General features: G+C 65.4%; 210 protein-coding genes, 4 tRNA genes, 1 other RNA gene, 2 pseudogenes and 1 riboswitch (1 of these 218 running past the window's edge). Of the genes and pseudogenes, 106 read left to right on the forward strand and 111 right to left on the reverse strand.

The genetic code is table 11. The features are described from left to right. Window positions 1-44: 44 nt before the first annotated feature. Window positions 45-536: an acetolactate synthase small subunit gene (gene ilvN, locus AB4Z48_RS02780; RefSeq protein ID WP_020203618.1), complete on the reverse strand. Its 492-nt coding sequence runs from the start codon at window positions 534-536 to the stop codon at window positions 45-47. Beyond that, a complete protein-coding gene (locus AB4Z48_RS02785; protein ID WP_441612339.1) occupies window positions 536-2,299 on the reverse strand; it encodes an acetolactate synthase 3 catalytic subunit in 1,764 nt (587 codons plus the stop codon). The genes ilvN and AB4Z48_RS02785 overlap by 1 nt, the downstream gene beginning before the upstream one ends. Before the next feature lie 399 nt (window positions 2,300-2,698). On the opposite strand from AB4Z48_RS02785, the gene AB4Z48_RS02790 reads away from it, so the two are divergent. The 10 genes from AB4Z48_RS02790 (at window position 2,699) to AB4Z48_RS02835 (ending at window position 10,375) form a co-directional block, all read left to right on the forward strand. Then, window positions 2,699-3,265, forward strand: coding sequence for an RNA polymerase sigma factor (locus AB4Z48_RS02790; RefSeq protein ID WP_020203616.1), 567 nt, complete (start codon window positions 2,699-2,701; stop codon window positions 3,263-3,265). Beyond that, window positions 3,262-3,696, forward strand: coding sequence for a DUF3619 family protein (locus AB4Z48_RS02795; RefSeq protein WP_441612340.1), 435 nt, complete (start codon window positions 3,262-3,264; stop codon window positions 3,694-3,696). The genes AB4Z48_RS02790 and AB4Z48_RS02795 overlap by 4 nt, the downstream gene beginning before the upstream one ends. Before the next feature lie 2 nt (window positions 3,697-3,698). Continuing rightward, window positions 3,699-4,499 (forward strand): DUF3106 domain-containing protein, encoded by an 801-nt coding sequence (locus AB4Z48_RS02800; RefSeq protein WP_441612341.1) that lies wholly within the window; start codon window positions 3,699-3,701, stop codon window positions 4,497-4,499. Window positions 4,500-4,649: 150 nt separating this feature from the next. After that, entirely contained in the window at window positions 4,650-5,210 is a 561-nt protein-coding gene (locus tag AB4Z48_RS02805; protein ID WP_441612342.1) for an RDD family protein, read from the forward strand. Beyond that, a complete protein-coding gene (locus tag AB4Z48_RS02810) occupies window positions 5,207-6,184 on the forward strand; it encodes an esterase/lipase family protein (RefSeq protein ID WP_441612343.1) in 978 nt (325 codons plus the stop codon). The genes AB4Z48_RS02805 and AB4Z48_RS02810 overlap by 4 nt, the downstream gene beginning before the upstream one ends. A gap of 131 nt (window positions 6,185-6,315) precedes the next feature. Further along, a complete protein-coding gene (locus tag AB4Z48_RS02815; RefSeq protein WP_441612344.1) occupies window positions 6,316-7,341 on the forward strand; it encodes a UDP-2,3-diacylglucosamine diphosphatase in 1,026 nt (341 codons plus the stop codon). Between the two features lie 80 nt (window positions 7,342-7,421). Beyond that, window positions 7,422-8,567, forward strand: coding sequence for a glycosyltransferase family 4 protein (locus tag AB4Z48_RS02820; protein WP_441612345.1), 1,146 nt, complete (start codon window positions 7,422-7,424; stop codon window positions 8,565-8,567). Next, the gene (locus AB4Z48_RS02825) at window positions 8,467-8,967 is read left to right on the forward strand and encodes a diacylglycerol kinase (RefSeq protein ID WP_441612346.1); all 501 of its coding nucleotides are present in this window, start codon (window positions 8,467-8,469) and stop codon (window positions 8,965-8,967) included. The genes AB4Z48_RS02820 and AB4Z48_RS02825 overlap by 101 nt, the downstream gene beginning before the upstream one ends. Before the next feature lie 128 nt (window positions 8,968-9,095). Next, the gene (locus AB4Z48_RS02830) at window positions 9,096-9,794 is read left to right on the forward strand and encodes a TetR/AcrR family transcriptional regulator (protein ID WP_441612347.1); all 699 of its coding nucleotides are present in this window, start codon (window positions 9,096-9,098) and stop codon (window positions 9,792-9,794) included. Then, complete coding sequence (locus AB4Z48_RS02835; RefSeq protein WP_441612348.1) at window positions 9,791-10,375, forward strand: TIGR00730 family Rossman fold protein; 585 nt, start codon at window positions 9,791-9,793, stop codon at window positions 10,373-10,375. The genes AB4Z48_RS02830 and AB4Z48_RS02835 overlap by 4 nt, the downstream gene beginning before the upstream one ends. Before the next feature lie 19 nt (window positions 10,376-10,394). Here the strand turns inward: AB4Z48_RS02835 and AB4Z48_RS02840 are convergent, their stop codons facing one another. Continuing rightward, the gene (locus AB4Z48_RS02840; RefSeq protein WP_441612349.1) at window positions 10,395-11,387 is read right to left on the reverse strand and encodes a Bug family tripartite tricarboxylate transporter substrate binding protein; all 993 of its coding nucleotides are present in this window, start codon (window positions 11,385-11,387) and stop codon (window positions 10,395-10,397) included. Window positions 11,388-11,603: 216 nt separating this feature from the next. Further along, window positions 11,604-12,512 carry a LysR family transcriptional regulator gene (locus AB4Z48_RS02845; RefSeq protein ID WP_441612350.1) on the reverse strand — a complete coding sequence of 303 codons (909 nt, stop codon included), beginning with the start codon at window positions 12,510-12,512 and terminating at the stop codon, window positions 11,604-11,606. A gap of 264 nt (window positions 12,513-12,776) precedes the next feature. On the opposite strand from AB4Z48_RS02845, the gene AB4Z48_RS02850 reads away from it, so the two are divergent. Then, a complete protein-coding gene (locus AB4Z48_RS02850; RefSeq protein ID WP_441612722.1) occupies window positions 12,777-13,907 on the forward strand; it encodes an amidohydrolase in 1,131 nt (376 codons plus the stop codon). A gap of 25 nt (window positions 13,908-13,932) precedes the next feature. Here AB4Z48_RS02850 and AB4Z48_RS02855 read toward each other — a convergent pair whose 3' ends face one another. The 6 genes from AB4Z48_RS02855 to AB4Z48_RS02880 all read right to left on the reverse strand — a co-directional run bounded on the left by AB4Z48_RS02855 (window position 13,933) and on the right by AB4Z48_RS02880 (window position 20,831). Continuing rightward, the gene (locus tag AB4Z48_RS02855) at window positions 13,933-14,535 is read right to left on the reverse strand and encodes a DUF924 family protein (RefSeq protein ID WP_441612351.1); all 603 of its coding nucleotides are present in this window, start codon (window positions 14,533-14,535) and stop codon (window positions 13,933-13,935) included. Between the two features lie 34 nt (window positions 14,536-14,569). Further along, complete coding sequence (locus AB4Z48_RS02860; RefSeq protein ID WP_441612352.1) at window positions 14,570-15,010, reverse strand: group II truncated hemoglobin; 441 nt, start codon at window positions 15,008-15,010, stop codon at window positions 14,570-14,572. Between the two features lie 64 nt (window positions 15,011-15,074). Next, window positions 15,075-17,684: an ABC transporter permease gene (locus AB4Z48_RS02865; protein ID WP_441612353.1), complete on the reverse strand. Its 2,610-nt coding sequence runs from the start codon at window positions 17,682-17,684 to the stop codon at window positions 15,075-15,077. Between the two features lie 111 nt (window positions 17,685-17,795). After that, window positions 17,796-18,413, reverse strand: coding sequence for a DUF4126 domain-containing protein (locus tag AB4Z48_RS02870; protein WP_441612354.1), 618 nt, complete (start codon window positions 18,411-18,413; stop codon window positions 17,796-17,798). A 99-nt stretch (window positions 18,414-18,512) separates the two neighbouring features. Next, window positions 18,513-19,610, reverse strand: coding sequence for a substrate-binding domain-containing protein (locus tag AB4Z48_RS02875; RefSeq protein ID WP_441612355.1), 1,098 nt, complete (start codon window positions 19,608-19,610; stop codon window positions 18,513-18,515). A 264-nt stretch (window positions 19,611-19,874) separates the two neighbouring features. Then, on the reverse strand, window positions 19,875-20,831 hold the full coding sequence (locus AB4Z48_RS02880) for a LysR substrate-binding domain-containing protein (protein WP_441612356.1): 957 nt from the start codon (window positions 20,829-20,831) through the stop codon (window positions 19,875-19,877). Between the two features lie 207 nt (window positions 20,832-21,038). Between AB4Z48_RS02880 and xdhA the strand changes: the two genes are divergently transcribed. The 8 genes from xdhA to AB4Z48_RS02920 all read left to right on the forward strand — a co-directional run bounded on the left by xdhA (window position 21,039) and on the right by AB4Z48_RS02920 (window position 31,450). After that, entirely contained in the window at window positions 21,039-22,547 is a 1,509-nt protein-coding gene (xdhA, locus tag AB4Z48_RS02885) for a xanthine dehydrogenase small subunit (RefSeq protein ID WP_441612357.1), read from the forward strand. A 15-nt stretch (window positions 22,548-22,562) separates the two neighbouring features. After that, a complete protein-coding gene (gene xdhB / locus AB4Z48_RS02890; protein ID WP_441612358.1) occupies window positions 22,563-24,947 on the forward strand; it encodes a xanthine dehydrogenase molybdopterin binding subunit in 2,385 nt (794 codons plus the stop codon). A gap of 11 nt (window positions 24,948-24,958) precedes the next feature. Next, window positions 24,959-25,993, forward strand: a complete 1,035-nt coding sequence (gene xdhC, locus AB4Z48_RS02895) for a xanthine dehydrogenase accessory protein XdhC (RefSeq protein ID WP_441612359.1) — start codon at window positions 24,959-24,961, stop codon at window positions 25,991-25,993. Further along, a complete protein-coding gene (locus AB4Z48_RS02900; RefSeq protein WP_441612360.1) occupies window positions 25,990-27,036 on the forward strand; it encodes an adenosine deaminase in 1,047 nt (348 codons plus the stop codon). Before xdhC ends, AB4Z48_RS02900 begins: the two co-directional genes overlap by 4 nt. Before the next feature lie 70 nt (window positions 27,037-27,106). Then, window positions 27,107-28,438 (forward strand): guanine deaminase, encoded by a 1,332-nt coding sequence (guaD, locus tag AB4Z48_RS02905; RefSeq protein WP_441612361.1) that lies wholly within the window; start codon window positions 27,107-27,109, stop codon window positions 28,436-28,438. Between the two features lie 168 nt (window positions 28,439-28,606). Continuing rightward, the gene (locus AB4Z48_RS02910; protein WP_441612362.1) at window positions 28,607-29,707 is read left to right on the forward strand and encodes a fatty acid desaturase; all 1,101 of its coding nucleotides are present in this window, start codon (window positions 28,607-28,609) and stop codon (window positions 29,705-29,707) included. A gap of 63 nt (window positions 29,708-29,770) precedes the next feature. Beyond that, window positions 29,771-30,517, forward strand: coding sequence for an SAM-dependent methyltransferase (locus AB4Z48_RS02915; protein WP_441612363.1), 747 nt, complete (start codon window positions 29,771-29,773; stop codon window positions 30,515-30,517). Window positions 30,518-30,630: 113 nt separating this feature from the next. Further along, a riboswitch (yybP-ykoY riboswitch) is annotated at window positions 30,631-30,795 on the forward strand. A 79-nt stretch (window positions 30,796-30,874) separates the two neighbouring features. After that, a complete protein-coding gene (locus tag AB4Z48_RS02920) occupies window positions 30,875-31,450 on the forward strand; it encodes a TMEM165/GDT1 family protein (RefSeq protein ID WP_441612365.1) in 576 nt (191 codons plus the stop codon). A gap of 67 nt (window positions 31,451-31,517) precedes the next feature. Here the strand turns inward: AB4Z48_RS02920 and AB4Z48_RS02925 are convergent, their stop codons facing one another. Continuing rightward, a complete protein-coding gene (locus tag AB4Z48_RS02925) occupies window positions 31,518-32,399 on the reverse strand; it encodes an NADPH-dependent F420 reductase (protein WP_441612366.1) in 882 nt (293 codons plus the stop codon). 123 nt (window positions 32,400-32,522) lie between these two features. Between AB4Z48_RS02925 and AB4Z48_RS02930 the strand changes: the two are divergent. Next, window positions 32,523-32,864, forward strand: a pseudogene (locus AB4Z48_RS02930) (c-type cytochrome); the annotation flags it as partial. Window positions 32,865-32,962: 98 nt separating this feature from the next. Here the strand turns inward: AB4Z48_RS02930 and AB4Z48_RS02935 are convergent. After that, on the reverse strand, window positions 32,963-34,168 hold the full coding sequence (locus tag AB4Z48_RS02935; protein WP_441612367.1) for a urate hydroxylase PuuD: 1,206 nt from the start codon (window positions 34,166-34,168) through the stop codon (window positions 32,963-32,965). Window positions 34,169-34,198: 30 nt separating this feature from the next. Beyond that, on the reverse strand, window positions 34,199-34,552 hold the full coding sequence (uraH, locus tag AB4Z48_RS02940) for a hydroxyisourate hydrolase (RefSeq protein ID WP_441612368.1): 354 nt from the start codon (window positions 34,550-34,552) through the stop codon (window positions 34,199-34,201). A gap of 325 nt (window positions 34,553-34,877) precedes the next feature. Here uraH and AB4Z48_RS02945 point away from each other — a divergent pair, with 325 nt between their 5' ends. The 6 genes from AB4Z48_RS02945 (at window position 34,878) to AB4Z48_RS02970 (ending at window position 40,711) form a co-directional block, all read left to right on the forward strand. Continuing rightward, window positions 34,878-35,621, forward strand: coding sequence for a GntR family transcriptional regulator (locus AB4Z48_RS02945; protein WP_441612369.1), 744 nt, complete (start codon window positions 34,878-34,880; stop codon window positions 35,619-35,621). A gap of 147 nt (window positions 35,622-35,768) precedes the next feature. Then, the gene (locus AB4Z48_RS02950; protein ID WP_441612370.1) at window positions 35,769-37,175 is read left to right on the forward strand and encodes a nucleobase:cation symporter-2 family protein; all 1,407 of its coding nucleotides are present in this window, start codon (window positions 35,769-35,771) and stop codon (window positions 37,173-37,175) included. A gap of 60 nt (window positions 37,176-37,235) precedes the next feature. After that, a complete protein-coding gene (gene puuE, locus AB4Z48_RS02955; RefSeq protein ID WP_441612723.1) occupies window positions 37,236-38,210 on the forward strand; it encodes an allantoinase PuuE in 975 nt (324 codons plus the stop codon). A 14-nt stretch (window positions 38,211-38,224) separates the two neighbouring features. Continuing rightward, window positions 38,225-38,743, forward strand: coding sequence for a 2-oxo-4-hydroxy-4-carboxy-5-ureidoimidazoline decarboxylase (gene uraD / locus AB4Z48_RS02960; RefSeq protein ID WP_441612371.1), 519 nt, complete (start codon window positions 38,225-38,227; stop codon window positions 38,741-38,743). A 167-nt stretch (window positions 38,744-38,910) separates the two neighbouring features. Continuing rightward, window positions 38,911-39,996 carry a porin gene (locus AB4Z48_RS02965; protein ID WP_441612372.1) on the forward strand — a complete coding sequence of 362 codons (1,086 nt, stop codon included), beginning with the start codon at window positions 38,911-38,913 and terminating at the stop codon, window positions 39,994-39,996. Window positions 39,997-40,465: 469 nt separating this feature from the next. Next, window positions 40,466-40,711: a hypothetical protein gene (locus tag AB4Z48_RS02970; protein WP_441612373.1), complete on the forward strand. Its 246-nt coding sequence runs from the start codon at window positions 40,466-40,468 to the stop codon at window positions 40,709-40,711. A gap of 138 nt (window positions 40,712-40,849) precedes the next feature. Here AB4Z48_RS02970 and AB4Z48_RS02975 read toward each other — a convergent pair whose 3' ends face one another. Together AB4Z48_RS02975 and AB4Z48_RS02980 are read right to left on the reverse strand one after the other, a co-directional pair. Continuing rightward, window positions 40,850-43,171 (reverse strand): NADP-dependent malic enzyme, encoded by a 2,322-nt coding sequence (locus AB4Z48_RS02975; protein ID WP_441612374.1) that lies wholly within the window; start codon window positions 43,169-43,171, stop codon window positions 40,850-40,852. A 242-nt stretch (window positions 43,172-43,413) separates the two neighbouring features. After that, window positions 43,414-44,037, reverse strand: a complete 624-nt coding sequence (locus AB4Z48_RS02980; protein ID WP_441612724.1) for a DUF4136 domain-containing protein — start codon at window positions 44,035-44,037, stop codon at window positions 43,414-43,416. Window positions 44,038-44,365: 328 nt separating this feature from the next. Between AB4Z48_RS02980 and pepN the strand changes: the two genes are divergently transcribed. The 12 genes from pepN to AB4Z48_RS03040 all read left to right on the forward strand — a co-directional run bounded on the left by pepN (window position 44,366) and on the right by AB4Z48_RS03040 (window position 58,788). Next, entirely contained in the window at window positions 44,366-47,065 is a 2,700-nt protein-coding gene (pepN, locus tag AB4Z48_RS02985) for an aminopeptidase N (RefSeq protein ID WP_441612375.1), read from the forward strand. A gap of 124 nt (window positions 47,066-47,189) precedes the next feature. Further along, window positions 47,190-48,206: a class 1 fructose-bisphosphatase gene (locus tag AB4Z48_RS02990; RefSeq protein WP_441612376.1), complete on the forward strand. Its 1,017-nt coding sequence runs from the start codon at window positions 47,190-47,192 to the stop codon at window positions 48,204-48,206. A 196-nt stretch (window positions 48,207-48,402) separates the two neighbouring features. After that, a tRNA-Thr gene (locus tag AB4Z48_RS02995) sits at window positions 48,403-48,478 on the forward strand. A 145-nt stretch (window positions 48,479-48,623) separates the two neighbouring features. After that, window positions 48,624-49,484: a DUF6387 family protein gene (locus AB4Z48_RS03000; protein WP_441612377.1), complete on the forward strand. Its 861-nt coding sequence runs from the start codon at window positions 48,624-48,626 to the stop codon at window positions 49,482-49,484. Window positions 49,485-49,561: 77 nt separating this feature from the next. Then, window positions 49,562-49,873, forward strand: coding sequence for a helix-turn-helix domain-containing protein (locus tag AB4Z48_RS03005; protein WP_441612378.1), 312 nt, complete (start codon window positions 49,562-49,564; stop codon window positions 49,871-49,873). Beyond that, entirely contained in the window at window positions 49,870-51,618 is a 1,749-nt protein-coding gene (locus AB4Z48_RS03010; protein WP_441612379.1) for a DNA primase family protein, read from the forward strand. The genes AB4Z48_RS03005 and AB4Z48_RS03010 overlap by 4 nt, the downstream gene beginning before the upstream one ends. A 464-nt stretch (window positions 51,619-52,082) precedes the next feature. Further along, complete coding sequence (locus tag AB4Z48_RS03015; RefSeq protein WP_441612380.1) at window positions 52,083-52,277, forward strand: hypothetical protein; 195 nt, start codon at window positions 52,083-52,085, stop codon at window positions 52,275-52,277. A 133-nt stretch (window positions 52,278-52,410) separates the two neighbouring features. Then, complete coding sequence (locus tag AB4Z48_RS03020) at window positions 52,411-55,854, forward strand: DEAD/DEAH box helicase family protein (protein WP_441612381.1); 3,444 nt, start codon at window positions 52,411-52,413, stop codon at window positions 55,852-55,854. A gap of 401 nt (window positions 55,855-56,255) precedes the next feature. After that, window positions 56,256-57,161, forward strand: coding sequence for a hypothetical protein (locus AB4Z48_RS03025; RefSeq protein WP_441612382.1), 906 nt, complete (start codon window positions 56,256-56,258; stop codon window positions 57,159-57,161). 24 nt (window positions 57,162-57,185) lie between these two features. Next, window positions 57,186-57,809, forward strand: a complete 624-nt coding sequence (locus tag AB4Z48_RS03030; protein ID WP_441612383.1) for a PIN domain-containing protein — start codon at window positions 57,186-57,188, stop codon at window positions 57,807-57,809. A 19-nt stretch (window positions 57,810-57,828) separates the two neighbouring features. Beyond that, window positions 57,829-58,200 (forward strand): hypothetical protein, encoded by a 372-nt coding sequence (locus AB4Z48_RS03035; RefSeq protein WP_441612384.1) that lies wholly within the window; start codon window positions 57,829-57,831, stop codon window positions 58,198-58,200. A gap of 42 nt (window positions 58,201-58,242) precedes the next feature. After that, window positions 58,243-58,788, forward strand: coding sequence for a hypothetical protein (locus AB4Z48_RS03040; RefSeq protein WP_441612385.1), 546 nt, complete (start codon window positions 58,243-58,245; stop codon window positions 58,786-58,788). A 154-nt stretch (window positions 58,789-58,942) separates the two neighbouring features. Here the strand turns inward: AB4Z48_RS03040 and AB4Z48_RS03045 are convergent, their stop codons facing one another. From AB4Z48_RS03045 to AB4Z48_RS03110, 14 genes are all read right to left on the reverse strand, one after another. After that, window positions 58,943-59,752, reverse strand: a complete 810-nt coding sequence (locus tag AB4Z48_RS03045) for a hypothetical protein (protein ID WP_441612386.1) — start codon at window positions 59,750-59,752, stop codon at window positions 58,943-58,945. A 44-nt stretch (window positions 59,753-59,796) separates the two neighbouring features. Continuing rightward, window positions 59,797-60,414: a hypothetical protein gene (locus AB4Z48_RS03050; protein ID WP_441612387.1), complete on the reverse strand. Its 618-nt coding sequence runs from the start codon at window positions 60,412-60,414 to the stop codon at window positions 59,797-59,799. Beyond that, on the reverse strand, window positions 60,411-61,229 hold the full coding sequence (locus tag AB4Z48_RS03055) for a hypothetical protein (protein ID WP_441612388.1): 819 nt from the start codon (window positions 61,227-61,229) through the stop codon (window positions 60,411-60,413). The genes AB4Z48_RS03050 and AB4Z48_RS03055 overlap by 4 nt, the downstream gene beginning before the upstream one ends. A 202-nt stretch (window positions 61,230-61,431) precedes the next feature. Continuing rightward, window positions 61,432-62,160: a M48 family metallopeptidase gene (locus tag AB4Z48_RS03060; protein WP_441612389.1), complete on the reverse strand. Its 729-nt coding sequence runs from the start codon at window positions 62,158-62,160 to the stop codon at window positions 61,432-61,434. Next, on the reverse strand, window positions 62,150-65,206 hold the full coding sequence (locus tag AB4Z48_RS03065) for a type I restriction endonuclease subunit R (protein ID WP_441612390.1): 3,057 nt from the start codon (window positions 65,204-65,206) through the stop codon (window positions 62,150-62,152). Before AB4Z48_RS03065 ends, AB4Z48_RS03060 begins: the two co-directional genes overlap by 11 nt. Next, window positions 65,203-66,468, reverse strand: a complete 1,266-nt coding sequence (locus tag AB4Z48_RS03070; protein WP_441612391.1) for a restriction endonuclease subunit S — start codon at window positions 66,466-66,468, stop codon at window positions 65,203-65,205. The genes AB4Z48_RS03065 and AB4Z48_RS03070 overlap by 4 nt, the downstream gene beginning before the upstream one ends. Further along, complete coding sequence (locus AB4Z48_RS03075) at window positions 66,459-68,849, reverse strand: type I restriction-modification system subunit M (RefSeq protein WP_441612392.1); 2,391 nt, start codon at window positions 68,847-68,849, stop codon at window positions 66,459-66,461. Before AB4Z48_RS03075 ends, AB4Z48_RS03070 begins: the two co-directional genes overlap by 10 nt. Before the next feature lie 3 nt (window positions 68,850-68,852). Next, complete coding sequence (locus AB4Z48_RS03080) at window positions 68,853-69,104, reverse strand: hypothetical protein (RefSeq protein WP_441612393.1); 252 nt, start codon at window positions 69,102-69,104, stop codon at window positions 68,853-68,855. Between the two features lie 489 nt (window positions 69,105-69,593). Continuing rightward, complete coding sequence (locus AB4Z48_RS03085) at window positions 69,594-71,330, reverse strand: AIPR family protein (protein WP_441612394.1); 1,737 nt, start codon at window positions 71,328-71,330, stop codon at window positions 69,594-69,596. Between the two features lie 300 nt (window positions 71,331-71,630). Then, window positions 71,631-71,753 (reverse strand): hypothetical protein, encoded by a 123-nt coding sequence (locus AB4Z48_RS03090; protein ID WP_441612395.1) that lies wholly within the window; start codon window positions 71,751-71,753, stop codon window positions 71,631-71,633. Beyond that, window positions 71,750-72,640, reverse strand: a complete 891-nt coding sequence (locus AB4Z48_RS03095) for a recombination directionality factor (protein WP_441612396.1) — start codon at window positions 72,638-72,640, stop codon at window positions 71,750-71,752. Before AB4Z48_RS03095 ends, AB4Z48_RS03090 begins: the two co-directional genes overlap by 4 nt. Window positions 72,641-72,728: 88 nt before the next feature. Continuing rightward, the gene (locus AB4Z48_RS03100; protein WP_441612397.1) at window positions 72,729-73,724 is read right to left on the reverse strand and encodes a YqaJ viral recombinase family nuclease; all 996 of its coding nucleotides are present in this window, start codon (window positions 73,722-73,724) and stop codon (window positions 72,729-72,731) included. A 74-nt stretch (window positions 73,725-73,798) separates the two neighbouring features. After that, window positions 73,799-74,773 carry a DUF932 domain-containing protein gene (locus AB4Z48_RS03105; RefSeq protein WP_441612398.1) on the reverse strand — a complete coding sequence of 325 codons (975 nt, stop codon included), beginning with the start codon at window positions 74,771-74,773 and terminating at the stop codon, window positions 73,799-73,801. A 343-nt stretch (window positions 74,774-75,116) separates the two neighbouring features. Then, entirely contained in the window at window positions 75,117-75,542 is a 426-nt protein-coding gene (locus AB4Z48_RS03110; protein ID WP_441612399.1) for a transcriptional regulator, read from the reverse strand. A 546-nt stretch (window positions 75,543-76,088) separates the two neighbouring features. Here AB4Z48_RS03110 and AB4Z48_RS03115 point away from each other — a divergent pair. The 4 genes from AB4Z48_RS03115 to AB4Z48_RS03130 all read left to right on the forward strand — a co-directional run bounded on the left by AB4Z48_RS03115 (window position 76,089) and on the right by AB4Z48_RS03130 (window position 77,698). Then, window positions 76,089-76,328 (forward strand): hypothetical protein, encoded by a 240-nt coding sequence (locus AB4Z48_RS03115; RefSeq protein WP_441612400.1) that lies wholly within the window; start codon window positions 76,089-76,091, stop codon window positions 76,326-76,328. Between the two features lie 62 nt (window positions 76,329-76,390). After that, window positions 76,391-77,011: a hypothetical protein gene (locus AB4Z48_RS03120; RefSeq protein WP_441612401.1), complete on the forward strand. Its 621-nt coding sequence runs from the start codon at window positions 76,391-76,393 to the stop codon at window positions 77,009-77,011. 142 nt (window positions 77,012-77,153) lie between these two features. Further along, a complete protein-coding gene (locus AB4Z48_RS03125) occupies window positions 77,154-77,354 on the forward strand; it encodes a hypothetical protein (RefSeq protein WP_441612402.1) in 201 nt (66 codons plus the stop codon). Next, window positions 77,351-77,698: a hypothetical protein gene (locus AB4Z48_RS03130; protein ID WP_441612403.1), complete on the forward strand. Its 348-nt coding sequence runs from the start codon at window positions 77,351-77,353 to the stop codon at window positions 77,696-77,698. Before AB4Z48_RS03125 ends, AB4Z48_RS03130 begins: the two co-directional genes overlap by 4 nt. Before the next feature lie 18 nt (window positions 77,699-77,716). Here AB4Z48_RS03130 and AB4Z48_RS03135 read toward each other — a convergent pair whose 3' ends face one another. Then, entirely contained in the window at window positions 77,717-79,117 is a 1,401-nt protein-coding gene (locus tag AB4Z48_RS03135; protein WP_441612404.1) for a tyrosine-type recombinase/integrase, read from the reverse strand. Between the two features lie 397 nt (window positions 79,118-79,514). On the opposite strand from AB4Z48_RS03135, the gene AB4Z48_RS03140 reads away from it, so the two are divergent. Both AB4Z48_RS03140 and AB4Z48_RS03145 read left to right on the forward strand, forming a co-directional pair. After that, window positions 79,515-79,883, forward strand: a complete 369-nt coding sequence (locus tag AB4Z48_RS03140) for a hypothetical protein (protein WP_441612725.1) — start codon at window positions 79,515-79,517, stop codon at window positions 79,881-79,883. 464 nt (window positions 79,884-80,347) lie between these two features. Continuing rightward, the gene (locus AB4Z48_RS03145; protein WP_441612405.1) at window positions 80,348-80,878 is read left to right on the forward strand and encodes a hypothetical protein; all 531 of its coding nucleotides are present in this window, start codon (window positions 80,348-80,350) and stop codon (window positions 80,876-80,878) included. 474 nt (window positions 80,879-81,352) lie between these two features. Here AB4Z48_RS03145 and AB4Z48_RS03150 read toward each other — a convergent pair whose 3' ends face one another. Continuing rightward, window positions 81,353-83,008 carry a DUF342 domain-containing protein gene (locus AB4Z48_RS03150; RefSeq protein ID WP_441612406.1) on the reverse strand — a complete coding sequence of 552 codons (1,656 nt, stop codon included), beginning with the start codon at window positions 83,006-83,008 and terminating at the stop codon, window positions 81,353-81,355. A 439-nt stretch (window positions 83,009-83,447) separates the two neighbouring features. On the opposite strand from AB4Z48_RS03150, the gene AB4Z48_RS03155 reads away from it, so the two are divergent. Beyond that, window positions 83,448-84,350: a class I SAM-dependent methyltransferase gene (locus AB4Z48_RS03155; protein WP_441612407.1), complete on the forward strand. Its 903-nt coding sequence runs from the start codon at window positions 83,448-83,450 to the stop codon at window positions 84,348-84,350. 43 nt (window positions 84,351-84,393) lie between these two features. Here the strand turns inward: AB4Z48_RS03155 and AB4Z48_RS03160 are convergent, their stop codons facing one another. Further along, window positions 84,394-84,948, reverse strand: a complete 555-nt coding sequence (locus AB4Z48_RS03160) for a DUF1415 domain-containing protein (RefSeq protein ID WP_441612408.1) — start codon at window positions 84,946-84,948, stop codon at window positions 84,394-84,396. A 55-nt stretch (window positions 84,949-85,003) separates the two neighbouring features. Next, window positions 85,004-85,402 (reverse strand): hypothetical protein, encoded by a 399-nt coding sequence (locus AB4Z48_RS03165; protein ID WP_441612409.1) that lies wholly within the window; start codon window positions 85,400-85,402, stop codon window positions 85,004-85,006. A gap of 178 nt (window positions 85,403-85,580) precedes the next feature. Here AB4Z48_RS03165 and AB4Z48_RS03170 point away from each other — a divergent pair, with 178 nt between their 5' ends. After that, entirely contained in the window at window positions 85,581-86,843 is a 1,263-nt protein-coding gene (locus AB4Z48_RS03170; RefSeq protein ID WP_441612410.1) for a TIGR03862 family flavoprotein, read from the forward strand. A gap of 30 nt (window positions 86,844-86,873) precedes the next feature. On the opposite strand, the gene AB4Z48_RS03175 is transcribed toward AB4Z48_RS03170, so the two are convergent. Then, complete coding sequence (locus tag AB4Z48_RS03175) at window positions 86,874-88,490, reverse strand: NAD(P)/FAD-dependent oxidoreductase (protein ID WP_441612411.1); 1,617 nt, start codon at window positions 88,488-88,490, stop codon at window positions 86,874-86,876. A 222-nt stretch (window positions 88,491-88,712) separates the two neighbouring features. Between AB4Z48_RS03175 and AB4Z48_RS03180 the strand changes: the two genes are divergently transcribed. Next, window positions 88,713-89,018 (forward strand): single-stranded DNA-binding protein, encoded by a 306-nt coding sequence (locus tag AB4Z48_RS03180; RefSeq protein WP_441612412.1) that lies wholly within the window; start codon window positions 88,713-88,715, stop codon window positions 89,016-89,018. Window positions 89,019-89,039: 21 nt separating this feature from the next. Here AB4Z48_RS03180 and AB4Z48_RS03185 read toward each other — a convergent pair whose 3' ends face one another. After that, window positions 89,040-90,014, reverse strand: coding sequence for a threo-3-hydroxy-L-aspartate ammonia-lyase (locus tag AB4Z48_RS03185; RefSeq protein WP_441612413.1), 975 nt, complete (start codon window positions 90,012-90,014; stop codon window positions 89,040-89,042). Further along, window positions 90,011-90,442 (reverse strand): hypothetical protein, encoded by a 432-nt coding sequence (locus AB4Z48_RS03190; protein WP_441612414.1) that lies wholly within the window; start codon window positions 90,440-90,442, stop codon window positions 90,011-90,013. The genes AB4Z48_RS03185 and AB4Z48_RS03190 overlap by 4 nt, the downstream gene beginning before the upstream one ends. A 175-nt stretch (window positions 90,443-90,617) precedes the next feature. Here AB4Z48_RS03190 and AB4Z48_RS03195 point away from each other — a divergent pair, with 175 nt between their 5' ends. The 3 genes from AB4Z48_RS03195 to AB4Z48_RS03205 all read left to right on the forward strand — a co-directional run bounded on the left by AB4Z48_RS03195 (window position 90,618) and on the right by AB4Z48_RS03205 (window position 94,381). After that, entirely contained in the window at window positions 90,618-92,105 is a 1,488-nt protein-coding gene (locus AB4Z48_RS03195) for an aminotransferase-like domain-containing protein (protein WP_441612415.1), read from the forward strand. A gap of 168 nt (window positions 92,106-92,273) precedes the next feature. Further along, the gene (locus tag AB4Z48_RS03200) at window positions 92,274-92,687 is read left to right on the forward strand and encodes a hypothetical protein (RefSeq protein WP_441612416.1); all 414 of its coding nucleotides are present in this window, start codon (window positions 92,274-92,276) and stop codon (window positions 92,685-92,687) included. Window positions 92,688-92,902: 215 nt separating this feature from the next. Next, on the forward strand, window positions 92,903-94,381 hold the full coding sequence (locus tag AB4Z48_RS03205; RefSeq protein WP_441612417.1) for a diguanylate cyclase domain-containing protein: 1,479 nt from the start codon (window positions 92,903-92,905) through the stop codon (window positions 94,379-94,381). Between the two features lie 127 nt (window positions 94,382-94,508). Here AB4Z48_RS03205 and lpxO read toward each other — a convergent pair whose 3' ends face one another. Continuing rightward, entirely contained in the window at window positions 94,509-95,411 is a 903-nt protein-coding gene (lpxO, locus tag AB4Z48_RS03210) for a lipid A hydroxylase LpxO (RefSeq protein ID WP_441612418.1), read from the reverse strand. 160 nt (window positions 95,412-95,571) lie between these two features. Beyond that, on the reverse strand, window positions 95,572-95,883 hold the full coding sequence (locus AB4Z48_RS03215; protein WP_441612419.1) for a hypothetical protein: 312 nt from the start codon (window positions 95,881-95,883) through the stop codon (window positions 95,572-95,574). A 202-nt stretch (window positions 95,884-96,085) separates the two neighbouring features. Between AB4Z48_RS03215 and AB4Z48_RS03220 the strand changes: the two genes are divergently transcribed. After that, a complete protein-coding gene (locus AB4Z48_RS03220; protein WP_441612420.1) occupies window positions 96,086-96,385 on the forward strand; it encodes a hypothetical protein in 300 nt (99 codons plus the stop codon). 155 nt (window positions 96,386-96,540) lie between these two features. Here AB4Z48_RS03220 and AB4Z48_RS03225 read toward each other — a convergent pair whose 3' ends face one another. Then, a complete protein-coding gene (locus AB4Z48_RS03225; RefSeq protein WP_441612421.1) occupies window positions 96,541-97,224 on the reverse strand; it encodes a Fe2+-dependent dioxygenase in 684 nt (227 codons plus the stop codon). 260 nt (window positions 97,225-97,484) lie between these two features. On the opposite strand from AB4Z48_RS03225, the gene AB4Z48_RS03230 reads away from it, so the two are divergent. Together AB4Z48_RS03230 and AB4Z48_RS03235 are read left to right on the forward strand one after the other, a co-directional pair. Beyond that, window positions 97,485-97,772 carry a hypothetical protein gene (locus AB4Z48_RS03230; protein WP_441612422.1) on the forward strand — a complete coding sequence of 96 codons (288 nt, stop codon included), beginning with the start codon at window positions 97,485-97,487 and terminating at the stop codon, window positions 97,770-97,772. 114 nt (window positions 97,773-97,886) lie between these two features. Next, on the forward strand, window positions 97,887-98,294 hold the full coding sequence (locus tag AB4Z48_RS03235; RefSeq protein ID WP_441612424.1) for a hypothetical protein: 408 nt from the start codon (window positions 97,887-97,889) through the stop codon (window positions 98,292-98,294). Window positions 98,295-98,351: 57 nt separating this feature from the next. Here AB4Z48_RS03235 and AB4Z48_RS03240 read toward each other — a convergent pair whose 3' ends face one another. From AB4Z48_RS03240 to AB4Z48_RS03255, 4 genes are all read right to left on the reverse strand, one after another. Next, the gene (locus tag AB4Z48_RS03240) at window positions 98,352-98,594 is read right to left on the reverse strand and encodes a hypothetical protein (protein WP_441612425.1); all 243 of its coding nucleotides are present in this window, start codon (window positions 98,592-98,594) and stop codon (window positions 98,352-98,354) included. A 234-nt stretch (window positions 98,595-98,828) separates the two neighbouring features. Continuing rightward, window positions 98,829-99,110, reverse strand: a complete 282-nt coding sequence (locus AB4Z48_RS03245; RefSeq protein WP_441612426.1) for a hypothetical protein — start codon at window positions 99,108-99,110, stop codon at window positions 98,829-98,831. A 100-nt stretch (window positions 99,111-99,210) separates the two neighbouring features. Next, a complete protein-coding gene (locus AB4Z48_RS03250) occupies window positions 99,211-99,960 on the reverse strand; it encodes a DUF1266 domain-containing protein (protein ID WP_441612427.1) in 750 nt (249 codons plus the stop codon). 428 nt (window positions 99,961-100,388) lie between these two features. Beyond that, window positions 100,389-100,465 (reverse strand) — tRNA-Arg (locus tag AB4Z48_RS03255). A 123-nt stretch (window positions 100,466-100,588) separates the two neighbouring features. Between AB4Z48_RS03255 and greB the strand changes: the two genes are divergently transcribed. Next, on the forward strand, window positions 100,589-101,170 hold the full coding sequence (greB, locus tag AB4Z48_RS03260) for a transcription elongation factor GreB (RefSeq protein WP_441612428.1): 582 nt from the start codon (window positions 100,589-100,591) through the stop codon (window positions 101,168-101,170). Between the two features lie 18 nt (window positions 101,171-101,188). Here greB and AB4Z48_RS03265 read toward each other — a convergent pair whose 3' ends face one another. The 4 genes from AB4Z48_RS03265 to AB4Z48_RS03280 form a co-directional block, all read right to left on the reverse strand. Then, window positions 101,189-103,606, reverse strand: coding sequence for a RelA/SpoT family protein (locus AB4Z48_RS03265; protein ID WP_441612429.1), 2,418 nt, complete (start codon window positions 103,604-103,606; stop codon window positions 101,189-101,191). Between the two features lie 266 nt (window positions 103,607-103,872). Beyond that, window positions 103,873-104,076: a DNA-directed RNA polymerase subunit omega gene (gene rpoZ / locus AB4Z48_RS03270; RefSeq protein ID WP_006578656.1), complete on the reverse strand. Its 204-nt coding sequence runs from the start codon at window positions 104,074-104,076 to the stop codon at window positions 103,873-103,875. A gap of 82 nt (window positions 104,077-104,158) precedes the next feature. Beyond that, the gene (gene gmk, locus AB4Z48_RS03275) at window positions 104,159-104,812 is read right to left on the reverse strand and encodes a guanylate kinase (protein WP_441612430.1); all 654 of its coding nucleotides are present in this window, start codon (window positions 104,810-104,812) and stop codon (window positions 104,159-104,161) included. A 5-nt stretch (window positions 104,813-104,817) separates the two neighbouring features. Beyond that, window positions 104,818-105,759: a YicC/YloC family endoribonuclease gene (locus AB4Z48_RS03280; RefSeq protein WP_441612431.1), complete on the reverse strand. Its 942-nt coding sequence runs from the start codon at window positions 105,757-105,759 to the stop codon at window positions 104,818-104,820. A 178-nt stretch (window positions 105,760-105,937) separates the two neighbouring features. Here AB4Z48_RS03280 and AB4Z48_RS03285 point away from each other — a divergent pair, with 178 nt between their 5' ends. The 5 genes from AB4Z48_RS03285 (at window position 105,938) to hemW (ending at window position 110,722) form a co-directional block, all read left to right on the forward strand. Then, window positions 105,938-106,993 (forward strand): serine/threonine protein kinase, encoded by a 1,056-nt coding sequence (locus AB4Z48_RS03285; protein ID WP_441612432.1) that lies wholly within the window; start codon window positions 105,938-105,940, stop codon window positions 106,991-106,993. 54 nt (window positions 106,994-107,047) lie between these two features. Then, entirely contained in the window at window positions 107,048-107,962 is a 915-nt protein-coding gene (locus AB4Z48_RS03290) for a PP2C family protein-serine/threonine phosphatase (RefSeq protein ID WP_441612433.1), read from the forward strand. A gap of 164 nt (window positions 107,963-108,126) precedes the next feature. Further along, window positions 108,127-108,846 (forward strand): ribonuclease PH, encoded by a 720-nt coding sequence (gene rph, locus AB4Z48_RS03295; protein WP_441612435.1) that lies wholly within the window; start codon window positions 108,127-108,129, stop codon window positions 108,844-108,846. A 26-nt stretch (window positions 108,847-108,872) separates the two neighbouring features. Then, the gene (rdgB, locus tag AB4Z48_RS03300) at window positions 108,873-109,487 is read left to right on the forward strand and encodes an RdgB/HAM1 family non-canonical purine NTP pyrophosphatase (protein WP_441612436.1); all 615 of its coding nucleotides are present in this window, start codon (window positions 108,873-108,875) and stop codon (window positions 109,485-109,487) included. After that, window positions 109,484-110,722 carry a radical SAM family heme chaperone HemW gene (gene hemW, locus AB4Z48_RS03305; RefSeq protein ID WP_441612437.1) on the forward strand — a complete coding sequence of 413 codons (1,239 nt, stop codon included), beginning with the start codon at window positions 109,484-109,486 and terminating at the stop codon, window positions 110,720-110,722. Before rdgB ends, hemW begins: the two co-directional genes overlap by 4 nt. A 72-nt stretch (window positions 110,723-110,794) precedes the next feature. Here hemW and AB4Z48_RS03310 read toward each other — a convergent pair whose 3' ends face one another. Next, on the reverse strand, window positions 110,795-111,337 hold the full coding sequence (locus AB4Z48_RS03310; protein ID WP_441612438.1) for a glycine zipper 2TM domain-containing protein: 543 nt from the start codon (window positions 111,335-111,337) through the stop codon (window positions 110,795-110,797). 231 nt (window positions 111,338-111,568) lie between these two features. On the opposite strand from AB4Z48_RS03310, the gene AB4Z48_RS03315 reads away from it, so the two are divergent. The 5 genes from AB4Z48_RS03315 (at window position 111,569) to AB4Z48_RS03335 (ending at window position 114,201) form a co-directional block, all read left to right on the forward strand. After that, window positions 111,569-111,658 (forward strand) — tRNA-Ser (locus AB4Z48_RS03315). Window positions 111,659-112,058: 400 nt separating this feature from the next. Beyond that, window positions 112,059-112,190: a hypothetical protein gene (locus AB4Z48_RS03320; RefSeq protein WP_441612439.1), complete on the forward strand. Its 132-nt coding sequence runs from the start codon at window positions 112,059-112,061 to the stop codon at window positions 112,188-112,190. Next, window positions 112,187-112,705 (forward strand): RNA polymerase sigma factor, encoded by a 519-nt coding sequence (locus AB4Z48_RS03325; protein WP_441612440.1) that lies wholly within the window; start codon window positions 112,187-112,189, stop codon window positions 112,703-112,705. Before AB4Z48_RS03320 ends, AB4Z48_RS03325 begins: the two co-directional genes overlap by 4 nt. After that, window positions 112,702-113,472 (forward strand): anti-sigma factor family protein, encoded by a 771-nt coding sequence (locus tag AB4Z48_RS03330; RefSeq protein ID WP_441612441.1) that lies wholly within the window; start codon window positions 112,702-112,704, stop codon window positions 113,470-113,472. Before AB4Z48_RS03325 ends, AB4Z48_RS03330 begins: the two co-directional genes overlap by 4 nt. Window positions 113,473-113,739: 267 nt before the next feature. Beyond that, window positions 113,740-114,201 carry a hypothetical protein gene (locus AB4Z48_RS03335; RefSeq protein WP_441612442.1) on the forward strand — a complete coding sequence of 154 codons (462 nt, stop codon included), beginning with the start codon at window positions 113,740-113,742 and terminating at the stop codon, window positions 114,199-114,201. Window positions 114,202-114,221: 20 nt separating this feature from the next. On the opposite strand, the gene AB4Z48_RS03340 is transcribed toward AB4Z48_RS03335, so the two are convergent. The 3 genes from AB4Z48_RS03340 to gudD form a co-directional block, all read right to left on the reverse strand. Beyond that, window positions 114,222-114,599: a hypothetical protein gene (locus AB4Z48_RS03340; protein ID WP_441612443.1), complete on the reverse strand. Its 378-nt coding sequence runs from the start codon at window positions 114,597-114,599 to the stop codon at window positions 114,222-114,224. Between the two features lie 136 nt (window positions 114,600-114,735). Further along, entirely contained in the window at window positions 114,736-115,743 is a 1,008-nt protein-coding gene (locus tag AB4Z48_RS03345; protein ID WP_441612444.1) for a Bug family tripartite tricarboxylate transporter substrate binding protein, read from the reverse strand. A 105-nt stretch (window positions 115,744-115,848) separates the two neighbouring features. Further along, a complete protein-coding gene (gene gudD, locus AB4Z48_RS03350; RefSeq protein ID WP_441612446.1) occupies window positions 115,849-117,237 on the reverse strand; it encodes a glucarate dehydratase in 1,389 nt (462 codons plus the stop codon). A 233-nt stretch (window positions 117,238-117,470) separates the two neighbouring features. Between gudD and AB4Z48_RS03355 the strand changes: the two genes are divergently transcribed. Then, the gene (locus AB4Z48_RS03355) at window positions 117,471-118,217 is read left to right on the forward strand and encodes a FadR/GntR family transcriptional regulator (protein ID WP_441612447.1); all 747 of its coding nucleotides are present in this window, start codon (window positions 117,471-117,473) and stop codon (window positions 118,215-118,217) included. A gap of 161 nt (window positions 118,218-118,378) precedes the next feature. Next, complete coding sequence (locus tag AB4Z48_RS03360) at window positions 118,379-119,956, forward strand: aldehyde dehydrogenase (NADP(+)) (RefSeq protein ID WP_441612448.1); 1,578 nt, start codon at window positions 118,379-118,381, stop codon at window positions 119,954-119,956. A gap of 272 nt (window positions 119,957-120,228) precedes the next feature. Here the strand turns inward: AB4Z48_RS03360 and AB4Z48_RS03365 are convergent, their stop codons facing one another. Then, a complete protein-coding gene (locus AB4Z48_RS03365; RefSeq protein WP_441612449.1) occupies window positions 120,229-120,756 on the reverse strand; it encodes a hypothetical protein in 528 nt (175 codons plus the stop codon). A gap of 12 nt (window positions 120,757-120,768) precedes the next feature. Next, complete coding sequence (locus AB4Z48_RS03370) at window positions 120,769-122,019, reverse strand: DUF2092 domain-containing protein (protein ID WP_441612450.1); 1,251 nt, start codon at window positions 122,017-122,019, stop codon at window positions 120,769-120,771. 226 nt (window positions 122,020-122,245) lie between these two features. Here AB4Z48_RS03370 and AB4Z48_RS03375 point away from each other — a divergent pair, with 226 nt between their 5' ends. Together AB4Z48_RS03375 and AB4Z48_RS03380 are read left to right on the forward strand one after the other, a co-directional pair. Further along, entirely contained in the window at window positions 122,246-122,941 is a 696-nt protein-coding gene (locus AB4Z48_RS03375; protein WP_441612451.1) for a hypothetical protein, read from the forward strand. Between the two features lie 132 nt (window positions 122,942-123,073). Beyond that, window positions 123,074-123,688, forward strand: coding sequence for a hypothetical protein (locus AB4Z48_RS03380; RefSeq protein ID WP_441612452.1), 615 nt, complete (start codon window positions 123,074-123,076; stop codon window positions 123,686-123,688). Between the two features lie 134 nt (window positions 123,689-123,822). On the opposite strand, the gene AB4Z48_RS03385 is transcribed toward AB4Z48_RS03380, so the two are convergent. From AB4Z48_RS03385 to AB4Z48_RS03400, 4 genes are read right to left on the reverse strand one after another with little or no spacing between them, the layout of a single operon-like run. Beyond that, entirely contained in the window at window positions 123,823-124,998 is a 1,176-nt protein-coding gene (locus tag AB4Z48_RS03385; protein ID WP_441612453.1) for an osmoprotectant ABC transporter ATP-binding protein OsmV, read from the reverse strand. Between the two features lies 1 nt (window position 124,999). Continuing rightward, window positions 125,000-125,647: an ABC transporter permease gene (locus tag AB4Z48_RS03390; RefSeq protein WP_441612454.1), complete on the reverse strand. Its 648-nt coding sequence runs from the start codon at window positions 125,645-125,647 to the stop codon at window positions 125,000-125,002. Between the two features lie 10 nt (window positions 125,648-125,657). Continuing rightward, a complete protein-coding gene (locus tag AB4Z48_RS03395) occupies window positions 125,658-126,581 on the reverse strand; it encodes a glycine betaine ABC transporter substrate-binding protein (RefSeq protein WP_441612455.1) in 924 nt (307 codons plus the stop codon). Window positions 126,582-126,608: 27 nt separating this feature from the next. Then, window positions 126,609-127,325: an ABC transporter permease gene (locus tag AB4Z48_RS03400; RefSeq protein ID WP_441612456.1), complete on the reverse strand. Its 717-nt coding sequence runs from the start codon at window positions 127,323-127,325 to the stop codon at window positions 126,609-126,611. A gap of 678 nt (window positions 127,326-128,003) precedes the next feature. On the opposite strand from AB4Z48_RS03400, the gene AB4Z48_RS03405 reads away from it, so the two are divergent. From AB4Z48_RS03405 to AB4Z48_RS03430, 6 genes are all read left to right on the forward strand, one after another. Next, window positions 128,004-128,933 (forward strand): pirin family protein, encoded by a 930-nt coding sequence (locus AB4Z48_RS03405; protein WP_441612457.1) that lies wholly within the window; start codon window positions 128,004-128,006, stop codon window positions 128,931-128,933. A gap of 404 nt (window positions 128,934-129,337) precedes the next feature. After that, a complete protein-coding gene (locus AB4Z48_RS03410) occupies window positions 129,338-130,915 on the forward strand; it encodes an ABC transporter ATP-binding protein (RefSeq protein WP_441612458.1) in 1,578 nt (525 codons plus the stop codon). Further along, window positions 130,908-132,008 (forward strand): ABC transporter permease, encoded by a 1,101-nt coding sequence (locus AB4Z48_RS03415; RefSeq protein WP_441612459.1) that lies wholly within the window; start codon window positions 130,908-130,910, stop codon window positions 132,006-132,008. The genes AB4Z48_RS03410 and AB4Z48_RS03415 overlap by 8 nt, the downstream gene beginning before the upstream one ends. A gap of 17 nt (window positions 132,009-132,025) precedes the next feature. Continuing rightward, window positions 132,026-132,946 carry an ABC transporter permease gene (locus AB4Z48_RS03420; RefSeq protein WP_441612460.1) on the forward strand — a complete coding sequence of 307 codons (921 nt, stop codon included), beginning with the start codon at window positions 132,026-132,028 and terminating at the stop codon, window positions 132,944-132,946. A 151-nt stretch (window positions 132,947-133,097) separates the two neighbouring features. Continuing rightward, window positions 133,098-134,243 (forward strand): BMP family ABC transporter substrate-binding protein, encoded by a 1,146-nt coding sequence (locus AB4Z48_RS03425; RefSeq protein ID WP_441612461.1) that lies wholly within the window; start codon window positions 133,098-133,100, stop codon window positions 134,241-134,243. Between the two features lie 19 nt (window positions 134,244-134,262). Next, window positions 134,263-134,664, forward strand: a complete 402-nt coding sequence (locus tag AB4Z48_RS03430) for a hypothetical protein (protein WP_441612462.1) — start codon at window positions 134,263-134,265, stop codon at window positions 134,662-134,664. 327 nt (window positions 134,665-134,991) lie between these two features. Here the strand turns inward: AB4Z48_RS03430 and AB4Z48_RS03435 are convergent. Beyond that, a pseudogene (locus AB4Z48_RS03435) lies at window positions 134,992-135,399 on the reverse strand (transposase); the annotation flags it as partial. 646 nt (window positions 135,400-136,045) lie between these two features. Between AB4Z48_RS03435 and AB4Z48_RS03440 the strand changes: the two are divergent. Continuing rightward, window positions 136,046-136,339, forward strand: a complete 294-nt coding sequence (locus AB4Z48_RS03440) for a YkvA family protein (RefSeq protein ID WP_441612463.1) — start codon at window positions 136,046-136,048, stop codon at window positions 136,337-136,339. Between the two features lie 9 nt (window positions 136,340-136,348). Here the strand turns inward: AB4Z48_RS03440 and AB4Z48_RS03445 are convergent, their stop codons facing one another. From AB4Z48_RS03445 to AB4Z48_RS03460, 4 genes are all read right to left on the reverse strand, one after another. After that, window positions 136,349-137,323 carry a quinone oxidoreductase family protein gene (locus AB4Z48_RS03445; protein ID WP_441612464.1) on the reverse strand — a complete coding sequence of 325 codons (975 nt, stop codon included), beginning with the start codon at window positions 137,321-137,323 and terminating at the stop codon, window positions 136,349-136,351. Window positions 137,324-137,403: 80 nt separating this feature from the next. Then, window positions 137,404-137,805 carry a methylglyoxal synthase gene (locus tag AB4Z48_RS03450; protein ID WP_441612465.1) on the reverse strand — a complete coding sequence of 134 codons (402 nt, stop codon included), beginning with the start codon at window positions 137,803-137,805 and terminating at the stop codon, window positions 137,404-137,406. A gap of 106 nt (window positions 137,806-137,911) precedes the next feature. Next, window positions 137,912-138,700, reverse strand: coding sequence for an SDR family oxidoreductase (locus AB4Z48_RS03455; protein WP_441612466.1), 789 nt, complete (start codon window positions 138,698-138,700; stop codon window positions 137,912-137,914). Window position 138,701: 1 nt separating this feature from the next. Further along, a complete protein-coding gene (locus AB4Z48_RS03460) occupies window positions 138,702-139,718 on the reverse strand; it encodes a DMT family transporter (RefSeq protein ID WP_441612726.1) in 1,017 nt (338 codons plus the stop codon). Between the two features lie 221 nt (window positions 139,719-139,939). Here AB4Z48_RS03460 and AB4Z48_RS03465 point away from each other — a divergent pair, with 221 nt between their 5' ends. The 3 genes from AB4Z48_RS03465 (at window position 139,940) to AB4Z48_RS03475 (ending at window position 142,030) form a co-directional block, all read left to right on the forward strand. Further along, window positions 139,940-140,980, forward strand: coding sequence for a Bug family tripartite tricarboxylate transporter substrate binding protein (locus tag AB4Z48_RS03465; RefSeq protein WP_441612467.1), 1,041 nt, complete (start codon window positions 139,940-139,942; stop codon window positions 140,978-140,980). 118 nt (window positions 140,981-141,098) lie between these two features. Next, on the forward strand, window positions 141,099-141,749 hold the full coding sequence (gene upp, locus AB4Z48_RS03470) for a uracil phosphoribosyltransferase (RefSeq protein ID WP_441612468.1): 651 nt from the start codon (window positions 141,099-141,101) through the stop codon (window positions 141,747-141,749). Window positions 141,750-141,883: 134 nt separating this feature from the next. After that, on the forward strand, window positions 141,884-142,030 hold the full coding sequence (locus AB4Z48_RS03475) for a DUF3149 domain-containing protein (protein WP_441612469.1): 147 nt from the start codon (window positions 141,884-141,886) through the stop codon (window positions 142,028-142,030). 39 nt (window positions 142,031-142,069) lie between these two features. Here the strand turns inward: AB4Z48_RS03475 and AB4Z48_RS03480 are convergent, their stop codons facing one another. Next, window positions 142,070-143,626 (reverse strand): helicase HerA-like C-terminal domain-containing protein, encoded by a 1,557-nt coding sequence (locus AB4Z48_RS03480; protein WP_441612470.1) that lies wholly within the window; start codon window positions 143,624-143,626, stop codon window positions 142,070-142,072. Window positions 143,627-143,886: 260 nt separating this feature from the next. On the opposite strand from AB4Z48_RS03480, the gene AB4Z48_RS03485 reads away from it, so the two are divergent. From AB4Z48_RS03485 to rng, 8 genes are all read left to right on the forward strand, one after another. Next, window positions 143,887-144,612 carry a YebC/PmpR family DNA-binding transcriptional regulator gene (locus AB4Z48_RS03485; RefSeq protein WP_441612471.1) on the forward strand — a complete coding sequence of 242 codons (726 nt, stop codon included), beginning with the start codon at window positions 143,887-143,889 and terminating at the stop codon, window positions 144,610-144,612. 101 nt (window positions 144,613-144,713) lie between these two features. Then, window positions 144,714-145,982 carry a phosphoribosylamine--glycine ligase gene (purD, locus tag AB4Z48_RS03490; protein WP_441612472.1) on the forward strand — a complete coding sequence of 423 codons (1,269 nt, stop codon included), beginning with the start codon at window positions 144,714-144,716 and terminating at the stop codon, window positions 145,980-145,982. A gap of 258 nt (window positions 145,983-146,240) precedes the next feature. Then, window positions 146,241-147,152: an oxygen-dependent coproporphyrinogen oxidase gene (gene hemF / locus AB4Z48_RS03495; protein WP_441612473.1), complete on the forward strand. Its 912-nt coding sequence runs from the start codon at window positions 146,241-146,243 to the stop codon at window positions 147,150-147,152. A gap of 10 nt (window positions 147,153-147,162) precedes the next feature. Continuing rightward, window positions 147,163-147,900, forward strand: coding sequence for a nicotinate-nucleotide adenylyltransferase (locus tag AB4Z48_RS03500; protein ID WP_441612474.1), 738 nt, complete (start codon window positions 147,163-147,165; stop codon window positions 147,898-147,900). A 28-nt stretch (window positions 147,901-147,928) separates the two neighbouring features. Then, complete coding sequence (rsfS, locus tag AB4Z48_RS03505) at window positions 147,929-148,696, forward strand: ribosome silencing factor (protein ID WP_441612475.1); 768 nt, start codon at window positions 147,929-147,931, stop codon at window positions 148,694-148,696. Between the two features lie 22 nt (window positions 148,697-148,718). Further along, window positions 148,719-149,189, forward strand: a complete 471-nt coding sequence (rlmH, locus tag AB4Z48_RS03510) for a 23S rRNA (pseudouridine(1915)-N(3))-methyltransferase RlmH (RefSeq protein WP_441612476.1) — start codon at window positions 148,719-148,721, stop codon at window positions 149,187-149,189. 113 nt (window positions 149,190-149,302) lie between these two features. Beyond that, window positions 149,303-149,908, forward strand: coding sequence for a Maf family protein (locus AB4Z48_RS03515; protein ID WP_441612477.1), 606 nt, complete (start codon window positions 149,303-149,305; stop codon window positions 149,906-149,908). A gap of 123 nt (window positions 149,909-150,031) precedes the next feature. Further along, window positions 150,032-151,498, forward strand: coding sequence for a ribonuclease G (gene rng, locus AB4Z48_RS03520; RefSeq protein WP_441612478.1), 1,467 nt, complete (start codon window positions 150,032-150,034; stop codon window positions 151,496-151,498). A gap of 46 nt (window positions 151,499-151,544) precedes the next feature. On the opposite strand, the gene AB4Z48_RS03525 is transcribed toward rng, so the two are convergent. Beyond that, entirely contained in the window at window positions 151,545-152,180 is a 636-nt protein-coding gene (locus AB4Z48_RS03525) for a TetR/AcrR family transcriptional regulator (RefSeq protein ID WP_441612479.1), read from the reverse strand. Window positions 152,181-152,270: 90 nt separating this feature from the next. Between AB4Z48_RS03525 and AB4Z48_RS03530 the strand changes: the two genes are divergently transcribed. Together AB4Z48_RS03530 and AB4Z48_RS03535 are read left to right on the forward strand one after the other, a co-directional pair. After that, window positions 152,271-153,203 (forward strand): sterol desaturase family protein, encoded by a 933-nt coding sequence (locus AB4Z48_RS03530; RefSeq protein WP_441612480.1) that lies wholly within the window; start codon window positions 152,271-152,273, stop codon window positions 153,201-153,203. Window positions 153,204-153,360: 157 nt separating this feature from the next. Then, window positions 153,361-153,870 carry a hypothetical protein gene (locus tag AB4Z48_RS03535; protein WP_441612481.1) on the forward strand — a complete coding sequence of 170 codons (510 nt, stop codon included), beginning with the start codon at window positions 153,361-153,363 and terminating at the stop codon, window positions 153,868-153,870. A 3-nt stretch (window positions 153,871-153,873) separates the two neighbouring features. Here the strand turns inward: AB4Z48_RS03535 and AB4Z48_RS03540 are convergent, their stop codons facing one another. The 4 genes from AB4Z48_RS03540 to AB4Z48_RS03555 all read right to left on the reverse strand — a co-directional run bounded on the left by AB4Z48_RS03540 (window position 153,874) and on the right by AB4Z48_RS03555 (window position 158,922). Continuing rightward, window positions 153,874-155,091: a cation:proton antiporter gene (locus AB4Z48_RS03540; protein WP_441612482.1), complete on the reverse strand. Its 1,218-nt coding sequence runs from the start codon at window positions 155,089-155,091 to the stop codon at window positions 153,874-153,876. 108 nt (window positions 155,092-155,199) lie between these two features. After that, window positions 155,200-155,793, reverse strand: a complete 594-nt coding sequence (locus AB4Z48_RS03545) for a peroxidase-related enzyme (RefSeq protein WP_441612483.1) — start codon at window positions 155,791-155,793, stop codon at window positions 155,200-155,202. A gap of 130 nt (window positions 155,794-155,923) precedes the next feature. After that, on the reverse strand, window positions 155,924-157,693 hold the full coding sequence (gene msbA / locus AB4Z48_RS03550) for a lipid A export permease/ATP-binding protein MsbA (protein ID WP_441612484.1): 1,770 nt from the start codon (window positions 157,691-157,693) through the stop codon (window positions 155,924-155,926). Next, window positions 157,690-158,922 (reverse strand): O-antigen ligase family protein, encoded by a 1,233-nt coding sequence (locus AB4Z48_RS03555; RefSeq protein WP_441612486.1) that lies wholly within the window; start codon window positions 158,920-158,922, stop codon window positions 157,690-157,692. The genes msbA and AB4Z48_RS03555 overlap by 4 nt, the downstream gene beginning before the upstream one ends. A 32-nt stretch (window positions 158,923-158,954) precedes the next feature. On the opposite strand from AB4Z48_RS03555, the gene AB4Z48_RS03560 reads away from it, so the two are divergent. Beyond that, window positions 158,955-159,722: a glycosyltransferase family 2 protein gene (locus AB4Z48_RS03560; RefSeq protein WP_441612488.1), complete on the forward strand. Its 768-nt coding sequence runs from the start codon at window positions 158,955-158,957 to the stop codon at window positions 159,720-159,722. Here AB4Z48_RS03560 and AB4Z48_RS03565 read toward each other — a convergent pair. After that, a complete protein-coding gene (locus tag AB4Z48_RS03565; RefSeq protein ID WP_441612489.1) occupies window positions 159,670-160,926 on the reverse strand; it encodes a glycosyltransferase in 1,257 nt (418 codons plus the stop codon). The two genes, AB4Z48_RS03560 and AB4Z48_RS03565, sit on opposite strands and share 53 nt — an antisense overlap. A gap of 59 nt (window positions 160,927-160,985) precedes the next feature. Next, on the reverse strand, window positions 160,986-164,498 hold the full coding sequence (gene dnaE / locus AB4Z48_RS03570) for a DNA polymerase III subunit alpha (RefSeq protein ID WP_441612490.1): 3,513 nt from the start codon (window positions 164,496-164,498) through the stop codon (window positions 160,986-160,988). Between the two features lie 182 nt (window positions 164,499-164,680). Between dnaE and AB4Z48_RS03575 the strand changes: the two genes are divergently transcribed. Continuing rightward, entirely contained in the window at window positions 164,681-165,526 is an 846-nt protein-coding gene (locus tag AB4Z48_RS03575) for a sulfurtransferase (RefSeq protein WP_441612491.1), read from the forward strand. Between the two features lie 34 nt (window positions 165,527-165,560). Here AB4Z48_RS03575 and AB4Z48_RS03580 read toward each other — a convergent pair whose 3' ends face one another. The 5 genes from AB4Z48_RS03580 to rpsP all read right to left on the reverse strand — a co-directional run bounded on the left by AB4Z48_RS03580 (window position 165,561) and on the right by rpsP (window position 168,707). Beyond that, window positions 165,561-166,241, reverse strand: a complete 681-nt coding sequence (locus AB4Z48_RS03580) for a CoA pyrophosphatase (RefSeq protein WP_441612493.1) — start codon at window positions 166,239-166,241, stop codon at window positions 165,561-165,563. A gap of 142 nt (window positions 166,242-166,383) precedes the next feature. Beyond that, a complete protein-coding gene (gene rplS, locus AB4Z48_RS03585) occupies window positions 166,384-166,779 on the reverse strand; it encodes a 50S ribosomal protein L19 (protein WP_441612494.1) in 396 nt (131 codons plus the stop codon). 75 nt (window positions 166,780-166,854) lie between these two features. Beyond that, window positions 166,855-167,649 carry a tRNA (guanosine(37)-N1)-methyltransferase TrmD gene (gene trmD, locus AB4Z48_RS03590; protein ID WP_441612495.1) on the reverse strand — a complete coding sequence of 265 codons (795 nt, stop codon included), beginning with the start codon at window positions 167,647-167,649 and terminating at the stop codon, window positions 166,855-166,857. A gap of 55 nt (window positions 167,650-167,704) precedes the next feature. Beyond that, complete coding sequence (gene rimM / locus AB4Z48_RS03595) at window positions 167,705-168,292, reverse strand: ribosome maturation factor RimM (protein ID WP_441612727.1); 588 nt, start codon at window positions 168,290-168,292, stop codon at window positions 167,705-167,707. 160 nt (window positions 168,293-168,452) lie between these two features. Beyond that, window positions 168,453-168,707, reverse strand: a complete 255-nt coding sequence (rpsP, locus tag AB4Z48_RS03600) for a 30S ribosomal protein S16 (RefSeq protein WP_441612496.1) — start codon at window positions 168,705-168,707, stop codon at window positions 168,453-168,455. 144 nt (window positions 168,708-168,851) lie between these two features. On the opposite strand from rpsP, the gene AB4Z48_RS03605 reads away from it, so the two are divergent. From AB4Z48_RS03605 to AB4Z48_RS03625, 5 genes are all read left to right on the forward strand, one after another. Then, on the forward strand, window positions 168,852-169,988 hold the full coding sequence (locus AB4Z48_RS03605) for a PQQ-dependent sugar dehydrogenase (protein WP_441612497.1): 1,137 nt from the start codon (window positions 168,852-168,854) through the stop codon (window positions 169,986-169,988). A gap of 179 nt (window positions 169,989-170,167) precedes the next feature. After that, window positions 170,168-170,575: a hypothetical protein gene (locus tag AB4Z48_RS03610; RefSeq protein ID WP_441612498.1), complete on the forward strand. Its 408-nt coding sequence runs from the start codon at window positions 170,168-170,170 to the stop codon at window positions 170,573-170,575. A 256-nt stretch (window positions 170,576-170,831) separates the two neighbouring features. Next, complete coding sequence (locus AB4Z48_RS03615) at window positions 170,832-171,323, forward strand: TM2 domain-containing protein (protein WP_441612499.1); 492 nt, start codon at window positions 170,832-170,834, stop codon at window positions 171,321-171,323. Between the two features lie 27 nt (window positions 171,324-171,350). Then, window positions 171,351-172,262 (forward strand): LysR family transcriptional regulator, encoded by a 912-nt coding sequence (locus AB4Z48_RS03620; protein WP_441612500.1) that lies wholly within the window; start codon window positions 171,351-171,353, stop codon window positions 172,260-172,262. Between the two features lie 224 nt (window positions 172,263-172,486). Continuing rightward, complete coding sequence (locus AB4Z48_RS03625) at window positions 172,487-173,569, forward strand: PA0069 family radical SAM protein (RefSeq protein WP_441612501.1); 1,083 nt, start codon at window positions 172,487-172,489, stop codon at window positions 173,567-173,569. Between the two features lie 14 nt (window positions 173,570-173,583). On the opposite strand, the gene AB4Z48_RS03630 is transcribed toward AB4Z48_RS03625, so the two are convergent. After that, complete coding sequence (locus AB4Z48_RS03630; protein WP_441612502.1) at window positions 173,584-174,087, reverse strand: Lrp/AsnC ligand binding domain-containing protein; 504 nt, start codon at window positions 174,085-174,087, stop codon at window positions 173,584-173,586. Window positions 174,088-174,196: 109 nt separating this feature from the next. On the opposite strand from AB4Z48_RS03630, the gene AB4Z48_RS03635 reads away from it, so the two are divergent. Beyond that, window positions 174,197-175,501, forward strand: a complete 1,305-nt coding sequence (locus AB4Z48_RS03635) for a D-amino acid dehydrogenase (protein WP_441612503.1) — start codon at window positions 174,197-174,199, stop codon at window positions 175,499-175,501. A gap of 67 nt (window positions 175,502-175,568) precedes the next feature. Here AB4Z48_RS03635 and AB4Z48_RS03640 read toward each other — a convergent pair whose 3' ends face one another. The 8 genes from AB4Z48_RS03640 to AB4Z48_RS03675 all read right to left on the reverse strand — a co-directional run bounded on the left by AB4Z48_RS03640 (window position 175,569) and on the right by AB4Z48_RS03675 (window position 183,831). Further along, the gene (locus AB4Z48_RS03640) at window positions 175,569-177,353 is read right to left on the reverse strand and encodes an acyl-CoA dehydrogenase (RefSeq protein WP_441612504.1); all 1,785 of its coding nucleotides are present in this window, start codon (window positions 177,351-177,353) and stop codon (window positions 175,569-175,571) included. 103 nt (window positions 177,354-177,456) lie between these two features. After that, entirely contained in the window at window positions 177,457-178,392 is a 936-nt protein-coding gene (locus tag AB4Z48_RS03645) for an electron transfer flavoprotein subunit alpha/FixB family protein (protein WP_441612505.1), read from the reverse strand. A gap of 17 nt (window positions 178,393-178,409) precedes the next feature. After that, window positions 178,410-179,159, reverse strand: a complete 750-nt coding sequence (locus AB4Z48_RS03650; RefSeq protein ID WP_441612506.1) for an electron transfer flavoprotein subunit beta/FixA family protein — start codon at window positions 179,157-179,159, stop codon at window positions 178,410-178,412. A 203-nt stretch (window positions 179,160-179,362) separates the two neighbouring features. After that, window positions 179,363-180,160 carry a MetQ/NlpA family ABC transporter substrate-binding protein gene (locus AB4Z48_RS03655; RefSeq protein WP_441612507.1) on the reverse strand — a complete coding sequence of 266 codons (798 nt, stop codon included), beginning with the start codon at window positions 180,158-180,160 and terminating at the stop codon, window positions 179,363-179,365. A gap of 87 nt (window positions 180,161-180,247) precedes the next feature. Next, complete coding sequence (locus tag AB4Z48_RS03660; RefSeq protein WP_441612508.1) at window positions 180,248-180,901, reverse strand: methionine ABC transporter permease; 654 nt, start codon at window positions 180,899-180,901, stop codon at window positions 180,248-180,250. Continuing rightward, a complete protein-coding gene (locus tag AB4Z48_RS03665; protein WP_441612509.1) occupies window positions 180,891-181,925 on the reverse strand; it encodes a methionine ABC transporter ATP-binding protein in 1,035 nt (344 codons plus the stop codon). Before AB4Z48_RS03665 ends, AB4Z48_RS03660 begins: the two co-directional genes overlap by 11 nt. Before the next feature lie 158 nt (window positions 181,926-182,083). After that, a complete protein-coding gene (locus tag AB4Z48_RS03670) occupies window positions 182,084-182,887 on the reverse strand; it encodes an enoyl-CoA hydratase (protein WP_441612510.1) in 804 nt (267 codons plus the stop codon). A gap of 20 nt (window positions 182,888-182,907) precedes the next feature. Next, window positions 182,908-183,831 (reverse strand): histone deacetylase family protein, encoded by a 924-nt coding sequence (locus AB4Z48_RS03675; protein ID WP_441612511.1) that lies wholly within the window; start codon window positions 183,829-183,831, stop codon window positions 182,908-182,910. A gap of 117 nt (window positions 183,832-183,948) precedes the next feature. Between AB4Z48_RS03675 and mltB the strand changes: the two genes are divergently transcribed. Further along, window positions 183,949-185,055: a lytic murein transglycosylase B gene (mltB, locus tag AB4Z48_RS03680; protein ID WP_441612512.1), complete on the forward strand. Its 1,107-nt coding sequence runs from the start codon at window positions 183,949-183,951 to the stop codon at window positions 185,053-185,055. Window positions 185,056-185,163: 108 nt separating this feature from the next. On the opposite strand, the gene cysM is transcribed toward mltB, so the two are convergent. The 18 genes from cysM to gyrA all read right to left on the reverse strand — a co-directional run bounded on the left by cysM (window position 185,164) and on the right by gyrA (window position 206,295). Continuing rightward, a complete protein-coding gene (gene cysM, locus AB4Z48_RS03685; RefSeq protein ID WP_441612513.1) occupies window positions 185,164-186,066 on the reverse strand; it encodes a cysteine synthase CysM in 903 nt (300 codons plus the stop codon). A gap of 107 nt (window positions 186,067-186,173) precedes the next feature. Beyond that, window positions 186,174-187,478, reverse strand: a complete 1,305-nt coding sequence (locus AB4Z48_RS03690) for a solute carrier family 23 protein (protein WP_441612514.1) — start codon at window positions 187,476-187,478, stop codon at window positions 186,174-186,176. A 273-nt stretch (window positions 187,479-187,751) separates the two neighbouring features. Continuing rightward, a complete protein-coding gene (locus AB4Z48_RS03695) occupies window positions 187,752-188,129 on the reverse strand; it encodes a ComEA family DNA-binding protein (protein WP_441612515.1) in 378 nt (125 codons plus the stop codon). A 186-nt stretch (window positions 188,130-188,315) separates the two neighbouring features. After that, window positions 188,316-189,311 carry an ADP-glyceromanno-heptose 6-epimerase gene (rfaD, locus tag AB4Z48_RS03700; protein ID WP_441612516.1) on the reverse strand — a complete coding sequence of 332 codons (996 nt, stop codon included), beginning with the start codon at window positions 189,309-189,311 and terminating at the stop codon, window positions 188,316-188,318. Beyond that, window positions 189,308-190,300, reverse strand: coding sequence for a D-glycero-beta-D-manno-heptose-7-phosphate kinase (gene rfaE1, locus AB4Z48_RS03705; protein WP_441612517.1), 993 nt, complete (start codon window positions 190,298-190,300; stop codon window positions 189,308-189,310). Before rfaE1 ends, rfaD begins: the two co-directional genes overlap by 4 nt. 71 nt (window positions 190,301-190,371) lie before the next feature. Further along, entirely contained in the window at window positions 190,372-191,745 is a 1,374-nt protein-coding gene (locus AB4Z48_RS03710) for a UDP-glucose dehydrogenase family protein (RefSeq protein WP_441612518.1), read from the reverse strand. 42 nt (window positions 191,746-191,787) lie between these two features. Next, window positions 191,788-193,038: a lipopolysaccharide assembly protein LapB gene (gene lapB, locus AB4Z48_RS03715; protein ID WP_441612519.1), complete on the reverse strand. Its 1,251-nt coding sequence runs from the start codon at window positions 193,036-193,038 to the stop codon at window positions 191,788-191,790. Window positions 193,039-193,041: 3 nt separating this feature from the next. After that, window positions 193,042-193,362, reverse strand: a complete 321-nt coding sequence (locus AB4Z48_RS03720; RefSeq protein WP_441612520.1) for a lipopolysaccharide assembly protein LapA domain-containing protein — start codon at window positions 193,360-193,362, stop codon at window positions 193,042-193,044. Between the two features lie 218 nt (window positions 193,363-193,580). Beyond that, complete coding sequence (locus AB4Z48_RS03725; protein ID WP_441612521.1) at window positions 193,581-194,063, reverse strand: integration host factor subunit beta; 483 nt, start codon at window positions 194,061-194,063, stop codon at window positions 193,581-193,583. A gap of 30 nt (window positions 194,064-194,093) precedes the next feature. Beyond that, on the reverse strand, window positions 194,094-195,788 hold the full coding sequence (gene rpsA / locus AB4Z48_RS03730) for a 30S ribosomal protein S1 (protein WP_006158411.1): 1,695 nt from the start codon (window positions 195,786-195,788) through the stop codon (window positions 194,094-194,096). Between the two features lie 146 nt (window positions 195,789-195,934). Further along, window positions 195,935-196,597, reverse strand: a complete 663-nt coding sequence (cmk, locus tag AB4Z48_RS03735) for a (d)CMP kinase (protein WP_441612522.1) — start codon at window positions 196,595-196,597, stop codon at window positions 195,935-195,937. Window positions 196,598-196,795: 198 nt separating this feature from the next. Then, complete coding sequence (aroA, locus tag AB4Z48_RS03740; protein ID WP_441612523.1) at window positions 196,796-198,100, reverse strand: 3-phosphoshikimate 1-carboxyvinyltransferase; 1,305 nt, start codon at window positions 198,098-198,100, stop codon at window positions 196,796-196,798. Between the two features lie 94 nt (window positions 198,101-198,194). Then, window positions 198,195-199,103, reverse strand: a complete 909-nt coding sequence (locus AB4Z48_RS03745; protein ID WP_441612524.1) for a prephenate dehydrogenase — start codon at window positions 199,101-199,103, stop codon at window positions 198,195-198,197. 124 nt (window positions 199,104-199,227) lie between these two features. Continuing rightward, entirely contained in the window at window positions 199,228-200,343 is a 1,116-nt protein-coding gene (hisC, locus tag AB4Z48_RS03750; protein WP_441612526.1) for a histidinol-phosphate transaminase, read from the reverse strand. A gap of 45 nt (window positions 200,344-200,388) precedes the next feature. Further along, window positions 200,389-201,528, reverse strand: a complete 1,140-nt coding sequence (gene pheA / locus AB4Z48_RS03755) for a prephenate dehydratase (RefSeq protein ID WP_441612527.1) — start codon at window positions 201,526-201,528, stop codon at window positions 200,389-200,391. Window positions 201,529-201,671: 143 nt separating this feature from the next. Further along, window positions 201,672-202,832, reverse strand: coding sequence for a 3-phosphoserine/phosphohydroxythreonine transaminase (serC, locus tag AB4Z48_RS03760; RefSeq protein ID WP_441612528.1), 1,161 nt, complete (start codon window positions 202,830-202,832; stop codon window positions 201,672-201,674). 109 nt (window positions 202,833-202,941) lie between these two features. After that, complete coding sequence (locus AB4Z48_RS03765) at window positions 202,942-203,505, reverse strand: DUF2059 domain-containing protein (protein ID WP_441612529.1); 564 nt, start codon at window positions 203,503-203,505, stop codon at window positions 202,942-202,944. A gap of 81 nt (window positions 203,506-203,586) precedes the next feature. After that, a complete protein-coding gene (gyrA, locus tag AB4Z48_RS03770; RefSeq protein ID WP_441612530.1) occupies window positions 203,587-206,295 on the reverse strand; it encodes a DNA gyrase subunit A in 2,709 nt (902 codons plus the stop codon). Between the two features lie 458 nt (window positions 206,296-206,753). Here gyrA and ompA point away from each other — a divergent pair, with 458 nt between their 5' ends. The 5 genes from ompA to AB4Z48_RS03795 all read left to right on the forward strand — a co-directional run bounded on the left by ompA (window position 206,754) and on the right by AB4Z48_RS03795 (window position 210,785). After that, entirely contained in the window at window positions 206,754-207,413 is a 660-nt protein-coding gene (ompA, locus tag AB4Z48_RS03775) for an outer membrane protein OmpA (protein WP_441612531.1), read from the forward strand. Between the two features lie 110 nt (window positions 207,414-207,523). Next, window positions 207,524-208,273: a bifunctional 2-polyprenyl-6-hydroxyphenol methylase/3-demethylubiquinol 3-O-methyltransferase UbiG gene (ubiG, locus tag AB4Z48_RS03780; protein ID WP_441612532.1), complete on the forward strand. Its 750-nt coding sequence runs from the start codon at window positions 207,524-207,526 to the stop codon at window positions 208,271-208,273. A gap of 2 nt (window positions 208,274-208,275) precedes the next feature. Beyond that, on the forward strand, window positions 208,276-208,950 hold the full coding sequence (gene gph, locus AB4Z48_RS03785) for a phosphoglycolate phosphatase (protein ID WP_441612533.1): 675 nt from the start codon (window positions 208,276-208,278) through the stop codon (window positions 208,948-208,950). Window positions 208,951-209,026: 76 nt separating this feature from the next. Next, window positions 209,027-209,385, forward strand: a transfer-messenger RNA (tmRNA) gene (gene ssrA / locus AB4Z48_RS03790). Between the two features lie 542 nt (window positions 209,386-209,927). Next, window positions 209,928-210,785, forward strand: coding sequence for a hypothetical protein (locus tag AB4Z48_RS03795; protein ID WP_441612534.1), 858 nt, complete (start codon window positions 209,928-209,930; stop codon window positions 210,783-210,785). 43 nt (window positions 210,786-210,828) lie between these two features. On the opposite strand, the gene AB4Z48_RS03800 is transcribed toward AB4Z48_RS03795, so the two are convergent. Further along, complete coding sequence (locus AB4Z48_RS03800) at window positions 210,829-211,347, reverse strand: cyanophycin metabolism-associated DUF1854 family protein (protein WP_441612535.1); 519 nt, start codon at window positions 211,345-211,347, stop codon at window positions 210,829-210,831. A 13-nt stretch (window positions 211,348-211,360) separates the two neighbouring features. After that, window positions 211,361-213,652, reverse strand: coding sequence for a cyanophycin metabolism-associated ABC transporter (locus tag AB4Z48_RS03805; protein WP_441612536.1), 2,292 nt, complete (start codon window positions 213,650-213,652; stop codon window positions 211,361-211,363). 237 nt (window positions 213,653-213,889) lie between these two features. Here AB4Z48_RS03805 and cphA (AB4Z48_RS03810) point away from each other — a divergent pair, with 237 nt between their 5' ends. Together cphA (AB4Z48_RS03810) and cphA (AB4Z48_RS03815) are read left to right on the forward strand one after the other, a co-directional pair. Beyond that, a complete protein-coding gene (gene cphA / locus AB4Z48_RS03810; RefSeq protein ID WP_441612537.1) occupies window positions 213,890-216,526 on the forward strand; it encodes a cyanophycin synthetase in 2,637 nt (878 codons plus the stop codon). Between the two features lie 41 nt (window positions 216,527-216,567). Then, the gene (gene cphA, locus AB4Z48_RS03815) at window positions 216,568-219,141 is read left to right on the forward strand and encodes a cyanophycin synthetase (RefSeq protein ID WP_441612538.1); all 2,574 of its coding nucleotides are present in this window, start codon (window positions 216,568-216,570) and stop codon (window positions 219,139-219,141) included. Window positions 219,142-219,277: 136 nt separating this feature from the next. Here the strand turns inward: cphA (AB4Z48_RS03815) and AB4Z48_RS03820 are convergent, their stop codons facing one another. The 4 genes from AB4Z48_RS03820 to AB4Z48_RS03835 form a co-directional block, all read right to left on the reverse strand. Then, window positions 219,278-219,886 carry an amino acid ABC transporter permease gene (locus AB4Z48_RS03820; RefSeq protein WP_441612539.1) on the reverse strand — a complete coding sequence of 203 codons (609 nt, stop codon included), beginning with the start codon at window positions 219,884-219,886 and terminating at the stop codon, window positions 219,278-219,280. A 77-nt stretch (window positions 219,887-219,963) separates the two neighbouring features. Further along, on the reverse strand, window positions 219,964-220,761 hold the full coding sequence (locus AB4Z48_RS03825; protein WP_441612540.1) for a transporter substrate-binding domain-containing protein: 798 nt from the start codon (window positions 220,759-220,761) through the stop codon (window positions 219,964-219,966). A 268-nt stretch (window positions 220,762-221,029) separates the two neighbouring features. Beyond that, window positions 221,030-221,950, reverse strand: a complete 921-nt coding sequence (locus AB4Z48_RS03830) for a glutamate/aspartate ABC transporter substrate-binding protein (protein WP_441612541.1) — start codon at window positions 221,948-221,950, stop codon at window positions 221,030-221,032. Between the two features lie 167 nt (window positions 221,951-222,117). Next, a complete protein-coding gene (locus tag AB4Z48_RS03835; RefSeq protein ID WP_441612542.1) occupies window positions 222,118-223,383 on the reverse strand; it encodes a D-amino acid dehydrogenase in 1,266 nt (421 codons plus the stop codon). A 130-nt stretch (window positions 223,384-223,513) separates the two neighbouring features. Between AB4Z48_RS03835 and AB4Z48_RS03840 the strand changes: the two genes are divergently transcribed. Continuing rightward, window positions 223,514-224,467 (forward strand): LysR family transcriptional regulator, encoded by a 954-nt coding sequence (locus tag AB4Z48_RS03840; protein ID WP_441612728.1) that lies wholly within the window; start codon window positions 223,514-223,516, stop codon window positions 224,465-224,467. A 91-nt stretch (window positions 224,468-224,558) separates the two neighbouring features. Beyond that, a complete protein-coding gene (locus tag AB4Z48_RS03845; protein WP_441612543.1) occupies window positions 224,559-225,872 on the forward strand; it encodes a hemolysin family protein in 1,314 nt (437 codons plus the stop codon). On the opposite strand, the gene AB4Z48_RS03850 is transcribed toward AB4Z48_RS03845, so the two are convergent. The 3 genes from AB4Z48_RS03850 to AB4Z48_RS03860 all read right to left on the reverse strand — a co-directional run. Continuing rightward, complete coding sequence (locus AB4Z48_RS03850) at window positions 225,766-226,836, reverse strand: phosphatase PAP2 family protein (protein WP_441612544.1); 1,071 nt, start codon at window positions 226,834-226,836, stop codon at window positions 225,766-225,768. The two genes, AB4Z48_RS03845 and AB4Z48_RS03850, sit on opposite strands and share 107 nt — an antisense overlap. 17 nt (window positions 226,837-226,853) lie before the next feature. Then, on the reverse strand, window positions 226,854-227,717 hold the full coding sequence (locus tag AB4Z48_RS03855; RefSeq protein ID WP_441612545.1) for a DUF1653 domain-containing protein: 864 nt from the start codon (window positions 227,715-227,717) through the stop codon (window positions 226,854-226,856). A 149-nt stretch (window positions 227,718-227,866) separates the two neighbouring features. After that, window positions 227,867-227,910, reverse strand: a tRNA-Ser gene (locus tag AB4Z48_RS03860) (it continues 46 nt past the right edge of the window).

Consider the following 227,910-nt stretch of genomic DNA (forward strand, 5'->3'; position numbering starts at 1 on the left):
CACGCTGCATGTGCCGGCGCCGCCCATGGATACTGCAATCTGGTTCAGACCTTCAGGATGCGCTCGCCGCGGCCGATGCCCGAGCCGCCGGTACGGACGGTCTCCAGGATGGCGGCACGGTCGATGGCGTCCAGGAAGGCATCGAGCTTGACGCCGTTGCCGGTCAGCTCGATGGTATAGGTCTTCTCGGTGACGTCGATGATGCGGCCGCGGAAGATGTCGGCGGTACGCTTCATTTCCTCGCGCTCCTTGCCGACCGCGCGCACCTTGACGAGCATCAGCTCGCGCTCGATATGCGCGCCCTCGGTCAGGTCCACCACCTTGACCACTTCCACCAGGCGGTTCAGATGCTTGGTGATCTGCTCGATCACGTCATCCGAGCCGCTGGTGACGATGGTCATGCGCGACAGCGAGGCGTCTTCGGTGGGTGCCACCGTCAGCGTCTCGATGTTGTAGCCACGCGCCGAGAACAGACCCACCACGCGCGACAGCGCGCCCGGTTCGTTTTCCAGCAGGACCGAAATGATATGTCGCATTACAGGTCCTCCGCGCCGAGCAGCATTTCTGAAATACCCTTGCCGGCCTGCACCATCGGCCACACGTTTTCAGTCGGGTCGGTCTGGAAGTCGAGGAACACGGTACGGTCTTTCAGGCGGAAGGCTTCGCGCAGGGCGGGCTCGACATCGGACGTCTTCTCGACGCGCATGCCGATATGGCCATAGGCCTCGGCCAGCTTGACGAAGTCGGGCAGCGCATCCATGTAGGAATGCGAGTAGCGGTTGTCATACTCGATTTCCTGCCACTGGCGCACCATGCCGAGATAGCGGTTGTTGAGCGCGCAGATCTTGACCGGGGTGTCGTACTGCAGGCAGGTCGACAGTTCCTGGATGCACATCTGGATCGAGCCTTCACCGGTGATGGTCACCACTTCCTTCTCGGGGAAGGCTTTCTTGATGCCCATCGCGTACGGCAGGCCCACGCCCATCGTGCCCAGGCCGCCGGAGTTGATCCAGCGGCGCGGCTCGTCGAACTTGTAGAACTGCGCGGCCCACATCTGGTGCTGGCCGACGTCCGAGCAGATATACGCGTCGCCCTTGGTCAGCTCCCAGATCTTCTCGACCACATACTGCGGCTTGATGATCTCGGAATTGCGGTCGTACTTGAGGCAGTCCACCGAACGCCACTGCTCGATCTGCTCCCACCAGCGGGCCAGGGCCTCGCGCTTGGGCTTGACGTCGCTGGCCTGCAGCTGGGAGATGAGCTCCTGCAGCACGTCCTTGACGTTGCCCACGATGGGAATATCCACCTTGACCCGCTTCGAGATGGAAGACGGGTCGATGTCGATATGGATGATCTTGCGCGGCTGCGAGGTGAAGTGCCCCGGGTTGCCGATCACGCGGTCGTCGAAGCGCGCGCCAATGGCGATCAGCACGTCGCAGTTCTGCATGGCCATGTTGGCTTCATACGTGCCGTGCATGCCGAGCATGCCGACGAACTGCTTGCTGGTGCCGGGGAACGAGCCCAGGCCCATCAGCGTGTTGGTGACCGGATGGCCGGTCAGCGCCGCCAGTTGGCGCAACTCGTCGCTGGCGTTGGCCAGCACCACCCCGCCGCCCGCGTAGATGAACGGACGCTCGGCGTTCTGCAACAGCGCGAGCGCCTTGCGGATCTGGCCCGAGTGGCCCTTGTTCACCGGGTTGTACGAGCGCATGTCGATCGACTTGGGGTACTCGTACTTGCAGGCGTTGCGCGAGACGTCCTTGGGAATATCCACCACCACCGGGCCCGGACGGCCGGTCGCGGCGATATAGAACGCCTTCTTGATGGTCGAAGCGAGATCGCGGACGTCCTTGACCAGGAAGTTGTGCTTGACGATGGGGCGGGTGATGCCGACCGTGTCGCACTCCTGGAAAGCGTCCTGTCCGATGGCGTGCGTCGGCACGTTGCCGGTGATGATCACCATCGGGATCGAATCCAGGTAGGCAGTGGCGATGCCCGTCACCGCATTGGTGACGCCGGGACCCGAGGTCACCAGGGCACAGCCCACCTTGCCGGTCGCACGTGCATAGCCGTCTGCGGCATGGACCGCGGCCTGCTCGTGGCGCACCAGGATGTGCTCGATCTTCTTTTGCTTGTAGAACTCGTCGTAGATATACAGCACTGCGCCGCCGGGGTAGCCCCAGACGTACTCGACGCCTTCTTCGGCAAGTGCGTGAACGAGAATTTCCGCCCCGATCATTTCGGGTGCGGCAGATGAATTGCTGTCTGCGTGGGAGAATTCCGCGCTGGGCATGTTCATTTCAGTCCTTTGCAATTTTCGGCAAAAAATTGTTCGGATGCTCTCTGCCGGGCTTGTGGCACGGGTTCAAGCGGTGCGCGTCTGCATGGAAGACCGCCTCATAAGCGGCCGGATGAGACAACCACTGATGTCGTGAACCAACGATGATACTGCATTGCATCAGGATGGTCCATGGCTTTCTGATTGCCAGGGAAGCCCCCGCTGCCGGCTGCCATCCGGAGCCGCGATCTGGCCGCGCGGAGACCGCGGGACTACATGGGAGGGTCCTGAATGACCACAAGAGAGAACAAGGATGGTCACCCACAGGGTTATTTGCTAGCATTCCCCCCATTTTGGAAGTGCAGAAAGCCGTAACCTGCACATCCACCGGCCACGGCCTCACCGTCAGTACCCGCCTGCATGGCAACCGATCAGGAACTCTCCGACTTTCTCGCCAGCGTCGAACGGCGCGCCTTCAAACAGGCCGTGTTTGCAGTGCGCGACGACGAGGCCGCCCTGGACATCGTCCAGGACGCCATGATCAAGCTCGCCGAAAAATACGGCGACAAGAGCGCCGGCGAGCTGCCACCGCTGTTCCAGCGCATACTTCAGAACACCATCCACGACTGGTTCCGACGCCAGAAGGTGCGCAATACCTGGGTCACGCTGTTTTCCAACCTGCGCGATGACAGGGAAGGCGAAGATAATGACCTGCTCGACACTTTCGAGGCCGAAATCGGCTCCGAATCAGCGGAGAGCAGCGCCGACAAGGTAGAGCGCGCCCAGACCATGCACATCATCGAACAGGAGATCCAGCGTCTGCCGACACGTCAACGCGAAGCTTTCCTGATGCGTTACTGGGAGGATATGGACGTCGCGGAAACGGCTGCTGTCATGGGATGCTCCGAAGGTAGCGTCAAGACTCACTGTTCCCGTGCCACGCACACACTGGCGCAGGCATTGCGAGCGCGGGGGGTCCGACTATGAGCACCAGAAACGAAAAAGAAATCAACGAACGCCGCCTGGCACACGAGATCCGCACGGCACTGGATGCCTCGGCGAATGCGTTGCCGGCAGATGTGACCGAGCGGCTCGCGGCCGCGCGGCGGATCGCGCTGTCGCGCAAGAAGGCGCAGGCTGCCGTCGCCATGCCGCAACTGGCCGCGGCGGGCGTACACACGATCGACTTCGACGAAGACGATTCTCCGCTGCATCGCGCGGGCGCCTGGCTGCGCCGCCTCGGCCTGGTCTGGACGCTGGTGGCGCTGGGCGCCGGCCTGATCGGCATCTACCACTGGCAGCAGCAAAAGCGCGTCGACGAACTCGCCGACGTGGATGCCGCCATGCTGCTCGACGATCTCCCGCCGTCGGCCTACGCCGACCAGGGCTTCCACGTGTTCCTCAAGCGCGGTCAGTAGCGATGGCCAGTGCCCTCTTCCATCCCGCCGCATCGCGCCGGCGGCTGGCAGGCTTGCTGCTGGCCGGCGCCGCCTTTGCTGGCGCCTGGCTGCTCAATCCCTCTGCATGCCAGGCGCAGGGCGGCCGCCCGACCGGCGCCGCATCGTCCGCCGCCGGCGCCAGCATCGCCAACGCCCGCCCGGCCTGGTCCGAGCTCTCCGTCGTGCAGCAGCGCATCCTGGCTCCGCTGGAAGGGGAATGGAACACATTCCCCGAGCTGAATCGCCGCAAATGGCTGCAGATCGCCGAGCGATACCAGAAGCTTTCGCCGGCCGAGCAGGCGCGCCTGCAGACCCGCATGACAGAATGGGTCAAGATGACGCCGCAGCAGCGCCGGCTGGCGCGCGAAAACTACCAGATCACGCGATCACTGCCCCCGCAGAAGAAGGCCGAAGCCTGGGACAAATACCAGCAGTTACCGGAAGAACAGAAGAAGAACCTGGCCGCCGCCGAAAAAGTGCCGCGCCGCCCGGGTGCGGTCAGCGCGCTGCCGTCCGGCAAGCGCCTGCCCGCCGAAACCACCCGCCAGCTGCATCTGGAAAAGAAGGCACCCGCCGGTAACCGCGCAACCGTCGCGCATCATCCGGCATCGGCAGCCATTGCGCATGCATCCGATGCGCAGGCCGGACAGCACGCACCGGCCGCGCCGGCAACCCCGGCCAGTGCGGTCGCCGCGACGGATACCCCGCGCGAGGCCAACACCGAGGCCGTGACCAGCAGCGCCATCGGCCCGGCCAGCCCGGACGAGCCGGTACGCCGCTGAACCCTGCACGCCGGGCGCCCTTCCCGGCGCCCCGGGCCAGTCCCGGCTTTGGCATAATCCCCTTTCGCGCCCGCCCGTCCGACCGCGCCGCGACAGCGTCAGCCGCCGCGCATGACCCCAGGCGCGGCATCGCCCTCCCCCAATTCCGCCATGCCCGCCGCGACCACGTCCAAACCCACCGCCAAGACCTCCCCCGCCCCGGCCAGCGCCCCGCGTCCGGCGCAAGCACCCTCGCTGCGCCGCCGCGTCGCCTGCATGCTTTATGAAGGCGTGCTCCTGTTCGGCGTGCTGAGCGCATCGACCGCGCTCTACCTGCTGGGGCGCCCCGCGCTGCAGCGCCTGGGCCTGGACGGCACCTTTGCCATGCAAGCCTGGAGCTTCCTGGTGCTGGGCTGCTACTTCGCCTGGTTCTGGCAGCGCAACGGCCAGACGCTGGCCATGCAGACCTGGCGCATGCGCGTGGAGACCGCCGCCGGCGTGCCGCCGCGCTGGCCGCGGGCCGCCTTGCGCTACCTGCTGGCCTGGCTGTGGCTGCCGCCCTCGGCGGCGGTGGGCCACGCGCTCGGACTGGTCAAGGGCCCCTTCGTCGGCGCCCTGGCCGTTGGCCTGCTGATCTGGATCCTGCTGGCGTGGCTCGACCCGCGGCGCCAGTTCCTGCACGACCGCCTGGCGGGGACGCGCCTGACCGACCTGCGCCCGCCCAAGCCATGACGCTGTCGGCCGCCGCCTTGCGCCGCATCGCGGTGGCATTGCAGGCCGCCGCAGCGCTGGGTTGTGCCGCCGCCCTGCACGACTGGTTCGGCTGGACGCTCGCCGCGGGCCTGCTGGGCGGTCTGGTTCTCGCCCTCCTCGTCCTTGGCCTGTCGGTCGCCGCCGCCTTCGCCATCTCCCTGCGCGGCCTGGGCGTGCCCGCCGCAATGCGCCCCCCGCTGCCGCCCGCCCTGCTGGCGACACGCTGCGCGCGCCTGACGCCGGCGCGGGCGCTGGCCTGCCACGCGCGCGAATGCCTCGCCGTGTTCCGCATGTTCAACTGGCTCCAGCCTTTCTGTTCGCACCGGCGCTTCGTGCCGGCCCGCGCCCCCGGCGCACGGCCGCCGCTGCTGCTGGTGCACGGCTACGGCTGCAACCACGCGGTGTGGCTCGACATGCAGCCGGCGCTCGCGGCGGCCGGCTATCACTGCGAGGCCATCGACCTGGAACCGGTGTTCGGCGATATCGAGCACTACGCGCTCGAAGTCCGCGCAGCCATCGCGCGCATTGCCGCCACCACCGGCCAGGCCCCGCTGCTGCTGTGCCACAGCATGGGCGGGCTGGCCGCGCGTGCCGCCATGGCGGGCCGCGGTGCGCCACCGCCGTGCCGCGGCATCGTCACGCTCGGCACGCCGCACCACGGCTGCGCGCTGGCACGCTACGGCAGCGGCTTCAATGCCCGCCAGATGCGCTGCGGCAGCGCGTGGCTGCGCGCGCTGGCGATGCGCGAAACGCCGCGCCAGCGCGCCGCGCTGGTATCGATCTTCAGCTGGCACGACTCCATTGCCGGCCCGGCCGGTTCTTCCTGGCTGGAGGGCGCCCACCATGTCCCGCTCGCCGGCATCGGCCACGTCAGCCTGCTGCGCGATCCGCGCGTCACGCAGGCCGCGCTGGGCGCGCTCGCGCAACTGTCGGCGGTGGCGCCGGCCGCCTGAGCCCCCCGCCGCGCCGGGCGCCGGCGGCTTCTTTTTGCCGGCACGCCACAGTCATATGACATTCATGTTTCCGTCACGGCTCCGTCATCGCCGGCTGGCCCAATGCAGCCATCGTCGCTACCGAGGCCGCCATGGTTCAAGCCCTTCGTTCTGCCCGCGGACACCTGGCAAAGGCCGCGCAACTGCTGCGCGGCCGCGCTGGCGGATCGCCATCGCTGCCCCGCCCTTCGTCCCTGCCCGCCGCGCTGGCCGCCTTCATGCCACCGGCCAGCGCCCTGCAGCAACGCCCCCCGGCGCGCGGGGCCGCCACCCCCGCCTCCGCCAGCCTGCCTCCTCCCGCCGCCACGCCCCAGCCCCCGCATCCCACCCATCCGATCCGCCACTACCGCGCCATCTGGCTGTCGGACATCCATCTCGGCACGGCCGGCTGCCAGGCCGACTACCTGCTCGATTTCCTCAAGCACAATGAATCGGACCAGCTCTACCTGGTCGGCGACATCATCGACGGCTGGCAGTTGCGGCGCGGCTGGTACTGGCCGCAAAGCCACAACGACGTGGTGCAGAAGCTGCTGCGCAAGGCGCGCAAGGGCACCGAGGTGATCTACGTGCCCGGCAACCACGACGAAGTGGCGCGCCAGTTCGACGGCCTCGCCTTCGGCGACATCACGGTGCGCGAGGATGCCATCCACGTGACCGCCACCGGGCGCCGCCTGTGGGTGGTGCACGGCGACCTGTTCGACGGCGTGGTGCAGCACGCGCGCTGGCTGGCCTACCTGGGCGATTCGCTCTACACCCTGATCCTGGCCATCAACCGCCACTTCAACCGCATCCGCGCGCGCCTGGGCTTCCCGTACTGGTCGCTGTCGCAATACCTCAAGCACCAGGTCAAGAACGCGGTCAACTACATCAACTCCTTCGAGCACGCGATGGTGGACGAAGCGCGCCGACGCGGCTGCGACGGCGTGGTCTGCGGCCACATTCACAAGGCCGAGATCCGCGAGGTGGACGGACAGCTCTACTGCAACGACGGCGACTGGGTGGAAAGCCTGTCGGCCCTCGTCGAGACGCAGGAGGGCGAGCTGCAGATCGTCTACTGGACCACGCTGCTCGACGCTCCCGCCACGGCCGGCCGCCGCGCCGCCGTCACCGCGGCCTGAGCGCCCGCGCCAGCCACCAACGCATCGCCCTGGCCTCGCCGAGGCCGGTCACCCACGCGGCCCGCCGCAAGGAGAGAGCCATGAAGATCCTGATCGTCACCGATGCCTGGGAGCCGCAAGTCAATGGCGTGGTGCGCACGCTCAAGTCGACCCGCCGCGAACTGGTGGCGATGGGCCACACGGTGGAGCTGATCACGCCGCAAGAATTCCGCACCATCCCGTGCCCGACCTATCCCGAGATCGCCCTGTCGCTGTTCGCCGGCGCCAAGGTGCGCGCGCGCATCCGCGCCTTCGCGCCGGACGCGCTGCACATCGCCACCGAAGGCCCGCTCGGCCTGGCCGCGCGCCGCTACGCGATGCGCGAGCAATTGCCGTTCACCACGGCCTACCACACGCGCTTCCCTGAGTATGTGCAGGCGCGCTTCGGCATTCCGCTGAGCTGGACCTATGCCTTCCTGCGCTGGTTCCACGGCCCGGCGCGCGCGGTGATGGCGCCCACGCCTGTGGTGCTGCAGGACCTGCACCGCTACGGCCTCACGCACGGCGTGCTGTGGACCCGCGGCGTGGACCTGGACGTGTTCACCACGCAGCACGCCAACGTGCTCAACACGGCCCACCCGATCTTCCTCTACGTGGGCCGCGTGGCGGTGGAGAAAAACGTCGAGGCCTTCCTCGCGCTGGACCTGCCGGGTTCCAAGTGGGTGGTCGGCGACGGCCCGGCGCTGGCCTCGCTGCGCGCGCGCTATCCGGGCGCCAGCTATCTGGGCGTGCTGAGCCAGCCGGAACTGGCCAAGGTGTATGCTTCGGCCGACGTCTTCGTGTTTCCCAGCCGCACCGACACCTTCGGCCTGGTCCTGCTCGAAGCGCTCGCCAGCGGCCTGCCCGTGGCGGCGTATCCGGTCACCGGCCCGATCGACGTGCTCGGCGAGAGCACTGCCGGCGTGATGCACGAAGACCTGCGTGAAGCGTGCCTGGAGGCACTGCGCATCGACCGTCTCACCGCCCGCGCCCACGCCGAGCGGTTCTCGTGGCGCGCCGCCTCCGAGCAGTTCCTGACACACCTGCAGCCGCTGCCGTGCGCACATGCAAGCGCCAGCGGCAGCGCTGCCCGTCACTCATCCGAACATGCCGACTCCGCATCCCCCGCCGCCCGCACCCAGCCGCCCGCCGGCGGCCCCGACCTCGGCACCGGCCAAGGCTTCGCCGAACAGCGACTACACGATTGAGCAGAACCCGCACAAGGGCAACCGCGGCCTGGCGCGGGCCTGGCATGCGGGCATCAACTCCCTGTCGGGCCTGCGCTACGCGGTGCTGGAAGAGAGCGCGTTCCGCCAGGAGCTGACCCTGGTGGCGATCCTCACGCCCTGCGCGCTGCTGCTGCCGGTCGGCATCGTCGAGCGCATCCTGCTGCTGGGCACCTTGCTGCTGGTGCTGATCGTCGAGCTGCTCAACTCCAGCGTCGAGGCCGCGGTGGACCGTATCTCGCTCGAGCGCCACGGCCTGTCCAAGCGCGCCAAGGACTTCGGCAGTGCCGCCGTGATGCTGGCGCTGGTGCTGTGCGGCGGCACCTGGCTCGCCATCGCCGGGCCGATCGTGGCCGGATGGCTGCGACAGCTGGCCGCCTGAGCGCAAGTCCGCGGCCGGCGGCGGCGGGCGTGCATCGCCCGCCCCGCGGGTATGCGTGCGGCGGTGCGTCAGGCGCGATTGCTTATAATCGCCATCAACTCACCGAATCGCCGCTCGCCCGGTCGCCCATGGAACCCAAACCGCAATCCGGTCCCCGCCGTACCCGGGACCGCATCCTCGACGTCTCGCTGCGCCTGTTCAATGAACTCGGCGAGCCCAACGTCACGACCACCACCATCGCGGAAGCCATGGAGATCAGCCCCGGCAATCTCTACTACCATTTCCGCAACAAGGACGACATCATCAACTCCATCTTCGTGCTGTTCGAGCAGGAGATGGAGCGTCGCCTGAAGCTGCCCGAAGATCACAAGGCCACGCTGGACGAGAGCTGGGGCTACCTGCAGTACATGTCGGAGTTCCTGTGGAACTACCGTTTCCTGTATCGCGACATCAACGACCTGCTGGCGCGCAACCGCATGCTTGAAACCAACTTCAAGCGCATCGTCGAGCAGAAGAAGCGCTTCGCGATGGAGATCTGCCGCCAGTTCCAGGAAGACGGCGAGATGGAAGCCACGCCCGAGCAGGTCGATGCCATCTGCACCAACATGGTCGTGGTGTCCACCTACTGGCTGTCCTTCCAGTTCGTGCAGCACCCGCGCCAGTACAACGATCCCGCGCAGATCCGCGGGTACCTGCACGGCGCGAGCTATCACATCTTCTCGATCCTGGCGCCCTACCTGCGCGGCAAGGCGCGCCAGGCGTTCGACAAGCAAGCCCGCGAATACGCCGCCGCCAGCGCGGCACAGAACCAAAAGGAAGACAAGTGAAGTCCGTCTGCATCTACTGTGGCTCCAGCCCCGGCAACCGTCCTGAATACGCCGACGCGGCGCGCGCCATGGGCAAGGCCCTGGCCGAACGCGGCCTGGCGCTGGTCTATGGCGGCGGCAAGGTCGGACTGATGGGCACCGTGGCCGATGCCGTGCTGGCGCACGGCGGCACCGCCATCGGCATCATCCCCGACGCGCTGATGCAAAAGGAAGTCGGGCATCGCGGCCTGACCGAGCTGCACGTGGTGCGCAATATGCACGAGCGCAAGCAGATGATGGCCGACCGCGCCGACGCATTCATCGCCATGCCCGGCGGCGTGGGCACCTTCGAAGAACTGTTCGAGACCTTCACCTGGCTGCAGCTGGGCTACCACGCCAAGCCGGTCGGACTGCTCAACGTGAACGGCTTCTACGACAGCATGCTGGGTTTCCTGCAGCACGCCGTGGACGAAGGCTTTCTCAAGCAGGTGCACAACGACCTGCTGCTGACGGACGCCACGCCTGCCGGCATCCTGGACAAGCTCGCCAATGCCCCGCGCGTGACCGTGGACAAGTGGCAGGAAAAGCGCGGGCAGACCTGAGCCCCGCCCGCGCGGCGCCTTACATCGGCTTGAGGCCCAGCGCATCCACCATGCCGCGATAGCGGCTGACCTGCGCGGCCTGCCACGCGTCGGCTTCCTGCTCGCTCACCGCATGCAGCACCGTGCGCCCCTCGGACTCCAGCCGGGCGCGCAGCTCCGGCTGGGCCAGCGCCTTGCCGATGGCCACGCGCAGCTTGCGCACCACGTCGTCCGGCGTGCCCTTGCGCACGTAGTAGCCACCGCCGATCACGTACTCGAAATCCGGCAACAGCTTGCTTTCGCGCAAGGTCGGGATGTGCTTGAGCTGCGCGGGCAGTGTGCGCGAGAAACTGCTCACCACCTTCAGCCTGCCTTGCCTGGCCATGCTGTCCATGCTGACCTGGTAGGCCAGGACGGCAAAGTCGATCTGGCCGCCGGCCAGGTCCTGGATGGCAGGCGCGGCGCCCTTGTACGGCACGTGCAGGAACTTGGCGCCGGTGCGCTGGCCCAGGTACTCTGTCAGCACGTGGTAGAGCGAGCCCATGCCCACGGTGCCGTAGGTCAGCGGCTTGGCGCCGGGGCGCCGGGCCAGTTCGATGAACTCATCGAGCGTGTGGACCGGCAGGTCACCACGCACCAGCAGCACGATGGTGGCTTCGGTGATCGGCTGTACCAGCCGGAAATCCTCCGGCTTGTATCTGGCCGAGGCATTCAGCAGGGGCGTCAGGATGACTTCGCTGGGCGAGCCGTGGAGCATGGCATAGCCATCCGGCGGGCCGTTCAGCACGCGCTTGGCGCCAAGCACGCCGGTGCCGCCCGCCACGTTCTCCACCAGCACCTGCTGGCCCAGCGCGCGACCGATGGGCTCGCTGAAAATGCGCGCCGACACATCGCTGGCGCCGCCGGCGGGATAGGGCACCACCAGCGATACCGGTTTCAGCGTGGGAAAGGCCGGCCCGTCGGCCAGCGCCGGCATGGCCACGCAGGCCAGGCCAAGCGCCACCAGTCGCGGCAGGGCCGACAGCCATCGCATTGCGCCGTGCAGTCGCCCCGACCGGTGTTTGTGTATCGCGCCGTTCATCTTTTCTCCGTGGTGATCGCCATGTCCAGGTATGTGGCGCCAGTCTAGCAACGGGATTTCAGCGGCAGCAATGACACGGAGAGGGCCAAATCGTTGCATCGAGTGCAACGATCGAGGGACGTGCCGGCAGGTGGCGGCAGGTGGCGCAAGCGGGCGATCCAGCGGGCGTCAGATTTCCGGAAAGGACTTCACCATATGGCGCAGCATATTGCTGGCCGCCGGCGAAAGGTGCCGCCCCGCCCGCGTGATGATGTGGTTGCGGCTGTTGTTGAGGATCGGATTGGCCAGCGGCAGCGACACCAGTTGCTTGAGCTGCGCGCCTTTGTGCGGCACCGAGCGCGGGACCATGACGAAGCCCAGCCCGAGCGCGGCGAACTCCCACAGCACCTTGAACGAATTGGTGACCAGCATCGGCTTGAGGCTGACATGCTCGTCGAGTTCCGCCGCCTGGATATGCTTGCGCACGCCAAAGGACTCCACCAGCGTGGCGCCGGCATGCGGCGCCAGGTCGGCCAGCTTGAGGGCCCTGCGCATGCGTGCCAGCGGATGATCGCGGCGCACGTGCACGCGGATCGGCGCCAGGCGCGAGCAGTGCGAGCGCAAGCGCACATCGGTAGGCGGCTCGAAGGCCAGGCCGATATGGGCGAGGTCTTCCACGATGTGCCGAATGGTTTCATCGGTGCCGGCCACCTGTATGCCGTAGGTCACCTGCGGATGCTTGCGCATGAAGCCTTGCAGCACCGGTTCCAGCAGCAGATCGACGAAGCCCTCGCCGAACACCAGGTCCACGTGGCCGCCGCGCGCGTTCTTCAGGTTGTTGACCTCCGCCAGGAAGGTGTCCTGCAGGTCCTGCTGGCGCCGCGCGAACAGGGCCAGCATGCGCCCGGCATCGGTCGCGGCCACCCCCCTTCCGCGCCGCTCCAGCAAGGCCAGGCCTGTGTCCTGCTCCAGCCTGGCCACGGCACGGCTCACCACCGACGGGTCCAGCCCCAGCACTTCGGCCGCGCCGCGCACGCTGCCGGTCTCGATGATCTGCAGCAGGCACAGCGCGCGCCTGCGGTCCAGTACGTCTTCCATGGCTTGTTCCCGGCACTGCGCTGACCTCAGCGCGCCGTCTCCGTTCCCGGTTCTTCTGCGAGGACGATGCACCGTTGCACCGTGAACAACGATTTTCCACTTTACTTGTCATGGTTACAACCGTCGGGAGTGCCGAAAATCGCCGTTTCACCTCACCCTGCCAGGAGCAGCCGCGCGATGAGCACGCCCCCGACGACACCTATTGAATCGCACCAGCCCCTCCAGCCGCGCACCGGTGCGCTGCCGCTGCCACTGCTGGAGCGCATGCGCGCATGGCGGCACGAGATCCACGCCCATCCCGAAACCGCCTTCACCGAGCACCGCACCGCGCGGCTGGTGGCGCGGGCGCTGGCCGGGATGGGCCTGGAAGTCCATGAGGGGCTGGGCGGCACCGGTGTGGTCGGCACACTGCGGCGCGGCGCCGGCCCGGCGATCGGACTGCGCGCGGACCTGGACGCCCTCGACATGCACGAACTCGGCGACGCGCCGCACCGCTCGGCCATCGACGGCAAGATGCATGGATGCGGACACGACGGGCATACGGCCATGTTGCTGGGCGCGGCGCAATTCCTGTCGCAGGACACCAGCATCAGCGGCACGGTGCATTTCATCTTCCAGCCCGCCGAGGAGAACGAGGGCGGCGGCCGCGTCATGGTGGAGCAAGGCCTGTTCGAGCGCTTTCCCTGCGCGGGCGTCTACGCGCTGCACAACTCGCCCAACCTGCCGCTGGGCACGTTCTCCACGCGCGTCGGCACCATGACATCCAACTCCGATACGTTCGAGATCGTCATCGCCGGCAAGGGCTCGCATGCCGCGCAGCCCGAGGCCGGCATCGATCCGGTCGTGGTCTCCTCGCAGCTGGTGGCGGCGCTGCAGGCCATCGTCAGCCGCAATGTCAGCGCCGTCGACTCGCTGATCATCAGCGTGACGCAGATCCACGGCGGCGATACCTGGAACGTGATCCCCGAGCGCGTGGTCCTGCGCGGCACCTGCCGCTCGTTCAGGCCCGCCACGCGCGCCCGGGCGGAAGCGCGCATGCGCGCCGTGTGCGAGGGGCTGGCGGCTGCCTCGGGCGCGCAGATCGAGCTGAACTATTTCGCGGGCTATCCCGCCTGCGTGAACACGGCGCGGGAAACCTGCCTGGCCGCCGCCGCGGCGCGCCGGGTGGTGGGCGACGAGCGCGTCGACACGGACTGCCTGCCGCGCACGGGGTCGGAGGACTTCGCCTACATGCTGGAGCAATGCCCGGGCGCGTACGTATTCCTCGGTGCGGCGCGCAGCGGGAACAACCCGCCGCTGCACAATCCGTACTACGACTTCAACGATGCGATCCTGCCGCTGGGCGCGACCTACTGGATCGAGCTGGTGCGGCTGGTGCTGAAGCCGGCAGCTTGATGGCGCCGCGCTCCGCCGCCAGCGCTCAGAACGAGGAACCCGGCTCCCGCAGGAAGGCCGCTTCCTCCGGCGTGTTCTCCCGCCCCAGCACCGCGTTGCGGTGCGGGAAGCGGCCGAAGCGCCCGATCACAGCCTGGTGCTTGAGCGCCCACGCCACCGTGTCGACCTTGCCCTCGCTGTCGTCGCGCAAGGCGCGCATCAGCCTCACCGATTCGGCCTGGTCCGCGCGCGATTCCGCATGCTCGAAGGGCATGTAGCAGAACAGGCGGTGATGCGGCGTGGGCAGCAGGCGGTCGGCGCCGCTCGCCACCACCTGCCGCGCCGCCTGCAGCGCCTGCGCGTCGGTGGCAAAGCTGCGCGGATCGTGGCGAAAGACATTGCGCGGCACCTGGTCCAGCACCACGATGCGCGCACAGGCACCCAGCGGCGTCAGGGCCCAGTCGTCGTGCGCGCCGGCGCGCACCGCTTCCCACAGCGGCAGCAAGGCGGCGCGCACGCTGGCGTCGAAGCTTGCGGACTTGGTGAACCAGGCCTTGCGGGTGGTGTTCCATTGCGCCGAGCCCGGCGCGCCGAACCAGAAATCGAGTACGCGTTGCGCTTCGGCCGGCAAGGCCTGGAGCAGGGTCATGGTGGTGGATATCGGTAGGTCCGGCAGGAACGCATCAGCGCGGCACGTTGCGCATCCAGTCCGCGGTGTCGAAAAAGGCTTTCATCAATCGCAACTGCAGGTCTTCGGACAGGCCCACGTCCTGCATCGCCAGCGCCATGCAGCGCATCCACTGGTCACGCTCGCTGGTGCCGATCTCGAACGGCAGGTGGCGCGCGCGCAGGCGCGGGTGGCCGAAGCGCTCGATGAAATGGTTGGGCCCGCCAAGCCAGCCGCACAGGAACCAGAACAGCTTGTCGCGCGAGCCGTCGAGCGAGCCGGGATGCAGGGCGCGCAGCCCCTTGAACTGCGCCTCCAGGTCCATCAGGTCATAGAAGCGGTCCACCAGTTCGCGCACGCGCGCCTCGCCGCCGACCAGTTCGTACGCGGTGGTGTCGGCGGCGTCGGTATTGGTGGCTTCGGTATTGGTGGCTTCGGGCTTCGAATCGGTACTCATAAAAACACTCGTCAGTTTCTTCAGGTGCGCGGGGTGCGCCGCAGAACATGCGCACACGCGGCGTTCAGGTCTCGCGCAGCGTGGCCAGCGCGGGCTGTCTCAGCACCTCGCGCAAACCCAGCCAGCCTCCCGCGAAAGCGCACAGCATGCCAGAAAGCACGCCGGCCGGCACGATCCAGCCGTTGAAGCGGTAGGGGAAATCGAACACGAACTGCGACAAGCCCCAGCCCACCGCGATCGCGCCCAGGCTGGCCAGCAGCCCCGCCAGGCCGCCTACCACGAGGAACTCGGCATATTGCGTCTGCCGCACCACGGCGGCGGACGCGCCCAGCGCCTTGAGCAGGCCGGCGTCGCGCTTGCGTTCGTCGCGCGCGCCGGAAAGCGCCGCGTAGAGCACCGTCACGCCGGCCGCCAGCGTGAACACGAACAGGAACTCGACTGCGGCGATCACCTGGTCGAGCACTTCCTGGACCTGGCGCAGGATCAGGTCGGTGTTGACCACCGTGATATTGGGGAAGGATGCCACCAGCCGGTTGCCGAGCGCCGACTGGCTGGCCGGCAGGTGGAAGGCGGTGATGTAGGTCTGCGGCAGGCCTTGCATGGCGGCGGGCGGCAGGATCACGAAGAAATTCACGCGCATCGAGCCCCAGTCGAGCTTGCGCAGCGAAGTGACCGGCGCCTCCACCGCCTGCCCCGCCACATCGAAGCGCAGGGTGTCGCCCAGCCGGATGCCGAGGGTCTTGGCGATGCCTTCCTCCACCGAGGCGCCGGCCTCGCGGCCGCCGGCCAGCCAGTTGCCGGCCACCACGCGGTTGCCGGCCGGCAGGCTGTCCGTGTATGACAGGTTGAACTCGCGCTCGACCAGGTTGCGGGCGCGCCCGTCAGGGTAGCGCTCGGCGCGCACCGGATGGCCGCCGATATGCGTCAGCCGCCCGCGTACCATCGGGTACAGCAAATCGGCGATGCCTGCATGCGACAGCATGCCGGCCAGCGGCGCCCGCTGGTCCGGCTGGATATTGATGATGAAGCGGTTGGGCGCGTCCGCCGGCGTTGCGTTGCGCCACGAGGCGATCAGGTCGTTGCGGGTCATGCCCAGCAGCAGCAGCGCCATCAGGCCCACCGCCAATGCCACCGTCTGCAGCACCGTCACGGCGCGGCGCCGTTCCAGCACCGCCAGCGCGAAGCGCCAGCCCACGCTGCCGCGCGCCAGGGTGCGCCCGCGCATCAGACGCGCCAGCAGGCTCAGCAGCCCCAGCGCCAGCAGCGCGAACACCACGCCGGCGCCGACGAAGCCGCCGGCCGTGGTCAGGCCGAGCTTGAGGTCGCGCGCGGCCACCAGCAGCAGCGCCACGAAGGCGCCGAGGCCGAGCCCGTAGGCAATCCAGGTGGACACCGGCGGCGCGCCGAGGTCGCGCCGCAGCACGCGCAGCGGCGATACGCGCGTGAGCGCGAGCAGCGGCGGCAGGGCAAATCCCGCCAGCAGCACCATGCCGGCCAGCAGGCCGACCAGCGCAGGCACGAAGGAAGGCTGCGGCAGCGTCACGGTAAGCAGCTTGCCCAGCGAAAGCAGCAGGCCATAGTGCGCCAGGTAGCCCAGCACCACGCCGCTCACCGCCCCGCCCACGCCCAGCAGCAGGAACTCCAGCGCGAAGGCCAGCAGGATGTCACGGCGCGACAGGCCCATGCACTTGTACACCGCGCAGGCATCGGTATGGCGCTGCATGTAGCGGCGCGCCGACATGGCGATCGCCACCGCGGCGATCATCGCCGACAGCACCGCCACCAGCGACAAGAAACGCTCGGCGCGATCCAGCGTGGCGCGCATCTGCGGCTGGCCCGATTCGAGCGACTCCACGCGCGTGTTGCGCAGGCCGCGCTTGCCGATCTCGGCCTCGGCCCACTGCTGGTAGGCCTGCGCGGCAGCGTCGGGACCGGCCACCAGCAAGCGGTAGGTCACGCGGCTACCCCACCCCACCAGCCCGGTCGCGTCCAGGTCCGACAGCGGCAGCATCACGCGCGGCGCGAAGTTCATGAAGCCCGCGCCACGGTCCAGTTCCTGCGTGATGATGCGTTCGATGCGAAAGCCGCGGCTGCCGAGCTGGATGGTGTCGCCAAGCGACACGCCGAGCGAATCGAGCAAGGCTTCGTCCACCCACACCGTGCCCGGCGCGGGAATGCCCGTGGCCGCGGCCTCCTCGCCACCGCGCGCGGCGGCCACCTTGACCTGGCCGCGCAGCGGATAACCGGGACCGACGGCCTTGAGCGCGGCCAGTTGCGACGGAGCCTCTGCCGGCGCGGCGGCACCGGCGGCCGGCGCCCCTGCCTTGCGCGCGGTCGCCATGCTGGGAAAGGTGACAGTGCGCGCGACGGCCAGCCCGGCTTGCGCGGCGCGGCCGGCGAAAGTCGCATCGAAGGGCTGGTCGCTCACGATCAGCACGTCAGATGCAATCATCTGGCGCGCGTCGCGCTCCAGTCCAAGCCGCATGCGGTCGGCCAGGAAGCCCACGCTGCTCAGTGCCGCCACCGCAAGCACCAGGGCGAACAGCAGCAGGTACAACTCGCCCGCGCGCCAGTCGCGGCGCGCCATGCGCAGTGCCTGGCGCCAGGCGGAGAAGCGCGGCGAGGGCAAGATAGCGCCGGAAATCGCGGCAGCCGAATCCATTTCTGAAGGCATCAGTCAGTTGTCCGTGCACATACGTTGAGGCGGCCTGCGCGGCAGGCCGCCGGGTATTCATCCCTGCGTCGATGCGGTGAGCCTGGCGGGGCACCGGGCCGCATGGGCGCGCTAGCGCCTGGGCTCGCGCCGCGCCGCCACCGCGGGCGCCGCGCGCTTGGCAAGCGCCTCGCGCAGGCGGCGCAGGCCACGCCACAGCTTGGGCAGCAGCCATATCGCCACCAGCAACAGCAGCGCCAGCACCACCAGGAAGACCACCGGCAAGAAGAACGCCAGCAACAGCCCGCCGCCGGCGGCGACATCTTCGCTCAGCGAGGCCGCCCAGTTCGAAAACGGCTCCGGCGATACATTGATGAGCGCGCGCGTGCCGGCCTTGGCCGCATGCGCCGTGCCAGCCAGCGTGCCGCCGACCAGGCCCGCGGCCACCATCCACTGCGGATCGAGCTGGCCGAAGGCGGCAGCGGCCAGGATCGCGCCGGCGGGAATGCGGATGAAGGTCTGGATGCTATCCCAGAACGAGTCGAAGCCCGGCACCTTGTCGGCTACGAACTCGGCCAGCGCCAGCACCGCGGCGAGCGCGATGACCCACCATGACTCCAGCGCCTGCAGCCCCGCGGGGAGGTGCAGCCAGCCCGCGCGTCCCAGCGCGCCGGCCGTGAACACGGCCAGGTAAAGGCGGAATCCGCTGGTCCAGGACAAGCCCGCTGCCAGCGCGGCCGTTTCTAGCATGACACTCCTTGCACGGCGGGAGCGGCCGGCAGGCGCGCCAGCCGCTGCAAGCAGTGTAATACGGCACCGGGCAAACAGCCCGGAGGAAGCATCAGGGCCTTAGCCGCCTTCCTTGCCGTCGGGCCGGTACCAGGGCAAGGCCTCCTGCGGGGTCAGGATCCGCTGGGGCTCGGCCATGATGTAGCCGGGCAGCGCCTCGATGCGCCTGGCAAAGGCCGGTTCGGCCATGCGCGCGAGCAGTCCGTGCGCCCAGGGCGCGAGCTGGTCGTTCTTGCGCAGCGCCAGGAAATACGCTTCGCGCGTCAGCGGCACGAAGGCCAGCCCGAGCGCCTCGGCATTCATGCGCAGCCCGAAACCCACGTCGGCACGCCCCTCATGCACGGCTTGCGCCACTTTCTCGTTGCTGAACTCGGGGGTTTCGTAGCCGACGATCTGGTCCGGGAACAGGCCGTGCGTGGCCAGCAGCTGGTCGAACAGCATGCGCGTGCCGGAGCTGCGCTGGCGGTTGACGAAGCGCGCCCCGCTGCGGGCCAGGTCGCGCAGATCGCGGATGTCGCGCGCCAGTTGCGGCGCGACGATCAGGCCCTGCTCGCGCCAGGCCAGCCGGATCAGGCGCACCGCGGCCGGGCGCAGCCATTTGCGCAGCGTGACGTGGGCCACCGAGCCGGCGGTCTGGATCGGCGAGACATAGAAGCCGGCCAGTTCGGACTGCCGCTCCTGCAGGCAGATCAGTCCTTCCACGCTGCCGCAGAACACCGTGTCGAGCTGCAGTCCGCCGACTTCTTCATGCAACGCCGAGGCCAGCACTTCCATGCCCGGATCATGGCTGCCGGAAAAGCGGATGCGTGTCTGCGGCTGGGCCGCATCGTCGAGATCGGCCAGGAAATCCGCCATGGCCTTCTGCACCACCGGGTCGATGGCGGCCCGCAGGCGCCCTTCGGCGCGCAGCAGCCGTTCGCCGAACAAGGTCAGCGAGGCGCCGCGGCCGCGCTCCATGTCGAGCATGGCGCGCCCGAGCATATCCTCCCAGGAGCGCATCACGCCCCAGGCGTGGCGATAGGACAGCCCGATCTCGCGGGCCGCGCGGTGCAGGGAACCGGTTTCGCGCACCGCCTTGAGAAGCTGGAACACCTTGGCATTGGCACGGGGATTGTCGTCCGCACCCACGACAGGGAACAGGTCAAAGCGAAATGTCATATGAAACGCTTCTCACAATTACGAGTTGGATGCGGCTCAAGGACAATCCGAATCCTGGAAAATCATCGCTTCCGCCACATTCTCACCGATCTCGCGACCTTGTGGCAATTGTGTTTCTACGAACATAAAGACAAGAAGCCGCCGTGCCGGCGTTCACTCTTCCAGCCATCCCGATCACTTGCCGGGCCGCGCGCCGATCACCGTCGGCATCGCTGCCATGGTGGCGCTGGCGGGCACCTCCGCCGCCCTGGCCGGCGAGCGGCTTCAGACCTGCGCTTCGTCCAGCCGCGGGAGCTGCGGCAGCTGCGGCAATTCCCCGGCCACCTCGGCGATCATCCGCCGCAGCCACACCACGTCTGGCGCCGCATGGCAGCGCTCGTGCCAGAGCTGGTAGAAGCGCATGCGCGGAAACGGCACCGGCGACGGCACCATGCGCAGCGGCAGGTATTGCGCGTAGTGCGCGGCAAACTGCCGGCCGGTGGTGAACACCATGTCGGTCTTCATCAGCACGTAGGGGACCAGCCCGAAGTACGGCAGCGTGACCTGGATATTGCGCTTGTAGCCTTGCTCGGCCAGCGCCTGGTCGATCATGCTGCGCTGCATCGACGCATACGGCGCCGGCGCCAGGTGCGGCATTTCCAGATAGTGCTTGAGCGTGAGGCCCTTGCGCGCCAGCGGGTGCTGGGCGCCCAGCATGCACACTACCTCGTCGTCGAACAGCGGCGAGATATGCAGGTGTTCCGGCGGCGACAGCCAGTTTCCCACCACGATATCGAGTTGCCCCTGCTCCAGGCTGTCGAGGAAATCGCTGGACGAGGTCATCGGATGCACGAACAGCTTGGCGCCGGGCGCCAGCCGGCGCACGCGCTCGACGATATTGGGCAGGAAGAAGGCGTCCAGGTAGTCCGGCGCGCCCAGGTGGAAGGTGCGCGTGGTGGTGGCCGGGTCGAAATGCTGCGGGGGCCGGGCAATGCGGTCCATCGCCGCCAGGCTCTGCTCTGCCAGCAGCAGCAGCTCCCGCCCGCGTTCGGTCGGCACCATGCCGCTCTTGCCGCGCACCAGGATTGCGTCGCCGGTGATCTCGCGCAGGCGCTTGAGCGTATTGCTGATCGCCGGCTGGGACTGGCCCAGCTTGACCGCCGTGCGGGTCACGCTCTGCTCGGTCAGCAGCGTGTGCAGCACTCGCAGCAAATAGGTGTCGAGATGGTCGCGTCCGTGCATGGCGAGGGGGCGCCAGGCGCGCTTTGCGGCCAGTGGCGTGGGGGATGGGAACGGCGCATAGTGTAAGTCAGGCACCCCGCCATCGGTCAAATGCGGCCGGCGCCGGCGCAACGCTCTCCCCCCTTGATGGGGCATATCACCTGGGCTGAATATTGCATGAACGCCCTGAGTGCTATGTTTGTCCCCATCACAAAGAGAGAAGACACCATGGAGACGCAAACCATCCGCTTTTACCACCGCGGCCAGGTCCAGGAGGTCAGCGGCGCGCCCGTGACCCGCACCGTGCTGCAGTACCTGCGCGAGGACGCGCGTTGCACCGGCACCAAGGAAGGCTGCGCCGAAGGCGACTGCGGCGCCTGTACCGTGGTCCTGGGCGAGCTGCGCGAGGATGGCGAGGTCGAATTCAAGGCCGTCAACTCCTGCATCCAGTTCCTGCCCACGCTGGACGGCCGCGCGCTGATCACGGTGGAAGACCTGCGCCAGGCCGACGGCGCGCTGCACCCGGTGCAGCAGGCGCTGGTGGAATGCCATGGCTCCCAGTGCGGCTTCTGCACCCCAGGCTTCGTGATGTCGCTGTGGGCACTCTACCAGCAGAATGCCGACGACGCCGGCACCGGCCGCGCGCCGGAGCGCGAGACGATCTGCGACGCCCTGACCGGCAACCTGTGCCGCTGCACCGGCTACCGCCCCATCATCGAGGCCGGCCAGCGCATGATGGCGCTGCCCGCGCCCCAGGCCAGCAAGCTCGATCCGCGCAAGATCACCGAGACGCTGCGTTCGCTGCGCCGCGATGACACCTTCCACTACAGCGCCGGCGGCCAGCATTTCTACGCGCCGCGCACGGCTTCGGCCTTCGCCGCCATCAAGGCGGCCGAGCCCGGCACCCGCATCCTGGCCGGCAGCACCGATGTCGGGCTGTGGGTTACCAAGCAGTTCCGCGAGCTGGGCAACCTGCTGTATGTGGGCCAGGTGGCCGACCTGCAGGACATCCGCGAAGCCGGCGGCGCCGTGGAGATCGGCGCGGGCGTGTCGCTGGAACGCGCCTACGCCGCGCTCGACACGGCCCACCCCGAGCTGCGCGAGATGTGGAAGCGCTTCGCCTCGCTGCCGATCCGCAACGCCGGCACGCTCGGCGGCAATATCGCCAATGGCTCGCCGATCGGCGACTCCATGCCCGCGCTGATCGCGCTCGGCACCGAAGTGGTGCTGCAGCGCGGCGAGGTGCGCCGCACGCTGGCGCTGGAAGACCTCTACCTCGCTTACCAGAAGACCGCCATGGCCGAGGGCGAATTCGTCGCGGGCCTGCGCGTGCCGCTGGCGGCCCCGCAGCATTTCCGCACGTACAAGCTATCCAAGCGCTTCGACGAGGACATTTCCGCGGTGTGCGCCGCCTTCGCGGTCACGCTGGCGGACGGCGTCGTCACGGATGCGCGCGTGGCCTTCGGCGGCATGGCCGCCACGCCCAAGCGCGGTGCCCGCACCGAGGCCGCGCTGCTCGGCCAGCCGTGGACCGAACCCACCGTGCGCGCCGCCATGGCCGAACTGGCGCAGGACTACACCCCGCTGAGCGATATGCGCGCCACCGCTGCCTACCGCAGCCGCGGCGCCGCCAACCTGCTGTACCGCTTCTGGCTGGAAACACGCGCCGACGCGTTGCCGGCGTCCGCCGTCAATGTCCGCGCGCCCGGCGCCGGCCAGGCCCTGGCCATCGCTTAAGGAGAGATCGGCACCATGAACAAGCAAACCGAACCCTTCCTGCTCGATCCCGCACTCGATCCCGACAGCGAGGCCCGCACCGCCATCGCCACGCCGCAGGTCGGCATCTCGCGCCCGCACGAATCGGCGCACCTGCACGTGGCGGGCACCGCCACCTACACCGACGACATCCCCGAGCTGGCGGGCACCCTGCACGCCGCGCTCGGCATGAGCGCGCGCGCCCATGCCCGCATCAGGTCGATCTCGCTCGACAAGGTGCGTGCCGCGCCGGGCGTGGTGGCCGTGCTGACCGCCGACGACATCCCCGCGTCCAACGATTGCGGCCCGATCATCCACGACGATCCGATCCTCGCCACCGGCCTGGTGCAGTTCATTGGCCAGCCCGTGTTCGTGGTGGTGGCCACCTCGCACGACGCCGCGCGCCGCGCCGCCCGCCTGGGCGTGATCGAATACGAGGACCTCGCCCCGGTGCTGTCGCCCGAAGCCGCGCACCAGGCCGGCAGCTATGTGCTGCCGCCGATGCACCTGACGCGCGGCGAGCCGGCCAGCCAGATCGCCGCCGCCGCGCACCGCGAGCGCGGCCATATCCGCCTGGGCGGCCAGGAGCAGTTCTACCTGGAAGGCCAGATCGCCTACGCCGCGCCCAAGGAAAACGACGGCATGCACGTCTGGTGTTCCACCCAGCACCCCACCGAGATGCAGCACGCGGTGGCGCATATGCTGGGCTGGCACGCGCACCAGGTGCTGGTGGAATGCCGCCGCATGGGCGGCGGCTTCGGCGGCAAGGAATCGCAGTCGGCCATGTTCGCCTGCTGTGCCGCGCTGGCTGCGTGGAAGCTGCTGTGCCCGGTCAAGCTGCGCCCGGACCGCGACGACGACATGATGATCACCGGCAAGCGCCACGACTTCTTGTTCGACTTCGAAGTCGGCCACGATGACGCAGGCCGCCTCGACGGCGTGGCCGTGGAAATGGTGTCGCGCGCCGGTTTCTCGGCCGACCTGTCCGGCCCGGTGATGACCCGCGCCATCTGCCACTTCGACAACGCCTACTGGCTGCCCAACGTGCAGATCGACGGCTACTGCGGCAAGACCAACACGCAGAGCAATACCGCTTTCCGCGGCTTCGGCGGCCCGCAGGGCGCGTTCGCCATCGAGTACATCCTCGACAACGTAGCCCGCACCGTCGGCCGCGATTCGCTCGACGTGCGCCGCGCCAACCTGTACGGCAAGACCGAGCGCAACGTGACGCCCTACGGCCAGACCGTGGAAGACAACGTCATCCATGAACTGCTCGACGAACTCGAGGCGACCAGCGCCTACCGCGAGCGCCGCGCCGCCACGCGCGCGTTCAACGCCGCCAGCCCGGTGCTCAAGAAAGGCATCGCCATCACCCCGGTGAAATTCGGCATCTCGTTCAACGTGGCGCACTTCAACCAGGCCGGCGCGCTGGTGCACGTGTACAACGACGGCTCGGTGCTGGTGAACCACGGCGGCACCGAGATGGGCCAGGGCCTCAACACCAAGGTGGCGATGGTGGTCGCGCACGAGCTGGGCATCCGTCTGGAGCGCGTGCGCGTGACCGCCACCGACACCAGCAAGGTGGCCAACACGTCGGCTACCGCCGCCTCCACCGGCTCGGACCTCAACGGCAAGGCCGCGCAGGACGCCGCGCGCCAGATCCGCGAGCGCCTGGCTGCCTTTGCCGCGCGCCAGGCCGGCGTGGATGCGGACAGCGTGAGCTTCGGCGACGACCTGGTGGTGGCCGGCGAGCTGCGCCTGGACTTCAGCGACCTGGCCCGCCAGGCGTACGTGGCGCGCGTGCAGTTGTGGTCGGACGGCTTCTACACCACGCCCAAGCTGTACTGGGACCAGTCCAAGCTCCACGGCCGCCCGTTCTATTACTTCGCCTACGGCGCGGCCTGCTCCGAGGTGCTGGTGGACACGCTGACCGGCGAATGGAAACTGCTGCAGGCCGACGTGCTGCACGACGCGGGCCGCTCGCTCAACCCGGCCATCGACATCGGCCAGGTGGAGGGTGCCTTCATCCAGGGCATGGGCTGGCTGACCACCGAGGAGCTGTGGTGGAACAAGGACGGCAAGCTGATGACGCATGCCCCCTCCACCTACAAGATCCCCACCGTCAACGACTGCCCGGAGAGCTTCACCGTGCGGCTGTTCGACAACCGCAACGTGGAAGACAGCATCCACCGCTCCAAGGCGGTCGGCGAGCCACCGCTGCTGCTGCCCTTCTCGGTGTTCTTCGCCATCCGCGATGCGGTGGCAAGCGTGGGCGAGTACCAGGTCAACCCGCCGCTGGTGGCGCCGGCCACCAGCGAAGCGATCCTCGATGCCGTGGACGCGGTGCGGGCAACGCAGGCGTGCGCGCCGGCAGCACAGTAGGAAGGCACATCATGCAGGACGCCCCGCTCAAACCCTTCCGTTTCGCCGACGCCATCCGCTGCGTGCGCGCCGGCGTGCCGGTGGCGATGGTCACCATCGCCGAGGTCAAAGGCTCCGCCCCGCGCGAGGCCGGCATCCGCATGCTGGTGACCGCCGACGACCTGGTGGGCACCATCGGCGGCGGCCATCTCGAATGGCGCGGCATGGAGATCGCACGCGACATGCTGGCCGGCGGCGCGCCGGCGCGCCAGCTGGTGCGCATTCCGCTGGGGCCGGCGCTGGGGCAATGCTGCGGCGGCGTGGTGCAACTCGCCTTCGAGGTGCTGGGCGAAGCCGACCTGCCGTGGCTGGACGCGGTGCAGGAAGCCTTCGCCGGCGGCCGCTCGCTGGCGCGCACGGTACCGGCCGCGGGTCCGGTGCGGCACGCGCCGGCGGCGGCGCTGCTGCCCTCGGTCACGCTGAACAAGGACGGCAGCCTGACCGACACCATGGTGCCCGACGAACTGCAGATCGTGCTGTTCGGCGCCGGCCATGTCGGCCATGCACTGGTCACGCTGCTGGCCAGCCTGCCGTGCCGCGTGCACTGGGTGGACGAACGCGACACCCTGTTCCCGCCCGGCCTGCCCGCCAATGTGATCGCGGAAGCCACCGATACGCCGGAAGCGGTGGTCGACACCGCACCCCCCGGCGCCTATTTCCTGGTCATGACGCACAGCCACGCGCTGGACCAGGCGCTGTGCGAGCGCATCCTGCGGCGCGACGACTTTGCTTACTTCGGCCTGATCGGCTCCAAGACCAAGCGCGCGCGCTTCGAACACCGCATGGCCGAGCACGGCATCGACCCGGCGCGCTTCCCGGAAATGACATGCCCGATGGGCGTCTCCGGCATCACGGACAAGGCTCCGGCTATGATTGCGGTTGCCATCGTCGCCCAGCTGCTGCAGGTCCGCGACCAGCGCCTCGCCCATCTGGGCGCGCTGAGCGCGGCACGCAGCGGCGAAGCGGCGGGGACGACGCAAACCAGAACCGCAAAAGGAACCCCATGACGCTCGATGCCGCGCTCGCCGACCGTATTCGCCTCAGCCCCAAGGCGGAACTGCATGTCCATATCGAAGGCACCCTCGAGCCCGAACTGATCTTCCGGCTGGCCCAGCACAACAAGGTGACGCTGCCCTACGCCAGCGTGGAAGCGCTGCGCGAGGCCTATGCCTTCACCGACCTGCAATCCTTCCTGGACATCTATTACGCCGGCGCCAGCGTGCTGCTGACCGAAGACGATTTCTTCGACATGACGATCGCCTACGTGCAGCGCGCGGTGGCCGACAACGTGCGCCATGCCGAGATCTTCTTCGACCCGCAGACCCACACCGAGCGCGGCGTGCCGATCGGCGTGGTGATCGACGGCATCTCCGACGCGCTGGCCCAGGCCCGCACCCAGTTCGACTTCTCCAGCAGCCTGATCCTCTGCTTCCTGCGCCACCTGTCGGAGGAAGACGCCTTCGCCACGCTGGAAGCCGCGCTGCCCTACCGCGACCGCTTCGTCGGCGTGGGCCTCGACTCCTCGGAGCAGGGCAATCCGCCGGAGAAGTTCGCGCGCGTCTTTGCCCGCGCCCGCGAGCTGGGCCTGCACCTGGTGGCGCACGCCGGCGAGGAAGGCCCGGCGCAGTACGTGACCGACGCGCTCGATATCCTCAAGGTCGAGCGCATCGACCACGGCGTGCGCGCCATCGACGACGCGGCGCTGGTCGAGCGCCTGGCGCGCGAGCGCGTGGCGCTGACCGTGTGCCCGCTGTCCAACCAGAAGCTCAAGGTCTACCCCGACCTGCGCGACCACTCGCTCAAGCGCCTGCTCGATGCCGGCGTGATGGTGACGCTGCACTCGGACGATCCCGCCTATTTCGGCGGCTACATGAACGCCAACTGGGAAGCCACCTTCGAGGCCATGCCGCTCACCGCGGCCGACGGCCATGTGCTGGCCCGCAACAGTTTCGAGGCGTCCTTCCTGCCCGCCACGCAGAAGGCCGCCTTCCTCGCCGAAGTCGACCACTTCTGGCGATCCCCCCTGCCCGCCGCGGCCGCCCCGGCCTGAAGCGCGGCTTACACCAAGATGCCGGCGCGCCGACCCTGGTCCGCGCGCCGGCGCACCACGAGACATCGACATGACGACCACTCCCCCCACCCAAGCCATCACCCGCGCCATCCGTGGCCGCGTGCTGCACTTCCTGCGCGATCCCCAGTTCCATGAAGACGCGTATCAGTATTGGGAAGACGGGGTGCTGATCGTCACCGCGGGACATATCGTTGCCGCCGGCGCCTACGCCGAACTGGCCGCGCAGATCCCGGCCGGCGCCCAGATCGTCGACCGCCGCGGCAAGCTGATCGTGCCGGGCTTCATCGACACGCACGTGCACTTCCCGCAGACCGACATCATCGCCTCGCCCTCGCCCGGCCTGCTGCACTGGCTGGAGACCTACACCTTCCCGGAAGAGCGCCGCTTCGCGGAGCCCGAATACGCCGCCGCGGTGGCCAGCTTCTTCACCGACGAACTGCTGCGCAACGGCACCACCAGCGCGGTGGCCTGGAGCACCGTGCATGCCGCCTCGGCCGACGCGCTGTTCGCCGAAGCCGACCGCCGCAACCTGCGCATGGTCACCGGCAAGGTCATGATGGACCGCAACTGCCCCGAGTTCCTGCGTGACACCGCCGAATCCGGCGCGCGCGACTCGGCCGACCTGCTGTCGCGCTGGCACGGCAAGAACCGCCTGTCCTACGCCATCACGCCGCGCTTCGCGCCGACCTCCACCGAAGCCCAGCTGGCCGCCTGCGGCGAGCTCGCCCGCGCCTACCCGGACGCCTTCATCCAGACCCACGTGGCGGAGAACCGCGACGAGGTGAAATGGGTGGCCGAGCTGTTCCCGCAGGCGCGCAGCTACCTGGACGTCTACGACCGCTACGGCCTGCTGCGCCCCGGCGCCCTCTATGGCCACGCCATCTACCTGGACCAGGACGACCGCCGCCGCCTGTCCGACAGCGGCGCCGCCGTGGCGCACTGCCCTACCTCCAACCTGTTCCTGGGCAGCGGCTTCTACGACTTCCACCAGTCCGACGCCAACCGCCTCAAGGTGACCCTGGCCACCGACGTCGGCGGTGGCACCTCGTTCTCGATGCTGCGCACCATGAACGCCGCGCACAAGGTCGCGCGCATGGGCGGCTATCACCTGACCGCGCTGCGCATGTTCTACCTGGCCACCCGCGCCGCCGCCGACGCGCTCGGCTGGAGCGAGCGCGTGGGCAGCTTCGCGCCCGGCTGCGAAGCCGACTTCATCGTGCTCGACCCGCAGGCCACGCCCCTCATCGCGCGCCGCAGCGAACGCTCGGAGACGCTGGAAGAACAACTCTTCGCCTTCGCCATGCTCGGCGACGACCGCGTCATCGGCGAGGTCTATGTGATGGGCGAGGAAGCCGGCGCCACGGCGCGCGCGGCGCACTGAAACGGCGCACCGAAGCGGCGCTTCCGCCTCCCGGGCGGGAGCCGCCGTGCTCTTTTTGACGCCAGTCAACACCCTCGTCATACATCCCTTCTAAGCTGTCGCAATCTTGGCCTTATGTGGCCGCTTATCGCCCAGTTCCATTCCAAGCGTTCGACAACTGAAGGTGCCATGACCGTCTCACAGCAAATTCCCTTTCCCGAACCGGTTTCCCCCGACGCTGCGCTGCCCCCCCGCAAGGTCATCCGCAGCTGGATGATCCCGATCACGGCGCGCAGCACGCCGCGCGCGCTGGTGCTGTTCGCGCTCGACACCGTGCTGTTCGCCGCGGCGCTGGCCGGCGTGGTGCTGTTTTCCCACTGGCTGGCCAAGACGGCCGCCGGCGTGGTGACGGGCCTCATCATCGCCCGCCTGTTCATCATCGGCCACGACGCCTGCCACCAGAGCCTGACGCCGCGGCGCGGCCTCAACAAGTGGCTCGGGCGGCTGACCTTCCTGCCTTCGCTGACGCCCTACAGCCTGTGGGAAGTCGGCCACAACGTGGTGCACCACGGCTATTCCAACCTCAAGGGCTTCGACTTCGTGTGGGCGCCGTACTCGCTCGAGGAGTTCCGGGCGCTGCCGCGCTGGCGCCGCGCGATGGAACGCATCTACCGCACCGGCTTCGGCGCCGGGCTGTACTACCTGGTGGAGATCTGGTGGTGCAAGATGTTCTTCCCGAGCCGCCGCCAGATGCCGACGCGGCGCGCCATCTTCCTGTGGGACTGCACCCTGGTCGCCGTGTTCGGCGCAGCCTGGATCGGCGCGCTGGCGTGGCTGGCGCAGGCCACCGGCCAGTCGGCCGCGCTGCTGGTCGGACTGGGTTTCGTGCTGCCCTTCCTGGTATGGAACCTCACGGTGGGCTTCGTGCTTTATGTGCACCACACGCATACCAGCGTGGCCTGGTATGACACCAAGGCCATGTGGGCGCGCGCCCAGCCGTTCGTCTCCACCACCGTGCACCTGCGCTTCCGCTACGGCATCGGCGCGGCGCTGCATCACATCATGGAACACACCGCGCACCACGTGGACATGAGCGTGCCGCTGTACCGCCTCAAGCGCGCCCAGGCCCTGCTGGAGCAGACGCTGCCGGGCCGCATCATCATCCAGAACTTCAGCTGGCGCTGGTACTTCGGCACCGCGCGCCGCTGCAAGCTGTACGACTTCAAGGCGCTGTGCTGGACCGATTTCCGCGGCCGCCAGACCAGCGACAACGCGCCGGTGCCGCTGTAACCAGAGCCATCACGCGATGTATTGGTGTACCGATTCCATTCACGCCCGCAAGGAGTCTCTGCAGTGGACATTCCACGGATCTTCAGCATCACCGAAAGTGCTCACCGCATCCATAACCCGTTCACACCCGAAAAGCTCGCCACGCTCGGCGCGGCGTTGCGCCTGGAACCGGGGACCCGTGTGCTCGACCTCGGCAGCGGTTCGGGCGAGATGCTGTGCACCTGGGCACGCGATTACGGAATCATCGGCACCGGTATCGACCTGAGCCAGTTGTTCACCGGGCAAGCGAAACTGCGCGCTGAAGAACTCGGCGTCGCCAATCAGGTCGCGTTCATCCACGGCGACGCTGCCGGCTACGTCGCCGACGAAAAGGTCGGCGTGGCAGCCTGTCTCGGTGCCACCTGGATCGGTGGGGGAGTCGTCGGCACCATCGGACTTCTGGCGGAGAGCCTGCGCACCGGAGGGACCATCCTCATCGGCGAGCCGTACTGGCTGCGGTTGCCGCCGACGGAGGACGTTGCCAAGGGATGCCTTGCCGGTTCGATCGCCGACTTTCTGATGCTTCCAGAACTTCTCGCGTCTTTCGGCGACCTCGACTACGACGTCGTGGAAATGGTTTTGGCGGACCAAGACAGCTGGGACAGATACGAGGCGGCCAAGTGGCTCACCATGCGCCGGTGGCTCGAAGCGAATCCCGACGACGGCTTCGCGAAAGAGGTTCGGGCCGAACTGACCTCGGCACCCGAACGCTACGCCGCGTACACGCGTGAATACCTGGGCTGGGGCGTGTTCGCGCTGATGGCGCGGTGATGTGAGGCACTATCGGGAGCGGATTCTCTTTGGCTCGCTACGGAGTACATGGCGCGATTGCCCTGCGCTGTGAGCGGAGGCACTGGACGAGCACGGCCCGCCTTGGCATAATGCGGGCTTCCATTGGGGAGTAGCCGCCCCGTTTTCACCACCCGCGCAACGCGGGAAGCGGAAAAACGGGGGCGTACGTCAACAGACTTGACCGCTTGCGGTTATGGCGTGCGCAGCATCCGGAACGGGCCAGGCGCCTGTTTCCAGGGCCTGGCGAGACCGATGACATCACCTTTCTGGCCGGGCCGGGAAAGGTGTGTGTCATTGGCATCTCGCGATGCAGCGGCCCGGTTATCACCTATAAAAATGGAAGCCTTCCTCGTCTCCACAGGCATCGTCGCCCTCGCTGAAATGGGCGACAAGACCCAATTGCTGTCCCTCGTGCTCGCGGCCCGGTACCGCAAGCCCCTGCCGATCATCCTTGGCATCTTCATCGCGACCATCGTCAACCACGGTTTTGCCGGCGCGCTCGGCGGCTGGATCACGCACATGCTCGGCGCCGAGGTCCTGCGCTGGATCCTTGGCGTGGGCTTTATCGCCATGGCCGGCTGGATGCTGATCCCCGACAAGCTCGACGACGCCGAGCAGGCCAAGCCGGTCAAGGGTGCGCTCGGCATCCTCGGCACCACCATCGTGGCCTTCTTCTTCGCGGAGATGGGCGACAAGACGCAGATCGCCACCGTGGCGCTGGCGGCCCGCTTCAGCGGCGAGGTCATCGGCGTGGTGGCAGGCACCACCTTCGGCATGATGCTGGCCAACGCGCCTGCCGTGCTGCTCGGCGACCGTTTCGCCAACAAGATGCCGATCGCGCTGGTGCACAAGATCGCCGCGGCAATCTTCCTGGCGCTGGGCGTGCTGGCGCTGCTGGGCGTGGGCGGCTAAGCGCGGCCACCGCGGCGCCGGTGCGGCGCGCTCAATTCGGCGCACACTGCGGCGCTCAATTCGGCGCTCACTTCGCCGCCGCGCCCGCCGCCGTCGGCCGGCCGCTTTCCTGTGCCATGCGTGCCCGCATCGCCTCTGCGGAGCCGATCTGGTGGAACAGCGGGCCGCCCGGCGCAAAGCTGTCGGCCGTGGCCAGCGGGCCCACCACCACCGGCTCGAAGCCGGCGTCGCGCACCAGTTGCTCGCCAACGCGCAAGGCCGCGGGATCGTCCGCGGCGATCGGCACGGCCAGCAGCCCTTCGGCACGGTGGTTGTCCTTCGCGAAATTGGCGGCACCCATGAAATTGAAGGCGCGCACCACGCGCGCGCCCCGCAGGTACTTCGCCGTGGTGATGCCGATGCCGTTGCCGAGCGCCTCGTCGGCAATGGCGCCGTCGCGCTGGCGAATGGCGTTGGTCGCATCCACCACCACCTTGCCGTTGAACGCGCCGGCGTTCTGCTCGGCAATCTCGGGCAGCGCCTTGTAAGGCACGGCAAGGAAGATCACGTCGGCATAGGCCAGCGCCTCGGCCACGGTGCCGGCGCGCGCCAGCGGACCGAGCTTGTCGACCAGCGGCTTGAGCTCCTCCGGATGCCGCGAGGAAAACAACACCGGATGCCCCGCCTTCACCCATAGCCCGCCAAGCGTGCTGCCGATGCGGCCGGAACCGATCACGCCGATGCGCACCGGCCCCGCGTCGCGGCTGCCCTGCGCCAGCGCGCGCGACGGCCGCACCGCCAACGCCAGCGCTGCCAGCCCCAGGCCGGCGGCGCCCAGCAGCAGGCGCCGGCGCCGGTCGACCGGCCCGGCACGCAACGTGCCGGCGAGCGCGGAGCGGCGGTCCGGAGCGGACCGGGCCGCGCAGCCTGCGCGGCGGGACAGCAAGACAAGATGACCGGGAAACGGCATATCGGACTCCTCCATCAGGACGGAACGGGACGGAACACGACCAGGATGGCGTGCCCCGTCAGGCAGCGGGAGCAGCAGCAGCGTGGCGCAGCAACGCCTTCAAACTCTAGGTGAAAAATGCAGCGCGCGCCGCCCAAAGCTGCCAATTTGGCAACGCGTGTGGCGTGCAACTTCTCCGCGCAAAAGCCCATTGCGTCGCAGTTCAAGGCCGACGAGCAGAAGGTCGAGGCAGGCAGGAAGAAGGCCGACGAGGTGCTCTGCACGATGTGCCATCTGGGCGGCTTCACCGGGCAGAACGAGATCCCGCGCGTGGCCGGGCAGCAATATGCGTACATCGTCAAGCAGCTGGAAGCCTTCCGTTCGCGCCGCCGCACCAACGATGCCGGCAGCATGACCAGCGTGGCGAAGGGGTTGTCGGATGCCGATATCCGGAACCTGGCGAACTGCATTGCCAATATGCAGTAGCGGGGATGGGATGGGACGACTGAGGGTCGAAGGCAGGAAAAACGGGGCTTGCGCCCCGTTTTTCCTGCTCGCGTCGCCACGGCGACGCGGCGCAAAGGTCAGTTGGTAGTCTTGGCGCCAGCCTCGAACCACTGCCCCAGCAGCGCCCGCTCATCGTCGGTGATCTGCGTGACGTTGCCCAGCGGCATGGCCTTCTGCTGCACCGCCTGCTGGTAGATCAGCTGCGCGTGCGCCTTGATCTCGTCGGCGGTATCGAGCTTGATGCCCTTGGCCGCGCTCGGCATCATCTTCGGCGACGCGGCATGGCACTGGATGCAGCGCGAGTTGATGACTTCCTGCACCTTGGTGAAGCTCACCTGGGTAGCGGCGCCGCCGTCCTTGCCCGCCACGGTCTCGCGCGGCATGGGTGCGATCATCACGGCGACCACGGCCAGCACGGCCACGCCGGCGGCCGGCCAGGCCACGTTGATCTTGCCCTTGTGCTTGAGGATGAAGAACTGGCGGATCAGCACGCCGGCCAGCATGATCAGCACCAGCACGGCCCAGTTGTACTTGTAGCTGTAGGTCATGCTGTAGTGGTTCGACAGCATGGCGAACAGCACCGGCAGCGTGAAGTAGGTGTTGTGCACGCTGCGCTGCTTGGCGTTCTTGCCGTGCACCGGATCCACCGGATCGCCCTTGCGCAGCGCGGCGACGACCTTGCGCTGCCCGGGGATGATCCACACCAGCACGTTGGCGCTCATGATGGTGGCGATCATCGCGCCGGTCAGCAGGAACGCCGCGCGGCCGGAGAACACGTGGCAGGCCACGTATGCGGCCACCGCCACGTAGATCGCCACCAGGATGCCGACGGTGCGGTCGCTCTTGCCGAACACGCGGCAGATGCAGTCGTACACCACCCAGCCCAGGCCCAGGTAGGACAGCGCAAAGCCGACGGCCGCGCCCGGCGACATGTCGAAGACGTTCTTGTCGATCAGGAACGTGCTGGCGTTGAACAGGTACAGCACCACCAGCAGGCCGAAGCCTGTCATCCAGGTGGAATACGACTCCCAGTAGAACCAGTGCAGGTTCTCCGGCAGCGTCTTGGGCGCGCTGAGGTATTTCTGCGGGTTGTAGAAGCCGCCGCCGTGCACGGCCCACAGCTCGCCGCCCACGCCTTTCTCCTGCAGGTCGGGGTCGTCGGGACGCGTCAGGCTGTTGTCGAGCCAGACGAAATAGAACGAGGAACCGATCCACGCGATGGCGGTGATGACGTGCACCCACCGCAGCAACAGATTGGCCCAGTCGAGGATATAGCCTTCCATGTCTTGTCTCCTGTGTTGCCTGGTCCGCGCTCAGCTGCCGCGGTAAGTCGAATACGACCAGGGGGAGACCAGCAGCGGCACGTGGTAGTGCGCGGCCGTGTCCGCAATGCCGAAGCGCAGCGTCACCACGTCGAGGAACGCCGGTTCCGGCAGCTTGGTGCCCTGCGCGCGGAAATAGTCGCCGGCGCCGAATTCCAGTTCGTACACGCCTGCCGCCATGGTGTCGCCGTCCAGCAGGGGCTGGTCGCAACGGCCATCGTGGTTGGTGACGACTGTTTTCAGAGTCTCTCGCCGATTGTTGACAATTTTATGCAGGGAAATCGACATGCCGGCGCCGGGGGTCCCGGCTGCCGTGTCGAGTACATGAGTGGTCAAGCGTCCCATCCTGTTCTTCCTTAGGGCTTTGGGTTGTGAGAGGCGCCGCTGCCTTCACTAGCACCATTTGTGGGGAATGGTGCCCGCTCGGTACGTATTTCTAACGCATCCCGGCGCTGGACTGGTGCAGGGCGACAATGCTTCGCACCACTCCGGATGGCAACTCAGGAATTACCCTGAGTTGTCGAAAACCTAGCTCGGTTTTGTTGACAATATTGAACGCATAACCAAATAATTGTCAACAATTTTTGGGGCGCGCTACTGGTTTTGGCCGCTGCTTCCGGCCGATTCCCAAGGCGCGCCGCTCCCCTCCCACCAATACGCTGGTGCCAAGATGTCCAAGAGTCTCAAGCTGATTGCCGGTGTCGATGACACCGCCGCCCCGACCGAAATCAAACCCGCCCGCAAGGGGTCCGTCGAGGAGCGCATGTATCACGAGATCTATGACGCGATCATGGAGCACAGGCTGCCGCCGCGCACCAAGCTGACCGAACACTCGCTTTGCGAAATCTATGCCACCGCGCGCCATACCGTGCGCAAGGTACTGGCGCGACTGGCCGCCGACGGCATGGTCGACCTCGAACCCAACCGCGGCGCCTTTATCGCCAGCCCCTCCACCGACGAGGCGCATGACATGTTCGAGTTGCGCCAGATGCTCGAGCGGGCGGTGCTGGAAAAGCTCGCCGCGATGCGCGACGTCAAGCGCGTGATCGCGCCGCTGCGCAAGATGGTCGGGGCCGAGCGCCAGGCCTTTCTCACCAATGAGCGCCCCAAGTGGATCCGCCTGTCGGCCGAGTTCCACACCGCGCTGGCCGAGCTTTCCGGCAACGCGTTGCTGGTCACCATGATGCGCAGGCTGGTGTCGCGCACCACGCTGATGATCGCCAGCGTGGAAGCGCCGGGCAACAACGCCTGCTCGTTCGACGAGCACGAAGAGATTCTCGATGCACTGGAACAGGGCGACGCCGCTCTTGCCCAGAGCCGCATGGCGCACCATCTCGGCGCCTGCGCCGACCGCGTGCAGCCCGACGAACCGGGCAACTTCGATCTTCGCAGCGTGCTGGGCCACTCCACCTAGCACGGTGTTCCCGCTGCCTTCCAGCGGCCAAGGCCCGATTCCTGCTCATAAGAACGCGTCCTGTGACGATGCGCACGAGCCGGAACCCCGAAGAGAGCCAGCCACCGGCAGCGTTCCCATCAAATCCAAAGGAGAGGAGACACACCTATGACTAGCGCTAGCACCACGGTCCCCACGGATCTCACCAACGAGCGGTTGCCTTCGGGCCGGCTGCTCGCGCTCGGCCTGCAGCACGTACTGGTGATGTATGCCGGTACCGTTGCCGTGCCGCTGATCGTCGGCGGCGCGCTCAAGCTGCCCAAGGACCAGCTTGCCTTCCTGATCAACGCTGACCTGTTCGCCGCGGGCCTGGCCACCTTGATCCAGGCCTTCGGCTTCTGGAAGTTCGGCATCCGCATGCCGGTGATGATGGGGGTGACCTTCGCCTCGGTGGCGCCGATGATCGCCATCGGCTCCGACCCCAATGTGGGCCTGCTCGGCATCTACGGCGCGGTGATCGCGGCGGGGCTGTTCGGCATCCTGGTGGCGCCGCTGATGGGACGCATGCTCGGCCTGTTCCCGCCGGTGGTGACCGGCACGGTGATCACGCTGATCGGCGTGTCGCTGATGCGGGTGGGCATCAACTGGGCCGGCGGCGGCCAGCCCACCACGCGCGCCGTGATCGACGGCGTGGTCAAGGAAGTGCCCAACCTGGCCTATGGCGACCTCGGCGCGCTGGGCATCGCCGGGCTGGTGCTGGTGGTGATCCTGCTGCTGAGCAAGTTCGGTCGCGGGCTGGTATCCAACTGCGCGGTGCTGCTGGGCATCGTCGCCGGCACCCTGGTGGCGATGGCGCTGGGCAAGGTCTCCTTCGAGGGGGTCAACGAGGCCAGCATGATCGCGGTCATCACGCCGCTGCACTTCGGCATCCCGACCTTCGATATCGCGGCCACGCTGTCGATGTGCGTGGTGATGCTGATCACGCTGGTGGAATCCACCGGCATGTTCCTCGCGCTGGCCGACATTACCGGCAAGCGGCTCTCCAACGAGGACCTGACCCGCGGCCTGCGCGCCGACGGGCTCGGCACCGTGATCGGCGGCGTGTTCAACACCTTCCCCTACACCTCGTTCTCGCAGAACGTGGGCCTGGTCACGGTGACCGGCGTGCGCTCGCGCTATGTGGCGGCCGCCGGCGGCATCATCCTGATCGCGCTGGGCCTGTTCCCGAAGATGGCGCACATCGTGGCCTCGGTGCCGCAATTCGTGCTGGGCGGCGCCGGCATCGTGATGTTCGGCATGGTGGCGGCCACCGGCATCCGCATCCTCGGATCGTGCGATTTCAACCGCAACCGCCACAACCTGTTCATCGTCGCCATCTCGATCGGCTTTGGCATGATCCCCACGCTGTCGCCGACGCTGTTCCAGTACCTGCCCAAGTGGTCCGATCCCTTCACCCACAGCGGCATCGTGCTGGGGACCATCGTGGCGGTGGTGCTCAACGTCTTCTTCAACGGCATCCAGTCGCGTGAAGAAGCCATGCGCCATGCGGCCGCGAACTCGCACGGCACGGAATAACGCACGGAGCCAATTTCGCCGGCGGCGGCCGGCACAGTTTCCTGAAGAACCATGACCCCGATGACAAGCAACAACTATCCACGCGACCTGATCGGCTACGGCAGCCAGCCGCCTCATGCGCGCTGGCCTGGCGGCGCGCGCATTGCGCTGCAGTTCGTCCTCAACTACGAAGAGGGCGGCGAGAACAACGTGCTGCACGGCGATGCCGGCTCCGAGCAGTTTCTCTCGGAGATCATCGGCGCGGCCGCCTACCCGGACCGCCACATGAGCATGGAAGGCGTGTACGAGTACGGCTCGCGCGCCGGCGTCTGGCGCATCCTGCGCGAGTTCGAGCAGCGCGGGCTGCCGCTGACGGTGTTCGGCGTATCGATGGCGCTGCAGCGCCATCCCGAGCTGACCCGTGCCTTTGTCGAACTCGGGCACGAGATCGCCTGCCACGGCTGGCGCTGGATCCACTACCAGGGCATCGACGAGGCCACCGAGCGCGAGCATATGCGCATCGGCATGCAGATCATCAAGGAACTGACCGGCTCGCTGCCGCTGGGCTGGTACACCGGCCGCGACAGCCCCAACACGCGCCGCCTGGTGGTGGAGCACGGCGGCCTGCTCTATGACTCGGACTACTACGGCGACGACCTGCCGTTCTGGACCGAGGTGGAGGTGAGCAACGGCGAGAAAAAGCCCCACCTGGTGGTGCCCTACACGCTGGACTCCAACGACATGCGCTTCGCCACGCCGCAGGGCTTCAACACCGGCGAGCAGTTCTTCCAGTACCTCAAGGATGCGTTCGACGTGCTCTACGCCGAAGGCGACCCGCAAGGCCTGGACCGGCCGAAGATGCTGTCGGTCGGCATGCATTGCCGCCTGCTCGGCCGCCCTGGGCGCATGCGCGGGCTGCAGCGCTTTCTCGACTATGTGCAGGGCCACGACAAGGTCTGGATCTGCCGGCGCGTGGATATCGCGCGCCACTGGGCCGAGACCCACCCCCATCCGGCCAGCCACGCCGCCAGCCATTCCGCAAAGACGCACGCCTGAACCGACCCGCCAGCATGAGCCAAACCTACACCCTCGACCAACTCAACGCCCTGCCCGCCGCCACCTTCGTCCAGGTGCTCGGCGGCATCTATGAACACTCGCCATGGGTGGCCGAGGCCGCCGCGGCCCAGCGCCCGTTCGCCAATGCCGCCACGCTGGCCGACGCCATGCGGGCCATCGTGGACGGCGCCGGCGACGCCGCCCAGATCAAGCTCGTGCGTGCCCACCCGGAGCTGGCCGGCAAGGCCGCCGTGCGCGGCGAACTGACTGCCGAATCGACCCGCGAGCAAAGCGGTGCCGGCCTGGACCAGTGCTCCGCCGAGGAATTCGAGCAACTCCAGACACTCAACCGCCGCTACAACGAGAAGTTCGGCTTCCCCTTCATCCTGGCCGTGCGCGGCTACGACCGCGCCGGCATCATCGGCGAGTTCGCAAGGCGCGCGGCCAACGAGCCGGCCGCGGAGTTGCAAACATGCATCAACCAGATCCATCGCATTGCGCAGTTCCGCCTGAACGACTTAGTATCCGGCTGAGCAAAAATAGGCAGCCTGCTTATCGATGACAGGCGCCCGGGCAGCGCCCCGCAGGGGTCCGCGAGCCAGCGGATTTCCCGGCCGGCGCGCGCCCCAAGAACGAATAGAACCCGTCAGGGACCCAGTACACAAAAGCACGCAACGGATCAACCACGGAGATCTCACCAATGCAGAAACAACTCAAGCCGGCCCTCAAGCTGGCGGCAATGGCCGCGGCACTCGCCAGCGGTGCCGCCATGGCCCAGTCCAGCGTCACGCTGTACGGCCAGGCCGACATGTTCGTCGGCGGCGTCAAGAACGTAGGCGCGGCCGACCGCGCCTACGTGGCCAACTCGGGCGGCATGCAGACCTCGTACTGGGGTATCAAGGGTACCGAAGACCTCGGCAGCGGCACCAAGGCCATCTTCGACCTGAACGGCTTCTTCCGTACCGACAACGGCAAGTCCGGCCGCTTCGACGGCGACTCGATGTTCAGCCGCAACGCCTTCGTCGGCCTGCAGAACGACAAGCTGGGCACGATCAAGCTGGGCCGCAACACCACGCCCTACTTCGTCTCGACCATCCTGTTCAATCCGCTGATCGACTCCTACGTGTTCTCGCCGATGGTGTTCCACACCTACTTCGGCGCGTCCACGGCGCGCGTGAACGACCCCGGCATCATCGGCGACTCGGGCTGGAACAACTCGCTGCTGTACTCGACGCCGACCTTTGGCGGCCTGACCGCCAACGTGATCTACTCCTTCGGCGAGAAGACCGGCTCCATCGGCCAGAACAAGTGGGGCGGCAACCTGACGTACTTCAGCGGCAACCTGGCCGCCACCCTGGCCTTCCAGCAAGTGAAGTTCGACAACACGCCGGGCGACATCACCGCCTCCACCAGCCCGCTGCTGGTCGGCTTCAGCAAGCAGAACGCCGTACAGGGCGGCCTGAGCTACGACTTCCAGGTCGTGAAGGTGTTCGCGCAAGGCCAGTACATCAAGTCCGACATCAACAACAACGTCAACGGCGACATCAAGCACTACAACGGCCAGGTCGGCGTGTCGGTGCCGCTCGGCGCGGGCAACGTGCTGGCGTCCTACGCCTACGACAAGACCAAGAATTCGGTCGCGGACTTCAAGCGCAACACGCTGGCAGTCGCCTACGACTACAACCTGTCCAAGCGCACCGACGTCTACGCCGCTTATTTCTACGACAAGATCACCGACCTGTCGCACGGCGATACCTTCGGCGTGGGCTTGCGTCACAAGTTCTGACGCGCCGGCCTTGTCGACGGGAATCTGGAACCCGCCTCCATGGCGGGTTTTTTTATGCGCGCGATGCCCGCAAGGTCCACCGTCATCGCCACCTTGAACGTGCGCGGCGTGCCCTGCGGCAGATGGCCGCCCCAGCTCGAAGCCCGGCATGCCTTGTTTTGACGCAAATAATTTTGGTTTTTATTAACATTTACTAATCTGTCTAACCGGGCGCGAATATGCCTTTTGCGCCAGTTCGCGAAGTGACGTGTGCGAGGATTCGCCGCGCAGCGGCTTGCGCCCGCGCCCTTGCCAGGCAGATGGCAGGACGCCGTCGGGCCCGGAAAATTGCTGCAATGCGATAGAGGCAGCCTACCGAGCAATCAGGATCGAAAGTCGCCGTTTAATAGGCCGATTCAATTGGCGAGGCCGTCAATGCCTGCCTAGATTAAGTTTCCAGGCAACGAGACGGCAACGGACGAGGTGACTCATGCGGCGTGATGCAAAGACCCGGTCGGAGTTGATGGCCATCCTGAACCAGTTCCTAAACAACAACCCCGAGTGCGGTGAATGTGAATTGCACGCCATGCGCGTGCACCAGCCCGACCACACGGGTTGCAACTGGAGCGCTGAAGTCGATTTCCGGCGCGAATGCGATGACCAGCTATCGACGCAACTGGCAGCCGCCAAATCCATCATCGTGGTGATGCGCGAGCAGTACAACATGCTGCAGTAGGTGCGGCAGCCGCAAGGACATCCAGACATCCAGGTTTCAGCGGGCCGGCGGAACTGCATCACAAACCGGTCCAAAAAAAACGGGGCTCCCAAGGAGCCCCGTTTTTCATGCTGCGGTCCCTGACCGCGATACGCCGGTTCAGCGCGTCGCGTTCGCCTCCGCCACTGCCACCGCCGTCATATTGACGATGCGGCGCGTGGTGGCTTGCGGATTGAGGATGTGCACCGGCTTGGCCGCGCCGAGCAGGATCGGGCCAATGGTGACGCCCTGCCCGCCCGTGATCTTGAGCAGGTTGAAGGCGATATTGGCCGCATCCAGGGTCGGCATGACCAGCAGGTTGGCACTGCCGGCCARCTTGGTGCCCGGCAGGAAGTGACGGCGCACGTCCTCGACCAGGGCGGCGTCGCCCTGCATCTCGCCTTCCACTTCCAGGTGCGGGGCCACCTGCGCCAGGATCTCCTGGGCCGCGCGCATCTTGCGCGCCGACGGACGGTTCGACGAACCGAACATCGAGTGCGACATCAGCGCCACCTTCGGATGAATGCCGAAGCGCGCGATTTCCTCGGCGGCCAGCTTGGTGATGGCAGCCAGTTCCTCGGCGGTGGGATCGTCGTTGACGAAGGTATCGGTGATGAACAGCGTGTATTTCTCCAGCATCAGCGCGTTCATTGCCGCAAATACCTTGGCGCCCGGCGCCAGGCCGATGACGTCGCGCACATGTTCCAGGTGCGCCTCGAAGCGGCCCACCGTGCCGCACAGCAGCGCGTCGGCGTCGCCCATGTGCACGAGCATGGTGCCGATCAGCGTGTTGGAGCGGCGCAGCGCCACCTTGGCCATATCGGGCGTGACGCCGTCACGGCCGCGCAGCGCATGGTATTCCTCGTGATAGGCGCGGTAGCGCGGATCGTCTTCCGGATTGATCAGCTCGAAATCCACGCCCGCCTTCAGGCGCAGGCCGGCCTTCTCGATGCGCATCTGGATCACGTGCGGGCGGCCGATCAGGATCGGGCGCGCCAGGCCTTCGTCCACCACGCCCTGCACCGCGCGCAGGACGCGCTCTTCCTCGCCCTCGGCATAGGCCACGCGCTTGGGCGCGGCCTTGGCGGCGGTAAACACCGGCTTCATGATCAGGCCGGTGTGGTAGACGTACTGGGTGAGCTGCTGGCGGTAGGCCTCCAGGTCCTTGATCGGGCGCGTGGCCACGCCGGACTCTTCGGCCGCCTTGGCCACGGCCGGCGCGATCTTCTCGATCAGGCGCTGGTCGAACGGCGTCGGGATGATGTAGTCGGGGCCGAACTTCAGCTCCTGGCCGCCGTAGGCCGCCGCCACCGCGTCGTTGAGCTCGGCCTCGGCCAGCTCGGCGATGGCCTTCACGCAGGCCAGCTTCATGGCTTCCGTGATCTTGGTGGCGCCGCAATCGAGCGCGCCGCGGAAGATGTACGGGAAGCACAACACGTTGTTGACCTGGTTCGGGTAGTCCGAACGGCCGGTGGCGATGATGCAGTCAGGCCGCGCGGCCTTGGCCACTTCCGGGCGGATTTCGGGTTCCGGGTTGGCCAGCGCCAGGATGATGGGCTTGTCGCCCATGGTCTTGACCATCTCGGCGGTCAGCACGCCGGCGGTCGAGCATCCCAGGAACACGTCGGCGCCGTTGACGATGTCGGCCAGCGTGCGGGCCGAGGTGTCTTGCGCGTAGCGGGCCTTGTTGGGCTCCATGTTGGCGTCGCGGCCGGTGTAGATCACGCCCTTCGAATCCACCACCGTGATGTTGGTGCGGGTCACGCCCAGGCTCACCATGGTATCCAGGCAGGCGATGGCCGCCGCGCCGGCGCCCGAGACCGCCAGCTTGACCTTGGCGATATCCTTGCCCACCACCTTCAGGCCGTTGAGCAACGCCGCGGCGGAGATGATGGCGGTACCGTGCTGGTCGTCGTGGAAGACGGGAATGTTCATGCGTTCGCGCAGCTTCTGCTCGATGTAGAAGCACTCGGGCGCCTTGATGTCCTCGAGGTTCACGCCGCCGATCGTCGGCTCCAGCGCGGCCACGATTTCCACGATCTTGTCCGGGTCGCGCGCGTCGAGTTCTATATCGAACACGTCGATGCCGGCGAACTTCTTGAACAGGCAGCCCTTGCCTTCCATCACCGGCTTGCCGGCCAGCGGACCGATATCGCCCATGCCGAGCACGGCGGTACCGTTGGTGACCACCGCCACCAGGTTGCCGCGCGAGGTGTACTCGGCGGCCATGGCCGGATCCTTGGCGATCTCCTCGCAGGCATAGGCCACGCCCGGCGAGTAGGCCAGCGACAGGTCGCGCTGGTTCGACAGCGCCTTGGTCGCATTTACCTGGATCTTGCCCTTGGTCGGGCTGCGGTGATATTCCAGCGCTGCCAGGCGCAGTTGCGCTTCAGGGCTGTTGGGGGCATGTTGCGGTGCATCACCGCCGGTCTTGCTGCTCATTGTGCTCGTCCGGGTAGTAGTGGCCCCACCAGGGTCTGCCGCGGCCGCTCCGGTCGTATCCGGCGCGCTTGCCGGAATCTTCCAGCGCAACTTTCAAGACAGGCTCCGGCGGCTCGGGCCGAAAATTCGAGCCGTCATTCTAGCTCAGCCAGGCCCGGCGCGAAGACCCTGCCACGCGAGGGCGCAAGGTATTCGGGGTTTTCGCCGGGCAATTCAGTTTTTACCCCAGCAGGGGCAATGCGTTACTTATCGTTCGGGTCCAGCGGCAAGGTCACGCGCTTTGGCCTGCCGTTCTCCGCGGGGAACTGCACGAAGGCGCTGCGGATCAGGTAAGGCATCGCCGCCTGCAGCGAGGTTTCCTCGCCGCGATGATGCGCCGTGACCTGGTAGACCTTCGTGCCGCTGGCGGCCTCCTTGAACATCACCCGCAGCGTGGACAGGGTCACCGGCACATCGCGGATGGTGGTGGTCGGTGGCCAGTAACCCGGGCCGCCCCAGCCCCACGGCCCCCACGGCCGGTAGTAGGGCCCCCAGTACGGGCCATAAGGGCCGGGATACCAGGGATCGGAGTAGGTCGTCTCCTGCACGCGCATCAGGCGCGAATTGGTGTCGTAGTCCATCCTGACCAGGTAGCGCGCCTGCGCGCGTGCCACCTGCTCGAAGCCGACCCCGGACAGCGCCTGCGCCAGCCATTGCTCATAGGTCTGGTCCTCGAGCTGGGCCTCCTGGCCCGGCGCGCGGTCGAAGGCATAGGTGCGCGGCGGATCGTTCTGCCAGTTGCCCTGCCGGAATGCCGTCACCTCCGTGGTGACGGTGCTGGCGCAGCCCGACAGCAGGGCCGCGCCGAGCAGCGCCGCACCCGCCATCACCCTGCTGCGCAGCAAACCCGCGCCGGCCAGCCGCGCCCACAGGGCGCCTATCCATTGCCTTGTCATGATGCCCCTCGCAAGATCATTGTTCCTCGCCTGTTTTATCCGCCTGTGACAGCGCGACTTCCGCCGCCGAGCGGCTCCGGCGCATCGGCCCGAGCCGCCGCGCCCGTGCTTGGCTACAATGGGTTCTTCAGTGCCACGCCGGCGCGCGGCCGCGGCAGCCTTCGTCCCATCCGGCCATAGCCACCTGCCGCCCTTGCCGCCCCTTTGCCCGCGTGGCGACCATGACGCCCCATTGGCCTTCAGAGGACAGGACTCTTTCATGCTGCGCACCGACACGCCCGTTACCGTCCACCGCAAAGACTATACTCCGCCGGCCTTCGCTTTTGAGCACGTCGACCTCGTGCTCGAACTCGACCCCGCGCGCACGGTGGTGACCAACACGCTTCGCTTCATGCGCCACGCACCCGGTCCGCTGGTGCTGGCCGGCGAAGAACTCGAACTGGTCGGCGTGAGCCTCGACGGCCGCCCGCTGGACAACGCCCGCCAGGAAGCCGCCAGCCTGACACTGCCCGAGTTGCCCGACCACGGCACGCTGGAGATCGTCACCGCCTGCCAGCCGGCCGCCAACACGTCGCTGTCGGGCCTCTACGTCTCGAACGGCAATTTCTTCACGCAGTGCGAGGCCGAGGGCTTCCGCAAGATCACGTATTTCCTGGATCGCCCCGACGTGATGTCCACGTTCCGCGTCACGCTGCGCGCGGAACGCGCGGCCTATCCGGTACTGCTGTCCAACGGCAACCTGGTCAGCGAGCGCGAGCTGCCCGGCGGCCGGCACGAGGCCGTATGGGAAGACCCGTTCAAGAAGCCGTCCTACCTGTTCGCGCTGGTGGCGGGCAAGCTCGAGCGCATCGAGGAACGCATCGCCTCCGCCTCCGGCAAGGAAAAGCTGCTGCAGGTCTGGGTGGAGCCGCAGGACCTGCCCAAGACGCGTCATGCGATGGACTCCCTGATCCATTCGATCCGCTGGGACGAGCGGCGCTTCGGCCTGGAGCTCGATCTCGACCGCTTCATGATCGTCGCCGTGGGCGACTTCAACATGGGCGCGATGGAGAACAAGGGCCTCAACATCTTCAACACCAAGTACGTGCTGGCCAATGCGCAAACCGCCACCGACGCCGATTTCGGCAATATCGAGTCGGTGGTCGGCCACGAATACTTCCACAACTGGACGGGCAACCGCGTGACCTGCCGCGACTGGTTCCAGCTCTCGCTCAAGGAAGGCCTGACGGTATTCCGCGACCAGGAATTCTCGGCCGACATGATGGGCTCGGAATCGGGCCGCGCGGTCAAGCGCATCGAGGACGTGCGCGTGCTGCGCCAGGTGCAGTTCCCCGAGGACGCCGGCCCCATGGCGCATCCGGTGCGGCCCGACAGCTACGAAGAGATCAACAACTTCTACACCGTCACGGTGTACGAGAAAGGTGCCGAAGTGGTACGCATGTACCAGACCCTGCTGGGCCGCGAAGGATTCCGCAAGGGCATGGACCTGTACTTCCAGCGCCATGACGGCCAGGCCGTGACCTGCGACGATTTCCGCGCCGCGATGGCCGATGCCAACGGGCGCGACCTCACCCAGTTCGGCCGCTGGTACAGCCAGGCCGGCACGCCGGTGGTGGGCGTGCGCACCGCGTGGAACGGCGACGAGGGCAGCCTGACGCTGACGCTGTCGCAGCACTGCCCAAAGGTCGGCATCGAGACCCACCCCGGCACGCCGGACAAGCTGCCCTTCCATATCCCGTTCGCGCTGGGCCTGCTCGATGCCGAAGGGCGCGATCTGCCGCTGCAACTCGAAGGCGAAAGCCAGCCCGGCGCCACCACGCGCGTGCTCGACTTCACCGAGGCCGAGCAGAGCTTGCGCTTCATCAACCTGCCGCGCGGCGATGCGCCGCCGCTGCCGTCGCTGCTGCGCGACTTCTCCGCGCCGGTCATCGTCGACGCCGACTACAGCGAGGCGCAGCTCACCTTCCTGCTCGCGCACGACAGCGACCCGTTCAACCGCTGGGAAGCCGGTCAGCGCCTCACCACCCGTGCGCTGCTGCAGCTGGTGTCGCAATCGCAGGCCGGGCGCGAGCTCAAGCTCGACCCGGCGCTGGTGGCCGCGCTGCGCACCGTGCTCAACAACCAGCAGCTCAGCCCCGCCTTCCGCGAGCAGGCACTCACCCTGCCGGCGGAAGCCTACCTGGCCGAGCGCATGGGCGTGGCCGACCCGGCCGCCATCCACCGCGCGCGCCAGTTCATGCGCGAAGCGCTGGCCCGGGAACTCAAGGCCGACTGGCTGGCCGCCTATCATGCCAACGCCACGCCGGGCGACTACAGCCCCGATGCGGTCTCCGCCGGCAAGCGCGCGCTGCGCAACCTGGCGCTGGGCTACCTGGCCGACAGCGGCGACGCCGACATGCAGGCGCTGGCCGAAGCGCAATACAAGGCGGCCGACAACATGACCGACCGTGTCGCCGCGCTGATCGCGCTGGTCAACACCTTCGCTCCCGGACGCGAGGCAGCGCTGGCCGACTTCTACCAGCGCTTCGAGCAGGACGCGCTGGTGATCGACAAATGGTTCTCGCTGCAGGCCGCGCAACGCGGCACGGTGGGGCCGAGCCTCCCGGGCCACGCCGGCAAGCACACCATCGACACCGTGCGCGCGCTGATGGAACACCCTGCCTTCAACCTGCGCAATCCCAACCGCGCGCGCTCGCTGATCTTCAGCTTCTGCGCCGCCAACCCGGCCCAGTTCCATGCCGAGGACGGCTCCGGCTATGTGTTCTGGGCCGAGCAGGTGCTGGCGCTCGACGCCATCAACCCGCAGGTGGCCTCGCGCCTGGCACGCGTCATGGACCGCTGGCAGAAATACGCCCTGCCGCTGCGCGACCGCATGCGTGCCGCGCTGGAACAGGTGGCTGGCGCCAAGGACCTGTCGCGCGACGTGCGCGAGATCGTAAGCAAGGCGCTGGCGCCCTGACAGGCACCGCGACGGGCGCCGGATCCGGCGCACCGACGGGCCGCCGGCGCGCCGCGGCCCGTCGCCGCTGCGGCCTGGCAGCCATGCGGCCATGTAGAATTGCGGCCATTCAAGGAGAAACCCCATGAGTCGCATCAGCCTCACCCGCTATCTGGTCGAGGAGCAGCGCAAACACAATACGATCCAGCCGGAGCTGCGGCTGCTGATCGAAGTGGTGGCGCGCGCCTGCAAGGCCATTTCCAACTCCGTCAGCAAGGGCGCCCTCGCCGGCATCCTCGGCTCGGCCGGCACCGGCAACGTGCAGGGCGAGACCCAGCAGAAGCTGGACGTGATCGCCAACGAAGTCCTGCTCGACGCCAACGAATGGGGCGGCCACCTCGCCGCCATGGCCTCGGAGGAAATGGACAGCTTCTACGAGATCCCCAACCGCTATCCCAAGGGCGAATACCTGCTGCTGTTCGATCCGCTCGACGGCTCGTCGAACATCGACGTCAACGTCTCGATCGGCACCATCTTCTCGGTGCTGCACATGCCCAAGCCCGGCCAGACCGTGACCGAGGCCGACTTCATGCAGCCCGGCACCCACCAGGTCGCCGCCGGCTACGCCGTGTACGGCCCGCAGACCACCCTGGTGCTGACCGTCGGCAATGGCGTGCACATGTTCACGCTGGACCGCGAAGCCGGCAGCTTCGTGCTCACCCAGTCCGACGTGCAGATCCCGGAAGACACCAAGGAATTCGCGATCAACATGTCCAACATGCGCCACTGGGCCCCGCCTGTGCGCCGCTATATCGACGAATGCCTGGCCGGCGACGAAGGTCCGCGCGGCAAGAACTTCAACATGCGCTGGATCGCCTCCATGGTGGCCGACGTGCACCGCATCCTCACGCGCGGCGGCGTCTTCATGTACCCCTGGGACAAGCGCGAGCCGGAGAAACCCGGCAAGCTGCGCCTGATGTACGAAGCCAACCCCATGGCCATGCTGGTCGAGCAGGCCGGCGGCGCCGCCACCAACGGCCACGAACGCATCCTGGACGTGCAGCCCGAAAAGCTGCACCAGCGCGTTTCCGTGATCCTCGGCTCGAAGAACGAAGTGGAGCGCGTCACGCGCTACCACCACGAGGAAAAGGCCGCGGGCTGACGCCGGCTGCCGGCGAGAAGGCCACGGCACTTGCATGTGCTGGTGTGGGAAGGGACGCCCCGGGCGTCCCTTTTCCATGGCCAGGCTGGCCGCAGCCACGTCCGCCCCGGAAATTTTTGCCTGGGGGGCTTCACAGGCAAAATAAACGTTGCTATTATTGCGGGCTTCATCCAGTAGTTGTTTCGCGGATGGTGAGGCCGAAGTAGCTCAGTCGGTAGAGCAGCTCATTCGTAATGAGAAGGTCGGGGGTTCGATTCCTCTCTTCGGCACCAAGAATATCAAGGGGTTACAGCGTTTTCGTTGTAACCCCTTTTGCTTTGGGGTTACGCCGGGGTTACGGCTCTGGTGTATCGCCATCTATCTCGGCACAAGCAGTGCGGCCGGGCAACATCCCTCCACCGATCTCCTGAGGGCAATGTGAGCCGTCACAAAATCACGCAGGAAGAGCTCAAAGGGTTCTCCCTGGAGAAGTACAGCAGTCTGGCCAAGTTTTCTTATGCACAGTGGCGGGACTTGATCTTCCATCGCTCGCTGCTTTGGGATTTCACCGATCGGTTGCGGTCTGTAGTGACGCCCCCTCATGATGACCTCGGCTTGTCTGCCTCCATGCTGCACTCGTGTACGACTGGGCTTGACTCAGATGCGGCCGAAATTTCGGCTTCGCTTCTCAACGACCCACTGGGCTGCGCTCTCCACCTCCCACCACCGATCGATACCGCCAATCCACTAGCGACGACGTTCATCAAGCTGATACCTCAGGATTACATAGGTCCACTACCACCCCATGCCGATGCCCTGAGCGGAAAGCTGTTTGGCACCTTGGACGGGGTTCCGCTGAACCAACCTTACGTTGGGACGAATCCGACTTCCCGACGTGTGCTGCTGGAAGTTGACGTTGACGCTCCCGACGACTCGCTGCTACTGGCGGACTTCACGAAGTGGCTGAGGCAGTGGCGCCAGGCGTCTGGCGGCAAGGTTCGCAAGAATGCGGCAAGAGAGAATTTGGCTTGGGTCCGGACCGAAATCGATCGATGGCTAGGTAGGCGGCTGGTCCCCTACATCGATTTGAAACTGGTCGCCAGGCTTATCGGAAAGGATTTCAGTGCAGGAACGCTCGAAACCTTGCTAAAGAACAAGGCCTCATTGGACGATTGGGAGACGGTCGAGGAATGGCTTGAAGACTACCGAGCCAGGTTCCTGAGTCAGTCCTGGCTGGACGTGATATGGCGGATGGCCTTTGAGGAAGCCGGACATGAGGTGGTAAAAAAATCCCAATAATTTTCGCTCTCGATAGCCAAGCATCTATCCACGATCATCGGTCCTGACGGTGGCTTTCACCGCTAATCAAAAGGACCATGATGAACTCGATTTTTTTTCAATCGACTGATCGTAGTACCCACGTCGGCGTGCTGGCACTGGCACAGCGGCGCTCTGCAACCAGCGCGGACCCTTCTGGCACGCTCCCAAGTCATCTCTTGACCCGCCGGGAAGCCGCCGCCTACATCGGCGTTCAGCCGAACACCCTGGCGACCTGGGCTTGCACCCAGCGCTATGACCTGCCATACGTAAAGGTGGGGCGCAACGTCCGCTACCGGAAGCAGGACCTGGATGCGTTCATCCAGCGCAATACGCATGGTGTGATGACCGGCCTGGAGATCGCAGCATGAGCGACATCCAATTTGCTGAACCGCTAGCGCCGACCGCAGTCGCTCAGATTCCTGCTCTCAAAGGGCTATATGAGACCCACATGTCCGAGTCGGGAGGTGATGTGGCGGCCGACGAAGGTGCCAAGGTTGAGGGGGCGGCCAGGACAGGCGTTGATGATACGCCGACACATATTGTCGTTAACGATGACGATGACGGTGGCGATGCACGGGGCAATCAGTGCGGCGACGTGGGAACGTCCCTCGCCAGCATCTCTTCGGCCGAACTGGGAACAATCCTGCGTCTGGACAAGCTGTGTCACTACGAGCGCCATGTGGCGGCGGCTGGTTTGCCCAAAGAACTCACCAACCGGACTTGCGCTGAAATTCAGCGGTCCGGATTTGAGGGGTGCCCTGCCCGTCGCCGTTGCGTGGGCCCAAACGGACGGGAGGCGCAGGAGCCGTCCGACATGCAATGGTGGGCGAGAGTGGAAAAGTTCAGTGAGGACGTATCGCAGCAGGCAGCCGCTCAGGCGCTCCTCGATGCGCAATATCCGAACGGGCTGGTGTCCATCGGGAAGGTGCTTTACGCATATAAGGATGGATATTTCCCCGTCATCGACGAAGCAGAACTGACGCAGCAGGCGCTTCGGACGTTTGCAGTCGCAGGCATCAAGGTCGCCGACGCTCAACAAGTCCTGAAGTACATGAAGTACGCAACCAGGCAGCCCGTCGGCTTCTTTGCACCGAACAGAAAGCTGTTGTGTTTTCACAACGGAACTCTCAATGTTGAGACGGGAGAGTTGGGACCTCATAGTCCTGGCCCTCGGCTCATCAGTCGCATCAATGCGAACTACGTGGCAACTGCCGAATGCCCGAGATTTCTACAGTTCCTGAATGAGGTTTTTCGGGACGACGCAGACCGAGAGCAACGGATCGGTTTCGTGCGGCAGTGGATGGGCTACTTGCTGATCCCCGACACAAGCCTCCAGAAGATGCTCTTCCTGCTGGGAAAAGGCCGTAACGGCAAGTCTGTGCTGTGCAAGGTCATCGCGGCCATGCTTGGCAAGGAGAACGTGTCGCACGCCATGTTGAACCGGCTGGGACGTGCCGCAGTTCGGGTTGAATTGGCGGGGAAGCTCGCCAACTTCTCGCCCGACCTACCGGCGCAGGCACTGAAAGCTGACGGTTACCTGAAGGCCATCGTGTCCGGGGATCCAGTGGAGGCTGAGCGGAAGTACAGTGACTCTTGCACGATCACGCCCTATTGCAGGCTGGTAGTAGCGACCAATTCGATGCCGGACACGCCAGACAGGTCTGATGGATTCTTCCGGCGGTTGATCATCTTGCCGTTCAATCGGCAGTTCACCTTTGCTGAGGATGATCCAGGGTTGCTGGATCGCCTGTTGGCCGAATTGGACGGGATCATCGCATGGGCCGTCGAGGGGCTGCAAGCGTTGCTCGGGGCTGGAAGGCTCACAATCCCGCCGTCGTCGCTGGCGGCACGTGAAGACTACCGCTGTGATGTGAATCCGGTGCAGCAGTTCGCTGAAGAGTGCCTGGTTGGTTCTCCAAACGGAGGCGGCTTGTCGTCCCAGGATCTGTTCGAGCTCTTTCGTCGGTGGAGTTCTGCGCATGGGCATACGCCTGGCACGTCGATTGGGCTCGGTCGGGCACTCGCCAATCTGGGATTCCAGTCACGGAAGTCCAGCCATACGATCTGGCTTGTTTCGCTTGGTGCTGGGGCGACTGCATATCAGTCTTCTTGACTGCCCGGGCAACGCCTCCCCGCTTCGGCGGGGGGGGGAATTGCAGCGCCTTTCTCCCATCTTCCCACGAGCAATCCCCGCTGGCAGGCCGGTTCGGCGTCCGGTGGGAGGATGGGAAGATGATCTGCGGGAAGGCCTGTCGTCTTCATCTTCCTGCGGTGTGGTTCCCGTGAACTGCTGTGAGTCGGCGTGTGCTGCCGATGAGTTGTCTATGCGGCTTCTTTGTTCTTGGGGGTGCCCCCACCTGCCAAAGTAGGAGGTCCTTATGCAGCCATTTCAGTATCCTGGCCAGGAATCAGGCGAAGTCGATGCATGACAGTTGCCGCTCAGGATTTCGCACGGAAAATATTTTCTTAATATTGGCCAATTATTTATACTCCCGAGTTAACATACAGAGAGATGGCAGAATTATTGCAGCATTTTCTTGTTGCGGTATCGACTGCCCTCGGTTCCACGAGAATATAATGAATATAGAAAATAACATTACGACTGCCGTCCGTATGGCAGGCGGTCCAAGCCGAGTGGCGGCGGAACTGCGTGTTTCAAGCCGTGCAGTCAACACTTGGCAAAATAAAGGCTATGTGCCGAAATATGACGCCGCCGAGAAGCTTGCGGCATTAGTGGGTCTATCCATATCGACTTTGCGAAAGCAGAACTAATGGTGCGTAGCGATCGACGATATCGAAAAGTATAAAAAATTTTTCTTGCTTTGTAGACTGCGAGCAGCCAAAAAATAAAGCCCGGCGAAGAGAAAATTCGACCGGGCTGGCAATACAAAAACTAACTTTCTAAATGTATTTTAACTCAGAATTAACGGGAGGAATTTCGCTAACCTCGGCTGTCCTCCGTCAACCAAAATCTATTGCGTTTCCTATTGCGTCAGGCAATTGCAGTTCCGAAATTACGGTTCTGACGTCGCTCGATTATCCGGTCAATAAGCGATTCTCCCTCGATGAGAACGGGCAGGTCAAAAAGCAAAATTTCCAGAATGCCTTCCATTTCAACCCTGTCACAGTTCCAGTCGGCGGCATCTGCGACCTCGCGAAGCTAATCGAGTTTTGCAGCGCTGACAATCGGCACATTCTAATCCGTGCCCTGCCAGTTAACCCCAACGCCCGCAGTGTTCGTAAGACCAACGAAAATTTCATGGAGCATCCAGATGGCACCGACTGGGCCATGCTCGATTTCGATGACATCGAAGTGCCTTCGACCGTGGATCCGTTGTCGATCGAGGCTATCGAATGGGTGATCTCCAAACTGCCTGCTGAATTTCACAATGTGACATTTTTCTATCAGCATAGCGGTAGCGCCGGTGTGCTAAGCAGCGATGGCACTCCGCTGAAGTCTGGTCTGAACGCTCACATCTTCTTCTGGCTTGATCGCCGAGTGCCTGGAAAGCAACTCTCGGCCTACTTGTCCCTACACTGCATGGAGACGGGCTTCTACACGCTCGGCGAAAACCGTGGCGGAAACGTGGCGTTAAGCTTCGGCGTCGATCCCGCACCACTGCGCAGCGAAGTGCAGGCCCACTATATTGCCGCCCCGACCATCGATGCCGGCGTGAACTGCCGAATCACACCCGAGAAGAGGCAAGGTTTGGCCCGTAAGACCGCCGACAGCGTAACCCTTCCGTTGCTTGCGGCTGACGTTGTGGGCAGCGCTGGCGCACTCAAGCACCGACTCGTCAACGAGTACAAGCGCAGTCATGGCTACGAGACCCAAGTTGCGCTGACTAATATCCAAGGCAAGGTTGCTGTCACTCGTTACAGCGTCGCTCCACGCCAAGCGGATCAACCGGCAAGGCGAGGCCGTCCCTTTGCCGAAGCGAAGCTGAGCCAGGACGGAAAATACCTGACGTTGTACTTCACCGACGAAGGCTCGCCCGGCTCGTGGTACGTGCGCAAAGATCGCCCCCAAATCGGAATTCGACACGGCGATGGCGACTCGATGCCGCTGAAGGAACTGTCGCAGGGCGCTCATGACTATGTTCGGGATGAACTTGGCTGGTTCTCGGAAGTGCCTCACCACCACTTGACGTTGGTCGATGGGTTCCTCCCAGCATTGACTGGTTTTGCCACGGCCAAGGTGTCGCTGGTGCTGTCGCCGACTGGTTCGGGCAAAACCACTGCGACGCTCGACTGGATCCAGAGTCGCATCGAACAGCGCCAGCTTGTCTTGTACACTGCGCCGACAATTGCCCTGGTTAAACAGATGCAAAGCGATCTGACGCAAGCAGGCCTCAGTCCAGCCTATTATGAAGATGTCTGGGGGCCGAGTTTTTCTAGGTACGGTGTTATCGTGAGCACCTACGATTCCTTGCCCAGACTGCTGAAGGACGTCTACGCCGGCGGCGTTCCCCATGCTCTCATCCTTGACGAGATCCATCAGGGGCTAGACCGATTCATGCGGGGTAGCAAAAGCCTGGAGAATCTGGAATCGGCGTTGAGCAAGTCCCGCCAGTCTTTGCTCCTGACCGGCACGTTGACTGACGTTCAGCGCCACGCTTTGGTGGAGATAGCGAAGCACGCTCTCGGAAGCCTGACGGAATGCGACTATTGCTGCTACGAGTTTGCCCCGTTCAAGCGCAATCCCCTTGAAGTGATACCGACGGCCCGCTTCGATTCAGATTTGGCGCTCTTGTTTGAAGATTTTCAGGATAAATTGGCCAAGAACGAGCCGCTTCCCCGTTTTGTGATGCTGCTCGATACCTCCAAGATGGAGATGTATCGCCGCCTCGTTGCCCAGTACGGCCTCACCGACCATGCGGTGATCGTTTCCCGGCCCGAGAACTCCGCAGAGGAAATCGAAGCCGCCCGGACAAGCGTTCTGCCGATGCTGATTTCCAGCCCACTGTTCGGGTTAGGCCTCAATTTTGCTCGGGCACCGGACATTCTCTGGGCGCGTTTCGACCACATGGAGGCCGATACTAGCCAAATCATTCAGGCGGTTAACCGTGCCAATCGAGGTCGATTGCTGAGCCAGGTGAGGATTTATGGCAACGTTCACCCTGACGCCTGCTTTGCGCTTCCAAACGGGTTTGCGCTGAGGGCAGAGCTCGCCGAGCGTTTTCACGCAGAGACATCGGTGACCGGCTATCTGGAGGAGCATCTCCAGCTCGACAGGGTGACGTACCAACTGCTCCGAAATTCGGAGCGAAATAGCTTTGTTGCTCTGAGTTCGCTGGTCCGTGACAACGCTATCCAGAACTTCAAAGTCGTTGATTGCGCCAGCTTGCCAGAGGTCAACAAAGACAAGGCAGCGATTGTCAAAGCCGCTCGTACAGAAGCTCGTGGTGACTACCGACAGGCTGTGGTAGACAAGGCCGCTCGCTTTTCCAGGTGCAGCCCGATGCAAGCCCTTATCAGGCTGGAACAGTTATACAACGAGCGCAAGAACAACTGGCGATGTGACGAGCCCCGCTTGGAAAGGGAATTGCAAAACGAGGAAGCAGGGATTTTCATGGGCAGCTTTCGTATTCTTGATCCGGCAGCGGCTCAGATGGTAAAGACGGCCAAGGTGAAGCGCTTGTTCGGGGAGCTGTCGCCATGGATCTCCAGTCAATACGCTCGAGACCGTCACCCGGATTGGGCGAAGGTAGAGGCTGAGAAGACAGATAAAATTGTTCTACTTCTGAAGAAGCTAGAGGCTTTGACAGCCGGGCAAATCACGGCGGACGACCTATCGGCGGCATTGACGAGGAATGGTCGGCTCGGCGAGGCATTCCAGGCGTTGGCCGGCAGTGACCTGGAGTTCCAAAGCATTGGTCAGAAAGTCGATGCGTTGAAGAAAGTACGAGTAAAGGTCAGGACGCTTGGTGGCAGCGCAGAGCGAGACAAAGTGGGTGAGAAAGGCCGGGCCCTACTGCGTGAGCTACTTGAACCGCTGGGTGTCACCTATGGCAAGAAAGAAAGCCGTGGGCGTCAGGTGACCGACAACACGAAGCCGATCGTGCCGTCGAGTTGGAATCTACCGGATATGATCCTAGTTCTTGAACGGCAGGCCGCCAGACTGCGGGCTCTACCGAGCAGCCAGAAAGAGCCGATTGTTCCGACGCCGGAAGATCTCTATTTTGACGAGCAGTCGATGCCTCGGCAGATTTGCGAATCTTGCATCTTTTTCCACGAGAATGCCTGCTGTCAAGGTCGTCCGGTGGACTGGCAGAGTTTCGGGAACTTCGACGCCAGCCCAAAGTGCGACGCTTTCAAGCGTATCAAGGTAGAACTGATGTTGCACTGAGGATGAGGTCGCCCACGAGTTTTAAAAATTGGTGGGCGATAGAAGCGTGGAAATCATTATCAATGCTGGATTTTCGGTTGCGAGCATTTCCTAATATATATAAGAAGAGATTAGCGAACGGACAGCAGGCGGGGAGCTGGAGCGAGAAGATCTGACAATCCCCCGGCCGAGCCAGCCGCAAAAAATCTGACTCGAGACATCCAGAACTCAGCGTCAAGGCTCTGCCGACAGGCCTGTCTGCTGTACACAGTTCCCGGCCGCCAGCCCTTCGAGCCCATCGCCGTGTTCCTCCTACATTTCGCATTGGTCGTCGACATGTTCAAACGATAGAATGCCTAAAGGCCATGTTCACTCGTACGGTCGAACTGGGGTGAACCCCTTCATTTTCGAGGTTACATGCTGTGAAAGCGCTCTATAGGCAAAGCGAAGTAGAACTGGTTCTGGCGGCGTACCGGGACATATTTCCGTCGATCAACGAACCCTTGGCGAAGTATTGGGGACTGGGCAGGGAACGCCCATGGTCCTATGTCACGACGGATTTCCATCGGGCCACCTACGAGCAACTTAGGCATTTACATGATCGCACTCAGGCTATTGACGCCATGGCCTTGGCGACGGACGCAAAAGGTGCAGCACTACGCGATGCCTCGATCGCGTGTGGAGTGGGGTTCAGTATGGGCATCTGCCCGTGGACGGACAACCTGCTACTGAATACATACTCTCCCGACAAGGACAGCCTCACAATTCTCCTTGGCCACGACTGGTACCCGATAGTCGTCGAGAGTCGAAATCGATCCGATTCGCCTATGAGAAACGGCGATGCACTACATTACACACCGAAATACATGCCGGCTGCGCCGCAGGCAATCTTCGATGGCTCGACCGTCGGGCTGTTCCTCAACCTGTATCCCGACTACCGACCGCCAGGCGACGGAAAGTGTGGGTCACTGCGCAACTACGGTATCAGCTACGAAGAGTGCCTCGATGGCTTGGACTCGATCATCGCCGCCGTCAGCAAACGCTTCAAAACAGTACGCATGATTTCCTGGGGTGCCAACGTCTGGACGGCCCTGAGAGCCCGAGTCCGTGGTGTCTCTCCGTTGGCCCTGATGGCGCATGCACAAGCGATGTCGGGTGAGATCTTAGCCTTTGAATCCTCTGGCAAGGAGATTCAGTATTTGCCGATCGCTCATCCGAGCCATCCTGGCAACTTCTATCGAGCGGCACACTTGATGCACATCAGACGGGGTTTTGGGGCAATGGGTCTTGGGTTACCGGCAAGTCAGCAATCGGCTAGAATCGCCTGAACAAAAAAAGTAATCAGGGGTCACATGTCGCAGCCGCTGTTGCTGGTGGATTTTGAAAATGTCCAGACAATTGACGTTCAGCACATCCCGCCGGACTACCAGATTGCCATCTTTTGCGGCGCCAACCAGAAGAGTGCCTCGCTCGATCTGACAACCCGGTTGCAGAATCTGGGGTCACAGGTTCAGTGGCATCGGGTCTCGGGCACCGGCAAGAACGCACTGGACTTTCACATTGCATTCCATATTGGCCGTGTTCTTGAGCGCAAGGAGGCCAGCGAGTTCATCATCCTGGCCAAGGACACGGGCTACGACCCGCTGGTCAAGCACATCGGCTCGCTAGGCGTGTCCTGCAAACGGGTTGCTGTTGTCGGGGAGATACACAGGACTCCGGCCGCTCCGACCGTATCATCTCCAAAACCAGCGCCAAAAGCATCATCCCCGCCTAGTGCCGAGCTCGAACGTGTAAAGGCGAATCTCACCAAGGTGCTGAAGAACAAAAGGCCAAGAAAGCGGGCAACGCTGACCAAGCATGTGAGTACCCTATTTGGCAACAAGCTCACGAAGGCGCAGTTGACCGGCTTGGTCGACGACATGTTCCGCCGAAAGATGATCTCCGAAGCCAACAACGCCATCAGCTATCACTTCTAGCCAACAGCATCACCGCTTCATGACAGATACGAAATTCAGTCCCCTCGGCTTCGAGCTACGCACCGGCTCTGTCGACCCTTCGCTTCCCTTGCTGTTCCGGATCGGCCTCGTTGATGGTGCTGCCTCTGGCATGCAGGTCATCTACGTCGGTATGAGCAGAGACGGCGCCGAAGCCCCGTTCGCCAACTACGACGACAATCTGCGGAGGATGCGGGACGGCCGAGCACCAAGGAATGGCAAGGGCTTCCGCCAGATACATAGGGATATCGATATGGCGCTGCGGAAAGGCAAGTCAATCGTGATCGAATTGGTTCGGAACGTGGACACCGACACCGAGCCCCTTGCCGCTGCGAAGAAGGCGTTGCTGCGGCAACATCAATTAGATGGGTAACGATCAACGTCGCATCTAGAGCCGAACGAGGGGGTAACGCACATGCCGCTGACAACCAAGGGAATCTGTGCTCAGATTCTGGGAAGTCTATCAACGTTCCGGATGCACCCGCTTGTCCAAGAGGACAGTGACTGCAAGGTTGTAGTGAACCATCTTTTGAGGAAGTACAGCGAGCCAGCATACAGGAACAGCAAAAAATTCTGCTCCACAAAGATTCAGCAGGACCCGTTCCAGCCATCTCTCTATGACCATGCCGTTCCCGTGAATGTCATCATGAACTGGCTTCTCGACATCGAGGAGAAATCAAATTTGGCAGTGACGCCGGAGAACATCGACGGACTTGCGAAAGTACTCAAAGATAACCTGTTCTTGGTGAGGATTACGAAGGAAGAGGATGCGACTCTGACTGACTTGGATCTTCGTGACCGGATGCCAACCGGGAATTGGGAACCGTCACGAGATGCATCTCATCTGCCTAGGGATCGTTACACGGCGGCGGGAATCGATATCGTCGAATGCGGCAGCCCGACGTTCCGCCGTCCTCGCAAAGCCAAAACAGGCTCTACCAAAAAGCGCGGCCACCAGTAGCCTCACAAAGGCGAGGGTGTCGACCTGCTCTACTTCCTCACTCGATGTATTCGACGGCTGTGGGATGCAACTCCAGCACATACCCGCCCGAAGCACACCGACGATTGAACGTGGCATAAGCACGGTCAACTGCACCGCCTTCGGCCTGGCTTGCTTACCCAACCTGATGAATCGCATCACGAGCCACCCATATCCAACCTTCCGACTCCGGAACTTTTTCCTCGGGCGGTATAAGCTTGTCGGGCCGACATGAGAATAGATGGGCGATTAGCGCACACTTTAGCGCATCGTGCGTGTCATCGGGGTGGGACGGAAGACGATAGTGACGCAGCAGTTCCTGGATCGTTTTCGAATTTTTGCAGGCCGCAGGGTAAGCCTCAATTATGGTAAGGGCCTTGCGATCTGACCACACTCCAATGCTTTGAAGATGAGGGGTGAATTTAGCCAGCACATGCATCCCCTTTGTTGCCTGGCTACCTATCATGTCTTTGATGGCAGAAAGAGGCTTCAAGCCCTGACCAAACAGGAATTTTTCTGTCTGACGGAACAAATATGAGTTGTTAGCATGCGTGGCGATTGACTCCGCATAGCCCTGTCGCGTAGCTAACCGAATAAGATCTTCGGGAAATCCTAAAGGGGCATCGATGGCGAGGGTGACCTTGGTCATGCTTGCCATTTCAGTTTTACACAATGCGAACAGCGAGGCCACCCACTCCGCTGCGCAGGTAGCCGTCTGGATAGAATAGCTGAGATTGCCGCGCCAAGCCTCTCCGACCATATCAAGATCACTGTTTAAGATAATGATGGCGTCTCGGCTACGCCTATTGGCGTCGCAATTCCACCCACCAACATCCCATCCGATGTAATACGCAGGGTCCTGAGTAGCGACTGTCATACCGACGTAGCAGAAATTATAAAGAAATCGGATTTCAGGTATGGACAGCAATGTTCGACGCAGAGCCATAGATTGGCTGTTCCCTGCACCACCAACTTGAGTGAGAAGCGCAATCAGACCTCATGACCAAAGATTTCTCCCGCACGTCGGCGAAACTGGGTAAGCGCTGTCCGTGTAGCCTGCTCATCAGTAAACGCAGTTAAAGGAACGAATTCTCGATACATTCTATACCCGGGAACCTTCTCGGTCGTAACCAGTTTTCCATGCTCGGGGTATGGCATGCGATTCCAAACTCGGTCATACCAATTGAATGGCCCTGCGGCAGGTTCATCGCAGCGAATAAGGCTGATAGCAAGCTCACTTCGACTGACTTCCACTGGCTGCATTACTGCATTGCTCTTCGTAGAGAACCCCGTATCACTACATATTTGTACATCAATCAACAAATCGCCTTTGCTATGCTGGTGCACGTAATCTTCATGATCTCCAGAATGCCGAATCCAGAGAGCTGACGCGTCTAACAGCGGCAATAGGCGGCTTCCGGAGTCATCATTACGCTCCAATATCTGAAAATCACGCGATGCCATATTCCGCCAGCAATGATGGTAGGGAATAGCGTCAAACTCCCCACGGATAAATCCGAGGAGTTCAACAATGCGTTGTTGATAATCTGCCAGCAAGCGGTAGGCCTTGCGGACGTCCAGCAATGCTGCATCGAGTGATATGGTCATTGATAAAACCTCCACATGTCAAAGGATTTGCCTTCAGCACTAATGTGCGCTGGCGCTAATGTAACCAATGGTGTGAGAGCGGAGCGAGTGGCGACGAGAGAGGCCATAGGACTGAAATAGTGGAACGAAACACTTGTAATGTGGTAGTGGCGGAGATCAGTCAACCATCTAGGCGGATGGGTGCGAATACCATGCCAGGCAAAGGCACTACCTATATCGTCGATAATTCGTTGAAGACCGTTGCCATAACCTTGTGAGTTTCGCACCACCTGTCCGAGAGATTGGTAAACATCTCCCCAGCTACGGCATATAAGCTCAAACTGGGGGACAGCCGCCGATGCATCACGATTTAGGGCTGTAATAATCTGGCCCTTCAATGCTTTTTCCTGAACTGGCGAATACTCCATCATCCCTCCAATTGTCAAGAGGGTAACGTTTTCCTCCCCTAGCTCGTCGCTCTCCCACCCCGCCAAGAGCTCACGTGCCAACTGATCTGCGTACTGTTGCTCTAAGAAGTCATGCCTTTTAGCTTCGACAAGAACTCGCCGAGTGCCACACGTCAGAAGTACATCGGGTTCGACACCGGTTCCATTCAGTCTCCACCACGGCCAAAACGCGATTTCATCTAGTGGTGGAAGATCCAGTGACAGCAGATGCGAAAAGAAGGCGACAAGCACCGTGTCAGGCAAGTAGGATAGCCGCTCAAAGACTGTGGCGGTCAGGACATCTTCCGCACCCTCAGCCTCGCCCAGCCTTAGCGTGATGCCTTCTAGGCCGGTACCACGCTTTTTCCCATTGAGAACGGCGTTGAGCATGAGAAATCTTATCGTTTGAATGGGGCTTGTTGCATGAATCCAATCTTCGTGCGGCGAGCTGAATGACGTTTGCGCGCAACGATCTGGGCGGCGTCCTCGTCGATGCAGTAGTGCGTCTCCAGCTAGTCTTTGATGGTGTTTGGGTCGATGTTTGAGGCGGGAGCCATAGTATGCTCAAGACATATTAGGCTGGCTATACCGGTCAACCATCCCAGGTCTCGTGACCTAGCGGCGCCCGGTTCAACTCTTCACGATACGTTCGCCAATGCGGAAGGTACCGGTCCATCAATGCGACGAACCGATCGTTATGGTGCCGTTCCATCAAATGGACCATCTCATGAACGACAACGTACTCTAGGCACTGTACGGGCTTCTTGGCCAACTCCAGATTTAACCAGACCCGGCGAGCGTCGACGTTGCAGCTACCCCACTTGGTCTTCATCTTCTTGATGCCCCAGTGAGCTACTTCCACGCCCAACACGGACTGCCATTTTTCCAGCAGTACCGGGACTTGGGCTTTCAGCTGTTCCCTGTACCAACATTGCAAGACCCGCAAACGCTGTTCGGCATTTGCCTCAGGCCGCACACGGATTTCCATCGTGGTCCTGCTACGAAGCGTCACCCGTCCCGGTCCCTCATGCTGCACTACACGGATGCGATAGCGATGCCCCTGAAAGTAATGACTCTCGCCGTTGACCATTTCCCGTGTTGACTGACGAGGCTGGGTTTCGAACTTGGCCTGCTGGCGCTTTATCCAGCCCAGTTTTCCGATCACAGCCAGTCGGACGGCATCATTGCTGACGGCCTGGGGGGCTGCGACACGAACCCTTCCGTTTGGCGGGTAAACGCCTAGGTGTAGGTTCTTGATGTCCTTGCGCACGATCTCGACGGTCAGGCCACTGACCTTGATGTGACGCGGCTCAGTACTCACGTTGGTCCACCACCAATTTCAGAATCTCTTTAGTCCACACCTCGTCATCATGAAGGATGGCCTTGATAGCGATCTTGACCTTTTTTACCTTCACTGGATTGTTGCGCCAGTCATCCTGCCTGCTCTGGCGAACAGCATGGTCGAGGTTAAGGGCCAACGTTTCGTCCTTACCGACGTTGTCATACAGCGCACGCTTGGCTTCAGAATCGAGCGTGGGCGGATAGGAGGCTCCTGTCGCTGGATTCTTCACCTGCTTCGCAAGCGCAACGATTTCGGCCAGATAGTCCTCGTATGCCAGTGCATCGGCTTTCCTCTTTTCGATCAGCGCATCAAGTAGCTCCGACATCTTCTCGTAGTACTTGGGATTGATCGGCTGCTCGTCGATGATCAGCTTGCGAACGTTGTTTTCGATCGTCTCCGCCACCGCTTCCTTGTTTTCACGGATGTCCTTCGGCAACGCATCGACCGCACTCGGGCCACGTTCCACGATGAGTTGAATCAGCGATAGGTCATCGAAGGCCGAAATCGTGTCACTATCCTCGGCCCGGATGTAGGTGTCAATCAAGTGCCGCATTGCCGGTTCATACATTTTGAGATCGATGTAGTCACCACTGGCCAGTTTGACCTCGTTGCGGGCCTTGTCGAAGTGACTGGTCTCGTCCTTAAGCGCAGCGATGTCCGCTGGCGTATAACCAGCCTCTTCCAACTCGTTGGCTAGGCTGGCGAATGCTCGGATAAAGGCAGCGGTGAACTTGTATAGCGCCAGGCGCTTGGGTTCGTTTTCCTTCAGCTGCTCGGCATTGCCGGAATCTTTGGCGCAAAAGTAGCGAAGGTAGGCCGCTGTATCCTTGGGAGCATCTACTGGCTCACACAATGCCTTGATGGCCTCACGCGTTTCCTCTAGGTGCTCACGGGCCTTGCCCAATCGGTCTTCCAGCAAGCCGGCAACGTCATCCTTGTCATAGCCGTCAAGGGCGCCGGAGGTGTAGTCATGGATCGAACTCTCCAGACTCCTGAACAGATCCTTGTAGTCGACAATGTAGCCGTATTCCTTGTCGTCGCCGTCCAGTCTGTTCACCCGACAGATGGCCTGGAACAAGCCGTGGTCACGCATCTGTTTGTCGATGTACAGGTAGGTCGCCGATGGAGCATCGAATCCAGTGAGAAGCTTGTCCACCACGATCAGGAGTTTCATTTGCCCCGGCTCGTCGATGAATTTCTTCTTGACGTCCTTCTCGAAAGAATCCGGCTCCTGGCCGTTCAACATCTTGTTATAAATTTCGTACTGACGCAGTCTCTCTGTCAGTCCCTCGGCGCTTTCCCCCTTGATGTCCGCCGGCGATGGCCTGTAGCTGGTGACGACGGCGCACTTGCCCGAAAGTCCGGTCTTATCGAACAACTCGTAGAACTTGCATGCCTGGTAGATGCTGCCAGACACGAGCATGGCGTTGCCGTGTCCACTCATCAACCGGTCACGGGTTTCCATATCAAACAGGATATCGGCTGCGATCTTTTCGAGTCTCGACTGGCTGGAAAGCACCCGCTGCATCGTCCCCCATTTTTGCTTCAGTTGCGCTTTGGCAAGATCCGTCAGCCCTTTGGTCTTGGCTTCGAACCACTGGTCGATCTTCTTTTGCGACGTGATGTTCTGATCCACGTCCCGAGCCTCGTAGCGCAAGTCAAGTACAACGCCATCCTTCACCGCTTCGTCAAACTTGTAGGTGTGGATATATCGCCCGAAAACTTCGATGCTCTTCTGCTTGTCAGCCTTGAGCAACGGCGTGCCCGTGAAGCCGATGAACAGTGCATTGGGCAGGATGGCCTTCATAGCCTTATGTAACTCCCCGGACTGGGTGCGATGGCATTCGTCCACGAACACATAGAGGTCACCCTTGGCCCTGAAGTCGGCAGGCAGAGCCCTCTTTATTTCCTCAATATAGCCGGCCACGTCGCCCACTTCTTCGCCGTCTTCCTTGCCGCCGAATTTATGGATCAACGAGCACACGAGCCATGGTGTAGTGGCATTGAGCGCGGCGATCAGGTCGCCGCCGCTCTTCGTCCGGTAAATCTCTTCGTGGACGCCCTTGAACACCTTTTCGATCTGCTCATCCAGTTCAGTGCGATCGGTGATGATCAGAACCCGTGCATCCTTGACGTTCTCGCGTATCCACTTCGTGAGCCACACCATGGTCAGGCTCTTGCCGGATCCCTGCGTGTGCCAGATGATGCCGCCTTCCCGGCGTTTCACATGGTCCTGCGCTGCCCGAACCCCGAAATACTGGTTTTGCCGGCAGAGCTTCTTCGTTCCGGCATCGAACACAATGAAGTCGTGAATCAACTCCAAAAAGCGAGCCTTGTTGCAGGTCTGCGTCAGATGGCGGTCAAGCAGGTTATCAATTGGACTGTCTTCCTTCCAAGACAAGTAGTACTTTTCCGGTGTCTGGATCGAGCCGTATCGCAGGCCCTCGGTGTCGTTGCCTGCCATGACGAACTGCATCGTGGAGAAGAAGTGTTCGATGAAGACCTTCTTCTGATTGTCAAGGTTCTGCCGAATGCCCTCGGAAACAGACACCGTGGATCGCTTCAGTTCCAGCACACCCATGGCAATACCATTGACGTACAGCACGACATCAGGGCGTTTGGTATTGGCCTTGGTGTCGCCGCCGCCGACAGTTACTTCTTCAGCGATAGCGAAGTCATTGTTAAGCGGTTGCTTCCAGTCCACCAGCCAGACCGTCTGCGTATTCTCGCCCACCTCGGGCTTTATCTTCACGCCGTAGCGGAGCAACTCATACACCGCCTTGTTTCTATCGTAGAGACTCTTGCTTTGGTCACCGGCGGCCTTGTCGAGAGCATGTATCGCACGGTTTATCAGCGCCTCGTCGTAGCCCTTTCCTTTCAAGAACGTCTGGAGCAAACTCGACTCGACGTTTCTGTTGCCCGTGCGATCGATCCAGTTGCCCAGATAGTTGTAACCCAGCGTGTCACAGAACAGCTTGACGACACGCTCTTGAGTCTTCTTTTCGATTTGGCCGACGGTGCTCATACGAGGCGAATCCTCCCGGTCAACAGCTCCTGCATCATGCCCTGCTTGAGAGCACGGGTCTTGTCGCGTTTCTCTTCCAAGGCTGCGAGTTCGGTATCCATGTCGGAGAGGACGATGGCAATAGCTCGCTGCTCCTCGACCGACGGTAAAAGAATGGGTAGCAGCTTGACGATCTTCGCCGTGTAGCTTTGCTGTTTTGTGCCCTGACAATACTGCAGCGCAAGGCTTTTACCTCGGAACACATAGTAATGGAATAGATATTCAACCAGAAGGTCAGCAGTTGGGAAAATTGCCATGCAGGACTGATTTGTTGTTGACTCTTGACCTACTATCCCGCAACTACCTCGAGTTCCTTCCGCCTCAAGACCGGTAATAGCCATGAGAAACGTATCTTTAGGTACAATCTTTAGATTGGTTCTAAGAACAGCCTCTTGTGATATTTTCTCTGCCGTATCGTTTATTACGTTGTAATTAAGTTCGCCGCTTGTAATCCAGCGTATGTCACCTTTATAGAATTCAGGGTTGGCTCGAGAAGGAGTTGCACCACTGAAGCAGTGGGAGATGATATCCCCAAACGTCTTTTGGCGCCAACCGCCGCTAAACCCCGGCAGGCGTTCCTTGCCTGTGAGCAGTTGCTGCATGGTGGCCTGCTTGAAGTCACGTTTCTTGGCGATTAGCTGATCCAGCGATGAGATCAGGGCGTCGACATCGCTGAGGGCGGTGGCGATGTGTTCCTGCTCTTTGAGCGGCGGAACACAAACCGAAAGCTTCTCAAATCGCTTCCTCTGAATTCCTTTGGCAGTCGACCCACTCGCATTGTCGAGAAGTATCCTTTGGAATACATCCGATTTAATTGCGTGATAGAGGAATCGACTTTCCACTACTTCTGGGTTGGTCCGGAGAAGGATGGTCCTCTGGCTTAATATGTATCGACGATCGTCGGGAATCAATGCGACGTTCCCGAGAGGGGCCTCTGTTGTAAAAACGATGTCGCCCTCGGCAACGTCACCCTTGACCATCCAGCGTTTGTACAATTCCTCGGAGCCAAAATAGCACTCCTCCGAAAAGTCGACATACCCATTCTTGACGTTGCCTGCCGAGAGCGCAGGAATATCCCCACCGCCCCAAGTCAACCCTAGTTTTCGTGGAGTTCTTCCACGGTAATCCATTATCTCGCTTGAGATTTCGAGAATAGCTCCGGCATTCCAATCCTCCGGGATCACTCCCACCTCGGTCCGCTTGTACCCCGGCTTCAGTTCCATGCGAACCCCATTTTCTTCAGATGTTCATCGACACGTGCAGCGAGTGCGGCAACTTCGGCCGTAAGCTTAGGCAGCGGCGTTGCGTAACGGTCAGCCAGCACCTTGATACGGCCAGTCAGTGCTTGCGACACACGATCAAGCTCGGTCTGGACGTCAGCTGCAAGGGTAGCAAGCCACTTGTCCTCAATGACCAGCGTCTTGATCTCGGCTACGTTCAGCTTGGCATACTGCACCGCCACCTTGGCCTCCAGAGCCTTCTGCGCGTCTTTGACCTTCTTGTTGGCCGCAGCTTCCTGCTCAATTAATTCGAGGTATTCGTTCAGGGCCTTGCGCTCTTCTACTGCGTCAGCGTCCTTCTTGATCTCCGATAGCCGAGCCTTGAGGCTGACCTTTGTGAGCTTGCCCTTGTCAGTCTTCGCTTCAGCCAGTAGCCCGTCTTCGCCGCCGTGCTCTTCGTCGAGCTCCTCCATCTGGCGAGTGACAGCATCACGCTGGGCTTCGAGATGTTCGATAGCCTTCGCATCATCTGCAAAGTACCGGGCGATGATCAGCGACGACGGAATCAGATCGTTGTTCGACTTACCATCGGCCAGTGCGGTCCAGCCGTCATGAATCAGCATGTACACGTCGTCCTGCATCGTGTCGGCCCAGTAGCTCATCAGATGCTGGTAAACATCGTAGGCGTCGAGAAGCGGTACGGTCTTGAACGTGTCGAGCATGCTTTCGGAGATGGTCTCGATCAATGCCTTGGGGTGGTCTCCGATCTCGATGTCGGTGAGGAGCGAAACGTTTCCGGTCATCCACTTGGCGAAGTGGGATCTGACCGTTTCCGTGAACGCTGCGAATTCGGCATGACCGAAGATCGTTGCCTTGACATCGATCGAAGCGACTTTCAGCTGGCTGTATCCCGGCCGGACAGCCGGTTCGAACAGTACGCTCCGAACAGCGGGCAGTACCGCCCAGTAGCGACCGAGGTCGTCGATATCATGATCCGGAATGCCGCCAAGCAAGTGAGCAGCGATGTCCTGCAAGTCTTCCGGCTCAGTACTGTCGATGTAGCGTGGAATGTTCAGGTTGAAGTCGTTGTTTGCAATCTCCGCAACTGGCACGAGTCGGGAGTACTTTGCGATCTCAATCTGCTTGTTGAAGGCATCGACGATCTTGTGAATGTCCTGGGCACGCAGACGATTCTTGTTTCCGTCCTTGATGTACCCCTTGCTGGCGTCGATCATGAAGATGCCTTTGCGAGCAGCAGCATGTTCCTTGTCGAGCACAATGATGCAGGCGGGGATGCCCGTTCCGTAAAACAGGTTGGCCGGCAGGCCGATGATGCCCTTGATGTAGCCTTGCTGGACCACACGCTTCCGGATAGCCCCTTCGGCCCCACCTCGGAACAAGACGCCATGTGGAAGAATCACTGCGCCCTTGCCGTTACTTTTCAGGGAGGCGAGGATGTGGAGCATGAAAGCATAATCGCCATTCTTCTCTGGCGGAGTGCCGTATTCAAAACGACCATAGTCGTCGTTCCCCGGGTCGAACCCATTGCTCCACGCCTTCGTCGAGAACGGGGGATTGGCAACAACGAAGTCGAAGGTCTTCAGGCTACCGTTGGCTTGTTTGAAGTGCGGGCTGGACAGCGAATTGTCCTTCCAGATCTCTGCCGTTGGGCAGTCGTGCAGGATCATGTTCATCTTGGCCAGGGCTGACGTGGCGTTGTCCATTTCCTGCCCATAGATGGTCAGATCCTGTCCGGTGCTGCCTTTTGCTTCGTCATGTGCTTTGATGAGCAGCGATCCAGATCCGCAGGTCGGGTCATAGATGGTTTGGTCAGCACTCTTGGCGCTGCCGATGCCAATCACCCTAGCCATGATGCGAGAGACTTCCGCCGGCGTGTAGAACTGCCCCTTGCTTTTACCCGACTCGGTAGCAAAGTGCCGCATAAGATACTCATAGGCATCACCCAGAATGTCGTCGCCCTCGGCACGGTTGCCCTTGAAGTCGAGCCCCGGCGTGTCGAAGATAGCGACGAGGTTGGAGAGGCGGTCCACCATCTCCTTTCCCTTACCGAGCTTCTCGGCGTCATTGAAGTCCGCAACATCGATCACACCCTTGAGTTCATTGGCCTCGGCCAGGCGACTGATGATCTTGTTGAGTTTGTCGCCGATCTCCTTGTCGCCCTTCAGTGCCACCATGTCCGCAAAACTGCCACCGGCCGGTACGTCGAGCAGGGCGTCCTTCTGACCGGCATACTTGTCGGAAACGTATTTGACGAACAGCAGGACCAGCACGTAGTCCTTGTACTGGGAGGCGTCCATGCCGCCCCGGAGTTCGTCGCAACCTTTCCACAAGGAGCTGTAAAGTTCGGATTTCTTGATTGCCATCGATTATTTGCCTGACGTTGCCGACGTATCGGGGTCGAAGTGTGTTCCCCAGGCTAGGCGATGAGGGCACCGAGCCGGGGCGATGGCGAATTTTACAGTGTGGCGGCCCGGATGGCCGTCGATGGCAACGCTGTCGTGCGTGTGGCGGCTTGGTTTGATTGCCTGCTGGTTGGAGACCGGTGCCGATCTTGCATGGATGATGGTTTTGCCCACGAACTTCAAAAACTGGTGGGCAATGAAATCGAGAAAAGCCATATAGATAGAGGATATTCTCGGGCGAGCATTTTCTAATATATATATAGAGGGAGATGAATCTAGAGCAGCAAGGAGCGCCCCGAAGCGCCCTATGACAGCCGAGCCGGATGCTGGCGTTCTAGGTAGGGGGTTACCTGTTGGGCGGGCGCTATGCAGAGCGTTCGCTGGCAGGAAATATCTCCGGCGTAGGTATCCCAAGTACTCGCCGCTACCGGCGTTTCTTGGCGCTTTGCTGATGCCCTCGAGGAACTCCAAATAGGTCATTGCCCGGAAGCGCGTTCCTTCCCCAGCCGCAGAGAGCCGGATCGGTGGGCACGTATTCCACCATCCGTCGCGCGTAGCGCATCTGCCCTAATGAAACGCCAAATTACTTGGCTGGCGCGCAATGCACGCAAGAACTGAACCCTTGCTTTGCGGTGCCGCCAGGCAACTAGTATGTCCCACCGAACAGTGGACCGCTCTTTTGTCCGGTTGAACTGTAATTTTCCTTCATCGCATAGGTAACCTCTGTACAGCAGCCATCAGATCTTGTGAATATTTTCCGCGTTTGAGTGCATCATCACTAGGGAAACCGACTTCGTCCACAATCTTTTGGCATTTTTGGAATATTTTGACGTATGATTTGTCGTCAGAATTCAATACTGATATGATTTTTGTTGCGTAAGCATCAGCTTTCTTTGAATTTGGTGGGGGTGTTTCAGTTTTTCCGTGGCAAAGCCACTTAAATAGCTGAATTATATGCCAGCGAACCTTCGTATAATTTTGTGCGCCGATTTTTCGTCCATTAATGAGCGCCTGATACTTGTACAGCGCGAGGCAAGCGGCGTAATAGTATGATTCGTGATCGTCCTCGCGAAAAAGATTTTCTTCGCTGATTGAAAATATCTTAGCCACGTAACGAGCTGAATTATGGGGAATATCAAGAAACATCGCCGCATAGCATCTTGCAGTCTCGCGAATATCGAATATTCGTGTTGACTGATACTCAGCATTTTTAAATTCAGCTTGGCGTCGCTCGAAATAGACCAAATTTTCTGGCTGAGCATGCTGATTCTGAACAGAAAAGTATTTTTGGACAAGCTTTGCCTTGCTCCGAAGACCGAAGAATGCCTCTTTAGGGATATCCGACTGACTGTTCGTTGCAGCAATTATGTCGCTTGACCCCTCATTCTCTGGTGATTCTATGAATTTGACTACGACATTCACGGATTCGGTCAGCAGTAGTCTGTTCTCATATAAAGTGCTACTAGTCTGGCAGCCGTTAATTATCTGGTAATTTGTAAGATGAATCTCTTTTGTGTTCGGTGTCAACGTCAGTTCCGGCGTCACAACAGTGATGCCATTGTTTAGAACAGAGAACAAGCTCTTCTTCTCGGCGCTCTTCAGCGTATCTTGTATTGCAAGGTTGACGTCGTTCTTGTCACCCAGGTAGGAGCGTACGTTCTCTTCGAAGACGGATTGTCGCAGGTTATCATCCCCATCCATAAGCAAAGCTTCAACGAGACTGCGTGCATTTACAATTGCAACATAAGACTGCGGTATGCCCGGCATCGCAGGCATGCCAAAATACTCAATCAATCTCAGCTTTGCCTCGTTTTTCTCTGAAAGATCCGCATAAAGCTTCAGCAGTTCTCCTCGACCCAGCGGCCGAACAGTAACGTTATAGAATAGCTCGGTATCTTTGACATATCGCTCAATAATCTCAAACGTGGCTTTGATTTCACGCTCGCCACCGTAGACGCCACTGGTGCAATAGTAAATAAGCGCATTTGGTCGTCGATTGCGAACTTTTTTAAGGTTCTTTAGGACGATTTTTAAAATTTCAATAGAATCGGTATTTAATTTTCCATTGGGGAGCTTCGGATCAAGGGAAAGATAATCTTCAAGGCCAATCTTGAAGTTAGCTATTTCTTCCTTTTTGAATTTTTCGCTCGACTTGGCTTGGGTGAAGACGACGTCCACAGTCAGGTTCGTTTTGTGCGTATTGAATGACTCTTCCGCGTCATCGACTGTAGTAATTAAGTCTCCGTCAATAACGATTGCCACGCCATCTAGCGATGCGTCATCTTCCTCGGTTGTTACGTCAATTGGATCGAATCTACCAAGATAATGCTTTGACACTACGCAGTAATTACAGAAGAGCTCAAATAACTTGGACTCAGATAGACCCTCATGCTCAAGATCGTTCGCTAGTTCGTTGACGTGGTTCTTCAGAATGATGTGCATGCTTGCCTAGGCTGGCATTTGTGAATGTTGGTGTAATGATAACTGTATTGGGGGGGCGCATGGTGGATGACCTCTGTGGGTCCGAACTCGGCCGTCGGCACTGTCCGTGCGCCACGCCGTCGGGGTGACAGCCCACTTTACCCATCCCGCAATTCGGCGATGAATCAAAAAAAGGCGCACCATAGCCGGGTGGTATGGTACGCCTGACAACGTGACGAATCATCACTAACCAGTTTGAGGGGCTTGACAACCCTTGACATAGCGCAAAGAGATCCCGGTCACAGTGCTTGCTGTGGCAGCCTAGCAACGGCCGCCCAACAGCCACGCCAGCACCTTGTGGCCGAGCCACAGCCATAGCAAGCCCACGACAATCACGCCGACCGGGGCGACGATCAGCAGCAGCATCGCTTGCAGGAAGATCATGCTGGGCCTCCCATCTGCGTTGCAGCCTTGCGGTCGAGCTTGTCTTTCAGCGTGGTTGCATGGCTGGCCGCGACGTGACCGGCTGCTTCGCCCTCCACATAGAACTCTTCCACGATGGCCGGGATCTCTTCTTCGGAATCCTCGAACGCGCCGTTGCCGAACCCGGCTCTGGCCACCTCATCAAGCGCTGCCTGGTCAAAGCCCGATGCCCTTCGGTGAGCGTCGGTCTGCGTGGCTTCCGTGATGGCGTCCTCCAGGGTCATGCCTTCCCGCACCGTCAGGTCTACATAGTAGATGGGGGCACGGTAACTCTGGGTGGTGGACTTTGTCCGTAAGCGCAACTCCAGCGACAGGGATGCCAGCAGCCCGCCAGACACGGCATGGAAGTAGCGCAGCCTGGCGGCGATGGTGCGGATACTGTTGTAGCCGGTGGTCCGGAAGATGAAACTGCCAAGCGGATCGTCATCGCCAATGCGAACGTTAAGCCTGCCGTAGGGCTTGCAGCCCCCTTTGGCTATGTCGCAGCCATCCGGCGACGGGCACGGCAACGATTGCAGCCCGGAAGAGGTATACCGGCGACAGGTCTCGCCATTGCCCACGCATACTGGCCGCCCCGTTTGCCGGTCGAACAGGCTGTACTCGGCTCGGAGGTTAAGCTCGGGATCATCGAACAGCACGGTGACCGGGATCGAGCGCAGCTTCCCATTAGATGCCTTGCGCAGGGCGTCGTCATACGGGTGCAGGATCCACCCATCCCTGCCCTGAACTTGAGTGGTGATGGTGAATTGATCGTCTTTTTGGGGCAATCGCTTGCCATCCTTCTCGACCACGTGACCAATCGAGATGCGGCCCAGCACGGGCGGGGTAATTGCCAAGTTTTTCAGCATCGTATTTCTCCAAGAAAAACGCGCATGCCCGCCCCCAATGATCCGCAAGGGCAGGCACGGCACAGCCCCACGGACAAGGGCAATTTGGTTACAGGATCAGGAACCGGCGACTGCCGGGCTTGGTGAGGGGGTAGCGTTGCAACAGGTCAGGCTGGTCTTGCACCAGCTTGTCGATGTCCAGGCCCGTCCCGTCCTTGCTGCGCTTCCAGGAAACAGAGCCGGTTTCGAAGATCGCCTTGGTGGCTTCGCCCATGGCTTGTTGCAGGCTCTGCTTGAACTGGGCTTCGAGCTTGGCCCGCTCAGCGATCTCCGCCCGGACCGTCACCAGGTCAGCGAAGGCTGCAGACAGGTTGCGGTCTTCCGAGAAATCGACGGTTGCCCCGGAGTCGCGTGGATACAGGCATTGCAGAGCGGAGGCTGCCGAGTCGGACCCATCAGCGGACGGTGGGGTGTCGGTCTTCACGTGCTGCCAGAAGCGTTGCTCCAACTCGATAAGCCTGGCAATGAGGGCATCGTCCCGCTCGATGCGATGGATTTGCAGTTCCTGGCCGCAGATCAGCACCGCCACGTCCCCAGCCCTTTTGCCTGTCACCGCAAGCTGATGCTGGACCTGCAGTTGCACGTATTCGGGCACCCCGTCCCGCCACAGCCTGGCCCCGTTCATGCCCGCTGTCTTGCACTCCAGAATTGCCACATCACTAGCGCCCACGACCTCCCGGTCAATGTTGGCCAGCATAAATGGGATATCCCTGTGCCGAAGCACGGCATTGACCCGGCGAACACGATTGCCGGTCCGCTTCGTGTAGTGGGCAGCGACGATGGGCTCCAGCAAGGCGCCCCAGTAAACTGGCTGACTTTCATCATCAGGGCCAGCCTTGCGCAACTCCACATCCCGGCCCGTCTTCTCCAGCCACAACTCCAGCTGGGACTTGTACGGGTTGAGCCCGACTGCCGCTGCCGCATCCGAACCGCCGATGCCTTGCTTGCGAACTTCCAGCCAATCGCCTCGGCTCATGTCATTGGTGGAGACCAGGCGCAGCGCTGGCCGGCCCGGCTTTCCTGCTTGATGGACTGCGGGTTGCATAGAACCTCCTAGAATGAAAAAACGCCCGGCGAGGCAGGACCTCAACCGGGCGACACGTGGAACTGCTGTGAACTTCAGGCAACTAGCTTCAGTGCTTCCTCCCAAGCACGTTGCTTGAGGTTGGCGCCAGCTCCGAACCAAGCAGAATCAAGACGGTGGTCAGTGCTGCGAGCCCGGCGTTCGTGATCCGCATACTGCGTAATGGCGTTGAGCATGCCCCAGGCGGTCCCGGAAGCCGAAGCCAGGTCTGCACCAAGCCCTTCGCCGTCGTAGAGACCTTGCACTACCTTGAGTGCCCGCTCGTTGGTCTGGGCAGCCGCAGTCTTCCCGGTGGTTAACGGCAATGGCAAAACGCCCAGAACACGATGGAAATAGGCTCTGGCAGTTTCTGGCCGGACCTTGCGCTCCGACAGTGCCTTCATGCGAGCCATGAATCCGTCCCAGCTCGACACGGCAATGCCCAGTTGCTGCTTGACCGCATGAGCGTTGAACTGCGACCGGTGTTGAACCTTGACGGCTCCCGTGCCATCGTCCAAGGCAATGTGCAGTGTGTTGTTGCAAACAACGCGAACACTAGTGAACTGGGCCGTGGTGGCCAAGGAGCCATCGCAGGCCGTTGCCAGTAGCAGATAGCCTTGCACCTGGTCACCGCCCTTGAGCACGGTTTGCTGGCCTGTCTTGGCCAGTGCCCACAGCTTGCGACCATCTTTGAGCACGCCTGCCGTTTCCAGCTCGAAGCCCCCGATCTCCGTCAAGTCCCGATAGAACTCCAAAATTTCTCTGGGCTGGACAGTCTGGTAGCGGCTGGACACGACCGAGAGCGGCAACTTGGTATCTGAGCGGTACAGCACCTTTTGTTCCGGGTAGGGGTGGATGGCGCCGAGCGTGCCAGACTGGCCGGTGACGAAACAGACCGGCGTCTCTTCAATTTGCCAGTCCATACCCGCTCTTTGCATCCAGACCTCGATGGGCTGGTGCCGTTCCAGTTCGTTGCCGAGGCCGTGCCACGGTTTCTGGCCGACATAGGCCATTGATTGAACGAGATGCATGGGAACTCCTGAAAATTGACGAGCGCAAGCCCCAGACCAAGCCTGAAACCACGCAAGAAAGATGAAGGGGGAAGCGAACCAGCCAAGGCGGCTGGGGCAGGCAGAACTGCCTATGGAAAACTAGAACGGATCAGGCGAAGGCGTCGTTGGACTCAAAGCCCGTACCTTGCATGAGGCAGTTCTTGATATAGCAAATAATTGTGGCGACCGCCTCGAGGAGGATCGCCAGAACGAAGTTACCGAATGACCTCATGATGCTCCTTGGTTAGCGAGGGAGGCCGAGTGGCTTCCTATGCTCTTCTTATACCAGGGGACATTCGAGTAATTGAAAGCAGCCGGACTGTTACTGAGACCGCATGTCCGTGTCGAGAGACAATTGCTCTACCAAATCCAGGATGAGCTTACGGCGAGCCTCAGGCATATCTCGAAGGCGGCTGAGCAACCGGAGTTCGTCCGCAGTGGGAGCCGACGGTTCAATCTTGGTTTGCCTGGCCGAGCTCGGTTTTGATTGAGCAGCTTCGGGAATGCCAAACCGAAGCCACTGCACCGGCACGCCTAGCCACTGGGCAAGCGTGTCGATCTTGTCGGGTGTGGGCACGGCCTTGCCGGTGAGCCATTTGTGGGCTGCCTGAGCCGAGACAGGCTCACTCGGGTGTCGGAGGTTGAATTGCAGGGCGAGTTCACTCGGCGCGTCAATTTTCTTGGGGCTGCGCGTCAGGGCCTGCTTCAAACGGGTGGCAAAGGCTTGCTTTTCTTCCGGGCTGGGCATGACCCCGAGTGTCGGAGAACTTAGGAGTCACATGGAAACCATATGGTTGTTGGTATCAACCGTTAGGTTTATATTTGCCACCTTGACCCATTGTGCTTAGAGGTTCTCGTGGCAAATACAGTAGATACTGGCCTTACCGCAGGAGGGACTGCCAAGGCTGCTCTCGGTGGAGCCGCTGCAGGGGGCGTGATAGGCACGCTGATCCTGGATGGTGCTCTCATTGGGGCCGCAGGGGGGCCTGCGGGAGCACTTGCCGGGTTGGCCGTCGGCGCAGTCGCCGGAGTTGCGATCTACGGGCACTCGAAGTGGCGAGCGGCGCAGACGGTCGGCTCATGCTCCAGCTGCGAACTACCGGTTCTGGCCGGCGATGCCGACGGAGGTGCTTCCACATGTGCTAAGTGTAGGGTGTCGGTCTGCAAGGCTTGCCGGAAAATCAATCCGCTCGTCTTTGCATTCCTGGACTCGAAATGGACTAGGACGGGCTCCCTGTGCAATGGGTGCAAGGCTGAAGCCGACAAGCTTTTAGGGAGGGCCAGAGCCATCGAAGTGTTCTCGGTCAAGTACAAGGGAGAAGTACCCATCGATGCTGGCCTTCCACAAGCCAATTTTCGGTCCGAATTCTTCCGCACGCAGGACGAGGCCGAGCTGCATCTACGGCTCCTTGCTGCCGAGCGGGGCTTCGATCTCGTCGCTCAAAGACAGTACGGATCCCGACAGCAGCAGAATGGCAACTACATCTTCAAGGCTTGGCAGGCGTCGGGGCTGGCCGGCTTCAAGGCCGAATGAACGAAAGCCTACCTGGCCGAGTGTTCGCCGCCACAGAGAATCACCGAATAATGGAGAACGTCATGCAGGGTCAAACAACAGCCAGGATCGCAATCACCTGTGCGAAGCTCCTGGTGGTCTGGGGAGTCTTCGGGGCGATATTGGGAAAAGTGGTTCTTGAAGACGGATTCGACGCAAGCGCAGGCTTCACGGCTCGTGGCATTCAGGCAGGAGCATTGCTCGCAGCGCTGCTTTCTGTCGGATGCTACGCCATGATCCTTCGCTGGCGTCGTCTGGCGACGAACAGCAGAAATACTCCCGATATGAAGTGCTCTATCCAGGAGCACCAAGAATTATTTCATGCTCGGGCCACATGGTTTGTCTGGGGGGCAATCGCTCTCTTTTTGGCAGTTGGGGCGATTCTCGGCACGGGTAGCATGAGGGATAGCAAGGCTCCGAGTCAGAAAACTATGGGAGCATCAACCAATGAGATCACGTTTCCTCCGTGCAAGGCGGCTGGAATGATCGCCGACCAGATGACGGTCAAGCGGGATCAAGGTGTGACCAAGGAAGAGATGCGAAGTCGCTATCAGCCCAATGAGATCATGGACAGGAAAGCCTGGGGCCTGATGGTAGACATGGTCTACGGTCACCCTGAGCTGAACCCTGGGGCCATCGAGCGAGTATTTACTTCCAAATGTTGAACTGCCCAGGCGGTCCGGTGGCAGGACGGCGAGATTAATCTCCATTGCCATTTGCGCTCCGAGCTAAAATAAAAATAGTCAAGCAATTATCAAGAAATCATCAATAATTGACTTGCGCTTAAATAATAAAAAGGAAATGCGCATGTTCAACAGAACTCAAAATGCGGTCCGTCTTGCCGTAGACAGGGTTGGCGGCCCGACCAAGACTGCTCATGCAATGGGCACGTCAAATGCCACCATTCACAACTGGATTAATCGTCAGCGTGTGCCGGACATCGACAAGGCCCGGCTCCTGGCCCAGCTCGCCGAAGTCGACATTCATAGCCTGAGGGGGACCAGATGATGGCCGCAAACGACGACGAAGAATTTGCCCAGAAGAAGCGAGACATCGCTCAGGCCCAGCTGAAGATTCTGGCAGCCGTGCAATCGGCATGGCCCAGTTTCTACGAAGAGCCGATGAGAGAAGACGTCAGCTCGGCAAGTTGCAAGAAGTTGAGCCACCTTCAGATCGGCATGGGCGTGAGGGCGCTGGTGCTAGCCTGCAACCTTCGGGGTGGCTCCACGGGCGATGTGGACATCTACCGGCTGATGCAGGCTTACTTCTGGGACCAGGACGCAAGACAGCGGATCAATCAAATCGTCGAGGCAAGTCTGGCTCCCAAGCGCAAGGCTCCCGGCCCTCACTAGCAGGCCGAAAAATGYGACTCAAGAATTGGGTTCGATGAGGACGTCACCCTGACTTTCGCCTTGCTTGGGGCGTTGCAGTATCCCTGCGAGGCTTGCGGACGCCTGACCGACATTCAGCATCTCCTCCGTCGCCTTCATTACGGCTGCTCGAACGGGATCATGATCCAAGCGTGCGTAGATTGCCGTAGTCGCCGTCGATCGGTGATTCAAGCTCTTTCCGACCACCACAAGTGTTGCGCCAGTCTTCACCTGCCAGCTAGCCAAGGTGCGACGCAGATCGTGGATGCGCAGGTCTGGCAGCAGTTGCGAGGGGACGACAACCCCAGCGTCCATCGCCCGATCACGCAGCAACGCCAAGCCTTTTTCCACCTCTGTCGAGCCAAGGAATCGCTGAATCTCCTCAGCAAGAGTATCCTCCTCCCACTCGAGGTGTTCGCCTAGTTGTTGCAAGAGTGCCTGCCCTGCCATGCGAACCTTGATCCGATGCCAGCCTTTCTTTGGCTCAACAAGGTGGCCCGTATCTCCAGACCCCGGGAAGACATAGAGGTTTGCGCTTCCCTTCTTGCGGCGCTCCAGAATTTCCACGGCTTCCTTGACAAGCATAACTGTTTGCGCCTCCCCGTTCTTGGTCCGTGGGATTCGCCACGTGCCTTCCGCCAAGTGGAGCTCAGCCCAGGCCATCTCCAGCACGTTGGCGCGCCGTGCCCCGGTCAAGAGTGAGATCAAGAAAAAATCCCGAATACAGTCGTTGGACTCAGCCTGGACGGCTCGGAAGAAGTTGGGCAGTTCTGCGCCTTGTATGAAGCGATCCCTAGATTTCGCAGCATTCTTCTTGATACCTACTGCCGGATTCTGGCCCCACATATCGACCGAGTTTGCCCAACCAAACACGCTAGAGATCAATGCGAGCACCCGATTAGCAGTGGCGGCGTGCCCATCCGCAGTGATACCCGAATGGATGTCGGCGATGTTCTTGCGGCCAATCTCCGACAACCGCTTCCTCCCAAGCGGCGCAGAAAGATACTGTTTGTACTGGCTTTCATCCTGCTGCCAAGTTCGCTTCTTGATCTTGCTGTGTCGCTTCATGTACTCGGCGAAGAGATCAGCAAAGGTCATCACCGCACGAGCTTGGCGCTGGCGCTCCGCAAGGTCAGTACCGATAGCCAACTCGGCAGTGTGCGACATCGCCTGTTGCCTTGCCTTCTCAATAGAGATGTCAGGGAAGCGGCCAATCGTCAGGCGTACTGGGCTGCCGCCCTTAACTCGCCGAAATACGGAGAATGTCTTGACACCCGCCGCTGTCACTCGCAATTGGAGACCAGGCGTCTTAGTGTCGTGGTAGGTGGCCCGCCCCTCGGCCGGGGCCGGAATGGCGAGCAATGCCGCTTTGGTGAAATTGATATGACTTTCGCTGGGCATCTGGGGTTACGCTGGGGTTACGGAGTCAGTGAAAAATAGTACACTCTCATCACCCCCAGTCTACCGGCTGCACAGATTTTTCTCCATAAAATCAATGGCAACACATGTCCGTAGACATCGGTGAATGGCTAGGCCTTCTGATTCGTAATGAGAAGGTCGGGGGTTCGATTCCTCTCTTCGGCACCACAAGCATTCCAGAGTATTGCCAGCAGTGCCAAGCAACCCGGACAGCCCAGAGCTCTCCGGGTTTTTTGTTGCCCGGCGCCGGCGAATCCCGGGGCGCCACGCCTGCCAGTCACCGCGGGTCCTTGGTACCATCCAGCCCAGCCTCGCAAGCGAACCCGGTTGCGCTGCGCCGCCCGCAACGCGACTCTTTGGAGATCATGCCGTGAAATACATGAAGGTATTGGCAGCAATGGCCTGCCTGGTATCGGCGGCTTGCACCACGTCTGCGCCCGCGCCCGCGCCATCCGGCGGCAGGCAGATGTCGACGTACGACGCAGACACCGAGTACACGGTCGAGTACGTCCCGGATGGCTTCACGCTGATGGTCAACTATCGCTACCCGGGGTTCACCGTGCGGTCCAGCACGGCGCAGACGGCGTGCAAGGCAGCGCTTTCCAGTGTGGCCAACAGCCTCTCCGAGCGCCGTCAGCGGCAAATCGAACCGCTCGACGACCGGCTCGTCAAGCTCACCACCCGCAGGAACTGGTCCGGCACGATGGCCACCTGCTCTGCCACAGCGCCAATCGCCTGGAAGCGCTGACGCCGGGCCGGCACGCCCGGCAGAGCATTTTCTCTTTCCCCCCGCACACATCCCGCGCCCGCCAAAAGCATGGCGGCAGGACAGCCGTTGACAGCCTCCTGTCCGTCACATCCCTCCTTGGGCTTACGCCGTTCGATTCATTGAATCTGCACGCCCCAGGCACCAGACTGGTATCACAAGACAACCAGAACAACGGGTAGCGACTCCAGGCGCCCGAATACACAGGACGAACCGGCCGGCAGCGTTCCGGCACGCGTTCGCCATTGCTGCGCAACCGGGGAACAGCATGCATACCGCTCCGACATAGCCGGCGCCGCGCCGGATTTGCAGGTTGGCCGTGCCCGCGCGCACCCGCGCGCCGCGCGCGGCCGATCCACGCCACGACAAGAACAAAGGAAGCGGCCATGGATGCTTGTCCAGTCCCTGGTACGGCGAGCCGTTGTCTTTTTCCGCGCGGATTCGTCGTGCTGCTTGCCATGTGCGCATCACTGGCAGCGGCGCCGGCGCGCGCGGACGATGCAAAGCCGCCGGATATCCCTGTACCTTCGCCGGAAGGCTTGCCGGCAGCGGACACGCCCGCCGCCGCTCCCGCTCCCGGATTCTCGCCGCAGGTCTGGCTCAATGCGGGCTTTCTCTCCTATCACTTCAACCACGCTGCGCACTACAACGCGTACAACTGGGGATTCGGCATCGATCTTCGCGTCAGCGAGGATTTCACCTTGTCCGCCGGCGAATACCGCAACAGCATGCGCTACCACTCGACCTACGCCACCGTGAGCTGGCAGCCCCTGCACCTGGGACCGCTCCGGATCGGCGTCGCGGCAGGCGCGGTGCGCGGGTATCCGGATATCAATCATGGCGGCTGGTCACCGATGGCCGCACCGGTGATCGGTGTCGAGTACCGCCGCGTGGGCGCGAGCCTGATCTATGTGCCGACGATGCGAGGCAAGGTCGACGGCTGCATTTCCTTGCAAATCAGGATACGGGTCTGGTAGCGCGCGCGTATTCGCACGAGGGCACGAGGGCACGCGGGTGGCCCCAGCGGCATCAATTGCGATGCGCTGCCCGATGCGATGGGTGCCTGTCCCCCGGTGTGGCTGGATGCCTCCGACCTTGCCGCAAGCCGCGAGGCGCGCCGCGAGGGCTTCTGCAGAAAAAAACGCCGCATGCGCAAGCATGCGGCGTTACGGAAGGAGGGCCAAGGGATGGACCCTCATCGGGAATACCACCCCCGGGGAAGAGAGCGGTATGTGGCTACTGTAATCACTGGCGCCACGCCAACCAATCAGCCGCTTCCTAATTTCCATTCGGAAATTTCGGCAAATCAAACCCGCGCGCCAAGTACCGGGGGGGGCATTGCCTACCTTGACGGCATTGCGCGCCGCTGCCGGACAACGCGCAGGACAAGGGGGAGAAAAAGGGAGAAGGAAATGGGGATCGCCCGCTGGCCGGACGATCCCGCTGCGAGGTCAGACCAGCGCGATGCGGTCCTCGACCAGCCGGAACTGGCCGCCCGGCTTGTCCTCCATGATCTTCATGGACTTCTGCCCGATATGCGCGCTGACCCCGCCGTGGATGCGCCGGCTCACCTCGATCACCGCCCCGGGCGAGGGGCGCAGCTGCTCGGCCAGCCTGGCCAGCCTGGCGTCCAGCTCGATGGAGTCGCGGGTCAGCTTGAACAAGGTCGCGCGCGCCTTCTCGCGCAGGTCGCCGACCGCTTTCTCGGGGTTCTTGGCGAAAAAGTTGACCAGCTGCTGCACCTTGGCCTGGTCGGTCTCGAGCTGGCGGCGCTGGGCCTCCGCTTCGGCCTTCTCCGCTTCCGCATAGGGATTGGTGCCGACCTGCACGATGGTGGCGGTGCCTGCGGACGCGCCGAGGGTGGCGGTGCGCACCGCCGCCTTGGCCCGGATGCGGCCGCCGGTGATATTGCCCTGTCCGCCCTTGGGACTGCCCGCGAGGATGCTGCGCCCGGCGGCCACGTCGCTCTGCCGGATGCCGCTTTCCACGGTGACATCGGTGCCGGCCTCGACCACCGCGCTTTCGATGAAGCGCGCGTGCAGCGCGCCCTTGCAGCGCACGCTCGCCAGCGCCGCCGCGCCATCGCCGCCCTGGTGCGCGCCTTCGGCCCGGCCGATGATGCCGCCCTTCACCACGACGTCGCCGCCCGCCTCGACATGCGCGGCCTCGATGGTGCCGCTGACGATGACATCTCCGGTCACCCGCACCGTCATGCCGGTCTTGATATCGCCGTTGACGCGCAGAGTGCCGTCGAAGGTGACATTGCCGGAATGCATGTCCACCGCTTCTACGTCGACCACCGGGCTGACCGAAACGCCATGCGGCAACAGCGTCGGCGAGCCGGAGATCGCCGCCAGCAGGACGCCCGGATCGGCGGGATCGGGGGCCACGCCCGTCAATCCATCGGCATAGGGCGGATCGGCCGCCTCCGGCGCCGCCACGGGCTTGCCGAAGACGTCGACGCCATCCGTGCCCTGGCGGGCCGGGATGCGGCGCATCAGCGGCGTGCCCGGGTTGACCAGCAGCAGGGTCCCGAGGTCGCGCAGGTCGACGCGGCCACTTTCGTCTTCCGCCACCAGGGGCTTGCGCGGCGCCAGCAGGCTTTCGAAGCGCGCTGGCGTGCCGGGCCGCGGCGCGCGCCCTGCGGCGATCTCCACGCTGTCGCATAAGCCCGCCTCGAAGACCGTGCGCAGGATGTCGCGGTCAGGCTCGGCCACGATGCCGCGCTCGGCCAGCGCGGCGCGGACATCGTCACGCACCACCGCGCGGCCGCCTTGCGCCGGCAGCAGGCTCAGGCGCACGCTCAGCCCGTCGGCGCTGATGTCGATCTCGAAATAGCCGTCGGTGACCTCTCCGATCAGCGCCTGCACCGGCGCGCCTTCGGTGGCGCGCTGGCACTGCGAGAGAAAGCCGCCGACCGCGGCTGTGTCCAGCCTGGCCCCGCCCCAGCCTGCGGCGGCCAGCGCCGCCTCCAGTGCCGCGCGGTCCGGCGGCATCCGCCCCGGCGCCATGGCATAGGTGGCGTGCAGATGCCGCGTGGCCTCATCGAGACTGACCCGCAAGCCCCCTTCTACTGCGTCAACTGGGTGTTCTCCCCGACTTTCCATTCCGTCGTTCCCTCTGGTGGATCTGTCCGGGCGCGCGGTCCCGCCCGCTGCGCCACTTGCCATTCCGGGCCGCCCCCGCCGCGCGCTGACGCAGCCCGCGACCAAAGGGTGCGGCGGCATCGCCGTGGGTACCTGGGCTTCTGGCATCTGCCCGCGGGCGCCGCGCACGGGGCCCCGGGTTGTCTTTGCGCGCCGCTGATCTTTGTTCTTTCTGGCGCACACAACACCAACGGCGGCCTTGCGGAAAACTTGAGGGCCGCGCGCCGGGATCCCGCCGAAACCAGGCGGCAAGCAGGTGGCGAGCACCGGCATCCGCTGCGGCGGTTGCGCCACTCCGCCCGGCCGCCGGCGACTTTCGGTAAACTGCCGCTATTCCGGCGCCGCGTCGTCCGCTTTGGCGCACGCCCCACTGCCTCACCGCTTTTCCCAGGTTCCCCAGATGGCCCAGAAGTCCCCGGCGTCGAAGACGCCCGCCGCACCGGCGCCCAGCCCCCACGAAATCCGCCCCGGCCAGTCCGTCGAGCTGCTCAAGGCGCTGCATATCCTCACGCGCGACGGCAAGATGAACCAGGACAGCCGCCGCAAGCTCAAGCAGGTCTATCACCTGTTCCAGTTCATCGAGCCGCTGCTGCAGGACCTCAAGCAAGACCATCCCGACGTGACGCTGGTGGACCATGGCGCAGGCAAGTCCTATCTGGGCTTCATCCTGTACGACCTGTTCTTCAAGGACCACCTGGACAACTCGCACATCTTCGGCATCGAGACGCGCGAGGAACTGGTGCGCACTTCTCAGGAGCTGGCCGCGCGGCTTGGCTTCAAGGGCATGTCCTTCCTGAACCTGTCGGTGGCGGACTCGATCACCTCGTCGCAGCTGCCGCCCGCCATCGACATCGTGACCGCGTTGCATGCCTGCAATACGGCCACGGACGATGCCATCCGCTTCGCGCTGGAAAAGCACGCGAAGTACATCGTGGTGGTGCCCTGCTGCCAGGCCGAGGTGGCCGGCGTGCTGCGCAAGAACAAGGGAAAATCGCTCGCCAGCCCGCTCACCGAGATCTGGCGCCACCCGCTGCATACGCGCGAGTTCGGCAGCCAGGTCACCAATGTGCTGCGCTGCCTGCAACTCGAAGCGCACGGCTACCAGGTCAGCGTGACCGAGCTGGTGGGTTGGGAGCATTCGATGAAGAACGAACTGATCATCGCGCAGTACAAGGATCTGCCGCGCCGCCGGCCCACCGAGCGCCTCAACGAAGTGCTGAAGACGCTGGGGCTGGAGGAAATGTCGGGACGCTTCTATACCGGCGAAAGCCACGGCGAGGCAGCCTGCGCCGTGGCGCAGTGAGTTTCCGGCCTGATGCGTGGCGGCGCCCGCCCGGCGCGCCGCTTCAGGCGCGCATCAGCGCCCGCCACCCCTCCAGGCCGAGCTTGCGCATGGTGTCCTGGTTGCGCTCGTAGATATCCGCCGCATCGGGAAAGGCCTCCACGGCACGCGCGATGCTGTCTTCGCGCAGCAGGTGCAGGATCGGATAGGGCGCGCGGTTGGTGTAGTTCTCGATATCGTCCGGCTCGGTTCCGTCGAACTGGTAGTCCGGGTGGAAGCTGGCGATCTGCAGCGTGCCGGCCAGGCGCAGGCTCTTGAGCAGGCGTTCGGCGAAAAACAGCGCGTCGTTGTAGTCGAGAAAATCCGCCAGCGCGTGCGGCAGGATCAGCAGCGTGGTGTCGGTCTCGGCCGGATCCGCCTCGGCCAGCAGTTTCAGCTCGGCCTCGAGGTCGGCCATCACGCCCTCGCTATCGGTGGCGCCGCTCACCGCGTAGCGGATCTGTTGCTTGACATGCACGGCCTTGGCGAACGGGCAGAGGTTAAGGCCGATCACGGCGCGCTCCAGCCACTGCCGGGTGGCTTGCAGGACGGATTCGGTGGACGGCGGAGCTGAAGTCATGACGATGGCGAACGGCGCGAAACCACCATTTTAGCGCCCGGCCCGCACGTCTCGCTCAGCGGCGCTGGCCGTAGATCTGCCTGGCAAGCGTATCGGCCTGGCGCATGGCCGCGTCGCGCTCGGCCGCGCTCAGTTTGCCGCAGACGTACTCGAGGTTGGCGGTATCGAGGTCGGTCACGCGGCGATCGCCGGACAGCACGATCACCTTGCGCCACGCGCAGGCACGCACGCGGTCCTTCTCCAGCCCGAGGCAGCCTGACTGCAGGCAGTAGGACAGGTTGCGCTGGGCCAGGAAGTCGCCATGCATGGCCTTGTCCTGCAGCCCTTGCGCGGTTTCCTGCGCAAACGCCGCCGGCGCTCCGCACAGCAGGCCGAGCACCAGGCCGGCAGGCACGCCTCGCGCGGCAGCGCGCACTACGGCGCGAAACGCCGGGAAAGAAAAAGATACGGTCATGGGAAACGCACGCTGGCGGCATCGAGGACCGGATCTTATCAGCCGCCGCCGGGCTGCGCCGGCCACCCCGCGCCGGGCCATGGCGAGCCGCCCTATATAATCCGATCCGCCGCGCCGCACGCCCAAGGCACGCCTTTCGCATTGCCGCGGCTCACCGCCCTTCCTCCGGATTCAAGCCATGTCTGCACCCGCCGCCTCTCTCTCCGCCAGCATCGCCGTGATCGGTGGCGGCCCCGCGGGCCTGATGGCGGCCGAGGTGCTGGCCGCGCGCGGCTGGCGCGTGGACGTGTACGACGCCATGCCGTCGGTGGGCCGCAAGTTCCTGATGGCCGGGCGCGGCGGCATGAACCTGACGCACTCGGAGGCGGCGCAGCCCTTCCTGGCGCGCTACGGCAGCCGCAGCACGCAGATCGCGCCGCTGCTGGCGGGCTTCGATCCGCAGGCGCTGCGCGAATGGGTGCACGGGCTGGGCATCGAAACCTTCGTCGGCAGCTCGGGCCGGGTCTTCCCCACCGACATGAAAGCGGCGCCGATGCTGCGCGCGTGGCTGCACCGGCTGCGCGAAGCCGGCGTGCAGTTCCATATGCGGCACCGCTGGCTGGGCTGGGCGGACGACGAGGATACCACCGGCGCCCTGCGCTTCGCCGCGCCCGAGGGCGAACTGCGCGTACAGGCGGATGCGGTGGTGCTGGCGCTGGGCGGCGGCAGCTGGGCGCGGCTGGGCTCGGACGGCGCCTGGGTGTCGCTGCTGGCGGCGCGCGGCGTCGAGGTGGCGCCCTTGCGCCCCGCCAACTGCGGCTTCGACGTGGCCTGGAGCGAGCACTTCGGCTCACGTTTTGCGGGGCAGCCGGTCAAGGCCGTGGCGATCGGCCTGCAGGACCGCGACGGCAACCAGCACTATCGCCAGGGCGAGTTCGTCATCACCGCGGGCGGCATCGAAGGCAGCCTGGTCTATGCGCTGAGCGCGCCGATGCGCGACCTGCTGGACAGCACCGGCGAGGCCGTGATTCATCTCGACCTCGCCCCGGGCCTGAGCGCGGAGCGCGTGGCCGAGGCGGTGCAGCGCCCGCGCGGCGCGCGCTCGCTGTCCAGCCACCTGCAGAGCAAGCTGGGCATTACCGGCGTCAAGGCCGGGCTGCTGCGTGAATGCCTGTCGAAGGAAGATTTCGCCGATCCCGCGCGGCTGGCCGCCGCGATCAAGGCGCTGCCGCTGCGCCTGCTGCGCGCCCGCCCTATCGACGAAGTCATCAGCAGCGCAGGCGGCATCACGTTCGAGGCGCTGGACGCCCGGCTGATGCTGCGCGCCATGCCGGGCGTGTTCTGCGCCGGCGAGATGCTGGACTGGGAAGCGCCCACCGGCGGCTACCTGCTCACCGCCTGCTTCGCCAGCGGGCGCGCGGCCGGGCTGGGCGCCGCTGCCTGGCTGGAACGCGCTGCCTGAAGCAGCGCTTCGCTCAGGGCAGCGCTTTGCTCACACGCCCTTGACGATGCTCAGCGCGACGGCCTCCGCCACCTCGATGCCGTCGATGGCCGCCGAATAGATGCCGCCAGCGTAGCCGGCGCCTTCGCCGGCCGGGTACAGGCCTTCCACGTTCATGCTCTGGTAGTTGTCCTTGCGGCGGATGCGCAGCGGCGATGAAGTGCGCGTTTCCACGCCGGTCAGCACCGCGTCGTGCATGGCAAAGCCGGCGATTTTCTTGTCGAGCTCCGGCAAGGCCTCGCGGATGGCCTCGGTCACGTACGACGGCAGCACGTCGGAGAGATCCGTCGGCGTGACGCCCGGCTTGTACGACGGCTCCACCGAGCCCATCGCGGTGGACGGCCGGCGCGCGATGAAGTCGCCCACCAGCTGTGCCGGCGCATTGTAGTTGCGCCCCCCCAGCTCGAAGGCGCGCTCTTCCCAGTGGCGCTGGAAATCGATGCCCGCCAGCGGGCCGCCAGGAAAGTCCTCGGGTGTGATGCCGACCACGATGCCGGCATTGGCGTTGCGCTCGGCGCGGTAATACTGGCTCATGCCGTTGGTCACCACGCGGCCCGGCTCGGACGCGGCGGCCACCACCGTACCGCCCGGGCACATGCAGAAGCTGTAGACGGCACGGCCATTGCTGGCGTGGTGCACCACCTTGTAGTCGGCGGCACCGAGCAGCTTGTTGCCGGCGAACTTGCCGAAGCGGCTGCGGTTGATCAGGCCCTGCGGGTGCTCGATGCGGAAACCCAGCGAGAACGGCTTGGCTTCCATGAACACGCCGCGCGCATGCAGCATCTGGAAGGTGTCGCGCGCGCTGTGGCCCACGGCCAGCACCACGTGGTCGGCTTCGAGGTATTCACCGTCGTGCAGCTTGAGGCCGCGCAGCTTGCCATTGTCGATGTCGACGTCTTCGACGCGCGTACCGAAGCGGATCTCGCCGCCCAGCGCGAAGATCTCCGCGCGCATCTTCTCCACCATGCTGACCAGGCGGAAGGTACCGATGTGCGGGCGCGCGAGATAGAGGATGTCTTCCGGTGCGCCAGCCTTGACGAACTCCTCCAGCACCTTGCGGCCGTAGTGCTTCGGGTCCTTGATCTGGCTGTACAGCTTGCCGTCGGAAAAGGTGCCGGCCCCGCCTTCGCCGAACTGCACGTTCGATTCGGGATTCAGCACGCTCTTGCGCCACAGGCCGAAGGTGTCCTTGGTGCGCTCGCGCACTTCCTTGCCGCGCTCGAGGATGATCGGACGGAAGCCCATCTGCGCCAGGATCAGCCCGGCGAGCAGCCCGCACGGGCCCATGCCGATCACCACCGGACGCAGCGTCGTGCCTTGCGCCGGCGCCTTCGCCACGAAGCGGTAGGCCATGTCCGGCGTCACGCTCCAGTTGGGCTTGCCTGCCATGCGCCCGATCGCCGCGGCTTCGTCTTTGACCGCGATATCGATGATGTAGGTGAGCTTGATGTCGGAGCGCTTGCGGGCGTCGTGCGCGCGGCGGAACACGGTGAACCCGGTCAGGCCATCGGCCGTGACACCGATCTCGGCCAGGCGCGCGCGCACCACGGCATCGAGATCGCTCTCGGCATGGTCGAGCGGGAGTTTGACTTCACTTAGACGTAGCATGGGAACCTGGAATTCTGCGGCCGGTAGGTCCGCCCCGCATGGGACGCGAACTGCACTCTGGGTGAGCGTCGGGCTGGCCGGACCGCAATTTTATAGTTTTTCGGGCCAGGCCCTGCAATCTCTGCCCCGCGGCGGCGAAATTGTGAGATCTTCCGCACCCCGGCACACCCGCGCGCATGCCTTCGCGCCCTTGCCTTTCACAGCAACCCATCAAGGAACACCATGATCGATGGACTAGTCAGCGGCCGCCTCCATGGCCACGCCAGCGAACGCACCGGCCAGGGCGGCAGCCTGTTCGTCACCGCCAGGCTCAAGGCCACGCTCGGCGACGGCGACACCGTGATCGTCAACGTGATCGCGTTCGCCGACAAGGTGCGCGCCGCGCTGCTGGCGCTGGAAGACGGCGAATCGGTGGCGCTCGCGGGCAGCCTCACGCCCAAGGTCTGGACCGACAAGAACGGCGACACGCGCCCCGCGCTGGACATGGTGGCGCACGGCCTGCTGAGCGCCCGCGACGCCCAGCCCTGAGCGCCGCAGGCGTGCCGAGCGCTATGACTGCGCCGGCTGCAGCAGCGTCGCGAAGCGGGCCAGGTCCACATTGCCGCCCGAGATCACGATGCCCACGCGCTTGCCGCTGACATCGAGCCGCCTGGCGAATACCGCCGCGGCCGCCAGGCAGCCGGTCGGCTCCACCACCATCTTCATGCGCCCGGCGAAGAACGCCATGGCCTCGACCAGCTCGGCGTCGCTGACCGTGACGACATCGTCGACCAGGCTGCGCAGCACCGGGAAGGTCAGGTTGCCGAGGTGCTGGGTCTGGGCGCCGTCGGCCAGCGTGTCCGGCGTGTCGATATGCACGATCTTGCCGCTGCGCAGGCTGCGCTGGGCATCGTTGCCGGCTTCGGGCTCGACGCCGATCACCTGGCAGCCCGGGTTCAGCGCGCGCGCGGCCACCGCGCAGCCGGACAGGAGCCCGCCACCGCCGAGCGGGGTGATCAGCACGTCCAGCGGGCCGGCCTGCTCGAACAGTTCCTTGGCGGCGGTGCCCTGCCCGGCCATCACGTGCGGATGGTCGTATGGCGGGATCAGGGTCAGGCCCTGTTCTTCCGCCAGGCGGCGGCCGATGGCTTCGCGATCCTCGGTATAGCGGTCGTACAGCACCACCTCGCCGCCATAGCCGCGCGTGGCGGCGATCTTGATGGCCGGCGCATCCTGCGGCATCACGATGACCGCGCGCACCCCGAACAGCCGGGCGGACATGGCGATGGCCTGCGCGTGGTTGCCCGAGGAGAACGCGATCACGCCCGCCTTGCGCTGCGCTGGCGTGAACTGCGCGATGGCGTTGTAGCCGCCGCGGAACTTGAAGGCGCCCATGCGCTGGAAGTTTTCGCACTTGAAGAACAGCTGGGCACCGCTCTGCGCGTCGGCAAAGGCGGACGTCATGACCGGCGTGCGGTGGGCTACGCCCTCCAGCCGCCGGTGGGCCTCGACCACGTCGTCATAGGAAATTGCAAGTTCGCTCATTTTTGTTGCTCTCCGTGAATGCATTGCGGTGCGGCGGGGGATGCGGCGGCCCGGAATCGCGCAGCGAGGCCCAGCCAGCGAGCCCGCCACGGCTGCGCGGCGGGCCGGTACAGCCTCAGCGTGGCGGCGCGCCTGGCCAGCACTTCCACCCAGCCTGCCGGCAACGTGACCGAACTGCCGGCCGCCAGGCGCTGCGGCTGCCGCCATATCGTGTCGGCGAGCCAGCGCGGCGGCCCGGACAATTCGAGCTCGCCCTCCATCAGGTACAGCGTGGTGCCGGCTTTGGCATAAAACCGCAGCATACGGCTGGTCTCGAGATCGAGCAGCTGGGCCTCCGGCGCGCCAGCGGGCGCCATGACGCGCGCAGGCGTCACGGCAGGGATGACAGGTTCGGCGGATTCGGTCGGGTCTGAACGATAGCCTTGCATGATGCGGCTCCGTGCTGTGATGGCAAGGCTCCAGACTATCGGGCCGCCCCCCGGCAAAACAGGCACACGGATGCACGAGGTGAACCGTAACAGAACACCGAAAAATCATCTGTTACGATACAGAACACCTACATCTGTATCTGTTGCGCAGGCCGCCGCCGCGCCACCATGCCGCATGGACTCCGCCCCGCTCTACCGTCAGCTTGCGCAGCACTATCGCCATGCCATCGAAACCGGCACGCTGAAGCCGGGCGACCGCGTGCCGTCCGTGCGCACCCTGATGGAACTGCATGGCGTGAGCCTGTCCACCGCGTTGCAGGCTTGCCGGCAAATGGAAAGCGACGGGCTGCTGGAGGCCAGGCCGCGCTCGGGCTATTTCGTGCGGCACGCGCCGCCCGCGCGCCACCAGCCGCTGGCCCCGATCGCGGAGCCAGCCGCCACGCTGCCGGACCCGGCGCAGTATGTCGGCATCCATGAGCGCATTTCTGCCATCACCGCCCGTGGGCGACAGCACTCCGTGGCGGTGAACTTCGCCGGCGCCTGCGGCGCGCCCTCGCTCTACCCGGCGCAGGCGCTGCGCGATGCGGCGGCACGCGCGCTGCGGCGCCACCCGCTGCTGTTCGGCAGTGCCGCCGATGCCGACGGACACCCCGCCTTTCGCGCGGTGCTGGCGCGGCACGCGCTGTTGTCGCGCATCACGGTGGCGCCCGAGGACATCCTCGTCACGCACGGCTGCACCGAGGCCCTCAACCTGGCGCTGCGCGCAGTGGCGCAGCCCGGCGACGTGATCGCCGTGGAATCGCCGACCTACTATGGCCTGCTTCAGATCCTCGAAAGCCTGGGCATGCGTGCGCTGGAGATTCCCAGCAGCCCGCAGACCGGCATCTCGCTCGAAGCGCTGGAACTGGCGGCGCAGACCTACGACAACATCCGCGCCGTGGTCGTGGTGCCGAACCTGCAGAACCCGCTGGGCTGCATCATGCCGGACAGCAACAAGGCGCAGCTGGTGGCCTGGTGCGAACAGCGCGCCATTGCGCTGATCGAGGACGACTGCTTCTCCGCACTGGCTGACACGGAGGCGCCGCTGGCGGCGCTGAAGGCCTGGGACCGCAGCGGCGGCGTGATCCACTGCGCGTCGCTGCACAAGATCCTCGCCCCCGGCATGCGGCTTGGCTGGATCGCCGCGGGCCGCTGGCAGGCCCGCGTGGAAATGCTCAAGTACAGCCAGTCGCGCCCCAACGAGTTGCTGGCGCAGATGGCGCTGGCGGACTATATGGGCTCGGGCGCCTTCGAGCGCCACCTGCGGCGCCTGCGCGAGCAACTGCGCAGCCAGCGCGCGCAGGTGGCGCAGGCGATCGCCGCCGAATTCCCCGCCGGCACGCGTGCCTCGAATCCAAACGGCGGCCTGCACCTGTGGGTGGAGCTGCCCGGGCCGGTGTCCTCCGAGGCCGTGTTCGACGAGGCCCTGGAAGCCGGCATCCGCGTGGTGCCGGGGGTCATGTTCTCCAACTCCAATCGCTTCGACCATTTCCTGCGCCTGAACTGCGGCATGCCGTTCTCGCCGGAGATCGAACGCGCGCTGCGCACGCTGGCTGCCGTGGCCGCACGGGTGGCCGGCAAGCCGCAGCGGACCGGACGCGGCGAGGCGCGCGCAAGGGGCTAGGCACCGCCCGGCCACGGCCCGGCGCTTGCCAGGGGCAGCCTCCGTCGCCTGGCCCGCCGTTCACGCCACCGATTCCGCCATTCATCGCAGCGTGCTGGGCGCGGGCGGAGGCAGCCGGCAAACTGGCGAGCCTTGCCGAAGGTGGCAAGACGCCTACCAGGAGAAAAGATGGCACTCCCTTCCCTCCCCCACGCTGCAGACTCGATCGGCTCGGCCCTGCGCCTGTGCACCGCGCGCCGTGCCGACCAGGCACACCGCAAGGCGCGCGCCGAAGCGAGGCCGGCCAGGCCCGGCCCGGACACCGGCGACGATGGCGCCGCGCGCACGGAACATGACCATGCGCAAAGCAAGGCGTTCGCGGTCGCCGCTAACATGGCCGCTGTTCCCGAGCAGACCATGCGCGACATGACTTCCATCCAAGCCCCGGCCCGCGGCAAGCTCGACGAGCTGCGCCAGCTGGCTTCGCACCTGACTGCCGGCTCGCTGCTGCAGGCAGCCACGCTGCAACTGATCGCCGAACAGGAAAACGCGCCGCAGCGCTTTGCGCCGGCCCGCATTGCCGAACTCTCGCGCCAGGCCTGAGTCGCCGCGAGGCGGCGTTGAAGTGGCCGCGAAGTGGCCGCGAACGCGACACGGAAGGCCCCCGGCTGCGCGTAGGCTTTTACGCCACACACCTCCCCATTTTTCTCCCCGCTGCCCTATGCTATCGGCGGTGCGCGCATGGCAGCGGTCCGGCAAAGGCCCGGACGACCGGGTCAGCCGGCCCGGCGCGCCAACGGGAAAGGGAGAAAAACACATTGACGGCCACCAGCGACGCGTCGCGCATCGACGACGAATACAAGACCCTGTTCCGGCTCGCGCCGGTTTCGCTGTGGCTCGAAGACTTCAGCGCGGTGCGCGAGTACTTCCAGGTCCTGCGGGCACGGGGCATCACTGACTTGCGCAGCTACCTGCGCCAGCATCCGCGGGAGGTCGCGCGGTGCTCGGCGCTGATCCGCGTCTTGGACGTCAACAAGCGCACGCTGGACCTGTTCCGCGCCTCCGACCTGGCCGACCTGGTCAGCAATCTCGACACCGTCTTCCGCGACGACATGTTCGACCAGCATGTCGAGGAGCTTGGCCAGCTATGGGACGGCGGGCTGCATTTTTCCAGCCAGACCGTCAACTACACGCTCGAAGGCAAGCGGCTGGACATCCGCCTTGAGGCGACCGTCATGCCCGGCCACGAAGACACCTGGGCGCGCGTACTGCTGTCCATCGAGGACATCACGGTGCGTGTGTCCACCGAGCGCGAACTGCGCCGCAGCGAGCAGTACGCGCTTGGCTTGTTCGAACATTCGCCGGTCTCGCTGTGGGTGGAGGACTTCAGCGCCGTCAAGCTGCTGCTGGACGAAGTGCGCGGCGCGGGCATCACGGATTTCCGCACATTCCTCAACGTGCATCCCGATTTCATCTCGCGCTGCATGCAGGAAATCCGCGTGCTCGACGTCAACCAGCAGACGCTCCTGATGTTCAGCGCCTCGTCCAAGGCAGAGCTGCTGTCGCGCCTGGGCGATGTGTTCCGCGACAATATGCGCATCCAGTTCGCCGAGCAGCTGATCGACCTGTGGAACGAAAGGCTGTGGCAGCAGCGCGAGGTCGTCAACTACGCGCTGGATGGCCGGCCGGTCGACGTGTTCATGCAGTGGTCGGTCTTTCCGGGCCACGAGGCGGACTGGGACCAGGTGCTGGTCTCCCTGACCGACATCACCGCGCGCAAGAAGGCCGAGGCCTACGTGGAATTCCTCGGCAAGCACGATGTGCTCACCAAGCTCTACAACCGCGCCTACTACGAGGATGAGCTGGCGCGCCTGGGCCGCAAGGGGCCGTGGCCGGTCAGCGTGATCGCGCTGGACCTGAACGGGCTCAAGCAGGTCAACGACCAGCTTGGCCATGGCGACGGCGACGCGCTGCTGCGCCGTACCGGCGAGGCGCTGAAGAAGGCCGTGGGCGACCAGGTCTGCGTGGCGCGCGTCGGCGGCGACGAATTCATGGTGCTGCTGCCGGGACGCGACGAGCGCGGCGTGGCCACCGTGATGGAACAGATCCACCAGGTGGTGGAGCTCAACAACCAGTTCTATCCCGGCACCGCGCTGAGCCTGTCGATCGGCACCGCCACCTGCCATATCGGCGAGCGGCTGAGCGACGCGATCAAGCTTGCCGACGCGCGCATGTACCAGGCCAAGCGCGCCTACTACGAGGCGCTGGACGACGAGCGCGAGCGCCGGCGCCGCTGAGACAGCGAGGGCGCGGCGCAGGCGCGCGGACGACAGGAGACAGAAGGCAGAAGGGCCGGCGAATGCCGGCCCTTCTGCCTGGGAGACGAGGCGCGGCGCTCGCCGCGCCGGCCTCGCCGATGCTTCCTCAGAGATACACGATCAGCGCCACGCCGGCGGCAATCAGGCCGAACTTGACCACGTAGTACGCCTGGCGGTTCCAGGCCTTGAAGCGGCGGCGATACTGCCCGCCCACCCAGACGATGCGGAACAGCCGGTTGATCATGCCGGTCTGGTCGCTTTCTTCGTTGGGCGAGCTCGCGGCGGTCATGACCTTGCGACCCATCCAGCGATTGACCTTGCCGGCCCAGCCGAAACGCATCGGGCGCTCGATGTCGCAGAACAGGATCAGCCGGTTGCTGTCGCTCTTGTTCTCCGCCCAGTGCAGGTAGGTCTCGTCGAACACCACGCCCTGGCCGTCGCGCCAGCTATGGCGCTCGCCGTCGACCTCGATGAAGCAGCGGTCGTCGTTGGGCGTGGCCAGGCCGAGGTGATAGCGCAGCGAACCGGCGAACGGATCGCGGTGCGGGTTGAGCTTGCCGCCGGGCGGCAGCTCGGCGAACATCGCCGCCTTCACGCTGGGCAGGCCGCGCAGGAGTTCCACCGTCCGCGGGCACAAGACCTCGGCGGACGGGTGGCGCGCCTCATACCATTTCAGGTAGAAACGCTTCCAGCCGTATTTGAAGAACGAGTTGAAGCCCGCGTCGTCGTTCTTCTCGGCAGCCTTGATCTTGCGCATCGCGGCCAGCGCCAGCCCTTCGTCGCGGATCTGCGGCCAGGCGGCGCGGATCTTCTCGAGCTCGGGGAACCGGTCGACGGGAATATACGGCGTGCGCGGCACGCCGGAGAAGATGTACATGAAGCAGTTGACCGGCGCCACCAGCGCCGAATGATCCAGCAGCTGGCGCCAGATGCGCAACCTCACCTTGCCGCGGAAATGCACGTAAAGGACCGCGCCCAGATACGCCGCGACGATTATCCACTTGATCACCCGAAAATCCTCCAAATCAGCAACACTAAGCGCCGTTGCCCGGGACGGGGAACGGCGCAGCGGCGGGGGCGAAAACCCGTAGTGTAGCGAAACGGCAGTCGCCCTGCCGAATGAGATTTAAAAGGCACGCCTGGCCGGCACGGAGCCAGCGTGGCCGCGCTCAGGAATTGCCGCGCGATTGGCGGGCGATGCGTTCGATCAGTGCGCTGGCATCGTCGGGCAGGCCCTGCAGCGTCAGCAGCCGCGCATTGAGCACCATGTTCTCCAGCACCAGCTTGGCGGTGGACGCCCACATGGTGGCGAGGAGGTCGTCCGCACGCATGCCCGCGGACTCCATCGCGCTCGAGCGCTGCGCCACCAGGCGGCACACCAGGCCGCGCAGCGTGGCATCGTCGAAGGGCAGGTCGGCGTAATCGATCGGGTCCTCTTTCTCGACTTCGACCATCAGTTGCATCAGCATCTCTTCGGTCATCGGCAAGCTCCTGGAAACGGCCGGCGGACATGACAGTCCTGATGACGACGCTAATCCGCGCGCATCGGCTTGTCAATGCGGCGCACGACCGGCACGTAGTCCGATGACTCAGGGAAAGCGATAGACAAGTCCCATCGCCTGGCGCTGAACAAAGCGGGTAAGCTCCTGTCTCACTAATTCCACTAACCAAACACTAGCGTCCATGACCAAGCGTTTGTTGTCAGCCATGCGCCAGTATGCGTGGTTCGGCGGTGTCAAACACCACGTAGTCCAAGGCGTCGAAGCACTGGCCACCTTGCTCAAGTCTCCCGCAGTCGCGGCCCGCGCAGTGGCCGCAATCGTTGCCGAAACCGAACAGGGCGTGCAGGTGTGGGTGTCCTACTTCGGCAAGCCGATGGATCCGCATACCACCTACGTCTTCTGGCCCACCCGCGCCCTCAAACCCGCGCGACGGCGTGTTGCCATGGTGCCGTTGCCCCCGCAGCGGCGCGATCGAGAATAGCCGCTCACCATCACCGCTTTCCATCACTGCAGCGCCCTGGCCGGCAACCGGCCCGAAGCGTAGCGGCGGGCGCCGGCCTCGAAAGATCCGGTACCCGCCCCGCATCTCCCTCCCCGCTGCCATCCCTCCCGCTGCCCCATTTTCCGCCTCCCGGCTCAGGCATCGGCCCAGCGGCGCAGCAGGTTGTGATAGACCCCGGTCAGTCCCACCACGGCGGGTTCCCTATGGCTCAGCGCCCGCGCCACGCGCTGGATCTGCGTGTCCAACTCGAACAGCACCGAGCGCTGGCCATCGTCGCGCACCATGCTCTGGATCCAGAAGAATGAGGACACGCGCGCTCCGCGCGTGACCGGACTCACGTGGTGCAGGCTGGTGGCGGGATACAGCACCATATGGCCGGCCGGCAGCTTCACGCGCTGCTGGCCGTAGGTATCCTCCACCACCAGCTCGCCGCCGTCGTAGTCCTCGGGTGCCGTCAGGAACAGCGTCGCGGAGAGGTCGCTGCGAATGCGGAAACTGGTGCCGCGCAGATGGCGGATGGCATTGTCGACATGGTTGTCGAACCCATGCCCGCCCTCGTAGCGATTGAACAGCGGCGGATAGACCTTGAGCGGCAGGGCGGCGGAGAAAAACAGCGCATTGGCGCCCAGCGCGTCCTGGATCAGGTCGCCGACCTGGCGCGCCACCGGCGAGCCCTCGGGCAATTGCAGATTGCGCTTGGCCAGCGCCGACTGGTGCCCGGAGGTGGCGTTGCCGTCGGTCCACTGCGCAGCGTCCATCAGTTCGCGGCATTGGGCCACCTGGGCCGGCGTCAGCACATCGGGGATCTGCAGCATCATGATTTCGGGTACCTCGGCAAGACAGTGGGCAAGGTTGGGGATTGGCCGTGACGGGCGAGCGCCGATTGTATGAGAAAGCACCCCGCCACTCAAATAGGAATCATTTCCATTTAATGCATACTTGATCTGGAGCAAGATGGGCCACGCAAGCAGGCCACGGTGATGGATGCGGCTCTTCCTGTAGGCCTCGCTCCGACAGCCGGGTCTCCGCCCGGCCACTACAATGAAGCTCACCCGGCCATCATGTGAAGGAGACGGAAATGCCCGAACCGGTACACGACGAAGCGTTGGTCAACCTCTACCTCGAGCAGATTTCCGCCCTGTCGATCAGCGCCTTCGACGGCGCCGACATCGCCAAGGAACTCGGACAACTCGTGCAGGAAGCCGCCCGCCAGTGCGCGGCGAGCAAGACGGCACCCGCTGGCAACAACCTGAGTGTGCTGGTCGAGCGCCTCGATGCGCGCGCCGAGGCCGCGCAGCGCGAGGACCAGCCGCAGGTGCGCGATACGTTCGCGCGTGCCGCCGAACTCGCCAGGATGCCAGCCTGAAGCCGGCACAGCGTCCTTGCCCGGCGCCGCGGCGCTGAACCTCCCGGGCCATGGCGGCCTCTAATCGCTATCGCCCGGTGTCCGCCGGGCAGCCAATGCTGAAGTGAACGCACCATGCGCCGCGCCCTGCTCCGCCTGCTACTGGCTTTCCCGCTGTTATCGCTGGGCGCCTGCGCAACCTACGACAACGGCTACGGCTATTCCCCATACAGCCCCTACGACCCCTACGGCTTCTACCAGCCCGGCGTCGCGTATCCGCCGGTCGGCTATGGGTATGGGTATGGCTACGACTATGACTATCCGCTGCCGTTCTACGGCGGTTTCTACGGCGGTGCCGTCGTCTACAGCTACCACTCTCATGGCTACCGCGGACCCGGCCACGGCTGGTATCACTATCGTGGTGGCTACCCCTATCACGGCATGGGACATGGCTACTATCACGGCGGCGGTAGCTGGAGCGGAGGCTCGGGACGCGTTGGCGGCCCTGGCGGGCGCAGCGGAGGCGGACGGGGGCGGCGCTGAGATTGCCGGTCTGGAGCCTGCGCGCAAGGCCGCGCGCAGGAGATCGACGCAATTCGGCTAGGCCTTGCCGCGCGGCGTGCGTGCGCTGGCGGCCAGACCTCCCAGCAATTCCTGGAGATAGCGATTGACCTGGTCCAGCGCTTCGAGCTTGGCACCGAAGGTCTGGAGCGGGAACGGATTATGGCGCTTCGCCACCACCGCGCCGTCCAGCGTGCGGATGACCTCGACCAGGATTGCCCATTTCGCCTTGGGCAGCGACTGGACTTCGTAGATGATCTTGTAGCCGTTGAACTCCGGCATGATGGCACCTCCGTGCTGCTGCACGCGGAACAGGCCACGTGCTTCAGCTTCAGAGTAGGGCGCCCCACAATGCGCCATCATGATCGCGATCAAACGCAGAAGAAGAATGCATATCACGACGTGATATGCGATGTTGTGCAATTTGCAATAACACTGGGAAGTGTGCCCCGAGGCACGCCAAGCCGCCTGGAGAGGCTCCGCGCGACCTCGGCCAGGCTTGAAGCAATGCGTGCGCTACCCCTCCGCGCGCCCCACGAGCTTGTCGACTATCTGGTAGCCCGCGGCAAAAGCGGCCTCCTCGGCCGCGCGCCGGCTTGCGAAGGGCACGCCGTCGCCCGACGAACGCTCGGTGTCGCCCGCATCGGACGGATCCGCACCCTCCTGGGCCACCCTCACCTCGTAGCGCCATTCGCCCAGACCGCCGACGGAGGCGACGCCGTCGGTCCGTTGCTGGGACACCAGGACATAGACATCCATGCCGCGATAGGCTTCGACGCGCCAGTCCGAATTGCTCATGAAATCCTCCCCGGTTGCCTGTCGTCGGGCACCGCGCACAAGCGCCGCGCCTCCGCTCCAGCCTAGCCCGCGCGTCGCGGGCAAGCAAGGCGGCGTAGGCCTACATCGCGATACGGCCGGGGTAAGGCGTGGCGCGCCAGGGGCTGGCGGGATCGTCGATGCAGGCTCTCGCAAACGACATATGGTGCGTGAGCCCGCCATCGGGGCCGCCCCACATCGCACGCCCGAGCAGATAGCTATGCATGACATGCTCCCACGACGCGAACTGYGCGAACACTTGTGCCGCCGCGCGCTCGATCACAGCCCAGGCCTGCACTTCGCTCTGCATCCCGCAGTCATAGGCCATGCGCGCGACATGGACGGCGCGGCTCATGTCCCATGCCAGCACGCCGCGAGCGAGGTCCTCACCCGAGGCGACGAAGCCATCCGCGCGCAGCCCCGGCAGCGCTCGCTCCAGATTGTCGATGCACCGCGCCAGGCGCACGGGATCGAAGAACTGGTCAAGCAGCACGATCTCCCGCTCGCGCGCCGCGCGCGGCGCGGTGAACAGGATCCGGCAAACCTGTGGATACAACGCGCGATGCCCCTCCTCCAGCAACCAGGCCAGCGTGCCCCGCGCTTCGCCGGGCGTATGGATATGCCAGCCATCGGCAAGCGCATGGGCCTGCGCGCGCGGCTCGGCACCTGTGCCGAGCCCGCGCACGTCGCCATCGAAGCGTCCGTCGTGGAGCAGGCCAAGCAGCAAGCCGCACGCACGCTCGCCGTGAGCCTGCATCGGGCCGCCCCCGGCAATGCCGCCGCGCGGCTTGCCCCTGCCAGCCGGGCGGCAAGCCGGCGCAGGCAGTGGCACACACGAAATGCGGCTACGTGGCGGGCGCCGGGCGGCGCCCGCCAGCATGGCAAACAGCAAGGCAAGAACGAACCAGGGCAAAGGTCGCATCGAGGAAGCTCCCAAGGGATGCGTTCGGAGAATGCGATCGCCCTGCACGAACTGCCGGAAGCAAGGCTGCGCGGAAGCGATCGAGAGACAAGCGCGCATCGGTTGCGCGCCGGATCAGAGATTAGCGATCCGCAATCCCCCTCGCGATGCGAAGACTCTGAATCGCTTGCGCGAGCGCGCGCATTGCCGGAAGCGAGGCCGACGTAGAATGGGCGGAACCGGGGAGGGGATCGGGGAGTTCGGGCGGGACAAGCAGATCCGGAAACGGAGCCCGGAAATGCAGAAAATGGAGCCAGAAATGAAAAAGGGCTTCCATTTCTGGAAGCCCTTTTAATAGGTGGTGCGGCTGGCAGGATTCGAACCCACGACCCCTTGGTTCGTAGCCAAGTACTCTATCCAACTGAGCTACAGCCGCACTCGAGAAGGAAATTATATCGTACTTTCAGAGTTTGTGAACCCCCTTTGTGCTTTTTTTCGCTTTTTCTGACAGCGCACCCGGACTTTCTATAATGAGAGCCCTCTCGAAGTGATTCACACCATGAACAAGGCATTTGTCAAAGAGTCGTCCGACGACGAGGACGACGACCTCCCCGAAGGCGCAACCCCGCTGCCGCCGGGCAGCAAGAACTACATCTCGGCGCAAGGCTACCAGCGCCTGCGCGACGAGCTGATGCACCTGATCGATGCGGCACGCCCCGAGGTGGTCCAGATCGTGTCGTGGGCGGCGTCCAACGGCGACCGCTCGGAGAATGGCGACTACCACTACGGGAAGAAGCGCCTGCGCGAGATCGATCGCCGCATCCGCTTCCTGACCCGGCGCCTGGACAAGGCCGAGGTGGTGGACGCCTCCCTGCAGGGCGACAACGACCAGATCTTCTTCGGCGCCACGGTGACCTACGCCAACCAGGCGGGCGAGGAAACCACCATCACCATCGTCGGCATGGACGAGGTGGACCTCGACAGCAACCACGTGAGCTGGATCTCCCCGATCGCGCGCGCGCTGATCAAGGCGCGCGAGGGCGACACCGTCCCCTTGCGCACGCCCGGCGGAGTCGAGCAGATCGATATCCTGGAAGTCCGCTACCCGGCGCGGGCCGCTGCGCAACCGGACAAGGCGTGAACCCCGGCCGCAGGCACGTCAGCTGTCGTTGCGGTCGCGGAAGATGCGGATCACGTCGGGATTGCGCCTGAGCGCCCGCATGACGTTCGCGAGGTGCAGGCGATTCTGCACCTGGATGATGAACTGCATATAGGTGGCTTCCTGGTGGCCGCCCTCCTGCTGCTCCATCGCGACGTGCGCCACGTTGGCGTCGGCCGAGGTCAGGTCCGCCGCCACGCGGGCGACGATGCCCTTGACGTTGCGCACCATCACCTTGATCGAGACATCGAAGGCACGCGTGGTCTTGCGCGCCCACATCACGTCGATCCAGTGCTCGGGATCCTTGCTGTGCAGGCGCTTGGCCACCTTGCAGTCCTGCACGTGGATCTGCAGGCCTTCACCCTTGCCCAGGTAGCCGACGATGGAGTCGCCGGGAATCGGGCGGCAGCATGCCGAGAAGATCATCGACATGCCTTCGTCGCCGGTGATCGGCACCGCCGGCGCTTCGTCGCCGGCGAAGGTCTGCACCGCGGCGAGCAAGGCGCTGTCGACATCGCCGGACAGTTCCTGCAACAGGATTTCCATGCGCTTGGCCACCACGGCGGGCACGCGCCGCCCCAGCGCCAGGTCGGCGAAGATGTCCTCGCGGTGCTTGTTGCCGGTCCATTGCACCATGCGGTCCCATACCGATTGCGGTAGCGCCTTCAGTTCGATGCCGAGCTGGCGCGCGGACTGCTCCAGCAGGCGCTCGCCGAGCTGGATGGCTTCGTCGAGCCGCGTGGTCTTGAGATAGTGGCGGATTGCCGCGCGCGCCTTGCCGGTGCGCACGAACGCCAGCCACGCCGGGTTGGGCTTGGAGTACGGCGCCGTCACCACCTCGACGATGTCGCCGCTCTTGAGCTCGGTGCGCAGCGGCAGCAGCTCGTTGTTGATCTTGACCGCGACGCACTGGTTGCCCAGGTCGCTGTGCACGGCATAGGCGAAATCAAGCGCGGTGGCGCCGCGCGGCAGCGCGCGGATATGCCCCTTGGGCGTGAACACGTAGACCGCGTCGGGGAACAGATCGATCTTGACGTGCTCGAGGAATTCCTGCGAATCCCCGGTCTGGCTCTGGATATCGAGCAGCGACTGCAGCCACTGGTGGGCCTGCTGCTGGATGTCGTTGGCCTGGTCGGCCTGGTGCTTGTACATCCAGTGCGCGGCCACGCCGGCTTCCGCGATCTGGTGCATGTCGCGCGTGCGGATCTGGAACTCCACCGGCGTGCCGAACGGACCCACCAGCGTGGTGTGCAGCGACTGGTAGCCGTTGATCTTGGGGATGGCGATATAGTCCTTGAACTTGCCCGGCATGGGCTTGTACAAGCCATGCAGCGCGCCCATCGCCATATAGCAATGCATCTGCGTTTCCACCACCACGCGGAAACCATAGACATCCAGCACCTGCGAAAACGACAACTGCTTGTCGTGCATCTTGCGGTAGATGCTGTACAGGGTCTTTTCGCGCCCGGACAGTTCGGCCACGATGCCCGCGTCGCCCAGCGCTTTCTGCGCCGTCTCCAGGATGCGCCTGACCACCTCGCGCCGGTTGCCGCGCGCGGCCTTGACCGCTTTTTCGAGCGTGGCGTAGCGGAACGGCGAGCCGACCTTGAAGGACAGTTCCTGCAGTTCGCGGTAGGTGGTGTTGAGACCGAGCCGGTGCGCGATCGGCGCGTAGATCTCCATGGTCTCGAGCGCGATCCGGCGCCGCTTTTCGGGCGGCACGAAATCGAGCGTGCGCATATTGTGGGTGCGGTCGGCCAGCTTGACCAGGATCACCCGCACGTCGCGCGCCATGGCCAGCAGCATCTTGCGGAAGCTTTCCGCCTGCGCCTGCTCGCGGCTCTGGAATTCGAGCTTGTCCAGCTTGGTCAGGCCATCGACCAGTTCCGACACCTTCGGGCCGAATTTCTCGGCCAGCTCGCTCTTCGTGATGCCCTGGTCTTCCATCACGTCGTGCAACAGCGCCGCCATGATGGACTGGACATCGAGCTTCCAGTCCGCGCACAGCTCGGCCACCGCCACCGGATGCGTGATGTAGGGCTCGCCGCTCTGCCGGTATTGCCCCAGGTGGGCCTCGTCGGAGAACTGGAAGGCCTCGCGCACGATGGCCTGGTCGACCGGCTTGAGGTAGGCGAGCTTTTCCATCAGCCGGGTGATCGAGATCACCTGCTGGCGCGGCGGCACCGCGGGCTGCGAGGTAGGACCGAAGAAGTGGCGGTAGGACTGCGCCAGCACTGCGTCGATGAACAACGCGTCGCCCGACGCGGCTGCGACAGGCGCCTCGTTCAGCTCGCCTTCGGCCGCGGCGTGCGCGGCCCTGCCCTTGCCCGAGCCCATTGCGGGCGCGACACCACGCTCGCCAACGACATTGTCGCCGAGCGGATCAGGAAGATTGGGAGCGCCTGTGCGTGCGGTCACGTTCGGCTGACCGCTCCCGGCACGCTTGCGCGGAACGGGCGGCATTGCGTCGCCGCCCGCATCACCAGGCCCTTCTCCGTGCGAGCGCGCCGGCGCGGCCGTGGGGCTCGCCGTTGCGGCAGGAGGAGAAGGCTGGGATGAAGACATAAGGGCGGCCTCTGAAATCTGGCTGTGCAATCGTGTTCGCGGACAGGTACGTTAGCAGATGCAGCAAGTGCTGAATGCAAAGGTACGCATTGCGAAGACTGGCCACGGCCGCCCGAAGATCAGGTAGGTACCTTCTTGAGCATCTCGATGCCGACCTGGCCCGAGGCGATCTCGCGCAGCGCCACCACGGTGGGCTTGTCCTTGGCCTCGACCTTGGGTGTGTGACCCTGCACCAGCTGACGGGCCCGGTAGGTCGCCGCGAGCGCGAGCTCGAAACGGTTCGGGATGTGTTTCAGACAATCTTCGACGGTAATACGCGCCATATCAAATCCACCTTGGGACAAAACCTATGCGATGCCGGCTATTTTACAGCACGCGGCAAAAAACGTTCCCGCGCGCTCCGGCTCAATGAATTCCGAGCTCGATGAACAGCTCGGTGTGGCGTGCCTTCTGCGATGAAAACCGCAGACGGGTTGCACGGATCACGCAGCGCAGCTGCTCCAGTGCCTGCTCGAAAACCTCGTTGATGATGACGTAGTCCGACTCGGAGGCGTGCGCCATCTCGCTGCCCGCGGCAAGCAGCCGCCGCACGATCACCTTGGGCTCGTCCTGGCCGCGCTTGTTCAGGCGCTCCTCGAGCGCTGACAGCGACGGCGGCAGGATGAAGATCTCCATGGCGTTGGAGAAGCGCTGGTGCACCTGCTGCGCGCCCTGCCAGTCGATTTCCAGCAGCACGTCGTTGCCCTGGGCCATCTGCTGCTCGATCCAGACGCGCGAGGTGGCGTAGTAGTTGCCATGCACCTCGGCCCACTCGAGGAACTCCCCGCGGTCACGCGCCGCGCGGAAGGCATCCACCGTGGTGAAGTGATATTCGCGGCCATCCTGCTCGCCGGGACGCGGCGCGCGGGTGGTGTGGGAAATCGACAGGCGGATGGCCGAATCCTGCGCCAGCAGCGCGTTGACCAGCGTGGACTTGCCTGCGCCGGAAGGTGCCACCACCATGAACAGGTTGCCGGGATAGGCGGTATCGATGGCGACGTGGGGCATGGTTTCACTCATGATGGTTATTCGAGGTTCTGAATCTGTTCGCGCATCTGCTCGATCAGCAGCTTGAGCTCCATGGAGGCATCGGCCAGTTCCTTGGCGGCGGCCTTGGAACCCAGCGTGTTGGCCTCGCGGTTGAGCTCCTGCATCATGAAATCGAGCCGCTTGCCGACCTGGCCGCCCTTCTTGAGGATATGGCGGGTTTCGTTCAGGTGGGCCTGCAGGCGCGAGAGCTCCTCGGCGATGTCGATGCGGATGCCGTAGACCGTGGCTTCCTGGCGGATGCGCTCGCCGATCTCGTCGCGGCTCATCGAGGTCATGCCGTTCGGCGCGACCAGGTTGAACGCTTCCTGCAGACGCTCCGTCAGCTTCTCCTGGTGTTGCGCGATCAGTTGCGGAATAGCGGGCGTGAGCCGCTCGACGATGGCGAGCATGGTGTCGATGCGTTCTTCCAGCGTGGCCTTGAGCGCGTCGCCCTCGCGCCGGCGCGCTTCCAGCAACTGGGCCAGCGCGTCCCTGGCGGCCCCGGTCACGGCTTCGCGCAGCGCATCCTGCGACAGCTCGGGCTCGACCAGGACGCCAGGCCAGCGCAGGATCTCGCCCATGCGCAGCGTGCCGGCCTGGGTGAAGGTGGCCGCCACCGTCGCCTCCATTGCACGGATCTGCGTCAGCAGCGCGTCGTTGAGCGCCAGCGTGGCGCCGCCCGTTCCGGCCTCGGCACGCTGCAGGTTGATACGGCACTCCAGCTTGCCGCGCGACAGCTTGCCCATGAGCATTTCGCGCAGGGCCGGCTCGAAGGCGCGGCATTCTTCGGGGGCCCGGAAGAACAGGTCGAGGAATCGCGAGTTGACAGTACGGAATTCGACCGAAACGGAAGCCGTCCTGCCGGTCGGCGCGCCGTGCGCGTCGGTCAGCGGCGCCTGGCGCGTCGCCAGGCCGTAGCCTGTCATGCTGTGGATCATTGAATAGTCTCGCGAAATGGCCGGCTGGCCGCATGGGTTCTGGCGGCACGGGGAGCCTGCTGCCCCGCTCTTGCGCCGTTCGAACGCCGGAAAGAGGGCCAAAAATGGCCGCAATTGTGTTCTTTACAAGTCATCGATTAGTCAGGACAATCCGGAGGCAATCAAGGTCCCGAATCCTATGACAGAGTCCAAGGGCGCAATACCTCCGAAGAGCGCACCGCTGCCCATTGGCACGCTGCTGTCCAACTATCGTATTGTAAAGAAGTTGGCCAGCGGGGGGTTCAGTTTCGTGTACCTCGCCACTGACGAGACCGGCTCGCCCGTCGCCATCAAGGAGTACCTGCCGTCGTCGCTGGCGCGCCGCAAGCCTGGCGAGCTGATCCCGGTGGTACCGGAAGAAAGCGCCGCGTCGTTCCGGCTCGGGCTCAAGTATTTCTTCGAGGAAGGCCGCTCGCTGGCGCGCATCTCGCACCCCAGCGTCGTGCGCGTGGTGAACTTCTTCCGCGAGAATTCCACCGTCTACATGGTGATGAATTACGAGCTGGGCAAGACGCTGCAGGAACACATCCTGCATGCGCGCCAGCAAGGCCGGGCCAAGGTCCTGCGCGAGCATTTCATCCGCAAGGTCTTCCACGCGCTGATGAGCGGCCTGCGCGAGGTCCATATCCACAAGCTGCTGCACCTCGACATCAAGCCCGGCAATATCTATCTGCGCGAGGACGAATCACCGATCCTGCTGGATTTCGGCGCCGCGCGGCAGATCCTGACCATGGAGGCGGCGCGCTTCCAGCCCATGTACACGCCCGGCTTCGCCGCGCCCGAACTCTACGGCAAGCACAGCGATCTTGGCCCCTGGACCGACATCTACAGCCTCGGCGCCACGCTTTACGCCTGCATGGCCGGCATGCCGCCGCAGGAGGCGAACCAGCGCGAGAAGGATGACCGCATGGCCGAATCGCTCACGCGCCTGCGCACCAGCTACACCGACGGCCTGGTCGACCTGGTCGAATGGTGCCTGCGGCTGACCCCGTCCGAGCGGCCGCAGAGCGTGTTCCGGCTGCAGAAGGAATTGCGCGAGCAGACCAACGCGCTGGGCGAGCAGGCCGCCGCCAGCGCGCCAGCCCCCACCACGGCCGAACGCCCCATCGCCAGCCGCTTCCTGACGCTGCTGCGCAAGCGCGACGAACCTGCCGCCGGCGTCCCCGCCGGAGAAATCGGCGCAGGCGGCGAATAAATCACAACCAGGGCGCCCAGTGCCGCCCTCGAGAAACCGACCCCAACAGCCAACATGCGATTCTCCGTCTACCAGGAAAGCAGAAAAGGCGGCCGCCGCATCAACCAGGACCGCATGGGGTATTGCTTCACGCGCGATGCCCTGCTGATGGTGCTGGCCGACGGCCTCGGCGGCCATGCGCTCGGCGAGGTCGCCGCGCAGCAGGCACTGCAGACCCTGGCCCGCCAGTTCCAGGCGCAGGCCCGGCCGTCGATCCGCAACCCTGCCGATTTCCTGCAGGACACCATCATGCTGGCCCACCGGGAAATCCATCGCTATGCGGAGGCCAACGGCCTGGCCGACGTGCCGCGCACGACGGTAGTCTGCTGCCTGGTGCAGAACGGCCAGATCCATTGGGCGCACGCCGGCGACTCCCGGCTGTACCTGGTGCGCAAGGGCAGCCTGCTGACCCGCACGCGTGACCACTCCAAGATCGAGAACCTGCTGCAGCAGGAGCGCGTCTTGCCGATGCAGGTGGCCAACCACCCCGAACGCAACAAGCTCTACAACTGCCTGGGCTCCCCCAACCTGCCGCTGATCGACATCGGCGGACCGCTGCGCCTGGAGCCCGGCGATGTCGCCCTGCTGTGCTCGGACGGCCTGTGGGGCAGCATCGAAGAGCAATTGCTGGTCGACAAGGTGACCCACCTGTCGGTGGTGCACGCCATCCCCGACCTGATCGAGCAGGCCCTGGAGAATGCCGGCGAAGGCGCGGACAACACCACCGCCATCGCCATGATGTGGGAACTGGACGCGCATCTCTCCAACGAAGAGGCGGTAGCGACCGAAACCCTGCCGCTCAACACCTTCACCACCTCCATCCTCGAGAACAACGGCGGCGACACCGACCTGCTGTCGGAGGAGGAAATCGAGCGCTCCATCGCCGAGATCCGCGCCGCGATCGACAAGACCACCAACTTCATGCGCTGAGCGGGGCCGGGCAATCCGGCCAGGGGGTACCGCATAAGCCACTCTTCGCGCAAAAAGCCGGGAATGGCGCGCCATCCGCGCGCCATGCAGACGCCGAACGGGCGCGCGCGGCCTGGCGGCGGTAAAATCCCGCTCCTGGACTGTCTCCCGAGAAAAAATCCCCCATGCGACCAAGTGGACGCGCTGCCGATGCGCTGCGCCCTATCACCCTGACCCGTCACTACACCCGCCACGCCGAAGGTGCCGTCCTGAGTGCGTTTGGCGACACCAAGGTCTTGTGCACGGCCAGTGTGCTGAGCAAGGTGCCCCCGCACAAGAAAGGCAGCGGCGAAGGCTGGGTCACCGCCGAGTACGGCATGCTGCCGCGCGCCACCCATACCCGCTCGGACCGTGAGGCCGCGCGCGGCAAGCAGACCGGCCGCACGCAGGAAATCCAGCGCCTGATCGGCCGTGCCATGCGCTCGGTGTTCGATCTCGCCGCGCTGGGCGAATACACCATCCACCTCGATTGCGACGTCCTGCAGGCCGATGGCGGCACGCGCACGGCGGCCATCACCGGCGCCTTCGTGGCCGCGCACGATGCCGTCTCCGCGATGCTGCGCGACGGCCTGATCAAGACCAGCCCGATCCGCGACTTCGTCGCGGCCGTGTCGGTCGGCATGGTGGACGGCGTGGCCGTCCTCGACCTCGACTACGCCGAGGACAGCGGCTGCGACACCGACATGAACGTCGTGATGACCGGCAGCGGCGGCTTCGTCGAAGTGCAGGGCACCGCCGAGGGCGCGCCGTTCAGCCGCGCCGATCTCGACGCCATGACCCGCCTGGCCGAGCAGGGCATCGCCGACCTGGTGACGCACCAGCGCCGCGCGCTGGGCCTGGCCTGATGGCTGGATCCCATACGGTGAACGCAATGCAACGCCTGGTCCTCGCCTCCAACAACCCCGGCAAGCTCGGCGAGTTCGGCGCCCTGCTGGCGCCGCTGGGCTATGACGTGGTGCCGCAAGGCCAGCTTGGCATCCCCGAAGCCGAAGAGCCTTTCGCCACGTTCGTCGAGAACGCGCTCGCCAAGGCGCGCCACGCCAGCCGCCTGGCCAGCCTGCCGGCGCTGGCCGACGACTCCGGCATCTGCGTGGACGCACTGGACGGCGCGCCGGGCGTCTACTCTGCGCGCTACGCGCAACTGGTGGGCAAGGCAAAGTCCGATGCCGCCAACAACGCGCACCTGATCTCGCAGCTGGCCGGCAAGCTCAACCGCCATGCCTACTACTACTGCGTGCTGGTGCTGGTGCGCCACGCCGACGATCCGCGCCCGGTCATCGCCGAAGGCGTGTGGGCCGGCGAGGTGGTCGACGCACCGCGCGGCAATGCCGGCTTCGGCTACGACCCGCACTTCCTGCTGCCGCAGATCGGCAAGACCGCGGCCGAGCTGAGCCCCGAGGAGAAAAACGCCGTCAGCCACCGCGCGCTGGCGCTCAAGGTGCTGACCGAACGCTTGCGCGCCTCGGGCCAGCACGGCCAGCCATGATCCCGATCATTCCCGTGGGCGCGGCGAGCGCGCCGGCGGACACCAAGTCGCTGTGGCTGCAGCCCGGCCAGCTCTCGCTGCCGGCGTCGCCGCCGCTCTCGCTCTACGTGCATATCCCGTGGTGCGTGCGCAAGTGCCCGTACTGCGACTTCAACTCCCATGCCGTGCCCGGCGCGGACGGCAGCCACGATATCCCGGAAGACGCCTATCTCGATGCGCTGCGGGCGGACCTGGAACAATCGCTGCCGCTGGTATGGGGCCGCCAGGTCCATACCGTGTTCATCGGCGGCGGCACGCCGAGCCTGCTGTCGGCCGCCGGCATGGACCGCCTGCTGTCCGACATCCGCGCGCTGCTGCCGCTCGATGCCGACGCCGAGATCACGATGGAGGCCAATCCCGGCACCTTCGAGGCCGAGCGCTTCGCCAGCTACCGCGCCAGCGGCATCAACCGCCTGTCGATCGGCATCCAGAGCTTCAACGACCGCCACCTCGCCGCGCTCGGGCGCATCCACGGCGGCGACGAGGCGCGTGCCGCCATCGGCATCGCGCTGGCCAACTTCGATAACGTCAACCTGGACCTGATGTACGCGCTGCCGGGGCAGACCCTGGCGGAATGCGTGCAGGACCTGGAAACCGCGCTCTCGTTCGGCACCACGCACCTGTCGCTGTACCACCTGACGCTCGAGCCGAACACCTTGTTCGCCAAGTTCCCGCCCGCGCTGCCGGACGACGACAGCGCCTACGAGATGCAGGACCTGATCGAGGCGCGCACCGCGCAGGCCGGCTACCGGCACTACGAGACCTCGGCCTATGCCAGGCCCCATCGCGAAGCGCGCCACAACCTGAACTACTGGCGCTTCGGCGACTACCTCGGCATCGGCGCCGGCGCGCACGGCAAGCTCTCGTTCCCGCACCGCGTGCTGCGCCAGATGCGCCACAAGCATCCGGCCACCTACATGGCGCAGGCCATGGCCGGCAACGCAGTGCAGGAAAGCCACGACGTCGCCGCGGCGGATCTCCCCTTCGAGTTCATGCTCAACGCGCTGCGCCTGACCGACGGCGTGCCGGCCAGCACCTTCTTCGACCACACCGGCCTGCCGCTGCATACCATCAGCCGCGACCTGGCCGCCGCCGAGAAAAAGGGCCTGCTCGAAGCCGATCTGGCCACCATCAGGCCCACCGAGCTGGGGCGCCGCTTCCTCAACGACCTGCAGGAGATGTTCCTGAAGGGCTGAGCCCCGGCAGCGCCCCTGCAAGCAAAACGGCCACCCTCGCGGGTGGCCGATTGCATCGTGCGGCACCTTCGATCAATAGGGCATTGCCATGTCGTTGGCAACCTGGGCGCGGGCGCCGATGCGCAGATTGCTCACATTGCGCTGCGTGACCGTGGCCATGCGGCCATCGTCGAGACGCACGTTGACGCGATAGACGGTCTCGGTGCCGCTGCTGGCACGCTTCTCGACCTGGTTGCCTGCCACGCCACCCACGACCGCGCCGCCGATGGTGGCGACGGTATTGCCGGTGCCGCCGCCGATCTGGTGTCCCAGCAAGCCGCCGGCAACGCCGCCGATCACGGTGCCCAGCAGGCCCGAACTGCTTTGCTGCGTGGTGACCGGCTCGATCGACTCGACCCGGCCGTACAGCACCGATCCGGGTGGCGCCTGGTAGGTGGTGGCGCCCGGAGTCTGGTAGGCGGGCTGCTGCTGCGGCGGAGGCGGCGGGGCGTTGTTGTAGCCGCCGCCATACCCACCGTTATAGCCACCGCTGTAGCCGCCGCCCGGTGCCGCGCATCCGGCCAGACCCGCCACGGCGACCGCTGCCGCCACACCCACCAGAATTTTGCCCTTCATCAAATATCCTCCTCGATTGACCGCAATGTTGACCGCAATGGCTTGCATTGCCGAAAGCCGGGGAACGCGGCCCTGTCGCCATGCGCCCCCCCACGCATCATAGGAGCCCGGCACCACTTCGAAGGTTCCGCCCTGTCCGACAGACACCGACAAGACCACATCAGGCAATCCTGCCCAAGAGCACGCGACCAGGCGCAGCTCCCTTGCTATAATGCGCGCTCTTTCCTTCCCGGAAGCGTGGCCGAGTGGTTTAAGGCAGCAGTCTTGAAAACTGCCGATGGGGTGACCCATCCGTGAGTTCGAATCTCACCGCTTCCGCCAGTTTCCCTGTCACACGGCGGCCTGCGGGTTGCGTCATTGCGCTCCCGCCTTGGCAAGCGGCACGCGCGCCGGCCACGAGCGCTGGTCGCCCCCGGCGGCATGCGTGCCGACCTTCCCCCCTTGATGCCCGCAAGCCCGTGCACGGCGCTTGAACACTGAACGGCCCTGCGCGTCTCGATCGCGTGATCGCTTGATGACCGCATCAACGCCCTGCGCCTCCTGCCCGAGCGGCGGGAATAAATCCCGGTCGCGGCTCGTTTACCGTATTGGGCAGGCCGAACGGAACCCGGTGTGAGGACAGACGCGATGTCGAGGAGATCGATCGACACTGCGGCCGGTCGCCGGAGTCCTGCCTCATGCATCAGCCTGGCAATCCAGGGCAGGACACGAGGAGATCGAATTGGAAGTGCTTCGCCTGATTCCGGCCGTGCTGCCCGCCGCCATGGCGCCGGCGCCATATTTCACCGGCGGCTCGCCCGCCCCTTGCTACAGCGGCAGCCGACCGGGCAGCCTGGCCGGCTGGCTGCGGTGAGCCTGGAGCAAGATCTGGCGGCCTGGCTACCGCAACTGCGGCGCTATGCGCGCGCGCTGACGGGCGACGCCGCCTGGGCGGACGACCTCGTGCAGGACACCGTTGAGCGCGCACTCGGCTGGGCCTCGCTGCGCGCCCACAAGAATACGCGCGCCTGGCTGTTGACCGTGCTGCGCCACCTCTATATCGACCAGTTGCGCAAGCGGCATGAGTTCACCGTCGATGACGGCGACCCGCTCTGGGAGCGGCTGGAATCGCCGGACCAGCAGATCGAGGGATTGCTGTTGCGCGATGTGCAGCGCGCGCTGTACCGGCTGCCTCCGGACCAGCGCGAGGTGCTGTTGCTGGTGGCGCTGGAGCAACTGAGCTACCGGGAGGCCGCCGCGATCCTGCAGGTGCCCGTGGGTACCGTGATGTCGAGACTGTCGCGCGCGCGCGAGCACCTGCGCGCCCTTCTCCAGGATGGCGCCGGCCAGCGCCCCACCCAACTCAAAGCCGTGAGGAGCACGTCATGACCGACGATCGCGATCCTGCCACGCCGCCGGAGCCGGACCTCGAACGTCTGTCGGCCCTGGTAGACGGTGAGTTGTCGCCACGGGCACAAGCCGAAGCCCTGGCCGGGCTGGCGCATGACGAGCAGGCCACCGCGCGGGTGGCCGACTACCGGCGCCAGTGCGCCGCGCTCAAGGCGCTGTTTCCGCCGCAGCACGATGCGCGCTACCTGGTGGTGCGCGCGCGGCCGAACTGGTGGTGGCGTGGCGCAGCGGCGCTGGGGTGCCTGGTCGTCGGCCTGGCGCTCGGCACGGGCGCCGCCCGCTTGCCGGGTGCCGCGGCCGACCCCGCTGCCTTTGCCCGCCATGCCGACCTGGCCTATGCGGTCTTTGCCGTCGAGCAACGCCACCCGGTCGAGGTGCCCGCATCCGACCAGGCTCATCTCGTGGCATGGCTGTCGCGCCGGCTGTCGCGCACGCTGACCATCCCGGTGCTGGACGACTTCGGCTACAAGCTGATGGGTGGCCGGCTGCTGCCCGGCGCAACCGGCCCCGCGGCGCAGTTGATGTACGAGAACCCGGCGGGAGAGCGGCTGACCCTGTACATCGCCTCTGCCTCCTCCACGCATCCCTCGGTCAGCGTGTTGCGCGAGAATGAAAGGCGCACCTTCTACTGGGCCACCGGCGGCGCGGGCTATGCCGTTTCGGGACAAAGCACCGAGCCGCGCCTGCGGGAGATTGCACTGGACGTGTGCGGCAGCCTGGGCGGCGCCCCCGAGGAATGGCGTTGAGCGGTGGCCGATAAATCCCGTGCTCCGGGGGAATAAAGCCGGCACCTGATCCGTTTACATCGTGTGCAGGACCGTTCCGCGATGGACACGGAAACGGGACCCGCAGGCAAACCGATGTGCCTTCAGATAAGACCGGATTCCATACGGACATGCCGGAACGGGGCGCTGCGATCACAGACCGCTTTCACCGCTCTCGCCCCTCCCCCGGAAAACCAGCGCCGTAGGCCGTATCGTGACGTCGGGAGTTCTCGCTCGGGATGAACAACCATGGGCAAGCATTTCGCAGCCGCGGCGGCGGCACTGGCCGCCCTCGGCTTTGGCCTGCCGGCGGCAGGCCAGGACATATCAGGCCCACCCTGCGAGGAGATGTCGGGACAGGCCGTGATCAACGGCGTCCTGCAGCAAGTCCAGGGCCTGGCCTGCCTGCAACCCGATGGCAGCTGGCAGATGGTCGACACCGGCGACGCGGGCGTGATTACCTACGCCGCGCCCTACTATGACCCGTGGTATTGGGCACCATATGGCGTGGCGTTTGGCGGCGTGATCTTCATCGATCGCTTCCATCATGCCCACCATGTCGCACACGCGTTCTTCCGTGCGCCCGGGATGCGCGTCGGCGGTGGCTTCCGTGGCGGATTTCATGGCGGCGGGTTCCATGGGGGCGGTGGTGGCTTCCACGGCGGCTTCCATGGCGGCGGCGGAGGCGGCGGAGGCGGCGGCCATCACTGATGCGCATGCCATGGTGAACGTCACTCTCCGGCCGGCATCGTCAGCAGGCGGTACGCCTGCTCCTCGGAGATCTTCAGGCGGTAGTGACGAGACAGCATGCGGGCGAACTGGCGCGCCGCGGATGGCTCGCAGTGCCTGAGCTGTTCGCGGTAGGCCTCCAGTTCGAAACGCAGGCGCCAGCGCGGGCTGAGCAGGTAGAGCACGCCCATCAGGCCACCGGAGCGCCAGAATTGGCGCACATGGACCTTCTCGTGCTCGATCAGCGCATGGCTCGCGCCGGGCCGCAGCAAGATCAGCGGGCCGGGCGCGAATCCGTCGAAGCGGCGCGGCACCAGCCAGCGGGTCTCGATCAGCAGACACGGCGGCGACTTGCAGAGGCGGATCCTGGGGCGGTGCATGCCAACAAGCGTAACAGGCTTTGCTGCCAGCCTGCGCGACAGGCAACGCCCGCGTCCGCCCAATAAAAAAGCCCTGCCGTGAAGCAGGGCCAAGGAGCGTGAAACCGGTGCGCCCCGCCATCGGCGTGGCGTGGATTTATTCGCTGGTGATCTTCCCGGCTTCGATCACGGTCTTCCAGCGCTGCAGTTCCTGTTTCTCGAACTGGTCGAACTGCTCGGGCGTATTGGCGACGACCTCGAAACCGCTTTCGGCCAGCTTCTGCCGCATCTGCGGTTCGGCCAGCGCGCTGACCAGCGCGGCGTGCAGCTTGCCCTTGACGTCCTTGGGCAGCCCGCGCGGCGCGGCCACGCCCTGCCACGAGTAGACGTCCACTTCCTTCACGCCGCCTTCTGCCATGGTCGGCACATTGGGTAGCACCGCCGAGCGCTTGTCGCCGGTCACGGCCAGCGCCTTGAGCTTGCCGCTGCGGATATGCTGCAGCACCGCGTTGACGTTCTGGAACGAGGCGTCCACCTGCCCCGCCAACAGGTCGGAGATCGCGGGCGCGCCGCCCTTGTACGGCACGTGCAGTCCGTCGGTGCCGGATTTCTGCCAGAACAGCGCCGCGGTCAGGTGGTCCGACGAACCCGCGCCGGAGGTGGCGAAGGCGACCTTGCCCGGGTTCTTCTTCATGTACGCAACCAGTTCCTGCAGGTTCTTGGCCGGGAAATCAGGCTTGGTCACCAGCACGTTGGGCGCGCGCACGGCCACCGTCAGCAGGTCGAAATCCTTGGCCGGATCGTAGGGCAGGTTCTTCTGCAGGAAGGGGTTCACGGCGTACACGCCGATCGACGCCACCATCAGCGTGTAACCGTCGGCGGGCGCGCGCTTGACCATGGTCGCGCCGATGGCACCGGTCGCGCCCGGGCGGTTGTCCACCACAAATGGCTGGCCGAGCTTCTCGTTGAGCGGCACCGCCAGCATGCGCGCAATGGTGTCGGTGGAGCCGCCGGCCGGGAACGGCACCACCACCGATACGGCTTTGGTCGGCCACGTCTGCGCAGCGGCGGCGGTCATGCTGCCGGCTGCCGCCAGGGCGGCGATCAGCGCCCCGGCAAGCTTGAACAGCCTGCGCCGCGCGGCGGGTTGCTGGAACTTGGTCATCGTTGTCTCCTGGTTTCTTGTTGGATTTCTTGATGTCGCGAGCTTTCGACTTCTGATTGATACCGCTTTTTTATTGTTGGCGTTCCAGGCGGGAGGACGGCACCCCTACCGGACCATGCACGGCGCCTTGTTGTTGAACTTCCAGCCCGGGATCAGGAACTGCATGGCGACAGCGTCGTCGCGCGCGCCCAGCCCCATGCTCTTGTAGCGTTCGTGCGCCAGCGCCAGCTGCTCCACGTCGAGTTCCACGCCCAGGCCCGGCGCCGTGGGCACGGCCACCTTGCCATTCTCGATCTTGAGCGGCGCCTTGGTCAGGCGCTCGCCGTCCTGCCAGATCCAGTGCGTGTCGATGGCGGTGACGCGGCCCGGCGCGGCGGCGGCCACGTGCGTGAACATGGCCAGCGAGATATCGAAATGGTTGTTGGAATGCGAGCCCCACGTGAGACCCCACTCGGCACACATCTGCGCCACGCGCACCGAACCCTGCATGGTCCAGAAATGCGGGTCGGCCAGCGGAATGTCCACCGATTGCAGGCGCACCGCATGGCCCATCTGGCGCCAGTCGGTGGCGATCATGTTGGTGGCGGTGGGCAGGCCCGTGGCGGTGCGGAACTCGGCCATGATCTCGCGGCCCGAATAGCCGTCCTCGGCGCCGCAGGGGTCTTCCGCATAGGCCAGCACGCCATGCTTGTCGCGGCACAGCCGCACCGCCTCGGCCAGCGACCACGCGCCGTTGGGGTCGAGCGTGATGCGCGCCTTGGGGAAGCGCTCGGCCAGCGCGAGGATCGCTTCCATTTCTTCGTCGCCGCGCAGCACGCCACCCTTGAGCTTGAAGTCGTTGAAGCCGTAGCGCTCGAACGCGGCTTCGGCCAGCCGGACCACGCCCTTGGCGTCCATCGCCGCTTCATTGCGCAGGCGGAACCATGCGTTGTCCGCATCGGGCTCGCCGCGGTAGCCGAGCGTGGTGCGGTTACGGTCGCCGACGTAGAACAGGTAGCCCAGCATCTCCACCGCATCGCGCTGCTGCCCTTCGCCCAGCAGCGCGGCCACGGGCACGCCGAGGTGCTTGCCGAGCAGGTCGAGCAGCGCCGCTTCGAGCGCGGTCACCGCATGGATGGTGATGCGCAGGTCGAAGGTCTGCAGACCGCGGCCGCCGGCGTCGCGGCTGGCGAAGGCGCTGCGCACGCGGTTGAGCACCGCCTGGTGGTTGCCGATCGACTGGCCCACCAGCAGTTCGCGCGCATCTTCCAGCGTCTGGCGGATGGCTTCCCCGCCCGGCACCTCGCCCACGCCGATGTTGCCGGCACTGTCCTTGAGGATGACGATATTGCGGGTGAAGAACGGACCATGCGCGCCGGACAGGTTCATCAGCATGCTGTCGTGGCCGGCCACTGGGACCACGCTCAGTTCGGTGACGACCGGCGTGCCGCCGGGCGCGGACGTCGAACGTGTCGCCGACGCATCGTGGCTTGCGGGATTGGGCGTTTGGGTCATGTCGGGTTCCGGCGGAAAGCGCGGCGGTCGACCAGGCGACGCTGCGCTTAGGGTTGTCTCGGGCTTGGCGGTGCCGGATCGTGCCGGCTTTCTCATGCTAGCGATTCCGGCAGATTGTGCGCCCAGCAAGGCTGGCCGCGCATGTTTGTTGCCGGATGGCTGTTATCGGTCGTCATATGACTTACGACGAAGTATAATGAGCGCATTGCGATCCGGTCAAGTCCCCGCCAACCATGTCAAACCCCATGCTTGCTTCCTCCACTCCGCTGCGGCGCCGCGGCCGTACGCTTGCCGAAGAGGCAGTGAGCAGCCTGAGCGAACGCATCCAGCAAGGCGCGCTCAAGCCGGGCGACAAACTCCCGACCGAGTCCGAGATCATGAGCGCGCTCGGCGTCAGCCGCACCGTGGTGCGCGAGGCGCTGTCGCGACTGCAGGCCAGCGGCCTGGTCGAGACGCGCCATGGCATCGGCACCTTCGTGCTGGCCCGCCCCGCCGAAAGCGCCTCGCCGTTCCGCATCGATCCCGCCACCATGGTCACCGCCATGGACGTGCTGGCCATGCTGGAATTCCGCGTCAGCCTGGAAGCCGAGGCGGCCAGCCTGGCAGCCTCGCGCCGCAGCGACGAGCAACTGGCTACCATGCGCCAGGCCCTGGACGAGCTCAAGCGCACCGCCACCGACGGCAAGGACTCCGTCGGCGCGGACTTCGAATTCCACCTGACCATCGCGCGCGCAACCGGCAACCGCTATTTCACCGACATCATGGGCCACCTGGGCACCATGGTGATCCCGCGCAGCCGCCTGCACGTGAGCGCGCAAGAGCGCGAGCAATATCTCGAGCGCGTCAACATCGAGCACGAGAATATCTACGACGCCATCGAACGGCGCGATCCCGAAGGCGCCAAGGCGGCGATGCGCATGCACCTCACCAACAGCCGCGAACGGCTGCGCAAGGCGTCGGCCGCGCTCGACGCCGGCTGATCCGCGCCCCGCACCCGCCTGGCGCGGGTTCTCCCGCTTGCAGGCAAGGTCTCTGATGTTGTAGGATGTCTTATAACGAAGCGCAGCGAATGCGACTGTGCCCGGCCCGTCACCCGCCCGCTGCCCGGGCGCCTTAATTGACCGCAGTTGAAGGAACCCTCATGACCATCACCGGCGAAATGCTGATCGGCGCCAGCGCCGTACGCGGCACCGCGAAGATCCTCCATGCCACCAACCCGGCTACGGGCGAAACGCTCGCACCGGAATTCCACGGCGGCGACGCGGCCGATGCCGAGCGCGCCTGCGCGCTGGCAGAAGCGGCCTTCGATACCTACCGCAACACCTCGCCCGAGGCCCGCGCCAGGTTCCTGGAGTCCATCGCCACGGGCCTGGAAGCGCTGGGCGATACGCTGATCGAGCGCGCCCATGCCGAAAGCGCGCTGCCGATCGCGCGCCTGCAGGGCGAACGTGCCCGCACCGCCAACCAGCTGCGCCTGTTCGCGAGCGTGCTGCGCGACGGCCGCTGGCAATCGGCCACGCTCGACTCCGCCCTGCCCGAGCGCACGCCGCCCCGGCCTGACCTGCGCCTGCAGAAGATCGCCGTGGGCCCGGTCGCGGTATTCGGCGCCAGCAACTTCCCGCTGGCGTTCTCGGTGGCCGGCGGCGACACCGCCTCGGCGCTGGCGGCCGGCTGCCCGGTCATCGTCAAGGCACACTCGGGCCACCTCGGCACCTCCGAACTGGTCGGGCGCGTGATCCAGAAGGCGGTGGCCGATGCCGGCCTGCCGGAGGGCGTGTTCTCGCTGCTGGTGGGCTCCGGCTTCACCATGGGCACCGCCCTGGTGGCCAATCCGTCGATCCAGGCGGTCGGCTTTACCGGCTCGCGCAGCGGTGGCCTGGCCCTGGTGCAGACCGCGAACAACCGGCCGCAGCCGATCCCGGTCTACGCCGAGATGAGCAGCATCAACCCGGTGTTCCTGCTGCCCGCGGCGCTGAACGCACGCGCGGCCGAGATCGCGCGCAACCTGGTGGATTCGCTGGTGATGGGCGTGGGGCAGTTCTGCACCAACCCGGGCCTGCTGCTGGCAGTGGACAGCCCGGCGCTGGACGTGCTGCGCCAGGGCACGGTCGCGGCACTGGCGGAAAAAGCTGCCGCCACCATGCTGACGCCCGGCATCTGCCAGGCCTACGACAACGGCGTGGCGCAACTGAGCGATATCGAAGGGCTGCGCCGCATCGGCAGCGGCCTGGCGCCCACCGGCCCCAACCAGGCGCGTCCCGCGCTGTTCGAAACCACGGCGGAACGCTTCCTTGGCGACCACCGCATGGAAGCCGAAGTCTTCGGCCCCTCGTCGGTACTGGTGGTCTGCCGCAACCACGAGGAAATGCTCGCCGTGGCGCGCCGCCTGGAAGGCCAGCTCACCGCCACGGTGCAAGCCGATGCCGGCGACCGCGCCGAGGCCGCCAGCCTGCTGACCGTGCTCGAACGCAAGGTCGGCCGCGTGCTGTTCAACGGCTATCCGACCGGCGTGGAAGTCTCGTACGCGATGGTGCACGGCGGTCCGTTCCCGGCCACCTCGGACACCCGCGCGACCTCGGTGGGCGCGTCCGCCATCGACCGCTTCCTGCGTCCGGTGTGCTACCAGAACGTGCCTGTCGAGCTGCTGCCGCCGGCGCTGCAGGATGGCAATCCGCTGGGCGCATGGCGACTCACTGACGGCCAGCTGGGCCGCGACTAAGCGCGCGCCGCGTCTCGCACCGCCATGAAAATGGGCCGGAATTTCCGGCCCATTTTCTTTCGGCAAGACCGGGAGACGTCACGCGAACCGGGACTGGCCATTCCAGCCGAGGCCTTGAAACGCGCCGGCCGCGTCATCGCCCGAATTCGGCAACGCTGCTGCCAGATGCGTGGCACGCACAGCAACGCTAAGTATCTACGTGTCCCGCAGCGGATCGCCGGCCAAGAAGCAGCCGGCCACCTGGGCCGGCGGGATGCGAACACCCGGGATGCTCAGTAAGGTGGACTGATCACGACGTACTGCCCACCCTGCGGCTGGTACCACGTATTGCCGCACTGCTGGTAGACCATGCCACCGTAGTTGACGGGCACGCACCCTGGCGGGACGGTGCGCACCATGGAGCCCACGACTGCGGCAGTCACCGCAACCGTGGCCGTGACCGCGGCCGCCGTCGCGACCGGGTGATAGTCATTGTCCCAGCCGCCGTGGCAACAACCACCGCCCTCGACGTTCACGTTGACGTTCTTGCTGGCGTTGACGTTGACGTTCCTGTTGACGTTGTTGACGTTGTTGACGCTTGTACTGCGGACATCGTTGGTACGCGCGTCCGCGCTCCTGTTGTCGATCTGCCTGCCCCCGCCTCCAGCGGCGGCTGCAGCGCCGCCGCCGCCACGAGCGCCGCCGCCGCCACCGCCGCCACCGCCGCCCACGCGCGCCTCAGCCACAGGGGCCCAGCCATAGGTCGCCAGAACGAGAACGCTCAGGAGCACCAGGAACAACTTGCCGAATGCTTGTCTCATGGCGGCTCTCCTTTACTGGTTCTTCACGGGAACGAACTCGGCCAATCTGGCACCCTTCGGCGGCGTGAAGGTGAAGGTCGACTCCTTGAACTTTGGATTCAGCCTCCAATCGAGCAGGGTGACCGATTGCGGACGCGCGTCGTCGGCGCGATTGGTGATCACCAGCTTGCGCGGCAGAGGCTTGGTCCCGTTGGCAATCCAGATCTGCCAGTCGATCGCGCCCTGGCGGAAGGCGTAATGATCACAGAGCTCGCCGTCGACAAAGTCCTGGCCGGCATTCATCGCCGACTCCATATTGTCGAGCGGCGCGGCGGGGGTGCCCCACAGGAACAGGTCCGCGATCGGTAGTTCGATGCCGAATCGTTCCTTCAGGCGGCGCACCAGCCCGGCGAGGTTGTCGGCGAATTCCGCCTTTGAATAGGATTTCTGCGCCGGTGTATAGAGTGTCACCGTCTTGCCGTCGTAGATGAGGTCGCGTTGGGAACGGGCGCTATGCATGCGGGTGCGCAGCTTGTTCGGACGATCCACTTCGAGGTCTGCCGTCGCCGTGTGCTGGAGCTTCTGGCCGTCGGCCAGCACCCGCTCGCCGGTCAGCTCGATCGATACCTCGAAGCGCTTGAGCGACTGGAGATAGGTGCCCATGTCCTTGAGCGCCTGGATGGCTGCCGGATTGACTGCCTTGGCATCAGGCTGGGCCGTACCTGCCGGCGGAGCCGGGGCAGCCGGCGCGGCCGCGGATGCCGGGGCAGCCGGTGGAGCCGATGGTGTCGGGGCGAGCGTGCTGCATGCCCCGAGCGACATCGCCAGCAGGCTCGACGCCAGTATTCGTACCATGGTGATCTCCCAGAGTTGTGAAGGCCCGCCTGGAGCAATACGAATTGCGCAGTCGCCATGCCTATGCTTGCAGAGCCGCCGGAGAATTGGAATTAACTCTTGTAAGTACGTGATCTCAATTTTTTCAAGCGCGCAACGGCTTGCGCAGAGAGCAAGCCGGATCTGCGGGGCCTGAGCCGGGAACAACACGTCATCGGCCACCGGGGAGGCGAGCAGGGCACAACGCCATCGCGCGGTCGTAGCGGCCGGCCGGCAACAAGGCTGTGCATCGTCGGCGCGGCAAGCGGCGTGCCAGGTGCGACCTGCACGGCGAACCCACTGTGCCAAGGTGCCGGTCGACGTGATCCAGCGCCCCCGGACCGGATCGATCCCCTCGCAAGGCGACGTATCAGGCCCGACCGACGCACGGGGCGAGTTGACGACATGCACGCCTCGCACATCTCAAGTGAATACGATCGCCTTGCACTACTTCCTTCATCGCATAAATTACCTCTGCCTCGCGAGAGGTATTGAAATTTTTCACATCGAAATCACCGTAAGGCGAAGCGAACGAAGAAAGCCTTGTCTTGCGTCATTCATGAAAAAACATTGCCGGTATCGATGGAATTAAATTTCCATGGATCGATGCTGCCCGCGAATAACAGGAGGAGCAAAAATGGCTGTTCTGGATACCATCCGAAACGCGTTGAAGCCGGATGACACGAAGGCGCGCGAGCAACTCGAGATCTTGAAGAAGGCGGCAATGGGGGAGCTCGATAAATACCGCTCCGAGCTGATACAAAAGATGCGCAATCCGGACGCATTCCGGGAGGAGATCGTTCCGTACAAGATGTTCGAGCATATCGAGCAATATCGGGTCAGCGTCACTGACAAGGCCGCCGACGAAATTTCTTCAGTCGTCGATTCCTTTTTCTCGGGCGGCGAGAAAAACGTGAAGGACGGGTTCTCCACGCTGATCAAGTTCGCCTTCAACGCCATTCTTGGAAGCACATCGATCGGTGAATCGTCCACCAAGAATTGGTATATCGCCCTGGAGCGCGGCGCACTGATCCGTGTCGATGTGATGGCGTGGCGCTATAACTTCTCGGGCGATGGACTGATTGCCGAAGTCAAGAATGCATTTTGCTTTACGGCAACCAAGTCCTTCGTGGATGCGGAGGAACTCAAGGCGCAGGAACTCATTTATTTCGTTGCCAAGAGCCTGAAGCTGGAATCCGTGGAAGAGATCGTGAAGAACCCGACCCTGGAGCAATACGTCAGGCTGCTGAAGGACGGCTACAAGCGGGCGCCCGTTCACGATGCCATCGATAACTACGCAAGGCTGGCGGGACGCCCGGTCATGCTGAGATAGCAGCCGGCCGGCGTGGATGGCGCTATCGGGGCGAGTCCCTGGCGGCGCCGTCCGGCCGGAGATCCACCGGAGACCGGCGCTCGCTTCGCGCATGCCGGACGGGGAACGTTTCGCCCAACGAAGAGGTGGCTCATGCCGTTCAATCAGACACAGATCGAATCGATCATCCGGAAGTACGACGAGAACAAGGCATCGCTGGGCCGATACCCGGTCCCCACGCCGGAGACCATCAAGGTCATAGACGCCGTCATGCAGCTCGTGGCGCCATTGGATCTGATCGACGGCAAGGCCGACATCGCGGACGAGCTCGGTCACATCGCCATGGCCGTGATGCACATGCAGACCCCGAAGATCCAGTACGCCTTCGTTGTCGCCTTCTCCGGTGGCCGGCTGTCCAAGCCGAACTTCGACAAGATCCAGGCCGTCCTGAAGCCAGCCCCGCTCGTCGCGGCATTGAACATGCCGCTCGTGCCGGCCGACCAGCTGGCTTTCCAGTTCGTGTACCACATGCCGCCGCCCGACATAGCGACGTGGCCCTGCGCGGAGCCAAAGGCGCTGCTGGTGGCCGAGAACCTGGATGCAACGCTCCTGGGCTTCGCCTGCCGGTGGTACACCTGCTCCCAGCTTGCCACGCCGCACCGGCTGGACATCTCCTTCGTCTCCACGCGCGAGGCCTTCATGCTGCCTTGCGAGGCATGCTTCAACCTCTTCGGTGACGCGGCGCGGTGGCCGCACGTCCATCTCTGAGCCGCGGAGACGGCCTGCGACCAGGCCGCACCGGCCCCCGGAATGCAAGACGCCCGATGCGGTTCACCGGGCGTCCCTCGCTGCAACCTGAACAGCCACGACTACGTGCGGCGGGGCGTCAACCTTTGGCCGGCTCAGGCGGCGGCACGCTCGACGGGCGCCGGCGCCTGCGGCGCCCGGATCACCGGCGCGTTGCCGCGCGAGCGCCCTGAACTGAGATAGTCCGCGATCGATTCCTGCGTCACCTCGCCGAGATACACGCCCCCGGCATCGAGCACCGGCAGCCAGCTGGTGTTGTGCTGGTACATGCGCGACAGGACGATGCGCAGGTGCTCGTCGAAGGCCCCGGTGGCCTTGAAGGGACGCATCGCATCGGCGCACGCGCCCTGCCCGCCCCGCGCATCGCGGCGCGTGACGTAGCCCAGCGCGCGCTGCGCGGCGTCCACCACCGGCAACTGGCGCACATCGGCTTCATCCATGATGCCGAAGGCCTGCGCCAGCGGCATGTCCGGGGTGCAGCTCTGCGCCATGGTTGCCGCGTCGCCGGCGCGCACCAGCAGCAGGCGCTTGAGCGTGTTGTCATGGCCGACGAAGGCCTGCACGAAATCGTCCGCCGGATGCGCCAGCAAGGCGTCGGGATGATCGAACTGCACCAGCTTGCCGCGGCGGAACACGGCCACGCGGTCGCCCAGCTTGATGGCTTCGTCGATATCGTGCGAGACCATGATCACGGTCTTGCCGAGCTGGCGCTGCATCTGGAAGAACTCGTTCTGGATGCTCTCGCGGTTGATCGGATCGACCGCGCCGAACGGCTCGTCCATCAGCAGCACCGGCGCGTCCGCGGCCAGCGCGCGGATCACGCCGATGCGCTGCTGCTGCCCGCCCGACAGCTCGCGCGGGTAGCGCGACAGCATCTTGTCCGGATCGAGCTGCACCATCGACATCAGCTCGCGCGCGCGCTCGCGGCTGCGCTTCTTGTCCCACCCCAGCAGGCGCGGCACGACCATGATGTTCTCTTCGATGGTCATGTTGGGGAACAGGCCGATCTGCTGGATCACGTAGCCGATCTTGCGGCGCAGCGTCACCTCGTCCACGCGGGTGGTGTCCTCGCCATCGATCAGCACGCGGCCGGCGCTGGGCTGGACCAGGCGGTTGATCATCTTCAGCGTGGTGGTCTTGCCGCAGCCCGAAGGCCCGAGGAAGACGCAGATCTCGCCCTTGGGCACCGTCATGGAAACGGCATCGACGGCGTGCACTTCGGCGCCGTCCTTCTGGCGGAAGGTCTTGGTGAGTTGGTCGAGTTCAATCATGTCAGCGGATTCCTTTCGGTGTCAGCGCCCGCTGCAGCCACTGCAGGCAGGCATCGGCGACGATGGCGAGCACGCTGACCAGCACGGCACCCACCGCCAGCTTGCTCATGTTGCTCTGGCTGATCGCTTGCAGGATCAGCACCCCGAGGCCTCCCGCGCCGATGATGGCGGCGATGGTGGCCACGCCGATATTCATCACCACGGCGGTGCGCACGCCGCCGAGGATCACGGGCACGGCCAGCGGCAGGTCCACCAGCCGCATGCGCTGCCAGGTGGTCATGCCGATGCCGCGGCCGGCTTCCTGGATGCCGTCGTCCACGCTGTCGAGCGCCACGCAGGTATTGCGCATGATCGGCAGCAGCGAATACAGGAACACCGCGGTCACCGCCGGCACATAGCCCAGCGCGTGGCCGAAGCGCGCGAACACCGGGATCATCAGGCCGAACAGCGCGATCGAGGGCAAGGTCAGCACGATGGTGGCCAGCGTGAGCAGCGGTGTGGCGAGGAAGCGAAAGCGCGCGCACAGGATGCCCAGCGGCACGCCCGCCAGGATCGCCAGCCCCACCGCGGAGCCCACCAGCGCCAGGTGCTGGCCGGTCAGCTTGAGCAACGTGGGCCAGCTGTGCTGCAGGTAAGTCATCAGGTCCATGCGGCCTCCTTCAGATCAGGCCGTGGCCGCGCAGGAATTCCTGCGCCACCTTGTCGACCGGCTGCTGGCCGATATCGACCTTGTAGTTCATCTCGGTCATGGCCTCGTTGTCGAGCGTGGCCGAGAGCGCATTGAGCAGTCCGGCCAGTTCCGGGTGCCGCTCCAGCGCAGCCTTGCGCACCACCGGCGCGGCGTTGTACGCGGGGAAGAAATGCTGGTCGTCTTCCAGCAGCACGAGGTCGAAGCCCTTGACGCGGCCGTCGGTGGTGTAGACCAGGCCCAGTTCGACCTGGTCGTTCTTCAGCGCGGTGTAGACCAGGCCGGGATCGAGCTGAATCACGTCGCGGCGCGAGAACGGCAGCTTGTAGCGCGCCTTGAGCGGCTCCAGGCCATCCGGGCGCGCCGCGAACTCCATGTCGACGGCGAACGGATGCGCCGTGCCCTCGCCGGCCGCGCGCATTTTTTCGGCGAAGGCCGACAGCGTGGTCACGCCGGCGGCGTCGGCGCGCTTGCGCGGCATCGCCAGCGCGTAGGTGTTGTTGATGCCGGAGGCATCGAGCCATACCAGGCCGCGCGCGGCGTCGAGTGTCTTGACGCGTTCGTAGCTCGCCTGCGCGTCGAGCTTCTCCTCGACCTTGTTGAAGACGATCAGCGCGGTGCCGGTGTAGTCCCACACCACGTCGAGCTGGTCGCTTTCCATGGCCTGGCGCATCAGCGTGCTGCCCAGGCCGGAAGTCAGCTCGGTGGCCAGGCCCTTGGCCCTGAGGTACTGCGCCGTCATCGACGACAGGATCAACTGCTCGGTAAAGTTCTTGCCGCCCACGCGCACGGGATCCGCGGCGGCGGGCGCGGCCACTGCGGCCAGGGCCGCGGCGGCGGCAAGGCCGGCCAGCAGGCGGCCTGCGCGCGCGAGCGCGCTGGTGATGGAATGCATCGGGTTCTCCTTCATGTGCGGCGGCCTTCAGCGCGCCAGGCCGCGGCTGCGCAGGTAGCAGTAGCCGGCGGCGGCGAACAGGCCGTCGAGCGCCAGGGCGAGCAGCGCGGTAGCCGCGGCGCCCAGCAGCAGCAGGGGCTGGTTGTTCAGGTAGATGCCAGGGAAGATCAGCTCGCCCAGGCTGTTGGCGCCGATCAGGAACGACAGCGGCACCGTGCCGACGTTGATCACCAGGCTGATGCGCACGCCCGCCAGGATCACCGGCAGCGCATTGGGCAGTTCGACGCGCAACAGGCGCTGGCGCGGTGTCATGCCCAGGCCGCGCGCGGCTTCGGTCAGGGCCGGCGAGACGCCGAGCAGGCCCTCGCAGGTATTGCGCACGATCGGCAGCAGCGAGGCCAGCCACAGCGCCAGGATGGCCGGCCGCTCGCCGATGCCGAGCACGGCCAGTGCCAGCGCCAGCACCGCCAGCGAAGGCACGGTGTTGCCGATATTGAAGACCTGCATCAGGCGCTCGGCCCAGCGGCGCATGCAGGGCCGGCTCAGGCCGATGCCGGCCGGCACGCCGGTGGCCAGCGCCAGCGCCATGGACCACGCCACCAGGCGCAGGTGGTCCGCCACGTCGTACCAGAGGCGGTCCTGGTATTGCCGGATGACATCGACGCCGATCCACGTGGCCAGGCCGGCCAGCGCGGCGAGCGCGAGACATCCCCAGGCGAGCGCCTGTACGGATTGCTTGGACATATTCCCCTCTTTTCCGCGCGCCGCACGTGGGCAGGAAGCACCACATCCGGACTGGCGGACGAAAACGGCCTCGGGCGGTGCAATTGGGGGCCGCCGGGCCTGACTAGATTGCCTTGCCCGCCATGACCGGCAGATGAGCCGGTGGACGGGCGCCGGGTTCCACGCGAAGGCGGGGAAACCCATTTGACGGGACGCCGGGCGTGCGAATGCCGGGGGTCCCTGGAGCGGCGCAACCCGCCGCGAAGATGCGGTACGGGAGGCCAGTGGCAGCGCAGAGTTGATGATTTCCGACGCGCCGCCGGATCAATCGGCCAACGCAGCGCAGGTAACGGACAAGACACAAACAAGGGCCAGGCAAACCTGCCGGGCCTTGCATCTTGCGCGGGATCACGCAGCATCGGATGACAACGAGAGCGCTATTATACGCATTTACGCCGATCTTGTCATCTTCCCGCTTTCCGGCCCGCTTGTGGGCGCATTTGCCGACGTTTGTCCGGCATCGTCGCGGACGCGGGCGCTGTTGCAAAAACCAGCTATAACGTGGCGGTCACCGTGCCACCGGCAGAACAATCTGTTGCCCTGCCGCCCTCTACCGCTTTTGGCCCAAACCCTTAAATTGGGAGGGTAGCCAACGGGCGGCGCGCCATTGCCGCCGCCCCAGCCAACAGGAGATCGAACATGGAACAACGCACTACCGCTACCGCCGTCGCGGCCACCGCCGAGGAAACCGTGCAGCGCTCGCGCGCGGTCGACCGCGTGGTGCGCGGCATCGCCACCTCGGATGGCGCCGGCGTCAAGCTGACCCGCGTACTGACGCAGAACCTGCAGCGCCGCCTGGACCCGTTCCTGATGCTGGATGCCTTCGGCACCGACAGCCGCGACGACTATATCGGCGGCTTCCCCGACCACCCGCACCGCGGCTTCGAGACCATTACCTATATGCTGGCCGGCCGCATGCGCCATCGCGACAGCGCCGGCAACGAAGGCCTGCTGGAAAACGGCGGCGCGCAGTGGATGGTGGCCGGCGCCGGCGTGGTGCATTCGGAGATGCCCGAGCAGGAGGACGGCCGCATGGAAGGCTTCCAGCTGTGGCTGAACCTGCCGGCCGCAGACAAGATGACCGCGCCCTGGTACCGCGACCTGCCCGCCGCCGCCGTGCCCACGGTCGCGCTGCCGAACGGCGCCACCGTGCGCGTGCTGGCAGGCGCTTCGCACGGCATGGCCGGCGCGGTGACGCGCCCGGTCACGGAGCCGCTGTACCTCGACGTGACGCTGCCCGCCGGACAGCATTTCTCGCAGCTGCTGCCGCCAGGCCACAACGCCTTCCTGTACACCTACCGGGGCGAAATCTCGGTAGGCACCGGCGACAGCGCGGCGGTGCTCGAAGCGCAGCGCATGGGCGTGCTGGACAACGCCGCGGGCGCCGACGGCGTGAGCGTGACCGCGGCGACCGATTCGCGCTTCCTGCTGATCGCGGGCCGGCCGCTGGGTGAGCCGATCGTGCAATATGGGCCGTTCGTGATGAACACCCAGGAGCAGATCTACCAGACGCTGGCGGATTTCCGCGAAGGCCGCTTCAGCCAGGTCGCGGCGAACAACGGCGCCTGACCGGCAGGACTGCGCCGATCCGCACCGGGCCGGGAACGCATCGCGCGCTTCCCGGCGCCGCACAGCGCCGGGAGCGTCCTGCCCCGGCGCTTTTTTTTGCCGCTTCCCGCCCTGCCTCGCGCGCTGCCGGACAGCCCCTCCTCCCGGCCCGCGCCGCGACGCACCCGTCACGTCCCGGCATGCGACTTGCAATCTTCCTGCAACCGTTGCGGGGCCGACAAAACTGTCCTGGACGGGCCGCCCGGCCCCCGCGCACTTATATAATCCACGCTTAATGAACGGCATCACCATTCCGTGATGGATGCTGCAATGCGTCGCGGCGATCCTGCCCCTCGCACGGCAGGAGGTGCTGCCTGACACGGACGTTGATCCACGTTGCTGCCATAACCACTCGAGCCGCCTCAGTGACCCTTAGCACACCCCCAAGGCTGGCGCTTGCCCATATCAGCAAGCGCTACCCCGGCGTGACCGCCAATGACGATGTCTCGCTCGTCGTCGCCCCCGGCGAGATCCACGCCGTCCTCGGCGAGAACGGCGCCGGCAAGTCCACCCTGATGAAGATCATCTTCGGCGCGGTCAAGCCCGACGCCGGCGAGATGCACTTCAACGGTGCGCCGGCCGCCATCCACAATCCGCACGACGCCCGCAACCTGGGCATCGCCATGGTGTTCCAGCATTTCTCGCTGTTCGACACGCTGACCGTCACCGAGAACATCGCGCTGGGACTGCCGCGCGGCAAGGGCAAGAATAGGGACAGCGCCAGCATGAAGCAGCTGGCCGAGCGCATCCGCGAAACCGCGCAGCGCTACGGCCTGCCGCTCGAGCCCAACCGCCACGTGCACACGCTGTCGGTGGGCGAGCGCCAGCGCGTCGAAATCGTGCGCGCGCTGCTGGCCAGGCCACAGTTGCTGATCCTGGACGAGCCCACTTCGGTGCTCACGCCGCAGGCCGTGCAGACGCTCTTCGTCACGCTGCGCCAGCTCGCCGCGGAAGGCACCAGCATTCTCTATATCAGCCACAAGCTCGACGAGATCCGCGAGCTCTGCCATAGCGCCACCGTGATGCGCATGGGCCGCGTCACCGGCGTGTGCGATCCGCGCCAGGAGAGCGCTGCCTCGTTGTCGCGCCTGATGATCGGCGGCGAGCCGCCGCGCGAGGCGCGCGTGCAGACCGAGCCCGGCGCCTGCCGGCTGGCGGTGCGCGCGCTCTCGCTGCCGCGCGCGCATGCCTTCGCCACCGAGCTGTCGGGCATTTCGATGGACCTGCGCGCCGGCGAGATCGTCGGCATCGCGGGCGTGTCCGGCAACGGCCAGCAGGAACTGCTGGCGGCGCTGTCGGGCGAGGACGTGCGTGCCGAGCGCGGCGCCGTGCTGCTCGACGACAAGCCGGTCGGCCGCCTCGACGCGCGCGCGCGCCGCCGCGCCGGCCTGGCCTTCGTGCCGGAGGAGCGCCTGGGCCGCGGCGCCGTGCCGGGCATGAGCCTGGCCGCCAACACACTGCTGTCGCACCAGTCCGCGCCGTACGTGCGGCGCGGCATGATTTCGCCGAAGGCGGCGGCCGGGCTGGCCCACGCCGTGATTGGCCGCTTCCGCGTCAAGGCGAGCGGGCCGGAGGCGCTGGCCAAGAGCCTGTCGGGTGGCAACCTGCAGAAATTCATCGTCGGCCGCGAGATCGAAAGCGGCCCCAAGGTGCTGATCGTGGCCCAGCCTACCTGGGGCGTGGACGTGGGCGCCGCGGCGCAGATCCATAACGAGCTGCTGGCCCTCAAGGCCACCGGCTGCGCGCTGCTGGTGGTGTCCGAGGAGCTCGACGAGCTGTTCGCCATCTGCGACCGCCTGCATGTGATCGCCAAGGGCCGGCTGTCGCCGTCGATCCCGACCCAGGACGCCACGCGCGAACAGGTCGGCCTGTGGATGAGCGGCTTGTGGGAAGGTGGCCCGGGCGGGCAGCGCGAACAACAGGAGGCCGTGCTCCATGGCTGATTTCCTGCTCCGCTCGCCCGTATCGCTGGCGCCGCGCGGGCTGCCCTCGCGCCGCATGGCCTATGCTTCGCCGCTGATCGCGCTGGCCCTGACGCTGATGTTCGGCGCCCTGCTGTTCCTGCTGCTCGGCAAGGACCCGATGGCCGCGCTCAAGGTCTTCCTGGTCGATCCGCTCAAGGACCGCCGCGCCATCGGCGAGGTGCTGCTCAAGACCGTGCCCCTGGTGCTGTGCGCGCTTGGCCTGTCGGTGTGCTACCGCGCCAATATCTGGAATATCGGCGCCGACGGCCAGCTGATCCTGGGCGGCATCTTCGCCGGCGCCACCGTGCTGTATTTCGACGTGCCCGGCAATGGCGTCAACGGCACCGTGGTGCTGGTGCTGGCATCGCTGGCCGGCGTGGCCGGCGGCATGTTCTGGGCCTCGCTCACGGCCGCGCTCAAGGACAAGTTCAACGCCAACGAGATCCTGGTGTCGCTGATGCTGACCTATATCGCGCAGCAGCTGATGCTGTACGTGGTCAATGGTCCGCTCAAGGATCCCAACGGCATGAACTTCCCGCAGTCCAAGGTGTTCTCGTCCGAGTTCCTGCTGCCCAACCTGCTGTCGGGCTCGCGCCTGCACGCGGGCTTCGCGGTGATGCTGGTGCTGGTGGTGCTGATGACGGTCTTCGTCTTCCGCAGCTTCGCCGGCTACCGCCTGCAGGTCGGCGGCACCGCGCCGGCGGCCGCGCGCTATGCCGGCTTCTCGGCGCGCCGCTCGCTGTGGAGCGCGCTGATGATCTCGGGCGGCACCGCCGGCCTGGCGGGTGCCTTCGAGGTGACCGGCCCGATCGGCCAGTTGCTGCCGTCGATCTCGCCCGGCTATGGCTTCACCGCGATCATCGTGGCCTTCGTCGGCCGCCTGCATCCGGTGGGCACCGTGTTCGGCGGCATCGTCATGTCGCTGTTCTACATCGGCGGCGAAATGGCGCAGTCGCGCCTGGGCCTGCCCTCGGCCATCGGCTCGGTGTTCCAGGGCATGCTGCTGTTCTTCCTGCTGGCCAGCGACACGCTGATCGACAACCGCCTGCGCTGGCGCGCCAAGGCCGCCTGAGCGAGAGCCCCCGACACATGGAACAATTCGCCCCTCTCATCGCCACCGCGATCAACGCCGGCACGCCGCTGCTGCTGGCCGCGCTTGGCCTGCTCATCAACGAGCGCTCGGGTGTGCTCAACCTCGGCGCCGAAGGCATGATGCTGGTCGCCGCCGCGGTCGGCTTCATGGCCGGCTACCAGACCCAGTCGCCGATGATCGGCTTCGCCGCCGGCGCACTGGCCGGCATGGCCATGGCCACACTGTTCTCGTGGCTGGCGCTGGTGCTGGCCACCAACCAGGTGGCCACCGGCCTGGCGCTGTCGATCTTCGGCACCGGCCTGTCGGCCTTCATGGGCCAGCGCTTCGTCGGCTACGCCATGCCTTCGCAGGCCAGGTCGATCCCCGGCCTGGCCGATATCCCGTTCTTCGGCCCGGCCTTCTTCCAGCATCACTGGATGGTGTATTTCAGCCTGCTGCTGTGCGCGGCCATCGCGTGGTTCCTGTTCCGCACGCGCGCCGGGCTGACCCTGCGCGCGATCGGCGAATCGCCGGAGTCGGCGCACGCGCTGGGCTACCCGGTGCGCATGATCCGCTTCGGCGCGCTGCTGTTCGGCGGCGCCTGCTGCGGGCTGGCCGGCGCCTACCTGTCGCTGGTGTACACGCCGATGTGGGTGGAGAACCTGGTGGCCGGACGCGGCTGGATCGCGCTGGCGCTGACCACCTTCGCCACCTGGCGCCCGGGCCGGGTGCTGGCCGGCGCGTGGCTGTTCGGCGGCGTCACCATCCTGCAGTTCTACCTGCAGGGCATCGGCGTGGCGGTGCCATCGCAGATCCTGTCGATGCTGCCCTACGCCGCCACCATCGTGGTGCTGGCACTGATCTCGCGCAACCCGGCGTGGATCCGCCTGAACATGCCGGCGTCGCTGGGCAAGCCGTTCCGCCCGGGTGTCGCCTGACCCGGCCAGCCGCGTCCTGTTCGCGTGGATCGCGCCCCCGCGGCGCCATCCACGCGCGGCCCTGCCGCATCCGGCCTCGTTTAGCGATTCAGAGCCATAGTTGCACCCTCAATCAAAAAAATCAGTAGCAAGGTCATTTCAAGGAGAAATCATGATCGTCACGCGCAGGAAAACCCTGGCGGCCCTCGCTGCCACCGCCGTGCTGGCCCTGGCTGGCTGCGGCAAGAAGGAAGCCGAAAAGCCGGCGGAAAGCGCCGCGCCCGCTTCGGCCCCCGCCGCCGAGCAGAAGGCCGAGCCGCTCAAGGTCGCCTTCGTCTACATCGGGCCCGTGGGTGATGCCGGCTGGACCTATGCGCACGACGCCGGCCGCAAGGCGGTGGAAGAAAAGTACGGCGACAAGGTGAAGACCTCGTTCGTCGAGAACGTGCCGGAATCGGCCGCGGACGCCGAACGCGTGTTCCGCGACCTGGCCGCGCAGGGCAACAAGCTGATCTTCGGCACCACCTTCGGCTACATGGAGTCGATGCTCAAGGTGGCCAAGGAATTCCCGGACGTGAAGTTCGAGCACGCTACCGGCTTCAAGACCGCGGACAACCTTGCGCAGTACGATGTGCGCACGTATGAAGGCGCGTACCTGGCTGGCGTGGTCGCCGGCAAGATGAGCAAGACCGGCAAGATGGGCGTGGTGGCATCGGTGCCCATCCCCGAGGTGATCCGCAACATCGACTCGTTCACCCTCGGCGCGCGCAGCGTCAATCCCAAGGCCACGGTCAAGGTCGTGTGGGTGAACAAGTGGTTCGATCCGGGCAAGGAGCGCGAAGCCGCCACCACCCTGATCGGCCAGGGCGTGGACATGCTCATGCAGAACACCGACTCCGCCGCCGTGGTGCAGACCGCGCAGGAAAAGGGCGTGTACGCCTTCGGCTGGGACAGCGACATGAGCAAGTTCGGCGAGAAGGCGCACCTGGCTGCCTCGGTGATCTCCTGGGGCGTCTACTACAACAAGGTGGTGGGCGACGTGCTGGCCAACCAGTGGAAGAACAGCACCACGTGGTGGGGCGTGAAGGAAGGCATGATCGACCTGAAGGGCTTCAACGCCGTGGTGCCGGATGACGTCAAGGCCCTGGTGGAAGAGCGCAAGAAGGGCATCGCCGACGGCTCGGCGCCGATCTGGAAGGGTCCGCTCAAGGACAACACCGGCAAGGATCAACTGGCCAAGGACCAGGTCGCCGACGACGGTTTCCTGCACGGCATCAAGTTCTACGTCGAAGGCGTGGAGGGGAAGATTCCGGGTTGATGGTTGGTGGAGGGAGGTAGTGAGAAGCGGTGGATGTGGTTTTTGGCATCTGCCGCTTTTTTTTGGATTGTCGGTGGGGGGCGGGGGCGGATTCGGTTTGGCTTTTTTGCTTCGATGTCTGAGGTTTTTTGCGTTTGATGCTGTTTGTGGTTTGTGGTTTGTGGGCTGGCGCTTGTGCTTCAAAGTCAACATCAACATCAACGTCAAAGGCTTTCGCTCCCCCGGAGCGACCTACTTTCTTTTCCCCGAAAAGAAAGTAGGCAAAGAAAGCGGGCTGCCTGGCCGGCAGGGGCAGAAACATTGGGATTCCCGGTGTTGCTGGTTTCGTCGTGGGGTTTTTGGTTCTGCTTGCATCCTGCCGTTACCGGGGCGGGCGGCCGCGATCTTGCTGGCGACAGTGGTTTCGGGGTCAGACCTATGATGGCGGGCGTACTGCTTGTCCGGCCATCTGCCGTTACCGGCTTAAGCGGCCACGGCATAGCACCCTCGTGGTTTCGTGGTTTCGTGGTGGGCGCGGTGGACCGGGGCGCGGGTGTCAGCGGGTAATCCCGCGCGGGGGCCACCGGGCACGAAACCAGTGCCGTTCCCATGCCGTTCCCATCCGCCCCGGTCGCGGTAGTTTCAGGGTCAGACCTATGATGCCGAACACACTGCTTGTCCGGCCATCTGCCGTTACCGGCTTAAGCGGCCACGACGTAGCACGCTCGTGGTTTCGTGGTGGGCGCGGTGGACCGGGGCGCGGGTGTCAGCGGATCTCGCGCACGGTCATGCCACGGGCATACACGGCGATGATCTTGTCATCGAACCCGGTGAAGCGCCGCTCGTGCTTGGGAATCAGGATCGGATCGAAGCTGCTGTCGCGGTCGCGTGGGATGTCTACGCGCCGCGGGCCGTCTTCGGTCAGCTCGGTCTTGGCGCTCCTGCCGTTGCGCTGGTTGGCCGTGCCGGCCGGACGCTCGGTGCCGGGCGAGTAGCCCAGATGATGGCCTAGCTCAGCGCCCAAAGCTCGTTCGATCAGGGCCTTCTTGAACGCCATCGAAGCGTCCTGGACCGCCTCGGCAGTCATCGGGCCCTTCACGAAATGGGCGATCAAGTCCTCGGGGATGGTGTGCAGCTCACGGTCGGCGGCCTGGCTCGTCTTGGTTTTGCGTGGCATGACATGCTCCTTGGCGGCATGTTATGCCCTAAACACAAAATTTCTGACAGGTCCGCGCTGGGTTACCTCTTAAGCGGATGCCATTGGGCACTGAGCTCAAATAGGGGCCGCCGCGCCCACCACGAAACCAGTGCCGCTCCTAGGACGTGCCCATCCGCCCCGGTCGCGGCAGCAGCTTGAACTACCTGGGCCGCCGCCATCATGCAGCGCCACCACGAATCGGACGCCACCCACAGGATAGTGGCCGCGCGCACCGGTAACGGCAGGATGCCAGCAAAACCACGGCCCCCACGACGAAACCACCGACAACCAGCAACCCCAATGTTTCTGCCCCTGCCGGCCAGGCAGTCCGCTTTCTTTGCCTACTTTCTTTTCGGAAAAAAGAAAGTAGGTCGCTCCGGGGGAGCGAAAGCCGTTGACGTTGACGTTGACGTTGACGTTGACTTTGAAAGCACAAACAAGCACCCCACCACAACACCACAAACAGCACCAAGCCCATCACCGGGAACTTGAACCCCCGACAACCACCCCAAGCTATCTGCAACAAGACAAACCCGCCCCGGCTTTGTGGCCAATGAATTGTGGCCAATGAATTGTGGCGAATGAATTGTGGCTAATGAATCTCGCTGAGTAAAGGAGGCCCCTCATGTGGAAACGAATGTCAGCGCTATGGACCCTGCTGCGGCGCGACGGCCGCCTGCTCTGGTTTGCCCTGCGCCACCCCGATGCACCGGCGTGGCTGCGGCCGGCCACTCTCGGGCTGCTGCTTTACGCGGTCTCGCCCATTGACCTGATCCCCGATTTCATCCTCGGGCTCGGCATCGTCGACGACGTGGTGTTGATTCCGCTGGCGGTGCATTTCATGCTCAAGCGCCTGCCGCCGCACGTGCTCAGGCAGGCCGAGGCGCGCGCCGGCGCCAGCACCGTACGCGCGCGCTGAGCCTGCTGCCTAGGGCAGGAGGATGGTGGTGCCGGTGGTCTTGCGGCCCTCCAGGTCCCGATGGGCCTGCGCCACGTCCGCCAGTGCGTAGCGCTGGCGGACCTCGATCTTTACCTTGCCGCTGGTGACCATCGCGAACAGGTCGGCCGCCATCGGCTCCAGCAGTTCGCGGTGGGCCACGTAGGTCATCAGCGTCGGCCGCGTGAGGCGCAGCGAGCCCTTGTTGCCCAGCACGGAGAGATCGAAGGGCGGTACCGGACCCGAGGCGTTGCCGAACACCACCATGGTGCCGCGCGGCTTCAGGCAATCGAGCGAACCGCTGAAGGTATCCTTGCCCACCGAGTCGTAGACCGCGGCGACGCCCTTGCCGCCGGTGATCTCCTTGACCCTGTCGACAAAGGATTCGCGCGTGTAGACGATGGTGTGGTCGCAGCCGTGCGCGCGCGCCAGCGCCGCTTTCTCGTCGCTGCCGGCGGTGCCGATCACCGTCACGCCGAGCGCCTTGAGCCACTGGCTGGCGATCAGGCCGACCCCGCCGGCGGCCGCGTGCAGCAGCACCGTGTCGCCGGCCTGCACGCGGTAGCTGTCGCGCACCAGGTATTGCACGGTCAGGCCCTGCAGCATCATCGCCGCGCCCTGCTCGAACGAGATCGCATCCGGCAGGCGCACCACGATATCGGCCGGCATCACGCGCACCTGCGCATAGGCGCCGGTCGGCCGCCCCGCATAGGCCACGCGGTCGCCCACGCCAAGGTGGGACACGCCCGCGCCCACCGCCTCCACCACGCCCGCGCCTTCCATGCCGAGGCCGCCAGGCAGCGCCTGCTTGTACAGCCCGGTACGGAAGTACACGTCGATGTAGTTCAGGCCCACCGCCTCTTGCCGCACGCGGACCTCGCCGGCGCCGGGCTCGCCGACCTCGACATCGACCCACTGCATCACTTCGGGGCCGCCGGTCTCGAATATACGGATGGCCTTGCTCATGTTTCGCTCCTTGTGCTCGTGCTGTGTACTGCCCGTCGAAGGCATTCCTGAAGCGCGCCGGACAGCGCGCCAGGGTCACGTCAGGCCGGCGTGCCGGATTCGGGATAGAGCCGGCGCAGTTCCGCGATCAGCAGCTCCGCGGTCGCCACGTTGGTCGCGCACGGCACGTTGTGCACGTCGCAGGCACGCACCAGCGCATTGATATCGGGTTCGTGCGGCTGCGGCGTCATCGGGTCGCGCAGGAAGATCACCACGCCCACGCGGCCTTCGGCCAGCTGCGAGCCGATCTGCAGGTCGCCGCCCCAGGGGCCGGACAGCATGCGCGTCACGGTCAGGCCGGCTTCGTCGGCAAGCCGCCCGCCGGTGGTGCCGGTGGCCAACAGCTCGCAGCGCGAAAGGAAATCGCGATGGCGCTGGGCAAAGGCGACGATATCGTCCTTCTTGTGGTCGTGCGCGATCAGCGCAATGCGGGGGCAAGTCATCTGCGTCATCCTGGCCAGTCAGCGAAAGGCCGGGCCGGCGCGGCCCGGCTGGAAACGGGCCCGCGCACGGCAGCGGGGCCGCGCGCGGGGAACGGCAACGGGCAGCCTAGAACGTGCCCGGGAAAGCACCGCCGTCGAGCAGCACGTTCTGGCCGGTCATATAGGCGGCCTGGCGGCTGCACAGGAACGCGCAGGTGGCGCCGAACTCGGCCGGCTCGCCAAAGCGGCGGCTCGGGTTCTGCGCGGCACGGCGCTGCGACACTTCCTCGATCGACAGGCCGGCCTTCTTGGCGCCGCCCTCCATCGTCTTGTACAGGCGGTCGGTATTGAACGGGCCCGGCAGCAGGTTGTTGACCGTCACGCCATGCTGCGCGACTTCGCGCGCCAGGCCGGCGACGAAACCGGTAAGGCCCGAGCGCGCGCCGTTGGACAGGCCAAGCACGTCGATCGGCGCCTTCACCGCGCCGCTGGTGATATTGATGATGCGGCCCCATTTGCGCGCGATCATGCCGTCGACGGTGGCCTTGATCAGCTCGATCGGGGTCAGCATGTTGGCGTCGATCGCGGCCAGCCACGCATCGCGGTCCCAGTCGCGGAAATTGCCGGGGGGCGGGCCGCCGGCGTTGTTGACGAGGATATCGAGATCGCCGAGCTTGGCCGCGGCGTCCAGCGCCAGCTTGCGGCCTTCCGGGGTGGTGATGTCGGTGGCCACGGCCACCACGCGCCGGCCGTGGCGCGCGCGCAGGTCCGCCGCCGCCTTCTCCAGCGCCTCGGCGCCGCGCGCCACGATCACCACGTCCACGCCTTCGGCGGCCAGCGCATCCGCGCAGGCGAAACCGAGACCCTTGCTGGCGCCGCACACCAGCGCATGCTTGCCGCGCAATCCTAGATCCATCTCATCGACTCCTTGTGTCATCGAGGCGGCCATCCGCCTGCTTGTTATCCATGCCCTTCCGGCCTGCCCGCGCCCGGTCTTGCCGACGCGCCGACAGTAAATATATCCCGCCCATGACCAGCGCGCTGCCGGCCAGCTGCACGCCCGTGATCGGCTCGCCCAGCAGCCAGAAGCCGAGGAACAGCGTCGACACCGGGCCGAGCATGCCCGCCTGCGAGGCCATCGGCGCGCCGATGCGCGCCACCGCGATCATCGTGAGCGACACCGGCATCACCGTGCAGAACACCGAATTGACCGCCGACAGCCACAACACCGGTGCCGGCTGCAGCAGATCCGCCAGCGGGCGCCCCAGCACCAGGTACTGCACCACGCAGCAGGCAGTGGAGACGCACATCGCGTATGCCACCAGCCGCAGCGAGCCGATGCGCTGCACCAGCTCGCCCGACAGGATCAGGTAGACCCCGTAGGTCAGCGCGCTGCCCAGCACCAGCGCCGCGCCGAGCCAGACGCGGCTGCCGCTCACGTCGAGATCATGCGCGAAAACCAGCACGATGCCTATATACGCGAACAGCAACGACAGCCATTGCCTGCGGCTGATGCTGCGCTTGAACAGCACGGCGCTGGCCAGCAGCACGAAGGACGGCGTCAGGAACAGGATCAGCCGCTCCAGCCCGGCGGTGATGTATTGCAGGCCGAGGAAATCGAGGAAGCTCGACAGGTAGTAGCCGATGATGCCGAGGAACACGATGCGGCCGCGGTCGGCCCAGGACAACGGCGGCAGGCGACGCGACTGCCACCAGCCGATCGCCATGAACAGCGGCACGGCGAACAGCATGCGCAGGGTGATCACCATGACCGCGTCGATGTCGTAGCGGTACATCAGCTTGGCGACGATGGCCTTGCCGGAAAAAAGGACGGCGCCGATGGCAGCCACGGCAAGGCCGGTGCGCTGCGATGCCGGCTGGGCGGACGACGTGAAACGGGAAAGTGGGGATGCGGACACGAGGGCAAGCTGGATGGACACGCCGCGCGCCGCTGGAGACGGGGCGGACAAGACGCGAGCCATTGTATTCGAAAAGAGGCATGTGCACCGGACGCCGTTTCCTGCGCGGCGCCACCCACCGCCCATTGCCTGCCGGGCCGCCGTTCGCGCGTTGCTGGCAGCGGTCGCCAAACTGCCGTAAGCTCGCCCGTCGGCACGCCCGCGCGTGCCGCGCACAAGAAAAAACAGGAGCACACATGACGGCAGTTTCCCTCTTTGCGGCACCCCTCTCCCCCTCCCTCCCGGTCAAGGCTGCCTCCGGCAAGCGGCTGCTGGCGGCGGCCGCCGCCGCAGCCGCACTCGCAGGCAGCTGGCTGCCCGGCGCCGCCAGCGCGGCGACCGACTATCCCGCCAGGCCGATCCGCTTCATCGTGCCCTACGCCGCCGGCGGCACCACCGACCTGGTGGCGCGCACGGTCGGCCAGAAGATCGGCGAAAAGCTGGGACAGCCGGTGGTGGTGGAGAACCGCCCCGGCGCCGGCGGCAACATCGGCATGGAGGCCGTCGCCAAGGCCGCGCCGGACGGCTACACCATCGGCTTCGGCGCCATCTCCACCAATGCGCTCAACCCGCATATCTACAAGCACGTGCCGTTCGACCCGCGCAAGGACTTCACCGCGGTCAGCCTGCTGGGCACGTCCACCATCGTGCTGGAGGTCAGCAACAACCTGCCGGTGAAGACGGTGGCCGAACTGGTCAGCTATGCCAAGGCGCATCCCGGCCTGACCTACGCCACCGCGGGCACTGGCACGTCGATGCACCTGGCCGGCGCGATGTTCTCGCAGATGACGCAGGCAGGCCTGACCCATGTGCCATACAAGGGCAGCAGCCCGGCCATCAACGATATGCTCGGCGGGCATGTGCAGGTGATGTTCGACAACCTGCCGGCCTCGCTGCCGCACATCCAGGGCGGCAAGCTGCGCGCGCTCGCGGTGGCGGGCAAGACGCGCTCCCCGGCCCTGCCCAATGTGCCGACGCTGGCCGAGGCCGGCCTGGCGGGCTACGCGGTGGAGCCGTGGTTCGGCGTGTACGGCCCGGCCGGCATGCCGGCGCCGGTGGTGCAGGCACTCAATGCCGCGCTGGTCGAGGCGCTCGCCAACGCCGAGGTCAGGGACAAGCTGGTGCAGGCGGGCTTCAACCCGAAGGGCTCGAGCGCGGCCGAGCTGCAGGCGCTGACGATGTCCGAGTACGAGAAGTTCGGCAAGGTGGCCAAGAGCGCCAGCATCTCGGTAGACTGAGCGGCGCGGATGCCGGCCGCCCCGCCCTGCTGCGCCTGCGGCGGGCGGGCGGCCCGCATCCATTACAATCCGGCTGCATCGGGCCTTCGCGCCCTCCAGCCGCCAGCCGCTCCCCGCCATGAAGCAAGATCCCCGTTTCCCCAATCTGTACATCCTCGATCACCCGCTGATCCAGCACAAGCTCTCCCATATGCGCGACAAGGAAACGTCCACGCGCACGTTCCGCGAGCTGCTGCGGGAGATCACGCTGCTGATGGGCTATGAAATCACGCGCAGCCTGCCGCTCACCACGCGCCGCATCGATACGCCGCTGGTCACGCTGGACGCGCCCGTGATCGCCGGGAAGAAACTGACCATCGTGCCCGTGCTGCGCGCAGGCGTTGGCATGAGCGACGGCCTGGTCGAGCTGATTCCGTCGGCGCGCATCGGCCATATCGGCGTGTACCGCGACGACCAGCACCGCCCGGTCGAATACCTGGTGCGCCTGCCGGACGTGGAAGACCGCAGCTTTATCCTGTGTGACCCGATGGTGGCGACGGGCTACTCGGCCGCGCACGCCGTCGACGTGCTCAAGCGCCGCGGCGTGAAAGACGAGGCCATCACCTTCGTCGCGCTGGTGGCGGCGCCGGAAGGCGTGGAAGTCTTCCAAAAGGCACATCCGGGCGTAAGATTGTTCGTCGCCTCGCTGGACAGCCACCTGGATTCGAACGCCTATATCGTGCCGGGCCTGGGCGATGCGGGCGACCGACTGTTCGGCACCAAGAACTGATGCCGGATGCGGGCGACGCCGGGCGGCACAGTCTGCACCCGGCTTGATCCGCCTCAACGCCCGCGGCCAGGGGTCTGCCTAGACTGGGCAGCGGCACATCGCCCGATGTGCCGCGCCAGACCAGGGAGACCCAGATGGAAGCCTTCAAGATCCTGTTCACCACCGACACCGGGCTGATGAGCCTGGGCGTGATCGCCTTCATCATCGGCATGGGGTGGTTCTTCACCCGCCTGTTCCTGCGCAAGATGCGCGAGGACGCCGAGGCAGCGCGCAAGCGCTGACCCCGCCGGGTGGCCGCCGGGCCAATGCCGGGCCGCCGCCTACTTCTTCTTGCCCGAGCCCAGCAGGCTGCCCAGCACGCCACGGATCAGCTCGCGCCCGACCTGCGAGCCCACCGTGCGCGCCGCCGACTTGGCCATCGACTCCAGGATGGAATCGCCGCGGCCGCTCTTGCCGGTCCCCTTGGTCAGCCCCCCGAAGATCTCCCCCGCCTGGTCAAGCCAGCCGCCGCCTTGCGCCGGAGCCGGCGCGGACTGGCCCGCCCCCGGCGTGCCGGTGGCAGGCGTGGGAGCGGGCGCGCCGTTGCCCGCCGGCGCGGGAGCCGCGGCGCGGCCCTTGAGCTTCTCGTAGGCCGATTCGCGGTCGATCGCCTGTTCGTAGGTGCCGGCCACCAGCGAGGCCGCCAGCAATTGCTTGCGCTCGTCGTCGCTGATCGGGCCGATGCGGCTGCCGGGCGCCATCACCCAGGCGCGCTGGGTGATGGCGGGAATGCCCTTGGCGTCGAGCAATGACACCAGCGCTTCGCCCACGCCGAGCTCGCCGATCACCTTCTCCACGTCCAGCGCGGGATTGGCGCGCATGGTGGTGGCCGCCACCTTGACCGCCTTCTGGTCGCGCGGGGTGAAGGCGCGCAGCGCGTGCTGCACGCGGTTGCCGAGCTGGCCGAGCACCGTATCGGGAATGTCCACCGGGTTCTGCGTGACGAAGTACACGCCCACGCCCTTGGAGCGAATCAGGCGCACCACCTGCTCGATCTTGTCGAGCAGCGACTTGGGCGCGTCGTTGAACAGCAGGTGGGCCTCGTCGAAGAAGAACACCAGCTTGGGCTTGTCCAGGTCGCCGGCCTCGGGCAGCTTCTCGAACAGCTCGGACAGCAGCCACAGCAGGAAGGTGGCGTAGAGCTTGGGCGAATTGAGCAGCTTGTCGGCCGCCAGGATATTGACCACGCCCTGCCCGTTCTCGGTCTGGATGAAGTCGTCCAGGTTGAGCATGGGCTCACCGAAAAAGGCATCCGCGCCTTGCGATTCCAGCGTCATCAGGCCGCGCTGGATGGCGCCGATCGAGGCCGCCGAGATATTGCCGTACTCGGTGGTGAACTCGCCAGCGTTGTCGCCCACGTACTGCAGCATGGCGCGCAGGTCCTTGGCGTCGAGCAGCAGCAGGCCGTTGGCGTCGGCGATGCGGAACACCAGGTTGAGCACGCCCTGCTGCGTGTCATTGAGCTCCAGCATGCGCGACAACAGCAGCGGGCCCATGTGCGAGACCGTGGCGCGCACCGGGTGGCCCTTCTGCCCGAACACGTCCCACAGCGTGGTGGGGCAGCCGCCCCAGGCCGGCTCGGGCAGGCCGAGGTCGGCCAGGCGCGCCTTGAGCTTGTCCGACAGCTTGCCCGGCTGGGAGATGCCGGTCAGGTCACCTTTGACGTCTGCCAGGAAGACCGGCACGCCCAGGCGCGAGAAACCCTGCGCCAGGCTTTGCAGCGTCACGGTCTTGCCGGTGCCGGTGGCGCCGGTGATCAGGCCATGCCGGTTGCCCATCTCGGGCAGCAGCGCGAGTTCGAGTTCGGCGTTCTTGGCGATGAGGATGGGTTCGGCCATGGTCTCTCTGGTTGGCAGGCAGCGCGGCAACGTCACCGCTTGTCATCCCCCGCGCGTCCGGCGGCTCCCGACATCCGGGTCCGGCGGCGGCAGGGCCGCGTGATAAAATGCTGGGCTGATTATAGCCAGCCCCCGGGCCGGCTCACAGACACACGACACCTTCCGTCCGCGCCGGGCAGCCGCCCCTGGCTGGCCCGGCGCAGGCGGCGCGCGCTGGCCACGGCACGCGCATCAATACGAATTCCGCTTCGGAGAGAATCATGGCCGGTCACTCAAAATGGGCCAATATCAAACACAAGAAGGCCGCCGCTGACGCCAAGCGCGGCAAGGTCTGGACTCGCCTGATCAAGGAAATCACCGTGGCCGCCAAGCTCGGCGGCGGCGATCCCGATTCGAACCCGCGCCTGCGCCTGTCGATGGACAAGGCCATGGACGCGAACATGCCTAAGGACAACATCCAGCGCGCCATCCAGCGCGGCGTGGGTGGCCTCGAAGGCGTGAACTACGAAGAAATCCGCTATGAAGGCTACGGCCTGGCGGGCGCTGCGATCATCGTCGACTGCCTGACCGACAATCGCACCCGCACCGTGGCCGAAGTGCGCCACGCCTTCTCCAAGCAGGGCGGCAACATGGGCACGGAAGGCTCGGTGGCTTTCATGTTCACCCACTGCGGGCAGTTCCTGTTCGCTCCGGGCACGCCCGAAGACAAGCTGATGGACGCCGCGCTGGAAGCGGGCGCCGACGACGTGGTCACCAACGAGGACGGCTCGATCGAGGTGCTGTGCCCGCCCAACGATTTCGGCACGGTCAAGGCCGCGCTGGAAGCGGCCGGCTTCAAGGCCGAACTGGCGGACGTCACCATGAAGCCGCAGAACGAAGTGAGCTTCGCCGGCGACGACGCCGCCAAGATGCAAAAGCTGCTCGACGCCCTGGAAAACCTGGACGACGTGCAGGAAGTGTTCACCAACGCGGTGATCGAGGAATAAGCGGGCGTCCGGCAGGAACCCGTCACACGGCGGCAGCACGGTTCGGTGGATGAACGCGCGCTGCCGCTTTTTCGCATGCGATTTTTTTCTGGCAGTGGATCATGAAAGTATTGGTTGTCGGCTCGGGTGGTCGTGAACACGCGCTGGCCTGGAAACTGGCCCAGTCCCCCAAGGTACAGGTGGTGTACGTGGCGCCGGGCAACGGCGGCACCGCGCTCGACAAGCGTCTGCAGAACGTCCCGCTGACCGATCCGGAAGTGCTGGCGGCCTTCGCCGAGCGCGAAGGCGTCAGCTTCACCGTGGTCGGCCCCGAGGCGCCGCTGGCGGCCGGCATCGTCGACATCTTCCGCGCCAAGGGCCTGCGCATCTTCGGGCCCACGCAGGCCGCCGCGCAACTGGAGTCGTCCAAGGACTTCGCCAAGGCCTTCATGCAGCGCCACGGCATCCCGACCGCCGCCTACCAGACCTTCAACGACGCCGCGGCCGCGCATGCCTACATCGACGCGCAGGGCGCGCCGATCGTGATCAAGGCCGACGGCCTGGCTGCCGGCAAGGGCGTGGTGGTCGCCACCACGCTGGAAGAAGCACACGCCGCCGTCGACATGATGCTGGCCGACAACCGCCTCGGCGACGCCGGCGCGCGCGTGGTCATCGAGCAGTTCCTCGCCGGCGAGGAAGCTAGCTTCATCGTGCTGGTGGACGGCAAGAACGTGCTGGCGCTGGCCACCAGCCAGGACCACAAGCGCCTGCTCGATCACGACGCGGGCCCCAACACGGGCGGCATGGGCGCCTACTCGCCGGCTCCGGTGGTCACGCCCGCGCTGCATGCGCGCGCGCTGCGCGAGATCATCCTGCCGACCGTGCGCGGCATGGAGAAGGACGGCATCACCTATACCGGCTTCCTCTACGCCGGCCTGATGATCGACGCCGACGGCAACCTCAAGACGCTCGAATTCAACTGCCGCATGGGCGACCCGGAAACCCAGCCGATCCTGGCACGCCTGAAGACCGACCTGGTCGACGTGATGGAGCATGCGGTCAGCGGCAGGCTCGACGAGATCGAACTGGACTGGGACCGCCGCACGGCGCTGGGCGTGGTGATGGCCGCGCATGGCTACCCCGATGCGCCGCGCAAGGGCGACGTCATCACCGGCATCCCGCCCGAGGCAGAGGACAGCGTGACCTTCCACGCCGGCACCGCGCTCAAGGACGGCGTGCTGCAGGTCACGGGCGGGCGCGTGCTGTGCGTGGTGGGACTGGCCGATACGGTCAAGGCGGCGCAGCGCGCGGCCTACGCGGCGGTCGAGCAGATCCAGTTCGACGGCATGCAGTACCGCACCGACATCGGCTACCGTGCCCTCAAGCGTTAGTTGAAGGGCGGATAAATCTGCTGCGCGGCCCATGGCGGATCCTGCGGTGCTCGCCGTACCACTTGTACGGTGCTCCCCGGACCGGCCATGGGCCGCTCGCTACGATTTCCCCACCCTTCGACCCGGCCTGGGTTGGCACCAGAAACCCGATTCCGGCCTTTCTGGCGCCAGCCAGTACAATCATGACACCGCCATGACGGCCGGACAGGTGAATGACCTGCCCGGCCGTCGCCGCACCGGCCCACCCGCCCGTACACCATGATCGATTCCCAGGCAGTCCGTGCCTATCTGCTCGGTCTGCAAGACCGTATCACCGACGCCGTCGCCGCCATCGACGGCAAGGCGTTTGCCACCGATGACTGGGAGAAGCCGCCCACGGAGCGCCTGCGTGGCAGCGGGCGTACCCGCATCCTGGAAGGCGGCGCCGTGATGGAGCGCGCCGGCGTGGGCTTTTCGCATGTGCGCGGCGACGCGCTGCCGCCTTCGGCCACGGCCAGCCGGCCCGAGCTTGCCGGGCGCGGGTTCGAGGCGCTGGGCGTCTCGCTGGTCTTCCATCCCCGCAATCCCTACGTGCCTACGGTGCACATGAACGTGCGCTGCCTGATGGCGGTGAAGGACGGCGCCGAGCCGGTCTGGTGGTTCGGCGGCGGCATGGACCTGACGCCGTACTACGGCGACACGGGCGATTGCGAGCACTTCCACCGTACCTGCCGCGACGCACTGGCACCTTACGGCCCGGACCTCTATGCGCGCTTCAAGCAATGGTGCGACGAGTACTTCTTCCTCAAGCACCGCGGCGAAGCGCGCGGCATCGGCGGCATCTTCTTCGATGATTTTTCCGCGCTCGGCTTCGAGCGCAGCTTTGCCATGATGCAGTCGGTGGGCGACGCCTTCCTGGATGCCTACCTGCCGATCCTGCAAGCCCGCAAGGACAGCGCCTACGGTGAACGCGAACGGGACTTCCAGGCCTACCGGCGCGGCCGCTACGTGGAGTTCAACCTGGTGTTCGACCGCGGCACGCATTTCGGCCTGCAATCCGGCGGGCGCAGCGAGTCCATCCTGATGTCGATGCCGCCGCAGGCCAGCTGGCGCTACGACTGGCAGCCGGAGCCGGGCAGCGCCGAAGCGGCCCTGTACACCGACTTCCTGCCCGTGCGGGACTGGGCCTGACGGCGAGCGTATGGAACACGAACACGACAAGGCACGACCACGCAACGCCGCCGATGGCGAGCGCCCCTACCGCCTCGGCATCCTCGGCGGCACCTTCGACCCGCCGCATATCGGCCACGTAGCGCTCGCCAGGCTCTGCATCGAACACCTCGAACTGGACGAACTGGTCTGGATCCCGACCGGCCAGTCATGGCAGAAGGGCGACGATGTCACCCCCGCCGCCGACCGGCTGGCGATGACCGAGCTTGCCTCCGCCGCGCTGGCCGACACCCGCGCGCATGTCCACGCCAGCCGCATGGAAGTGGACCGCGCCGGCCCCAGCTATACCGTCGACACCGTGCACGAACTGCGCCAGCACTATGGCCCCCACGCCTCCATGGCATGGCTGATGGGTGCCGACCAGTTGCTGCGCCTGCACACCTGGCACGGCTGGCAGGCGCTGTTCGCGGACGTGCACCTGTGCGTGGCGACACGGCCCGGTTTCGACCTCTCCGGACTCGACGGACCGGTGCGCCAGGAGCTCGCCACGCGCCGGGGGTCCACCCACCTGATACAATCCACGCCCTCCGGCCACATGTGGATCGACCAGACGCTCGCCGTCGACCTCTCCTCCACCGCCCTTCGCCAACGCCTGGCCGCCGGACAGCCGGCAGATGACCAACTGCCGCCCGGCGTGGCACACTACATCGCGAGCCGCGGCCTTTACCGGCCTGCCCAGTCGGATCTGCCCGACCCGGCCCGCCCATAAACCGATCTCAGCTGAACAAGAACGCACCATGGATATTCGCAAACTGCAACGCGCCATCGTCGAAGGCCTCGAAGATGTCAAAGCGCAGGACATCAAGGTGTACGACACCACCCACCTGACCGAACTGTTCGACCGGGTGGTGATCGCCAGCGGGACCTCGAACCGCCAGACCAAGGCGCTGGCCGCCTCGGTGCGCGATACCGTCAAGGGTGCGGGCGGCCATATCATCGCGGTGGAAGGGCTGGAAACGGGCGAATGGGTGCTGGTCGACTGSGGCGACGCCGTGGTCCACATCATGCAGCCGCAGCTGCGCATGTACTACAACCTCGAGGAAATCTGGGGCGACAAGCCGGTGCGCCTGAAGCTGGCCGCCAAGAAGGGCCTGGCCAAGGCCAGCGAGCCGATGGACGACGACGAGGACGACGCCCCCGTGGTGCGCACCGTGCGCCGCGCCAGCGGCCTGCGCCCCGCCCTGGCGCGCCTGCCCGAAGGCATGAAAGAGCCGTCGCCGCCGCTTGGCCACGAAGACACGGACGCCGACGCCATCGCCGTCAACCGCGCGCCGACCGTGCAGAAGCGCCTGACCAGCGCGCTGGGCTCGGCCCCCGCGCGCAAGGCGCCGGCCAAGACCGCGGCACCGCGCAAGACCGCCGCCGGCACCGCACGCAAGACGGCTGCCAAGACCGCCCCCAAGCCGGCCACCAAGACGGCTGCCAAGGCACCGGCGAAGGCGCCTGCGAAGACCGCCGCCGCCAAGGCGCCGGCCGCGCGCAAGCGCACAACCCGCTCGGCCTGAGCCTGGCCGGCACCACCCTGCCATGCAGTTGCTGATCGTGGCCGTCGGCCACAAGATGCCCGGCTGGATCGAGACGGGCTTCGCCGAGTACGCCAAGCGCATGCCGCCGGAGCTGCGCATCGAGCTGCGCGAGATCAAGCCCGAGGCGCGCTCCTCCAGCAATAACGCCACCACCGTGATGCAGCGCGAGGCGGCCCGCATCGAGGCGGCGCTGCCCAGGCAATGCCGCATCGTGGCGCTGGACGAGCGGGGCCGTGATCTCACCACGGTGCAGCTCGCGGGCCAGCTGACCGACTGGCAGCGCGAAGGCGGCGACGTGGCCTTCCTGATCGGCGGCGCCGACGGGCTCGACCCGGCCCTCAAGGCGCGCGCGCAAACCCTGCTGCGCTTGTCCAGCCTCACCCTGCCGCACGGCATGGTGCGCGTGCTGCTGGCCGAGCAGCTCTACCGCGCCTGGTCGGTCACGCAGAATCATCCGTATCACCGCGCCTGAGCCGCGGGCGGGGGCCATTCCTGCCGCGGCGCGGCAGGCGGGTACAATGCGGCCCAAGCGGCGCATGGCGACCGCCGGATCTTTCCCCTCAGGACTTCCCGACTGGCCCAGCCGTGACCCACACCTTCCTCTATCTCGCCTCCCAGAGCCCGCGCCGGCGCGAGTTGCTGACCCAGCTCGGGGTTGCCTACGAACTGCTGCTGGCCGACGACGACGAGGACGCCGAAGCGCTCGAAGCCGTGCTGCCCGGCGAAAGCCCGGACGACTACGTGCAGCGCGTCTGCGCGCTCAAGGCCGAAGCCGCGCTGCGCCGCCGCGAGCGGCGCGCCCTGCCCGACGCCCCCATCCTCACTTCCGACACGACGGTATGCCTGGGCGGCGACATCCTCGGCAAGCCCGCCGACGATGCCGACGCCGTGCGCATGCTGGGCGCGCTATCGGGCAGCACCCACCGCGTGCTGACCGCGGTGACGGTGGTCTCCACGCTGGGCCTGCGCCATGCGCTGTCCATCTCCGAGGTCACCTTCCGCGCCATGAGCCAGGCCGAGATCGCGGCCTATGTCGCCAGCGGCGAGCCGGCCGGCAAGGCCGGCGCATACGGCATCCAGGGCCGCGCGGCGGAATTCGTGGCGCAAATCGGCGGCAGCTATTCGGGTATCATGGGCTTGCCCCTGTTCGAGACGGCTGCGCTGCTCCGACAGGCCCAACTGCGGTTCTGAGAACCCGCCACCGACCTTCCGTTATCCCATGGCATGCACGGCCATGGCATCGCCCCCGGAGCGCGTGGCGGCATAGTGCGGACAACCCCCTGGCCGGCCCGCCGGCGACGAGATTCACCCAACATGACTGAAGATATCCTCGTCAACATCACACCGCAGGAAACGCGCGTGGCCATCGTGCAGCAGGCCGCCGTGCAGGAACTCCATGTCGAGCGCACGCTGTCGCGCGGGCTGGTCGGCAACATCTATCTTGGCAAGGTCGTGCGCGTGCTGCCCGGCATGCAGTCCGCCTTCATCGATATCGGCCTCGAGCGCGCGGCCTTTCTCCACGTTGCCGACATCTGGCACCCGCGCGACCCGGAGAAAAACGGCAACGCCGCGCCGCTGGCGATCGAGAAGACGCTCTACGAAGGCCAGGCGCTGATGGTGCAGGTGATCAAGGACCCGATCGGCACCAAGGGCGCGCGCCTGTCGACCCAGGTCAGCATCGCCGGGCGCACCCTGGTCTACCTGCCGCAGGACCCGCACATCGGCATCTCTCAGCGCATCGAAGGCGAGGTCGACCGCGAAGCCCTGCGCGCGCGCGTGCAGAGCCTGGTGCCGGCCGACGAGCGCGGCGGCTTTATCGTGCGCACCATCGCCGAGGAATCGAGCAACGAAGAACTCGGCAACGACATCGCCTACCTGCGCAAGATCTGGGCCTCGATCCGCCAGAACGCCACCACCCTGCCCGCGCCCAGCCTGCTCTACCAGGACCTGAACCTGGCCCAGCGCGTGCTGCGCGATTTCGTCAGCGACGCCACCAACGCGATCCAGGTGGACTCGCGCGAGAATTACCAGAAGCTGGTCGAGTTCGCCCAGGAATACACGCCGGCGGTGCTGTCGCGCCTGACCCACTACACCGGCGAGCGCCCCGTCTTCGATCTCTTCAACATCGACGCCGAGATCGAGAAGGCGCTGTCGCGCCGCGTCGACCTCAAGTCCGGCGGCTACCTGATGATCGACCAGACGGAGGCCATGACCACCATCGACGTCAACACCGGGGGCTATGTCGGCGCGCGCAATTTCGACGACACCATCTTCAAGACCAACCTGGAGGCGGCGCATACCATCGCGCGCCAGTTGCGGCTGCGCAACCTTGGCGGGATCATCATCATCGATTTCATCGACATGGAGAACGGCGAGCACCGCGACGCCGTGCTGTCCGAGCTCAAGCGCGCGCTCTCGCGCGACCGCACCCGCATCACCGTCAACAGCTTCTCGCAGCTCGGCCTGGTGGAGATGACCCGCAAGCGCACCCGCGAATCGCTGGCGCACGTGCTGTGCGAGCAATGCCCGGTGTGCCAGGGCAAGGGCCAGGTCAAGACGCCGCGCACCGTGTGCTACGACATCCTGCGCGAGATCATGCGCGAATCGCGCCAGTTCAATCCGCGCGAGTTCCGCATCCTGGGCTCGCAGCATGTGATCGACCTGTTCCTCGAAGAGGAAAGCCAGCACCTGGCCATGCTCGGCGACTTCATCGGCAAGCCGATCTCGCTGCAGGTGGAATCGACCTTCCACCAGGAACAGTACGACATCATCCTGATGTAGTCCGAGGCGGCGCGGGCCACGCCGCCCGCTTCCGCCTTGCGCGGCCTTACTCCGCCTTCTCCCGCAGGAACCCCCGGATCAGCCGCGCCAGTTCCTCTTCCAGCTCTGGCCGTCCGAGCATGGTTTCGTCCACGGCGAGCGCGCTGCGAATCACACCGATCACGGCCTGCGTCAGCACAAAGGCGGCCATGGGCCGCAGTACCACGGCGCGATTCTGCGCATCCACCAACCGGCCCGAACTCAGCCATTGCGCGACCTGCGCCGCGGAATTGTCCAGCGCCGGCTGGGCACGCGAGGCCAGCGCCACTTCCACCAGGATCTTGCGAACGCGGTAACGGCCGCCGAAAGCGCCCAGGAGCGCGCGCACGAGCAATCTGGCGCGCTCGCGGGGATCGGCAGCGCCCGGCGTGCTCAGGAGCTCATCGAGGCGGCCAAGCACGCGTTCGATCTCGCGGCGGCCCAGCGCCTGCATCACCTCCTGCTTGTTCGAGAAATACTGGTAGAGCGTGCCGATGCTGATGCCGGCGACCTCGGCGATGCGATTGGTGCTGAGTGCCTCCAGCCCCTCTTTCTCCAGCAGGCGGATGGTAGACTCGAATATGAGTTCGATCTTCTCGCGGGAGCGAGCCTGGATCGGCCGTCGGCGGCCGGCACCGTTGCGCTGCAGGGGTTGCGACTCCATGGGGCGTGCTCCGGAACGCGAGTAAGCAAACCTGATACTAGCTCATATAATCGTCTGCATCCTATTGCAAGGCAGCGCCAGGAAGCTCGCATGACCCGTCTTGAGTTGATCCAGCTCTATGCCCTGCCGGTCGTGGTCGGCGCATCGCTGGTGGAAGCCCTGGTGCTGCACTGGCGCAAGCCGGGCACCTTCGACTGGCACGAAGCATGGCTGTCGCTGGTGGATCTGGCCGGGCGCAAGATCCTGTTCCTGCTGCCCCTGTCGCTGGCGGCGCCGGTGTTCGCGCTCGCCTGGCAGCACCGCTTGCAGACCATCGCCATGGATAGCTGGATGCTCGCCGCCGGCTTGTTCGTCGGCCAGGAGTTCTGTTACTACTGGTATCACCGCGCGGCGCACCGCGTGCGCTTCTTCTGGGCCACCCACGCGGTCCATCACTCGCCCAACCAGCTCACGCTGTCCACGGCCTACCGCCTCGGCTGGACCGGCAAGCTCGCCGGCAATACGCTGTTCTTCACGCCGCTGGTATGGCTTGGCTTCAGCCCGGAAGTGGTGCTCACCACGTTGTCGCTGAACCTGCTGTACCAGTTCTGGATTCACGCGACCTGGATTCCGAAGCTGGGCTGGCTGGAATATGTCCTGAACACGCCGTCGGCGCACCGCGTCCACCATGCGTCGAACGTCGAGTACCTCGATGCCAATTTTGGCGGCGTGCTGATCGTGTTCGACCGACTGTTCGGCACCTATATCGCCGAGCGCGACGAGCTGCCGTGCCGCTATGGGCTGGTCACGCCGATGCGCTCGCGCAATCCGCTGCGGGTCGAGTTCCAGCAGTGGCTCGACCTGGGGCGCGATCTCGCGCAGGCAAACGGTTTGCGCGCGCTGCTGGGCTATCTCCTCATGCCGCCGGGATGGCGCCCGGACGGCCAGGGCCACACGACCGAGGCGCTGCGGCGCAACGCCGCCACGCTCGGCGACCTGGCGCCCGACGGCAACGCGCGCATGCCCAAGGAAGCAGGCGGCTGAACCGTGTCCATCTCTGCGCCGGCGGCGGCATCTGATGCCTGCCGCACCGTGCTCCCGCGCTTTCCCTCGCCTTCCTTTCGCCATCCTCTATAAATACAGGTAGAGGTACGCGCGGCCAGCCAACCGGCCGCACGGGCACCGGGCGCAAGGAGTAGCCATGAAGAACACGCGCTTGCCCGCGTGGCTGTCAGTCGCCGCATTGACGGCCTGCACCGTGACGCTGCCGCCGCCCTCGCCGCCCGCCGCGCGCGCACCGGAGCCGCGCCCCGCGGCACCCAGCGCCGTGCGCGAGCGCGCCACGCCAATCCCTCCCCACGACATCGACATTGCCGGCAATTGCCAGCGCACGGAAGACGACGGCTTCCGCGAGGACGCCCACATGCGCGTGGCGAGCAACGATGTGCGCAGCCTCAGCTGGACCCTGTGGGTGGGCAGGCGCGGCTCCTGCCATTTCGACCTGACCGAGTTCCGCCAGACCCGCAAGACCCCCCATATCGAACTGCGCGCGATCGACGATAGTGGCTGCACGCTGATGGTCTGGCAGGATCCGCGGCGCGTGACGCTGGCTCACGCCCATTGCGAAAAGCACTGCACACCGGGCATCTACGAGCAGGCGTGGCCGGTCTTGTTCGATCCGCGCAGCGGCGCCTGCGCCGAGATCAGGTAGCGCTCAGGCAGCGCCGCGCAGACGGGAGGCGGCGCGCGTCAGCGGCTTGGCCAGCACGGTGGTGGCAAGCGCCATCAGCAGCAGGCCGGAGAACGCCGTGGTGCCGATCAGGCCGGCCTCGAACAGGATGCCCAGCACCACCACTTCCATCAGGCCCTTGGTCTGTACCAGCGCGCCCAGCATCCATGCCTCGCGCGGCGCAAGGCCAGCCATGCGCGCCGGCAGCGCGGTGCCAGCCACCTTGCCGAGCACGGCGACCAGCGTGCTGAGCCCGAACACCAGCAGGGTCTCGCGGCCGCCGATGGCGATATCGGTGCGCAGCCCCGTCATCAGGAAAAAGAACGGCAGCAATACCACCACGGTGGTGGGTTCAAGCTGGCGCCGCAGATCGGCGGCCGCATCGCGCGGCAGCACCACGCCGGCCAGGAAGCCGCCGAGGATGTAGTGCAGGCCGATCGCTTCGGATACCAGCGCGGAGGCGAAGATCAGCACCGCGACCAGGGCCAGGCGCGCATCGTTGGCGTTCATGCGCGCGAGCAGGCGCGCCAGGGCCGGCCGCACCAGCCAGAGCATGGCGCCGACATACAGCGCGCCGAACAGCGCCAGGCGCAGGAAATCGCCGGCGGAGGAGCGGCCCGCGCTGGCGAGGATGGCCGACAGCACCAGCCAGATGGCAGCATCGCTGAAGGCCGAACAGCCCAGCGCCAGCTGGCCGGGAACGGAATCGGAGAGCTTCATCTCGCGCAGGATGGCGCCCAGCACCGGCAGCGCGGTCACCGCCATCGAAACGCCTACCGCCACGGCGAACTGCCAGGGCGAGGCCGCATGCCCGGCCACCGCCGGCGCGGCATGCACCAGCCACGCGCCGGCCGCCGTGCCGAGCACGAACGGCACCAGCACGCTGCCCAGCGCCGCCGCCGTGGCGATGCGCCGCATCCCCTGCTGCCCGGCACCGCCGATATGCAGGCCGGAAAGAAAAGCGAACAGCACCACCGCCAGCCACTGCAGGCCCGACAGCGCGGACAGCTGCGCCGGGCCGAACAGCATCTGCCAGCCCTGCGGCCACAGCGCGCCCAATAGCGAGGGCCCGAGCAGGATGCCACCCACGATCTGCATGGCCACCAGCGGCACGATGCTGCCAATGCGCAATCCGCGCCACAGGACGAAGGGCGTGCCTACCACCAGGCAGGCCTGGGCAAAGAAAAGCGAGACGGGATTCAAGATGGAGACGCCGTGCCGGCCGGGCGGGCGGGAAGAGAGGATTGAACGGGTGGAAAACGCAGCGAGGGCAGGAGGCGGCGCATGCGCGGCCTCCTGTGTGAACGGTCCCTATTTTGCCTTCGGCACCCGCCCCATCAGATAGAACTCGTCATTGGGCCGCATGCCGATGGTGTTGGCCATGCGGTTGGACAGGCCGAAGAACGCCGTGATGGCGGCGATGTCCCAGGCGTCCTCGTCGCTGAAGCCGTGATCGCGCAGCGCAGCGAAATCGGCATCGGAGACATCGCGGGAGTCCTGGCAGACCTTGAGCGCGAAATCCAGCATGGCGCGCTGGCGCGGCGTGATGTCGGCCTTGCGGTAGTTGACCGCGACCTGGTCGGCCAGCGCCGGCTTCTTCTCGTAGATGCGCAGGATGGCGCCATGTGCCACCACGCAGTAAAGGCACTGGTTGGCGCCCGAGGTCGCCACCACGATCATCTCGCGCTCGCCCTTGCTCAGCCCGCCCTCCTTGAGCATCAGTGCGTCGTGGTAGGCAAAGAATGCGCGGAACTCGTCGGGCCGGTGCGCCAGCGTGAGGAAGACATTGGGCACGAAGCCAGCCTTGTCCTGGACTTCCAGGATGCGCGCGCGGATATCTTCCGGCAGGTCCGCCAGGGCGGGAACGGGATAGCGGCTGATCGGCGGTGCGTCGGGCTTGCTCATGTCTTCCTCTGCGCTGTGGTTTGCATGCCATTCTAGCGAAGTTGGCGCCCGCACCCGCGCACCGCGGCGAAACGATGTGGCGCGGGAGGCGGATGCCTCCCGGCCCGGCCGGCGCAATGGCGCGCCGCGCCTAGTGCGTGGCGAACTGGATGCGGTGCAGCCCGGCGTACAGCCCCTCGGCCGACAGCAGTTCCTCGTGGCTGCCGTGCTCCGCCACGCGCCCGTGATCGAGCACCACGATGCGGTCGGCGTTCTCGATGGTGGAAAGGCGGTGCGCGATCACCAGCGTCGTGCGGCCGACCATCAAGGCCTCCAGCGCGGCCTGGACCTGGCGCTCCGATTCCGAGTCCAGCGCGGAGGTCGCCTCGTCGAGGATCAGGATCGGCGCGTCCTTGTAGATCGCGCGCGCGATCGCCAGACGCTGGCGCTGGCCGCCGGACAGCTTCATGCCGTTGTCGCCGATATTGGTTTCGAGACCCTGCGGCAGGCCCTTGACCATATCGGTCAGGTAGGCGGCCGCCAGCGCGCGCTCGACACGGGCAATATCGATGTCCGCCTCCGTATGCACGCCATAGGCGACATTGGCGGCCACGGTGCCGTTGAACAGCACCACGTCCTGGCTGACGAAGGCGATCTGGTTGCGCAGGTCCTTCAGCGCGAACACGTCGATCGACTGCCCGTCGAGCAGGATGCGGCCTTCGGTCGGATCGAAGAAGCGCGGCACCAGGTTGACCAGGGTGGTCTTGCCGCTGCCGGACGGCCCCACCAGCGCCACCACTTCGCCGGCACTGACGTGGAAGCCGACCTTGTCCAGCGCCGGCCTGCCCGCGTCGCCGTAGCGGAAGCTCACCTTCTCGAACACCAGGTCGCCGCGCGCGCGCGCCAGCGGCAGGCCGCCTTCCTGGCGCTCGACCGGCTCGTCGATCAGGCCGAAGATCATCTCGGCCGCGGTCAGGCCCCGCTGCAGCGGCTGGTTGAGGTCGGTCAGGTGCTTGAGCGGCGAGATCAGCAGCAGCATGGCCATCACGAAGCCGGTGAAGCTGCCTACCGTGGTCTGGTTCGACTGCGACTGGATCATCGCGATGGTCAGGATCACCGACAGCGCCAGCGACGCCAGGAAGGCCGTGACCGGCTGGTTCAGCCCGCCCGCCACCGCCATGCGCATCGAATAGCCGCGCAGGCGCTCGGCCATGGCGGCGAAGCGCGAGGTCTCGTACTGCTCGCCGCCATGCAGCTTGACCACCTTGTAGCCGCCCACGGCTTCCTCGACCACATAGGCCGCACTGTTGGTCAGGGCCTGGTGGTCACGGTTGAGCCGGCGCAGGCGCCGGTTGACCTTGGACATGACGAAGCCGATCACCGGCAGGATCACCGCCACCACCAGCGTCAGCCGCCAGTTGGTGTAGAACAGGTAGACCAGCAGCGCCAGCACCGTCAGCGAATCGCGCACCAGCGTGATCAGCACGCCCGTCAGGATCTGCATGACCTGGTTGACCTCGAAGATCACCGCGTTGATCAGCGAGGCCGCGGTATTGCGGTGGAAGAACAGCGCCGGCGCATGCAGCATGCGCTCGAACATCTGCATGCGCATCTTCAGCAACACGCGGTTGGAGATCAGGCTCAGCAGGTAGCCCGAAGCGAACTGCGCCACGCCGCGGATCAGCGCCACCCCGGTCAGCAGCGCCGGCACGTGCCAGAGCTTGCCCACGTAGGCGCCGCCGAACCCCTTGTCGAGCAGGTCGTTGACGACCTTCGGGATCAGGCCTTCCGCGCCCGCCACCACCGCCATCGCGATGATGGCGACGACGAAGATGCGCATCTCCGGGCGCAGATAGGCCCAGACGCGCTTCAGGGTATCGGCCTCGCGGCCTTGCGGGGCATTATTTTCTCGAACGTTCACAGCTTCTCCGCCCCGTCGGTGCGGGGATATTTTGTTTGTACCGCGGCCAGGCCCAGCAGGAGTCCGATGACGCCCGCATAGAAGACGATATTTGCCTGGTGCGCCATGGTCACCTGCGTCAGGCCACTGATCAGGCTGGCCAGGACCACGCCGATGCCGGAAGCGCTCAGGCTCACGCCAAGGGTGTTGGCATTGCGGCAGCAGATGCGCAGCAACCGCCAGAACAGGAAACCGGGCACCAGGAACAGCCCCAGGAGGGCCAGCAGGCCAGGCATGCCGGTGGTGGCAGCCGCCTCGAGCACGTCGTTGTGGGCGTGCTCGAGAATGCAGACGTCGGACGCATTGTGGGCCTTGCAGAAGGCCGAGCCCTTGGGGATCCGCGCAAACTGCCCGATGCCCACGCCGAGCCACGGATGCAGCCGGATCGAATCCACCGCGAGTTCCCATGTCTTGAGCCGGGCGCCAACCGAAGTCTCGGTATTCCCGTTCTGGAACTGCTCCAATTGCCCACGCACGAGATCCACCCGCTGCGCGACCGGGCTATTGGGAACGAGATATAGCCCCGCGGCCAGCGCGACGATCAGCGCCACCGCGCCGAAGAATCTCGCCGGCTTCATGCTCGGGTAGCGCACGAACAGCAATGGCACCATCGTGACGGCCAGCGCCAGCCAGGCGCCGCGCGTGCCGTTGACGATCAGTACGGCAGCCGCCAGTGCCAGGTTGAGCCAGGCGATCAGGTGCGCCCTGCGGTTGTCACCCGGACGCACGAAGCCGATCAGTCCCAGCGCGGCAACCATGTTGCCGAAGGCAATGGCCTGGGTCCAGGCCGACGGCCGCGGATCGTTGAGCACCCAGCGCTGGAACAGTACAAGCACAAGGCTTGCCGCCAGCGCCACGGTGATCCCGCCCCAGATGCGCTGCGGGTCGGGCGCGGTTCTCAGCACGACCAGGCAGGTCAGCAGCAGCAGCAGGATCCTGGATGGGTTGTCGATCACGTTCCACGGCACGCCGAAGTAGAGCTTCGATGCCAGGAACACAAGCACGGCGGCTAGAATAGCGAGCCCGAGCGGATAGAGCGTGGCGCGATACTGCGCCCATGTGCTCCCCATGCCACGGTAGCCCAGCAGCCCGAGCACCACGATGCCCGCGAGGAAGATGCCGGCACCCTTGGGCACGCAAAGCAGCAGGATCGGGAATGCCAGGACCAGCGCATTGGCGATGGAGGTCACTTTTCCCGCACGAAACACCATAGACAAGCCCTATGAAAATCTCAGTCGTACTGATTACAAAAAACGAGGCACACAATATCCGGGCCTGCCTGGAAAGCGTGTCCTGGTGCGACCGCGCGATTATAGTGGATTCGGGTAGCCAGGACGGCACCGTGGAGCTGGCCCGCAGCCTGGGCGCCGAGGTCTTCGAAAGCGCGCACTGGCCGGGCTTCGGCGCGCAAAAAAACCTGGCTGTCTCCAAGGCCGACACCGAGTGGGTCCTCTCCCTCGATGCCGACGAACGGGTCACCCCCGAGCTGCGCGACGAAATCCTGGCGGCGGTGGCGTCCGGCCAGGCCAATGCCTACGAAATGCCGCGCCTGTCGCGCTTTTGCGGCCGCTTCATCCGTCACGGCGGCTGGTACCCCGACTACGTCACACGGTTGTTCCGGCGCGGCCGTGCCCGCTTTACCGACGACCTGGTGCATGAGCGCGTGGTCGCCGATGGCCCGGTAGGAAAACTGGCCTCGCCGCTGCTGCACTATACCTACGACGATTTCTCGCAGGTGCTGCGCAAGGTCGACCAGTACTCCACGCTTGGCGCGCAGCAGGGCTTCGCCCGCGGCAAGTCCGCCTCGCCGGCCAGCGCAGTGCTGCACGGCGTCTGGGCCTTCTTGCGGACCTACCTGATGCGCCGCGGATTTCTCGACGGCGCGCAGGGCCTGGGCGTGGCGCTGATGAACGGTCAGGCCAGCTACTACAAGTACATCAAGCTGTGGTACCTGCGGCAGAAGACGCAGCAGCAGGAGCCGCAGCACTAGGCCCGGCCACCACCGGGTGCGGCGCGCCCAGCAGATCGTCCACGCACGCGCTGAAGGCCGCCGAGGTGGGGCCGAACCCCATCTGCTCGATATGGCTTGCGGCGAACGCCAGCAGCCTGGCCCGCAAGGGCGCATCCTCCAGCCCGCGGCGGATCGCCTCGGCCAGCGCGTGCACGTCGCCGACCGGCGTCAGCAGGCCGGCCTTGCCATCTGCCAGGATCTCGCGCGGCCCCACCGGGCAATCGGTGCTCGCCACCAGCTGGCCCAGCGCCATGGCTTCCAGCAGTACATTGGGCAAGCCTTCCATCTTCGAGCTGAAGGCCATCAGCCGCGCATGGCGGATCCACACATAGGGATTGGCCTGGAAACCGGCAAAAGTGACCCGTTCGCTGATGCCCAGTTCGCGCGCGAGCGTTTCCAGCCGTGCGCGCGATGCCCCTTCGCCCACCAGCACCAGGCGCTCGCACAGGCCGGTGCCACGGACCAGCGCGGCGTAGGCCCGCAACAGCGTGGTGAAATCCTTCTGGCTTTCTTCCAGGCGCCCCACGGAGACGATGTAGGGACGCGCGGGCGGACTGAACGCCGCGCTGCCGAGCGCACGGATCCGGTCCAGGTCGGTGGCGTTGTAGAGCCGGACGAACTTGCCCGCGGCCTCGGGGATCAGCGCGCGCGCGTCGGCCAGCATGCTGTCGTTGAGCACCACGATGCGGTCATAGTGCTCGCGGCACTGGCGCCGCAGCTTGCGCAGCTTGCGGCGGTTCTCGCGCTCCAGGTGCGCCACGCTGAAATGCTGGTAGCCGATCATGGGCACAGGCAGGCGGCCGGTCAGCCGCGACAGCGACATATCGTAGTCGATCACCAGGTCATAGTCGCGCGCGATGCTGCGGAAACGGCGGTTGACCAGCGGCTTGCGCAGCGGCGGCAGCAGCACTTCCTCGTAGATCTTGCCGAGCGGGCCGAGCTTGCCCGCCTTCTTCATCTGCCGGAAATGCGACAGCCAGCGCTCCGGCGCCAGGATATGGATCTTGACGTCCGGCGGCAGCATGGCGCGAAAGTGCGTTTCCAGCGCCTCGGTCGGATAGGTCAGCGTCAATCCCAGCTCGAAGCGCTCCCGGTCCAGCGAAGCCAGCAGCGAAACCAGCGAGGTCTCGATGCCGCCGCGCAGGAAGTGGGTCAGGTGAAAAAGGATGCGTTGCTTGGCCATGCGGGGGCGTGGTTGATCCATGTAATGACGGGCTGGCTGACCGGGCAGGAAGCGGCCGGTCAACCGTACAGCATGCGCACGTTCTCGCCGGAAAGCGCCGTGCGGAAACTGGCAAGCGCATCGTCGGACGGCGTGACCAGCCACTGCCGCCCCAGCTCCGCCTCGCAACGCGCGCCGCTGGTGGCATAACTCACGCGCACGGGCAGGCCCGGCGTGTTCGCCACCGTAGCGAGATAGGGTGTCAGCAGCTCGCGCAGCAGCTCGGTGGAGGCATTGCCGTTGATGGCCAGCCCCACAGCCTCGGCATATTTGGCGCGCGCGGCCACCAGGTCCATCACCGATTCGGCGGTGAAACGCACACCGCCGGTAAAGGTGTCGTGGCGCGCGTTGCCCTGCACGATCACCAGTTCATCATCGCGGAACATGTGACGATTGGCATCGAACAGTTCGTTGAACACGGTCATTTCCACCTGGCCGGTACCGTCGTCGAGCAACACGATCAGCATCTTGCCGCGCTGCGTCATCTGGGTGCGCATGCCCGTGATGACACCGGCGATCACCTTGCCGCGCACATCGCGCCCGTAGCCGCCGCCGTTGCCCTGCACCTCCTTCTCCAGGCCCGCGAGCGTGCCCTTGAGGAAGCGGCCGACCTCGTCGCGGTAGGCATCGAACAGGTGGCCGGAGAAGTAGTAGCCGAGCGCCTGCTTTTCTTCCTGCAGCGTGCGCTTGGCCGGCCAGCGCGGCTCGTCGACCAGTTCGGGGCGGTGCGACTCGCCGGCGTCGGCCATGAGGTCGAACAGCGACACCTGGTTGGCGGACTCGGCCTTCTGCTCGGCGGCTTCCATCGCCCGCGACACCGAAGCCAGCAACTGGCCGCGGTTGTCGTTGAGGCTGTCGAAGGCGCCGGCGCGGATCAGCGCCTCGATGGTGCGGCGGTTGACCTGGCGGCGGTCGACGCGCTCGCAGAAATCGAACAGGTCGGCGAAAGGCCTTTCCTCGCGCGCGCGCAGGATGTCCTCGATGGCGCCCTGGCCCGAGCCCTTGATGCCGCCGAGGCCGTAGCGGATGGTCTTGGCGTCCGTCGGGGCGAAGCGGTACTCGCTGGCGTTGACATCAGGCGGCAGCACCTTCAGCTTGTTGAGCTTGCAGTCCTCGTAGAGGATCTTGACCTTGTCGGTGTCGTCCATGGCGAGCGACATATTGGCCGCCATGAATTCGGCCGGATGGTGCGCCTTAAGCCAGGCCGTGTAGTAGGCCAGCAGCGCATAGGCGGCCGCGTGCGACTTGTTGAAGCCGTAGCCCGCGAACTTTTCCATCAGGTCGAAGGTATCGTCGGCCTTTTCGGCGGTAAGGCCGTTCTTGGCCGCGCCCGCGCGGAACAGCTCGCGGTGCTGGGCCATTTCCTCGGCCTTCTTCTTGCCCATGGCGCGGCGCAGCAAGTCGGCGCCGCCGAGCGAATAGCCGCCGATGATCTGCGCCATCTGCATCACCTGCTCCTGGTAGACCATGATGCCGTAGGTCTCCTTGAGCACCGGCTCGACGCGCGGGTCCGGATATTCCACCTTCTCGCGCCCGTGCTTGCGCGCGCAGAAGCTGGGGATCAGGTCCATCGGGCCCGGGCGGTACAGCGCCACCAGCGCGATGATGTCTTCGAAGCGGTCGGGCTTGGCGTCCTTGAGCATGCCCTGCATGCCGCGGCTTTCCAGCTGGAACACCGCCACCGTGTTGGCCGTCTTGAGGATATCGAAGGCCGGACCATCGCTGAGCGGGATGTGGCTGCAGTTCCAGTCCGCCTTGGACGGATCGAGCCGGCGGATATAGCGCTCGGCCCAGTCCAGGATGGTCAGCGTGGTCAGGCCCAAGAAGTCGAACTTGACCAGGCCGGCGGCCTCGACGTCGTCCTTGTCGTACTGGCTGACCACGCCGCTCATGCCGTCGTTCTGGCCGCCCTGCGTGTACAGCGGGCAGAAGTCGGTGAGCTTGCCGGGGGCGATCAGCACGCCGCCGGCGTGCATGCCGACGTTGCGCGTCATGCCTTCGACGCGCTGGGCCAGCTCCAGCAGCTGGCGCACTTCTTCTTCGTTGTTCTCGCGCTCGGTCAGCAGCGGCTCTTCTTTCTTGGCTTCCTCGATGGTGACCAGCTTGCCGGGCTTGAACGGGATCAGCTTGGCGATGCCGTCGACGAAGCCGTAGCCGAGGTCCAGCACGCGGCCCACGTCGCGCACGGCGGCCTTGGCCGCCATGGTGCCGAAGGTGGCGATCTGCGAGACCGCGTCCTTGCCGTACTTCTCCTTCACGTAGGTGATCACGCGATCGCGCCCGTGCTGGCAGAAGTCGATGTCGAAGTCGGGCATCGAGACCCGTTCCGGGTTCAGGAAACGCTCGAACAGCAGCGCGTACTTGAGCGGGTCCAGGTCGGTGATGCCGAGCGCATAGGCCACCAGCGAGCCGGCGCCGGAGCCCCGCCCCGGGCCCACCGGCACGCCGTTGTTCTTGGCCCAGTTGATAAAGTCCGCCACGATCAGGAAGTAGCCGGGAAAGCCCATCTTGATGATGGTGCCGGTCTCGAACTCCAGCCGCGCGTAGTATTCGGGCCGCCTGGCCTCGCGCTCGGCTTCGTCGGGAAACAGCACCTCCATGCGCTTTTCCAGGCCTTCCTTGGCCAGCTGGACCAGGTAGTCGTCGAGCGACATGCCGTCCGGCGTGGGGAACAGCGGCAGGCGCGGCTTGCCGAGTTCGAGCGTGAGGTTGCAGCGGCGCGCGATCTGCACCGCATTTTCCAGCGCGGAGGGGATGTCGGCGAACAGCGCGCACATCTCGTCCTGCGTCTTGAAGTACTGGTCGGTGGTGAAGCGCCGCGTGCGCCGCGGGTTGGCCAGCAGCTCGCCTTCGGCGATGCAGGTGCGGGCTTCGTGCGCGGTGAAATCGTCGGGCGTCATGAACTGCACCGGATGCGTGGCCACCACGGGCAGGCGCATCCTGGCGGCAAGCTGCACCGCCTGCTGCACATAGGAGTCGGTGCCGGGCTGGCCGGCCCGCTGCAGCTCGATATAGAAGCGCTGCGGGAACACCTTGGCCCAGTGCGCGGCGGCGCGCTCGGCCGCGGCGTCGTTGCCGTTGGCCAGCGCCATGCCGACGTCGCCGCCCATGGCACCGGACAGTGCGATCAGGCCGGTGGCCAGCGGCAGGCCCTCTTCGCCGGCTTCATCGAACCAGCCTGGCTCGATCTCGGCGCGGCCGCGGTGCTGGTTGGACAGCCAGGCGCGCGACAGCAGCATGCACAGGTTGAGGTAGCCGCGCCGGTCCTGCACCAGCAGGAGCAGCCGCGCGGGCTTGTCGCGGTCTTCAGCGTTGGTGAGCCAGACGTCGGCGCCGACCACCGGCTTGACGCCGCCGCCGCGCGCTTCCTTGTAGAAGCGGATCAGGCCGAAGGCGTTGGCCAGGTCGGTCAGGGCGAGCGCGCCCATGCCGTCGGCCGCCGCGGCCTTGACGGCGTCGTCGAGGCGCACGATCCCGTCGACGACGGAGTATTCGGAGTGGAGGCGGAGATGAACGAAGCGAGGTGCAGACATGGGCGTGATTGTACCGGCTCGGCATGCCTGCGCCTGCGTTCTTTGCGCGGGCGCCGCGCGCGCAAGCTTGACCCCCGCGCTGGGAAAAAGCCGGCGCGCGGCCTTTGAGGCGCTATAATTTCGCCTTTCCAATCAGGCAGTTACCGCGCGGTCACAAGGCGCGGGCCGGGCGCGCGCCATTTATGCAGATCGTAAACATCTCCGCTTACAAATTCGTCACGCTGGACGATATCCCGGTCTTGCGCCCGGACATGCGCGCGCGCTGCGAGGCCCTGGACCTCAAGGGCACCATCCTGCTCGCGCCGGAGGGCATCAACATGTTCCTGGCGGGCAGCCGCGACGCCATCGGCGGTTTCATGGACTGGCTGCACGCCGACCCGCGCTTCGCCGACATCGCGCCCAAGGAAAGCCTGTCGGAGACCCAGCCCTTCAAGCGCATGCTGGTGCGCGAGAAGAAGGAAATCATCACCATGAAGATGCCGCTGATCCGCCCCGAGGCCGGGCGCGCGCCGGCGGTACGGCCGGTGGACCTCAAGCGCTGGCTCGACCAGGGCCACGACGATGCTGGCCGCCCGGTAGTGATGCTCGATACCCGCAATGATTTCGAAGTGGCGGTCGGCACCTTCGCGCAGGCGGTGGATTACGACATCGCGAAGTTCAGCGACTTCCCGCCCGCCATCGCCGCGCACAAGGCGGAGCTCGAGGGCAAGACCGTGGTGTCGTTCTGCACCGGGGGCATCCGCTGCGAGAAGGCCGCCATCCATATGCAGGAAGCCGGCATCGAACACGTCTACCAGCTCGAGGGCGGCATCCTGAAGTATTTCGAGGAGGTGGGCGGCAGCCACTACGAAGGCGACTGCTTCGTCTTCGACTACCGTACCGCGCTGAATCCGAACCTGGAACCGGCCGGTCCCAGGCAGTGCTTTGCCTGCCGCGCCGTGGTCACCGCCGAGGAGCAGCAGGGCCCGCACTACGTGGTGGGCAAGAGCTGCCCGCATTGCATCGCCGAAAGGCAGGCAGCCGCCTGAACGCAAACGGCTTCAGCACGGCCTGTAGCCAGCTTCAGGCCGCCAGCAGGTGATAGAGGTTGCGCAGCATCCCGGCGGTCGCGCCCCAGATGAAGTGGTGACCGCCGTTTTCGCGCGGAAACGGCATGGCGTAGAAAAGCCGCTCGCCGTCCACCCAGCGGAACAGGCGCTGCTGGTGATGCGAAGGATCCATCAGGAAGCCTAGCGGCACTTCGAACACATCCGCCACCTCGCGCGCATCCGGGCGCAGCGTGAAGCCGCCGCGGACCAGGCCCACCACCGGGCTGACGTGGAAGCCGGTGCCCGTGATGTAGTCCGGCAAGGCGCCCAGCACCTCGACATAGCCGCGCCCCAGCCCCACCTCTTCTTCCGTCTCGCGCAGCGCGGTGGCCACGCGGTCGATATCCGACGCCTCGTGGCGCCCGCCGGGAAAGCTGATCTGCCCGGCATGCGCGCTCAGGTTGGCGTTGCGCTGCGTCAGCAGCACCGTCAGCCCGTCTTCGCGCTCCACCAGCGGCACCAGCACGGCCGCGTCGCGCAGCGCCTTGCTGCGGTCGTAGGCGCGCGATTCGTCAGTCAGCTCGGGAGCCCAGGCCGGCGGCGACTTGAGCCTGTGGCGGATGAAATCAGGCCGCAGGCGCACATCTGGCAGCGCCGGGTGGCGGGTATCGGTGGAAACGACGGGGAGGGATTCGGGATCGAAGGCGGGACGCATATCGGATCGCAGTATGACAGATGCGGGCCAAAGCCGTCTTTGCGCATCGCAACACGACAGTCTGCGCGGCAATGCAAAAAGGGCACCCGAAGGTGCCCTTTTTGCGCAGCCATGGCCGGCGGAACCGGCCACGGCAACCAGCTTACTGGGCGGCCGCTGCCTTGGCGGGGGCTGCCTTGTATGCCAGCTTTTCCTTGATACGCGCCGACTTGCCCGAACGCTGGCGCAGGTAGTACAGCTTGGCGCGACGGACGTCACCGCGGCGCTTCACTTCGATACCGGCGATCAGCGGGGAGTACAGCTGGAACGTACGTTCCACGCCTTCGCCCGAGGAAATCTTGCGCACGATGAAGGACGAGTTCAGGCCGCGGTTGCGCTTGGCAATCACGACGCCTTCGTAGGCCTGCACGCGCTTGCGGTTACCTTCCACCACGTTCACGCTGACGATCACGGTGTCGCCGGGCGCAAATGCGGGGATGGTCTTGTTCGCGGTCAGACGCGCGATTTCGTCTTTCTCGATCAGCTCGATGAGGTTCATCGTTTCTTCTCCTTGTCCATCATGCCAGCGTTGAATGCCCCGGGCATTGCCCGGGCCCCGGCAGAGGATGGGGTTTCACTTGACGGGAGCGAACTCCCGCCCTTCATTCGCCAGCCACGCCGACAGGAATTTCTCGTCGGCACGGCTGAGCAAACCTTCGCTGCGCGCCGCCTCGATCAGGTCGGGGCGCTTCTTCGCAGTATTCGCCAGCGCCTGCTGGCGCCGCCACTTCTCGATCTCGGCGTGATGACCCCCGAGCAGTATCTCGGGCACCCGCACGCCTTCGTACTCTTCAGGCCGCGTGTAATGCGGGCAATCCAGCAGCCCATTGACAAAGCTGTCCTGGACCGCCGACTGCGCATCGCCCAGCACACCGGGCAAATGCCTGACCACCGCGTCGATCACGGCCATCGCCGGCAGTTCGCCGCCCGACAGCACGAAATCGCCGAGGCTGATTTCCTCGTCCACGCGCCGCTCGATCAGGCGCTGGTCGATGGCCTCGTAACGCCCGCACAGCAGCACGAGACCCGGGCGCTGCGCCAGCGACATCACCTTCGCATGCGTCAGCGGCGCGCCCTGCGGCGACATCAGCACCACATGCGGCCGTACCGCCTGCGCCTCCGGCCGCGCGGCCTGCTGGGCCGCGCATGCCGCATCGATAGCGTCCTCGAGCGGCCTGGCCAGCATGACCATGCCAGGGCCGCCGCCATACGGGCGATCGTCGATGGTACGGTAATTGTCGGTGGTGAAATCGCGCGGATTCCAGGTGCGCAGCGCATAACGCTGCTGCTTCGCCGCCCGGCTGGTAATGCCCCAGTCGGTCAGCGCGCGAAACATCTCGGGAAACAGCGTGATCACATCGAACTGCATCCGCCTCTCCCTTTGCCTGCCCACCAGGTCGGGCTCGGCGCCTGTTGCCAGGCGCTCAGTAGTCCAGCCCCCAGTCGACCACCACGCGCCGGGCCTTGATATCGACCGAGCGCAGGAATGCATCGACAAACGGGACCAGGCGCTCGCCCGTCTTGCCGTCGGGCAAGGCATGCGCCACCTGCAGGATCTGGTGAGCCCCGTTGTCGATCAGCCCGGACACTTCGCCCAGCAGCTCGCCCTGTTCGTTGAACACGGCGCAGCCGATCAGATCGACCCAGTAAAACTCGTTCTCGTCCGGCGCGGGAAAATCCTCGCGGCGGATCCATACGCGACGCCCCTTGAGCGCTTCCGAGTGACTGCGATCGGACACGCCGACCGCCTGCGCCACCACGGTACCGCTATGCTCGCGGGATTGCGCGATCTTCACGCACAAGGCATCGGACTGCACGGCGGCAGCCGCACCCAGCACGCCGGACGGCGGCGGCCTGAGCAGCCACCAGCGGCGCGCGTGCAGCAGCGCGCTCGCATCGTCGGCATGCGGCTGGATCTTGACCCAGCCCCGAATCCCGTATGCTGCGCCGATATAGCCGACTTCGACCAGGTCGTCCGGCAACGCGTCGGTATAGGCCAGCGCGGCCGGCAACCCGGTCGCGCCCTGCGGCTTGAGATTCGGCTTTTGCTGGGCCGCCTGCGGCCGCGCCGAGGGTTCGAGCGGCACATTGAGCGGCCGCCGCGCCGGGGCGCCTTGCTTGCGTTCGGTCACTTGTCGTTTGCCACGCGTCGCGAAACGCGCGTCACAACAATCAGGCTGCGGCCTTGGCGGCGTTTTGCTTGACCAGACGGGCAACCGTCGGCGACATCTGCGCGCCAACGCCAGTCCAGTAGGTCAGGCGGTCCTGCACCAGGCGCAGGCCTTCTTCGCTTGCCGAAGCCAGCGGGTTGTAGAAGCCGATGCGCTCGATGAAACGGCCATCACGGCGGTTGCGCGAGTCAGCAGCGACGATGTTGAAGAACGGGCGCTTCTTGCTGCCACCGCGAGCCAGACGGATTACGACCATGGGTTGATTCCTCAGAAAACTTGATGTTCGAACACGAAACGCAAGAGTATAGACCAAATCCCGAGGCCAAACAAACACTTAGAGCGATTGACGCGACACACCGCCACAGGCATCGTGGCGAAAACCCCGACAGGAGAGCGTCGCATGCGTTCCTACCTCCACATTCCCGCCTGCCGCGCCCTGCTGGCGGGCGTGCTCGCCGCTGGCGCGTGCCTTGGCGCTAACGCCAGCAGCACCGCAGCGCAGGCCTTGCCGCTCGACCAGATCAAGCTGCCGCCCGGATTTCGCATCGAAGTGCTCAGCCAGTCGGTGCCGGAGGCGCGCGGCATGACCATGTCGCCGGCCGGCACGCTGTTCGTGGGCACGCGCGGGGAAGGCAAAGTCTACGCCATCAGCAACCCGCTGGCCGGCAGCCCCCAAGTGCGAACGGTGGCCACGGGCCTGACCATGCCAGTTGGCGTCGCCTTCCGGAACGGCGCGCTGTATGCCTCCTCGACCTCGCGCATCGTGCGGCTCGATGACGTGGAAGCCCGGCTGGACAACCCGCCCAGGCCGGTGGTGGTGAGCGACCGCTTTCCCGGCGAAACCCACCACGGCTGGAAATTCATCGCCTTCGGGCCCGACGGCTATCTCTACGTGCCGGTCGGCGCGCCCTGCAATATCTGCGCGCCCGACGAGAACCGCTACGCCAACATCATGAAGATGAAGCCCGACGGCAGCGACCTGCAGGTGGTGGCGCGGGGCGTGCGCAACTCGGTCGGCTTCGACTGGCACCCCGCCACGCGCCAGCTATGGTTTACCGACAACGGCCGCGACTTCCTGGGCGACGACCAGCCCGACGACGAACTCAACCGCCTCACCCGCGCCGGCCAGCATTTCGGCTACCCGTTCTGCCATGCCGGCACCATTGCCGACCCGGAATTCGGCAAGCAGCGCGCCTGCGCGGAATTCGAACCGCCGGTGGCCAGGCTGGGCGCTCATGTGGCCGCGCTCGGCATGCGTTTCTATACGGGCGCGCAATTTCCTGCCGAATATCACAACAATATCTTTATCGCCGAACATGGCAGCTGGAACCGCAGCGAGCGGATCGGCTACCGCATCGCCAGGATCGTGCTGGATGACGCTGGCCAGGTGGTGCGCCAGGAAATCTTCGCGCAGGGCTGGCTGCAGAATGACAAGCCATGGGGCCGTCCGGTCGATGTCCAGGTGGCACCGGACGGCTCGCTGCTCGTCAGCGACGACATGGCGGGCGCGATCTACCGCATCCGCTACGCGCCATGAAAACGGAGGCGGCCCGCGCCTCGCCGGCAGCTGTCGACAGGCGGCAAATTCCCCGGCAGTGGGGACGAAACAATCCGTTACACCGGTAACGGCTTTTGCATAGGCGTGCCGGATGCGCGTGCGTACCATGATTCCATCTACCAATAACATCACCGCGCGACAGGAAACTGGGATTCCGCATGCTCCCCCGCAATCTCCTGCGCGACCCGGTGGCTGGCATCCTGTTGGCCGTCTTCCTGATCGGCCTCAGCCCTGCCGGCCACGCTCAGGTCGCGTTCTGGCAACATAACCGGCCCGAAGGCCGGAACATGACCAATGCGCGCGGGCAACCGAGCCAGGGTGGCTGGGAAATGGCAAGCGTGCGTGCCGAACGGCAGGACCATGTACGCGCCCAGATCGAACGCATGGAAGCGCGCGCCCGCGCGGACGACCGCCTGAACGGCCGCCCGCCGCCCCCCCAGGAACGCGAAGACGAACGCGGCCGCCACCCCGATCGCAATGCGCAGGCCGATGGCGGGCGTGGCGATCAGCGCGGCTCCGGCATGGGCCCGGGTTGGCAGGCCCGTGGCCGGGACGGCAGCCGCTAGGCTGCCAGCACGATATCCACTTCTCGCATCCCCCTCGCATCCCCCTCGCGGCGCTGTCCCGGCTTGGCTTTGGTCGCGCCTCTCGCACGGTTCCCGGGCAGTATCCAAACAGTTCGCAAGCGACGGCGGCAGCGCGCCTGTGCCGCATTGTCCGCGCCGCGTAGCGGCGTACAATGAGCGCCGGCGCCAGCCTGCCTGGCCCTCACCCCGACCCTGTGCCGGCACGCCTTGCCGGCCCTCCACTTCGTAGCTGCCCATGCCTGCCGCCACCCAAGCCCCATCATCTGCCGCCGCGACCGTCACGACATCCCCCGGAAAATCGAAGCTGATCACGGTGGCACTGGCCTTCCTGTTCGGCAGCCTGGGGCTTCACCGCTTCTACCTGGGCGGGTTGCGCGACAAGTTCGGCTGGGCCCATCTGCTGGCGACGCTGGCCGGCGCGATCGGCGTGGCGTCGATGCAGACCGGGGCCGGCTCGCCGGCGCTGAACTGGACCTTCGCGGTGGCCGGCGGCACGTCGGTGATCGCAGCCTTCCTCACGGCCATCGTGTACGGGCTGCGTCCGGACGACAAATGGGACGCCCGCTTCAACCCGCACGGCAAGCCGACGCGCTCCGGCTGGCCAGTCGTGATCCTGGTCATCCTGTCACTGCTGATCGGCACCGGGCTGCTGATGGCCGGCCTCGCCATCAGCTTCCAGACCTTCTTCGAATCCCAGGTCGAGGCGGCCCGCGCCCTCTCGCAATAAGCGCACGGCGCAGCCATTCCGGCGCCAATGCACTTCGACCTGCTCGACATCGCCGTCTTCGTGCGCGCCGCCACGCTGGGCAACCTGTCGGCCGCGGCGCGCGATCTCGGGCTATCCACCTCGTCGGCCAGCAGCAGGCTCGCGCAACTCGAGCAGCAACTGGGGACGCGGCTTCTGCACCGGACCACGCGGCGCATCTCGCTGACCGGCGACGGCCAGCGTTTCCTCGAGCATGCCGGGCAACTGCTCGACACCGCCGACCTCGCGGCGCAAGCGGTGGGCCGAGGCGCCGAAGCCCCGCACGGGCAATTGCGCGTCGCGGTGCCCGCTTCGTTCGGCCGACAGCATGTCTCCCCGGCCATTCCTGCCTTCCTCTCGGCTTATCCGGGACTGTCGCTGGATCTGCGCCTGACCGACCAGGTGATCGACCTGGTCGAGGCCGGCGTCGACGTGGCGCTGCGCATGGGGGCCCTGCCCGATTCGTCGCTGGTGGCGCGGCCGCTGGCGCCGAGCCACCGCGCCATCTGCGCCTCGCCTGCCTACCTTGCCACGCATGGCACGCCGCGACATCCGGAAGACCTGCGCCAGCACAATTGCCTGGTGCTCAGCGACCAGGCCTCATGGCAGTTCGACACGGCGCTCGGCAAGACCGTGGTGGCAGTGAGCGGAAACCTGCGCACGGACAACGGCGAGGTCATCCGCGATGCCATCCTGGCCGGCATGGGGCTGGCGCTCAAGTCGACCTGGGATGTCGGCCCCCACCTGCGCAGCGGCGCGCTGGTCAGCGTGCTGACCGATTATCCCGTGCTGCCGGCAGTTTCGATCTGGGCGGTCTACCCCAGCCGCCGGCAGGTGCCGGCCAAGACCCGCGCGTTCATCGATTTCTTCGCCGCATGTTTCGGCTCTCCGCCCTACTGGGACAGCGAGCCCGCGCAATAGCGCCCCCCGGCGCGAACTGGCCAGGCTGCCCCGCCGCCTGCCGCGATGCCTCAGCCCTGCCATCCCAGACATTGCCTCCTGCCGGCACGCCTGCGTTCACGCCTCGATTCCGTCCGGCTGTCGGACCGCTATGCGCAGGTGCGACCGGGCCTTGGTATTTTGGCGCGACTACTGTATAAATATACAGTATCAACCCAGATTACCTTGGATGCAGGACAGCCCCCGTGCCGAACCGACCCCACCCCATCAGCCCGCTAAAAGGCAGGGCTGCGCGCTCGAATGATGTCAGCCGGTTCGATGCATGGACCCGCGAGCGCGTCGACGATGAATGGCAAGCCGCCGATGAGCCAACGACACCACCGATCCAGACCATTGTCTTCACGGAGAAGGCCAGACGCATCGTCTCGCACAACCAGTCGCCGGACCTGCCCTTCCACGCGTCCATCAACCCCTATCGTGGCTGCGAGCATGGATGCATCTACTGCTACGCGCGGCCCAGCCATGCCTATCTGGGACTTTCGCCTGGCCTCGACTTCGAGACCCGCCTGTACGCGAAGGAAAACGCCGCGGCCCTGCTCGAGGCCGAACTCGGCAGCCGCCGCTACACGCCGTCGGTAATCGCGCTGGGAGTCAATACGGACCCATACCAGCCCATCGAGCGGGGCCTGCGAATCACACGGGGGATCCTGGAGGTGCTGGAGCGCTTCAATCATCCCGTGGCCATCATCACCAAGTCGGGCGTGGTCACCCGCGACATCGATATCCTGCAGCGCATGGCGGCCAGGAACCTGGTGCGCGTCCATGTGTCGGTCACCTCGCTCGACAATGAGATCGCACGCACGCTCGAACCCCGTGCCAGCGCACCGGCGCGCCGCCTGGCCGCGATCGCGGCTCTGCGCGAAGCCGGCATTCCGGTCGGCGTGATTGTGGCGCCCGTGATTCCCGGCCTGACCGACTCCGGGATGGAGGCCATCCTCGAAGCCTGCGCCAAGGCCGGGGCGCGCAGCGCGGCGTACACCCTGCTGCGCCTGCCGCGCGAGGTGGCGGCATTGTTCTCCGAATGGCTGGCCACCTATCATCCGCTGCGCGCGAAGCACGTCGAAAGCCTGGTGGCGCAAATGCGCGGCGGCCAGGCCTACGACTCGCGGTTCGGCGTGCGCATGACGGGCACCGGTATCTTTGCCGAACTCCTGAGCAAGCGTTTCAAGCTGGCATGCCGGCGCTTCGGCCTGAATACCGAGCGCCATGCGCTGACCACCGAACTGTTTTCCCGGGACGGCGCCGCAGCGCAAATGAAACTGTTCTGAACCGCGCCGCGGCTTCAGGCAAGCGGCGCCTTTTCGTCGACCGCGATCGCCAGCGTTTCCTTGATCTCTTCCATCACCACATAGCTCTTGGACTGCGCGGCGCCCGGCAACTGCAGCAGGATATCGCCGAGCAGGCGGCGGTACTCGCCGATCTCGCGGATGCGCGCCTTGATCAGGTAATCGAAGTCGCCCGACACCAGGTGGCATTCGAGCACCTCGGGAATGCGTGATACCTCGCGGCGGAACTGCTCGAACATATTGCCCGACTTGTTGCCGAGCGAGATCTCCACGAAGACCAGCAGGCCGCTGCCCAGCAGCGCGGGATTGAGCCGCGCGTAGTAGCCCATGATGACCCCGTCGCGCTCCATGCGCTTGACCCGCTCGATGCAGGGCGTGATGGTCAGCCCCACGGCTTCCGCAAGCTCCTTCATCGACATGCGGCCATCGGCCTGGAGCAGCGCCAGGATCTTGCGGTCGAGCCGGTCCAGGCTGCGCAGGGGCTGACGACTTGTTCTCATGAGTAAATCCTGTTTCTCTGAAAATTACGATAACTATGACTGCACATATTTCAATAGTATAGAGATAAATACTTTATCTGACTTACTTTCTGGTTGAGAGCCCCCGACTATGCGCGTCCTTGTCCTTGGCAGTGGTGTGATTGGCGTGACGAGCGCCTGGTATCTGGCCCGCGCCGGCCATGAAGTCACCGTGATCGACCGCGAGGCCGCGCCCGCGCTGGGCACCAGTTTTGCCAACGCCGGCCAGATCTCCCCGGGCTATGCCTCGCCTTGGGCCGCGCCGGGCGTGCCGCTCAAGGCCATCAAGTGGATGTTCCAGCAGCATGCTCCGCTCTCCATCCGTCCGGACGGCACCCTGTTCCAGTTGCAATGGATGTGGCAGATGCTGATGAACTGCTCGGCCGAGCGCTACGCCATCAACAAGGAACGCATGGTGCGTCTGGCCGAATACAGCCGCGACTGCATCCGCGCCCTGCGCGCCGATACCGGCATTGCCTACGAAGGACGCCAGCAAGGCACGCTGCAGGTCTTCCGCACCGACGAGCAGCTTGAGGGCGCGGCCAAGGACATCGCCGTGCTCGAACAGGCCGGCGTGCCCTACCAGTTGCTATCGCGCGAGGACCTCGCCGCCAGCGAACCGGCCCTTGCCGCCGTCAGCCAAAAGCTGAGCGGCGGCCTGCGGCTCCCCAATGACGAAACCGGCGACTGCCAGCTCTTCACCACGCAACTCGCGGCCATGGCCGAGAGCCTGGGCGTGCAGTTCCACTACAACCGCTCCATCGACGGCCTGCTCACCAAGGGCGACGCGGTCACCGGCGCCATGGTGGGTGGCCAGCCCGTGATGGCGGACCTGGTGGTGGTAGCGCTGGGCAGCTGGTCGACGCCCTTCGTGAAGAACTTCCTGCCGGGCCTCTCGAACCTGCCGGTCTACCCGCTCAAGGGCTTCTCGATCACCGTGCCGATGACCGATGCAACCCGCAGCCCGGTGTCGACGGTGCTCGACGAAACCTACAAGGTTGCCATTACGCGCTTCGACGACCGTATCCGCGTGGGCGGCATGGCCCAGATCGTCGGCTATGACCGTTCGCTGGACCCGTCCAAGCGCCGCACGCTGGAGCATGTGGTGACCGACCTGTTCCCCGGCGCCGGCGATGTCAGCCGCGCCACGTTCTGGACCGGCCTGCGCCCGATGACGCCGGATGGCACCCCCATCGTCGGCCCGACTCCGCTCAAGGGCCTGTGGCTCAATACCGGGCACGGCACGCTGGGCTGGACCATGGCCTGCGGCTCGGGCAAGCTGCTGTCGGACCTGGTGTCCGGTACCTCGCCCGCCATTCGCGCCGACGACCTGTCGGTGGCACGCTATGTGAAGCAGCCGGGCACGCGCGCCGTGCACCGCCCCGCCGTGGCCTGAGCGATCCGGGCTCGCGCGTAAAAAAAGGCGGCCCCGCGGGGCCGCCTTTTGCTTGCGCACGAACAGGTCAGAACTGCGCTTCGCTCAAGGCATTGACCGGCGCGGCGCCCGCCACGACGGCATCGCGCAAACCCGATGCCTGCGACAGGATGTGCTCGGCGAAGAAATGCGCCGTGGCGATCTTGGCGTCATGGAACGATGCATCCTCGCCGCGCTTTGCCTGTGCCACCAGCATGGCGCGGCCGAGCTGCCAGCCCGAGAACACGATGCCGCACAGCTTGAGGTAAGGCACGCTGCCGGCAAACACGGCGTTGGGATCCGCCTTGGCATTGGACGCCACGAACGCCACCACGGCTTCCAGCGCCGTGCGGCCCTTGGCCAGCTGCGCCTGCACCGCTGCGAACGCCGCGCCATCCTGCTTGCCCAGTGCGGCTTCCGTTTCCGCGATCTGCGCGCAGATGGCACGCGCCACGGCACCGCCGTCGCGCAGGGTCTTGCGGCCGACCAGGTCGTTGGCCTGGATGGCGGTGGTGCCTTCGTAGATCGGCAGGATGCGCGCGTCGCGGTAGTGCTGCGCAGCGCCGGTTTCCTCGATGAAGCCCATGCCTCCGTGGACCTGCACGCCAAGGCTGGTGACATCGATCGACAGCTCCGTGCTCCAGCCCTTGACGATAGGCACCAGGAACTCGTAGAAGGCCTGGCTCTGCTTGCGCACGGCCTCGTCCGGATGCTGGTGCGCCGTGTCGCAAGCGGCCGCGGCAACGTAGGCCACCGAGCGTGCCCCTTCGATCAGCGAGCGCATCGTCATCAGCATGCGCTTGACGTCGGGGTGGTGGATGATGGTGACCGCCTCGCGCGCCGAACCGTCGACCGGGCGGCTCTGCACGCGCTCGCGGGCAAAGGCCACGGCCTGCTGGTAGGCACGCTCGGACACGGCGATACCCTGCATGCCGACCGAGAAGCGCGCCGAGTTCATCATGATGAACATGTACTCGAGGCCGCGGTTCTCTTCGCCCACCAGCGTGCCGATGGCGCCGCCGTGGTCGCCGAACTGCAGCACCGCGGTGGGGCTGGCCTTGATGCCGAGCTTGTGCTCGATCGACACGCAATGCACGTCGTTGCGCGCGCCGTTCGAGCCGTCTTCGTTCACCAGGAACTTGGGCACGATGAACAGCGAGATGCCCTTCACGCCCTCGGGCGCGCTCGGCGTGCGCGCCAGCACGAGATGGACGATGTTCTGTGCCATGTCATGCTCGCCGTAGGTGATGAAGATCTTGGTGCCGAAGACCTTGAACGTGCCGTCGCCCTGCGGCTCGGCGCGCGTGCGCACGGCTGCCAGGTCCGAACCGGCCTGCGGCTCGGTCAGGTTCATGGTGCCGGTCCACTCGCCCGAAATCAGCTTGGGCAGGAAGGTGGCCTTCTGCGCGTCCGTGCCGGCGGTCAGCAAGGCCTCGATGGCGCCGTCGGTCAGCAGCGGGCACAGGGCAAACGAGAGATTGGCCGTATTGAGCATCTCGTTGCACGCGGTGGCGATGACCTTGGGCAGGCCCTGGCCGCCGAATTCCTGCGGATGCAGCACGCCCTGCCAGCCGCCCTCGCCAAACTGGCGGAAGGCCTCCTTGAAGCCGGGCGTGGTCGTGACCACGCCGTCCTTCCAGCTGCTGGGGTCGGTGTCGCCGATGCGGTTGAGCGGCGCCAAGACTTGTTCGTTGAACTTGGCCGCCTCGTCGAGCACCGCCTGCGCCGTCTCCGGCGTGGCGTCCTCGAAGCCGGGCAGCTTGCTGACTGCGTCGAGGCCAGCCAGTTCGTTCATCACGAACAGCATGTCCTTGAGCGGGGCACGGTAGGTCATCGATGTCTCCGATATGTATAAAAAAGCCGTTCTCGGGCGGGCCCGGAACGGCTTGTACTCCCTGGCCCGGTCCGGCGCGCCTGGCGGCGGCCGAACCCTGCGATCAGCCCAGCGCCGCCACCAGTTCCGGCACCACGACGTTCAGGTCGCCCACCAGGCCGTAGTCGGCCACCGAGAAGATCGGCGCTTCGGCATCCTTGTTGATCGCCACGATCACCTTGGAGTCCTTCATGCCGGCCAGATGCTGGATCGCGCCGGAGATACCGACGGCGATATACAGTTGCGGCGCGACGATCTTGCCGGTCTGGCCGACCTGATAATCGTTGGGCACGAAGCCGGCGTCCACCGCGGCGCGCGAGGCGCCCATGGCGGCGTTCAGCTTGTCGGCCAGCGGCGTCAGCACCTTGGTGTAGTTCTCGCCCGAGCCCACGCCACGGCCACCGGACACGATGATCTTGGCTGCGGTCAGTTCGGGGCGGTCGCTCTTGGTGACTTCGCGCGAGACGAATTGCGAGATACCCGCGTCAGCCACGGCCGGCAGGCTTTCCACGGCGGCCGAGCCACCGTCGGCAGCAGCGGCGTCGAAGCCGGTGCCGCGCACGGTGATGACCTTCACCTTGTCCGACGATTGCACGGTCGAGATCGCGTTGCCGGCGTAGATCGGGCGCTCGAAGGTATCCGGGCTGTCGACCTTGGTGATGTCCGACAGCTGGGCCACGTCCAGCCTGGCGGCCACGCGCGGCAGGATGTTCTTGCCGTAGGGGGTCGCGGGGGCCAGGATGTGGCTGTAGTCGTTGGCGATGGCCAGCACCTGCTCGGCCACGTTCTCGGCCAGGCCGTCGCCGAAGTAGGCGGCGTCGGCCAGCAGCACCTTGGACACGCCGGCGATCTTGGCGGCCGCGTCGGCGGCAGCCTTCGCGTTGGCGCCGGCCACCAGCACGTGGACGTCGCCGCCGCACTGGGCGGCAGCCGTCACCGTGTTCAGCGTGGCGGACTTGATGGTTTGGTTGTCGTGTTCAGCAATGACGAGTGCAGTCATGTTTTATCTCCTGGCGCTCAGATGACCTTGGCTTCGTTCTTCAGCTTCTGCACCAGCGTCGCAACGTCCGGCACCATCACACCCGCGGTACGCTTGGGCGGCTCGACGACCTTGACGGTCTTCAGGCGCGGCGCGACGTCGACGCCGAGGTCCTCGGGCTTGACGGTCTCGAGCGGCTTCTTCTTGGCCTTCATGATGTTGGGCAGCGTCACGTAGCGCGGCTCGTTCAGGCGCAGGTCGGTGGTCACCACCGCCGGCAGCTTGATCGACAGCGTTTCCAGGCCGCCGTCCACTTCACGCGTCACCGAGGCACGGCCGTCGGCAACGGTCACCTTGGAGGCGAAGGTCGCTTGCGGCAGGCCAGCCAGCGCGGCSAGCATCTGGCCGGTCTGGTTGGAGTCGTCGTCGATGGCCTGCTTGCCCAGGATCACCAGTTGCGGCTGCTCCTTGTCGACCAGCGCCTTGAGCAGCTTGGCCACGGCCAGCGGCTGCAGGTCTTCGCTCGACTCGACCAGGATGCCGCGGTCGGCGCCGATCGCCATCGCGGTGCGCAGGGTTTCCTGGCATTGCGCCACGCCGCACGACACGGCGATCACCTCGGTCGCCACGCCGGCTTCCCTCAGGCGCACCGCTTCTTCCACGGCGATTTCGTCAAACGGGTTCATGCTCATCTTGACGTTGGCCAGATCCACGCCCGTGCCGTCCGACTTCACCCGGACCTTGACGTTGTAATCCACCACGCGCTTGACTGCGACGAGTACTTTCATGCGCTCACTCCACTGATAGTCGATAGTCAGAAATTTGGTTCGCCCGCCATTATAACCACCGGGTTGGCGGCTCTCTTGTTTTTCGAACGGTCGTACTATTTTATCGGTAAAGAATTGCCGGGCATAGCCCGGCAACGTGAAAACCTTGCGCCATTGTGCTGCAGAATGCCCTGGAGCACGCAGGTCTGGCGGTTTTTTTCAGCTTACCAGGCGGTAATCACCGAGTCCTTGAACGTACTCTGCACATACTGCTTGATCTCGGGCGAGTGGTAAGCCTTCACCAGCTTGGCCACCCAGGGCTTGTTCTTGTCGGCTTCGCGGATGGCGATCAGGTTGGCGTAGGGGCCCTTCGGACCCTCGATGGCGATGGCGTCCTTGATCGGCGACAGGCCAGCGGACTCGGCATAGTTGCCGTTGATCGCGGCGGCGTCGAGGTCATCCAGCGAGCGCGGCAGCTGCGCTGCGTCCAGCTCCACGATCTTGATCTTCTTCGGGTTGGCCACGATGTCCAGCGGCGTGGCCTTCAGGCCTGCATCCGGGCGCAGCTTGATGACGCCCTTGCTCTGCAGCAGCAGCAGCCCGCGGCCGCCGTTGGTGGGGTCGTTGGGCACACCCACGCGCGCGCCTTCCTTGAGCTGGTCGAGCGACTTGAGCTTCTTGGAATACACGCCCATCGGGAACGTCACGGTGAAGGCGATGTGGGTGAATTTGTAGCCACGGTCCTTGATCTGCGCTTCCAGGTACGGCAGGTGCTGGTAGCTGTTGGCGTCGAGGTCGCCGGCGGCCAGCGCGGCATTGGGCTGGATGTAGTCGCTGAACTCGACGACCTGGATGTTCAGGCCGTCCTTGGCGGCGACCTTCTTGACCTGCTCCATGATCTGGGCGTGCGGGCCGCCGGTGACGCCGATCTTGATCGGCTTTTCCTGGGCGATGGCACCAGTGGCCAGGGTGGCGCCAATGGCGGCGCCGGCGATCCATTGCAGCACGTTACGACGTTGCATGTCTGACTTCCTTGTTTCTCGATTTCTGGATGGCTCGATTTCTCGATTGCCCTGATTTCTTTTGTTGCGCGCTGCCGCGCGCCTCGCTCACTTGTGGCTGATGCGCCGCACCAGCCAGTCACCGAAACTCTGCACCGCCTGCACGAAGACGATGAGGATCAGCACTACCGCCACCATCACTTCCGTGATGTAGCGCTGGTAGCCGTAGCGAATGCCCAGGTCGCCCAGCCCGCCGCCGCCGATGGCGCCGGCCATGGCCGAATAGCCGACCAGGCTCACGAAGGTGATGGTCAGGCCGGCCACGATGCCGGGCATGGCCTCGGGCAGCAGCACCTTCATCACGATCTGGCCGGTGGTCGCGCCCATCGACTGGGCGGCCTCCACCAAACCCTTGTCGACCTCGCGCAGCGCGCTTTCCACCAGTCGCGCGATGAACGGAATGGCGGCGATGGTCAGCGGCACGACGGCCGCGGTGGTGCCGATCGACGAGCCGACGATAAAGCGCGTGAACGGGATCACCACCACCAGCAGGATGATGAAGGGAATCGAGCGCACCGCGTTGACCACCACGCCGATGGTGCGGTTGAACAGCGGGTGCGACAGCACGCCGCCGCGGTTGGTCAGGTGCAGCAGCACGCCCAGCGGCACGCCGAACAGCGAGCCGACCACGCCCGAGATGCCCACCATCAGCAAGGTCTCGTTGAACGAGGTCACGAACAGATCAAACATTTCAGACCACATGCTCGATCTCCTCCACGACCACGCCTTGTTCTTGCAGGAATGCCATCGCGGCCTTGACGTCGGCGGGTTCGCCGGTGGCCATGATGGCCAGCGAACCGAAGGCCTGGCCCTGGATCTCGTCGATATGCCCGTGCAGGATATTGAAGTCCAGCCCATGGCGGCGGATGGCCTGGGCCAGCACCGGCTGGTCCACGCCTTCGCCGGTGAAGGCCAGCCGGTAGACATGGTCGCGGCCGTTGCCAAGCCGGCTTTCCACGCGCTTGAGCACGCTTGCCGGCAGTTCCTGGGCAATCACATCGCCGATCATGGCGCGCGTGACCTCGTGTCGCGGGCGCAGGAAGACGTCGATCACGCGGCCGGTCTCGACCACCTGGCCGGCTTCCAGCACGGCGACACGGTCGCAGACCTGCTTGATCACTTCCATCTGGTGCGTGATCATGACGATGGTCAGGCCCAGTTCGCGGTTGATCTGCTTGAGCAACTCCAGGATGGCGCGCGTGGTTTCCGGATCGAGCGCCGAGGTGGCCTCGTCCGACAGCAGCACCTTGGGCTTGCTGGCCAGCGCACGGGCGATGCCCACGCGCTGCTTCTGCCCGCCGCTGATCTGGGCGGGATAGCGGTCCTTCAGCGCCGTCAGGCCGACCAGTTCCAGCAGCGGCAGCACCGTCGCGGAAATCTCGTTCCTGGACTTGCCGGCCAGCTCCAGCGGCAGCGCCACGTTGTCGTACACGGTGCGCGACGACAGCAGGTTGAAATGCTGGAAGATCATGCCGATGTCGCGGCGGGCCTGGCGCAGCGCGCCGCTGTCGAGCGCCGTCAGGTCCTGGCCGCCGACGATCACGCGGCCGGCGCTGGGGCGGTTGAGCAGGTTGATGGCGCGCACCAGCGTGCTCTTGCCGGCGCCGCTGCGGCCGATGATGCCGAACACCTCGCCCGGCGCGATGGACAGGCTGACATCCCGCAATGCATGCACCTCGCCCGACCCGCCGGGGAAGCGCTGCGATAGACCTTGCAGTTCGATCATGTGAAAAGAAAACGGCAACAGGCGAGAATGTCTCAAGCGCTGTTGCCGCATTTTATTTTTAGGCGAAGCTCGCATTTTAAGCGATCCGCTTCATACCAGAAACGACTTTTTGCCGATGTCTTTATATGTTCAAGGCATATAAGACAATAAAAAGCAGTTTATTCGCCACGCCAAGAAGGCGCACGCTTGTCCAGGAAGGCCTGGACACCCTCCAGCGCGGCGGGATCCATCATGTTGCAGGCCATGGTCTGGCCGGCCAGCTGGTAAGCGGCCTCGATGCCCATCTCGAGCTGGCGGTAGAACAGGCCCTTGCCGGCAGCCACCGCGGCGGCCGGCTTGGCGCAGATACTGGCGGCCAGGCGCGCGACCTCGGCATCGAGGCCGTCGGCGGGCACCACGCGATTGACCAGCCCGCGCGTGCGCGCCTCCGTCGCGTCGATCATGTCGCCGGTCAGCAGCATCTCCAGCGCCTGCTTGCGCGACAGGTTGCGCGACAGCGCCACCCCGGGGGTGGCGCAGAACAGGCCGAGATTGACGCCGGATACCGCGAAGCGCGCGTCATCCGCCGCCACGGCCAGGTCGCACATGGCCACCAGCTGGCAGCCGGCGGCGGTGGCGACGCCCTGCACCCGCGCGATCACCGGCTGCGGCATCTTGTGGATCGCCATCATCATGCGCGTGCAGCGGTCGAACAGGCGGCGGTAGTAGTCGTGCGACGGGCTGGCGCGCATCTCGCGCAGGTCGTGGCCGGCGCAGAAGGCTCGCCCTGCCCCGCCCAGCACCACCACGCGCACCGAAGCATCGGCCGCGACGCGCGCGAAGGCGGCGGTCAGCGCGTCCAGCAGGCCCTCGGACAAGGCGTTGAAGGCTTCGGGACGGTTCATCGTCAGCCGCAGCACGCCGGGCGCATCGAGGCTTTCGCTCAGCAGCGACGCCGCATGGCGGTTATCGGTATCTGCCATGGCAGGCCTTCTCCTGTTGTCTATTGCTCGAGCAGCACCTTGAGGTGCGCGAGCACGCTGCGGCCGAGCGCGCTGAGGTTGTAGCCACCTTCCAGGCAGCTGACGATGCGTCCCTTGGCATGCGTGCGGGCGACTTCCATCAGTTGCGCGGTAATCCAGGCGTAGTCCTGCTCGACCAGCCCCATCTGCCCGAGGTCGTCCTCGCGATGGGCATCGAAGCCCGCCGAGATGAACAGCATCTGCGGCTTGAACTCGTTCAGGCGCGGCAGCCAGATCGTCTCCACCACTTCGCGCACCGCCATGCCGCTGGTATAGGCCGGCAGCGGGATGTTCGACATATTGGTGGCGATATGCTCGGTGCCGCTGTAGGGATAGAAGGGGTGCTGGAAGAAGCTGCACATCAGCACGCGCGCATCGCCGCGGAACGCGGCCTCGGTGCCGTTGCCGTGATGCACGTCGAAATCGACGATCGCCACGCGCTCCAGGCCGTGCGCCGCGAGCGCGTGGCGCGCGGCGATCGCTACGTTGTTGAAGAAGCAAAAGCCCATCGCATGGTCCGGCTCGGCATGATGGCCGGGCGGGCGCACACAGCAAAAGGCATTTTCGATCTCGCCCGCGATGACCGCGTCGGTGGCTGCCACCGCGGCGCCGGCCGCGTGCGTGGCGGCGGCCAGCGTGTGGCTGTTCATCAGCGTGTCGGGGTCGATCGGGTGATAGCCGCTGGCGGGACTGGCGGCGGCCAGGCTGGCCACGTACTCCGGCCGGTGCACGCGCCCGATCTGCTCTGCGGTCGCGGCGGGGGCATCGCGCCGGTCGAGCAAACCATCCATGCCGTGCGAGATCAGCTGGTCTTCTATGGCCTGCAGGCGCTCCGGGCATTCCGGATGGAAATGCCCCATCTCATGCAGCAGGAATTCTGGATGCGTGTAATAGCCTGTCGGCATGGCTTATAGCTTTATCGTGGTCTCCAATCGCTACGTTAGCACATGCCGCGCCGGGCACCCAGCGAGGTGCCGCGCGGGCACCATCCGCTATACTCGCAGCGACTTGCAAAGGACACCATGACCGAAACCCAGCGCTCCCTGCGCCGCCCCTTGCTGGGAGCTGCGCTTTCCGCTGCCGCATTGAGCTTGTGCGGCGTTTCTCCCGCACTGCTTGCCGCCGGCAAGCGCCGTGTGAGCGTGCGCGAGGAAGAGATCGAGCCGGGCCGCTATCGCGACAACCCGAAGAGCCGCGCCTTCATCGACGAAATGGTGGCGCGCCATGGCTTCGCCCGCCCCATGCTCGAAGGCTGGTTCGGGCAGGCCGTCTATTCGTCCACGGTAGCGCGCCTGATCATGCCGCCCGCCACGCCGGGCCGCAAGAGCTGGCGCGCATACCGCTCGCGCTTTATCGAACCCATCCGCATCAACGCGGGCGTGCGCTTCTGGCAGCAGAACCGCGACACCCTGCGCCGCGCCGAGGCCGAGTTCGGCGTGCCGGCTTCGGTGATCGTCGGCATCATCGGCGTCGAAACCATCTATGGCCGCGACATGGGCACGTTCCGCGTGATCGACTCGCTCTCCACGCTGGCCTTCGACTATCCGGACACCCCGAACCGCGACGCGCGCACCACGCTGTTCCGCAACCAGCTGGCGGACTACCTGCTGTGGTGCCGCGACACCAACACCGATGTGTTCTCGGTGCTGGGCTCCTACGCCGGCGCCGTCGGCATCCCGCAGTTCATGCCGACCAGCCTGCGCGACTACGCCATCGACTACGACGGCGACGGCCACATCGACCTGCGCAACAGCGCCACCGACGCCATCGGCAGCGTGGGCCGCTTCCTGCAACTGCACGGCTGGGAACAGGGCCGCCCGGTGGTCTGGCGCCTTGCCCCCGACGAGGGCAGCCGCGGCATCGCCACCGCGGCCGCAGACGGCGAGCCGTGGCCCACCCGCACGCTGAACCAGTTGCTCAAGGCCGGCCTGCGCGTGGACGAACCGATCGACCTGGCGCGCGAAGGCGAGACCGGCGTGCTGGTGGTGGACCTGCCCACGCCCGGCGAAACCACCGACTACATGCTGGGCCTGCGCAATTTCTACGTGCTCACGCGCTATAACCGCAGCTTCTTCTACGCGCTGGCGGTGTACCAGCTGGGCGAGGCGGTCAAGTCGGCGATGGGCTGACCCCGAGCGCCGGCGGCACCTGCCGCCGCCGACCACAGAAGACAAAAAGCCCCGCCGTGATCCGAGCGGGGCTTTTTGCTGGCGCGTGCGGTGCGTGCGGCGCGGGCCTCAGGCCGGGAACACCCCTGTCGAGAGATAGCGGTCGCCGCGGTCGCACACCACGAAGACGATGGTGGCGTTCTCCACCTCTTCGGCGATGCGCAGTGCCACGCACAGCGCGCCGGCGGCCGAGATCCCGCAGAAGATGCCTTCCTCGCGCGCCATGCGGCGGGCCATGTGCTCGGCATCGCCCTGACTGACCAGTTCGGTGCGGTCGATGTACTTGGGATCGTAGATCTTCGGCATGTACGCCTCCGGCCACTTGCGGATGCCGGGAATGCGCGAGCCCTCGGCCGGCTGCGCGCCGACCACCTGCACCGCCGCGCTCTGCTCCTTCAGGAAGCGCGACACGCCGGTGATGGTGCCGGTGGTGCCCATGGCGGAGACGAAGTGAGTGATGCGTCCTTCGGTTTCGCGCCAGATCTCGGGGCCGGTGGTCTCGTAGTGGGCCAGCGGATTGTCCGGGTTGCCGAACTGGTCGAGGATCACGCCGCGGCCATCGCGCTCCATCGAGTCAGCCAGGTCCCGCGCGTACTCCATGCCGCCCTTGACCGGCGTGAGAATGATCTCGGCGCCATAGGCGGCCATGCTCTGGCGGCGCTCCATGCTCAGGTCTTCGGGCATGATCAGCACCATCTTGTAGCCACGGATGGCGGCCGCCATGGCCAGCGCGATGCCGGTATTGCCCGAGGTGGCCTCGATCAGCGTATCACCCGGCTTGATGCGGCCGCGCGCTTCGGCGCGGGCGATCATCGACACCGCCGGCCGGTCCTTGACCGACCCGGCCGGGTTGTTGCCCTCGAGCTTGCCGAGGATGACATTGCCGCGCGGGGCACCGGCGGCGCCGGGGATGCGCTGCAGTTGCACCAGCGGCGTATTGCCGATGGTGTCTTCGATCGTCTTGTAGGCCATGGTGAGCGGGGATTCCAAATGTCGGCGGACATTGTAATCCAGTCGTAATACCCGCGTTGGCTGCGCGGCGGGCGACCCTCGCCGCCCGGGCCGCCGCGGCACGGTCATCAGGCGTCGGATTCGCTCTTGCTGCCGCCCAGCAGGTGATACAGCAGGATGGCGCCGAAAGTGGCGGTACCGATACCGCCCAGCGCCATGCCGCCCAGCTTCAGGGTCAGGTCGCCGGCCGCCACGGTGAGCGTGGCGCCCACCGTGATCAGGTTGCGCGAGCTGGAGAAGTCCACCTTGTTTTCCACCCAGATGCGCCCTGCCGTGGCGGAAATCAGCCCGAACACGACAATGGTCAGGCCGCCGATCACGGGACCCGGGATGGTCAGGATCAGCGCGCCGAACTTGGGAGAAAAGCCCAGGATGAGCGCCACCACCGCGGCCACCACGAAGATCAGCGTGGAGTAGATCCGGGTCACGGCCATCACGCCCATGTTCTCGGCATAGGTGGTCACGCCGGTACCACCGCCGCCCGCGGAGATCATGGTGGCAATGCCGTCACCGATGAAGGCACGCCCGATGTACGGATCGAGATTGCGCCCGGTCATCACGCTGATGGCCTTGATATGCCCGAGATTCTCGGCCACCAGTACGATCGCCACCGGTGCGATCAGCAGCATGGCGCTGGCCTGGAATACCGGCGAGGTGAAGACCGGCAGGCCGAACCAGCTCGCCGCGGCCACGCCGGAGAAATCGATGGCCTTGCCCAGTCCCATGACATTGGTGCAAACGTAATACAGCGCATAGCCGAACAGCCCGCCGACCAGCACCGGCAGCCGGCGCAGCATGCCAGGCGCGTGCACGGCGACCATGCCAACGGCCAGCACCGTGGCCAGGCCAACCCAGGTGTCGAGCGCGGCGCCGCTCACGGCCTTGACCGCCACCGGCGCCAGGTTCAGGCCGATGGCCGCGACGATGGCGCCGGTCACCACGGGCGGCATCAGCCGCTCGACCCAGCGGTATCCCACCGCCTGCACCACGAGACCGATCACCAGGTAGAGCGCGCCCGCGGCGATGATGCCGCCCAGCGCCACCGGTATGTTCGGGTTGGGGCCGCTGCCGGCGTAGCCGGTGGCGGCAATCACCACCGCGATAAAGGCGAAGCTCGAGCCCAGGTAGCTCGGCACCCGCCCGCGCACGCACAAGAAGAAAATCAGCGTGCCGATACCGGAAAACAGGATCGCGATATTGGGATTGAAACCCATCAGGATCGGCGCGATCGCCGTCGAGCCGAACATCGCCACCACGTGCTGGATGCCGGCCAGGACGGTCTGCCCCGCAGGCAGCCGCTCGTCAGGCGCGATCACGCCATGCGTCTTCAGCCGCCACTTGGGCAGGAATCCCGCGTCCTCATCATTTCCCATTGTCCAGCTCCCTTTTCTGTCCTTGGCCTGGCCGCCCGCGCGCGGGCAGGTCCGGCTCGATTTGGTTTGTCCTTGCCGCGCGGCCGGCTCGGCCTGCGCGGGCGTCCGCATGATACCGTGCAGCCGCGATCGTGCGAAGCCATCCGGACTAGCACGAGCCGTACCAGCGGCTCGACCGCGCTTTTGGTGCATGAACGCAAAGAAGCCCCGGACACGGCCGGGGCTTCTTCGGTACGACGGGCGGGTTGCCTTGGTGGCGGCAGCCGCGCCCGCTTATCTGGCGGGCTTGGCCGGCGCCTTGTCCGCGACCTTGGCATCCTTCTTTGCCGCAACCGCGGCCGGCTTCGGTGCGGCCGCGGCGCCGATGGTCATGCCGCCTTCCTGCAGCCGCGCCACCGATTTCTGCCCAAGGCCCTTGACGCGGTCGGCCAGGTCGGCCGCATCCTTGAAGGGACCACCCTTGGCGCGCTCGGCGACGATGGTGCTCGCGGTGGCCGGACCGATGCCCTTGAGCGTCACCAGCGAAGTCTCGTCTGCCGTATTGACATCGACCGCGGCATGGGCCGCGCCCATCAGCGAAAAGCACAGCGCCAGGGCCAGCAGTGCCTGCCCGGAAACCAGCTTGAGTACCTTGATTGCCTGATTGCGCATGGAGATTCTCCTATCCGTTGTGAAGGTAGCCGCGCCCTCGCTGGACGCGGCAACACGGAGGATAGGAGCGCGCGGCAGCGTTGGCGCGTCCTGCAACAAATGTTCACCTCGGCTACCAAGGTGTGTCCGCCGCAAGCCAAAAAAACGCGCGCCGAAGCGCGCGTCGATGGCCTGATCTCTCCCGCCTCAGGCTTTGCGCTGCAGCAGCCAGCGGCAGTAGCGCGACACGCCTTCCTCGACCGTGTAGAACGCGTCCTTGTAGCCTGCCGCGCGCAGTCGCGACATGTCCGACTGCGTGTAGCACTGGTATTTGCCGCGCAGCGCATCGGGGAACTTGACGTACTCGACCAGTCCTTCCTGCACCAGCTCGTCCAGGCTCAGCCGGGGCTTGTCCTCGGCTTCGCGCAGCGTGTTGACCACGGTGGTGGCGATGTCGTTGAAGGGCTGCGCGTTGCCGGTGCCGAGGTTGAAGATCCCCGACTTGTCCGGGTGCTCGAGGAAGAACAGGTTGACCTTCACCACGTCTTCCACCGACACGAAGTCGCGCGTATGGCCACCCGGGCCGTAGCCGCCATATTCGCCGAACAGCTTCACGGTGCCGTCGGCGCGGAACTGGTTGAAATTGTGGAACGCCACCGAAGCCATGCGTCCCTTGTGCGCTTCGCGCGGGCCGTAGACATTGAAGTAGCGGAAGCCCACGATCTGCGACAAAGCCGACGGCAGCGTGCGCCGCACCACCTGGTCGAACAGGAACTTGGAGTAGCCGTAGACGTTGAGCGGCTGCTCGTGCTCGCGGTCTTCCTTGAACACCTGCGAAGCGCCGTAGGTCGCCGCCGACGAAGCGTAGAGGAACTGCGTGCCCTGCTCCAGGCAGGCTTCCATCAGCGCCCGCGTATAGCGGTAGTTGTTCTCCATCATGTAGCGGCCGTCGTGCTCCATGGTGTCCGAGCAGGCGCCCTCGTGGAAGACCGCGCGCACCTTGCCGAACTCGCCACGGGCGAAGCGCGCGAGGAATTCGGTCTTGTCCACGTAGTCGAGGATCTCGCAGTCGACGAGGTTGTGGAATTTCTCTGCGCGCGTCAGGTTGTCGACGGCGACGATATTGTCCTCGCCGCGTTCGTTGAGGCCCTTGACGAGGTTGCTGCCGATGAATCCGGCCGCGCCGGTAACGATGATGGTCATGTGCGTGAAGGCTCGTTCGAGCCGGAAGGCAGCGCCGCGCCCTGCGCCTGCGAGCCGAACAATTCAGAATAGGTGACAACGGCCGTGCCGAGCTTGCCCACCACGATGGCGCCGGCGCGGTTGGCGTGCTGCACGGCTTCCTTGAGCGGCACGCCGGCCCCGAGCATGGTCGCCAGCGTGGCGATCACGGTGTCGCCGGCGCCCGATACGTCGTAGACCTCGCGCGCCTGGGCCGAAACATGCAGCACTTCCGCTTCGGTGTAGAGCGTCATGCCCTCTTCCGAACGCGTCAGCAGCAGCGCATCGAGATGCAATTCGCGGCGCAGGTTCTGGGCCCGGATGGTGAGGTCCGATTCGGTCTTCCAGGCACCCACCACATGACGCATCTCGGCGCGGTTGGGCGTGATCAGCGTGGCGCCGCGATAGCGCGAGTAGTCGTCGCCCTTGGGATCGACCAGCACCAGGCAACCGGCCGCCCGGCCGGCTTCCACCATGCGGCCCACGTGCGCCAGCCCGCCCTTGCCGTAGTCGGACAGCACCAGCACCTTGTATTCCTTCACAAGGGCCAGGAAGCGGTCCTGCACGGAGAGCAGGACTTCGTGCGCCGGCGGGTTCTCGAAATCCACGCGCAGCAGTTGCTGCTGGTGCGCCATCACGCGCAGCTTGATGGTGGTGTTGACGCTCCGGTCGCGGTGCAGGTAGGGCTGCACATGGCTGGCCTCCAGCAGCGTCTCCAGCGTGCGGCCGGGCTCGTCGTCGCCCACCACGCCGAGCATGCCGACCGTGGCGCCCAGCGCGGCCGCGTTGCGCGCCACGTTGGCGGCGCCGCCGAGCCGTTCGTCGCTGCGCTTGATCTGCACGACCGGCACCGGCGCTTCCGGCGAGATGCGTTCCACGTCGCCGAACCAGTAGCGGTCCAGCATCATGTCGCCCGTCACCAGGATGCGGGATTGATTGATCTGTTGCAGCGGAATGTGGTTCTTGCTCATGGAATCCTTGGCAACGCGGCCCGGTCCGTCAGCCAGGGCGTCGGCTTGTCGTTCCCGTTGGTTTTCTCGGTTCAGCGCGTCGTGGTCGGCCGCCCGATCGCATGGTATTCGATGCCTGCTTCCTGCATGGCCTCGGGCTCGTACAGATTGCGGCCGTCGAAGATGACGGGTGCCTTCAGGCGGCGCTTGATCTGGTTGAAATCCGGGCTGCGGAAGACCTTCCATTCGGTGAGGATGACCAGCGCGTCGGCGCCGTCCAGCGTATCCATCTGCGCTTCGCTGAAATGCACGCGGGCAAAGCCGCCCTCGATATCGGCGAGGTCTGCCTCCAGCGCGTGGCGAGCCTCCTCCATCGAGATCGGATCGTGCACGCGCAGCGACGCACCGCGTGCAACCAGTGCGCGCGCCAGCACCCGCGACGGCGCCTCGCGCATATCGTCGGTGTTCGGCTTGAACGCCAGGCCCCAGAACGCGAACGTGCGGCCTGCGAGATCCTCGCCGAAGCGGCGCACGACCTTGTCGGCCAGCACCTGCTTTTGCGCCTCGTTGACCGCTTCCACTGCCTCCAGCACGCGCATGGGCTTGCCGTGCGCGCTCGCGGTACGCATCAGTGCCTGCACGTCCTTGGGGAAGCATGAGCCGCCGTAACCGGCGCCGGCATAGAGGAAACTATAGCCGATGCGCGGATCGGAACCGATGCCCATGCGCACCAGCTCGATATCGGCGCCGACCTCGTCGGCCAGGTTGGCCAGCTCGTTCATGAACGAGATGCGCGTGGCCAGCATCGAATTGGCGGCGTACTTGGTGAACTCCGCCGAGCGCACGTCCATGTAGAAGGTACGTTCGTGGTTGCGGTTGAACGGGGCATACAGCTGGCGCATGATGGCCTTGGCATGGCGGCCCGCGACGTCGCCGTCGCAACCCAGCACGATGCGGTCAGGCCGCATGAAGTCTTCCACCGCGGCGCCTTCCTTGAGGAACTCGGGATTCGACACCACCGAAAACTGCAGATCTTCGAGCGCACGCGTAGCCAGTTCGGCGCGGATGGCCTGCGTGACACGATCCCCGGTGCCGACCGGCACCGTCGACTTGTCCACCACCACCTTGAAGCCCGTCATATGGCGGCCGATATTGCGCGCCGCCGCCAGCACGTACTGCAGGTCTGCCGAGCCGTCCTCGTCCGGCGGCGTGCCGACCGCGATGAACTGCACATCGGCGTGCTCCACGCTGGCCGCCACGTCGGTGGAGAAGGTCAGTCGCCCGGCTTCGCGGTTGCGCTGGATCAGCTCCTTCAGGCCCGGCTCGTAGATCGGCACGCCGCCGGCATTGAGCAGAGCGATCTTGCGCTCATCCACATCCAGGCAGAACACATCGTTGCCCAGTTCTGCCAGGCAGGCGCCGGTCACTAGACCGACGTAGCCGCTGCCGATAACGGTGACTTTCATAACTCGTACTCCAGATAGGGATTGGCGCGCGCTACGACGGCGTCAGCCCAGCGCCTCGGAACGGCGCGGTGCATAGGTTTCCCAGCGATTGCAGCCGGGGCACTGCCAATAGAACAATCGCGCGCGGAAGCCACACTCGCGGCAGGTATAGCGCGCCAGGTTGCGCGTACGATGCTGCAGCAGGTCGCGGATCGCCGATACCTCCTGCGCATGGGCGAGATCCTGGCCTGCGTCGGGCTGCGCCACCGCGGCGGCGGCGCCGGATCCGGCCGCGGCCACTTCGGCGGGCGCACCCTGCGCCTGCGCGACCTCGGCGGCCTGGGCCTCGAAATACTTGGTCAGGGCCAGCAGCGAAGGCTGCCGGCGCAGTTGCTCGCGCATCAGCGTCGCGGCCGCTTCCGCACCATGCAGCTCGAGCTCCGTCCGATAGGCGCTGTCGAGCAATTCCGGGGCCAGGTTGGTCTTGAGCAGGCCGCGCAGCCACTCCAGGGCCCGGCCTTCATCACCGAGCTGGCGATAGGCCTTGATCACGCGATCCGCCACCAACGGCAGGTAGGACGCATCCTGCTTCTCGATGCCCAGCCAGTGGCCCAGCGCGCCGGTGACATCGCCTGCCGCCATCGCCACGTCGCCGAGCAGCATCGGCGCGCGCACATTGGCGGGGTTTTCCTCGATGGCCTGCCGCAACCAGCCGGTCGCATCCTCTGGCTGCTTGCGCTGCAGCGCGTCCTGCGCCAGTTCGCAACAGAACTGCGCGATCTGCACCTTGTAGTCCTTCTGCTCGAGCGGCTGGAGTTCGCGCGCGGCCTCGATGGCCTTCTTCCATTCCTTCTCGACTTCGTAGAGTTCGAGCAGCACATGCTTGGCCGGCGCCGCGTAGGGGCCCGACATCAGCCGCCGCAGCGACTCTTCGGCACGGTCCAGCAACCCGGCGCGCAGATAGTCCTGCCCGAGTTCGTAGAGGGCGTGCTCGCGCTCTGCATCGGGCAGGTCCTGGCGGCTGGCCAGGTTCTGGTGCACGCGAATGGCGCGCTCGGTTTCGCCGCGCCGGCGGAACAGCGCACCGAGGGCGAAGTGAAGCTCGGTGGTCTCGGGGTCCAGGCGCACCACTTCGATAAAGGCATCGATGGCCTGGTCGGGCTGCTCGTTGAGCAGGAAATTCAGCCCTTTGAAATAGGAACGGGGAAGCGCGCCCTGCTCGCTCAGGAGCTGGCGCGCATCGAAGCGCGCGGCCATCCAGCCGAGGCCAAAGATCAGCGGCAGCGCAAGCAGCCACCAGGTTTCAAAAATCATGGCTCAGACTTTCGGGCCGACTACGTTGTAGGGAACGCCGGATGCGGCCGCCTGCGGATCGCTTGCGGCCGGCTGGCTGCGCGCCTCGCCGAGCGCACGCCGCAGCCGGCCCACTTCCATGCGCTGGCGCATCAGCGCGGGCGCAATGGCGGCGAGCGCGGCGACGATACCGAGGCCGAATGCGGCAAGCAGGATCAGGATCAGCGGCGCGCGCCAGACTGCGTCGAAAAACAGCCGCAGCGAGGCGTCGGCGGTGTTGCGCAGCGCCAGCACGAACAGCAGCGCGAACAGGACGATGCGGATGATCCAGGCGACAAGTTTCATGCGGGCTTCATGCGGACATCATGCGGACTTCATGCGACAGGTAGGAACTCGGGCCCAGGCAATGCGGCTATCAGGGCAGTCCCCGGTGGATTTCCGGCATTGTAGCGGAATCGCCTCGTGCCAACGGTAACGTCTTGTATGCCCACACAATGAAAAAGCGCCCCGATAAGGGGCGCTTTCTCGACTATCCAGGCATGTTGCGAGCGAATCGCAGCAAATCAGGACCGGGCCAGCTTCAGCCCGGCATCCTCGTGCAGCGCACCGCCGGCAACCGTCGCCGGCTTGGACTGGACATGCGTTGCCGCATGTGCCGCCCCAGGCGCGGCGCCGTGGCCGTTGCCGTTGGCGATGCCATTGCCGTTGCCGACGTGACTCCCGTTGGCAATGGCACCGGCACCACCGTTACCGGCCTGTGGCACCGGGCTGCGGTCGACCCGCTCGCGCAACTCCTTGCCCGCCTTGAAGTGCGGCACCCGTTTCTCGGGCACCAGCACACGTTCGCCGGACTTGGGGTTGCGCCCCACGCGCGGCGGACGCCGGTTCAGACCAAAACTGCCGAATCCGCGAATCTCGATTCGGTGGCCGTCGGCCAACGCTTCGGACATCGCATCGAGGATCGTCTTCACCGAGATGTCCGCATCCCGCAGCAACAACTGCGGGAACCGGGCAGCCAGTTTTTCGACAAGCTCGGACTTGGTCATGGGCATCCGCTGGCAGGAGTGAACCAATGCTTACTGGTTGTCCTGGCCGAGCTTGGCCTTCAGCAGCGCGCCCAGGTTGGTCGTGCCAGCCGTGCCGGTGTCAGCCGCGAACTTTTGCATCGCTTCTTGCTGCTCGACGTTGTCCTTGGCCTTGATCGACAGGTTGATGTTGCGCGACTTGCGGTCGACGTTCACAACCAGAGCGGTGATCTGCTCGCCTTCCTTCAGCACGTTGCGGGCGTCTTCCACGCGGTCAGCCGAGATCTCGGATGCGCGCAGGTAGCCTTCGACGTCATCAGCCAACTGCACCACGGCGCCCTTGGCATCAACCGTCTTGATCGTGCCGTTGACCAGGGAACCCTTGTCGTTGGCCGAGATGAAGTTGTTGAACGGATCGCCCGACAGCTGCTTGATACCCAGCGAGATGCGTTCCTTGTCGACGTCGATGCCCAGAACCACGGCTTCCACTTCGTCGCCCTTCTTGTACTTGCGCACGGCTTCTTCGCCGGTTTCTTGCCAGGACAGGTCGGACAGGTGCACCAGGCCGTCGATGCCACCGGGCAGGCCGATGAACACGCCGAAGTCGGTGATCGACTTGATCTGGCCGCCCAGCTTGTCGCCCTTCTTGTGGTTACGGCTGAAATCGTCCCACGGATTGGCCTTGCACTGCTTCATGCCCAGGCTGATACGACGCTTGTCTTCGTCGATATCCAGAACCATGACTTCGACTTCGTCGCCCAGCTGGACAACCTTGGACGGAGCAACGTTCTTGTTGGTCCAGTCCATTTCCGACACGTGCACCAGGCCTTCGATGCCGGCTTCGATCTCGACGAACGCGCCGTAGTCGGTCAGGTTGGTCACCTTGCCGAACAGGCGGGTGCTTTGCGGGTAACGACGCGAGATGCCGACCCACGGATCTTCGCCCAGCTGCTTCACGCCCAGCGAGACGCGGTTCTTCTCTTGGTCGAACTTGAGGATCTTGGCGGTGATTTCCTGGCCAACCGACAGCACTTCGCTGGGGTGACGCACACGACGCCATGCCAGGTCGGTGATGTGCAGCAGGCCGTCGATGCCACCCAGGTCCACGAACGCGCCGTAGTCCGTGATGTTCTTGACGATACCGTTGACGATGGCGCCTTCCTTCAGGGTTTCCATCAGCTTCTGGCGCTCTTCGCCCAGGGTCGCTTCCACGACAGCGCGGCGCGACAGCACCACGTTGTTGCGCTTGCGATCCAGCTTGATGACCTTGAATTCCAGGGTCTTGCCTTCGTACGGCGTGGTGTCCTTGATCGGACGCACGTCGACCAGCGAGCCCGGCAGGAACGCGCGGATGCCGTTGACCATGACGGTCAGGCCGCCCTTGACCTTGCCCGTGACCGTGCCCGAGATGATCTCGCCGTCTTCCAGCGCCTTCTCGAGGTTCAGCCACGATGCCAGGCGCTTGGCCTTGTCGCGGGAGAGGATGGTGTCGCCATAGCCGTTCTCGAGCGCGTCGATGGCCACGGAGACGTAGTCGCCGGCCTGCACTTCGAGTTCGCCCTGGTCGTTCAGGAACTCCTCCACCGGCACAAAGGCTTCCGATTTGAGGCCGGCGTTGACGACCACGAAGTTGTGGTCGATGCGCACGACTTCAGCGGAAATCACTTCGCCAGCCTTCATATTGGAGCGGGCGACGGATTCCTCGAACAGTGCGGCAAAGGATTCGTTAGTTTGCAGGTCGGACATAAACTTGAGTATCAATCCGCAGTACTCGGGCCGGCGCGAGGATCGCGCACAGTCTGCCAGGGCAGCGGGGTCAGGTTGGACAACACCGGCAGGTCCGCTCGGGCGGGCGCTGCCGGCACTTCAGTGCGAAGTGGTCAGGGCGCGGGTCAGGAACCCTGCACCGCAAACCACTGCAGCACTTGCGCCACCGCCTGATCCACCGTCATGTCGGAGGTATCGAGCAGTTTTGCATCCGTTGCGGGACGCAGCGGCGCGGCCGTGCGGGTGCGATCCCGCAGGTCGCGCGACTCGAGGTCACGCAAAAGGTCTTCGATATTAGCAGAAATTCCCTTATCAATCAATTGTTTATAGCGCCGGCGAGCGCGCGCCTCGACACTTGCGGTCAGGAATACCTTCAGGCGGGCGTCCGGGAAAATCACGGTGCCCATGTCGCGCCCGTCGGCGACAAGCCCGGGCAGCTTGCGAAAGCCCCGCTGCAGCGCCGTAAGCGCATCGCGCACCGGCTGATGCACGGCGATGGCCGAGGCGCGGTTGCCGGTCGCCTCGGCGCGCAGGGCCAGGCTGACCTCCTCGCCACTGAGCCAGACCCGGTCCGGGCCGAACTTGACATCGAGGTGGGCAGCCAGCCTTGCAAGCGCCTCGATGTCCTGTATATCGATGCCTGCACGCTCGCTGGCGAGCGCCACAAGGCGATACAAGGCCCCGCTGTCCAGCAAGTGGAAGCTGAGCGCATCGGCCACCTTGTGCGCTACGGTGCCCTTGCCAGAGGCAGTGGGCCCGTCGATTGTGATGACGTCGACAATAGTCATTGCTTATTGAAACAGAACAAAAAATTGAATACTTAAATCAGAACGGGAATTCGCCACGACAAGTCCTCCTTGTCCTTCGTCCGCGCGCAGGCGGCATCGTTCACACCGCAATTCCATACTGTGGCGCATTCCGCGCCCGGCCGCTACTGGGGCAGGCGCGCATGCGCGTATGCGGGCCTCCCGGCCCGCGCCGGGTGATCAGCGCGCCACCGTGGCGAACACGTCGAAGTAGTCCGGGAAGGTCTTGGCCACGCAACCCGGCTCGTTGATGCGTACCGGCAGCGGCCCGAACGCGGCCAGCGAAAAGCACATCGCCACGCGGTGGTCGTCATAAGTGTCGATACCGGCCGCCGGCGTCAGCCACTGGGTCGGTGGCGTCACTTTCAGGTAGTCCGCGCCCTCCTCCACCTCCGCGCCGAGCTTGCGCAACTCGATGGCCATGGCGCTGATGCGGTCGGTTTCCTTGACCCGCCAGCTGGCGATATTGGTCAGCGTGGTCGGGCCGTCGGCAAACAGCGCAGCCACCGCCAGCGTCATGGCGGCGTCGGGAATGTGATTGCAGTCGAGTTCGATGCCGCGCAGGCGGCCATCGTCACGCTCGGTGCCGCGCACCTCGATCCAGTTGGCGCCGGCCATGACATTGGCGCCCATGCGATTGAGCGCCTCGGCAAACTTCACATCCCCCTGGATGCTCGACATGCCCACGCCTTCCACGCGCAAGGGGCCGCCGCCGATGGCACCGGCGGCCAGGAAATACGACGCCGACGACGCATCGCCCTCGACGAAGATCTCGCCCGGCGAGCGATAGGCGGCACGCGCCGGAACGATAAAGCGCGACCAGCCTTCGCGCCTGACGTCGATGCCGAAGCGCGCCAGCAGGCTGAGCGTGATCTCGACATAGGGCTTGGAGATCAACTCGCCCACGATCTCGATCTCGATGGTGCCGGCGGCCGCGTCGGCCAGCGGCAACGTCATCAGCAGGGCCGTCAGGAACTGGCTGGAGACATCGCCGCGCACGCGGATGGGCGCATCGATGCGGATCTGGGCGGGCGAGATCTGCAGCGGCGGATAGCCCTCGGTCCCCAGGTAGTCGACCTTGGCGCCGATCTGGCGCAGGCCGTCGACGAGATCGCCGATCGGCCGCTCGTGCATGCGTGGCACGCCGGACAGCTTGTAGCTGCCGCCCTGCAGGGCCAGCGCCGCGGTCAGCGGGCGGATGGCGGTGCCCGCATTGCCCATGAACAGGTCCGCCGCCTTGCCGGGGAATTTGCCGCCCACGCCGCGCACCACGCACACGCCGTCTTCCTGGCGCCATTCCACGCCGAGCGTGCGCAGCGCCTGCAGCATCACGCGGGTGTCGTCGGAATCGAGCAGGTCGCATACGCGGGTCTCGCCCTCGGCGAGCGCCGCCAGCAGCAGCACGCGGTTGGAGATGCTCTTGGAGCCCGGCAGGCGAACCGTGCCAGAGGCGCGAGTGAGGGGACCGAGCGTGAGGTGTTCCATGGTCTGCAAGCGGGTTGGGCGACGGCCGTGCCGATGGCGGGCCGCCGTGGTGTGAATGACGCGAATGACGCGAAGGACGCGAAGGACGTGGCGGTCAGGGTTCGACGTTGACTGCAGGCGCACGCTGCGCGCCCCACTGAAGGCGGGCCTGGCTGGCACGCTGGAAGACGCGTTCAAGGCCCGCGCCGTCGCTTTTCTCGATCAGGGTCTTCAGGTGCGCGAGCATGGCCTGGTAGGTAGTCAGCTCGCTGAGCATCGCCTCGCGGTTGCCCACGCAGATGTCTCGCCACATTTCCGGGGAGGACGCCGCAATGCGCGTGAAGTCACGGAAACCGCCACCGGCGAAATCGAGCTTGAGCGCCGCGTCTTCGGCATTGGCCACCTGGGCGACCAGCGCGTACGACAGCAAATGCGGCAGATGGCTGACCGAGGCGAACACGGCGTCGTGCTGCACCGCAGACATCACATGGCAGAGCGCGCCCGCGGTCTCCCACATGGCGCGCACGGCGGCCACATCGAGGCGGGAGTTTTCCTGCAGCGGGCACAACACGACCCGCTTGCCGTCGTAGAGATCGGCCAGCGCGGCCTCGACTCCGTGCAGCTCGCGGCCGGCGATCGGATGCGCCGGCACGAATTGCGCTGCCTTGTCGCCCAGCGCGGTCTTGGCGGCCACGATCACATCGGACTTGGTGCTGCCCGCGTCGGTCACGATGGTGGCGGGCTCCAGGTGCGGCTCGAGTGCGTGCAGCAGCGCAAAGGTCTGCGCCACCGGCGCGCACAGCACGATCACGCTGGCGCCTTTGGCGGCTTCTTCCAGCGTCGCCGCCTCGTCGATCACGCCAAGCTTGAGGGCGCGCTCGAGCGCAGCCTGCGAGCGGCCCACGCCGACCACCGTGCCGACCGCGCCGGCCCGCTTGAGCGCAAGCGCGAGCGAGCCGCCGATCAGGCCGACGCCGACAATGACGACACGAGAAAAATAGGGGGCGGACGCAGGATCGGTCACGGGAATACGCTGCCAGGCACGAAAGTTCGGGAATCCGGCATTGTATCCGCTCCGCCCGGCATCGGCGCCGCCAAATGCGCGGGTGGCGGGCCGCGACGCGGGGACGGCGCCGGCCCGGGTGCCTTTACCTGAGCGCTTTTTCCAGCGCCGCGATGAAGGCGGCGTTCTCTTCGGGCAGGCCGATGGTCACGCGCAGCCACTTCGGCAGGTTGTAGTTGCCCACCGGGCGCACGATCACGCCCTGCCTGAGCAGCGCCAGGTTGACGCGCGCGCCGGCACCGTCGTCCTCGCCCACGCGCACCAGCACGAAGTTGCCCGAGGACGGCACGTATTGCAGGCCGAGCCGGTCGAACGCGGCCACCAGTTGCGCCTTGCCGGCGCGGTTCAGCTCGGCGCTGCGCTTGAGGAAGGCCGCATCGCCCAGCGCCGCGATCGCCGCCACCTGTGCGAGGCTGTTCACGTTGAACGGCTGGCGGACGCGGTTGAGCAGGTCGGTCAGCGCCGGCTGGGCCACCGCGTAGCCGACACGCAGGCCGGCCAGGCCGTAGGCCTTGGAGAACGTGCGCGACACCAGCAGGTTCGGATACCGGCGCACCCACGCGACCGAGTCGTACTGCTGCGCATCGTCCAGGTACTCGTTGTAGGCCTCGTCCAGCACCACGACCACGTCGGCAGGCACCTTGGCCAGGAACGCTTCGAGGGCGGCGGCCGGCAGGAAGGTGCCGGTCGGGTTGTTGGGGTTGGCGATGAAGACCAGGCGCGTATCCGGCGCGATGGCGGCAGCCATCGCGTCCAGGTCGTGGCCGAAGTCGCGCGCCTTGACCTCGATGGCGCGCGCGCCGACTTCCTGTGTGGCGAGCGCGTACACGGCGAAGGAGTGCTCGGCATAGACGATCGACTCGCCCGGCTTGACCAGCGCGTGCGCGGCGATTTCCAGGATGTCGTTGCTGCCGTTGCCCAGCGTGAGCCATTCCGTGTCTACGTCGAAGCGGGCCGACAATGCGGCCTTCAGCTCGAACCCGTTGGCGTCGGGGTAGCGGCCCAGCTCGCCCACCGCGGCAGCGATGGCGGCGCGCGCCGAATCGGGCATGCCAAGCGGGTTCTCGTTCGACGCCAGCTTGACGATGGCGGCCTCGTCCAGGCCAAACTCGCGCGCCACCTCGGAAATGGGCTTGCCCGCCACGTACGGGGAAATCGCACGCACGTAATCCGGACCGAATTGCTTGCCCTGCTCTGCCATATCGACTCCTCGCTGTTCGCTTTCTTGTTGCTCTGACGTGATGCCCTACCTGCTGGACGGGTACGAGCCCAGCACCTTGAAGTAAGCCGCATTGCGGCGCAGTTCCTCCAGCGCCCGCATCACCGCGGCGTCATGCTGGTGACCTTCCACGTCCACGTAGAAGTAGTATTCCCACGCGCCGCTGCGCGCCGGACGCGACTCGAAGCGGCACATCGACACACCGTTGTCGGCCAGCGGCGCGAGCAACTGGTACACCGCGCCGGCCTTGTTCGGCACCGACAGGATCATCGAGGTCTGGTCGCTGCCCGAGGGCTCGGTCTCGTAGCGCCCGATCACCGCGAAGCGCGTGCGGTTGTGCGGGTCGTCCTGGATATGCGTGCGCACCAGGTGCAGGTGGTAGCGGTTGGCCGCCGATTCGCCGGCAATCGCCGCCACCGTCGGGTCCTCGCTTGCCATGCGCGCGGCTTCCGCGTTGCTCGACACCGCCTGGCGCTCCAGGTGCGGGTAGTTCGCCGTGAGCCAGTGCTGGCATTGCGCCAGCGCCTGCGCATGGGCCCGCACCACGGTCACGCCCTTCATGTCCGGCGACGACGCCATCAGGTTGTGATGGACCTTGAGCGCAATCTCGCCGCTGATCTTCAGCGAGGTCTGCAGGAACAGGTCCAGCGTGCGCGACACCGCGCCCTCGGTGGAGTTCTCCACCGGCACCACGCCATACTCCACGGTGCCGGCTTCCACCGCGCGGAACACCTCGTCGATGCTCGGGCACGGCACGCCGCTCACCTCATGGCCGAAATGCGAGTACAGCGCCTGCTCGGAGAACGTGCCGGCCGGCCCCAGGAAGGCCACCTCGAGCGGCTTCTCGAGTCCGCGGCAGGCAGACATCACCTCGCGCCAGATCGATGCCACGCTTTCGTCGAGCAGCGGGCCGGGGTTGGCGCCCTGCACCTTGCGAATCACCTGCAATTCGCGCTCGGGACGGAACACCGGCGCGCCGTACTTTTTCTTGACCTCGCCCACGTCGAGAGCCAGTTGCGCACGGCGGTTCAGCATCGCGAGCAGTTCGCGGTCGAGCGTGTCGATCTGCTCGCGCAGCGGCGCCAGCTCGACGCCGAGCGCCTTGTCGGCAGCGGCATTGTCCTGCGGCGCCGCCTCCTGCGCGATGTGCTTGTCTTGATTTGTCATTGTATGGATCCGCTTCGCCACCTCATTGCGAAATGGCTCTGAAAATGGCCGGCTTGCGCGGTCTGCGCGCAGCCCTGCGCGATGGTGCCCGGCAGTGTGGCGGCGCCGCGCCACTGCCGCCGGGCAAGGTCACCGCATGAAAATCAAGCCGCGCTGCGCTCGAACTCGCGCATGTACTCGATCAGCGCCAGCACACCTTCGAGCGGCATGGCGTTGTACAGGCTGGCACGCATGCCTCCGACCGACTTGTGGCCCTTGAGCTGGACCAGCCCGTTGGCGCGCGCACCGGCCAGAAACGCATCGTTGCGCGACTCGTCGGCCAGGAAGAACGGCACGTTCATGCGCGAGCGGCTGCCCGGATCGATCTCGTTGCGATAGAACGCGCTCTGGTCCAGGAACTGGTACAGCGCGCCCGACTTGGCGATATTGCGCTGCTCGATCGCGCCCACGCCGCCCTGGGCCTTGAGCCACTTGAAGACCAGGCCGGCGATATAGATGGCGTAGGTCGGCGGCGTGTTGTACATCGAGTCATGCTCGGCCACCACGCGCCAGTTGAAGGCGGAGGGGCACAGCGGATGCGCGTGGCCCAGCAGGTCTTCACGCACGATCACGATGGTCACCCCGGCCGGGCCGATGTTCTTCTGCGCGCCGCCGTAGGCAACCTGGACGCGCGACCAGTCCACCGGGCGCGAGAGGATATGGCTGGAGACATCGGCCACCAGCACCGGTCCGCCATCGCGGCTCTGGCCGATATCGGGCACGTCCTGGAACTCGACGCCGTCGATGGTCTCGTTGGTGCAGAGATGCACGTAGGCCGCGTCGTCGGACAGCTTCCACTGGGACACGTCGGGAATGCGCGCGAACTTCTGCGCGGCACTGCTGGCGGCGATATTGACCTCGCCATAGCGGCGCGCTTCCTTCTCGGACTTCACCGACCAGCTGCCGGTCACGACGAAATCCGCCTTCGGACGCTCGGCGTCCACGCGGCGCATCAGGTTCAACGGCACGATGCCGTTCTCGCCGATGGCACCGCCCTGCAGGAACAGGATGCGGAAGTTCTTCGGCACATGCAGCAGTTCGCGCAGGTTGGCCAGGGCCTCGGCCTGGATGCCTTCGAACTCGCGGCTGCGATGGCTCATTTCCATCACCGAAACCCCGGTGCCGTGCCATGACAGCATTTCTTCGGCCGCCTGCATCAGCACTTCGGTCGGCAGCGCTGCCGGACCGGGCGAGAAGTTATAGACACGCTCGGCCACGGCGCGCTGCATCATGGCGGCAAGTGCGGGATTCTGGGGTTCGTTCATGGAATGAAAAATGGCTGCCGGTGTTAACCAAGCAGCCATTATCCCTCAAACCCGCGCCGCAATGGGCAGACGAGGACAGCGCCCCGCTCCCGCGGCCGGTTGCCCGGGCTTACTTCGCAGCAGCGGCGATTTCCTTCTCGGCGGCGTCGCGCATCGACTTGCCGACCTGCGGGCCGTACTTCTGCATCATCGAGCCCCAGATTTCCTGGGTGGCCTTGCCCTGGTTGGCCATGAACTTCTGTCCGGTAGCCGATTTCAGGAAGGTGGTCAGGTCACGGATTTCCTGCGCGCTGTAGTACTTGCCGAAGGCGTCGTAGTGCGCCTTCATGGCGTCGCTCTTGAAGCCGTCGGTCGAGAACGCCTGGCCGGCGCCATCCACCATGCGCTGCACCGCGCCGTTCTTCTTCAGCTTGTCGACCGCAGCCTGCTTCTGCTTGTCGTTGAGGGTCTTGTTGTCGACAAGTACCTGCTCCAGGACCATGGGCGCTTCCTGCTTGGCGCCCTGCTGCCAGTTGTCAGCCTGACCCTTGACGGCCTGGTCGGCCTGCATGACGGTCAGGAGCTCCTTGATGGCAGCGGTCTTGTCGGCGTCCTGGGCTTGCGCCGCGTTGGCCAGCATCATGGCCGGCACGAAGGCAGCCAGAACAGCGATACGTCGATAGGTCTTGAGCATTGTGACTCCCTGGTAAATATGTCCGTTTTAGTCCGACGGCCGGCAAACGAGTTCCGGCCAGCGGTTCAATGTTGCAACAACTTACGAATTCGATCCCGTGTCAGGCGTGCCTGCCTGGGTGCCGTCCGGCGCACCGGCCTGCTCGCCCGGCGCCGCGCCGTCAGCACCACTCGCCTCGGCCGCGTCGAGATCGTCACCCGCGACGCCGTTGTCGGCATCGCTCTCGACAATCCGCTGCAGACCCGACAGCTTGGTGCCTTCGTCCACATTGATCAGCGTGACGCCTTGCGTCGCGCGACCCATTTCACGGATCTCGGACACGCGTGTGCGGATCAGCACGCCGCCGGTCGTGATCAGCATGATCTCGTCGTCCGGCGACACCAGTGCGGCAGCCACCACACGGCCATTGCGCTCGCTGGTCTGGATCGCAATCATGCCTTTGGTGCCGCGGCCGTGTCGAGTGTATTCGGCAATCGGCGTACGCTTGCCGTAGCCGTTCTCGGTGGCGGTCAGCACGCTGCCGACGGTGCCGGCCTGGTCGCTGGTTTCGGCCGGCGCCACCAGCATGGCAATCACGCTCTGGCTGTCTTCCAGGTTCATGCCGCGCACGCCGCGTGCCTGGCGACCCATCGGACGCACATCGTTCTCGTCGAAGCGCACGGCCTTGCCAGCGTCGGAGAACAGCATCACGTCATGCTGGCCGTCGGTCACGGCCGCGCCGATGAGGTAGTCGCCCTCGTCCAGGTCGACAGCAATGATGCCGGCCTTGCGCGGGTTGGAGAACTCGGTCAGCGCGGTCTTCTTCACGGTGCCGCGGGCAGTGCCCATGAAGATGAAGTGCTCGGCGTCGAACTGGCGCACCGGCAGGATGACGTTGATCTTCTCGCCTTCGGACAGCGGGAACATGTTGACGATCGGCCGGCCGCGCGCATTGCGCGAACCCTGCGGCACCTCGTACACCTTGAGCCAGTAGAGCCGGCCGCGGTTCGAGAAGCACAGGATGTAGTCGTGCGTGTTCGCCACGAACAGCGTGTCGATCCAGTCGTCTTCCTTGGTGGTGGTAGCCAGCTTGCCGCGCCCGCCACGCTTCTGCGCGCGGTACTCGGAAATCGGCTGGCTCTTCATATAGCCGCTGTGGGACAGCGTCACCACCATGTCCTGCGGCGTGATCAGGTCCTCGGTATCGAGCTCGGTCGCGTTGAGCTCGATGTGCGAGCGGCGCAGGTCGCCGAACTCGGTGCGGATGGCGGTGAGCTCTTCGACGATGATGGTGCTGATCCGCTCGGGGCGCGACAGGATGTCGAGCAGGTCGGAGATCACCGCCATCACGTCGCGGTACTCCTGCACGATCTTGTCCTGCTCCAGGCCGGTCAGGCGCTGCAGGCGCATCTGCAGGATTTCCTGGGCCTGCGAATCGGACAGGCGGTACAGGCCGTCGGCCTGCATGCCGAAGATGGCGGGCAGGCCATCCGGACGATAAGAGGCACGGCCGCCCGGCGTATCGCCTTCGGCGCGCGCCAGCATCTCGCGCACCAGGCTCGAATCCCACGCCTTGTTCATCAGCCCTTGCTTGGCGATGGGCGGGGTGGGCGCAGCCTTGATGATGGCGATGAACTCGTCGATATTGGCCAGCGCAACCGCCAGGCCTTCCAGCACGTGGCCGCGCTCGCGCGCCTTGCGCAGCTCGAACACGGTGCGGCGGGTCACCACTTCGCGCCGGTGCGACAGGAAGCACTCCAGCATCTGGCGCAGGTTCAGCAGGCGCGGCTGGCCGTCGACCAGCGCCACCATGTTCATGCCGAAGGTGTCCTGCAGCTGGGTGTGCTTGTAGAGATTGTTGAGCACCACCTCCGGCACTTCGTTGCGCTTGAGCTCGATCACCACGCGCATGCCGGACTTGTCGGATTCGTCGCGGATATCCGAGATGCCCTCGACCTTCTTGTCGGTCACCAGCTCGGCGATGCGCTCGAGCAGCGTGCGCTTGTTGACCTGGTAGGGGAGCTCGTCGACGATGATCGCCTGGCGCTGGCCGCGGTCGATATCCTCGAAGTGCGTCTTGGCGCGCATCACCACGCGGCCGCGGCCGGTGCGGTAGCCCTCGCGCACGCCCTGGATGCCGTAGATGATGCCGGCGGTCGGGAAGTCCGGCGCCGGGATCAGCTCGATCAGCTCGTCCACCGTGGCCTGCGGATTACGCAGCAGGTGCAGACAGCCGTCGACGACCTCATTGAGATTGTGCGGGGGAATATTGGTGGCCATACCCACCGCGATACCCGACGAGCCATTAATCAGCAGATTGGGGATGCGCGCCGGCAGAATCAGCGGCTCATTTTCGGAGCCGTCGTAATTCGGCCCGAAATCGACAGTTTCCTTGTCGATGTCCAGCAGCATCTCGTGGGCAATCTTGGAAAGGCGGATTTCGGTATAACGCATCGCGGCGGCGTTATCACCGTCCACCGAGCCGAAATTACCCTGGCCATCGACCAGCATGTATCGCAGCGAAAAATTCTGCGCCATGCGGACGATCGTATCGTACACAGCGGTGTCGCCGTGGGGGTGATACTTACCAATCACGTCCCCCACGATACGCGCCGATTTCTTGTACGGCCGGTTCCAGTCGTTGTTAAGCTCATGCATCGCATAGAGCACACGCCGGTGTACCGGTTTCAGGCCATCCCGCACATCGGGAAGCGCGCGCCCGACAATCACGCTCATCGCGTAATCGAGATAGGAGCGGCGCATTTCCTCTTCTAGGGAGACCGGAAGGGTTTCTTTGGCGAATTGATCCATTGCGGCGTGGGTTATGCGGCGAATTTAAACAGAAGGCGCCCATGTGAATCGCCATTCGCCGGGACGGCGTCTGACAGCTGGGCAACGTGGCATTCTAACATGCCCGGCACCCCTCCCCCGCGGCTGCGGCAACCCCCGGTTCCGGGCCTCCGGCGGGGCCCGGAAGCGCCGCCCGGAAGCGGGACCAAAAACCTGCAAGCCCGGCCAGGCAAGGGTTTGCGGGCATCGCAAGGGCCATGTTGCACAAACACCACAGGCCTAAAACCCATTGATGGAATCGAATATATTTACTTCTTAGGAAACGACCCTTGTGGCACAATTCCCCAGCGAAGAGCCAGACATTGTTCGAAGTGGAGCATACACCGCATCGAGAATGTTATACTCCGAAGAATGTATGACTTGTTTCCGTCCATTTGCTCGCAGTAACCCTGCGGTGATCTCATCCTGAGAGGAGAAATATGAAAAAATTTGCCAAGCTCGCGCTCGTTGCAGCTACCGCAGTAATGGCTGCATCCGCTCAAGCCCAGTCCGTCCCCTACGAAAAGAAGGCTGTGAACGATAACTGGGGCAACGGTACGAGCGAGTACGTGTGGAAGAACGGCACGAACGAGCTCTGCTGGCGCGACAGTTCGTGGACCCCGGCCACGGCCAACGCCCTGTGCGACGGCGCCCTGGCTCCGGCGGTCGCTCCGGTAGCTCCGCCGCCGGCTCCGGTTGCTCCTCCGGTTGTTTCCAGCGAGAAGGTCACGTTCGCTGCTGACACCCTGTTCGATTTCGACAAGGCCGTGCTGAAGCCCGAAGGCAAGGCAAAGCTGGACGACCTGGGCTCCAAGCTGTCCGGCATCACCCTGGAAGTCATCATCGCCGTTGGCCACACCGACTCGTTCGGTTCGGACAAGTACAACGATCGCCTGTCGATCCGCCGTGCTGAAGCCGTCAAGGCCTATCTGGTGAGCAAGGGCGTGGAAGCCAACCGTGTCTACACGGAAGGCAAGGGCAAGCGTCAGCTGAAGGTTGACCCGAAGTCGTGCAAGGGCAACCGCAAGGCGCAAATCGCCTGCCAGCAGCCGAACCGCCGCGTGGAAGTCGAAGTGGTCGGCACCCGCAGCGCACGTTAATCGGATTCTTTCCGATGAAGAAAAGCCCAGCGCAAGCTGGGCTTTTTTTTTGATACAGTGCAGCATACCCTCCGCTTTCTCGCTGCCGCACCGGCCGCGCGCCAAACCCCATGACGCAGATCTCCCCGCCGCACCACCCGACCGTTGAAACCACCCTGCTCGGCAAGAATGCCGACGCCCGGGAAATCGACAAGTTCAGCGAACTGGCCCACCGCTGGTGGGACCCGGAAAGCGAGTTCAAGCCGCTGCACGAACTCAATCCCCTGCGCCTGGACTGGATTGACGGCATTGCCGGGCTGAACGGCAAGCAGGTGCTGGACATCGGCTGTGGCGGCGGCATCCTGGCCGAGAGCATGGCGCGCAGCGGCGCCACCGTGCGCGGCATCGACCTGTCCACCAAGGCGCTGCGGGTTGCCGACCTGCACAGCCTGGAGTCCGGCGTATCCGTGACTTACGAGGAGATCGCCGCCGAAGCGCTTGCCGCGCGCATGCCCGCCAGCGTCGACGTGGTGACCTGCATGGAGATGCTCGAACATGTGCCCGACCCGCAGTCCATCGTGCGCGCCTGCGCCACGCTGGTGCGGCCCGGCGGCACGGTGTTCTTCTCCACCATCAACCGCAACCTCAAGGCCTACCTGCTGGCCGTGGTCGGCGCCGAATACGTGCTCAAGATGCTGCCGCGCGGCACGCACGACTACGACAAGTTCATCACGCCGTCGGAACTGGCGCGCTACGCCCGCAATGCGGGCCTGGAGCTGATCGAGATGCGCGGCATGAGCTACAACCCGCTGACCCAGGTCTATTCGCTGGGCCGCGACACCGACGTGAACTACCTGATGGCATTCCGCCGGCCCGCCTGAACATGCAGACATTCGACGCAGTCTTCTTCGATCTCGACGGCACCCTTGCCGACACCGCCCCCGATCTCGCCGCGGCGGCCAACCGGCTGGTCACCGAGCACGGTCGCCCGCCCGTGGCTTATGAAAAGCTCCGCCCGGTGGCATCGCACGGCGCACGGGGCCTGATCGGCGCGGCCTTCGGCAAGAGCCCCGCCGACCCCGAGTTTCCCGCCTTGCGCGATACCTTCCTCGACTACTACGAGGCGGATATCGCCGTGCATACCCATCTCTTCGAAGGCATGGGCGAGGTGCTGGACGCGCTCGAGGCGGCCGGCATCCGCTGGGGTATCGTCACCAACAAGATCACCCGCTTCACCGCCCCGCTGGTGGCCGCGATTGGCCTGGCGCCGCGCGCCTCGGCCGTGGTCAGCGGCGACACCACGCCGCACGCCAAGCCTCATCCCGCCCCGCTGCTGCACGCCGCTGAAGTCAGCGGCGTCGCGCCGGCGCGCTGCGTGTATGTCGGAGACGACCTGCGCGACATCCAGGCCGGCAAGGCGGCCGGCATGGCCACCATCACGGCCGCCTACGGCTATTGCGGCGAAGGCGAGCCGCCCGAAGAATGGGGCGCCGATTATCTGGTGCGCCATCCGAGCGAACTGATCGCCCTGCTGACACCGGCCGCGCGGCGCCGATAGAGACGACGCGCCGCGTGCGGGACAACACGCCGGGTCGACAACGGAGTACAATTCCACTCCTTGACACTGTTCACACGGGGCCGACCTGGTTTCGACGTGGGTTACAAAGCAGTGGAGGGCATACCGAGGACCCGTCACCTCGTTAATCAATGGGAATGCAATAACTGCTAACGACGAACGTTACGCACTGGCCGCTTAATTGCGGCCGTCCTCGCACTGGCTCGCTGACGGGCTAGAGTCGCAAGACTACGCGAGGTCATTTACGTCAGATAAGCCCCAGGTGAGTCACGAACCCGGGGACGAAAATCTAGTGACTCGTCGTTGTAGAGCGTGTTCGTCCGCGATGCACCGGTTAAATCAAATGACAGAACTAAGTATGTAGAACTCTCTGTGGAGGGCTTGCGGACGCGGGTTCGATTCCCGCCGGCTCCACCAATATTCGATTCCGGTTATTGCCGGGATCATGCAAAACCCCGAGGATCGTATCCCCGGGGTTTTATTTTTTGGGGCCGACATAATCGGGGGCCATGGTAGACGCCATATCGGGGCCCATATCCGGCCCCATATCTGGCACCCCGTGTCCGGCACCCTATCGTGCCGGCATCATGTCGCAGGCCATCGCGCACCGCCGCCCGCGGCGCCGAAAATTTCCCAGCACAATGAGAGTCGTCTGATTCACATTTGCTGGCGAAGGGGGCATGATCTCCCCAGGCCATCCCGGCATACCAGCCGGGTCGGCCTTCCGGCCTGCCTTAAACCGGCCGTTCCGGAGCATCCCTCCAGCGCCCGCCTGCCTCATCCAGTGCGGGCGCCTTTCTTTTGGCCGACGCCGCACGAAAATGGCGGCGCCCTGCCGGTCCGTCCCCTATCCCCCGCCTTCGCCGGCAAATTGTAATCATCTGTTACAGTCGATATTTTTTTCGACCGGCTGGCGGCGTCGGCTTTGCCCCGGCACACAGGAACGGGCAACGGACAACATGAAGAGAATCTTCGGGGCTGCAGGGATCGCGCTGACCCTCGCAGGATGTGGCGGATCGGGCGACAACGATAGCGGGCTGGCGGTGGTACGCACGCCCCCGGCCGCCACGACGACCCCGACCACGCCCACCACGCCGGCCGTGCCGGCAGCACCTGATACCAATGCCATCGGCACGGGCATCTTCAACGGCTTTACCCCGGATGGGCAGCGGGTCAATGTGCTCGTGCTCGACGAGAACGCCTTCTACATCTTCTACTCGTCCCCGGGCGTACCCGACGTACCGATGGGCGTCATCACCGGCAACTACAGCACCAACGCCGATACGCTCACCACCAACAACAACGGGCTCGACTTCAATCTCGAGGCTGCCGGCTACAACCTCGCGGCAGCCGATTTCACCGGCCGCTTCGTGCCCAGTTCGCTGATGCAGACGCAGCTGACCTACCGCAACGCCCGCAAGACATCGTTCACCGCCAACTACAGCACCGACTACAACTACATCGCCACCGTCGACGGGCTGCAAGGCGACTACGCGGGCAATGCGGTGGCACTCGACACCACCGGCATGCGTTCGGACGGCATCGCCATGCATATCGATGCCACGGGCAACATCACTGTCAGCGCCGGCGCGGGCTGCACCTTCACCGGCACCGCGACGCCACGGCGCCAGGGCAAGGTCTACAACGTGAACCTGCAGTTCGGCGCGGCGCCGTGCCGCTATCCGAATACGACCATGACGGGTATCGCCTACTACGATCCGACCACCACGCACAGCCTGCCGACCCTGGGCCAGCTCTACCTGTTCGCCATGCGCGCAGACCGCCAGGCCGGCGTGATCTTCACCGGCAAGCATTGAGCGCCAGCTGCCGGCCGCATGCACGGCGCCGCGGGCGGCGCGCTCAGAGGAAGCGGTCGAGTATCTTGCGGCTGGCCTTGTCCAGGCCGGTGAGGTTGCGTACCAGGTAGTGGATGCCGTGGCTGTCGGAGATCAGCAGCGTGGAGCCGGCCAGGCGGCGGATGTCTTCTTCGCCGCGCAGCACCAGCGAGGTGATGCCGCGATCGGTTTCGACTTCCCAGGTACTGGGCGTGGCGAACGTCGACACCGAACGGATGCGGCGGATCTCGGGCATGAATTCGCGGCTGGCCAGTTCGGCCTCGATCAGCTCGCGCAGCGGCGCGGGCAAGCTGTCCAGGCGCGGCAGCCAGGCCAGCTCGCGGCCATCGGTACTGATCATGCCCACGCCGTCGTCGGGCGCGGCAATGGGGAACGCGCGCACGGGTACCACGCCTTCGTGCACGACACCGTCCGCCATGGTCATCACCAGGCGGCCGAAGGCATTGCGGGAGAGCTTGAAATCGACTTGTTGAACGGCTTGTTGAACGGCGTGTTGATCGTTTTGCTGCTCGTGTTTCTGCATGAGTGCCGCCTGCTTACACGTTGACCGCTTCGGCGGTATCGAGATCCTGGTCCGCGTCGGTGTCGACATTGCGGGCCTGCGCCTGGTAGAGCTTGTAGTAGGCGCCTTCGCGGGCCAGCAGCTCTTCGTGCCCGCCCACTTCCACGATCTGCCCGCGGTCCATCACCACCAGCCGGTCCGCCTTGCGCAACGTGGAGAGGCGGTGCGCGATGGCGATGGTAGTGCGGCCCTGCACCAGGTTGTCCAGCGCCTTCTGGATCTCCTTCTCGGTGGCGGTATCCACCGACGAGGTGGCCTCGTCCATGATCAGGACGCGCGGGTTGATCAGCAGCGCGCGCGCGATCGAGATGCGCTGGCGCTCGCCGCCGGACAGCGCCTGCCCGCGCTCGCCCACCAGCGAATCGTAGCCGTGCGGCAGGCGCAGGATGAATTCGTGCGCGTGGGCCGCGCGCGCGGCGCCGATGATTTCCTCGCGGGTCGCGCCCGGCTTGCCGTAGGCGATGTTCTCGGCAATCGTGCCGAAGAACAGGAACGGCTCCTGCAGCACCAGCCCGATATGGCGACGGAACTCCGACACCGGCAGCGAGCGGATATCCACGCCGTCGACGCGGATCGCCCCTTCGGAGACGTCATAGAAGCGGCAGATCAGGTTGACCAGCGTGCTCTTGCCCGAACCGCTGTGCCCCACCAGGCCGATCATCTCGCCCGGCGCGATCGACAGGTTGAGCCCGCGGATCACGGCACGGTTGCCATAGCGGAAGCCCAGGTCGCGCAGCTCGATTGCGCCTTCCACGCGCTCCAGGTGCACCGGACGCACCGGCTCCGGCACGCTCGATACATGGTCGAGGATGTCGAAGATGCGCTTGGCGCCCGCGGCCGCCTTCTGCGTGACCGAGACAATGCGGCTCATCGAATCCAGGCGCGTGTAGAAGCGGCTGATATAGGTCAGGAAGGCCACCAGCACGCCGACCGTGATGGCGTTATGCGACACCTGCCAGATGCCGAAGATCCACACCACCAGCAGGCCGATCTCGGTGAGCAGCGTGACGGTCGGCGTGAACACCGACCATACCGCGTTGACGCGGTCGTTGATCGCCAGGTTGTGTCGGTTGGCCTCGCGGAAACGCTCCACTTCGCGCTTTTCCTGGGCGAAAGCCTTCACCACGCGGATGCCCGGGATGGTATCGGCCAGCACGTTGGTGATCTCGGACCAGATCCGGTCGATCTTCTCGAAGCCGTGGCGCAGGCGGTCGCGCACCAGGTGGATCATCCACGCGATGAACGGCAGCGGCACCAGCGTCACCAGCGCCAGCCACGGATTGATGGAAATCAGGATGGCCGCCGTCATGACGATCATCAGCACGTCGGTGGCGAAATCCAGCAGATGCAACGACAGGAACACGCAGATGCGGTCGCTCTCCGAGCCGATGCGGGCCATCAGGTCGCCGGTGCGCTTGCCGCCGAAATACTCCAGCGACAGGCGCAGCAGGTGTTCGTAGGTGGTGGTGCGCAGGTCGGCGCCGATGCGCTCGGATACGCGCGCCAGCAGGTAGGTGCGCGCCCATCCCAGGCTCCACGCCACCAGCGCGGCGCCCAGCAGGCCGGCCAGGTAGAGCTTGACCCGGTCATGGTCGATCGGCACGCCGTTCTGGTACGGAATCAGGACATTGTCCATCAGCGGCATGGTCAGGTACGGCGGCACCAGCGTGGCGGCCGTCGACAGCAGCGTCAGCAGGAAACCGGCCAGCAATTCGAAGCGGTACGGCCGGGCAAAGCGCCACAAACGCAGCAGTGCCCACGTCGAAGGCGGCGTTTCCAGGTCGCGGCTACATTGCGGACATTGTTCGTCGTCCGGCGCCAGCGGCGCCTTGCAGGTCGGGCAGATGTTCTCGGTCTCGGCACCGGCCAGCCCCAGCCGGCCCGATTGCGTGAGGTCGCGCTGGGCATGGAACTGGTCGATCAGGCGCAGCGCGGCCGGGTTGTGGCCCAGCGTGTAGCGCCAGCTGGCCAGCACCCGCCCGGCGCCCTGCAGTTCGAGCGTGCCGACGCCGGCATGATCGATGTGATGCAGCGATAATCCGGCCTCGATGGCCCATTCCTGCCAGTCATCCTGGCCCGGCGTGCGTGCCAGCAGACGACGATCCGTCACAAGTACCCAGCCTTGGGTAAAATGCAGCCTCGCGTCGAGATCCACCTCCAGCCAGGCCAGCACGGCCTCGCCGGGCACCAGGCGGGTGCCGAGTTCGTTGCGCCACGGTTCGTTCTGGGCGTCGGTATCAATCGCGGGCAAGGAAGGTCGGGTCATCGTTGGCACGGCATGCTGCGTCCCTGGCATGGACATAACTTGAAACAATTTAGGGCGGGCACGCTCTGGCGGCCCGTCAATTTGCCCGCAGTATACATAAGGCCAAACGCACGGGCGTCCTGATGCATTGCACAATCGCTTTTTAATCAAGAAAGTCAACCGGCTGACCGTTGTAACGTTACTGAAAGGTTAGGCTTCTATTTCTCGGGCACTCGCCCACTGCCTCAAGCTAAATCAATGAAAAAGAAGGACATTGAGATTTTCGATGTCATGTCGCTGCGCGGCCCGAATATGTGGACATATCGGCCCGTGCTGGAGGCGTGGGTCGATATCGGGGAACTGGAGGATTTTCCCTCCAACACTATCCCGGGATTCTACGAACGCCTGTCGACCTGGCTGCCCTCGCTGATCGAGCACCGCTGCAGCATCGGCGAGCGCGGCGGGTTCCTCCAGCGCCTCAAGGAAGGCACCTGGCCGGGCCATATCCTGGAACACGTCACGCTTGAACTGCAGAACCTGGCGGGCATGCCCGGCGGCTTCGGCAAGGCGCGCGAGACCCCGATCCGCGGCGTCTACAAGGTGATCGTGCGGGCCTGGCACGAAGACGTCACCCGCGCCGCCCTGTTCGCCGCGCGCGACCTGGTGATGGCTGCCATCGAGGACCGTCCCTACGACGTCCAGGAGACCGTGGACCACCTGCGCCGCCTGGTCGACCGGCATTGCCTGGGCCCGAGCACCGCCTGCATCGTCGATGCCGCCGATGACCGCGACATCCCCGCCCTGCGCCTGTCCGAAGGCAACCTGGTGCAGCTCGGCTACGGCAGCCGCCAGCGCCGCATCTGGACCGCCGAGACCGACCGCACCAGCGCCATCGCCGAGAGCATCTCGCGCGACAAGGACCTGACCAAGAGCCTGCTCGAATCCTGCGGCGTGCCCGTGCCCGAAGGCCGCCTGGTGGAAAGTGCCGCCGACGCCTGGGACGCCGCCGAGGACATCGGCGTGCCGGTGGTGGTCAAGCCGTATGACGGCAACCACGGCCGCGGCGTGTTCACCAACCTGACCACGCGCGAAGAAGTCGAGACCGCCTATGCGGTGGCCATCGACGAAGGCAGCGGCGTCATCGTCGAGCGCTTCGTGCTCGGCAACGAACACCGCCTGCTGGTGGTGGGCGGCCGCCTGGTCGCCGCCGCCATGGGCGAGACCGCCAGCGTGACCGGCGACGGCAAGTCGACCATCGACGAGCTGATCGAGCTGCAGATCAATTCGGATCCGCGCCGCGGCAGCACCGAGGACCACCCGCTCAACAAGGTGCGCCTGGATTCCGCCGCGCGCCTCGAACTCAAGCGCCAGGGCTACGACGCCGCCTCCGTGCCGCCGGAAGGCAAGCACGTGCTGATCCAGCGCAACGGCAATGTCGCCTTCGACGTGACCGACCGCGTGCACCCGAGCGTGGCCGCGCATGCCTCGCTGGCCGCCCGCGTGGTGGGCCTGGACATCGCCGGCGTCGACCTGGTGGCGCAAGACATCTCGCGCCCGCTGGCCGAGCAGCGCGGCGCCATCGTCGAGGTCAATGCCGGCCCCGGCCTGCTGATGCACCTCAAGCCCTCCAACGGCGAAGCGCGCCCGGTCGGGCGCGCGGTGGTGGACCACCTGTTCCCCGCCGGCGAAGGCGACGACAACGGCCGCATCCCGGTGGTGGGCATCACCGGCACCAATGGCAAGACCGTGGTGGCCAAGCTGGTGGCGCGCCTGCTGCAACTGTCCGGCAAGCACACCGGCCTGGCCTGCAGCGACGGCCTCTACCTCGACCGCCGCCGGGTCGAAGGCGGCGATTGCGCCAACTGGGACGCCGCGCACCGCATCCTGATGAACCGCGCGGTCGATGCCGCCGTGCTCGAGAACGACAGCGGCGCCATCCTCTCCGAAGGCCTCGCCTATGACCGCTGCCAGGTCGGCGTGGTCACCAATATCGACGTGCCAGACCACCTCGGCCAGTACTACGTCGAGGAAGTCGAGAAGATGTACAACGTGCTGCGCACGCAGGTCGACGTGGTGCTCGACGGCGGCGTGGCCGTGCTCAACGCGCGCGACCCGCTGGTGGTCGAGATGGCCGAGCTGTGCGATGGCGACGTGATCTTCTTCGGCCTCTCGGCCGACCTGCCCGCCATCGCCGCGCACCGCGCGGCCGGCCGCCGCACCGTGTATGTGCGCGACGGCAAGGTGGTGCTGGCCACCGGCAGCCGCGAGACGCCGCTGACCGATGTCGCCGCCATCCCCCTGACCTATGCCGGGCGCGTGGCCTTCCAGGTCGAGAACGTGCTGGCGGCAGTGGCCACCGGCTGGGCGCTGGGCATCTCGCACGACCTGATCCGCGCCGGCGTGGTGACCTTCGACGTCGGCCAGGTGGACGTGCCGGGCCGCTTCACGCTGTTCGAGCGCAACGGCGCCATCGTGGTGATCGACGACGCCCACAACGCCCCCGCGCTGGAAGCGCTGGTGGCGGCGCTGGAGCGCTTCCCGACCGAACGCCGCGTGGTGGTGTACGGCGCCGGACTGCGGCGCCGCGACGAAGACATGGTCAAGCAGGGCAAGGTGCTGGGCGCCTCGTTCGACCGCGTCTTCCTGTGCGAGGACCGCTCCGTCGAGAGCCCCCTGCCCGATGCCGAGGCGCGCGCGCTGCTCAAGCAAGGCCTGTACGAAGGCCGCCGCGTGACCAAGATCATCGACGAAGGCTCGCGCCGCCAGGCCATCGAGGCCGCGCTCGCACAAGTGGTGGCCGGCGACCTGCTGGTCCTGCAGTGCGACGAAGGCTCGACCCTGCCGACGATCGACCTGGTCCACCAGTGGATGGGCCAGCCGGGCCGCCGCGCCTGATCCGGACCGCAGAAGAACGGATCCAAGAGGAAACTGATTTCATGGAAGTCTCACGTATCCGGGCCCTGCGCGGCCCCAACCTGTGGTGCCGCCACACCGCCATCGAAGCCATCGTTTCGTGTTCGGACGAGGCCCACACCCTGGCCCAGCTGCCTGGCTTCGAAGAGCGCCTGCGCGCGCGCTTTCCCGAAGTCGGTCCGCTGCGGCCCGACGACAACGAAGGCGTGGTGTCGCTGGCGCACGCGCTCGAATGCGCGGCGATGCGCCTGCAGGCCGAAGCCGGCTGCCCGGTCAGCTTCAGCCGCACCGCGCCCACGGTCGAACCCGGCACCTACCAGGTGGTGGTCCAGTACAGCGAGGAAGAAGTCGGCCGGCTCGCGCTGGAACTGGCCGCCACGCTGTGCCGCGCCGCGCGCGACGACATGCCCTTCGACCTTGCCGATGCGCTGCATCGCCTGCGCGAGCTCGACGAGGATGTGCGCCTGGGGCCGAGCACCGGCTCCATCGTCTATGCCGGCGTGGCTCGCGGCATCCCTTACCGCCGCCTGACCCAGGGCAGCATGGTGCAGTTCGGCTGGGGCAGCAAGCAGCGCCGCATCCAGGCTGCCGAGACCGACATGACCAGCGCGGTCTCGGAATCGATCGCGCAGGACAAGGACCTCACCAAGACCCTGCTGCACGCCGCCGGCGTGCCGGTGCCGCTGGGCCGCACCGTGACGGATGCCGACGAAGCCTGGGCCGCGGCCCAGGAAATCAACGCGCCGGTGGTGGTCAAGCCCCGCGACGGCAACCAGGGCAAGGGCGTGGCCGTGCGCATCCGCACCCGCGAGGAAGTCACCGCTGCCTTCGAGGTTGCCGCCGACATCAGCTCCGACGTGATCGTCGAGCGCTATATCCCCGGTCACGACTTCCGCCTGCTGGTGGTCGGCAAGCACCTGGTTGCCGCCGCCCGCCGCGATCCGCCGCAGGTCACCGGCGACGGCAGGCACACCGTGCGCGAACTGGTCGACGAGGTCAACCGCGACCCGCGCCGCGGCGAGGGCCACGCCACCTCGCTGACCAAGATCCGTTTCGACGATATCGCGCTGGCTACGCTGGCCAAGCAAAACCTGACCGCCGACTCGGTGCCGGCCAAGGGCACCCGCGTGGTCCTGCGCAACAACGCCAACCTGTCCACCGGCGGTAGCGCCACCGACGTCACCGACGACGTGCACCCCGACATGGCCGCGCGCGCCGTGGCCGCGGCGCAGATGGTCGGGCTCGATATCTGCGGCGTCGACGCAGTCTGCGAAACCGTGCTCAAGCCGTTCGAGGAACAGGCCGGCGGCATCGTCGAGGTCAACGCCGCGCCGGGCCTGCGCATGCACCTGCAGCCGTCCTACGGCAAAGGCCGCGCGGTTGGCGAAGCCATCATCTCCACCATGTTCGCCGACGGCGACGACGGCCGCATCCCGGTGGTGGCGGTGTCGGGCACCAATGGCAAGACCACCACGGTCCGCCTGATCACCCACCTGCTCGCCTCCAGCGGCCTGCGCATGGGCATGACGGGCACCGACGGCGTCTATATCAGGGGCGAGCGCATCGACACCGGTGACTGCAGCGGCCCGCGCAGCGCGCGCAATGTGCTGATGCACCCGGACGTGGACGCCGCCGTGTTCGAGACCGCGCGCGGCGGCCTGCTGCGCGAAGGCCTGGCCTTCGACCGCTGCGACGTCGCCGTGGTCACCAATGTGGGCGAAGGCGATCACCTCGGCCTGTCCTACATCAGCACCGTGGAAGACCTGGCCGTGCTCAAGAGCGTCATCGTGCAGAACGTGGCGCCGCACGGCATGGCCGTGCTCAACGCGGCCGATCCCATGGTGGTGCGCATGGCCGATGCCTGCCCCGGCTCCGTGACCTTCTTCACCGCCGACACGAACAACCCCGTGATGGCCACGCACCGCGCGCAAGGCAAGCGTGTGGTGTTCGTCGAGGACGGCCATATCGTGGCCGCCGAGGGCGACACCCAGGTCCGCCTCGCGCTGTCCTCCATCCCGCTCACGCGCGGCGGCGCCATCGGCTTCCAGGTCGAGAACGCCATGTCGGCCACCGCGGCGGCATGGGCGCTCGGCATCGACTGGGAAGTGATCCGCCGTGGCCTGGCCACCTTCGTCAACGATGCGGCCACCGCCCCGGGGCGCTTCAATGTGTTCGACTACAAGGGCGCCACCCTGATCGCCGACTACGGCCACAACCCGGACGCCATCCAGGCCCTGTGCGACGCCATCGAAGGCATGCCGGCCAAGCGCCGCTCGGTGGTGATCAGCGGCGCCGGCGACCGCCGCGACGTCGACATCCGCCGCCAGACCGAAATCCTCGGCGGCGTGTTCGACCAGGTGGTGCTGTACCAGGACCAGTGCCAGCGCGGGCGGGAAGACGGCGAAGTGCTGGCCTTGCTGCGCGAAGGCCTGGAGGGCGCAAAGCGCGCCAGCGCGGTGCAAGAGATCCGGGGGGAATTCCTCGCCATCGATACCGCCCTGGAGCACCTGCAGCCCGGCGACCTGTGCCTGATCCTGGTGGACCAGGTGGAAGAGGCGCTTGACCATATCGCCAAGCGCATCGGCGAAGCGGCGTAGGGTGCACGGCACGCCTGCCCCTCTTTCATGAAATGGGAGAGGGGGAGAAAAACTTGCCTTCCGTGTTCCGTGGTATCGCCGGCAAAGAAAAAGCCAGCCTTCGGGCTGGCTTTTTCTTTGCCCGGGCAGTCAGCGCCTAGTGCCGCCCCGGCAGCGACAAGCGCCGCTCCAGCACCCGCTGCACCTGCGACAGCGCCGTGCTGAGCACCCAGTAGATGGCCGCCACCGCAAGATAGAGCGGCAGTGGCTGGTAAGTGGCCGCGATCACTTCCTGCGCGGTACGCAGCAACTCGGTCACCGTGATCACCGACACCAGCGAGGTGTCCTTGATCAGGCTGATCAGGCTGTTCGACAAGCTGGGCACGGCCAGCCGCAGGGCCTGCGGGCCCACCACGTAGCGCAGCGTCTGGCCCTGCGTCAGGCCCAGGCTGTAGGCCGCCAGCCACTGGCCGCGCGGGATCCCCTGGATGGCGCCGCGCATGCTCTCGGAAAGATACGCGCCCACGTTCAGGCTGAGCGTGAGCACGCCTGCCGGTGTCGGCTCCAGCGCGATGCCGATGCCGGGCAGCCCGTAGTACACCACGAAGATCTGTACCAGCAGCGGCGTGCCGCGCATCAGGCTGACATAGGTGCGCGCGATCGCGCGCGGCACGGCCCGGTGGCTGATGCCCATCAGCGCCACCACGATGCCGATCACCAGCCCGAAGGCCATCGACGACAGCGCGAACTTGATGGTGAGCAGCATGCCCTACATCAGCACTGGCAGCGAATCGACGACGAGCTGGAGAGCGGACATGAACTAAGGCAGGAGGTGCCGCCCGCTTACTTGACTGGCTTGGTCACGTCGCTGCCGAACCACTTCGCCGACAGCTTGCCGAGCGAGCCGTCCTTGCGCATGTCGTCGAGCGCGCGGTCGATGGCCTGCGCGAACCTGGGATTGTCCTTGCGGAAGGGGATCGCCACCTCGGAACTGCCGCCTTCGACGATGGCGCCGGGCCGCAGCGGCAGGTTGGAGGTCTTGATCAGGTAGCCGATCATCAGGCGGTCGTTGAGCGCCGCGTCCACGCGCTGCGAGGCCAGGTCGCGCAGGTACTCGGGCGCGCCGGGATAGGTCTTGACGTCGATGCCGGCCACCGACTTGGCCAGCTCGTTGTAGTTGCTGCCCAGGCTCACGCCCAGCTTCTTGCCCTTGAGGTCGTCCAGGGACTTGAACTGGCGCTTGTCGTCCTTGCGCTGGATCAGCTGCGCCGCCGAGTAGACGTAGGGCGTGGAAAAGTCCAGCACCTGCTTGCGCGCCGGTGTCACCGCGACCTGGTTGACGATGACATCGAACTTGCCGGCCTGCAGCCCGGCAATGATTCCGCTCCACTCGGTGGTGACGAACTCCGGCTTGACGCCCAGCTTGGTCGCCACGCCCTTCGCCACGTCGACGTCGAAGCCTTCGAGCTGGTTGCTGGTGCCGCGGTAGTTGAAGGGCGGATAGGTGCCCTCGAGCCCGATCCTCAGCACGCCGGCCTGCTTCACGGTGTCGAGCAGGTCGGCGGCCTGGGCGGCGGCGCCGGTCGCCAGCAGCGCGGCGGCGAACAATGCCCGCAGGCAGCCGGTACGAAGTGATCGCATAAAATCTCCAGTCAGAACAGGCAGCGCGCAACCGGAGCCCGCGCCACCCGCGGCGAATACCGTCCGCCCTTGCATGCCGGCCGCGATTGCGGCCCACATAGGAGCGTAGTCCGGCTTGGAGCCTACCGCAACTCCGCGCCGCTCAGCAATAACGATTCGCCCTGCCTGTCCTTGCCTTCGTCCTTGCCTTCGTCCCTGCCTTCATCCCCGCCTTGGTCCGCGCCTTGGTCCGTGCCCTCCGCCCTGCCCTCTTCGCCCGGACGCCCGCTTACTGGAACGCCTTGTCGTTCGGATGGGCGTACAGATCCTTCATGTCGGCGGACAGCGGGTAGTTGAGGTTGATATTGCGCGGCGGAATCGGCGACTGGAACCACTTCTTGTAGAGCTGCTCGGCACGCCCGCTGGTCATCAGCCCGGCGATCACGTCGTCGGCCAGCTTCTTGAAGGAAGGATCGTCCTTGCGGAACATGCAGGCGTAGTTCTCGGTCTGCAGCGGCGTGCCAACCACGGTCCAGTCGCCGGCGCTCTTGGCCTTGGTCAGCTCGCCGTAGAGCAGCGGCTCGTCCATGACGAAGGCCACCGCGCGGCCGCTTTCCAGGATCAGGAAGGACTGGCCATGGTCCTTGGTGCTGATCAGGTTCATGTTCATGGCCTTCTCGCCGTTCATCTTGACCAGCAGGCGCTCGTCGGTGGTGCCCGCGGTGGTCACCACGTTGCGGTCCTTCAGATCGGGGAAGTCCTTCACGCCCGAGTCCTTCCTGGTCAGCATGCGCAGGCCATAGACGAACAGGCTGTTGGAAAACGCCACCTGCTTCTGCCGCTCGATATTGTTGGTGGTGGTGCCACACTCGATATCGATGGTGCCGTTCTGCATCAGCGAGATGCGGTTCTGCGAGGTGATCGGGATCAGCTTGACCTGCAGGCCAGGCATCTGCAGCTGGGCTTTTACCTTGTCGACGATCTGCAGCAGGATCTCGTGCGAATAGCCCATCACGTCCTTGCCGTTCGTATAGGAGAACGGGATCGACGACTCGCGGTAGCCCAGCGAGATCACGCCGGTGTCCTTGATCTTGCGCAGCGTGTCGCCGTCGTCGGCGCTGGCCGCGCCGGCGGCGCCCGCGAGCATGGCGGCCGCCAGCAGGCAGCGGGAAATCCTGTTCAGGCGGGGCAGGCGTGCGTGCAGTTTCATCTCGTTTTTCTCCTTGGGTTGAAGGGACGGCTCGTGTCGTTGCCAGGCCGCTTGCCGGCCTGTGCTGCGGTACTTCTGCGCGATTTGCTGCGCCATGGCCGCGCGGCTATATGACTACGCGGCGCAATGTCTGTGCAACTGTGATCTACCCTCGATGCCCGGCCGGCTCACGCCAGCACCGCGCTGAAATCCCCGGCCTCGACCGCCGGCTTGCGCCCGGCAAGGAGGTCGGCCAGCAGGCCCGCGCTGCCCATCGCCAGCGTGAAGCCCAGCGCGCCGTGGCCAATGTTGAGCCACAGCCCGCGCAGGCGCGACTGCCCCACCAGCGGCAACCCGCTCGGCGTGGCCGGGCGCAGTCCGGTCCATGGCTGCAGCAGCTCCGGCATCGCCGCGTCCCGCGCCATGCCGCCGAACAGCGCGCCGGTCTCGCCGGCCAGCGTGGCAATGCGACTGCGATCGATGACGGTATCCCCGCGCACCAGGTCGGCCATGCCCGCCACGCGCAGCGTATTGCCGATACGGGCATAGACGATCTTGCGCGCGAAGTCCGTGATGCTGATGTGCGGCGCGGTGGCGCCGTCGCGGATCGGCACGGTGATGCTGTAGCCCTTGAGCGGCCACAGCGGCGCACGCAGTCCCAGCGGGCGCAGCAGCGCCACGCTGCCCATGCCGCCGGCCACCACCACCGCGTCGGCCTGCTCGATGCCGTTGCCGGTGCGCACGCCGATGACGCGCTCGCCCTGGCGCTCGATGCCCTGCACATCGGTACCGAAGCGCAGCGACACGCCGGGACGGTCTCGCAGCAACCATGCCAGCGACAGGCAGAAGCGATGGCAATCGGCCACCTCCTCGCTGGGCGTGTAGATGGCGCCGGCGATGTCGCCGCGGATGCCGGCCAGCGCCGGCTCCAGCGCCACCGTGGCATCGCGGTCCAGCGCCTGCTGTTCGCAGCCCAGGCTGGCCTGGTAGTCGAGCAGGCGGCAGGCCGCGTCAAAGCTGGCGGCTTCGCGGTGCACGATCAGCTTGCCGCGCCGCGCGAAGCCGAAGTCCGCCGGCTCGCTGTCGACGAAAGCCTGCATCAGGTCGCGCGAGTAGAAGGCCAGCCGCAGCAGCTTGCGCGTGGTGGCTTCGCTGGTGGCCGCGTTGCAGGCGCGCGCGAAGGCGACCAGCCAGCGCCATTGCGCCGGGTCCAGCGAAGGCCGGAAGCGCATCGGCGAATCGGCGCGCAGCAGCCAGCCCGGCACCTTGCCCAGCACACCCGGCCCGGCCAGCGGCGCCACATAGCTGTAGCTGAGCTGCCCGCCGTTGGCGAAGCTGGTTTCCTCGCCCGGGCCGGCGCACCGTTCGAGCACGCTCACTTCGTGCCCCTCGGCCGCCAGCCGCCAGGCCGTACTCATCCCCACCACCCCCGCGCCCACGATCACAACCTTCATTGCCTGCCTGCTCCGCTGCCGTCCGATCCGATGCGCGCAGCGTAGCCCAGCCCGGCCGGCTTGCCCAATGCGAATACGTGCCAGAATATGTCTTTAGGCTATGGGTGCTCCCAGGTACCCGTCCGTCCCGATGCGCCTGCGCCAGATCGAGGTCTTCCGCGCCGTCATGCTGACCGGCACCGTCAGCGAGGCAGCGCGCCTGCTGCACGTGTCCCAGCCCGTGGTGACGCGCGTGCTGCAGCACGCCGAGGCCACGCTCGGCTTCCGCCTGTTCGAGCGCATCAAGGGCCGGCTGCAGGCCACGCCGGAAGCCAATGCCCTCTACGGCGACGTCGAACGGCTCTACGGCGAGATCGAACGCGTGCGGCGCGTCTCGGAAAGCCTGCGCCACAAAGGTGCCGGCCGGCTGCGGGTGGCCGCCACGCCGAGCCTGGCCAACCCCTTGCTGGTGCCCGCCGTGCGCCGCTTCTGCGCGCGCCACCCGGACACGCAGGTGCAGGTGCTGACCCACCATACCGACGAGATCGTGCAAGGCTTGCTGGCCAACCAGATCGATCTGGGCTTCGCCTTCGCGCCGCCGCGCCACGAGGCCATCGCCAGCGAACCGGTGGCCAGCGGACAGATGCTGCTGGCGGTGCCGCGCGGCGAACCGCTGTCGACCCGCGCGCGGCGCGCCGACGTGCCGATGCAGCGACTGGTGGACCGTCCGTTCATCGCCTACGACGACAACAGCTCGCTCGGCCTGCTGGTGCGCCAGACGCTGGCGCGCAATGCGCTCGAGCCGCGTTCGATGCTGGAAGTCCAGACCTACTCGCTGGCGCTGGCGCTGGTCGATGCCGGCCTCGGCCTGACCTTGCTCGACCAGTACACGGCGCTTGGCGCCAATCCCGGACAGGTCTCGCTGCATGCGGTGAAGCCGGCGCTGGCGTTCGAGATCCAGGCGCTGCGCGCCAGCCACAGGGGCAGTTCCAGCCTGGCCGACGACATGTGCGCGCAGTTCGCCGACGCCGCACGGCAACTCGCGGCGACGCTGCCCGTGCGCCTGGAGGCGCCCGCGGTCAGCTTGGAGCATGTCCCGAAATAGCGCTTGCGCAAGCCGTGAAATTTGACAGCAATATGCGCCGTGCACCATTATCAGAGCGCCTGAGGCGCCCATCTGGTGCTTCCCGAGTCCTATGTTTGCCCTAATCCTGCTTCTGCTCATCCTGGTCAGCGCCTTCTTCTCGACTTCCGAGATCGCGCTGACCGCATCGCGCCGCACCAAGCTGCAGACGCTGTCCGAGCGCGGCGACCGCCGCGCCACCAAGATCATGCTGCTCAAGGAGGAGCCCGGCAATTTCTTCACCATCGTGCAGATCGGCGTCAACAGCGTGGCCATCCTCGCCGGTATCGTCGGCGAGAAGCACGTGTCCGACCTGCTGCACTCGGCGCTGCTGCCCTACTTCGAGGCGCCGGTCGCCGGGCAGATCGCCAACGTCGGTTCCTTCCTGGTGGTCACGCTGCTGTTCATCCAGTTCGCCGACCTGATCCCCAAGCGTATCGCCATGAGCTTCCCCGAGCCCTGCGCGCTGCTGGTGATCGGGCCCATGCTGACCATGATCAAGATCTTCAAGCCGCTGGTCTGGGTGTTCAACGCCACGGCCGACGCCACCCTGCGCATGTTCGGCCTGCCCACCAAGCAGATCGACCAGATCACATCGGAAGACATCGCCGCCATGGTGGACGCCGGCGCGGAAGCCGGCGTGCTGCACAAGCACGAGATCCACCTGATCGAAAACGTGTTCGAACTGGACGCCAAGAACGTCACCGCGGTGATGACGCCGCGCGACGATGTGGTCTACATCGGCCTGGACGAGCCCGCCGACAGCCTGCGCCGCAAGCTAGTCAACCATCCGCATGCGCAGTACCCGGTGTGCGGGCACAACCTCGACGACGTGCTGGGCTACATCGATTCGAAGGACATCCTGCAGATGTTCCTGGCCGACGATTCCACCGGCGTGATCGGCAACATCGGCAATATCGGCAAGCACCACGACAAGAACGTGCTGGTGATCCCCGACACGCTGACCCTCACCGAGGCGCTCACGCGCTTTCGCGAGATGCACCAGAGCTTCGCGGTGGTGATGAACGAGTACGGGCTGGTGGTGGGCATCGTCACGCTGGACGATATCGTCGGCGCGCTGATGGGCAACATCATCTACTCGAGCGAAGACGAACAGATCGTGCGGCGCGACGACGGCTCGTGGCTGGTGGACGGCGTGACGCCGCTGGTGGACCTGAAGAAGGCGCTGGAGCTCGACGAGCTGCCCGGCGAGGACTATGTCGACACCGCCGCCGGGCTGGTAATCTACTCGCTCAAGCGCATCCCGAAGAAGTCGGAATTCATCGAGGTGGCGGGCTATCGCTTTGAAGTGCTGGACATCGACCATCACAAGATCGACCAGCTCCTGGTTTCGAAGCTGCCGCCGGCGGCGCCGTTCCAGCCGTGAGCGCGCGGCGGTAGCGCTCCACCGTCCCGGCGAGCTGGAACACCAGGATCCACGTCCCCACCACCAGCACCGCGGCCGCGGCGGCCGCGCCCAGGCGCAGCGGCGCCAGGCGCTCCGGCGCGTGCAGCGTCAGGTATGCGCAACCCAGCAGCACGATCCAGGCAAGACCCAGCGCGCAGCCGGCCAGCACGTCCGACAGCCAGTGCATGCCCAGGTACAGCCGCGACAGGCAGATCAGCGTCACCGCGACCGCCGTCAGCGCCACCACCGGCATGCGTATGCGCCACGGCTGGCGCAGGCACAGCAGGAAGGCCAGGAAGCCGTAGGTCACCATGCTGCTGGTGGCGTGGCCGCTGGGAAACGAAAACGACTCCAGGCCGCCGTAGATGCTGGCCGGGCGGCTGCGCTCCAGCACCAGCTTGAGCACCATCACGCAGGCGCGCGCGCCCACCAGCGCGCCCACCCAGTAAGCGGCGGCCACCCAGGCCCGACGCCACGCCAGCCATGCGAACACCGTCACCCCCACCGCCACGGAAACGCGCGCGCCGCCGAGCTCGGTGATGGCCACCATGGCCGTATCGAGCCAGTCCTGCTGCCACGCGCGCAACTGCGCGAACACGGCGTGGTCGAGCCGCACCAGCGGCGCGCCGTGCGCGATCGACGTGCCCAGCCACAGCAGCGCGGCGCCGCAGGCCAGCAGCAGCACGCCGGCCAGGACCAGCAGGAGCAGCTCGGCGATATCGCGCTCCAGCAGGCGCGCCACGCGCGGCCATGCGTGCGCGGATCGCGCGCGCAGCGCTTCGCGCCCGCGCAGGCGAGCGCCGTCGAGCCGGCGCACCAGCGGCCGGATCGCCAGCAGCAGGCCGCGCACCACGCACAGCGCCAGCAGCGCGAACACGGCCAGCAGGCCTACCACGCCCAGCGCGGTGCCCGGTGTCAGCCAGGGAGCAGGAGCGGCGACCATGGCAGCCTCCACCGGATTCAGCCCGCCGCGGCCATGCGCGCGATATTGGCGCGCGCGGGCGCCTCGCAATCGGCAAAGGCCGGGGTGAGGAAGAGGCGGTCGCGCCGGGCCATCGCCTGCAGGAAGGCAATGCGTCGCTGCAGGAACGCCGCATGCAAGGGCTCGCCGGACAAGCCGGAACGATTGGCCAGCAAGGCGCGGTTCTCCTCGAACACGGCGTCGGTATAGCCATCGAATTGCGGCTGCAGCGCGGCCAGGCGATGGAGGTCCAGGTCCAGCACGACCCCCGATTCCGGTACCGAGGCATGATGCCCGCAGGTATCCATCACGATGCGCGCGGCCAGCGCCATCGCCTGCGCCTCCACGCCGCTGGCCATGGTCTCGATCAGCGCCGCCGAGGCGGCCTCGTTGTGCTCGCATCCCGGCACATAGACCGCGTCATGGAACAGCACCGCCAGCGCCTGCGCAGGCGAGAGCGCGATACCGCGCGCCTGCGCCACCTCGAACATCTCGAGCACATGCCGGCGGTCGTGATAGCGACGATACGGGGCGTCGTAGCAGGCCAGCACCTGCAGCACCGCCGCGCGCGGCAGGAAATCCAGGCAGGCCAGCGCCACCGGCCAGTCCGGCGCGAAGCGCGGCTGCGTGCCTTGCGGCGTCGCCACGGCTTCGGTGAAGACGTCCAGCGGCCGCACCCACAATTCGGTGCGGTCGCGCATCGACTCGTACACCACCACGCGCGAGAGGTCCGATTCGATACGACCGAGCCCCGCGATGGCATAGGCGCCGCCCTTGTAATGGCGGTATGGCATGCCCGGCAGGAAGTCGTCGGGCGTGCCGGCGTGGGCGGGACTGGAAGATGGGGAAGCAGGCTGGGTCATGGAGAGGAGAGGCGGTCCGGTTCGGTGCAACGACATGATAGGGCATCGTTCGCGCGGCATCGCGCCCTGGCCTTCGCCGGAATGCCGGGCGCTGCCCCAAAGCAAAAACCCCACGATCCGGTGAGGAATCGTGGGGTTTTGCTTACTGCTGGCGGAGAGGGTGGGATTCGAACCCACGGTACCGTCGCCGGTA

The organism is Cupriavidus sp. 2TAF22, assembly GCF_052115045.1.
Taxonomy (GTDB): domain Bacteria; phylum Pseudomonadota; class Gammaproteobacteria; order Burkholderiales; family Burkholderiaceae; genus Cupriavidus.

Coding starts and splice junctions, on each gene's coding strand:
- AB4Z48_RS03765 (WP_441612529.1), bottom strand. CDS start 203,505: ATGCTCAAGACCTATCGACGTATCGCTGTTCTGGCTGCCTTCGTGCCG.
- AB4Z48_RS03840 (WP_441612728.1), top strand. CDS start 223,514: ATGCGCCTGCGCCAGATCGAGGTCTTCCGCGCCGTCATGCTGACCGGC.
- AB4Z48_RS02925 (WP_441612366.1), bottom strand. CDS start 32,399: ATGCCGTTTCCCGGTCATCTTGTCTTGCTGTCCCGCCGCGCAGGCTGC.
- AB4Z48_RS03095 (WP_441612396.1), bottom strand. CDS start 72,640: ATGCTGAAAAACTTGGCAATTACCCCGCCCGTGCTGGGCCGCATCTCG.
- AB4Z48_RS03125 (WP_441612402.1), top strand. CDS start 77,154: ATGTTCAACAGAACTCAAAATGCGGTCCGTCTTGCCGTAGACAGGGTT.
- purD (WP_441612472.1), top strand. CDS start 144,714: ATGAAAGTATTGGTTGTCGGCTCGGGTGGTCGTGAACACGCGCTGGCC.
- AB4Z48_RS02920 (WP_441612365.1), top strand. CDS start 30,875: ATGGAAGCCTTCCTCGTCTCCACAGGCATCGTCGCCCTCGCTGAAATG.
- AB4Z48_RS03080 (WP_441612393.1), bottom strand. CDS start 69,104: ATGGCTTTTCTCGATTTCATTGCCCACCAGTTTTTGAAGTTCGTGGGC.
- AB4Z48_RS03725 (WP_441612521.1), bottom strand. CDS start 194,063: ATGACCAAGTCCGAGCTTGTCGAAAAACTGGCTGCCCGGTTCCCGCAG.
- AB4Z48_RS02815 (WP_441612344.1), top strand. CDS start 6,316: ATGGTTCAAGCCCTTCGTTCTGCCCGCGGACACCTGGCAAAGGCCGCG.
- AB4Z48_RS03355 (WP_441612447.1), top strand. CDS start 117,471: ATGTCAAACCCCATGCTTGCTTCCTCCACTCCGCTGCGGCGCCGCGGC.
- AB4Z48_RS03055 (WP_441612388.1), bottom strand. CDS start 61,229: ATGCTCAACGCCGTTCTCAATGGGAAAAAGCGTGGTACCGGCCTAGAA.
- hemW (WP_441612437.1), top strand. CDS start 109,484: ATGATCCCGATCATTCCCGTGGGCGCGGCGAGCGCGCCGGCGGACACC.
- AB4Z48_RS03545 (WP_441612483.1), bottom strand. CDS start 155,793: ATGAGCAAGCCCGACGCACCGCCGATCAGCCGCTATCCCGTTCCCGCC.
- AB4Z48_RS03340 (WP_441612443.1), bottom strand. CDS start 114,599: ATGCACCGCCCCAGGATCCGCCTCTGCAAGTCGCCGCCGTGTCTGCTG.
- AB4Z48_RS03825 (WP_441612540.1), bottom strand. CDS start 220,761: ATGCGATCACTTCGTACCGGCTGCCTGCGGGCATTGTTCGCCGCCGCG.
- AB4Z48_RS03070 (WP_441612391.1), bottom strand. CDS start 66,468: ATGGAACTGAAGCCGGGGTACAAGCGGACCGAGGTGGGAGTGATCCCG.
- AB4Z48_RS02980 (WP_441612724.1), bottom strand. CDS start 44,037: ATGGCGGGTGCGGCGCTGCTCGGCGCGGCCCTGCTGTCGGGCTGCGCC.
- AB4Z48_RS03200 (WP_441612416.1), top strand. CDS start 92,274: ATGGCACTCCCTTCCCTCCCCCACGCTGCAGACTCGATCGGCTCGGCC.
- AB4Z48_RS03140 (WP_441612725.1), top strand. CDS start 79,515: ATGAAGGTATTGGCAGCAATGGCCTGCCTGGTATCGGCGGCTTGCACC.
- AB4Z48_RS03085 (WP_441612394.1), bottom strand. CDS start 71,330: ATGCACATCATTCTGAAGAACCACGTCAACGAACTAGCGAACGATCTT.
- AB4Z48_RS03235 (WP_441612424.1), top strand. CDS start 97,887: ATGCGCCGCGCCCTGCTCCGCCTGCTACTGGCTTTCCCGCTGTTATCG.
- AB4Z48_RS03465 (WP_441612467.1), top strand. CDS start 139,940: ATGACGGCAGTTTCCCTCTTTGCGGCACCCCTCTCCCCCTCCCTCCCG.
- AB4Z48_RS03030 (WP_441612383.1), top strand. CDS start 57,186: ATGTCGCAGCCGCTGTTGCTGGTGGATTTTGAAAATGTCCAGACAATT.
- trmD (WP_441612495.1), bottom strand. CDS start 167,649: ATGCAGTTCGATGTGATCACGCTGTTTCCCGAGATGTTTCGCGCGCTG.
- hemF (WP_441612473.1), top strand. CDS start 146,241: ATGATCGATTCCCAGGCAGTCCGTGCCTATCTGCTCGGTCTGCAAGAC.
- AB4Z48_RS03420 (WP_441612460.1), top strand. CDS start 132,026: ATGGAACAATTCGCCCCTCTCATCGCCACCGCGATCAACGCCGGCACG.
- rph (WP_441612435.1), top strand. CDS start 108,127: ATGCGACCAAGTGGACGCGCTGCCGATGCGCTGCGCCCTATCACCCTG.
- AB4Z48_RS03535 (WP_441612481.1), top strand. CDS start 153,361: ATGAAGAACACGCGCTTGCCCGCGTGGCTGTCAGTCGCCGCATTGACG.
- xdhC (WP_441612359.1), top strand. CDS start 24,959: ATGCAGGACGCCCCGCTCAAACCCTTCCGTTTCGCCGACGCCATCCGC.
- AB4Z48_RS03525 (WP_441612479.1), bottom strand. CDS start 152,180: ATGGAGTCGCAACCCCTGCAGCGCAACGGTGCCGGCCGCCGACGGCCG.
- rng (WP_441612478.1), top strand. CDS start 150,032: ATGACTGAAGATATCCTCGTCAACATCACACCGCAGGAAACGCGCGTG.
- AB4Z48_RS03130 (WP_441612403.1), top strand. CDS start 77,351: ATGATGGCCGCAAACGACGACGAAGAATTTGCCCAGAAGAAGCGAGAC.
- AB4Z48_RS03830 (WP_441612541.1), bottom strand. CDS start 221,950: ATGAAACTGCACGCACGCCTGCCCCGCCTGAACAGGATTTCCCGCTGC.
- AB4Z48_RS03090 (WP_441612395.1), bottom strand. CDS start 71,753: ATGATCTTCCTGCAAGCGATGCTGCTGCTGATCGTCGCCCCGGTCGGC.
- AB4Z48_RS02850 (WP_441612722.1), top strand. CDS start 12,777: ATGCGCGCATGGCGGCACGAGATCCACGCCCATCCCGAAACCGCCTTC.
- mltB (WP_441612512.1), top strand. CDS start 183,949: ATGACCGAAACCCAGCGCTCCCTGCGCCGCCCCTTGCTGGGAGCTGCG.
- AB4Z48_RS03365 (WP_441612449.1), bottom strand. CDS start 120,756: ATGAGACAAGCATTCGGCAAGTTGTTCCTGGTGCTCCTGAGCGTTCTC.
- AB4Z48_RS02870 (WP_441612354.1), bottom strand. CDS start 18,413: ATGCTAGAAACGGCCGCGCTGGCAGCGGGCTTGTCCTGGACCAGCGGA.
- AB4Z48_RS03645 (WP_441612505.1), bottom strand. CDS start 178,392: ATGACTGCACTCGTCATTGCTGAACACGACAACCAAACCATCAAGTCC.
- AB4Z48_RS03040 (WP_441612385.1), top strand. CDS start 58,243: ATGCCGCTGACAACCAAGGGAATCTGTGCTCAGATTCTGGGAAGTCTA.
- AB4Z48_RS03375 (WP_441612451.1), top strand. CDS start 122,246: ATGGCTGTTCTGGATACCATCCGAAACGCGTTGAAGCCGGATGACACG.
- AB4Z48_RS03675 (WP_441612511.1), bottom strand. CDS start 183,831: ATGCCGACAGGCTATTACACGCATCCAGAATTCCTGCTGCATGAGATG.
- rlmH (WP_441612476.1), top strand. CDS start 148,719: ATGCAGTTGCTGATCGTGGCCGTCGGCCACAAGATGCCCGGCTGGATC.
- AB4Z48_RS03330 (WP_441612441.1), top strand. CDS start 112,702: ATGACCGACGATCGCGATCCTGCCACGCCGCCGGAGCCGGACCTCGAA.
- AB4Z48_RS02855 (WP_441612351.1), bottom strand. CDS start 14,535: ATGACCCTGCTCCAGGCCTTGCCGGCCGAAGCGCAACGCGTACTCGAT.
- AB4Z48_RS03820 (WP_441612539.1), bottom strand. CDS start 219,886: ATGCTGCTCACCATCAAGTTCGCGCTGTCGTCGATGGCCTTCGGGCTG.
- rpsP (WP_441612496.1), bottom strand. CDS start 168,707: ATGGTCGTAATCCGTCTGGCTCGCGGTGGCAGCAAGAAGCGCCCGTTC.
- AB4Z48_RS03185 (WP_441612413.1), bottom strand. CDS start 90,014: ATGAGCGAACTTGCAATTTCCTATGACGACGTGGTCGAGGCCCACCGG.
- AB4Z48_RS03835 (WP_441612542.1), bottom strand. CDS start 223,383: ATGAAGGTTGTGATCGTGGGCGCGGGGGTGGTGGGGATGAGTACGGCC.
- AB4Z48_RS03335 (WP_441612442.1), top strand. CDS start 113,740: ATGGGCAAGCATTTCGCAGCCGCGGCGGCGGCACTGGCCGCCCTCGGC.
- aroA (WP_441612523.1), bottom strand. CDS start 198,100: ATGGAACACCTCACGCTCGGTCCCCTCACTCGCGCCTCTGGCACGGTT.
- AB4Z48_RS02820 (WP_441612345.1), top strand. CDS start 7,422: ATGAAGATCCTGATCGTCACCGATGCCTGGGAGCCGCAAGTCAATGGC.
- AB4Z48_RS03230 (WP_441612422.1), top strand. CDS start 97,485: ATGCCCGAACCGGTACACGACGAAGCGTTGGTCAACCTCTACCTCGAG.
- AB4Z48_RS03005 (WP_441612378.1), top strand. CDS start 49,562: ATGATGAACTCGATTTTTTTTCAATCGACTGATCGTAGTACCCACGTC.
- AB4Z48_RS03195 (WP_441612415.1), top strand. CDS start 90,618: ATGGACTCCGCCCCGCTCTACCGTCAGCTTGCGCAGCACTATCGCCAT.
- AB4Z48_RS03175 (WP_441612411.1), bottom strand. CDS start 88,490: ATGCTACGTCTAAGTGAAGTCAAACTCCCGCTCGACCATGCCGAGAGC.
- AB4Z48_RS02840 (WP_441612349.1), bottom strand. CDS start 11,387: ATGCGATGGCTGTCGGCCCTGCCGCGACTGGTGGCGCTTGGCCTGGCC.
- lapB (WP_441612519.1), bottom strand. CDS start 193,038: ATGATTTTTGAAACCTGGTGGCTGCTTGCGCTGCCGCTGATCTTTGGC.
- AB4Z48_RS03215 (WP_441612419.1), bottom strand. CDS start 95,883: ATGACCGAAGAGATGCTGATGCAACTGATGGTCGAAGTCGAGAAAGAG.
- AB4Z48_RS03575 (WP_441612491.1), top strand. CDS start 164,681: ATGCAGATCGTAAACATCTCCGCTTACAAATTCGTCACGCTGGACGAT.
- AB4Z48_RS03135 (WP_441612404.1), bottom strand. CDS start 79,117: ATGCCCAGCGAAAGTCATATCAATTTCACCAAAGCGGCATTGCTCGCC.
- greB (WP_441612428.1), top strand. CDS start 100,589: ATGAACAAGGCATTTGTCAAAGAGTCGTCCGACGACGAGGACGACGAC.
- ompA (WP_441612531.1), top strand. CDS start 206,754: ATGAAAAAATTTGCCAAGCTCGCGCTCGTTGCAGCTACCGCAGTAATG.
- gph (WP_441612533.1), top strand. CDS start 208,276: ATGCAGACATTCGACGCAGTCTTCTTCGATCTCGACGGCACCCTTGCC.
- AB4Z48_RS03620 (WP_441612500.1), top strand. CDS start 171,351: ATGCACTTCGACCTGCTCGACATCGCCGTCTTCGTGCGCGCCGCCACG.
- AB4Z48_RS03390 (WP_441612454.1), bottom strand. CDS start 125,647: ATGGACCTGATGACTTACCTGCAGCACAGCTGGCCCACGTTGCTCAAG.
- rplS (WP_441612494.1), bottom strand. CDS start 166,779: ATGAACCTCATCGAGCTGATCGAGAAAGACGAAATCGCGCGTCTGACC.
- xdhA (WP_441612357.1), top strand. CDS start 21,039: ATGGAGACGCAAACCATCCGCTTTTACCACCGCGGCCAGGTCCAGGAG.
- AB4Z48_RS03445 (WP_441612464.1), bottom strand. CDS start 137,323: ATGAGCAAGGCCATCCGTATATTCGAGACCGGCGGCCCCGAAGTGATG.
- AB4Z48_RS03845 (WP_441612543.1), top strand. CDS start 224,559: ATGTTTGCCCTAATCCTGCTTCTGCTCATCCTGGTCAGCGCCTTCTTC.
- AB4Z48_RS02875 (WP_441612355.1), bottom strand. CDS start 19,610: ATGACATTTCGCTTTGACCTGTTCCCTGTCGTGGGTGCGGACGACAAT.
- AB4Z48_RS03480 (WP_441612470.1), bottom strand. CDS start 143,626: ATGGCCGAACCCATCCTCATCGCCAAGAACGCCGAACTCGAACTCGCG.
- guaD (WP_441612361.1), top strand. CDS start 27,107: ATGACGACCACTCCCCCCACCCAAGCCATCACCCGCGCCATCCGTGGC.
- uraH (WP_441612368.1), bottom strand. CDS start 34,552: ATGGGACGCTTGACCACTCATGTACTCGACACGGCAGCCGGGACCCCC.
- AB4Z48_RS02785 (WP_441612339.1), bottom strand. CDS start 2,299: ATGAACATGCCCAGCGCGGAATTCTCCCACGCAGACAGCAATTCATCT.
- AB4Z48_RS03450 (WP_441612465.1), bottom strand. CDS start 137,805: ATGACTTGCCCCCGCATTGCGCTGATCGCGCACGACCACAAGAAGGAC.
- AB4Z48_RS02935 (WP_441612367.1), bottom strand. CDS start 34,168: ATGGAAGGCTATATCCTCGACTGGGCCAATCTGTTGCTGCGGTGGGTG.
- AB4Z48_RS03290 (WP_441612433.1), top strand. CDS start 107,048: ATGCGATTCTCCGTCTACCAGGAAAGCAGAAAAGGCGGCCGCCGCATC.
- AB4Z48_RS03655 (WP_441612507.1), bottom strand. CDS start 180,160: ATGCAACGTCGTAACGTGCTGCAATGGATCGCCGGCGCCGCCATTGGC.
- ubiG (WP_441612532.1), top strand. CDS start 207,524: ATGACGCAGATCTCCCCGCCGCACCACCCGACCGTTGAAACCACCCTG.
- AB4Z48_RS03475 (WP_441612469.1), top strand. CDS start 141,884: ATGGAAGCCTTCAAGATCCTGTTCACCACCGACACCGGGCTGATGAGC.
- AB4Z48_RS03415 (WP_441612459.1), top strand. CDS start 130,908: ATGGCTGATTTCCTGCTCCGCTCGCCCGTATCGCTGGCGCCGCGCGGG.
- rfaD (WP_441612516.1), bottom strand. CDS start 189,311: ATGACCATCATCGTTACCGGCGCGGCCGGATTCATCGGCAGCAACCTC.
- AB4Z48_RS02965 (WP_441612372.1), top strand. CDS start 38,911: ATGCAGAAACAACTCAAGCCGGCCCTCAAGCTGGCGGCAATGGCCGCG.
- AB4Z48_RS03660 (WP_441612508.1), bottom strand. CDS start 180,901: ATGTGGTCTGAAATGTTTGATCTGTTCGTGACCTCGTTCAACGAGACC.
- AB4Z48_RS03500 (WP_441612474.1), top strand. CDS start 147,163: ATGGAACACGAACACGACAAGGCACGACCACGCAACGCCGCCGATGGC.
- AB4Z48_RS03405 (WP_441612457.1), top strand. CDS start 128,004: ATGGAACAACGCACTACCGCTACCGCCGTCGCGGCCACCGCCGAGGAA.
- AB4Z48_RS03010 (WP_441612379.1), top strand. CDS start 49,870: ATGAGCGACATCCAATTTGCTGAACCGCTAGCGCCGACCGCAGTCGCT.
- AB4Z48_RS03580 (WP_441612493.1), bottom strand. CDS start 166,241: ATGCGTCCCGCCTTCGATCCCGAATCCCTCCCCGTCGTTTCCACCGAT.
- pheA (WP_441612527.1), bottom strand. CDS start 201,528: ATGACAAATCAAGACAAGCACATCGCGCAGGAGGCGGCGCCGCAGGAC.
- AB4Z48_RS03615 (WP_441612499.1), top strand. CDS start 170,832: ATGCCTGCCGCCACCCAAGCCCCATCATCTGCCGCCGCGACCGTCACG.
- AB4Z48_RS03310 (WP_441612438.1), bottom strand. CDS start 111,337: ATGAAGGGCAAAATTCTGGTGGGTGTGGCGGCAGCGGTCGCCGTGGCG.
- AB4Z48_RS03345 (WP_441612444.1), bottom strand. CDS start 115,743: ATGACCAAGTTCCAGCAACCCGCCGCGCGGCGCAGGCTGTTCAAGCTT.
- AB4Z48_RS02795 (WP_441612340.1), top strand. CDS start 3,262: ATGAGCACCAGAAACGAAAAAGAAATCAACGAACGCCGCCTGGCACAC.
- AB4Z48_RS03150 (WP_441612406.1), bottom strand. CDS start 83,008: ATGGAAAGTCGGGGAGAACACCCAGTTGACGCAGTAGAAGGGGGCTTG.
- AB4Z48_RS03035 (WP_441612384.1), top strand. CDS start 57,829: ATGACAGATACGAAATTCAGTCCCCTCGGCTTCGAGCTACGCACCGGC.
- AB4Z48_RS02910 (WP_441612362.1), top strand. CDS start 28,607: ATGACCGTCTCACAGCAAATTCCCTTTCCCGAACCGGTTTCCCCCGAC.
- gyrA (WP_441612530.1), bottom strand. CDS start 206,295: ATGGATCAATTCGCCAAAGAAACCCTTCCGGTCTCCCTAGAAGAGGAA.
- AB4Z48_RS03050 (WP_441612387.1), bottom strand. CDS start 60,414: ATGACCATATCACTCGATGCAGCATTGCTGGACGTCCGCAAGGCCTAC.
- AB4Z48_RS03380 (WP_441612452.1), top strand. CDS start 123,074: ATGCCGTTCAATCAGACACAGATCGAATCGATCATCCGGAAGTACGAC.
- AB4Z48_RS02945 (WP_441612369.1), top strand. CDS start 34,878: ATGTCCAAGAGTCTCAAGCTGATTGCCGGTGTCGATGACACCGCCGCC.
- AB4Z48_RS03720 (WP_441612520.1), bottom strand. CDS start 193,362: ATGAAACTTGTCGCCTGGATCATCCGCATCGTCCTGTTCGCGCTGCTG.
- AB4Z48_RS03610 (WP_441612498.1), top strand. CDS start 170,168: ATGCTCCCCCGCAATCTCCTGCGCGACCCGGTGGCTGGCATCCTGTTG.
- pepN (WP_441612375.1), top strand. CDS start 44,366: ATGCTGCGCACCGACACGCCCGTTACCGTCCACCGCAAAGACTATACT.
- AB4Z48_RS03560 (WP_441612488.1), top strand. CDS start 158,955: ATGAAAATCTCAGTCGTACTGATTACAAAAAACGAGGCACACAATATC.
- AB4Z48_RS03120 (WP_441612401.1), top strand. CDS start 76,391: ATGCAGGGTCAAACAACAGCCAGGATCGCAATCACCTGTGCGAAGCTC.
- AB4Z48_RS03045 (WP_441612386.1), bottom strand. CDS start 59,752: ATGGCTCTGCGTCGAACATTGCTGTCCATACCTGAAATCCGATTTCTT.
- AB4Z48_RS03795 (WP_441612534.1), top strand. CDS start 209,928: ATGAAGAGAATCTTCGGGGCTGCAGGGATCGCGCTGACCCTCGCAGGA.
- AB4Z48_RS03400 (WP_441612456.1), bottom strand. CDS start 127,325: ATGTCCAAGCAATCCGTACAGGCGCTCGCCTGGGGATGTCTCGCGCTC.
- gmk (WP_441612430.1), bottom strand. CDS start 104,812: ATGAGTGAAACCATGCCCCACGTCGCCATCGATACCGCCTATCCCGGC.
- AB4Z48_RS03280 (WP_441612431.1), bottom strand. CDS start 105,759: ATGATCCACAGCATGACAGGCTACGGCCTGGCGACGCGCCAGGCGCCG.
- AB4Z48_RS03630 (WP_441612502.1), bottom strand. CDS start 174,087: ATGAGAACAAGTCGTCAGCCCCTGCGCAGCCTGGACCGGCTCGACCGC.
- AB4Z48_RS03665 (WP_441612509.1), bottom strand. CDS start 181,925: ATGATCGAACTGCAAGGTCTATCGCAGCGCTTCCCCGGCGGGTCGGGC.
- gudD (WP_441612446.1), bottom strand. CDS start 117,237: ATGACCCAAACGCCCAATCCCGCAAGCCACGATGCGTCGGCGACACGT.
- AB4Z48_RS03670 (WP_441612510.1), bottom strand. CDS start 182,887: ATGGCAGATACCGATAACCGCCATGCGGCGTCGCTGCTGAGCGAAAGC.
- AB4Z48_RS03075 (WP_441612392.1), bottom strand. CDS start 68,849: ATGGCAATCAAGAAATCCGAACTTTACAGCTCCTTGTGGAAAGGTTGC.
- cphA (WP_441612537.1), top strand. CDS start 213,890: ATGAAAAAGAAGGACATTGAGATTTTCGATGTCATGTCGCTGCGCGGC.
- AB4Z48_RS02845 (WP_441612350.1), bottom strand. CDS start 12,512: ATGGAAGACGTACTGGACCGCAGGCGCGCGCTGTGCCTGCTGCAGATC.
- serC (WP_441612528.1), bottom strand. CDS start 202,832: ATGAACGAACCCCAGAATCCCGCACTTGCCGCCATGATGCAGCGCGCC.
- AB4Z48_RS02810 (WP_441612343.1), top strand. CDS start 5,207: ATGACGCTGTCGGCCGCCGCCTTGCGCCGCATCGCGGTGGCATTGCAG.
- AB4Z48_RS03110 (WP_441612399.1), bottom strand. CDS start 75,542: ATGCCCAGCCCGGAAGAAAAGCAAGCCTTTGCCACCCGTTTGAAGCAG.
- AB4Z48_RS03485 (WP_441612471.1), top strand. CDS start 143,887: ATGGCCGGTCACTCAAAATGGGCCAATATCAAACACAAGAAGGCCGCC.
- puuE (WP_441612723.1), top strand. CDS start 37,236: ATGACAAGCAACAACTATCCACGCGACCTGATCGGCTACGGCAGCCAG.
- AB4Z48_RS03530 (WP_441612480.1), top strand. CDS start 152,271: ATGACCCGTCTTGAGTTGATCCAGCTCTATGCCCTGCCGGTCGTGGTC.
- AB4Z48_RS03285 (WP_441612432.1), top strand. CDS start 105,938: ATGACAGAGTCCAAGGGCGCAATACCTCCGAAGAGCGCACCGCTGCCC.
- AB4Z48_RS03805 (WP_441612536.1), bottom strand. CDS start 213,652: ATGACCCGACCTTCCTTGCCCGCGATTGATACCGACGCCCAGAACGAA.
- AB4Z48_RS03800 (WP_441612535.1), bottom strand. CDS start 211,347: ATGCAGAAACACGAGCAGCAAAACGATCAACACGCCGTTCAACAAGCC.
- dnaE (WP_441612490.1), bottom strand. CDS start 164,498: ATGTCTGCACCTCGCTTCGTTCATCTCCGCCTCCACTCCGAATACTCC.
- AB4Z48_RS03015 (WP_441612380.1), top strand. CDS start 52,083: ATGAATATAGAAAATAACATTACGACTGCCGTCCGTATGGCAGGCGGT.
- AB4Z48_RS03160 (WP_441612408.1), bottom strand. CDS start 84,948: ATGACTTCAGCTCCGCCGTCCACCGAATCCGTCCTGCAAGCCACCCGG.
- AB4Z48_RS03385 (WP_441612453.1), bottom strand. CDS start 124,998: ATGATTGAACTCGACCAACTCACCAAGACCTTCCGCCAGAAGGACGGC.
- AB4Z48_RS03855 (WP_441612545.1), bottom strand. CDS start 227,717: ATGACCCAGCCTGCTTCCCCATCTTCCAGTCCCGCCCACGCCGGCACG.
- AB4Z48_RS03565 (WP_441612489.1), bottom strand. CDS start 160,926: ATGGCCAAGCAACGCATCCTTTTTCACCTGACCCACTTCCTGCGCGGC.
- AB4Z48_RS03065 (WP_441612390.1), bottom strand. CDS start 65,206: ATGAGCACCGTCGGCCAAATCGAAAAGAAGACTCAAGAGCGTGTCGTC.
- AB4Z48_RS02800 (WP_441612341.1), top strand. CDS start 3,699: ATGGCCAGTGCCCTCTTCCATCCCGCCGCATCGCGCCGGCGGCTGGCA.
- AB4Z48_RS03695 (WP_441612515.1), bottom strand. CDS start 188,129: ATGCGCAATCAGGCAATCAAGGTACTCAAGCTGGTTTCCGGGCAGGCA.
- AB4Z48_RS03455 (WP_441612466.1), bottom strand. CDS start 138,700: ATGGATCTAGGATTGCGCGGCAAGCATGCGCTGGTGTGCGGCGCCAGC.
- AB4Z48_RS03395 (WP_441612455.1), bottom strand. CDS start 126,581: ATGCATTCCATCACCAGCGCGCTCGCGCGCGCAGGCCGCCTGCTGGCC.
- rpoZ (WP_006578656.1), bottom strand. CDS start 104,076: ATGGCGCGTATTACCGTCGAAGATTGTCTGAAACACATCCCGAACCGT.
- AB4Z48_RS03100 (WP_441612397.1), bottom strand. CDS start 73,724: ATGCAACCCGCAGTCCATCAAGCAGGAAAGCCGGGCCGGCCAGCGCTG.
- AB4Z48_RS02900 (WP_441612360.1), top strand. CDS start 25,990: ATGACGCTCGATGCCGCGCTCGCCGACCGTATTCGCCTCAGCCCCAAG.
- AB4Z48_RS03425 (WP_441612461.1), top strand. CDS start 133,098: ATGATCGTCACGCGCAGGAAAACCCTGGCGGCCCTCGCTGCCACCGCC.
- AB4Z48_RS03225 (WP_441612421.1), bottom strand. CDS start 97,224: ATGATGCTGCAGATCCCCGATGTGCTGACGCCGGCCCAGGTGGCCCAA.
- AB4Z48_RS02950 (WP_441612370.1), top strand. CDS start 35,769: ATGACTAGCGCTAGCACCACGGTCCCCACGGATCTCACCAACGAGCGG.
- hisC (WP_441612526.1), bottom strand. CDS start 200,343: ATGGCAGAGCAGGGCAAGCAATTCGGTCCGGATTACGTGCGTGCGATT.
- AB4Z48_RS03170 (WP_441612410.1), top strand. CDS start 85,581: ATGTCTGCACCCGCCGCCTCTCTCTCCGCCAGCATCGCCGTGATCGGT.
- AB4Z48_RS03440 (WP_441612463.1), top strand. CDS start 136,046: ATGTGGAAACGAATGTCAGCGCTATGGACCCTGCTGCGGCGCGACGGC.
- AB4Z48_RS03605 (WP_441612497.1), top strand. CDS start 168,852: ATGCGTTCCTACCTCCACATTCCCGCCTGCCGCGCCCTGCTGGCGGGC.
- AB4Z48_RS03155 (WP_441612407.1), top strand. CDS start 83,448: ATGGCCCAGAAGTCCCCGGCGTCGAAGACGCCCGCCGCACCGGCGCCC.
- AB4Z48_RS03710 (WP_441612518.1), bottom strand. CDS start 191,745: ATGAAAGTCACCGTTATCGGCAGCGGCTACGTCGGTCTAGTGACCGGC.
- rfaE1 (WP_441612517.1), bottom strand. CDS start 190,300: ATGAGCAAGAACCACATTCCGCTGCAACAGATCAATCAATCCCGCATC.
- AB4Z48_RS03850 (WP_441612544.1), bottom strand. CDS start 226,836: ATGGTCGCCGCTCCTGCTCCCTGGCTGACACCGGGCACCGCGCTGGGC.
- rdgB (WP_441612436.1), top strand. CDS start 108,873: ATGCAACGCCTGGTCCTCGCCTCCAACAACCCCGGCAAGCTCGGCGAG.
- AB4Z48_RS03360 (WP_441612448.1), top strand. CDS start 118,379: ATGACCATCACCGGCGAAATGCTGATCGGCGCCAGCGCCGTACGCGGC.
- AB4Z48_RS02970 (WP_441612373.1), top strand. CDS start 40,466: ATGCGGCGTGATGCAAAGACCCGGTCGGAGTTGATGGCCATCCTGAAC.
- AB4Z48_RS03690 (WP_441612514.1), bottom strand. CDS start 187,478: ATGGGAAATGATGAGGACGCGGGATTCCTGCCCAAGTGGCGGCTGAAG.
- AB4Z48_RS03190 (WP_441612414.1), bottom strand. CDS start 90,442: ATGCAAGGCTATCGTTCAGACCCGACCGAATCCGCCGAACCTGTCATC.
- AB4Z48_RS03020 (WP_441612381.1), top strand. CDS start 52,411: ATGTATTTTAACTCAGAATTAACGGGAGGAATTTCGCTAACCTCGGCT.
- AB4Z48_RS02825 (WP_441612346.1), top strand. CDS start 8,467: ATGCCGACTCCGCATCCCCCGCCGCCCGCACCCAGCCGCCCGCCGGCG.
- AB4Z48_RS03165 (WP_441612409.1), bottom strand. CDS start 85,402: ATGACCGTATCTTTTTCTTTCCCGGCGTTTCGCGCCGTAGTGCGCGCT.
- AB4Z48_RS02860 (WP_441612352.1), bottom strand. CDS start 15,010: ATGAGTACCGATTCGAAGCCCGAAGCCACCAATACCGAAGCCACCAAT.
- AB4Z48_RS03180 (WP_441612412.1), top strand. CDS start 88,713: ATGATCGATGGACTAGTCAGCGGCCGCCTCCATGGCCACGCCAGCGAA.
- cmk (WP_441612522.1), bottom strand. CDS start 196,597: ATGACTATTGTCGACGTCATCACAATCGACGGGCCCACTGCCTCTGGC.
- AB4Z48_RS02990 (WP_441612376.1), top strand. CDS start 47,190: ATGAGTCGCATCAGCCTCACCCGCTATCTGGTCGAGGAGCAGCGCAAA.
- AB4Z48_RS02805 (WP_441612342.1), top strand. CDS start 4,650: ATGCCCGCCGCGACCACGTCCAAACCCACCGCCAAGACCTCCCCCGCC.
- rpsA (WP_006158411.1), bottom strand. CDS start 195,788: ATGTCCGACCTGCAAACTAACGAATCCTTTGCCGCACTGTTCGAGGAA.
- cphA (WP_441612538.1), top strand. CDS start 216,568: ATGGAAGTCTCACGTATCCGGGCCCTGCGCGGCCCCAACCTGTGGTGC.
- upp (WP_441612468.1), top strand. CDS start 141,099: ATGAAGCAAGATCCCCGTTTCCCCAATCTGTACATCCTCGATCACCCG.
- AB4Z48_RS03220 (WP_441612420.1), top strand. CDS start 96,086: ATGACCAAGCGTTTGTTGTCAGCCATGCGCCAGTATGCGTGGTTCGGC.
- uraD (WP_441612371.1), top strand. CDS start 38,225: ATGAGCCAAACCTACACCCTCGACCAACTCAACGCCCTGCCCGCCGCC.
- AB4Z48_RS02790 (WP_020203616.1), top strand. CDS start 2,699: ATGGCAACCGATCAGGAACTCTCCGACTTTCTCGCCAGCGTCGAACGG.
- AB4Z48_RS03105 (WP_441612398.1), bottom strand. CDS start 74,773: ATGCATCTCGTTCAATCAATGGCCTATGTCGGCCAGAAACCGTGGCAC.
- AB4Z48_RS02830 (WP_441612347.1), top strand. CDS start 9,096: ATGGAACCCAAACCGCAATCCGGTCCCCGCCGTACCCGGGACCGCATC.
- AB4Z48_RS03240 (WP_441612425.1), bottom strand. CDS start 98,594: ATGCCGGAGTTCAACGGCTACAAGATCATCTACGAAGTCCAGTCGCTG.
- AB4Z48_RS02865 (WP_441612353.1), bottom strand. CDS start 17,684: ATGCCTTCAGAAATGGATTCGGCTGCCGCGATTTCCGGCGCTATCTTG.
- cysM (WP_441612513.1), bottom strand. CDS start 186,066: ATGGCCTACAAGACGATCGAAGACACCATCGGCAATACGCCGCTGGTG.
- AB4Z48_RS03640 (WP_441612504.1), bottom strand. CDS start 177,353: ATGACCTACCGTGCCCCGCTCAAGGACATGCTGTTCGTGATGAACGAA.
- AB4Z48_RS03635 (WP_441612503.1), top strand. CDS start 174,197: ATGCGCGTCCTTGTCCTTGGCAGTGGTGTGATTGGCGTGACGAGCGCC.
- xdhB (WP_441612358.1), top strand. CDS start 22,563: ATGAACAAGCAAACCGAACCCTTCCTGCTCGATCCCGCACTCGATCCC.
- ilvN (WP_020203618.1), bottom strand. CDS start 536: ATGCGACATATCATTTCGGTCCTGCTGGAAAACGAACCGGGCGCGCTG.
- AB4Z48_RS03245 (WP_441612426.1), bottom strand. CDS start 99,110: ATGAGCAATTCGGACTGGCGCGTCGAAGCCTATCGCGGCATGGATGTC.
- AB4Z48_RS02880 (WP_441612356.1), bottom strand. CDS start 20,831: ATGCACGGACGCGACCATCTCGACACCTATTTGCTGCGAGTGCTGCAC.